General features: G+C 39.3%; 226 protein-coding genes, 1 pseudogene and 2 riboswitches. Of the genes and pseudogenes, 176 read left to right on the forward strand and 51 right to left on the reverse strand.

Annotation, left to right across the window (positions count from 1 at the left end):
• Positions 1-301 precede the first annotated feature (301 nt).
• A complete protein-coding gene (locus tag Ga0466249_RS04860; protein ID WP_215828550.1) occupies positions 302-1,984 on the forward strand; it encodes a methyl-accepting chemotaxis protein in 1,683 nt (560 codons plus the stop codon).
• A 62-nt stretch (positions 1,985-2,046) separates the two neighbouring features.
• Positions 2,047-2,132: riboswitch (cyclic di-GMP riboswitch) on the forward strand.
• Positions 2,133-2,259: 127 nt separating this feature from the next.
• Positions 2,260-4,293, forward strand: a complete 2,034-nt coding sequence (locus Ga0466249_RS04865; RefSeq protein WP_246588481.1) for a methyl-accepting chemotaxis protein — start codon at positions 2,260-2,262, stop codon at positions 4,291-4,293.
• 224 nt (positions 4,294-4,517) lie between these two features.
• On the opposite strand, the gene Ga0466249_RS27020 is transcribed toward Ga0466249_RS04865, so the two are convergent.
• On the reverse strand, positions 4,518-4,649 hold the full coding sequence (locus Ga0466249_RS27020) for a hypothetical protein (protein WP_281422573.1): 132 nt from the start codon (positions 4,647-4,649) through the stop codon (positions 4,518-4,520).
• A gap of 265 nt (positions 4,650-4,914) precedes the next feature.
• Between Ga0466249_RS27020 and Ga0466249_RS04870 the strand changes: the two genes are divergently transcribed.
• The 11 genes from Ga0466249_RS04870 (at position 4,915) to Ga0466249_RS04920 (ending at position 18,136) form a co-directional block, all read left to right on the forward strand.
• On the forward strand, positions 4,915-5,580 hold the full coding sequence (locus Ga0466249_RS04870; protein WP_215828326.1) for a GntR family transcriptional regulator: 666 nt from the start codon (positions 4,915-4,917) through the stop codon (positions 5,578-5,580).
• A 130-nt stretch (positions 5,581-5,710) separates the two neighbouring features.
• The gene (locus Ga0466249_RS04875; RefSeq protein WP_215828327.1) at positions 5,711-6,709 is read left to right on the forward strand and encodes a LacI family DNA-binding transcriptional regulator; all 999 of its coding nucleotides are present in this window, start codon (positions 5,711-5,713) and stop codon (positions 6,707-6,709) included.
• A gap of 45 nt (positions 6,710-6,754) precedes the next feature.
• Positions 6,755-8,032, forward strand: a complete 1,278-nt coding sequence (locus Ga0466249_RS04880; RefSeq protein ID WP_215828328.1) for an MFS transporter — start codon at positions 6,755-6,757, stop codon at positions 8,030-8,032.
• A 39-nt stretch (positions 8,033-8,071) separates the two neighbouring features.
• Positions 8,072-8,722: a bifunctional 2-keto-4-hydroxyglutarate aldolase/2-keto-3-deoxy-6-phosphogluconate aldolase gene (locus tag Ga0466249_RS04885; RefSeq protein WP_215828329.1), complete on the forward strand. Its 651-nt coding sequence runs from the start codon at positions 8,072-8,074 to the stop codon at positions 8,720-8,722.
• A gap of 86 nt (positions 8,723-8,808) precedes the next feature.
• Positions 8,809-9,756: a sugar kinase gene (locus Ga0466249_RS04890; RefSeq protein ID WP_215828330.1), complete on the forward strand. Its 948-nt coding sequence runs from the start codon at positions 8,809-8,811 to the stop codon at positions 9,754-9,756.
• Positions 9,757-9,831: 75 nt separating this feature from the next.
• Positions 9,832-10,479 (forward strand): fructose-6-phosphate aldolase, encoded by a 648-nt coding sequence (fsa, locus tag Ga0466249_RS04895; protein WP_215828331.1) that lies wholly within the window; start codon positions 9,832-9,834, stop codon positions 10,477-10,479.
• A 124-nt stretch (positions 10,480-10,603) separates the two neighbouring features.
• Positions 10,604-12,607 (forward strand): transketolase, encoded by a 2,004-nt coding sequence (gene tkt / locus Ga0466249_RS04900; protein WP_215828332.1) that lies wholly within the window; start codon positions 10,604-10,606, stop codon positions 12,605-12,607.
• Between the two features lie 46 nt (positions 12,608-12,653).
• Positions 12,654-13,547 (forward strand): HPr(Ser) kinase/phosphatase, encoded by an 894-nt coding sequence (gene hprK / locus Ga0466249_RS04905; RefSeq protein WP_215828333.1) that lies wholly within the window; start codon positions 12,654-12,656, stop codon positions 13,545-13,547.
• Positions 13,548-13,712: 165 nt separating this feature from the next.
• Entirely contained in the window at positions 13,713-16,637 is a 2,925-nt protein-coding gene (locus Ga0466249_RS04910; RefSeq protein ID WP_215828334.1) for an ABC transporter substrate binding protein, read from the forward strand.
• Between the two features lie 168 nt (positions 16,638-16,805).
• Positions 16,806-17,669: a response regulator gene (locus Ga0466249_RS04915; protein WP_215828335.1), complete on the forward strand. Its 864-nt coding sequence runs from the start codon at positions 16,806-16,808 to the stop codon at positions 17,667-17,669.
• Complete coding sequence (locus tag Ga0466249_RS04920; RefSeq protein ID WP_215828336.1) at positions 17,669-18,136, forward strand: chemotaxis protein CheX; 468 nt, start codon at positions 17,669-17,671, stop codon at positions 18,134-18,136. Before Ga0466249_RS04915 ends, Ga0466249_RS04920 begins: the two co-directional genes overlap by 1 nt.
• Positions 18,137-18,356: 220 nt before the next feature.
• On the opposite strand, the gene Ga0466249_RS04925 is transcribed toward Ga0466249_RS04920, so the two are convergent.
• Positions 18,357-19,535 (reverse strand): NAD(P)-dependent malic enzyme, encoded by a 1,179-nt coding sequence (locus Ga0466249_RS04925; protein WP_215828337.1) that lies wholly within the window; start codon positions 19,533-19,535, stop codon positions 18,357-18,359.
• Between the two features lie 148 nt (positions 19,536-19,683).
• Between Ga0466249_RS04925 and Ga0466249_RS04930 the strand changes: the two genes are divergently transcribed.
• From Ga0466249_RS04930 to Ga0466249_RS04945, 4 genes are all read left to right on the forward strand, one after another.
• Complete coding sequence (locus tag Ga0466249_RS04930; protein WP_215828338.1) at positions 19,684-20,556, forward strand: LysR family transcriptional regulator; 873 nt, start codon at positions 19,684-19,686, stop codon at positions 20,554-20,556.
• A gap of 176 nt (positions 20,557-20,732) precedes the next feature.
• Positions 20,733-21,518 (forward strand): amino acid ABC transporter substrate-binding protein, encoded by a 786-nt coding sequence (locus Ga0466249_RS04935; RefSeq protein WP_215828339.1) that lies wholly within the window; start codon positions 20,733-20,735, stop codon positions 21,516-21,518.
• Between the two features lie 107 nt (positions 21,519-21,625).
• Positions 21,626-22,279: an amino acid ABC transporter permease gene (locus Ga0466249_RS04940; protein WP_215828340.1), complete on the forward strand. Its 654-nt coding sequence runs from the start codon at positions 21,626-21,628 to the stop codon at positions 22,277-22,279.
• Positions 22,280-22,291: 12 nt separating this feature from the next.
• Positions 22,292-23,050, forward strand: coding sequence for an amino acid ABC transporter ATP-binding protein (locus Ga0466249_RS04945; protein ID WP_281422574.1), 759 nt, complete (start codon positions 22,292-22,294; stop codon positions 23,048-23,050).
• Positions 23,051-23,135: 85 nt separating this feature from the next.
• On the opposite strand, the gene htpG is transcribed toward Ga0466249_RS04945, so the two are convergent.
• The gene (gene htpG, locus Ga0466249_RS04950) at positions 23,136-25,094 is read right to left on the reverse strand and encodes a molecular chaperone HtpG (protein WP_215828341.1); all 1,959 of its coding nucleotides are present in this window, start codon (positions 25,092-25,094) and stop codon (positions 23,136-23,138) included.
• Positions 25,095-25,361: 267 nt separating this feature from the next.
• Here htpG and Ga0466249_RS04955 point away from each other — a divergent pair, with 267 nt between their 5' ends.
• The 12 genes from Ga0466249_RS04955 to Ga0466249_RS05010 all read left to right on the forward strand — a co-directional run bounded on the left by Ga0466249_RS04955 (position 25,362) and on the right by Ga0466249_RS05010 (position 36,222).
• The gene (locus Ga0466249_RS04955; RefSeq protein WP_215828342.1) at positions 25,362-26,138 is read left to right on the forward strand and encodes a LamB/YcsF family protein; all 777 of its coding nucleotides are present in this window, start codon (positions 25,362-25,364) and stop codon (positions 26,136-26,138) included.
• A gap of 65 nt (positions 26,139-26,203) precedes the next feature.
• Complete coding sequence (locus tag Ga0466249_RS04960) at positions 26,204-26,920, forward strand: DUF969 domain-containing protein (RefSeq protein WP_246588482.1); 717 nt, start codon at positions 26,204-26,206, stop codon at positions 26,918-26,920.
• Positions 26,917-27,870 (forward strand): DUF979 domain-containing protein, encoded by a 954-nt coding sequence (locus Ga0466249_RS04965; RefSeq protein WP_215828343.1) that lies wholly within the window; start codon positions 26,917-26,919, stop codon positions 27,868-27,870. Before Ga0466249_RS04960 ends, Ga0466249_RS04965 begins: the two co-directional genes overlap by 4 nt.
• A 52-nt stretch (positions 27,871-27,922) precedes the next feature.
• Positions 27,923-28,717 (forward strand): putative hydro-lyase, encoded by a 795-nt coding sequence (locus Ga0466249_RS04970; RefSeq protein WP_246588483.1) that lies wholly within the window; start codon positions 27,923-27,925, stop codon positions 28,715-28,717.
• Entirely contained in the window at positions 28,718-29,443 is a 726-nt protein-coding gene (gene pxpB / locus Ga0466249_RS04975; protein WP_215828344.1) for a 5-oxoprolinase subunit PxpB, read from the forward strand. It abuts the gene before it with no gap.
• The gene (locus tag Ga0466249_RS04980; RefSeq protein WP_215828345.1) at positions 29,440-30,444 is read left to right on the forward strand and encodes a 5-oxoprolinase subunit C family protein; all 1,005 of its coding nucleotides are present in this window, start codon (positions 29,440-29,442) and stop codon (positions 30,442-30,444) included. The genes pxpB and Ga0466249_RS04980 overlap by 4 nt, the downstream gene beginning before the upstream one ends.
• Before the next feature lie 63 nt (positions 30,445-30,507).
• Positions 30,508-30,972 carry an acetyl-CoA carboxylase biotin carboxyl carrier protein gene (gene accB / locus Ga0466249_RS04985; RefSeq protein WP_215828346.1) on the forward strand — a complete coding sequence of 155 codons (465 nt, stop codon included), beginning with the start codon at positions 30,508-30,510 and terminating at the stop codon, positions 30,970-30,972.
• A gap of 41 nt (positions 30,973-31,013) precedes the next feature.
• Positions 31,014-32,375 carry an acetyl-CoA carboxylase biotin carboxylase subunit gene (gene accC, locus Ga0466249_RS04990; RefSeq protein ID WP_215828347.1) on the forward strand — a complete coding sequence of 454 codons (1,362 nt, stop codon included), beginning with the start codon at positions 31,014-31,016 and terminating at the stop codon, positions 32,373-32,375.
• Between the two features lie 180 nt (positions 32,376-32,555).
• Positions 32,556-33,353, forward strand: a complete 798-nt coding sequence (gene murI, locus Ga0466249_RS04995; RefSeq protein ID WP_246588484.1) for a glutamate racemase — start codon at positions 32,556-32,558, stop codon at positions 33,351-33,353.
• Between the two features lie 46 nt (positions 33,354-33,399).
• Positions 33,400-34,254: a ferredoxin-like domain-containing protein gene (locus Ga0466249_RS05000; protein ID WP_215828348.1), complete on the forward strand. Its 855-nt coding sequence runs from the start codon at positions 33,400-33,402 to the stop codon at positions 34,252-34,254.
• A 229-nt stretch (positions 34,255-34,483) separates the two neighbouring features.
• Entirely contained in the window at positions 34,484-34,801 is a 318-nt protein-coding gene (locus Ga0466249_RS05005; protein ID WP_215828349.1) for a CC/Se motif containing family, read from the forward strand.
• 149 nt (positions 34,802-34,950) lie between these two features.
• Complete coding sequence (locus Ga0466249_RS05010; RefSeq protein ID WP_246588485.1) at positions 34,951-36,222, forward strand: ArsB/NhaD family transporter; 1,272 nt, start codon at positions 34,951-34,953, stop codon at positions 36,220-36,222.
• 5 nt (positions 36,223-36,227) lie between these two features.
• Here Ga0466249_RS05010 and Ga0466249_RS05015 read toward each other — a convergent pair whose 3' ends face one another.
• Complete coding sequence (locus tag Ga0466249_RS05015; RefSeq protein WP_215828351.1) at positions 36,228-37,022, reverse strand: ATP-binding protein; 795 nt, start codon at positions 37,020-37,022, stop codon at positions 36,228-36,230.
• A 165-nt stretch (positions 37,023-37,187) separates the two neighbouring features.
• Positions 37,188-38,585: an amino acid permease gene (locus Ga0466249_RS05020; RefSeq protein ID WP_215828352.1), complete on the reverse strand. Its 1,398-nt coding sequence runs from the start codon at positions 38,583-38,585 to the stop codon at positions 37,188-37,190.
• 204 nt (positions 38,586-38,789) lie between these two features.
• Here Ga0466249_RS05020 and Ga0466249_RS05025 point away from each other — a divergent pair, with 204 nt between their 5' ends.
• Positions 38,790-40,013 (forward strand): ArsB/NhaD family transporter, encoded by a 1,224-nt coding sequence (locus Ga0466249_RS05025; RefSeq protein ID WP_246588486.1) that lies wholly within the window; start codon positions 38,790-38,792, stop codon positions 40,011-40,013.
• A 16-nt stretch (positions 40,014-40,029) separates the two neighbouring features.
• Here Ga0466249_RS05025 and Ga0466249_RS05030 read toward each other — a convergent pair whose 3' ends face one another.
• Positions 40,030-40,731: a DNA alkylation repair protein gene (locus Ga0466249_RS05030; RefSeq protein ID WP_215828353.1), complete on the reverse strand. Its 702-nt coding sequence runs from the start codon at positions 40,729-40,731 to the stop codon at positions 40,030-40,032.
• A 244-nt stretch (positions 40,732-40,975) separates the two neighbouring features.
• Here Ga0466249_RS05030 and Ga0466249_RS05035 point away from each other — a divergent pair, with 244 nt between their 5' ends.
• Entirely contained in the window at positions 40,976-41,413 is a 438-nt protein-coding gene (locus Ga0466249_RS05035) for a hypothetical protein (RefSeq protein WP_215828354.1), read from the forward strand.
• Positions 41,414-41,430: 17 nt separating this feature from the next.
• Here the strand turns inward: Ga0466249_RS05035 and Ga0466249_RS05040 are convergent, their stop codons facing one another.
• From Ga0466249_RS05040 to Ga0466249_RS05050, 3 genes are all read right to left on the reverse strand, one after another.
• The gene (locus Ga0466249_RS05040) at positions 41,431-42,522 is read right to left on the reverse strand and encodes a hypothetical protein (RefSeq protein ID WP_215828355.1); all 1,092 of its coding nucleotides are present in this window, start codon (positions 42,520-42,522) and stop codon (positions 41,431-41,433) included.
• Between the two features lie 29 nt (positions 42,523-42,551).
• On the reverse strand, positions 42,552-43,568 hold the full coding sequence (locus tag Ga0466249_RS05045; RefSeq protein WP_215828356.1) for a Nif3-like dinuclear metal center hexameric protein: 1,017 nt from the start codon (positions 43,566-43,568) through the stop codon (positions 42,552-42,554).
• Between the two features lie 160 nt (positions 43,569-43,728).
• Positions 43,729-44,100 carry a Na-translocating system protein MpsC family protein gene (locus tag Ga0466249_RS05050; RefSeq protein ID WP_215828357.1) on the reverse strand — a complete coding sequence of 124 codons (372 nt, stop codon included), beginning with the start codon at positions 44,098-44,100 and terminating at the stop codon, positions 43,729-43,731.
• Between the two features lie 853 nt (positions 44,101-44,953).
• Here Ga0466249_RS05050 and Ga0466249_RS05055 point away from each other — a divergent pair.
• On the forward strand, positions 44,954-45,196 hold the full coding sequence (locus tag Ga0466249_RS05055; RefSeq protein WP_215828358.1) for an SHOCT domain-containing protein: 243 nt from the start codon (positions 44,954-44,956) through the stop codon (positions 45,194-45,196).
• 40 nt (positions 45,197-45,236) lie between these two features.
• Positions 45,237-45,524 carry a DUF2680 domain-containing protein gene (locus Ga0466249_RS05060; RefSeq protein ID WP_215828359.1) on the forward strand — a complete coding sequence of 96 codons (288 nt, stop codon included), beginning with the start codon at positions 45,237-45,239 and terminating at the stop codon, positions 45,522-45,524.
• Positions 45,525-45,674: 150 nt separating this feature from the next.
• On the opposite strand, the gene Ga0466249_RS05065 is transcribed toward Ga0466249_RS05060, so the two are convergent.
• Positions 45,675-46,868: an MFS transporter gene (locus Ga0466249_RS05065; protein WP_215828360.1), complete on the reverse strand. Its 1,194-nt coding sequence runs from the start codon at positions 46,866-46,868 to the stop codon at positions 45,675-45,677.
• 129 nt (positions 46,869-46,997) lie between these two features.
• Here Ga0466249_RS05065 and Ga0466249_RS05070 point away from each other — a divergent pair, with 129 nt between their 5' ends.
• Positions 46,998-47,900 carry a LysR family transcriptional regulator gene (locus Ga0466249_RS05070; protein ID WP_215828361.1) on the forward strand — a complete coding sequence of 301 codons (903 nt, stop codon included), beginning with the start codon at positions 46,998-47,000 and terminating at the stop codon, positions 47,898-47,900.
• Positions 47,901-47,935: 35 nt separating this feature from the next.
• Here Ga0466249_RS05070 and Ga0466249_RS05075 read toward each other — a convergent pair whose 3' ends face one another.
• Complete coding sequence (locus Ga0466249_RS05075) at positions 47,936-48,427, reverse strand: GNAT family N-acetyltransferase (protein WP_215828362.1); 492 nt, start codon at positions 48,425-48,427, stop codon at positions 47,936-47,938.
• Positions 48,428-48,562: 135 nt separating this feature from the next.
• On the opposite strand from Ga0466249_RS05075, the gene Ga0466249_RS05080 reads away from it, so the two are divergent.
• The 3 genes from Ga0466249_RS05080 (at position 48,563) to Ga0466249_RS05090 (ending at position 51,511) form a co-directional block, all read left to right on the forward strand.
• Positions 48,563-49,027, forward strand: a complete 465-nt coding sequence (locus Ga0466249_RS05080; protein WP_215828363.1) for a methylated-DNA--[protein]-cysteine S-methyltransferase — start codon at positions 48,563-48,565, stop codon at positions 49,025-49,027.
• Between the two features lie 226 nt (positions 49,028-49,253).
• A complete protein-coding gene (gene coaA, locus Ga0466249_RS05085; protein WP_215828364.1) occupies positions 49,254-50,201 on the forward strand; it encodes a type I pantothenate kinase in 948 nt (315 codons plus the stop codon).
• 122 nt (positions 50,202-50,323) lie between these two features.
• The gene (locus Ga0466249_RS05090) at positions 50,324-51,511 is read left to right on the forward strand and encodes an iron-containing alcohol dehydrogenase (protein ID WP_215828365.1); all 1,188 of its coding nucleotides are present in this window, start codon (positions 50,324-50,326) and stop codon (positions 51,509-51,511) included.
• 62 nt (positions 51,512-51,573) lie between these two features.
• Here the strand turns inward: Ga0466249_RS05090 and Ga0466249_RS05095 are convergent, their stop codons facing one another.
• Entirely contained in the window at positions 51,574-53,010 is a 1,437-nt protein-coding gene (locus Ga0466249_RS05095; RefSeq protein WP_215828366.1) for a PIG-L deacetylase family protein, read from the reverse strand.
• Between the two features lie 348 nt (positions 53,011-53,358).
• Between Ga0466249_RS05095 and Ga0466249_RS05100 the strand changes: the two genes are divergently transcribed.
• Together Ga0466249_RS05100 and Ga0466249_RS05105 are read left to right on the forward strand one after the other, a co-directional pair.
• Positions 53,359-54,015, forward strand: a complete 657-nt coding sequence (locus Ga0466249_RS05100) for a chloramphenicol acetyltransferase (RefSeq protein ID WP_215828367.1) — start codon at positions 53,359-53,361, stop codon at positions 54,013-54,015.
• Positions 54,016-54,122: 107 nt separating this feature from the next.
• Positions 54,123-54,764, forward strand: a complete 642-nt coding sequence (locus Ga0466249_RS05105) for an alanyl-tRNA editing protein (RefSeq protein WP_215828368.1) — start codon at positions 54,123-54,125, stop codon at positions 54,762-54,764.
• A 94-nt stretch (positions 54,765-54,858) separates the two neighbouring features.
• On the opposite strand, the gene Ga0466249_RS05110 is transcribed toward Ga0466249_RS05105, so the two are convergent.
• The 3 genes from Ga0466249_RS05110 to Ga0466249_RS05120 form a co-directional block, all read right to left on the reverse strand.
• Positions 54,859-55,506: a flavin reductase family protein gene (locus Ga0466249_RS05110; protein ID WP_215828369.1), complete on the reverse strand. Its 648-nt coding sequence runs from the start codon at positions 55,504-55,506 to the stop codon at positions 54,859-54,861.
• A 72-nt stretch (positions 55,507-55,578) separates the two neighbouring features.
• Positions 55,579-56,418 (reverse strand): helix-turn-helix domain-containing protein, encoded by an 840-nt coding sequence (locus Ga0466249_RS05115; RefSeq protein ID WP_215828370.1) that lies wholly within the window; start codon positions 56,416-56,418, stop codon positions 55,579-55,581.
• Positions 56,419-56,586: 168 nt separating this feature from the next.
• Positions 56,587-57,447, reverse strand: coding sequence for a MurR/RpiR family transcriptional regulator (locus Ga0466249_RS05120; protein WP_215828371.1), 861 nt, complete (start codon positions 57,445-57,447; stop codon positions 56,587-56,589).
• Positions 57,448-57,683: 236 nt separating this feature from the next.
• Here Ga0466249_RS05120 and ilvD point away from each other — a divergent pair, with 236 nt between their 5' ends.
• From ilvD to Ga0466249_RS05135, 3 genes are all read left to right on the forward strand, one after another.
• A complete protein-coding gene (ilvD, locus tag Ga0466249_RS05125) occupies positions 57,684-59,330 on the forward strand; it encodes a dihydroxy-acid dehydratase (protein WP_215828372.1) in 1,647 nt (548 codons plus the stop codon).
• Positions 59,331-59,456: 126 nt separating this feature from the next.
• Positions 59,457-60,788: a GntP family permease gene (locus Ga0466249_RS05130; RefSeq protein WP_215828373.1), complete on the forward strand. Its 1,332-nt coding sequence runs from the start codon at positions 59,457-59,459 to the stop codon at positions 60,786-60,788.
• Between the two features lie 132 nt (positions 60,789-60,920).
• The gene (locus Ga0466249_RS05135) at positions 60,921-62,456 is read left to right on the forward strand and encodes a gluconokinase (protein WP_215828374.1); all 1,536 of its coding nucleotides are present in this window, start codon (positions 60,921-60,923) and stop codon (positions 62,454-62,456) included.
• Between the two features lie 281 nt (positions 62,457-62,737).
• Here the strand turns inward: Ga0466249_RS05135 and Ga0466249_RS05140 are convergent, their stop codons facing one another.
• Positions 62,738-63,031 (reverse strand): DUF6809 family protein, encoded by a 294-nt coding sequence (locus tag Ga0466249_RS05140; RefSeq protein ID WP_215828375.1) that lies wholly within the window; start codon positions 63,029-63,031, stop codon positions 62,738-62,740.
• 186 nt (positions 63,032-63,217) lie between these two features.
• On the opposite strand from Ga0466249_RS05140, the gene Ga0466249_RS05145 reads away from it, so the two are divergent.
• The 5 genes from Ga0466249_RS05145 (at position 63,218) to Ga0466249_RS05165 (ending at position 66,385) form a co-directional block, all read left to right on the forward strand.
• Positions 63,218-63,439 (forward strand): helix-turn-helix domain-containing protein, encoded by a 222-nt coding sequence (locus tag Ga0466249_RS05145; RefSeq protein WP_215828376.1) that lies wholly within the window; start codon positions 63,218-63,220, stop codon positions 63,437-63,439.
• A gap of 63 nt (positions 63,440-63,502) precedes the next feature.
• On the forward strand, positions 63,503-64,237 hold the full coding sequence (locus tag Ga0466249_RS05150; RefSeq protein ID WP_215828377.1) for a Fic family protein: 735 nt from the start codon (positions 63,503-63,505) through the stop codon (positions 64,235-64,237).
• Positions 64,238-64,312: 75 nt separating this feature from the next.
• Complete coding sequence (locus Ga0466249_RS05155) at positions 64,313-65,224, forward strand: helix-turn-helix transcriptional regulator (RefSeq protein ID WP_215828378.1); 912 nt, start codon at positions 64,313-64,315, stop codon at positions 65,222-65,224.
• A gap of 67 nt (positions 65,225-65,291) precedes the next feature.
• Positions 65,292-65,753, forward strand: a complete 462-nt coding sequence (locus tag Ga0466249_RS05160) for a GyrI-like domain-containing protein (RefSeq protein WP_215828379.1) — start codon at positions 65,292-65,294, stop codon at positions 65,751-65,753.
• Positions 65,754-65,764: 11 nt separating this feature from the next.
• Positions 65,765-66,385: a GyrI-like domain-containing protein gene (locus Ga0466249_RS05165; RefSeq protein ID WP_215828380.1), complete on the forward strand. Its 621-nt coding sequence runs from the start codon at positions 65,765-65,767 to the stop codon at positions 66,383-66,385.
• A 179-nt stretch (positions 66,386-66,564) separates the two neighbouring features.
• Here the strand turns inward: Ga0466249_RS05165 and Ga0466249_RS05170 are convergent, their stop codons facing one another.
• The 3 genes from Ga0466249_RS05170 to Ga0466249_RS05180 are packed head-to-tail and all read right to left on the reverse strand — an operon-like array spanning position 66,565 to position 70,234.
• A complete protein-coding gene (locus Ga0466249_RS05170) occupies positions 66,565-67,422 on the reverse strand; it encodes a 3-hydroxybutyryl-CoA dehydrogenase (protein WP_215828381.1) in 858 nt (285 codons plus the stop codon).
• 47 nt (positions 67,423-67,469) lie between these two features.
• A complete protein-coding gene (locus tag Ga0466249_RS05175) occupies positions 67,470-68,651 on the reverse strand; it encodes an acetyl-CoA C-acetyltransferase (RefSeq protein ID WP_215828382.1) in 1,182 nt (393 codons plus the stop codon).
• A 32-nt stretch (positions 68,652-68,683) separates the two neighbouring features.
• Positions 68,684-70,234 carry an acyl CoA:acetate/3-ketoacid CoA transferase gene (locus tag Ga0466249_RS05180; RefSeq protein WP_215828557.1) on the reverse strand — a complete coding sequence of 517 codons (1,551 nt, stop codon included), beginning with the start codon at positions 70,232-70,234 and terminating at the stop codon, positions 68,684-68,686.
• Positions 70,235-70,669: 435 nt separating this feature from the next.
• Between Ga0466249_RS05180 and Ga0466249_RS05185 the strand changes: the two genes are divergently transcribed.
• From Ga0466249_RS05185 to Ga0466249_RS05255, 15 genes are all read left to right on the forward strand, one after another.
• Entirely contained in the window at positions 70,670-72,172 is a 1,503-nt protein-coding gene (locus Ga0466249_RS05185) for an ATP-binding protein (RefSeq protein ID WP_215828383.1), read from the forward strand.
• Complete coding sequence (locus tag Ga0466249_RS05190) at positions 72,150-73,550, forward strand: sigma-54-dependent transcriptional regulator (protein WP_215828384.1); 1,401 nt, start codon at positions 72,150-72,152, stop codon at positions 73,548-73,550. The genes Ga0466249_RS05185 and Ga0466249_RS05190 overlap by 23 nt, the downstream gene beginning before the upstream one ends.
• Positions 73,551-73,638: 88 nt before the next feature.
• Positions 73,639-74,589: a 3-hydroxyacyl-CoA dehydrogenase family protein gene (locus tag Ga0466249_RS05195; RefSeq protein WP_246588498.1), complete on the forward strand. Its 951-nt coding sequence runs from the start codon at positions 73,639-73,641 to the stop codon at positions 74,587-74,589.
• Between the two features lie 399 nt (positions 74,590-74,988).
• The gene (locus Ga0466249_RS05200) at positions 74,989-76,314 is read left to right on the forward strand and encodes a TIGR00366 family protein (protein WP_246588487.1); all 1,326 of its coding nucleotides are present in this window, start codon (positions 74,989-74,991) and stop codon (positions 76,312-76,314) included.
• A 169-nt stretch (positions 76,315-76,483) separates the two neighbouring features.
• Positions 76,484-77,326 (forward strand): sulfide/dihydroorotate dehydrogenase-like FAD/NAD-binding protein, encoded by an 843-nt coding sequence (locus tag Ga0466249_RS05205; protein WP_215828386.1) that lies wholly within the window; start codon positions 76,484-76,486, stop codon positions 77,324-77,326.
• Positions 77,308-78,693, forward strand: a complete 1,386-nt coding sequence (gltA, locus tag Ga0466249_RS05210; RefSeq protein ID WP_215828387.1) for an NADPH-dependent glutamate synthase — start codon at positions 77,308-77,310, stop codon at positions 78,691-78,693. The genes Ga0466249_RS05205 and gltA overlap by 19 nt, the downstream gene beginning before the upstream one ends.
• A 106-nt stretch (positions 78,694-78,799) precedes the next feature.
• Positions 78,800-78,884, forward strand: a riboswitch (cyclic di-GMP riboswitch).
• A 124-nt stretch (positions 78,885-79,008) separates the two neighbouring features.
• Positions 79,009-79,371 (forward strand): response regulator, encoded by a 363-nt coding sequence (locus Ga0466249_RS05215; RefSeq protein ID WP_215828388.1) that lies wholly within the window; start codon positions 79,009-79,011, stop codon positions 79,369-79,371.
• 26 nt (positions 79,372-79,397) lie between these two features.
• Positions 79,398-81,440 carry a chemotaxis protein CheA gene (locus Ga0466249_RS05220; protein ID WP_215828389.1) on the forward strand — a complete coding sequence of 681 codons (2,043 nt, stop codon included), beginning with the start codon at positions 79,398-79,400 and terminating at the stop codon, positions 81,438-81,440.
• A 43-nt stretch (positions 81,441-81,483) separates the two neighbouring features.
• On the forward strand, positions 81,484-83,304 hold the full coding sequence (locus tag Ga0466249_RS05225) for a methyl-accepting chemotaxis protein (protein ID WP_215828390.1): 1,821 nt from the start codon (positions 81,484-81,486) through the stop codon (positions 83,302-83,304).
• A gap of 31 nt (positions 83,305-83,335) precedes the next feature.
• Positions 83,336-83,830, forward strand: a complete 495-nt coding sequence (locus Ga0466249_RS05230; protein WP_215828391.1) for a chemotaxis protein CheW — start codon at positions 83,336-83,338, stop codon at positions 83,828-83,830.
• On the forward strand, positions 83,827-85,551 hold the full coding sequence (locus tag Ga0466249_RS05235) for a methyl-accepting chemotaxis protein (protein WP_215828392.1): 1,725 nt from the start codon (positions 83,827-83,829) through the stop codon (positions 85,549-85,551). Before Ga0466249_RS05230 ends, Ga0466249_RS05235 begins: the two co-directional genes overlap by 4 nt.
• A gap of 57 nt (positions 85,552-85,608) precedes the next feature.
• Positions 85,609-86,424 carry a CheR family methyltransferase gene (locus Ga0466249_RS05240; RefSeq protein WP_215828393.1) on the forward strand — a complete coding sequence of 272 codons (816 nt, stop codon included), beginning with the start codon at positions 85,609-85,611 and terminating at the stop codon, positions 86,422-86,424.
• A gap of 5 nt (positions 86,425-86,429) precedes the next feature.
• A complete protein-coding gene (locus tag Ga0466249_RS05245; protein ID WP_215828394.1) occupies positions 86,430-87,458 on the forward strand; it encodes a protein-glutamate methylesterase/protein-glutamine glutaminase in 1,029 nt (342 codons plus the stop codon).
• A gap of 349 nt (positions 87,459-87,807) precedes the next feature.
• Positions 87,808-89,052, forward strand: coding sequence for a beta-ketoacyl-ACP synthase II (gene fabF / locus Ga0466249_RS05250; protein WP_215828395.1), 1,245 nt, complete (start codon positions 87,808-87,810; stop codon positions 89,050-89,052).
• Positions 89,053-89,129: 77 nt separating this feature from the next.
• Positions 89,130-90,017, forward strand: a complete 888-nt coding sequence (locus tag Ga0466249_RS05255; protein ID WP_215828396.1) for an AraC family transcriptional regulator — start codon at positions 89,130-89,132, stop codon at positions 90,015-90,017.
• A 100-nt stretch (positions 90,018-90,117) separates the two neighbouring features.
• Here the strand turns inward: Ga0466249_RS05255 and Ga0466249_RS05260 are convergent, their stop codons facing one another.
• Both Ga0466249_RS05260 and Ga0466249_RS05265 read right to left on the reverse strand, forming a co-directional pair.
• Positions 90,118-91,155, reverse strand: a complete 1,038-nt coding sequence (locus tag Ga0466249_RS05260) for a M42 family metallopeptidase (RefSeq protein WP_215828397.1) — start codon at positions 91,153-91,155, stop codon at positions 90,118-90,120.
• Positions 91,145-91,729 (reverse strand): nitroreductase family protein, encoded by a 585-nt coding sequence (locus tag Ga0466249_RS05265; protein ID WP_215828398.1) that lies wholly within the window; start codon positions 91,727-91,729, stop codon positions 91,145-91,147. The genes Ga0466249_RS05260 and Ga0466249_RS05265 overlap by 11 nt, the downstream gene beginning before the upstream one ends.
• 173 nt (positions 91,730-91,902) lie before the next feature.
• Here Ga0466249_RS05265 and Ga0466249_RS05270 point away from each other — a divergent pair, with 173 nt between their 5' ends.
• The 3 genes from Ga0466249_RS05270 (at position 91,903) to Ga0466249_RS05280 (ending at position 94,684) form a co-directional block, all read left to right on the forward strand.
• The gene (locus tag Ga0466249_RS05270) at positions 91,903-92,064 is read left to right on the forward strand and encodes a hypothetical protein (RefSeq protein ID WP_215828399.1); all 162 of its coding nucleotides are present in this window, start codon (positions 91,903-91,905) and stop codon (positions 92,062-92,064) included.
• A gap of 106 nt (positions 92,065-92,170) precedes the next feature.
• A complete protein-coding gene (locus Ga0466249_RS05275; protein WP_215828400.1) occupies positions 92,171-92,602 on the forward strand; it encodes a MarR family winged helix-turn-helix transcriptional regulator in 432 nt (143 codons plus the stop codon).
• A 78-nt stretch (positions 92,603-92,680) separates the two neighbouring features.
• Complete coding sequence (locus Ga0466249_RS05280) at positions 92,681-94,684, forward strand: oxidoreductase (RefSeq protein WP_246588488.1); 2,004 nt, start codon at positions 92,681-92,683, stop codon at positions 94,682-94,684.
• A gap of 11 nt (positions 94,685-94,695) precedes the next feature.
• Here the strand turns inward: Ga0466249_RS05280 and Ga0466249_RS05285 are convergent, their stop codons facing one another.
• Entirely contained in the window at positions 94,696-95,580 is an 885-nt protein-coding gene (locus Ga0466249_RS05285; RefSeq protein WP_215828401.1) for a LysR family transcriptional regulator, read from the reverse strand.
• Between the two features lie 140 nt (positions 95,581-95,720).
• On the opposite strand from Ga0466249_RS05285, the gene Ga0466249_RS05290 reads away from it, so the two are divergent.
• From Ga0466249_RS05290 to Ga0466249_RS05310, 5 genes are all read left to right on the forward strand, one after another.
• The gene (locus Ga0466249_RS05290; RefSeq protein WP_215828402.1) at positions 95,721-96,422 is read left to right on the forward strand and encodes an RraA family protein; all 702 of its coding nucleotides are present in this window, start codon (positions 95,721-95,723) and stop codon (positions 96,420-96,422) included.
• A 73-nt stretch (positions 96,423-96,495) separates the two neighbouring features.
• Entirely contained in the window at positions 96,496-97,827 is a 1,332-nt protein-coding gene (locus tag Ga0466249_RS05295) for an MFS transporter (RefSeq protein ID WP_215828403.1), read from the forward strand.
• Positions 97,828-98,018: 191 nt separating this feature from the next.
• A complete protein-coding gene (locus Ga0466249_RS05300; RefSeq protein ID WP_215828404.1) occupies positions 98,019-98,630 on the forward strand; it encodes a TetR/AcrR family transcriptional regulator in 612 nt (203 codons plus the stop codon).
• A 63-nt stretch (positions 98,631-98,693) separates the two neighbouring features.
• A complete protein-coding gene (locus Ga0466249_RS05305) occupies positions 98,694-99,353 on the forward strand; it encodes an MBL fold metallo-hydrolase (protein WP_215828405.1) in 660 nt (219 codons plus the stop codon).
• Between the two features lie 19 nt (positions 99,354-99,372).
• Positions 99,373-99,963, forward strand: a complete 591-nt coding sequence (locus tag Ga0466249_RS05310) for a flavodoxin family protein (protein ID WP_215828406.1) — start codon at positions 99,373-99,375, stop codon at positions 99,961-99,963.
• A 101-nt stretch (positions 99,964-100,064) separates the two neighbouring features.
• On the opposite strand, the gene Ga0466249_RS05315 is transcribed toward Ga0466249_RS05310, so the two are convergent.
• Entirely contained in the window at positions 100,065-100,406 is a 342-nt protein-coding gene (locus Ga0466249_RS05315) for a winged helix-turn-helix transcriptional regulator (protein ID WP_215828407.1), read from the reverse strand.
• A gap of 111 nt (positions 100,407-100,517) precedes the next feature.
• Here Ga0466249_RS05315 and Ga0466249_RS05320 point away from each other — a divergent pair, with 111 nt between their 5' ends.
• The 3 genes from Ga0466249_RS05320 (at position 100,518) to Ga0466249_RS05330 (ending at position 102,841) form a co-directional block, all read left to right on the forward strand.
• Positions 100,518-101,174 carry a flavodoxin family protein gene (locus Ga0466249_RS05320; protein WP_215828408.1) on the forward strand — a complete coding sequence of 219 codons (657 nt, stop codon included), beginning with the start codon at positions 100,518-100,520 and terminating at the stop codon, positions 101,172-101,174.
• Between the two features lie 371 nt (positions 101,175-101,545).
• The gene (locus tag Ga0466249_RS05325; protein WP_312889715.1) at positions 101,546-101,959 is read left to right on the forward strand and encodes a DMT family transporter; all 414 of its coding nucleotides are present in this window, start codon (positions 101,546-101,548) and stop codon (positions 101,957-101,959) included.
• A 117-nt stretch (positions 101,960-102,076) separates the two neighbouring features.
• Positions 102,077-102,841, forward strand: a complete 765-nt coding sequence (locus tag Ga0466249_RS05330) for a DeoR/GlpR family DNA-binding transcription regulator (RefSeq protein WP_215828409.1) — start codon at positions 102,077-102,079, stop codon at positions 102,839-102,841.
• Between the two features lie 107 nt (positions 102,842-102,948).
• Here Ga0466249_RS05330 and Ga0466249_RS27710 read toward each other — a convergent pair whose 3' ends face one another.
• Positions 102,949-103,191: an IS66 family transposase gene (locus tag Ga0466249_RS27710; protein WP_376769290.1), complete on the reverse strand. Its 243-nt coding sequence runs from the start codon at positions 103,189-103,191 to the stop codon at positions 102,949-102,951.
• A 277-nt stretch (positions 103,192-103,468) separates the two neighbouring features.
• On the opposite strand from Ga0466249_RS27710, the gene Ga0466249_RS05340 reads away from it, so the two are divergent.
• The 7 genes from Ga0466249_RS05340 (at position 103,469) to Ga0466249_RS05370 (ending at position 111,304) form a co-directional block, all read left to right on the forward strand.
• The gene (locus tag Ga0466249_RS05340; RefSeq protein ID WP_215828411.1) at positions 103,469-104,386 is read left to right on the forward strand and encodes a carbohydrate ABC transporter permease; all 918 of its coding nucleotides are present in this window, start codon (positions 103,469-103,471) and stop codon (positions 104,384-104,386) included.
• A 26-nt stretch (positions 104,387-104,412) separates the two neighbouring features.
• A complete protein-coding gene (locus Ga0466249_RS05345; RefSeq protein ID WP_215828412.1) occupies positions 104,413-105,264 on the forward strand; it encodes a carbohydrate ABC transporter permease in 852 nt (283 codons plus the stop codon).
• A 187-nt stretch (positions 105,265-105,451) separates the two neighbouring features.
• Complete coding sequence (locus tag Ga0466249_RS05350; protein WP_215828413.1) at positions 105,452-106,600, forward strand: extracellular solute-binding protein; 1,149 nt, start codon at positions 105,452-105,454, stop codon at positions 106,598-106,600.
• A 2-nt stretch (positions 106,601-106,602) separates the two neighbouring features.
• Entirely contained in the window at positions 106,603-108,117 is a 1,515-nt protein-coding gene (locus Ga0466249_RS05355) for a CehA/McbA family metallohydrolase (RefSeq protein WP_215828414.1), read from the forward strand.
• Positions 108,089-108,847 carry an HAD family hydrolase gene (locus Ga0466249_RS05360; protein WP_215828415.1) on the forward strand — a complete coding sequence of 253 codons (759 nt, stop codon included), beginning with the start codon at positions 108,089-108,091 and terminating at the stop codon, positions 108,845-108,847. The genes Ga0466249_RS05355 and Ga0466249_RS05360 overlap by 29 nt, the downstream gene beginning before the upstream one ends.
• A 28-nt stretch (positions 108,848-108,875) precedes the next feature.
• The gene (locus Ga0466249_RS05365; protein WP_215828416.1) at positions 108,876-109,988 is read left to right on the forward strand and encodes an ABC transporter ATP-binding protein; all 1,113 of its coding nucleotides are present in this window, start codon (positions 108,876-108,878) and stop codon (positions 109,986-109,988) included.
• A gap of 275 nt (positions 109,989-110,263) precedes the next feature.
• A complete protein-coding gene (locus tag Ga0466249_RS05370; protein ID WP_215828417.1) occupies positions 110,264-111,304 on the forward strand; it encodes a hypothetical protein in 1,041 nt (346 codons plus the stop codon).
• A 173-nt stretch (positions 111,305-111,477) separates the two neighbouring features.
• Here Ga0466249_RS05370 and Ga0466249_RS05375 read toward each other — a convergent pair whose 3' ends face one another.
• The gene (locus Ga0466249_RS05375; RefSeq protein ID WP_215828418.1) at positions 111,478-112,578 is read right to left on the reverse strand and encodes a M14 family metallopeptidase; all 1,101 of its coding nucleotides are present in this window, start codon (positions 112,576-112,578) and stop codon (positions 111,478-111,480) included.
• 604 nt (positions 112,579-113,182) lie between these two features.
• On the opposite strand from Ga0466249_RS05375, the gene Ga0466249_RS05380 reads away from it, so the two are divergent.
• The 7 genes from Ga0466249_RS05380 (at position 113,183) to Ga0466249_RS27025 (ending at position 119,906) form a co-directional block, all read left to right on the forward strand.
• Complete coding sequence (locus Ga0466249_RS05380; RefSeq protein WP_215828419.1) at positions 113,183-113,542, forward strand: P-II family nitrogen regulator; 360 nt, start codon at positions 113,183-113,185, stop codon at positions 113,540-113,542.
• Between the two features lie 215 nt (positions 113,543-113,757).
• The gene (locus Ga0466249_RS05385; protein ID WP_215828420.1) at positions 113,758-114,924 is read left to right on the forward strand and encodes an ABC transporter substrate-binding protein; all 1,167 of its coding nucleotides are present in this window, start codon (positions 113,758-113,760) and stop codon (positions 114,922-114,924) included.
• A 385-nt stretch (positions 114,925-115,309) separates the two neighbouring features.
• Complete coding sequence (locus tag Ga0466249_RS05390; protein ID WP_215828421.1) at positions 115,310-115,558, forward strand: hypothetical protein; 249 nt, start codon at positions 115,310-115,312, stop codon at positions 115,556-115,558.
• Between the two features lie 294 nt (positions 115,559-115,852).
• Positions 115,853-117,874 (forward strand): flagellar assembly protein A, encoded by a 2,022-nt coding sequence (locus tag Ga0466249_RS05395; protein ID WP_215828422.1) that lies wholly within the window; start codon positions 115,853-115,855, stop codon positions 117,872-117,874.
• 138 nt (positions 117,875-118,012) lie between these two features.
• The gene (locus Ga0466249_RS05400) at positions 118,013-118,822 is read left to right on the forward strand and encodes a TrmB family transcriptional regulator (protein ID WP_215828423.1); all 810 of its coding nucleotides are present in this window, start codon (positions 118,013-118,015) and stop codon (positions 118,820-118,822) included.
• A 71-nt stretch (positions 118,823-118,893) separates the two neighbouring features.
• Positions 118,894-119,601, forward strand: coding sequence for an AzlC family ABC transporter permease (locus Ga0466249_RS05405; protein ID WP_215828424.1), 708 nt, complete (start codon positions 118,894-118,896; stop codon positions 119,599-119,601).
• Positions 119,598-119,906 (forward strand): branched-chain amino acid transport AzlD family protein, encoded by a 309-nt coding sequence (locus tag Ga0466249_RS27025; protein ID WP_215828425.1) that lies wholly within the window; start codon positions 119,598-119,600, stop codon positions 119,904-119,906. Before Ga0466249_RS05405 ends, Ga0466249_RS27025 begins: the two co-directional genes overlap by 4 nt.
• Before the next feature lie 78 nt (positions 119,907-119,984).
• On the opposite strand, the gene Ga0466249_RS05415 is transcribed toward Ga0466249_RS27025, so the two are convergent.
• A complete protein-coding gene (locus Ga0466249_RS05415) occupies positions 119,985-121,223 on the reverse strand; it encodes an acyltransferase family protein (RefSeq protein ID WP_215828426.1) in 1,239 nt (412 codons plus the stop codon).
• Between the two features lie 544 nt (positions 121,224-121,767).
• Between Ga0466249_RS05415 and Ga0466249_RS05420 the strand changes: the two genes are divergently transcribed.
• From Ga0466249_RS05420 to Ga0466249_RS27030, 6 genes and pseudogenes are all read left to right on the forward strand, one after another.
• Positions 121,768-122,499, forward strand: a complete 732-nt coding sequence (locus tag Ga0466249_RS05420) for a FadR/GntR family transcriptional regulator (RefSeq protein ID WP_215828427.1) — start codon at positions 121,768-121,770, stop codon at positions 122,497-122,499.
• 245 nt (positions 122,500-122,744) lie between these two features.
• A complete protein-coding gene (gene dcuC, locus Ga0466249_RS05425; RefSeq protein ID WP_215828428.1) occupies positions 122,745-124,103 on the forward strand; it encodes a C4-dicarboxylate transporter DcuC in 1,359 nt (452 codons plus the stop codon).
• 15 nt (positions 124,104-124,118) lie between these two features.
• Positions 124,119-124,712, forward strand: a complete 594-nt coding sequence (locus Ga0466249_RS05430; RefSeq protein WP_215828429.1) for a DUF1847 domain-containing protein — start codon at positions 124,119-124,121, stop codon at positions 124,710-124,712.
• A 40-nt stretch (positions 124,713-124,752) separates the two neighbouring features.
• Positions 124,753-125,919 (forward strand): MalY/PatB family protein, encoded by a 1,167-nt coding sequence (locus tag Ga0466249_RS05435; RefSeq protein ID WP_215828430.1) that lies wholly within the window; start codon positions 124,753-124,755, stop codon positions 125,917-125,919.
• Positions 125,920-125,933: 14 nt separating this feature from the next.
• Positions 125,934-126,314: a RidA family protein gene (locus tag Ga0466249_RS05440; RefSeq protein WP_215828431.1), complete on the forward strand. Its 381-nt coding sequence runs from the start codon at positions 125,934-125,936 to the stop codon at positions 126,312-126,314.
• 46 nt (positions 126,315-126,360) lie between these two features.
• Positions 126,361-126,929 (forward strand): annotated as a pseudogene (locus tag Ga0466249_RS27030) (methyl-accepting chemotaxis protein); the annotation flags it as partial.
• Between the two features lie 156 nt (positions 126,930-127,085).
• Here Ga0466249_RS27030 and Ga0466249_RS05450 read toward each other — a convergent pair.
• On the reverse strand, positions 127,086-127,856 hold the full coding sequence (locus Ga0466249_RS05450; RefSeq protein WP_215828432.1) for a serine hydrolase: 771 nt from the start codon (positions 127,854-127,856) through the stop codon (positions 127,086-127,088).
• Between the two features lie 382 nt (positions 127,857-128,238).
• Between Ga0466249_RS05450 and Ga0466249_RS05455 the strand changes: the two genes are divergently transcribed.
• The 7 genes from Ga0466249_RS05455 (at position 128,239) to Ga0466249_RS05485 (ending at position 133,607) form a co-directional block, all read left to right on the forward strand.
• Positions 128,239-128,640 (forward strand): pyridoxamine 5'-phosphate oxidase family protein, encoded by a 402-nt coding sequence (locus tag Ga0466249_RS05455; RefSeq protein WP_215828433.1) that lies wholly within the window; start codon positions 128,239-128,241, stop codon positions 128,638-128,640.
• Positions 128,641-128,954: 314 nt separating this feature from the next.
• Positions 128,955-129,875 (forward strand): bifunctional helix-turn-helix transcriptional regulator/GNAT family N-acetyltransferase, encoded by a 921-nt coding sequence (locus Ga0466249_RS05460; protein WP_215828434.1) that lies wholly within the window; start codon positions 128,955-128,957, stop codon positions 129,873-129,875.
• 278 nt (positions 129,876-130,153) lie between these two features.
• Positions 130,154-131,287 (forward strand): HD-GYP domain-containing protein, encoded by a 1,134-nt coding sequence (locus Ga0466249_RS05465; protein WP_246588490.1) that lies wholly within the window; start codon positions 130,154-130,156, stop codon positions 131,285-131,287.
• A gap of 148 nt (positions 131,288-131,435) precedes the next feature.
• A complete protein-coding gene (locus Ga0466249_RS05470; protein ID WP_215828435.1) occupies positions 131,436-131,744 on the forward strand; it encodes an ArsR/SmtB family transcription factor in 309 nt (102 codons plus the stop codon).
• A gap of 109 nt (positions 131,745-131,853) precedes the next feature.
• Positions 131,854-133,014, forward strand: a complete 1,161-nt coding sequence (locus Ga0466249_RS05475) for a DUF362 domain-containing protein (RefSeq protein WP_215828436.1) — start codon at positions 131,854-131,856, stop codon at positions 133,012-133,014.
• A 17-nt stretch (positions 133,015-133,031) separates the two neighbouring features.
• Positions 133,032-133,265 (forward strand): DUF5360 family protein, encoded by a 234-nt coding sequence (locus Ga0466249_RS27715; RefSeq protein ID WP_215828437.1) that lies wholly within the window; start codon positions 133,032-133,034, stop codon positions 133,263-133,265.
• A gap of 18 nt (positions 133,266-133,283) precedes the next feature.
• Complete coding sequence (locus Ga0466249_RS05485) at positions 133,284-133,607, forward strand: DMT family transporter (RefSeq protein ID WP_215828438.1); 324 nt, start codon at positions 133,284-133,286, stop codon at positions 133,605-133,607.
• Between the two features lie 156 nt (positions 133,608-133,763).
• On the opposite strand, the gene Ga0466249_RS05490 is transcribed toward Ga0466249_RS05485, so the two are convergent.
• A complete protein-coding gene (locus Ga0466249_RS05490; protein WP_215828439.1) occupies positions 133,764-134,927 on the reverse strand; it encodes an MFS transporter in 1,164 nt (387 codons plus the stop codon).
• Between the two features lie 489 nt (positions 134,928-135,416).
• Between Ga0466249_RS05490 and Ga0466249_RS05495 the strand changes: the two genes are divergently transcribed.
• Positions 135,417-135,680, forward strand: a complete 264-nt coding sequence (locus Ga0466249_RS05495) for a GlsB/YeaQ/YmgE family stress response membrane protein (protein WP_215828440.1) — start codon at positions 135,417-135,419, stop codon at positions 135,678-135,680.
• 186 nt (positions 135,681-135,866) lie between these two features.
• Here the strand turns inward: Ga0466249_RS05495 and Ga0466249_RS05500 are convergent, their stop codons facing one another.
• Positions 135,867-136,805 carry a Na/Pi cotransporter family protein gene (locus tag Ga0466249_RS05500; protein WP_281422578.1) on the reverse strand — a complete coding sequence of 313 codons (939 nt, stop codon included), beginning with the start codon at positions 136,803-136,805 and terminating at the stop codon, positions 135,867-135,869.
• A gap of 103 nt (positions 136,806-136,908) precedes the next feature.
• Positions 136,909-138,183 (reverse strand): APC family permease, encoded by a 1,275-nt coding sequence (locus tag Ga0466249_RS05505; protein ID WP_215828441.1) that lies wholly within the window; start codon positions 138,181-138,183, stop codon positions 136,909-136,911.
• A gap of 130 nt (positions 138,184-138,313) precedes the next feature.
• Here Ga0466249_RS05505 and Ga0466249_RS05510 point away from each other — a divergent pair, with 130 nt between their 5' ends.
• The 3 genes from Ga0466249_RS05510 (at position 138,314) to Ga0466249_RS05520 (ending at position 141,382) form a co-directional block, all read left to right on the forward strand.
• Complete coding sequence (locus Ga0466249_RS05510) at positions 138,314-139,201, forward strand: LysR family transcriptional regulator (RefSeq protein ID WP_215828442.1); 888 nt, start codon at positions 138,314-138,316, stop codon at positions 139,199-139,201.
• Positions 139,202-139,717: 516 nt separating this feature from the next.
• Positions 139,718-140,341 (forward strand): LysE family translocator, encoded by a 624-nt coding sequence (locus Ga0466249_RS05515; RefSeq protein WP_215828443.1) that lies wholly within the window; start codon positions 139,718-139,720, stop codon positions 140,339-140,341.
• 72 nt (positions 140,342-140,413) lie between these two features.
• Positions 140,414-141,382 (forward strand): Gfo/Idh/MocA family protein, encoded by a 969-nt coding sequence (locus tag Ga0466249_RS05520; protein ID WP_215828444.1) that lies wholly within the window; start codon positions 140,414-140,416, stop codon positions 141,380-141,382.
• A gap of 34 nt (positions 141,383-141,416) precedes the next feature.
• On the opposite strand, the gene Ga0466249_RS05525 is transcribed toward Ga0466249_RS05520, so the two are convergent.
• Entirely contained in the window at positions 141,417-142,331 is a 915-nt protein-coding gene (locus Ga0466249_RS05525; protein WP_215828445.1) for a 4Fe-4S double cluster binding domain-containing protein, read from the reverse strand.
• A 116-nt stretch (positions 142,332-142,447) separates the two neighbouring features.
• Between Ga0466249_RS05525 and Ga0466249_RS05530 the strand changes: the two genes are divergently transcribed.
• Both Ga0466249_RS05530 and Ga0466249_RS05535 read left to right on the forward strand, forming a co-directional pair.
• Positions 142,448-142,987 carry a CGNR zinc finger domain-containing protein gene (locus Ga0466249_RS05530; RefSeq protein ID WP_312889717.1) on the forward strand — a complete coding sequence of 180 codons (540 nt, stop codon included), beginning with the start codon at positions 142,448-142,450 and terminating at the stop codon, positions 142,985-142,987.
• Positions 142,988-143,072: 85 nt separating this feature from the next.
• Positions 143,073-143,465, forward strand: coding sequence for an aspartate/glutamate racemase family protein (locus Ga0466249_RS05535; RefSeq protein ID WP_215828446.1), 393 nt, complete (start codon positions 143,073-143,075; stop codon positions 143,463-143,465).
• On the opposite strand, the gene Ga0466249_RS05540 is transcribed toward Ga0466249_RS05535, so the two are convergent.
• Positions 143,460-144,359, reverse strand: a complete 900-nt coding sequence (locus tag Ga0466249_RS05540; protein ID WP_215828447.1) for a LysR family transcriptional regulator — start codon at positions 144,357-144,359, stop codon at positions 143,460-143,462. The genes Ga0466249_RS05535 and Ga0466249_RS05540 overlap by 6 nt on opposite strands.
• Positions 144,360-144,575: 216 nt before the next feature.
• Between Ga0466249_RS05540 and Ga0466249_RS05545 the strand changes: the two genes are divergently transcribed.
• The 13 genes from Ga0466249_RS05545 (at position 144,576) to Ga0466249_RS05605 (ending at position 156,764) form a co-directional block, all read left to right on the forward strand.
• A complete protein-coding gene (locus tag Ga0466249_RS05545; RefSeq protein WP_215828448.1) occupies positions 144,576-145,748 on the forward strand; it encodes a pyridoxal phosphate-dependent aminotransferase in 1,173 nt (390 codons plus the stop codon).
• A gap of 34 nt (positions 145,749-145,782) precedes the next feature.
• A complete protein-coding gene (gene allB / locus Ga0466249_RS05550) occupies positions 145,783-147,168 on the forward strand; it encodes an allantoinase AllB (protein WP_215828449.1) in 1,386 nt (461 codons plus the stop codon).
• Positions 147,169-147,265: 97 nt separating this feature from the next.
• The gene (locus Ga0466249_RS05555) at positions 147,266-147,952 is read left to right on the forward strand and encodes an AroM family protein (RefSeq protein ID WP_246588508.1); all 687 of its coding nucleotides are present in this window, start codon (positions 147,266-147,268) and stop codon (positions 147,950-147,952) included.
• A 17-nt stretch (positions 147,953-147,969) separates the two neighbouring features.
• Positions 147,970-148,560: a hypothetical protein gene (locus tag Ga0466249_RS05560; protein WP_215828451.1), complete on the forward strand. Its 591-nt coding sequence runs from the start codon at positions 147,970-147,972 to the stop codon at positions 148,558-148,560.
• 26 nt (positions 148,561-148,586) lie between these two features.
• On the forward strand, positions 148,587-149,375 hold the full coding sequence (locus tag Ga0466249_RS05565) for an energy-coupling factor transporter transmembrane component T family protein (RefSeq protein WP_215828452.1): 789 nt from the start codon (positions 148,587-148,589) through the stop codon (positions 149,373-149,375).
• 18 nt (positions 149,376-149,393) lie between these two features.
• A complete protein-coding gene (locus Ga0466249_RS05570) occupies positions 149,394-150,233 on the forward strand; it encodes an energy-coupling factor ABC transporter ATP-binding protein (RefSeq protein ID WP_215828453.1) in 840 nt (279 codons plus the stop codon).
• Positions 150,208-151,035: an energy-coupling factor ABC transporter ATP-binding protein gene (locus tag Ga0466249_RS05575; protein ID WP_215828454.1), complete on the forward strand. Its 828-nt coding sequence runs from the start codon at positions 150,208-150,210 to the stop codon at positions 151,033-151,035. The genes Ga0466249_RS05570 and Ga0466249_RS05575 overlap by 26 nt, the downstream gene beginning before the upstream one ends.
• A gap of 31 nt (positions 151,036-151,066) precedes the next feature.
• The gene (locus Ga0466249_RS05580) at positions 151,067-152,314 is read left to right on the forward strand and encodes a M20 family metallo-hydrolase (protein ID WP_215828455.1); all 1,248 of its coding nucleotides are present in this window, start codon (positions 151,067-151,069) and stop codon (positions 152,312-152,314) included.
• 21 nt (positions 152,315-152,335) lie between these two features.
• Positions 152,336-153,265: an NAD(P)-dependent oxidoreductase gene (locus Ga0466249_RS05585; protein ID WP_215828456.1), complete on the forward strand. Its 930-nt coding sequence runs from the start codon at positions 152,336-152,338 to the stop codon at positions 153,263-153,265.
• A gap of 654 nt (positions 153,266-153,919) precedes the next feature.
• Positions 153,920-154,495, forward strand: a complete 576-nt coding sequence (locus Ga0466249_RS05590) for a GNAT family N-acetyltransferase (protein ID WP_215828457.1) — start codon at positions 153,920-153,922, stop codon at positions 154,493-154,495.
• Between the two features lie 13 nt (positions 154,496-154,508).
• Positions 154,509-154,727, forward strand: coding sequence for a hypothetical protein (locus Ga0466249_RS05595; protein WP_215828458.1), 219 nt, complete (start codon positions 154,509-154,511; stop codon positions 154,725-154,727).
• Positions 154,728-154,869: 142 nt separating this feature from the next.
• Positions 154,870-155,607: an FCD domain-containing protein gene (locus Ga0466249_RS27480; protein ID WP_215828459.1), complete on the forward strand. Its 738-nt coding sequence runs from the start codon at positions 154,870-154,872 to the stop codon at positions 155,605-155,607.
• 317 nt (positions 155,608-155,924) lie between these two features.
• Positions 155,925-156,764 carry a Cof-type HAD-IIB family hydrolase gene (locus tag Ga0466249_RS05605; RefSeq protein WP_215828460.1) on the forward strand — a complete coding sequence of 280 codons (840 nt, stop codon included), beginning with the start codon at positions 155,925-155,927 and terminating at the stop codon, positions 156,762-156,764.
• On the opposite strand, the gene Ga0466249_RS05610 is transcribed toward Ga0466249_RS05605, so the two are convergent.
• Positions 156,761-158,509 (reverse strand): flavin monoamine oxidase family protein, encoded by a 1,749-nt coding sequence (locus Ga0466249_RS05610; protein ID WP_246588511.1) that lies wholly within the window; start codon positions 158,507-158,509, stop codon positions 156,761-156,763. The two genes, Ga0466249_RS05605 and Ga0466249_RS05610, sit on opposite strands and share 4 nt — an antisense overlap.
• A gap of 98 nt (positions 158,510-158,607) precedes the next feature.
• Positions 158,608-159,876 carry a M20/M25/M40 family metallo-hydrolase gene (locus Ga0466249_RS05615; protein ID WP_215828462.1) on the reverse strand — a complete coding sequence of 423 codons (1,269 nt, stop codon included), beginning with the start codon at positions 159,874-159,876 and terminating at the stop codon, positions 158,608-158,610.
• 251 nt (positions 159,877-160,127) lie between these two features.
• On the opposite strand from Ga0466249_RS05615, the gene Ga0466249_RS05620 reads away from it, so the two are divergent.
• The 5 genes from Ga0466249_RS05620 (at position 160,128) to Ga0466249_RS05640 (ending at position 164,420) form a co-directional block, all read left to right on the forward strand.
• Positions 160,128-161,051, forward strand: coding sequence for a 5'-nucleotidase (locus tag Ga0466249_RS05620; RefSeq protein ID WP_215828463.1), 924 nt, complete (start codon positions 160,128-160,130; stop codon positions 161,049-161,051).
• Positions 161,052-161,652: 601 nt separating this feature from the next.
• Positions 161,653-162,117 carry a pentapeptide repeat-containing protein gene (locus Ga0466249_RS05625; RefSeq protein ID WP_215828464.1) on the forward strand — a complete coding sequence of 155 codons (465 nt, stop codon included), beginning with the start codon at positions 161,653-161,655 and terminating at the stop codon, positions 162,115-162,117.
• A 483-nt stretch (positions 162,118-162,600) separates the two neighbouring features.
• Positions 162,601-163,149, forward strand: a complete 549-nt coding sequence (locus Ga0466249_RS05630; protein WP_215828465.1) for a LytTR family DNA-binding domain-containing protein — start codon at positions 162,601-162,603, stop codon at positions 163,147-163,149.
• A 19-nt stretch (positions 163,150-163,168) separates the two neighbouring features.
• On the forward strand, positions 163,169-163,612 hold the full coding sequence (locus tag Ga0466249_RS05635) for a hypothetical protein (protein WP_215828466.1): 444 nt from the start codon (positions 163,169-163,171) through the stop codon (positions 163,610-163,612).
• A gap of 76 nt (positions 163,613-163,688) precedes the next feature.
• Entirely contained in the window at positions 163,689-164,420 is a 732-nt protein-coding gene (locus Ga0466249_RS05640; RefSeq protein WP_215828467.1) for a 4Fe-4S binding protein, read from the forward strand.
• 93 nt (positions 164,421-164,513) lie between these two features.
• Here Ga0466249_RS05640 and Ga0466249_RS05645 read toward each other — a convergent pair whose 3' ends face one another.
• On the reverse strand, positions 164,514-165,836 hold the full coding sequence (locus tag Ga0466249_RS05645; protein WP_215828468.1) for a helix-turn-helix domain-containing protein: 1,323 nt from the start codon (positions 165,834-165,836) through the stop codon (positions 164,514-164,516).
• 251 nt (positions 165,837-166,087) lie between these two features.
• On the opposite strand from Ga0466249_RS05645, the gene Ga0466249_RS05650 reads away from it, so the two are divergent.
• The 5 genes from Ga0466249_RS05650 (at position 166,088) to Ga0466249_RS05670 (ending at position 171,512) form a co-directional block, all read left to right on the forward strand.
• A complete protein-coding gene (locus Ga0466249_RS05650; RefSeq protein ID WP_215828469.1) occupies positions 166,088-167,332 on the forward strand; it encodes an MFS transporter in 1,245 nt (414 codons plus the stop codon).
• Positions 167,329-168,441: an o-succinylbenzoate synthase gene (gene menC, locus Ga0466249_RS05655; protein ID WP_215828470.1), complete on the forward strand. Its 1,113-nt coding sequence runs from the start codon at positions 167,329-167,331 to the stop codon at positions 168,439-168,441. Before Ga0466249_RS05650 ends, menC (Ga0466249_RS05655) begins: the two co-directional genes overlap by 4 nt.
• Before the next feature lie 20 nt (positions 168,442-168,461).
• Complete coding sequence (gene menC / locus Ga0466249_RS05660) at positions 168,462-169,571, forward strand: o-succinylbenzoate synthase (protein ID WP_215828471.1); 1,110 nt, start codon at positions 168,462-168,464, stop codon at positions 169,569-169,571.
• 53 nt (positions 169,572-169,624) lie between these two features.
• Entirely contained in the window at positions 169,625-170,770 is a 1,146-nt protein-coding gene (locus tag Ga0466249_RS05665; RefSeq protein ID WP_215828472.1) for a M20/M25/M40 family metallo-hydrolase, read from the forward strand.
• Positions 170,771-170,942: 172 nt separating this feature from the next.
• Positions 170,943-171,512 (forward strand): ATP-dependent Clp protease proteolytic subunit, encoded by a 570-nt coding sequence (locus Ga0466249_RS05670; protein ID WP_215828473.1) that lies wholly within the window; start codon positions 170,943-170,945, stop codon positions 171,510-171,512.
• A gap of 160 nt (positions 171,513-171,672) precedes the next feature.
• On the opposite strand, the gene Ga0466249_RS05675 is transcribed toward Ga0466249_RS05670, so the two are convergent.
• A complete protein-coding gene (locus tag Ga0466249_RS05675; protein ID WP_215828474.1) occupies positions 171,673-172,008 on the reverse strand; it encodes a rubredoxin-like domain-containing protein in 336 nt (111 codons plus the stop codon).
• Positions 172,009-172,189: 181 nt separating this feature from the next.
• Here Ga0466249_RS05675 and Ga0466249_RS05680 point away from each other — a divergent pair, with 181 nt between their 5' ends.
• The 8 genes from Ga0466249_RS05680 (at position 172,190) to Ga0466249_RS05715 (ending at position 178,720) form a co-directional block, all read left to right on the forward strand.
• Complete coding sequence (locus Ga0466249_RS05680) at positions 172,190-172,690, forward strand: ferritin family protein (RefSeq protein ID WP_215828475.1); 501 nt, start codon at positions 172,190-172,192, stop codon at positions 172,688-172,690.
• A gap of 108 nt (positions 172,691-172,798) precedes the next feature.
• Positions 172,799-174,466 (forward strand): 2-oxoacid:acceptor oxidoreductase subunit alpha, encoded by a 1,668-nt coding sequence (locus Ga0466249_RS05685; protein ID WP_215828476.1) that lies wholly within the window; start codon positions 172,799-172,801, stop codon positions 174,464-174,466.
• Entirely contained in the window at positions 174,463-175,320 is an 858-nt protein-coding gene (locus Ga0466249_RS05690) for a 2-oxoacid:ferredoxin oxidoreductase subunit beta (protein WP_215828477.1), read from the forward strand. Before Ga0466249_RS05685 ends, Ga0466249_RS05690 begins: the two co-directional genes overlap by 4 nt.
• A 108-nt stretch (positions 175,321-175,428) precedes the next feature.
• The gene (locus Ga0466249_RS05695) at positions 175,429-175,974 is read left to right on the forward strand and encodes a glutathione peroxidase (protein WP_215828478.1); all 546 of its coding nucleotides are present in this window, start codon (positions 175,429-175,431) and stop codon (positions 175,972-175,974) included.
• Positions 175,975-175,991: 17 nt separating this feature from the next.
• A complete protein-coding gene (locus Ga0466249_RS05700) occupies positions 175,992-176,954 on the forward strand; it encodes an NAD(P)/FAD-dependent oxidoreductase (protein ID WP_215828479.1) in 963 nt (320 codons plus the stop codon).
• Entirely contained in the window at positions 176,932-177,162 is a 231-nt protein-coding gene (locus Ga0466249_RS05705; protein ID WP_215828480.1) for a glutaredoxin domain-containing protein, read from the forward strand. Before Ga0466249_RS05700 ends, Ga0466249_RS05705 begins: the two co-directional genes overlap by 23 nt.
• Positions 177,163-177,175: 13 nt before the next feature.
• The gene (locus Ga0466249_RS05710; protein WP_215828481.1) at positions 177,176-178,309 is read left to right on the forward strand and encodes an NADH:flavin oxidoreductase; all 1,134 of its coding nucleotides are present in this window, start codon (positions 177,176-177,178) and stop codon (positions 178,307-178,309) included.
• A gap of 216 nt (positions 178,310-178,525) precedes the next feature.
• Complete coding sequence (locus Ga0466249_RS05715; protein WP_215828482.1) at positions 178,526-178,720, forward strand: hypothetical protein; 195 nt, start codon at positions 178,526-178,528, stop codon at positions 178,718-178,720.
• 510 nt (positions 178,721-179,230) lie between these two features.
• Here the strand turns inward: Ga0466249_RS05715 and Ga0466249_RS05720 are convergent.
• Positions 179,231-179,542, reverse strand: a complete 312-nt coding sequence (locus tag Ga0466249_RS05720; RefSeq protein WP_281422580.1) for a divalent metal cation transporter — start codon at positions 179,540-179,542, stop codon at positions 179,231-179,233.
• Positions 179,543-179,771: 229 nt separating this feature from the next.
• On the opposite strand from Ga0466249_RS05720, the gene ytaF reads away from it, so the two are divergent.
• The 6 genes from ytaF (at position 179,772) to Ga0466249_RS05750 (ending at position 187,762) form a co-directional block, all read left to right on the forward strand.
• Positions 179,772-180,377, forward strand: coding sequence for a sporulation membrane protein YtaF (gene ytaF, locus Ga0466249_RS05725; RefSeq protein WP_215828484.1), 606 nt, complete (start codon positions 179,772-179,774; stop codon positions 180,375-180,377).
• 226 nt (positions 180,378-180,603) lie between these two features.
• Positions 180,604-181,443, forward strand: a complete 840-nt coding sequence (locus Ga0466249_RS05730) for a hypothetical protein (protein WP_215828485.1) — start codon at positions 180,604-180,606, stop codon at positions 181,441-181,443.
• 127 nt (positions 181,444-181,570) lie between these two features.
• The gene (locus Ga0466249_RS05735; RefSeq protein WP_215828486.1) at positions 181,571-182,200 is read left to right on the forward strand and encodes a DUF5132 domain-containing protein; all 630 of its coding nucleotides are present in this window, start codon (positions 181,571-181,573) and stop codon (positions 182,198-182,200) included.
• A gap of 16 nt (positions 182,201-182,216) precedes the next feature.
• Positions 182,217-182,450, forward strand: coding sequence for a hypothetical protein (locus tag Ga0466249_RS05740; protein ID WP_246588493.1), 234 nt, complete (start codon positions 182,217-182,219; stop codon positions 182,448-182,450).
• A 73-nt stretch (positions 182,451-182,523) separates the two neighbouring features.
• Complete coding sequence (locus tag Ga0466249_RS05745) at positions 182,524-187,530, forward strand: heavy metal translocating P-type ATPase (protein ID WP_312889719.1); 5,007 nt, start codon at positions 182,524-182,526, stop codon at positions 187,528-187,530.
• Positions 187,531-187,609: 79 nt separating this feature from the next.
• Positions 187,610-187,762: a hypothetical protein gene (locus Ga0466249_RS05750; protein ID WP_215828488.1), complete on the forward strand. Its 153-nt coding sequence runs from the start codon at positions 187,610-187,612 to the stop codon at positions 187,760-187,762.
• Between the two features lie 92 nt (positions 187,763-187,854).
• On the opposite strand, the gene Ga0466249_RS05755 is transcribed toward Ga0466249_RS05750, so the two are convergent.
• Positions 187,855-188,427 (reverse strand): hypothetical protein, encoded by a 573-nt coding sequence (locus Ga0466249_RS05755; protein ID WP_215828489.1) that lies wholly within the window; start codon positions 188,425-188,427, stop codon positions 187,855-187,857.
• A 207-nt stretch (positions 188,428-188,634) separates the two neighbouring features.
• On the opposite strand from Ga0466249_RS05755, the gene Ga0466249_RS05760 reads away from it, so the two are divergent.
• A complete protein-coding gene (locus Ga0466249_RS05760) occupies positions 188,635-189,186 on the forward strand; it encodes a class I SAM-dependent methyltransferase (protein WP_215828490.1) in 552 nt (183 codons plus the stop codon).
• 20 nt (positions 189,187-189,206) lie between these two features.
• Here Ga0466249_RS05760 and Ga0466249_RS05765 read toward each other — a convergent pair whose 3' ends face one another.
• On the reverse strand, positions 189,207-189,857 hold the full coding sequence (locus Ga0466249_RS05765) for a pentapeptide repeat-containing protein (RefSeq protein WP_215828491.1): 651 nt from the start codon (positions 189,855-189,857) through the stop codon (positions 189,207-189,209).
• 348 nt (positions 189,858-190,205) lie between these two features.
• On the opposite strand from Ga0466249_RS05765, the gene Ga0466249_RS05770 reads away from it, so the two are divergent.
• From Ga0466249_RS05770 to Ga0466249_RS05800, 7 genes are all read left to right on the forward strand, one after another.
• Positions 190,206-191,234: an LCP family protein gene (locus Ga0466249_RS05770; RefSeq protein WP_215828492.1), complete on the forward strand. Its 1,029-nt coding sequence runs from the start codon at positions 190,206-190,208 to the stop codon at positions 191,232-191,234.
• A gap of 274 nt (positions 191,235-191,508) precedes the next feature.
• On the forward strand, positions 191,509-192,108 hold the full coding sequence (locus Ga0466249_RS05775; RefSeq protein WP_215828493.1) for a DedA family protein: 600 nt from the start codon (positions 191,509-191,511) through the stop codon (positions 192,106-192,108).
• Positions 192,109-192,197: 89 nt separating this feature from the next.
• Positions 192,198-193,022, forward strand: a complete 825-nt coding sequence (locus tag Ga0466249_RS05780) for a hypothetical protein (RefSeq protein ID WP_215828494.1) — start codon at positions 192,198-192,200, stop codon at positions 193,020-193,022.
• A gap of 270 nt (positions 193,023-193,292) precedes the next feature.
• A complete protein-coding gene (locus Ga0466249_RS05785; protein ID WP_215828495.1) occupies positions 193,293-193,787 on the forward strand; it encodes an NUDIX domain-containing protein in 495 nt (164 codons plus the stop codon).
• Positions 193,788-193,975: 188 nt separating this feature from the next.
• On the forward strand, positions 193,976-194,833 hold the full coding sequence (locus Ga0466249_RS05790) for an AraC family transcriptional regulator (protein WP_215828496.1): 858 nt from the start codon (positions 193,976-193,978) through the stop codon (positions 194,831-194,833).
• A gap of 45 nt (positions 194,834-194,878) precedes the next feature.
• Positions 194,879-196,345 carry an apolipoprotein N-acyltransferase gene (locus Ga0466249_RS05795; protein WP_215828497.1) on the forward strand — a complete coding sequence of 489 codons (1,467 nt, stop codon included), beginning with the start codon at positions 194,879-194,881 and terminating at the stop codon, positions 196,343-196,345.
• Between the two features lie 111 nt (positions 196,346-196,456).
• Positions 196,457-196,594: a hypothetical protein gene (locus tag Ga0466249_RS05800; RefSeq protein WP_215828498.1), complete on the forward strand. Its 138-nt coding sequence runs from the start codon at positions 196,457-196,459 to the stop codon at positions 196,592-196,594.
• 182 nt (positions 196,595-196,776) lie between these two features.
• Here the strand turns inward: Ga0466249_RS05800 and Ga0466249_RS05805 are convergent, their stop codons facing one another.
• The 4 genes from Ga0466249_RS05805 to Ga0466249_RS05820 form a co-directional block, all read right to left on the reverse strand.
• Positions 196,777-197,355, reverse strand: coding sequence for a type 1 glutamine amidotransferase family protein (locus tag Ga0466249_RS05805; RefSeq protein ID WP_215828499.1), 579 nt, complete (start codon positions 197,353-197,355; stop codon positions 196,777-196,779).
• Positions 197,356-197,403: 48 nt separating this feature from the next.
• A complete protein-coding gene (locus tag Ga0466249_RS05810; protein ID WP_215828500.1) occupies positions 197,404-198,360 on the reverse strand; it encodes a helix-turn-helix transcriptional regulator in 957 nt (318 codons plus the stop codon).
• A 107-nt stretch (positions 198,361-198,467) separates the two neighbouring features.
• A complete protein-coding gene (locus Ga0466249_RS05815; RefSeq protein ID WP_215828501.1) occupies positions 198,468-199,538 on the reverse strand; it encodes an HD-GYP domain-containing protein in 1,071 nt (356 codons plus the stop codon).
• A gap of 232 nt (positions 199,539-199,770) precedes the next feature.
• The gene (locus tag Ga0466249_RS05820) at positions 199,771-200,148 is read right to left on the reverse strand and encodes a MerR family transcriptional regulator (RefSeq protein ID WP_215828502.1); all 378 of its coding nucleotides are present in this window, start codon (positions 200,146-200,148) and stop codon (positions 199,771-199,773) included.
• Positions 200,149-200,222: 74 nt separating this feature from the next.
• On the opposite strand from Ga0466249_RS05820, the gene Ga0466249_RS05825 reads away from it, so the two are divergent.
• Together Ga0466249_RS05825 and Ga0466249_RS05830 are read left to right on the forward strand one after the other, a co-directional pair.
• A complete protein-coding gene (locus Ga0466249_RS05825) occupies positions 200,223-200,621 on the forward strand; it encodes a carboxymuconolactone decarboxylase family protein (RefSeq protein WP_215828503.1) in 399 nt (132 codons plus the stop codon).
• Positions 200,622-200,710: 89 nt separating this feature from the next.
• On the forward strand, positions 200,711-201,031 hold the full coding sequence (locus tag Ga0466249_RS05830; RefSeq protein ID WP_215828504.1) for a carbohydrate-binding protein: 321 nt from the start codon (positions 200,711-200,713) through the stop codon (positions 201,029-201,031).
• Between the two features lie 335 nt (positions 201,032-201,366).
• On the opposite strand, the gene Ga0466249_RS05835 is transcribed toward Ga0466249_RS05830, so the two are convergent.
• A complete protein-coding gene (locus tag Ga0466249_RS05835; RefSeq protein ID WP_215828505.1) occupies positions 201,367-201,915 on the reverse strand; it encodes a site-specific integrase in 549 nt (182 codons plus the stop codon).
• 518 nt (positions 201,916-202,433) lie between these two features.
• Here Ga0466249_RS05835 and Ga0466249_RS05840 point away from each other — a divergent pair.
• The 6 genes from Ga0466249_RS05840 (at position 202,434) to Ga0466249_RS05865 (ending at position 205,579) form a co-directional block, all read left to right on the forward strand.
• A complete protein-coding gene (locus tag Ga0466249_RS05840) occupies positions 202,434-203,600 on the forward strand; it encodes a methyl-accepting chemotaxis protein (protein ID WP_215828506.1) in 1,167 nt (388 codons plus the stop codon).
• 13 nt (positions 203,601-203,613) lie between these two features.
• Positions 203,614-204,084 (forward strand): chemotaxis protein CheW, encoded by a 471-nt coding sequence (locus Ga0466249_RS05845; protein WP_215828507.1) that lies wholly within the window; start codon positions 203,614-203,616, stop codon positions 204,082-204,084.
• 178 nt (positions 204,085-204,262) lie between these two features.
• Positions 204,263-204,493, forward strand: coding sequence for a helix-turn-helix domain-containing protein (locus tag Ga0466249_RS05850; RefSeq protein ID WP_215828508.1), 231 nt, complete (start codon positions 204,263-204,265; stop codon positions 204,491-204,493).
• Between the two features lie 256 nt (positions 204,494-204,749).
• Positions 204,750-204,980, forward strand: coding sequence for a sugar phosphate isomerase family (locus Ga0466249_RS27050; protein WP_215828509.1), 231 nt, complete (start codon positions 204,750-204,752; stop codon positions 204,978-204,980).
• Positions 204,981-204,999: 19 nt separating this feature from the next.
• Complete coding sequence (locus tag Ga0466249_RS27055; RefSeq protein ID WP_215828510.1) at positions 205,000-205,368, forward strand: CoA transferase subunit A; 369 nt, start codon at positions 205,000-205,002, stop codon at positions 205,366-205,368.
• Positions 205,322-205,579 (forward strand): hypothetical protein, encoded by a 258-nt coding sequence (locus Ga0466249_RS05865; RefSeq protein ID WP_215828511.1) that lies wholly within the window; start codon positions 205,322-205,324, stop codon positions 205,577-205,579. The genes Ga0466249_RS27055 and Ga0466249_RS05865 overlap by 47 nt, the downstream gene beginning before the upstream one ends.
• Positions 205,580-205,625: 46 nt before the next feature.
• On the opposite strand, the gene Ga0466249_RS05870 is transcribed toward Ga0466249_RS05865, so the two are convergent.
• Positions 205,626-206,540: an AraC family transcriptional regulator gene (locus Ga0466249_RS05870; protein WP_215828512.1), complete on the reverse strand. Its 915-nt coding sequence runs from the start codon at positions 206,538-206,540 to the stop codon at positions 205,626-205,628.
• A gap of 161 nt (positions 206,541-206,701) precedes the next feature.
• On the opposite strand from Ga0466249_RS05870, the gene Ga0466249_RS05875 reads away from it, so the two are divergent.
• Complete coding sequence (locus tag Ga0466249_RS05875; RefSeq protein ID WP_215828513.1) at positions 206,702-207,340, forward strand: HAD family hydrolase; 639 nt, start codon at positions 206,702-206,704, stop codon at positions 207,338-207,340.
• Between the two features lie 200 nt (positions 207,341-207,540).
• Here the strand turns inward: Ga0466249_RS05875 and Ga0466249_RS05880 are convergent, their stop codons facing one another.
• Positions 207,541-207,681: a hypothetical protein gene (locus tag Ga0466249_RS05880; protein WP_215828514.1), complete on the reverse strand. Its 141-nt coding sequence runs from the start codon at positions 207,679-207,681 to the stop codon at positions 207,541-207,543.
• Positions 207,682-207,873: 192 nt separating this feature from the next.
• Between Ga0466249_RS05880 and Ga0466249_RS05885 the strand changes: the two genes are divergently transcribed.
• The 5 genes from Ga0466249_RS05885 (at position 207,874) to Ga0466249_RS05905 (ending at position 210,708) form a co-directional block, all read left to right on the forward strand.
• Positions 207,874-208,311: a MarR family winged helix-turn-helix transcriptional regulator gene (locus Ga0466249_RS05885; RefSeq protein WP_246588494.1), complete on the forward strand. Its 438-nt coding sequence runs from the start codon at positions 207,874-207,876 to the stop codon at positions 208,309-208,311.
• Positions 208,312-208,443: 132 nt separating this feature from the next.
• On the forward strand, positions 208,444-208,647 hold the full coding sequence (locus tag Ga0466249_RS05890; protein ID WP_215828516.1) for a hypothetical protein: 204 nt from the start codon (positions 208,444-208,446) through the stop codon (positions 208,645-208,647).
• A 148-nt stretch (positions 208,648-208,795) separates the two neighbouring features.
• Positions 208,796-209,623 (forward strand): hypothetical protein, encoded by an 828-nt coding sequence (locus Ga0466249_RS05895; protein ID WP_215828517.1) that lies wholly within the window; start codon positions 208,796-208,798, stop codon positions 209,621-209,623.
• Positions 209,624-209,645: 22 nt separating this feature from the next.
• A complete protein-coding gene (locus Ga0466249_RS05900; RefSeq protein WP_215828518.1) occupies positions 209,646-210,050 on the forward strand; it encodes an FMN-binding protein in 405 nt (134 codons plus the stop codon).
• 160 nt (positions 210,051-210,210) lie between these two features.
• On the forward strand, positions 210,211-210,708 hold the full coding sequence (locus tag Ga0466249_RS05905; RefSeq protein WP_215828519.1) for a peptide deformylase: 498 nt from the start codon (positions 210,211-210,213) through the stop codon (positions 210,706-210,708).
• A 147-nt stretch (positions 210,709-210,855) separates the two neighbouring features.
• On the opposite strand, the gene Ga0466249_RS05910 is transcribed toward Ga0466249_RS05905, so the two are convergent.
• Both Ga0466249_RS05910 and Ga0466249_RS05915 read right to left on the reverse strand, forming a co-directional pair.
• On the reverse strand, positions 210,856-212,571 hold the full coding sequence (locus Ga0466249_RS05910) for a methyl-accepting chemotaxis protein (protein ID WP_215828520.1): 1,716 nt from the start codon (positions 212,569-212,571) through the stop codon (positions 210,856-210,858).
• A gap of 237 nt (positions 212,572-212,808) precedes the next feature.
• Positions 212,809-213,738, reverse strand: coding sequence for an AraC family transcriptional regulator (locus Ga0466249_RS05915; protein ID WP_215828521.1), 930 nt, complete (start codon positions 213,736-213,738; stop codon positions 212,809-212,811).
• A gap of 240 nt (positions 213,739-213,978) precedes the next feature.
• On the opposite strand from Ga0466249_RS05915, the gene Ga0466249_RS05920 reads away from it, so the two are divergent.
• The 4 genes from Ga0466249_RS05920 to Ga0466249_RS05935 all read left to right on the forward strand — a co-directional run bounded on the left by Ga0466249_RS05920 (position 213,979) and on the right by Ga0466249_RS05935 (position 218,178).
• Positions 213,979-215,178 (forward strand): alanine racemase, encoded by a 1,200-nt coding sequence (locus Ga0466249_RS05920; protein ID WP_215828522.1) that lies wholly within the window; start codon positions 213,979-213,981, stop codon positions 215,176-215,178.
• 331 nt (positions 215,179-215,509) lie between these two features.
• Complete coding sequence (locus Ga0466249_RS05925; protein WP_215828523.1) at positions 215,510-216,319, forward strand: carboxylesterase family protein; 810 nt, start codon at positions 215,510-215,512, stop codon at positions 216,317-216,319.
• A gap of 537 nt (positions 216,320-216,856) precedes the next feature.
• Positions 216,857-217,717 carry a response regulator gene (locus Ga0466249_RS05930; protein ID WP_215828524.1) on the forward strand — a complete coding sequence of 287 codons (861 nt, stop codon included), beginning with the start codon at positions 216,857-216,859 and terminating at the stop codon, positions 217,715-217,717.
• Positions 217,708-218,178 (forward strand): chemotaxis protein CheX, encoded by a 471-nt coding sequence (locus Ga0466249_RS05935; RefSeq protein WP_215828525.1) that lies wholly within the window; start codon positions 217,708-217,710, stop codon positions 218,176-218,178. Before Ga0466249_RS05930 ends, Ga0466249_RS05935 begins: the two co-directional genes overlap by 10 nt.
• A 223-nt stretch (positions 218,179-218,401) precedes the next feature.
• Here the strand turns inward: Ga0466249_RS05935 and Ga0466249_RS05940 are convergent, their stop codons facing one another.
• Both Ga0466249_RS05940 and aiiA read right to left on the reverse strand, forming a co-directional pair.
• Positions 218,402-219,706, reverse strand: a complete 1,305-nt coding sequence (locus Ga0466249_RS05940; RefSeq protein ID WP_215828526.1) for an MFS transporter — start codon at positions 219,704-219,706, stop codon at positions 218,402-218,404.
• Between the two features lie 18 nt (positions 219,707-219,724).
• Positions 219,725-220,483 (reverse strand): quorum-quenching N-acyl homoserine lactonase AiiA, encoded by a 759-nt coding sequence (gene aiiA / locus Ga0466249_RS05945; RefSeq protein WP_215828527.1) that lies wholly within the window; start codon positions 220,481-220,483, stop codon positions 219,725-219,727.
• 164 nt (positions 220,484-220,647) lie between these two features.
• Between aiiA and Ga0466249_RS05950 the strand changes: the two genes are divergently transcribed.
• The 3 genes from Ga0466249_RS05950 (at position 220,648) to Ga0466249_RS05960 (ending at position 222,771) form a co-directional block, all read left to right on the forward strand.
• Entirely contained in the window at positions 220,648-221,256 is a 609-nt protein-coding gene (locus Ga0466249_RS05950) for a TetR/AcrR family transcriptional regulator (protein ID WP_215828528.1), read from the forward strand.
• Positions 221,257-221,497: 241 nt separating this feature from the next.
• On the forward strand, positions 221,498-222,367 hold the full coding sequence (locus Ga0466249_RS05955; RefSeq protein ID WP_215828529.1) for a PhzF family protein: 870 nt from the start codon (positions 221,498-221,500) through the stop codon (positions 222,365-222,367).
• Between the two features lie 14 nt (positions 222,368-222,381).
• Positions 222,382-222,771 (forward strand): ACT domain-containing protein, encoded by a 390-nt coding sequence (locus tag Ga0466249_RS05960; RefSeq protein ID WP_246588495.1) that lies wholly within the window; start codon positions 222,382-222,384, stop codon positions 222,769-222,771.
• A 112-nt stretch (positions 222,772-222,883) separates the two neighbouring features.
• On the opposite strand, the gene Ga0466249_RS05965 is transcribed toward Ga0466249_RS05960, so the two are convergent.
• The gene (locus tag Ga0466249_RS05965; protein ID WP_215828530.1) at positions 222,884-223,558 is read right to left on the reverse strand and encodes a Crp/Fnr family transcriptional regulator; all 675 of its coding nucleotides are present in this window, start codon (positions 223,556-223,558) and stop codon (positions 222,884-222,886) included.
• A 562-nt stretch (positions 223,559-224,120) separates the two neighbouring features.
• Here Ga0466249_RS05965 and Ga0466249_RS05970 point away from each other — a divergent pair.
• The 4 genes from Ga0466249_RS05970 (at position 224,121) to Ga0466249_RS05985 (ending at position 230,281) form a co-directional block, all read left to right on the forward strand.
• Positions 224,121-224,999 (forward strand): LysR family transcriptional regulator, encoded by an 879-nt coding sequence (locus Ga0466249_RS05970; RefSeq protein WP_215828531.1) that lies wholly within the window; start codon positions 224,121-224,123, stop codon positions 224,997-224,999.
• A 230-nt stretch (positions 225,000-225,229) separates the two neighbouring features.
• On the forward strand, positions 225,230-226,387 hold the full coding sequence (locus Ga0466249_RS05975) for an efflux RND transporter periplasmic adaptor subunit (protein ID WP_246588496.1): 1,158 nt from the start codon (positions 225,230-225,232) through the stop codon (positions 226,385-226,387).
• A gap of 11 nt (positions 226,388-226,398) precedes the next feature.
• Positions 226,399-229,548 (forward strand): efflux RND transporter permease subunit, encoded by a 3,150-nt coding sequence (locus Ga0466249_RS05980; protein ID WP_215828533.1) that lies wholly within the window; start codon positions 226,399-226,401, stop codon positions 229,546-229,548.
• A gap of 43 nt (positions 229,549-229,591) precedes the next feature.
• A complete protein-coding gene (locus tag Ga0466249_RS05985; RefSeq protein ID WP_215828534.1) occupies positions 229,592-230,281 on the forward strand; it encodes an MFS transporter in 690 nt (229 codons plus the stop codon).
• Positions 230,282-230,686: the final 405 nt, after the last annotated feature.

Below are 230,686 nucleotides of genomic sequence, written 5' to 3' on the forward strand. Positions count from 1 at the left end.
CTCAAAAATAGACAGAAAAGACAGGGAGACTATTATTTCTCAATCTCCCTGTCTTTTCCGTTGTTTCTTTGTCGTTTTGTTTTCTTATCTTAATGACATTGGCTAATAGGCCAGCTTTTTTTGTATAAAGAAGCATTTATTTTGTATAAAGAAAGCATTTATTATGAAATCTTATTTTGTAAAGGACGGTGTTTTCAAGATGAGTGTCGTAAAGAAAAGCTTATTCAGTTTAAAAAGAGTGTTTGCTCAATTTCTATTGGAAAAAAAAATCTTGAAAGGGTCTTTAGCGATATCATCTCGTATCACTGTTCAGAAGAAAATTTTTACTGGTTTTATGGTAGTTATTGTGCTTGTTGCGACGATGAGTGCGTTTACCTATTACGAAGTAGGTGAATTGAATCGAAATTCGCAAGAAGTAACGAAGCAAAATCTTATGAAGATTGAACTTGTTGAAGAGCTCGCCATTGATGTGGCAAATGAAACAGTAGCCATGCGTCGTTTCAATTTTACTGGAAATCTTGCCGATGTAGCTGATTTTGAAAATCATCGTAAATACGGTGACGATAAAATTAATAAACTCGAGAATGTGTTGGCATCGAAAGAATCGCAGATGACTTTAACTGAACTCAAGACGGAAAAGAAGGCTTTTGATACGATTGCTGCGCAGTCGGTTCAAGCCAAACGGGCTAATAAACTGGATCAGGTTGCTCTTTACATGCAACAGGCTGGTATTCCTTCTGAAAATTCTATTGCGACGACAAGGCTATTGATTGGTGCTGTGAAACAACATATTGAAGAGCAAGAAGTAAATAGTACGAAAAAGGCGGACGGAGTACAATTTCTATTAGTCCTTGTGAGTTTTTTGGTCGCGGGTATTTCAGTTTTTGTCAGTATCTTTATTAGCCGTACGATATCCAGACCGGCTAATGTCATTGCTCAAGCTGCGGCAGGTATCGCGAGTGGGAATCTTAGTTTGGCAGATGTAGATGTAAAGTCATCTGATGAAATTGGGGAGTTAGGTATTTCCTTTAATCGAATGAAAGCCAGTTTGCGTGACGTGATTCGGAAAATGGCAACATCGGCAGAGCAGGTAAAACAGTCATCAGAGCAGTTAACAGCTAGTGCCGATCAGTCGGCCCAGGCTGCAAGTGATGTTGCTTGTGCCACAACCAGCGTAGCCCAAGGTTCTGAGCAGCAACTGATAGCTATACAGGATACTTCAGCGGCAGTGCAGCAGTTACTAGCCAGTATAGAGCGTATTGCGAGTCATGCCGATGATGTGGCGCTAAAATCGGAGCAAGCTGCTGAGACGGCAACAACAGGGGGAAAGGCTGTAAAACAAGCGGTAAGTCAGATGGATCGGATTGAAAACACAGTGAATACTTCAGCCCAAGTTATTGTCAAGTTGGGCGAGCAGTCAAAACAAATCGGGCAAATTGTCGATACCATAGCAGGGATTGCTAAGCAGACTAATTTGTTGGCTTTAAACGCCGCGATTGAGGCAGCAAGGGCAGGCGAACATGGACGCGGATTTGCCGTTGTTGCTGAAGAAGTAAGAAAATTAGCGGAAGAGTCTCAGCAGGCTACAAAGGAGATCGCGGAGTTAATCAGTTCTATTCAGGGTGATACATCTCAAGCTGTACAGGCTATGTCAGAAGGAACGAATGAAGTGAAAGTCGGAGCAGATGTCGTGGATGCAACAGGGAAGGCTTTTCAGTCTATGGAAATTATCGTATTGGAAGTTTCTTGCCAAATTAAGGAGATTTCCGTAGCTATTCAGGAAATGACAGGGGGCAGTCATCAAATTGCTTCTTCAGTAGAGACAATCGATGAATTGAGTAAAAAGGCGTCTGAAAAGGCACAAACAGTGTCGGCAGCTACACAGTTGCAGTCGGCTTCGCTGGAAGAAATTGCTGCATCCAGTCAAGAACTAGCTAAATTGTCGCAGAATCTTCAAGAAGTAGTGAATAAGTTCTGTTTATAGTTACTTGGTTGACTAAATGGGAAAAAAATCTTATAATAATTATTACTATCTGCTTTATAAAATTTTATAATTAGCAAAATTACTGAAAAGTAATGGCGCAAAGCCATGGGTCTAAAGATGTCATATCTATGATTGCCAGGTTGCTGTTTAATTACGGATTATTATTAGCACCTGCCACTGGCAGGTGCTAATTTTTTATGCTGGGAGGGGACTCAGAAGGTAGTAAAAGTGTGGCATGAAGTAAATGGAAAGGAACATTAGGGGTGAAATTTGTAATGAGTGGATTGAAAATGACGGGTCAAAATTGGCTGGGGAAAAGTATTCAGGTCAAAGTAATTGTTGCTTTAGTGGGCGGACTGCTACTTTCATTAAGTATTTTAGGCTTCTGCAATTTTTATAATGCAAAAAGCATCTTAGTTTCTGACGCAGAGGAAGATCTTGTGCATCGTTCTGATGCCTATGCCAGAGAAATCGGGCAGTGGATAGAGATGCGTCAGCGGGAAGTGGCTATTCTTGCAACAAATCAGAGTGTCGTTAATGGCGATCAGGCAGCTGCTCTTCGTTATTTAAATGAAGAAGTTAAGCGTAATCCTAATTATTTACGATTCTGGCTGGTTGATACAAAAGGACAGGCTATTCATACAACAGGTGATAGAACCAATATTGTGGATCGCGAGTATTTTAAACAAGTCATGTCTACTGGAAAAGTTTTTACAACAGATCCTGTAATTTCTAAAGTAGACGGCAAGATGGTCGTTTCTGTAGTGGCTCCCATCAAAAATAACAACCAGATTGTGGGTGTCTTAGGCGGTACAGTAACAGTTGATACGCTTATTTCGCGCATCAATGAAATTAAGATTGCTCAAAGCGGTTATGCTTATGTGCTTCAAGGTGATGGCTTAACGATTATTCACCCTGATAAGAGTATGGTTATGAAGCAAAATATTTTGAATGATGCCAATGCTACGAATCAGTCGAAAGAAATTACCCAAAAAATGATTCATGGGGATAAAGGAATTAGCCATGATATGGAAGCTGGTACAAGTAAGTATATGGCTTATGCACCGATTCCTGGAATGCATTGGAGTTTAGGCATTGATGTACCTGAAAAAGAAATTCTCATGAAGTTAACGCCTTTAACGATTGTTTCGTTAATCACAATAGGAATTATTCTTATTGTGACTTGTGGATTGGGTGTTGTTCTTTCGCGGCGATTTACGAAGCCTATTATTGCATTAAATCAGGCGACTGAAAAAATTGCGCAAGGAGACTTAACGGTTCAGGCTGTAGCGGGGAATCTAACGGAAGAAAATATCCAAGAAAAAGATGAATTAGATACACTGGCGATTCACTTTGATACAATGGTAGCAAAACTTCGCAGTTTGGTTCAGCAAGTTGCTACTTCCGCTGAGCAAGTGGCAGCATCATCAGAAGAACTAACGGCCAATGCGGAACAGTCGGCACTTGCTGTCAGTCAAGTTGCTGGATCTATTACAAAAGTGGCTTCAGGTGCTTCCTCTCAACTTGAGGCAGTGCATGAAACAACAGGAGTCGTGGAAAAAATGTCGGCAAGCATTCAACAAGTTGCCGCTCATTCGGGAAATGTAGCCGCGACGGCTGAAAAAACTTCCTTGGCAGCAAAAAATGGTGGAGAGGCTATCGATGATACAACGAAACAAATGGCTATTATCGAAAAATCAGTCGTGCATTCGGCACAAGTTGTGGCGGGTCTTGGGGAACGCTCCAAAGAGATTGGTCAAATTGTAGATACTATTTCGGGAATAGCCAGTCAAACAAATCTTCTTGCACTGAATGCAGCGATTGAAGCGGCGCGTGCAGGCGAACAAGGCAAAGGGTTTGCTGTTGTAGCTGAAGAGGTCCGTAAATTAGCTGAACAATCTCAAGAAGCAGCCAAACATATTGCAGTGCTTATCGGTGAAATTCAAGGAGATACGGAAAAGGCTGTACTTGTTATGGCAGACGGGACGAAAGAAGTCAAACTCGGTTCGGAAGTAGCTGGTACGGCAGGGAGGGCTTTTGGGGAAATTGCGGCGTTAATTGAAGAAGTTTCTAATCAAGTAGAAAATATTTCTGCTGCGATTCAGCAAGTGGCAGGAGGAAGTGAACAAATTGTTTCCTCTATGCAAAAAATTGATAATATTAGTAGCGCAACAGCTGAGCATACTCAAACAGTTTCTGCTGCAACAGAGGAACAGTCGGCCTCGATGCAAGAAATTGCAGCATCTAGTGAGGCATTAGCTAAAATGTCTGAAGAGCTTCGGCTGATTATTACACAATTTAACGTGTGAATTTTCTTTTTACCCATTTTAACCATCAAAAAAACAGCAGTAGTTGTCTTGACATTGACAATTACTGCTGTTTGCTATTATTTAGCTCTAATAAGAATAAAAATTCATTGGAAATAAATATTTATTCATAAATATTGATAAAAAAATCACTCCTATCGTTAAGGTGAACTTAACGGATAGAGCGACATCTTTGTCGCAAACATGTTATTTTTTTTCTTTGCTTTCTAGCATTCAGCAAGTAAGCCTAACTTAAAGTTGAGCCATTCTTGTTCGTCTAATAAAGTATCCATTTCTGCTTGAGCTTGTTCTTCGTTTTCTTGAACCTCATCATCATTCAAATAAAACATTGTATACATAAATACACACCTCCATGAATACGTTTATTTTTAAATACATTATAGCACTCCATGCAACGTTTTACTAGGTATTTATTGAAAAATAGTTAAAATTATTTTTTGTGTAAATGGAATAGACAATCAACAAGCTATATCCCTTATTTGTGTTTTTGCAGTGCACATAACATCCAAGTTCATATGAAATATATTGTTAGCGACTTGTACTCTTGTTAAACTTATAATAAACTATTAATAGTAGAAATTTTTTTAATGGAGGACCTATGTAATGACCAAAGATATAGAACTTTTCTCTGCGCCAGATACCTCTTTGCGCCAGAAGGTATTTCAATATATTAAATCGCAAATTATTAATGGCGTTTATTCAGCAGGAGATATTTTACTTGAAACGAAACTGGCCCAGGAATTGGGTGTGAGCCGTACGCCTATTCGCGAGGCGATTTGGCTATTGGAAGTAGAAGGACTAGTAGAAACGACAGCTAAAAAGGGTGCCATTATTCTCGGCATTTCTGATAAGGATGTAGCGGATATTTGTGTCATGCGGCAGCTCCTTGAAGGCTTGGCGGCACGTTGGGCTACTCCGCGGCTGACTGATTTAGAGCTTAAAGAGTTACAGAAGATAGTCGATCTTACGGAATTTTATGCGCAAAAAGATAACATAGAGGAAATAGCGGACTTAGATAACAAATTTCACCAGACAATTTATGAAGCGTCAGGCAGTAAAATGTTAAATCTTACATTAAGTAATTTTCATAAGTATATTCAAGTGGCGCGTCTTCAATCCATGCATGTTGAAAATCGTCTATCGCAAACGATTACAGAACATCTTGCTTTGCTTGAAGCATTTCGCAGTCAAGATGCTGAGGCTGCTGAAAAAGCTATGACTTATCATGTGAGTATGGTTCATCGTAATATTAGTAGCCTCTATCACTAAAAAGTAACTAAAAACAGAATTTATTGAAAAATAATTGAATCCAATTTTTGAAAATGGTATATTATATTTAGTAAAACGTTTTACTAACGGGGAGGTGGAGCTATAAAAAAAAGTAACAAAGGAGATACTTATGGCAGTTACTCTTAAGGACGTTGCAAAGGCAGCAAATGTATCGATTACGACGGCTTCGCTTATTTTGAACCAAAAGGCGGAAGCCATTCGTTTTTCTGAAGAGACGATTCAAAAAGTACGCGAAATTTCTCTCTCATTAGGTTATGTGCCCAATATGTCAGCACGAAAATTGCGTCAAAGTGGGAAGACGAGTTTAACATTCGCTGTGTTGTGGCCTATCGATACACGTGTAGGATTGATTGGACGTATTTTAACCGGAATTCATCGATTCAGTTCTTCTCTTGAGACGATTACCATCAATTTATTAGTTAAAACAATGGATGAAATGGGGATTCAGGGTGTCAAAGAGTTATATCAGCCCAATCTTTTTAATGGTGCAATTTTAGCGAATACATCGATGGCAGATGAAACATATATTCATCGTGTTTCGCCAAGTGTTCCTGTTGTGTTTTTTCATCGGACTTCGCCAATTTATCCTTATGTCAGTGCAAATAATTTTGCGGCAGCTAAACAGGTTGCAGAGCATTTTATCAAGAATAAGCATCAAAAAATTGCTATTTTGGCATCATCTGTTTCATCGCAAGCCTTAGATGAACGACTTGCGGGTTTAACTGAAGCTCTTATAGGCAGAGAATATATGATTAGATATTGTGATTTTACGGAAACTAGCGGATATCATGCTGTAGTGAAGCTGATTGAGAGCGGCAATGCGCCTACCGGACTCATCTGTCTATGCGATCAAACTGCCATGGGATCTCTTTCGGCCTTGCATGATTATGGTATTCAAGTTCCTAATCAATGCGAGGTTTTTGGCTTTGATAATCAAGTTTATTCAAATTTTACCATTCCTAAATTATCGACAGTCAATTTACCTGTAGAAGAAATGTCATTTTATGCTATGCAATTATTAGTTCAACGAACACTTGATCCGAATTATTCTGAAAAACAGAAGAACTTTGATCTCGATATTATTTATAGAGAGTCCACAAGGCCGTAATCAGAGAGTATGGGAACAAAAATTCCAAGGAGTTGATTTATATTAATGAAAAATAATTCTAAAGTAATATCTACAGCACCTAAAACTAACAAAAGATGGTGGTTTGTTAGTTTGATATTGCTTGGAGCTGTTGTAAATTATCTGGACAGGTCGAATCTTAGTGTAGCTAATCCCTTAATTGCTAAAGAGTATGGGTTAAATCCCTTGCAAATGGGATTGTTAATGTCGGCATTTCTTTGGCCTTATGCTTTAGCTAATTTGCCAGCCGGTTGGCTTGTTGATAAATTTGGACCCAAAAAAATGTTTGGCTGGGCCTGTGGATTATGGTCAGCTATTACCATTGCCACAGCCTTCAGTACGAGCTATTCTTTTTTCTATTCACTGAGAATGTTGTTAGGTATTTCAGAGTCGCCCTTCTTCCCTGCTGGGGTTAAGGCGATAGACAAATGGTTTACCAAAGAAGATCGTGGGACGCCGATAGCTGTAATTAATACAGGTTCGCAAATATCTAACGGTATTGCGCCGCCACTACTCACGGCTTTGATGCTGGCCTATTCATGGAAGGTTATGTTTATTATTATTGGTGTCGCTGGGCTGATTGTTTTGGCTTTATGGCTGATATCCTATCATGATCCGGAAACGAGCAGTGACGTTGTTGTAAAAGCTGAGTCAGATATACAGAATAGTCAAGTGACAGGAGATGAAGCGAAAGTTGGTTGGGTTGACTTATTTAAGTATAAGTCAACTTGGTATATGATTATTGGCAACTTTGGTTTAATTTACACCATGTGGGTTTATTTAACGTGGTTACCCGGTTATTTAGTAACGGGCCGTGGGCTGAGTATTTTAAAAACAGGCTGGATTGCTTCGATACCATTTTTAGTGGGGATCATTGGTGTTCCACTGGGAGGCATTATTTCTGATTATTTCATTAAGAATAAGGGCTATGCTCCTATTAAGGCCCGTAAAATTCCGCTTGTTTGTGGGGCTTGCGTAGCAGCGGTTGCGGTTATTCCTGTTCCTTATGTATCTGATATTCATACTTGTATTGCCTTATTATCTTTGGGATATTTTGCCGCTTCCGTTCCGACAGGCGTTATGTGGACGCTTGCTACGGACGTAGCACCCAAAAATATGGTAGCATCGCTTGGAGCAATACAAAATTTTGGCGGCTTTATTGGTGCTGCTTGTGCACCAATCATTACGGGTGCTATTGTTCAAGCTACAGGGTCTTTTGAGTATGCTTTTTTAGTTGGCGCATTATTCTTAATTATTTCGGCAATTAGTTATGGCGTTTTCTTGCAAAAACCGATTAGCGAGTAAAATTAATCTGGCAAACGTAAAGACAAGGGAGAGATTATAATGTGGAAAAAATTTGATAATATGAAAAAAATTGTTGATTCGGGTCTATTTGTTATTATTCGTACAGATGATGCGGAAAGAGCCAGAAAAACAGCTATTGCGTGTGTTGAGGGCGGAATACGCGCTATTGAAATTACCATGGCTGTGCCACATGTTTTAAAAGTGATTGAATCACTGACTGAAACTTACCAACATGGTGAAGTGCTGATTGGTGCAGGAACGGTTTTAGATGCTGAAACGGCCCGTAGTGCCATGTTAGCGGGGGCTGAGTTTTTAGTGAGCCCTAATTTTGATGCCGGTATGGTTCGGATGTGTAATCGTTATCAGGCTATTTCCGTTGTTGGCACAACAACAGCTAAGGAAGCCCTTGAAGCCTTGGAAGTCGGTGCTGATTTTATTAAGCTGTTTCCGGCGGAAATTTTGGGACCACAATATGTAAAAACATTAAAAGCACCTTTACCGCAGATTCCTTATGTCCCAGCGGGGAAAGTAAATCCAGAGACTGCTTCGGAATGGCTTAATGCCGGCTGTGTAGCTTTAGCGGCAGGCAGTTATATTACAAAGCATGCGAAACAAGATGATTATGAAAAAGTTACGCAAGCAGCAAAGGAGCTTCTTGCAGCTGTTCAGGCGGCACGTAAGGGAAAATAAAAAGTTGCAGCCGCTAGTAGCTATTTAGGTGCGGCTGCAATAGCTATTTTTCGTAGCACAGCTTTTTGCCAGAGAGGAATGACACTATGCCTGATATTGTTACTTTAGGAGAAACTTTTACTGTTTTTGTGCCAAGTCAATCCGGCCCTTTACGTTATGTACAATCTTTTTTTAAAGTCGTTGGGGGAGCTGAGTCGAATGTTGCGATTGCAGCAAGTCGCTTAGGTCATACTACTGGATGGATCAGTAGATTGGGCAAAGATGAATTTGGTGCCTTTGTTTATAATTTCCTGCGGGGAGAGGGCGTCGATGTTTCCAAAGCCTTATATGATGAGACAGCGCCAACTGGAGTGAATTTTAAAGAACTAAGGGAAGGGGAAAATTCACGAAATTATGCCTATCGGCGTCTATCGGCAGCTAGCAAAATGAATCCCTGCGATTTAGATGAAGACTATATTAAAAATGCTAAAATTTTGCATGTGACAGGCATTACTCCGGCACTCAGCGATAGTTGTCGTGAAACGGTATTTGCTGCTATTGCTATGGCCAAGGCAGCGGGCGTTACGGTCTCTTTTGACCCCAATATTCGGTTGAAACTTTGGTCTTTGGAAGAAGCGAGACCTATATTGCACAAACTAGCTGAGCAGAGTGACATCTTTTTGCCGGGAGCCAAAGAATTGCAGCAGATGTATCCTGATCAATCGGTCGAACAAGTCGTTCAGGATCTTTTGAATAAGGGTGTAAAAAAAATCATTATCAAAAATGGCGACCAGGGTTGCCGGATTTTTTCCCAACAAGGTATCCAAGATGTGCCCCCGTTTTCTGTGCGATGTGTGGACACGATTGGCGCGGGTGATGGTTTTGTCGCTGGATTTCTCGTGGGACAATTGCGAGGGTTAGGCGATGTTGATTCTGGAAGATTAGCCAATGCTGTGGGGGCATTAGCTGTGACAGTTATTGGTGATATTGAAGGTTACCCAACGCAAGAAGAACTGGCTCATTTTATTAATAAACACCCAATTATCGATCGCTAAGCAATACTTGCAGGGATCAATCGGTACAAACGAGAACTACTATCTGTTCAATAAAATCAGATGGAGGGGATTGTTATGAAAATTTTTATTGATACTGCCAATGTTGACGATATCAGAAAGGCCAATGATTTAGGGGTGATTCGTGGTGTTACGACAAATCCTTCGCTTATTGCCAAAGAGGGACGTAATTTTCAGGAAGTAGTTAAAGAAATTACGTCTATTGTGGATGGGCCGATTAGTGCCGAAGTCATTAGTTTAGAAGCGGATAAAATGGTAGAAGAAGCTTTGCCTTTAGCGGCTATTCATCCGAATATTGTTATTAAGATTCCTATGACAGCGGAAGGTTTAAAAGCTGTTAAGCTGCTCAATGCTAAAGGCATTAAGACGAATGTGACACTCATTTTTTCAGCTAATCAGGCATTACTGGCTGCTTCGGCGGGGGCTAGTTATGTCAGTCCTTTTGTCGGAAGACTGGAAGATATTAATGAAGACGGGATGAAGGTGGTAACAGAGATTGCCACGATATTTAATCATTTTGGCTTTAAAACGGAAATTATCGCTGCAAGTATTCGTACTGTTCGGCAAGCTACATTAGTAGCACTTGCGGGTGCTCATATTGCTACTTTGCCTTATGCAGTGATTGAGCAAATGCTGCACCATCCTTTGACTGATGCGGGGATTAAGCGTTTTCTTGCTGATTGGGAAAAAGTTAAAAATAAGTGAGTAACTCATTCAGCGAAGAAGTCCAGTTTTTTTCTTAGCTGGATTTTTTTTTCGGCAGGAAAATGTCGGGTTTATTTGGAATAAATGTAGATAATAAAGAATAACAACATTAGGGGGTTCATAGATGAACGTAAATGAAATTGATCAACTTGCTGTAAACACCATTCGCATTTTGTCCATAGACGCAATTGAAAAAGCCAATTCTGGCCATCCCGGTATGCCTATGGGGGCAGCTTCTATGGCTTACCAATTATGGACGAAGCACTTAAACCAAAATCCTGAAAATCCAAAATGGTTTAATCGAGATCGTTTTGTTTTGTCAGGTGGACATGGATCAATGCTTCTTTATAGTTTGCTTCATTTAGCAGGGTATGATTTGTCTCTCGATGATTTGAAGCAATTTCGGCAGTGGCAGAGTAAGACGCCCGGACATCCAGAGTATGGCCATACTCAAGGTGTAGAAGCAACGACAGGTCCGCTTGGACAGGGAATTGCTATGGCAGTGGGCATGGCAATGGCTGAACGACATCTTGCTGCTCAGTTTAATAAAGGCGATATTGAAATCATTCATCATTATACCTATGGAATGTGTGGCGATGGTGACTTGATGGAGGGAGTTTCAGCAGAAGCGGCTTCTTATGCGGGGCATTTAAAGCTTGGCAAGCTCATTGTTCTTTATGATTCCAATAATATTTCGCTTGACGGCAATTTGGATCAATCTTTTTCTGAAAATGTTCAGCAGCGCTTCGAAGCTTATGGTTGGCAAGTGCTTCGCGTCGAAGACGGGAATGACCTTGTTGCGATTGATGCCGCGCTTAACCTTGCGAAAGCCGATATTCATCGTCCAACCCTTATTGAGGTTAAAACGACGATTGGTTATGGTTCTCCCAATAAATCAGGTTCTTCTGTATCCCATGGGTCGCCCCTAGGCAAGGAAGAAGCCAAATTAACTAAGCAGTTTTATCAGTGGTCTCATGAGGAATTCTACGTTCCTGATGAAGTTTATACCCAGTTTAAACACAATGTAAAAGAACGCGGTCAGAAGGCCGAAAATGATTGGAACGCCTTATTTAAGCGCTATATACAGCAGTATCCAGAATTAGGTGAGGCTTTAACTCAGGCTATATCGGGAAACTTACCAGAAAACTGGGAAAATAATCTGCCTATTTATGAAACAGGTAAAAAAGTTGCCACTCGTTCTGCATCTGGTGAAGTAATTAATGCTATAGCAGGTGTAGTGCCAACACTATTTGGTGGTTCAGCCGATCTTTCTAGTTCAACAAAAACCATGATGAAAACAGGCGGTAACTTTATGGCTGATGATTATAGCGGTCGTAATATTTGGTTTGGCGTTCGTGAATTTGCCATGGGAGCTGAACTAAACGGCATGGCTTTGCATGGTGGAGTCAAGGTATTTGGCGGAACCTTTTTTGTGTTCTGCGATTATCTAAGACCTGCCATCCGTTTAGCTGCTTTAATGAAATTACCTGTAACCTATGTGTTTACACATGACAGTATTGCTGTAGGTGAAGATGGTCCGACACATGAACCTGTAGAGCAGTTGGCATCACTTAGACCGCTGCCGAATATCAATCTTATTCGGCCTGCTGACGGTAATGAAACAGCGGCAGCCTGGAAGGTTGCTATGGAATCGAAAGATAAACCAACAGCCCTTATCTTGTCCCGTCAGAATTTGCCGACTTTAGAATCGACGCCGGACTTAGCATTAGAAGGTGTGGCGCGTGGCGCTTATGTTGTTTCCAAAACTTCAGCAACTGAGCCTAAAGTTTTATTACTTGCCAGCGGTTCCGAAGTGGCAATTGCCATTGAGGCACAACAACAATTAGAAGCAGAACATATTGCTACTACTGTTGTTAGTTTCCCATCTTGGAATTTATTTGAAGAACAGTCAGCGGAATATAAGAAATCCATACTTTTGCCACAAGTGAAAGCGCGGTTGGCCATTGAAATGGGAGCTTCTCTTGGTTGGGAACGCTACATAGGTGATGAGGGTGATGTACTTGCCATTGACCGCTTTGGTGCTTCAGGACGCGGTGAAAAGGTAATGCAGGAATATGGTTTTACGGTGGAGAATATTATTGCGAAAGCGAAGGCCTTAGTGAAATAAATAAGATAGAGGATTACCTAAAAATTTTACCGGGAGCTGATGTCGTGTGATTGTAAAAGACATTCTTGCATCTTGTCACTTGGATATTCAATGTGGCAAGGAGTATTTGAATCGTGAAATTACTGTTACGGATATCAATCGACCCGGCTTAGCCTTAGCAGGCTATCTGGAACATTTTGATCGCCAGAGAATTCAAGTTATTGGTATGACAGAACTCTCTTTTTTACATTCTCTTGATGCTGACACGGCACTGAAACGTTTTGGTGCTTTTATTGACATGGATTTTCCCTGTCTTGTCATTACACGAAAGCTCGTCCTTCCTGACAGTTGGAGTGATTTGGCTCAAAATGGGCAGGTCCCCTTACTGAACACAGACTTGCCAACAACGCAGTTTATTGGCATGCTGACAGACTATCTTGATTACCGTTTGGCGCCTAGCAGTCGTATACATGGTGTTTTCCTTGATGTACATGGCGTGGGTGTTTTAATTACTGGCGAGAGTGGTGTGGGGAAAAGTGAGACAGCACTGGAATTGATTCATCGAGGCCATCGACTCATTGCTGATGACGCAGTAGATATTACGCGACGTGGTGCAAATACACTTATTGGTACCGCACCGGACAGAATCCGTTATTTAATAGAAATTAGAGGACTCGGTATTTTAGATGTGAAAATGCTTTTTGGTACAGGAGCAATTCGCATGTCAGGTAGTATTGATCTTGTCATTCAATTAGAAGAATGGCAACAGGGAAAATATTATGACCGTTTAGGTATTGATGAAGAGGAAACAATTGTTTTGGGAGTTTCCTTGCCTTATCTTACCATTCCTGTCCGCCCTGGCCGGAATTTAGCAGCTATAGTTGAAGTAGCGGCAATGAATTATCGTCAAAAAGTTTTAGGTTATAAACCAGCCTTACGATTTATTGAAAATTGGCAGTAACTATATATAAAGAGAACAGAACTTTGCCTGCTTTATACAAAGTTCTGTTCTTTTTAAATAATATTTCTGAAGTCCCTTTTAGCAGGGTTAATAAAAAAATTGGCAAATTTATAAAATGACCATAGCGAATATTCGTTAATTAGGTCAAGTAGGTAGGGAGCATAGTTGCTGACTGGAAAAGGGAGGCTTGTTTTATACGTTAGCTTTGTTTTGTTCTGTGCATTTGCGAATGTTTCAAAAACTCATGCGAATGAAAATCCAAATATTTTAATACTTAATTCTTATAGTCGCGATTTTTCATGGACAGATGATCAAACAATGGGGTTTATTCAGACATTCAAGCAAACGAATATTGATGCGACCTATTTTATCGAATATCTTGATTGGAAAAATCATCCTAATGAGGAAAATTTGTTTGAACAGCAGGAATTACTTCAAATCAAATATGGAACCAAGAAGTTGGATTTGATTTATACAACAGATGACGCGGCTTTAAAATTTGTGATGGAACATCGTCGCGAACTTTTTCAAAATGTACCTGTCGTTTTTTCGGGCGTATATGGTACAGCTGCCTTAGCTCTTATAGCAGGTGAATCCAATGTTACAGGCGTTTATGAAAAAATGGATACATTAGGTACTTTACAGATGATGAGGACTTTTAACCCCAAACTCAAAACGATTTATTTATTAGGTGATGATACAGAAAGCGGCTTAGAATCGAGTCGTTTGATTGAAAAAGATATTTGCGACGCCAACCCGGATCTTTCGATAAAATATTTTTATGGGAAGAATAATGATACCATTAATCATGAACTCCAACAACTTCCTGATAATAGTGCCGTCTTGATGGCTTCTTACAGTCGTGATGCCGAAGAAACAACGATGGAGCCTGAACGTTATGTCAAAATGTTTAGTAGCAACAGTCGTGTCCCTGTCTATGTTTTGTATGATTTTGAAATGGGGTCGGGCACTGTTGGCGGCAGTGTGTTGAGCGGAAAAAGCCAAGGCATTCAAGCTGGACAGTTAGGTTTAAAAATTTTAGCGGGAGAAAAGGCTTCCGCTGTTGCGCCAATCAATATTCCGAGGAATGTCATTATGCTGGATTATCAAGCACTCAAACGTTATGGAATTTCTCTTGATAAGGTTCCTGCTGATAGTCAGGTTATTAATCATCCCTGGTCTTTTTATGATGAGTACTGGCAGGGGATTTGGATGACTATCAGTGCTTTTTTCATGATGATTGTCTATATTCTGCTATTAATGAGAAATATTAAACAACGTAAGTCGGCGGAAAACGTTCTGAAAAAGAGTAATGAAGAATTAACGGCTCTTTATGAGGAAGTATATGCGTCAGAGGATACACTTCACAAGCAGTATCAAGAACTTTCAGCCACTCAGTGTGCTCTTCAAAAGAGCCAGGAACGGTACCAGCTTTCTTTTGATGGGGCGAATGATGGTTTATGGGATTGGGATATTATAACAGATAAATTGTATTTGTCTGATCGATGTGACACTATTTTGGCCAGGAAAATGGAAAAAATTTGTAGTAGTAGGGACTTTTTGCGAAAAATAGTATTACCTGAAGATCAAAAGAAGATGATAGATGCATTACGTGATCATCTTAGCGGAAAAAGTGCTTATTATGCTTGTGAGTATCGATTGAATGTATCAAAAGAATTGAAATGGATACTCATTCGCGGGAAAGCATTTATTAATGGCAAGGGGCATCCCACCCGGATGGCGGGATCATTGACCGATATTACGCTGCGGAAGGCCAGTGAAGCATCTATTCACTATTTAGCTTATTATGATTCCTTGACTGGATTGGCTAATCGAACGGCATTACATGAACAATTACAAACTATTTTGGCTGGAGGCAGCGATCAGAGTGAAGGGGGAGCGCTACTCTTTATTGATGTGGATAATTTTAAAGTCGTCAATGATACACTAGGTCATTCTTATGGTGACGCACTCCTAATTGAAATTGCTAAACAGTTGCGCAATTTATGCGGTACGTCACAATTTATCGCTCGTATGGGTGGCGATGAATTTGTCGTTCTTTTTAAACAACTTCAAACGCAACGAGAAGTTTGTGATTATGTTAAAACATTGAAAGATTTTTTTAGCACGTCAGTTATTATAGAGGAGAAAAAAACGCATGTAACCTGTAGTATTGGCATTACCTTTTTTCCTTCTGATGGGGTAACAGCCGATACATTGCTTCAAAATGCTGATCTAGCCATGTATAAAGCAAAGAGTAATGGAAAGAATCAATATGCTTTTTTTGATGAAAAACTGGCCGAACATGTGCAAAAGCAGGCTCATATGGAGAGACATTTGCGGGAAGCATTGTCAAAAGGTGAGTTAGAACTTTGGTATCAGCCTCAGATCTGTTTGTCTAGCCATAGTATTAGCGGATTTGAAGCTCTCGTTCGTTGGCATAGTAAAGAATACGGCTGGATGATGCCGCTGGAGTTTATTGGTTTTGCTGAAAAATCAGGGTTTATTATTCCCATGGGGCAATTTATTCTTAGGCAGGCTTGTCTGTTTATTAAAAAATTGTATGATGAAGGCTATGGAGAGCTTACGGTTACAGTGAATATTTCAGTTGTCCAATTGCTTGAAAATGATTTTGTTGAATCAGTGCAGACTATTTTAGCTGAAACAGGCGTTAATGCCCGTTATATTGGTTTTGAAATTACGGAAAGTATTCTTATGGAATCGCTTGATTTGAATGTTCATAAGCTTGAGGCGCTTAGGAAGCTTGGAATTACGATTTATCTGGATGACTTTGGTACGGGTTATTCTTCTTTAAAATATCTGCAAGACTTGCCTATTGACGTTGTTAAAATTGATAAATCATTTGTTGATAATCTAAAGAGGGAGCAAGTGGGCAAAACATTGACGGAAGTGATTATTGAATTAGCTCATTTGCTGGATATTAAGACGGTTGCAGAAGGTGTTGAAACAGAAGAACAATTGGAAATATTAAGACGGTATTATTGTGAAGCTGTTCAGGGATATCTCTTTAGCAGGCCTGTTCCAGAGGGGAAAGTACGTGAGCTATTAGAAAGTGGGCGTTTATTTTAGAAAAATCGGTAAATCGCGACCGATAAAAGGCTATAAAGGCAGGAAAATTGATAAATATGGGGAAATAACTATAAACGTGAATTATTATGTATAAAAGGATTTTATGGTTCGTTTCTACTTGATCAGTCGGACGAGTAAAATATCCTTATGGAGAAAAGAGGATAGTATATGGAAGAGATGAAGAGTGAAAAAATTCGTGTGCTTATTGTAGATGATTCTCCGTTTAGTTGTCAGCTTATTGCTGATTCGTTAGATCCACTGCAGTTTGATGTCGTAGGTTTTGCAAATGATTTTCAATCGGCTCTTGAAAGTTATCGAACTTATCGGCCTGATGTTATTACAATGGACATTGTTATGCCGGAAATGGACGGATTGGAAGTCACTAAACGGATTGTTGCAGAGGAACCAGAAGCTAAAGTAGTGGTCATATCGAGTATGAAAGATGATGATCTTATGGAATTAGGCAAGAAGAATGGAGCTACGGCTTTTCTTCAAAAGCCTTTTGAGTCTCCAGAACTGATGGCTACTTTGCGGAGCATCCATAAAAGAAACGTAGAGGATGATGTTTTTAGAAATCACTATCCTGAAGATTTTATTGCTTCTTGTATTCTTTTCATGCAGCGTTTTGTAAAAGATATTGATTTTGAACCCATTATGCATGGACCCCGGCTGCCCGCAAGTGGCGTAGTGGCTCTTGTGGGTATTACTGGAAAATTCAGTGGACGAATGAGTTTTGATTTATCCCCTTCTACAGCAAAAGATCTTGCTACCCGCTTGCTTAAACAAGAACCTGAAAGTACAGAGCAAATCTATGATGTTATTGCTGAATTTGCCAATATTGTCGCAGGAAATGCTTCATCACGGTTAAACAAAGAATTTCGCGGAGCTTGTTTGCGTGTGTCTCCGCCAGCCATTTTTTCGGGTAATCAGTTTTCAATAGCTAGTCCTCATGTTGATGTTTATGCATGGGATATTACGACTCCTTATGGCAAAGTCCGGCTTAGTGTGGGCTTTAAAAAGGCGGGGATATAATGGATGCAGGGCAGGTTATACCATTTATTGATGCAATTGTCGCAGTTATGCCGCAAATCGGTTTTCAAAATATTAAGCGTGGACAACTTAGTGTAAGTGATGATAATAAAATTACCAGTTTGGGTGTCATGGCTGTTGTGGGTATTACGCATGCTATTCGTGGGACTATTGCTTATAATATGACAGAGGAATCAGCTAAAAAAATTGCCAGTAAAATGATGATGGGTATGCCTGTAGTTTCTTTTGATGAGATGGCTGAATCAGCTATTTCGGAATTGGGTAATATGCTTGCAGCGAATGCAGCCATATTATTTGAACAGAAGGGCACGATTATTGATATTTCGACGCCCACACTGGTTGTGGGGGATAGTCATGCAAGTACATCAGGAAATATAAAGCAGATTATTGTTGAAGTCATTGTGGATGAAATTCCCATTGAAGTGCATATCTCTGTAGCTTCAGCGTGATTTTGGCTTATTATGAATCATTTCTAATTAAGAGAATAGACAAAAAATGAAGCGTAGGTAGGATACGCTTCATTTTTTTGCATATAGAAAGTATAAGTTGAAACGGCACAGGAATCGTATTGCGGGCGCTCCACCGTTCTACTTGACTTCCGCTTATAGAATACGATTTCTGTACCTGCTGGGTTGCATTAAAGACCGCGTTAGCGGATTTTTTCGCTTGTTAGATTCTTGCTACGCCGGAATGTTTTGCCGCTTGAGCCACTGCCTTAGCTACGATACAGGCTGTTTTGGGATTAAGAGGTTCTGGAAATACATAATCAGCGGTGAGTTCACTCGCACTGACACTGTTAGCGATGGCAATAGCAGCAGCTAAATACATATTTTGATTGATGTCACTGGCTCTGACAGCGAGGGCTCCTTTTAACATTCCAGGAAAAGCCACGACATTGTTAATCATATTTGGAAAATCAGAGCGGCCTGTTCCAACGACTGCAGCACCGCCTTGTTTGGCTTCATCAGGAAATATCTCTGGTTCAGGATTGGCCATGGCAAATAAAATGGCATCTTTATTCATAGTAGTAACCATTTCTTTCGTCACGAGGCCCGGTCTGGATACACCGACAAATACATCGGCACCGATTAATGCAGCTCTCAGATTACCTGTCTTTTGTTCGGGGTTCGTTACCTTGGCTATTTCTCTGTGACCGTCATTAAGTAAGGTTTGAGGATTATTGTGATTAATAATGCCTTCTTTATCTACCATGACAATTTGTTTGGCACCATAAGCTAGCAGCAGTTTGCCGATGGCAATGCCTGCAGCACCGGCGCCATTAATGACAATCTGGCTTTCTGTTAAGTCCTTGTTGACAACTTTATGGGCGTTAATGAGACCAGCCAATACACAAATGGCCGTACCATGTTGGTCATCATGAAAAACAGGGATATCAAGTTCTTCTTTAAGGCGCCGTTCAATTTCGAAGCACCGCGGTGCAGCAATATCCTCAAGATTAATAGCACCAAAGGTTGGGGCTAGATATTTTACAGTTTTAATGATTTCTTCCGTATCTTGTGTATCCAGGCAGATGGGAACAGCATCGACATTGGCGAGATTTTTAAATAAAATAGCTTTTCCTTCCATAACCGGAATTGCTGCTTTCGGACCAATATTCCCTAGTCCGAGTACGGCTGAGCCATCCGAGACAACAGCGACCATATTTCCCTTTGCTGTATAGTCGTAAACGTCTTCTTCGTTTTTAGCAATCTGGCGGCAAGGTTCTGCAACGCCGGGACTGTAGGCTAAGGCTAAATCGTTTTTATTTGTGACAGACATTTTACTCGTTATGGCAATTTTTCCTCGGAGTTGTTTGTGTAAAGCCAATGATTTTTCATAAATATCCATGAATGAGCCCTTCTTTCGGTAAAATAAATTCGTTCAGCCTTTTGCTGAAGAAATGATTTATTTACAGTTTAGTCTTATTGCACAGAAAAGTGAAATAACGGCTGTTTATGTTATAATAAATGCAATCTATGGTAGAGGAGCTGGCCCGATGGATTTAAGACAGTTAGAATATTTTAGAATGGTTTGCCGTCTAAATAATATGACACGAGCTGCAGAGTATCTTCATGTGGCACAGCCGGCTATTTCTGTGGCCATTCAAAAATTGGAAGAAGAAGTGGGCGTGCAATTTTTTGAGCGCAGTCACAAACAATTTACTCTGACTGCAGAAGGCCGAATTTTTCTTGAGCGGGCGGAGGATATATTGAATCGGGCGCAAGACGTAATTCTGGAAATGAATGAGTATCGAGAATTAAAAAAAGGTACCATTAAATTGGGTGTTCCGCCGATGATTGGTTCTTATTTGTTTCCTCATATTTTTGCCGGTTTTAAGCAGGTTTATCCTGCGCTTGAATTAATGGTGATTGAAGAAGGGTCTTTAGCTATTCGCAATATGCTAGAACAAGATCAACTGGATTTAGGTATTGTTATCACATCGGATTTGTCATCGACATTAAACGCAAAACGCATTGCTAAAAGTGAGATCGTTGTTTGTTTTTCACCGTTACATCCGCTGGCGGAGCAAACAAGTGTCAATTTTGATGCGTTACAGCATGAGCCGTTTATTTTGTTGAAAGAGGATACTTATCATAGACGGATTATTTTGCATGAATGTAAAAAATATGGTTTTGATCCGAATATCATATTGTCATCCAGTCAGATTGATACGATTAAGGGATTAATTGCCACAGGCGTTGGTATATCTTTTTTACTCGATGTTATTGCGGCTTCGGATCAGCGTATTCATTGTATTCCCCTTGAGAGTCACCTGTTTGTTGAAATTGGATTAACATGGAAAAAAGATCGTTATTTATCAAAGGCTTCGCAAAGCTTTATCGAATATATGAGCACGCGTATTCAGTAGCCAGCCTGAAAATGCGGGATAGATGAAATCAAGTAAAATAGTGAGGTTGAAGGAGCTATTGAAAGGAAAATGCTTTAAAGTTTTATAATTGCACCGATTTAATTCTTTCTTATTTTAATGAGATAAAGTATAATACAGTTTATAAGTTGAAAATCTAGTTGAGCGGAGGATTTAAGATGAAAAAAATAATTGCATTTTTAGTTGTTTGTATGATTTCTGGTCTGGTATTGGCGGGGTGTGGCAGTACGGCTACGAAGGCACCAGAACAGAAAAAAATTGTTGTTGGCTTGGATGATAATTTTCCTCCTATGGGCTTTCGCGATGAACAAAATAATATTGTTGGTTTTGATATAGATATGGCGAAAGAAGCTGCTAAGAGATTAGGCATTGAAGTAGAGTTTAAGCCCATTGATTGGAGCAGTAAAGAGGCTGAATTAAATGGTAAACGCGTAGATGCTTTGTGGAACGGCATGAATATCACGGAAGACCGCAAAAAAAATATGTTGTTTAGTGAGCCCTATATGAATGCTAAACAACTTATTTTTCTTCCAAAAGATTCTACTGCCAAGGGCCTGGATGATTTAAAAGGAAAAGTAGTGGGTATTCAAAATACCAGTACAGCCGATGAAATCATTGAAGCGAACAAGGAGATGAAGGCTTCGTTTAAAGAAGTAAGGAAATACTCCGATTGTATTGAAGCCTTTATGGATCTTCAAACAGGTCGTGTTGATGCAGTCATTACAGATGAAACATTTGGAAAGTATTTTATGTCGAAGAATCCTGATAAATACATTGTGTTAGATAAAGTCATTGGTGAAGTTGGCGTCCTTGGTATTGGGTTCCGCAAAGATGATCAACAATTGCGTGATAAAGTACAGAAGGTATTGGATGAAATGAAGAAAGACGGAACTTCTGCTAAAATATCACAAAAATGGTTTGGTGCTGATTTAATTATTAAGTAAAGTAGTTAAAGGAGGCTAATGGTGTTTTGCCATTGGCCTTCTCATTTGTCTCGCAGCTATGTTATAATGAAAGCTGTGTTTGAAGGCAAATTGACGAGGAGATATTTATGGAGAAAATTCTAACTATGGTTGGCCCCATGCTTGATGGGGCTAGTGTGACACTGCAAATGTTTTTTATTACATTAGTGCTTTCATTGCCATTCGGTTTGGTGTTAGCATTAGTTCGTATATCGAAATATAAGCCCTTAAGTTTTTTAGTTGAAGTATATATTTGGCTTATGCGTGGAACTCCCCTTATGCTTCAATTGCTTTTTGTTTATTATGCATTACCTCTCATTCCCTATGTAGGCATTCGATTGCCTGATTTTCCAGCAGCCCTGCTTGCCTTCGTGTTTAACTATGCCGCTTATTTTGCTGAAATTTTCCGCGCTGGCATTCAGTCGATTGAACGAGGTCAATATGAGGCCGGTCGGGCTTTAGGAATGAATTATTTGCAGATCATGCGAAGGATTATTATTCCTCAGATGATTAAGCGCGTCTTGCCGCCTATAAGCAATGAGACCATTACCCTCGTGAAAGACACGTCGCTCATTTATATACTTGCTATGAATGATTTACTTAGAACAGCTCGAACGATTGTGCAGCGTGAATTTGATATGACTCCCTTTTTTATTGCTGGTATATTTTATTTGGCTATGACACTCGTGCTTACTTGGATTTTCAAAAAACTGGAGCAGCGCTATGCCGCCTATGATGAGTAGGAGTGAATTTTGATGAAGATGATACAAATAAAAAATATTTTCAAAAGTTTTAATAATATTGAAGTGCTAAAAGGGATTAACATGGAAGTGGCTCAAGGTGAAGTTGTCGCCATTATCGGTCCTTCTGGTTCAGGAAAGAGTACCTTGCTGCGCTGTTTAAACAGATTAGAGACCATCGATCATGGGACGGTTGAAATCGAGGGTGAAGTACTTGTTACCGAAAATGCTGCTGGACAGTGTCAGTATGTGCCGGATAAGCAGGCCCGCAGAATTTGCAATAAAATGGGGATGGTTTTTCAGCAGTTTAATCTTTTTCCTCATATGACCGTGATTGATAATGTGATTGAAGCTCCCATGATTGTGAAAGGAATGAAGCGAGAAGCTATTTTTCCTGAGGCTGAGGAATTACTTCGCAAGGTTGGGTTGCTTGAGAAAAAAGCAAACTATCCATCACAATTGTCAGGCGGCCAAAAACAGCGAGTGGCTATTGCCAGAGCCTTGGCGATGCAGCCTGATATTATGCTGTTTGATGAGCCAACATCGGCTTTAGATCCAGAATTAACGGGAGAAGTACTCAAAGCCATGCGCAAATTGGCGCAGGAACATATGACCATGATTGTTGTTACCCATGAAATGGCTTTTGCCCGTGAGGTAGCCAATCGGGTTATTTTTATGGCTGATGGCGATATTATTGAAGAAGGCACGCCGGAAGAGATATTTACAAATCCCCAGCAATCGCGTACGCAGGCCTTTTTAAATAGCATGTTATAAACAAATAGCGTGTTGTGAAAATAGAAATGTGCGTATCACTGAAAAGTGATACGCACATTTTTTATGGGCATAATTGACGTTTTTTTTACTTAGTTTGGGCCATTAAGCTGGCAATTTTGTTAGCGAAACTAATGGGATCTTCAGGAGGAAGCCCTTCAATTAACAAGGCCTGATCATAGAGAAGATCACAATAGTCTTTAAAAGTTTGAGAATCACTTGCTGTTTCATGTAACGTCTTTAATTTGGTGAAGACTTCGTGATTCGGATTTAATTCTAGAATGCGATTAGCTTTAAGCATGGTTTGATTCATTTCGGAAAGAATGTGTTCCATGGAAAGACTAATGCCTTGATCATCACTAACAAGGCAAACAGCGCTGGATTTTAGACGGTTACTAATCTTAACGGAAGAAATTTTATCTTTTAATTGGTCTGTAATGGCTTTAATTAAGGATTCATTATCTTTTAATATTTCTTCAGCTTCCTTTTTTGATTCTGTAGCATCTTTGTCATCAAGGTTTAGATCGCCGCGGCTGACAGAATGGAAGGCTTTTCCCTTATATTCTTTGAGCGCCTCAATAGCGAATTCGTCGACGCGCTCAAACAGGTAGATGACTTCAATGCCTTTGTCATGCAGAAGTTCCATTTGCGGCAGGCGTTCGACAGAAGCATAGTCTTTGCCTGTAGCATAGTAGATGACTTTTTGATTTTCGGGCATCCGTTTTGTATAATCAGCTAATGTTGTCAGTTCATCTGTACCATGAGAAGAAGGGAATAGCAGTAGATCTTGCAATTTCTCACGGTTTTGAAAATCAGTGTAAACACCGCCTTTAATGGCTGTACCAAATTCTTTCCAGAACTTTTCATACTTAGGACGATCATTTGTTAACAGTCGTTCTAATGTTTTTAAGATGCTTTTTTCAAGATTTTTTCCTACTAATTTTAATTGTTTACTGTGCTGGAGAATCTCACGGGAAATGTTGAGTGAGAAGTCTGGAGAATCGACGAGACCGCGCATAAAACGTAAATATTCAGGTAGCAGATCCTTGCAATGATCCATGACAAAAACATGTTTGGAGTACAGCATGATTTTCGATTCTGATTCCTTGGTATATAAATCAAAGGGGGCATGAGAAGGAATAAATAGAACAGTTGTATATTCTACAGCCCCTTCTACTTTGGAGTGAATGATCTCGAGGGGGTCTTCCCAGTCTTGAAAGAGATTTTTATAGAACTGATGATATTCTTCAGGCTTAATTTCACTTTTATTACGTGTCCAGAGTGGTGTCATGGAGTTTAGGGTACGTACTTCAACGGTCTTTGTTACAGGTGCATCTTCAATCTCTTTTCCTTCAGCGTCACGCGGCTTTTCTTCCTTAATAAAATCCATTTTGATGGGATAACGAATATAATCGGAGTATTTTTTGACGAGACTTTCCAGGGTATAGCGATTGAGGAAGTTTTCATCAGGGTGATCATTCTGGTCTGTTTCATCATTGAGAGTCAAAATAATCGTCGTACCCCGACTTTCCTTATCACATTCCTCAATGGTATACGTTCCATCGCCAGTCGATTCCCATTTAACACCCTTTGTCTGACCTGGTGCACGTGTGAGAAGCGTTACTTTTTTAGCTACCATAAAGGCCGAGTAAAAGCCTACGCCAAATTGACCAATGAGTTCATTGTCTGTTGTATTTCCCCTGTCTTTTAATTTTTCCAGAAATGATTTTGTTCCTGATTTGGCAATGGTGCCAATGGTTGCAATCACTTCATCATGTGTCATGCCCATGCCGTTATCGGAAATGGTTAAGGTATGTGTTGCCTCATCAGGTTTGAGGATAATTTCGAAGTCCGAATTACCTTCAAGCAAGTCGCGATTTGTCAAAGATTCAAAATGAATCTTGTCAATGGCATCTGAGGCATTGGAGATGAGTTCGCGCAGGAAAATTTCCCGGTTCGTATAAATGGAATGAACCATGAGGTCGAGAAGTTGCTTTGTTTCTGTTTGAAATTCGCGCGTTTCTTTCGATATTGTTTCTTGAGTCATCGTGAATCCTCCCGTTAGTTTCTTAAAAGCTTAAGCTGATGGAACAGCTGTTTTATGCTTTACTACTATTTTGATAAATTACGAGGAAAAGTACAAGTAAAAAATTGTAAAAAAGATTCAATGACAGCTATTTTTTTAAATTTACAAGGAGACCCTTTGATGCTATAATGAATAATATTATATGTGTAGTGGAAGCAAAGGCGCTTCAAATAAGGGATAACCTTGTTTGCAGTGCCTTTTTATATTGTAGCGAAAGGTGGAATGAATATGTACAAAGTCGATTTGAATTGCGATTTGGGTGAGAGTTTTGGTGCCTATAAACTGGGTGTCGATGAAGAAATTCTTCGTTTAGTGACTTCGGCGAATGTTGCTTGTGGATTTCATGCAGGAGATCCTAGTGTGATGCACAAGACAGTCATTTTGGCGCTTGAAAATGGTGTTGGTATTGGAGCTCATCCAGGTTTTCCTGATTTGGTTGGCTTTGGTCGACGGGACATGAATATTTCGCCGCAAGAAGCCTATGATATGGTTGTCTATCAAATTGGGGCCTTGTATGGATTTGTGCGGGCAGCAGGTGGTAATATGCAGCATGTAAAGCCGCATGGTGCTCTTTATAATATGGCAGCAACAAAGCCGGATCTTGCTGAGGCAATAGCCGAAGCCGTTTATAACATTGACGGACAACTGATTTTATTTGGTCTGTCAGGCAGTGAATTAGTGAAGGCAGGCGAGAAAATCGGTCTTAAAACTGCCCAGGAAGTTTTCGCTGATCGCTCCTATCAAACAAATGGTTTATTAACGCCACGCAGTGAGGAAGGGGCTCTTATTAAGGATGATAAACAAGCTGTAGCGCAAGTTATTCGTATGGTTAAAGAAGGAACGGTATTTTCGCAGCAAGGAACAGTAGTTCCCATTCAGGCTGACACGGTATGTCTCCATGGTGATGGATCGCAGGCGCTTGTTTTTGCTCGTCAAATTCGTGAGTCTCTTTCTTATGCCAAAATCGCTATTCAGGCCGTAGGCGATTCGAAAAATAGAAGTTAAAGAATAACAAATTATGAATTTATTTTTGTAGCATTTGAAGGGAGTTGGGGATTCTGTTAACATTAATGGGAATTGTTGTTGTCATTGTTGGTTTTGCTTTACGGTTTAATCCACTACTTGTTGTTGTAGTTGCTGGTATTGTGACAGGGCTTGCCGGTCAGGTGCCTGTTGAAAAAATTCTCGCCATATTCGGTCAGGCCTTTGTAAAAAATCGCTATTTATCCCTCTTCATTCTTACATTACCTGTTATTGGTCTGTTAGAGAGAAATGGTTTAAAAGAACAAGCACAGAATTTGATTGGTCTTATTAAGGGGGCTACAACGGGGCGTATTCTGGTATTATATCTGTTCATCCGTGAGGCAGCAGCAGCGATTGGTTTAACGGCGTTAGGTGGTCATGCCCAAATGGTACGCCCCTTAATTGCACCGATGGCAGAAGCGGCAGCTGAAAATAAATACGGAACCCTGTCTGATAAAACACACAATAAGATTAAAGAATTTTCCGCTTCAGTTGATAATGTGGGCGTGTTTTTTGGCGAAGACATTTTTATCGCTTTTGGTGGTGTTTTGCTTATGAAGGGCTTTTTAGAGCAAAATGGCATTTCGTTGGAGCCTTTGCAAATCGCAGTATGGGGGATTCCCACAGCCATTCTGGCTTTTATTATTCATACCGTTCGATTGCTTTGGTTGGATAAAAAAATTGCAGAAGAGTATGGAATAAAGCAGGAAACGGAAAGTTCCGTGAAACAGCCTGTAGAGCAGAAGGAGGCTAGTGCCCTATGATTATTAGTTTAAACTATATTTATTATCTGACGGGAATTTTTATGGCTGTTATTGCCTTCTTTGCTTTGCGTGATAAGAGTAATTCTAAGCGAATATTAACAGCCACTTTTTGGGGACTTTTTGCTATCTCCTTTCTTTTCGGCGATGTCATTCCTGATATGTATATGGGGGTGATCGTTATAGGCATGGCCATTATTGCCGGTTGCGGTGGTGTGCGCATAGGTTCTTATGATGAAGTTTCCAGTGAACAGCGGTTGGCTAGGGCTAAAAAATTGGGAAATCGTTTATTTTGGCCGGCATTGCTTATTCCAGTGATTACAGTCATTGGCACGGTTGGACTAAAGGATGTCAACATTGGTGGTTTGGCCTTACTAGATAAAGGCAATATTACACTGGCTAGTTTAGGTGTTGCCTGTGTGATTGCCTTAATCGTCGCTATGACGTTGACGAGAGAATCCGGTGTTCGTTCGCTCAAAGAATCCCGTCGTTTAATTGATGCTATTGGCTGGGCGGCCGTACTGCCACAAATGCTCGCTACCTTAGGTGCTTTGTTTGCCGCTGCAGGTGTTGGGCAAGTTGTGTCCAGCCTGGTAAGCTCAGCGATTCCTGTTGATAATCGTTTTATGGTTGTTTTGGCGTATACGGTAGGTATGGCCCTCTTTACCATGATTATGGGGAATGCCTTTGCTGCTTTCCCTGTCATGACGGCAGGTGTTGGATTGCCGCTGATTGTTCAAATGCATGGCGGAAATCCGGGAGTCTTGGCAGCCATTGGCATGTTCTCCGGTTATTGTGGCACCTTAATGACGCCCATGGCAGCCAATTATAATATTGTTCCGGCAGCGCTACTTGATTTGCCTGATAAAAATGGTGTCATCAAGGCTCAGATTCCCACGGCTCTGTTACTATTAACAGCGAACGTGTTTTTAATGTACTTTTTGGCTTTTTAGTGAAAAAAATGTAGTAACTGATACTTAATGGTTTTAGTGAGAGAAGGAATAGATGATGAAGGATGTTTCAGCTATGAGTCCGGCACAAATCCGGGCCATGATACGGAAAAACGAATGGGTAAAACCAACAGCAGGAATGGCCAAAGGATTTACGCAAGCGAATTTGGCCATTCTGAAAAAAGAGTTGGCTTTTGATTTTCTGCTGTTTTGTCAACGCAATCCTAGGCCTTGTCCTGTTCTCGATGTAACAGAACCAGGAGCACCGATTCCCCAGCTTGTTGCGCCTGGCGCGGATTTAAGAACGGATATTCCCAAATATCGCATTTATCGGCAGGGTGAATTAGTGGAGGAAGTAACGGATATTAAGAAATACTGGGAAGAGGATATGGTTGCCTTTTTACTCGGTTGTAGTTTTACCTTTGAATATCCCTTACTTGATAATGGTATTCCTGTTCGTCATATTGAGGAAAATTGCAATGTTCCCATGTATAAGACCAATATTCCCTGTGTAAAAGCAGGCTGCTTCGAAGGTCCTGTTGTTGTCAGCATGCGTCCGATTCCTGAAAAGGATGTTGTGCGAGCCGTCCAGGTTACTTCCCGTTTTCCGGCTGTTCATGGTGCTCCGATTCAGATCGGTAATCCTGCGAAAATTGGCATTAAAGATATAGCTAAACCGGATTTTGGTGATGCTGTTACAATCAAGCCTGGTGAGGTCCCGGTGTTCTGGGCTTGCGGTGTTACACCTCAAGCTGCGGCGATGCAAGTCAAGCCTGAATTGATGATTACGCATGCGCCAGGACATATGTTTATTACGGATATTCGTGATGCAGAGCTGGGGGTGTTATAATTGATTCAGCTCATTCCCTGCGGTGAATCAGCTGTTATTGTTGAATTTGGTACAGGCATTCATCCTGAGATTCATTATAAGGTAATGGCTTTTACAGAGGTTCTTGACACAGAGCCTTTTCTAGGCATGATTGAATACATGCCTGCTTATGCCAGTGTGACGGTATTTTATGATCCTGTGAAAGTGAAAAACAGTCAACAAGAATCAGGGAGAGATCAAAGGAAGCTTTCCTGTGAAATTGTTTGTTCCTTGTTAGAAAAAATTCTTGGAAAACTGGATGACTCAGCCTTAAAATCCCCTCGTGTTGTAGAAATTCCAGTCTGTTATGGCGGAGAGTTTGGGCCTGATCTGGAATATGTGGCCGAGCATAATCATCTTACCGTGGATGAAGTCATTCAGATTCATGTAAGCAATCAATGTCTAGTGTATATGATTGGTTTCGCCCCTGGTTTTCCGTATTTAGGCGGTATGTCTGAACGTATTGCCACACCGCGCCGTATAACGCCTCGTCCTGCCATCCCAGCCGGTTCAGTCGGTATTGCGGGTTTGCAAACCGGTGTGTATCCTATTACTACGCCAGGTGGGTGGCAACTCATTGGTCGGACGCCTTTAACGCTTTTTCGTCCCTATAATGATTCCCCAAGTTTGCTGCAAGCGGGCGATTTGATTCAATTTCGTCCCATTTCTGCGCAGAAATTTGAAGAATATAAGGAGAAAAGCCAATGACTATTCATATTCTTCATTCTGGCCTTTTAACGACCCTTCAGGACTTGGGACGGGTCGGTTATCAAAAACAAGGGATTATTGTTAGTGGTGCCATGGACGTTTATTCACTGAGACTCGCCAATTTGTTAGTTGGCAATGATGAAGGGGAGGCAGCCCTTGAGGTGACACTCATGGGGCCTAAGCTGAAATTTGACGACGATACATTGTTGGCTGTGACAGGAGGAAATTTGTCACCTACTATTGATGGGCGGATCTTGCCGATGGGGCGGCCTGTATATGTAAAGGCTGGCAGTATAATAAAGTTTGGTGCTTGTCAATCGGGTTGCCGTGCTTATTTAGCTGTTGCCGGAGGTTATGACGTTCCAAAAGTGATGGGGAGTAAGAGTACCTACCTCCGTGCTGGTTTGGGCGGATTTCATGGACGGTCCCTCCAAAAAGGCGATGTTCTTTCTGTTCAAGCACCGCAAGAAACATCTCTGCGCATGATTCAGCATTTTGTGAAACAACATTCAGCGGTTTCTTTTGTTTCGACAGATTGGTGTGCTGGACGCGGTCAAACGGCTATTTCGTCTGGAAGAGCCATTCGCATTACACGCGGCCGACAGTTTGACTTATTTACGGAGGCCAGTAAAAATGCACTCTTGACAGATTCTTTTCGCGTGACGCCGCAGTCTGATCGCATGGGTTACCGGTTGTCAGGAGCGGTTTTAAAATTAGCTCATCAAGTAGAAATGATATCCGAAGGCATTACGTTAGGAGCTATTCAGGTACCGCCTGATGGTCAGCCAATTATTTTGCTTGCAGACAGACAAACAGCAGGTGGTTATCCCAAGATTGCACAAGTTATAGCAGTAGATGTTGCTGTCATAGCGCAAAGTAAACCGGGTTCGCTTCTTTCATTTCAGGAAGTTTCTGTGGCAGAAGCAGAAAGACTTTATCTAGCAAAAGAAAAAGCCTTTGCTCAATTAAAAGCGGCTGTGAGTTTAAAACTGCAATCATGATTGCTAAGACTTTTGGTTTTATATTAGATGTCCTAGCCTAAGCTATTTTGAGGAGTGAAACAAATGCTTAACAGCGACGAAATAAAAGAATTTATTAAACTTTTTGATCAATCGTCTCTACAACGTTTAGAACTTGAACAAGAATCAACAAAGTTGGTCCTTGTCAAAGGGGAAAATTCTGCTGTAACTTCTCCAACTTCACCGATTCTTCAGGAATCCGCCGTATTGCCTGTAGCAATAGAAAAGCAAGTTTCAAAGCAGGTTATTGAATCTCCTGCCAGCGATTCGCTTTATAAAATTGTTGCGCCTATTGTGGGGACATTTTATTCTGCACCTGAACCAGAAGCCGCTGCTTTTGTGAAAGTCGGTCAAAAAGTTCAAGAAGATACCGTTGTCTGTGTACTGGAATCAATGAAGTTGTTTAACGAAGTCGAAGCGGGAAAACAGGGCGAAATCGTGGAAATACTTGTGAAAGATGGGGAATTTGTTGAATATGGACAACCCCTGTTTTTGGTAAAGCCTGAATAATGTTTTTTGTGCAATAGAGTCACATACAAAGGGGAAGGTCAATGTTTAAAAAAGTGCTTATTGCCAATCGTGGAGAAATTGCTGTAAGAATTATTCGAACGTGCCGTGAAATGGGCATTGCAACTGTTGCAGTTTATTCAGCAGCAGATAAGGAAGCTTTGCACGTCAAACTTGCTGATGAGGCCTATTGTATTGGGCCGGCAGCTTCGAATAAAAGTTATTTAGATATTACTCGGATTATGAGTGTCGCTGTTTTTACTCAGGCCGATGCGATTCATCCCGGTTATGGATTTTTGGCTGAAAATGCCGATTTTGCTGAAATCTGCGAGGCCAGCGGAATTACATTTATTGGTCCTACTGCCGAAGCGATTAAAAAGATGGGTGCCAAAGCCGTTGCAAGAGAAACAATGAAGCAGGCTGGCGTACCTACTGTACCTGGTACAGAGGGGCTTATTCAAGATGTGGAAAAGGCAGTTATTATTGCGCGGGAAATTGGTTATCCCGTGATTGTCAAAGCAACGGCTGGTGGCGGCGGGAAAGGCATGCGTGTTGCTTCCGATGAGGACGAATTACGAAAGGCCATTCGTCAAGCCCAGAAAGAAGCTGAAATTGCTTTTGGTAATGCCGGTGTTTACTTGGAAAAATATTTAGAAGAAACAAGACATGTTGAAATGCAGATTATGGCGGATAGAGAGGGCCATATTGTTTATCTTGGTGAACGGGATTGTTCGATTCAGCGGCGTCATCAAAAGCTGCTTGAAGAGGCTCCATCGCCAGCCCTGGATGAGAAGGTGCGGGCAAAGATGGGACGTGCCGCCATACTCGCAGCGAAGGCTGCCAACTATTATAGTGCTGGAACGGTAGAATTTTTATTAGATAAAAGCGGAAATTTTTATTTTATGGAAATGAATACGCGTATTCAAGTAGAACACTCGGTGACGGAAATGACGACGGGGCGTGATTTGATTAAAGAGCAGATTACTGTTGCAGCAGGGTTGCCTCTGTCATTTGGGCAAAAAGATGTAAAAGTCCATGGTTGGGCTATGGAATGTCGGGTCAACGCCGAAAATCCCGCTAAGAACTTTATGCCGTCGCCAGGTAAGGTGACAGCTTATCTTCCGCCAGGCGGTATCGGTGTACGCGTTGATAGTGCCGCTTATGCTGGCTATGAAATTCCACCCTTTTATGATTCTATGGTAGCCAAGGTCATCGTCTGGGGCAATGATCGCCAAGAAGCCATTGAACGCATGAAGCGAGCTTTAGGTGAATTTGTCATTGAAGGTATTCAAACGACCATTCCTTTTCATCAGCAATTGCTTAAACAAGAAATGTTTATCAAAGGGGCTTGTAATACGAGCTTTTTAGAAACACATGGACATTTGTTTCAGCAAGAAGGGGAATAAGAATTTATGTAGCACGCAGCACACGCCATTTGGCGTGTGTTTTCGGTTTTTCATCTGGAATGTTTTTTGCTATAATCATAGCTATAGATGAGAATGAATGAGTGTTTTTAAGGCAAGTGTTTATTGCAGCATGATGATTTTTGTTGCCATGTGATAGGTAGAATGCAAGAAAGGGGTATAATGATGACTGAAAAAAATAAAATTGGTATTTTTGATTCAGGTATTGGCGGGCTTACCGTACTTTACCAAGCACTTAAAATATTACCTGATGAGGATTATCTTTATTATGCCGATACGAAGCATGTTCCTTATGGAGAAAAATCCAAAGCTGAAGTAAAAAAGTATGTGTTTGAAGCAGTTGATTTTATGGTGAAAAAAAATGTGCAAGCCATTGTTATTGCTTGCAATACGGCGACAGGCGCCGCTGCGGATGATGTGCGAAAAGCCTATAATATTCCCATTCTCGGCATTGAACCTGCTGTGAAACCAGCTCTCGAAATTGGGCAAAGACCTGGTAAAAGAGTGTTAGTGCTAGCTACGCGATTGACACTGCAACAAGATCGTTATCATCAGCTTGTGGCGCGTTTGGATAGCGATCATATTGCTGATGGCGTGCCTTTACCTGGCTTAGTGGAATTCGCTGAGAAATTTCAATTTGATGAAAAGGTTGTTTTGCCTTACCTTACCCGAGCATTTAGTGGACTTGATTTAAACCAGTACAGTACAGTTGTACTGGGGTGCACGCATTTCCCGCTTTTTAAAGATATGTTGCAAAAATTATTTCCTGCGCAGACAGCGATCATTGATGGTAGTGTCGGTACAGTCAAAAATTTAAAAAGAACGTTAGAAAGACGTCAGGCTTTGTTACATACGGGAAGTGGTGCTATTGAATACTATCTTTCCGGCGTGAAAGTAGAAGATGAGAAAAAAGTCCAGCAGTATAGTCAGCTGTTTGACAGGTTAAATCGGATATTATAGGGAATAACATGAGGTACACATTTTTTAGATGAAAAGAGATGACGTCATGGCAAAACCGGATTATAAGCGTTTTGGGTTTATTCCACAGCGCCAACAAGACTATCTTATTATGCGTGTGCGCAATCGCGCAGGCAACATGACAGCAGAAGGGTTGCGCAAGTTAGCCGACCTTGCTGAACGTTATGGTAACGGACAAGTTCATGTTACAACGCGGCAAGCCGTGGAAATTCCTGGCGTGAAAGAAGAACTTTTTGAGGAGGCGCTGCAGGCTGTTCGTGATGCGGGGCTGTTGCCTGCTGTCTGCGGGCCAAGAATGCGCCCTGTTGTGGCTTGCCCTGGAACAGACAGCTGTCCCTATGGGCTCCGGACGACGCGTATATTGGCTGAAAAGTTAGATGCTCAGTTTGTTACGCAAGACTTGCCAGCGAAAACCAAAATTGCCATTAGCGGTTGTCCCAATTCCTGTACAAAGCCGCAAGGCAATGATATTGGATTTAAAGGGGTTGTTGAACCGCTTATTCATCATGAATCGTGTGTCACCTGCGGTGCTTGTGTGCGGCGTTGTCCGTCCAAGGCCATGAGTATTCAGGATGGAACGCTGCACATTGATGCTGCCAAATGTTTGTCTTGTGGCGTATGTATTCGTCTGTGTCCTAAAAAAGCGTTACATCCCGGACGTCAGGGGTATCATATCTATGTCGGTGGCAAGGGTGGCCGTTACTCAAGTGAGGGCGAACTTTTGGCCTCTTTTGTTGAAGAAGAACAAGTTATTTCTTATTTAGAGGCTATTTTGTTAGCTTACGAAGAACTCGCTGATAAGGGAGAACGCCTTCATTTTCTGCTAATGAAAACGGGTCTGGCGGACTTTAAACAAAAAGTAATTGAAAAAATATCGCAATAAAAAGAGTAGGCCTATGAAAGCCAAGAAATTGTTGGTTAACTGGGGCCTACTGCTTTTTGTAATAATAGTGGCGGAGTTATGGTCATTTTGCCTTCTTTTTATGACGTGGTGAATTGACAGGTCGTAGGTTAAAGGATATGATAATATTATTCATAAAAAAATTTGTAAAATGATTGTGCCTTGAAGAAGCATTTTATTGTTGTGTGGGAGATTTACGAAAGGGGTAACAATGATGCAGGTACATATGGATGCAGATGCTCGAAAGTATATTTTAAATCGCGATATTTCTCATCATATTATTACGATTGAAATCATCAAAGAGAATAATATTCCCTTCAATCATTTGGCCAAAGAAGAGATTAAAAATCACATCAGAGTATGGCTTGGAAAAAGTACGGATTATAAAAGTAGTGAATATAGTGAACAAAGTTTGGATGGTGTCATCGTTTATTATGAAAATTCTTTAGCTGATTTTTTTCAAATTCTTCATGTTAAGATCAAACGGGTTTTATTTGTGAAAACGCTGATTGCTACGGTGGAGGATTAAAGTCATTTGCTAAAGCGATTTGACTATTTATAATAGATATGATAAATTATTCTAATAATTATATACTGAGTGAGTTTACGGAGGAGCCTGTCACCAAGGGTTTCTCCTGTTTTTTTTGCAATGATCGAGTTGAAGGAGTGGATTTTATTTTGCATGACATAGCTTTTTATGGTTCTATCGCGATTTTTCTTGTTACTTATGTTTTTATTATCTGGGAGAAAGTGCATCGCATGATTGTGGCCATGACAGGGGGCATCATCATGCTTATACTGGGATTTGTAAGTCAAGATATTGCGATTAAGGATAACATTGATTTTAATACCCTGGGCCTGCTTATCGGGATGATGGTTCTTGTTACAATTACTAGAAGGACAGGTGTTTTTGAAGCTATTGCTATTTGGGCGGCGTGTATTACACGTGGCTATTCCCTCGGGCTTTTAGGACTGCTTTCTGTTATTACAGCTGTTGCTTCGGCATTTTTAGACAATGTAACGACAGTACTTCTTATTGTGCCTGTCACATTGACTTTGACAGAAAAGCTGCAAGTGAGTCCTACGCCTTTTTTGATTTCAGAGATTATGGCTTCTAATATTGGCGGCGCTGCCACACTTATTGGTGATCCACCCAATATTATGATTGGCAGTGCTACGGGACTGGGGTTTAATAAATTCATTTATTACTTAGCTCCCGTGTGTATGGTGATTTTCGTGATTACTATTGGTCTCTTAGCTTTTTTATATCGAAATGATCTTGACGTCGATGAAGATAGTCGGCAGAAGGTATTGAAACTTCATTTTCAAGATGTAATTAAAGACTGGCAACTATTAAAAAAATCACTGGCTGTTTTTGGACTTACAATTTTGGGCTTTATTTTACATGCTCAGCTTCATTTAGAGTCTGCTACGATTGCGTTAGCAGGTGCTATGTTGCTTATGCTCCTGAGTCGGGAGGAACCGGAAGATATTCTGCTTCATGTGGAATGGCCGACGCTCTTTTTCTTCGTGGGTCTCTTTGTACTAGTCGGAGGACTCAAGGCTACGGGTGTTATTGAAGAGCTTGCCAAATGGGCTCTTAGCATTACTCATGGCCAAGTGATGGCAACATCGCTCGTCGTTCTCTGGCTGTCAGCCATTGCTTCCGCTTTTATCGATAATATTCCATTTGTAGCTACCATGATTCCCATGCTACAAGACATGGGGCAGATTTCTGGTATGTCCTTAGAACCTGTGTGGTGGTCTCTGGCTCTGGGAGCCTGTTTAGGTGGAAATGGCACACTCATTGGGGCGTCGGCCAATGTGATTGTCGCTGGTATTGCCGAGAAACAGGGCATAGCGCTTACTTTTCGCCAATATTTTAAAGTAGCTTTTCCACTTATGATATTGTCCATTGTGATTTGCCAAATTTGGTTTAATTTATATTAGAGAAGTTACTGCTTAAATTTTACAAAAAAGGTTGTGCCGCTTTTTTTGGTATCGATGGTAATAACCGCATTGTGACGGTTGGCAATACTATAACAAACAGCAAGTCCTAAGCCTGTTCCGGTATCTTTCGTTGTTATGAAAGGGGTACCTAACTTATCTAAAAGGTCGGGCGCTATTCCGTAGCCTTCATCCTGGACAGCAAGAATGACTTCATTTTTATCTTGATAGGTCTTAATCATCAGGCAAGCTCCGGCTGGCATGGCTTCCAGACCATTGTAAGCAAGATTCAAAATGAGTTGGCGGATTTCTTTGGCATCAATGAGTACATTCGGTATCTTAGCCAGCTTTAGTTTTAAAATTTTATTTGAAAGTGTTGCTTCAGCTTGAATAAGCGGTGCCAGAGACTGAATGACTGAATTTAGGTTTTGTGGTTCTAAACATACCGCTCTGTTTTTGGCAAGTGAAAGAAACTCCGTGATAATGGCATTTGCGCGATCCAGTTCTTCAATCATGAGAGTGAAATAATCTGTGAAGTCTGCGCACTTTTTTTTGCCGCTGAGCAATTGAAGAAAGCCGCGCACCGTTGTCATGGGATTTCTTATTTCATGTGCGATACTAGCAGCCATTTCACCGACTAGCTTTAATTGGTCCAGGCGGGTAATTTTATTTTGCAGTTGTTGTAGCTCTGTAATATCACGGACGATATCTGATTCGTGAATTTCCGTGATGACCTGAATTTGTTGGCGCAAAGCAGCGATTTCATTTAGAAGTTGTTCCTTGCTTTTTTCAGTATCTTTCATAAGACACCCCAAATTTTATAATAATAATACTTATTTCGACTAAAAACGACATGATACCTTTGCTGTCGCTAGCTTTCCTGACAGCAATGCGGGACGAATCGAGAATAGCGTAAGTGATAAAAAAACAGCCTGCTCTTTAAGCGGCTGTTTTTAGCAGGATTATTTTCAGTCGGTTGGAGCATGAGAAAGGGCTCTTAGACGGCTATATTCACGGGCTTTGTACCAAAGAATCGGTAAGAGGAGAAGAGGAACACCGAGGTAGAGTGAAGTGCGCAGATCTTCATTATAGGCAACAAAAAATAGGCAAGCGATCTGAGCCCAGATGCCAAAGTGAGTGAGATACGGGAAAAAGGGGGTCCGATACTGCAAAGACGACGCATCTTTTCCGTTCTTTTTCAGACGCCGCCGGAATTTTAGTTGACACCAGCAGATCGAAATCCAGGCAATAGCACCAGTAAAGCCAGATAGAGCCAACATGTAGGTATATACGGATTTTGTCGTATCTAGTGTATAGAAGATAATCGTAATCCAGCAGCCAATGATGGATATGAGAGAAGCATTTTGTGGAACACCTCTTCTATTAAGTTTAGCTAACCACTGCGGAGCCATGTCTTCCTGTGCCAGAGCGAAAATAGCTCGGCTACAGCCGTACAGTCCTGAATTTGAACAGGAAAGGGCAGCCGTTAATACGACTAAAGAGAATAGCCCACCAGCCCAGGGCATGCCATAGCTGTTGAGTGCCGTGGCAAATACACTCTCTTCCAGTCCGGCCTTTTGCCATGGCGTAATGCTTACCAATAGTAGGATCGGAATAAGGTATAACGAGATAATGCGAAACGAAACGTTTTTAATGGCTCTAGGAATGCTTTTGGCGGGATTACCACTTTCACCAGCAGCTAGACCAATGATTTCCGAGCCTTGAAAGTTAACCATGACAATCACCATTGTTAGCAGTACGGACAGCGGGCCTTTCGGTGTAAAGCCCCCATCAGATAACAAAAATTTTGTACCGATAAAGCCTTGTTCACCAATAATTCCTAAAAAAATCAATGCAGCTAGCATAACAAACATAAATAACGCCATAATTTTGATAAGCGCTAGCCAAAATTCAATTTCTCCAAAGGATTCGACTTGCGATAAATTAATCACAGTAACTATTAGACCAAATAATATTGCCCACCACATGGCGCTAATGGCTGGAAAATAGTTGTTCATAATAATGCCGCCAGCAATCATTTCAGAGGGAATATAGGTTACCCAGGTGAGCCAGTATGACCATCCCACTCCACAGGCCCATGCGGGGGAAATTAATTTTCTGGAATAGGTTACGAACGAACCTGAAATAGGCATGGCAACAGCGAGTTCACCTAGACAGCACATCACACATACTACAATGATCCCACCTAGCAAATAGGATAGAAACGCACCGGGGCCTGTGGTGCTGATGATATAGCCAGTGCCTAGAAAATAGCCGCTGCCGATAATACCGCCTAAGGCTATCAACTGAATGTGTCGTGTTTTTAATGATCGAGATAGCTGGGGTTCTTCCTCGTTTATTTTCATATGTAAAGTCTCCTTATCGAAAAAATATAAGAAACAGAGAGTCTAATAAGCTGCATTTTTTATATTAGAACATTTGTGTAGGAATAACAAGACTTTACTATATAAATAATGTCATAACATCTTAGTTATTTTTTAGCTATCAATGAACTCCCCTATTTTCGTGCTATAATAATATTCGAATTTCTAAAACAGGGGGTTGTAAGTTTGGAGTATAAGATAGAAATGCTATGGGCTGGATTCATATTAGTTGCTCTGCTCGTCATATTCACGCTAGGGAAGAGCCCACTATTTAGGGTGGATCGTGCGGGTGCAACTATTATTGGAGCAGTAGCGATGATTGGTACTGGCGTATTATCATTTAGCGCCGCAACAGCGGCTGTTGATTATAAAACGATTATTATCTTATTCTCCATGATGATCATAGTGGCTAATTTGAAATTGGCCGGCTTTTTTGAACTTGTGGGAAACATAGTCTGCCAAAGAGTCCATACTAAAAAACAATTGCTTTTAGCCGTTCTTATAGCTAGTGGTCTCATGTCGGCATTGGTGATCAATGATATTATTTGCTTGCTTTTTACACCTGTAGTATTGCTTATATGTAAAAAAGCCCAGTGCAATCCATTGCCGCATCTTTTGGGTGTAGCAGTGGCCTCTAATATTGGCAGTGCTTCAACACTCTTAGGTAATCCACAGAATATCTTAGTAGGCAGTCTGTCTGGTATGTCATTTATGTCCTATTTTATTATGGCTAGTCCTGTTGCGGTCATTGGTTTAATCACTGCCTATTTTGTCCTGTCATATTATTACCGGAGGGAACTGGAAGGAAATTGTTCTGCATCTTTGTTAAGTGACAGTAATGTTCATATGTACTTGATTGTTAAAAGTTTGATTGTATTAATATTAGTACTAGTCGTTTATATTACGGGCTATGATTTGGCGTTGGCATCTAGTTTGGGAGGAGCTTTATTGCTTATTACGCGACGCATTAAACCCAATAAAGTATATTCGAGTGTGGATTTTAATCTTCTTGTTATTTTTATTGGTCTTTTCGTTATTGTGGCTGGCGTTGAAAGTAGCGGCTTGGCAGCTTTCGTTTTTGAACATTTGATTTCTTCAGATTTGCAAAATATCGGAGCTTTTGCAGCCGTGACGCTCATTCTATCCAATCTAGTAAGTAACGTTCCAGCAGTTTTATTAATGAAATTTATGATACCTGCGATCAATGGAGAATATTGGTGGAAGGCTTTGGCTTTATTTTCAACGTTAGCCGGAAATTTGACGATTACCGGTTCTATTGCTAATTTGATTGTCGTCGAAATTGCAAAACGTGAGCAGGTTCATATCCATGCTTTAGAATATTTCAAGGTTGGATTTCCTTTGACAATCGTGACGACGACAGTTGGAATACTATGGTTGTATATAAACTAGTTCCAGTATTATGGCTTTATATTGGCTGGACAGCTATTTTGCGTTTCATACTGCGTATAGTAGCTTTCATTTCTTTATCAACGCGGAAAGACTCCGTGATTTTTTGTAGTGCCTTATTATAGGTGAAATTATCTAAGGTGTTATTTTTTAAATAGGCCATGGTTTTTGCTGGATATTTGATAAAGCAAATAGAAATTGCCCAGGCTACAGCCATTTTGACGTAATAGCCCTCGTGTTTTGCCCTGTCTAATAGCATTAAGACTCGATCGATATATTCATCATCAATATAAAAATTCAGCAGCATGACAATGCCAAACCGTAGTTGAAATTCTTGGCGTGACAGAAGATAGGGCTGTAAAAATTCCCAAACACGCGTTTTATATTTCTTCGTGATTTTGAGGCTGTTGCAAAAGCTGTCGCATATCCCCCAATTGGTGATTTTAGGAACAAAGAATGTGACGTAATGTAAAATTTCTTCTATATCCGCTTTGGCATAACCGATGACCAGACCTTGTAACATAATTTCTTCGTGATAATCTTCTTGTGCTGTTGCTAGAAAGTCACGCCAATCATTCTTGGCAAGTTCCTTTGCTAGTTCCCGCAATCGCGGTAGGCGTACACCTAAAATATTGTCTATACCAGGAAATAGCTTGCTGTGAAATTGTCGGTATTTTTCATCCCTGAGTTCGAAAATGCGTCTTCTTACGGCGTTTTCCATGTAATCCTCCTCGTTTTGCATCTAGTGTGACTAGGCTAGTTTTATTTTATCACAAGGATGATAATAGCTAAAATTATGGCATGAAGTAGCAAAAGCATAGGAAACCTTTGCTAGAAGGTGATTTGTAATATGAATTTCTTGTATGTTCTAGCTTTTTTTGCAAACAAGTAACAAACTATTTGCCTATATCATATTTTATACAACAAAAAATAAGTGAAATAGGAGAGTTGTGATGAATTACTGTGTGGCAATAAAAGCAGAACACGGAATCGATATCGTTCCAGGCAATTACCTTTCAACTGTAGCGTTGGCTGACGGCTGTATAATAGCGGGTAGCGAAGGATTTGACGACTTCCAATTGCATTCAATTCTGCAGCCTGGCAAATGTGTAGCTGGATTGGGAAGGAAGAAGTCTTATTCTCTTGATAGTCTTCCTAATGGATTATCAGCTTTGGAAGCTGCTCCAGCCGAAAACTTTTATTTGAATGATACGCAGCATTTGGCTATAAAAGTTACAACAAATATATTTTTTGATCAAGGATTATTTACTCATTATTTAGCTTTGCGTGTTGCGAGAAATTTTGAACCCTTTGTAGAAATTTCTTTATTGCGTCCAGACATTGCAATTGATTGGATAGGGCGTGGCGTTTTTATTATTCAACTTGGTTTATTTGAAAAATAAGGCTTTATCATTTCTTATTAAATGATAAATGGAGTAAGAAATTCAGCAACTAACCAGGCAGTTATGATACGCATCAAGATACCAATGCAGGCTGCTCGCACACATTCTGCCTCTGATAAGTCAGAAACGTCTTTCCAGATCATTGGAATTTGTCCAAAAATGAGTGAAAGTGGAAATCCTGATGCAGCTAATACAAAAGAACCTACCACCATTTTAGCGGGGAGTACGCCAGCTGTTTTTACTAACATGCCCATCGCTAGCGTAGGTGAAGCAAGCACTGATACAATGCCTGTTTCTACATCAATCGATAAAAAGCTTAGAATGTTGCTAAGTCCGGTTTGTATGATTTGCCATATGCCGAAGTACTCCAAAGTACCAATAATCGCAAATATCGTGGCTGCTGCCGGTATGACAATCAGAAATAGGACTTCTGCACCTTCACGGGCAGCGCCAAACAACACAGCCAAAATAGGAGTGGTCGGTGTAAATCTTGGTAGTTCTTGGAGCGCTACTTTTTTGGTATCACGATAAATTGTATTTTTTAAAATGAAAGGCACTAATATAATCGGCAGGAAGACAACAAGTAAAACTAAGGGCAATACGTTAATTTTTGCAAAGGTCAATGCAGTAAGGCCCAACATAAAGGTTGAAAAGGATTGCTGAGACTGTACCATGGTAGCAATGGCAATTTTTTGTTCATCTTTGGTTGCTCCTGCTTTCTTCACACTGGGACCAGCAATTTTTCCTGCTGCATTAATATCGCCAATAATATGATAGATTGCAGGAAGTACAACAGCTGGATTAATTCCAATTTTTTGTGTAATGGGTGCAAAGATTCGTACAAGGGCGTCTGTAAAACCAGCTCGTTCCAATATTCTCCCGATAATAACACCGCAAACAATAGCCCAGCCGACAATATTCATCAAAAATGCATCAAAGCAAATGGATTTTACTTTGTTCGCTGCTGCTGTAAAAGCTCCGGCTACCGGGACTGGGAAACATAAGGCTAAAAGTGCTAAAGCAACCATAGTAAATCCTAGAATTTCTATTTTTGTTATTTCCCGCTTTTTAATAGCGCTATTTGTTATAGCGATTGAATGATTTTCCATGGATTGTTCCTCCCTTATATTTTGATAAATTATTTTTCCGGTAGTAAAAAACGATTGGCAATATCTTCTGCGTAATTACGAATAGCTGTGCTTCCAACCACATTTAACGGAGTGGAAGTAATTCGTTCTCGAAATAAAACGACTTCAGTGCCAGGTAGAAGTTTTTCTAGCGCCTTAGCTAAAGGCAATCCATTTTCCAATATTTCCATTGCATGGGAATTTCCCACAATAAAGTTCATGTGTAATTCTTTCGCTTTTGCTATGAGATCATTGTCAGGTAACACCCGGCTAATTGAAGCTAATACTGTATCGGCTTCAGGATATTCCTTTTTTACTTGTGCAAGATGTTGAGCAGAAAAACCAGTATGTGGGAAAATGTGAATAATCGTATTCACTTTATCTGTTTTCTCTCCGACTAAAATTTTTCCACCTGTTACAATATTGGTTTCTTGAATTCCATTGCATTGTCGGCAATTGCGTTCTGCCAGCAGCATTTTGCGTTCTTCATCCATTCCCATGAATGTGTCAAGACGGTTGATAATATCCGCCAAGGTTTCAATTCCATCAATCGTTCGACCCACATAAAGAATGTTGCCGGGAATACCGTCATAAGCAATATCAATATGAAAAGCTTTATGACCATGAATCAGGGCAATTCCGGGATGCAGGCCATGAAAGGCTTCATGCAGTTCAAAGACAGATAGTCCATATAATTTCAAGTATTCACGAATTTTTACTCCGCCTGAATTCGCGGCATCAACAATGGGATGGTGAGCGACGATGGCATTTACGCCAGTTGCTCCGGCGAGTTCAATGTTACATTCTGTTAAAGTCATTGTTACGGCAATTTTTTTTACGGGTGCTTCTAAATTTCCACATACGAGTCCGGGAATTTCCATACATGCTTTGCCTGGAATGTTAGAGGATTTTATCATAACAAACTTATTTTTTCCATTCGTCATGTCCTCGGCATTTTTAACGCAGCGTCCTCCTGTAATGTGGTCTAAAGCTTGTAATACATCCTTTACCTTAAAGTTATTTTCCATTCTCGTCCCCCTTAGTTTCTCTCTTTTGCTAAAAAAATACAAAAAGCTACCAGAGAACACTCAAAATTCAATATGCGTATACATGACACATTGAGCGTTTGAGCGAAAACTGGTAGCTTAAGGCACTGAACAAGTCGTTCCTATAGCCAACCCTATTTGATTAGCGAATTGTTTCGCTTGTGATTGACAAAGCTTTTTCCAATAAGATGACAGTGGCCGCAGTTTCATTAAGTGGTTCATAATCTTTTAAAATACATTTTATTGATAAATGTAAGGAAGTTTCCAATCCTTTCTTTAAACTTTTTTTGTATTTTTCTAACAGTGCGGAGTCAATCAATCTAGTTGTAGCACGATCATTTAAATCAAGAGTAGCTAGGGCAGGAATTCTTTTATGATCAGCTAGAATCATAATGACTGTATTATCAAGAATATAGACGCGTTGCTTGCGTAATCCAACACCATACATAGCTATATTCAGACTGTTGTTAATGTGCATAATCGCTTGTTTAAATTCAGCTGAAGTGACCTGCATAATTATTTCCCCCTTATTTCGCGTTGCTACAGCTGTTGGTTATATGAAGAATAGTTTAGTATTCATGATTATTTTAAAAAACAATGAAGTACTAAATAACTCAAAATATGTTTTAAGTTATTTAGTACTTCATTGTACATAGAGGAATTTTATTTATCATTTTTATTCATAATAATACTAATTTAGTCATTAGTCAACTTATTCATAAAAAATAAGATCTTCTTATTGAATAAGTATCATAAAAATGGACAAACAAAGCAGACGATTAGAAAAGTTAGCCCCATTCCTTACCAACAAAAGAATGGGACTAACTTTTAGATCGAAGATGTTTACTTCGAGTTGTTGGATACTTAGATATTAAAAAAAAGTGTTTCTAAAATGACGGTAAGGTGAATAAACTATAAACAGCAAACGCCCCTGTTGGCGCAGGGGCGTTTGTCTGTTGAATGCGGGAGTTTACTTCCAGAGCTCTTGGATGATCTGATAAACCATCCAGAGAAAGACGCCTGAAACTGTGAGTTTAAAGTGCTTAGTTTCGAAGCGCATGGTAAATTCCCCCTATATTTACTTATTGGGCGGAGCGCACATCTCTGCCCAATATTGATTATGTTCCATGAACGAATTTTATGACAAAAACTTAGTTGCAATTTGTAAAAAATTTCTAAATTTTATTATCTGAAAATTCTACACTCTTTATGACCATAAATATTTCCAGTATTTGCTACAAATTATTGTTGTAGCAAATTTTTATTTTCTTACCACAATTCTTCGGTTATCCATAAAAAATGCATAATTTCTTCATAAGATATTCACAATGTTGGGATAGAATTAATGTTAAGGAGGTGCATAGTTCATGATGATGGGGTATGGCTTTGGTGGCCCATTTAGTTGGCTTGGGATGGGGTTTGGGATCATTATTCATGTAGCCGTGATTGCTTTGATTGTTTTTGCTGCGATTTGGATGTTTAAAATGGTCTTTCGTGGTGGTATTCAGATAGAGAGATCCACTGATGCGCTTGAAATATTGAAACAACGGTATGCTAAGGGCGAAATTACGGACGAAGAATATCAACACATGAAAAAAGTAGTGCAATAACATAAAGAACAATAAATAGAACTATGGGGAGATTATATTTATGAAAAGAAAAGTGATCATGGCAGTGATACTGGCAGCTTTAACAGCTGTACCGGTATTTGCAGCTACAGCCAATCAGAATCAAGTGCAAAACGAAGGATACAATCAGATGTTTAACAATCATAAGCAAATGATTCAGCAAGCAGTAGATAACGGCAGTATGACAGTGGATCAAGCTGCTCAAATGAATGAACATATGCAGAAAATGATCCAAAGCAGTAATATGATGAATAATAGCAGCATGCCTGATAATTGTGGGCCCATAGGTAAAGCGAATAGCAATAAATAAGACAAGGGTCTTGGAGAAGCTTAGCAATAAGCTTCTCTACAGACCCTTTAAGATTTGTTAATGTCTGCTACTTGAAAATGCGGGCATTTGCAGAATGCCTGTTCCTAAGCTGACTCTTATTACAATGATGTCAGTGCAATAAGAGTCAGCTTAGTTGTTTACCGAGGTTTGTTTTATTGGTGACATCCATGCGATGGTCATGAATAGGAGGATAACGACTGCTGCCCAATAGGCGGCATAGGATTCTACATATTCGTTAAGCAAATAACCAATAAAGGGGCCTACGGCTGCACCCAAATCGACTGCAATAGAATAGGCTGTTAAAACGAAATATTTTGAGGAAGATGACGCTGCATCTGAAGCAATGGCATCTGTAAGCGTTGTTAAGGACGTTGCCGTGATTTGTATGCCAAGAATCACCATTAGCCAGGAAAGGAGTGGAATTTGAAAGGGGATTAATATAAAAAGTACACTTGCCAGTAGTAATGATAGGATGAGAATTCTGCGGCGCCCTTGTTTACCATCCGATTTTTTTCCGATCCATGGTGCTAACCAGGGCTCCCAGCCCCAACGTATGGCTTGTAAAATACCTGCAAGCGAGGCTGCGCCGATAACCATTCCATGGATCGTTATTATTGATGAGTTATGTACTTGTACGAGATAACTTAACGTTGCCGTAAACATACCCTGATAGATCATAGCAACTAACGTTCCTGTCATTAATGCCCAGAGGATGGTAGAATCTTTCCACAATACAGATTTAGGGATAGGTTGCTCTTTTTTACGTACATTCGTATCCTTCGAATTTGGAACCCATAGTAAGGCGGCTGGGATGGATAATAGTGTGATCATGCCGAATAATAGGGCCGTAATGGATAATCCGAACGAATCCGCGATAAAACCACCGATAAGCATACCGGCTAGGCTCCCTAATCGGTATAATCCGTTAAAGGTTCCCATACAGTGTCCCCGATTCAATTCAGTGGAACAATCAATAATAGCAAAGTATGATCCCAGTCTTAAGAAGGTCCATGCGAGTCCCCATATGCATCGAATAATAAGTAAGGGCAAAAAACCTTTGATAAATCCATAAGATAATGTTGTTGAGACTGCTAAAATAATGGCAAATAATACGCCTTGCCTTGTGCTGATTTTTCTATATAGCCATCCTACAAGCGGATTTAAGGGTAATCTGATCAAACGATTGACAGATAAAAGGACGCCGACTTCCCATAAAGAGCTAAGCCCAGCTTCCGACCAATGGGTGGGAAGTACAACGTATAGCATGGAATCGCCTAGTAAGCATGCCGCTGTGAGCAGAGCGAGTACGATGATTGGTTTCATTTTTCTCCTTTATTATTATTAACTTGGCAAATGATATTTTTCATGATAAGTTTATAATATGAAAAAGTAAAAGTAAAACGCAAAAATTTATCATGAAATATCTAATCTTTAGATATTACAGGAGAATCTATGGAATTTTTGGGTATAGAGGCTTTTTTGGCGATCGTGCAAACGCAAAGCTTAACAAAGGCTGCTGAAATGCTCCATCTGTCCCAGTCTACAGTAAGTTATAGACTAAAAATATTGGAGCGAGATGTAGGAGCGAAATTGATTGATCGTAAAAAAGGAATGCCAACCATTCAATTAACCACGTTTGGTAAGAGTTTTGTTGCTTTAGCTGAAAGATGGAGTATGTTAAACAGAGAGTTGGAGATTTTGCATGCAAGGGGTTCGCAAATTAATTTGAACATCGGTGCAGCAGATAGTTTAAACATCTATGTATTGCCTCCACTCTATCAAATGATTATTCAACAATGTCCAGCTGTTCGTCTGCAAATTCGAACTCAGCACACCATGGAATCTTATGAGAGTATTGAACGTCGGGAGATGGATTTGGCCTTTGTAAAACTAGAAAAAGCTGTGCCGAATATGATCATTGAGCCTTTTTATGTTGATGAAATGGTGTTGGTCCGTCTCGCAAGCGAAGAGAACACTTGTGCTAAAGTGATATCGCCCTTAGAATTAGACTATCGACATGAACTTTATTTCAACTGGGGGCCAGCTTATCAAGTGTGGCATGAGCGATGGTGGGATACTTATAGTTATTCACGGTTGCAAGTGGATGCGGCGGCGCTTATTTTTTCTCTTATGTTGGATGTAAGACAATGGGCCATCGTACCAAGGTCTATTGCCAATGCCTTTGTGAAGCCGAGGAAATTTGTCGTTCAGCAATTATCCACTCCCGCGCCACCCCGTGTTTGCTATAAGTTAATGCAAAAGCATCAGGATCCAGTTAAGGTACGGCTTTTAGAAGAGATAAATCATTTTATCAAATTGATTTATCCAGAGGGAAAAACGTTTAGTATTAATTAATAATGGAAGTAGGGATAAGTGGCAAGTCCTTTAAATCAGAGAACAAGTGTCATATCAAACCATTGAGCGTTTCCATGTGTCGACTTTGAGATTCCGTTATTTATATAGCCGAACGATTCATAATAATGGATTAACCGATCTTTGCACGTTAGAATGACGCCTTTTCGCCCTGCGTTTTTGGCTGTTTGAATAAAATGCTGCATGAGTTGTGCCGCAACTCCCTGACGACGGTATTTAGGCATGACGTCCAGTCCGAAAACGGTTAAGTTTTTACCGTCTGGAATATGATGCTGCGTATTATGATATAGTTCATCATAAATAACGGGACTGTTGGTGACACAGCCATTGATGAAACCGATGATATTTTCAGCTGTTTCAGCTACTAAGAAGGAATCTGGAAAAGCGGTAATCCTTTTTTTGAATGATTCGCGCGGCGCTGCTTCAGCCTCAGGGAAACAAACAGCTTCTATTTTGGCGATGCAGTCCAAGTCTTCTAGCTGGACTTTTCGAATCGTTATATTGGTCATAGTTTTTTTCTCCTTCATGATTACGTTTGTTTAGCGATTGTCACTAAAATTTATTATATCATGCTTGATAAGAATTCCTTACAGGGTGTTCTTTAATTTACTGGAAAAGAAAGAAGCATAGAGGAGGAGCGCGTGATGGAAAATATATTTTTTTATCAAACAAACATTGGAAAAATTGGAATTGTAGAAAATGGAATGGCCATTATTAAACTGTATTTGAATGGACTCATTGCTCCGCAAGACGCTACTGTAAAAGAAACGCCCTTGCTCAGGGAAGCCGCCATGCAGTTACAGCATTATCTTGCAGGAAAACGGAAATCTTTTGATCTTCCCTTCGCCCCTGACGGTACGGAGTTTCAGCAGAATGTTTGGAGTGCTTTGCAAGTCATTCCCTACGGTGAAACCCGCAGCTACGTTGAAGTTGCCAAACGTGTTGGTCGTCCTAAGGCTGCACGCGCAGTGGGGATGGCGAATAACAAAAATCCAATTCCTATTTTTATTCCTTGCCACCGTGTCATTGGTGCCAATGGAAAGCTCGTCGGCTATGCAGGGGGATTGGACGTTAAGCAGTATCTTCTTAATCTGGAAAAAAATATTTAACATATTAGAACAGTCCAACTGATTTTAGTCAGGTTGGACTGTTCTAATATGTTGTTTCTTCCCAGATTATTACACCCAATGCAGAAAAGCTGGATATAAAAGCGGCAATCAATAAATTTTTTTATTTGGCAGGGTTTTGTGCTTCTATGAGGAATATAGAAAGTGATTTTTTTAACAAATGAATATTATAGGTTTACTCATTAGGATACGAAGAGGGGATTCACTGATGGATAATGCAATTAATTCTCCTTATATTTTTTTCAACCGCACGGAATGGGAAAATTTACGAATGGCTACGCCGCTTCCGCTATCGGAAGCTGATTTAATACGAATTCATGGAATTAATGAGAAAATTTCCTTAGATGAAATATCGCAAGTTTATCTTCCGCTTTCTAGACTTTTAAATTTATACGTATTAGACACACATCGACTTTACAATGTAACAAATACATTTCTCGGTACTTTAGCGGAGAAAGTTCCGTATATCATTGGAATTGCTGGAAGCGTTGCTGTTGGAAAGAGTACAACGGGACGCATTATTCAGGAACTATTGACAAGTTGGCCAACGAAACCAAAAGTTGATTTAATTACAACAGATAGTTTTTTGTATCCTAACGCAGTTTTGGAAGAACGAGAATTGATGAATAAAAAAGGGTTTCCGGAAAGCTATGATATTCAGCGATTAATGGATTTCTTAAAGGATGTCAAGTCAGGTTGTTCAGAAGTCAAAGTCCCAGTCTATTCTCATTCGTTTTATGATATTATTCCTAACGAATATAAGGTCATAAATAGCCCCAATATCTTAATTGTAGAAGGACTGAACGTTTTACAGACACCCAAAGTAGATCGTATATTTTCTAAGTCTCATTTATATATTTCTGACTTTTTTGACTTCTCTATTTACGTCCATGCGGATGCAAGAAATATTAAGCAATGGTATATTGAGCGCTTTCAGATATTGCGTCGTACGGCATTTCAAGACAAACAATCCTATTTTCATCGTTATGCTCAGATGTCAGAGGAGGAGACGCAATTGTTGGCAGAAAAAACATGGGATGAAATTAATGGAGCCAATTTAGAGGAAAATATTCATCCGACGATGCGACGTGCACGCTTGATTATTAAAAAAGGGTATGATCATTCTGTTCAAAAAATATGTTTGCGAAAATTATAATCACTCTAGAAACAAAAAATAAATAATGGTAAAATTATACTGATTAGAATAAACAATATCATAAATATAACAGATCTACGCTGTACCTTCTATTGCGTGGAATTTAGGAAGGAAGTATCAGAATGAAGAGTTTTGAATTTTACTCGCCAACGAAAGTTATTTTTGGTAAAGGAATTGAAAATCAGGTTGGAAAAGAAATAAAGGCCTGGGGCGGTACGAAGGTCATGCTGCATTTTGGTGGAAAAAGTGCGAAAAAATCAGGCCTTTTAGATCGTATTGAAAGAAGTCTTCAGGAGGCGGGGATCGAATATATATCCTTGGGCGGAGTTGTGCCAAATCCGAGACTGTCTCTTGTACGCGAAGGAATCGAACTTTGCCGTAAGGAGAAGGTTGATTTCCTGCTCGCTGTTGGTGGCGGTAGTGTTATCGACTCAGCCAAGGCGATTGCCATGGCTCTGGCTAATTCTGCTATTGATGTTTGGGATATTTATGCGGGGAAAGCACAGCCAGTTGCCTGTCTGCCTGTTGGAGTGGTTCTCACTATTGCCGCATCTGGAAGTGAAACAAGTAATTCCAGCGTGATTACCAATGAGGAAGGTTGGCTGAAAAAAGGGTTTAATGACAATCTTACTCGTCCGAAATTTGCTTTGATGAATCCAGAACTGACCTATTCGCTCCCCACTTATCAGACAGCAGCTGGTATTGTAGACATTATGATGCATACAATTGAACGTTATTTTTGTTCAAAAAAGGGGAACGAGCTTACAGATCGCATTGCGGAGCAAGTATTACGTAATACCGTTCGGTATGGGAAAATCTGTATGGAAGATCCGGGAAATTACAAAGCCCGTTCTGAAATTATGTGGTCAGGCAGTATATCTCACAATCATCTGACCGGACTTGGCGGTGACCCCGACTTTTCAGGTCACGCTATTGAGCATGAACTGGGTGGCATGTTTGACGTAACACATGGTGCCGGTCTTGCTGCTGTATGGTGCTGGTGGGCTCGCTATGTAGTAAAGAATGATATTAATCGTTTTGCTCAGTATGCCATCAATGTTTGGGATTGTGTTTTAGATCCTATTGATCCTGAGATCACCGCTATGGAAGGCATTAAAAAGACGGAAGAATTTTTTACTTCTCTTGATATGCCGATCAATCTTTCTCAATTGGGTGTTGGTAAATTGACGGATGCTCAAATTGAGGAAATGGCTAATAAATGCTGTAATTTTGGTAAACGCGTTGTGGGTACCCTCAAACCGCTTAAAGCTGAGGATATCAAGAAAATTTATCATATGGCCAATAACTAATGAATGGTTAAAAAGTAATCCTCGTAACTGATCTGTTGATAGGTTACGAGGATTATGATCTATTACGTATCTGTTACCATTTCACGCGTGAATAGGGGTTGCCAAACTGTTTGATCAATAGTTGCGCCGAGTTTATCTGTTGTTGTTATTTGAATGAAAAGTAAGTCCGGCGTATTCTGCTGGTTGAAAGGAAGTTTTAAAATTACGTCATCGCTGCTGCGACTGATATCATTTTGAGGAAGATCTGTATCAAGCGTGCTAAAGTTAATAGCGCGCTTTTCTCGTTGAAATTGACTTTCTTGTAAGCTAAATTGAATAAGGTTTACATGATAATGATTTTTTTTGACCGAGAGGTCGGGTATGTGAAAACGCAGCCAAAGAGTATGAGCCTGGATGAAACTGTAGACGGATGTAACCCTGGCTTTACGTTCCAGAGCACCAAGCGGATTTACCCCGATTGGATTAATTAATATTGGTTCCTGATTCAGCCAGACATCTAGAGCGGTTAGTTCCAGGTCCAATGGGGCAGGTTTAATTACGGGTATATGAACCGCCTCGAATAACTCGTTTGTACGAATAAAGCTATACAGCAAGTTGGACATGATGGGAATTTTAATCTGGCTTACATATTCTTTAATGGATTGTTCTTTAAGATTCTTGGCATCCGGATTCAATTTATTGCTGTACCAATGAGGAAGATTGGATAAGGGTCTTGGCGGTAGAAGCGACAATTCAGGCTTATAACCGTGTGGTATTGGAAAGTCGCCACGATGAATTAAATAAGTGAATATTTTAGGTAACGCTATTCCTCTATTGCTAAATTGGGCAACAGTGCTAATGGCGAATGCCCAGGTTGCTGAATGGTCATGGTGCTCATCGTGAGGATGGGGCAACAAAATGAAATTAGGTTGAAATTCTTTTAGTGTTTTCGTAATATTATTAAATATGGCCTGACCTGAGTAAGGGGCATTCACTTGATAACTATTAGAATAAGGTGAATGATTACTCGCGGTAAAGTGTGATGTAAAAGGGGTATCTATATCCCAATAGTCGTTCCATATGGAATTTAAGCCGCGATCAGGATAGCCTAGAAATAGCACCTGATTGGCAGGTACTCCTAAGCATTGTAATGCGTGTAACGACTCTTGTTGTCGGACGTAACCGGAATGGATGTAATCTATCTTTGTTGGGAATACGCGGTGAAATTGTTCTTCTGTTGAGAAGGTGAATCCGTCGCCATTTGTCATGATGACGACGAGTACCTGTCCTCCCGCTTGTATTACATCATGAATAATCCCAGCGCAACCCAGGGTTTCATCGTCGCAGTGCGGGGCAAAAACCAACAGCTTGGTCTGTTGGTTCACACTAGGGAGGGATTCCAATACGATATTTTGTTCTGGCTTTTCCTGATAGTAGAAGTAAATAAAACCTATGCAGAACACGAAAAAAGCGATTCCTGTAACGAGTGAGATTAATCGATAGATGCGGTGTAAAAGCATAGGCAACCCCCTAAGCGAAGCCTTAAATCCTTTTTTTGTTATGGTAACTAGCCCTATTTTAGCGTATTTATATTCTTACTATGGCAGAAGCGGACGGGATTTATCCATGATACAGATATCATTTCTGTAGTCTGATATTAACCGCCCCTATGCTGCAACAGTTAATTGGAAAAAAAGATGAAATTATTACGAAGTTCTTGTCTACCCAATCGGCTACCTAAATAGGAAAGGGCTAAATAGTAAAAGTGCCATTGGTAAATCCCTCTTTTGGAAGATTTAATCATTTATAATATAACTGTATAATACTTTTTAATTTAGATTAACTATGATAAAAAGGGGACGGGTAATATGAACTTTCATTATATTGATTTAGATACTTGGGAACGTAAGGAATATTTTGATTATTACATTCACACCATTAAAACGAAATATAATGTAAATGTAAATATTGATATTACGGAACTCTTATCACAAGTAAAACAGAAAAAGTTGCGATTTTATCCTACCTTTATTTATTTGGTTTCTAAAGCTGTCAATCAAAATAAAGAATTTAGGATGTCTTTTGATCCAAATGGAAGACTGGGATATTGGGAGTATAGCAATCCGTCTTATACGATATTTCATGATGATGATAAGACTTTTTCTGACCTTTGGACAGAGTACAATGATGATTTTTCTATCTTTTACAGACAGGCTGTAGAAGATTTAGAAAAATATCAAGATGTGAAGGGGATTAAGGCAAAGCCAAATAGGCCTGAAAATTTTTGCCCCATGTCTTGCGTACCCTGGTTAAGTTTTACCGGATATAGCAATGATACTTTTAGCGAGTCTAAAATGCTTTTTCCTGTCATCACATTTGGTAAGTATTTTAAGCGACATCATCATATGCTGATACCTTTTTCGATCTTTGTTAATCATGCCGTAGCTGATGGCTATCATACATGTAAACTGATTCAAGATATTCAGCAATTTTCTTTTGAAAGTCAAATATGGATGAATGAATAAATTTATCAAATTAAAATAAATCAGTCCAATCAAGTGTTGAAAATGACTCAAGGTAAATTGTTTGTATAGAATGATAGTTAGATAAATATGACGTGTGGGGGATGAAAATGCAGGTGAAAAAAGTTTTCTGGGATGATCCATATCTGACGGAATTAACGGCCAAAGTAACCAGTATCAATGGGGGAATGGTTACTGTTGATCGGACAATTGCCTATGCTTTTTCCGGAGGACAAGAGTCTGATTATGGAACGATAAACCAATATCCTATTCTAAATGCTGAAAAAATCGGGAAACAAATTGTGTATTCATTAGAAGAAGAGCATGATTTGCATGTAGACGATGAGGTACTGATAAAAATAGACTGGGAAAGACGCTATAAATTAATGCGGTTACATTTTGCTGCTGAAATTATTTTGGAACTGGTTTATCAAAATTACAACAGACCTGAGAAAATTGGCGCACATATATCTGTGGATAAGGCGAGATTGGATTTCTTTTGGCAAGGAAATATTTCTCAAACATTTGACTTCCTTGAACGAGAGGCAAACCGATTGATTGATGATGATGTGATGATAAAGAGTGAATTTAGCGATCAGGCAAGTGAAATTCGCTATTGGGAGATTGAAAATTTCGCTAGAGTATCATGCGGGGGAACTCATATTAAAAAAACTGGTGAAATAGGCAAAGTCTCGCTAAAGCGAAATAATATCGGAAAAGGCAAAGAAAGAATCGAAATTATTTTAGTGTAAGATTTTTACTCAAAATTGAAACAATAAATTATTACTCATGGTATAGCTAAAAATCCTGCAAGTTTCCGATTGGAACTTACAGGATTTTTAGCGGTTAGTATTTTTTTATCATATCGATAACTCCAATTCCAGAGAACTTCCCTTCGGCGTTTAATGGATTTTTGGGCTGGTGGATATTGAACATAAATCCATCTTCGCCATACCTGTTATCTAAATTATTAGAAAAATTTTCATCGATGGCAATGGTCTGAACCTTTCCAATGATCAAAGAGGCTATACCTTTTTGTGATAAATCTTTTTCCATTTCAAGTCTGCATTCAAGGGATAAAAAGCTTTCTTTTATCCTTGGCGATTGAATTGTTTTTGAGGGTTCAAGCGTGAATCCTCCCAATGCAAATTCGTCATTTTCATAACTATTTTCTTCGACAGTTTTTCGGCAACTTTCAAAATAATCCCGACTTAAAAAGTTTATACAGAATTCTTTGGTTCTTACTATGTTTTTAAAAGTATGGGAGTGTCGTAGAATTCCGGGCATTACAGCAAAAAAATCTCCGCCATCGCCGGAAAATGAACTCCATGAATGAAGGCAGGCATTTGGTTTACCATTTTCTTTGTAGGTTGAAATCATAAATAACGAATGTGGAATGCCGCAAACAAATTCAAACCAATGGAATATTTCGTATTGCTTAGGCCATTCTTCTTTAAAATATTCAGGTTTCTGGCTTAAAACTTCGATTTTCAATGATATCGCTCCTTTGTTTTTTTATCTACTATATCACTTGCGCATAAATTAGTATTGCAAAAATGCGACATGTTAACTTTTAGCATAGATAAGCGCTTTATTTGGTGTTCTGCCAGCATATTTTTTAAAATCGTTATTAAAGTGGGATTGATCGGTATAGTTATAGCGATAGGAAATATCTGCGAAATTTTGGTTTGGAGAATCATGCATCTCCTTCCAGATATTTTGGAATCTTACTAAATCGGTCAGCTTTTTTGGTGAAACACCTATAAAGTCTAAAAATAAACGTTGAAGTTGTCTTTGACTGATATTTACTTTAGTGCATATCTCCGATACGGATATCAAACCTTTGGCGTTTAGAATAAAATAGCTGGCATTCATTATATTGTTATTGAGTTGCTTCGTTCCAGAGAGGCGTTTAATCAAATACTTTTCAACTTCGACTATTCTTTCTTCCATTGCTGTTTTTTCTATGAGCAAGGTTTCAAGGTTACTTTTAAAATCATAAAAGTATTCGTTAATATCGATAAAAGCATTTAATGATTCTTTCATCCCGATGTTGGAAAAAAGATAGACAGACCAAAAGTTAAAACGAATTGCAAAAGTGGAAATACATGTTGTTTTGTTTATATCAAAGATTCGAAACGGCGCGTTATTAATACCACAAAAATTACTACTTACTTTATTTGAATAGTAGTCTATGTCAAAAATAATATCCATACAGGTATCTGGAATGATGATTGTTGAATGGGGGATAAAAGCCTCTTTTCTAAATTTTAAAACGGGCTGTGGGGAACCCCAAAAGCATCGGATATAAGGTTTAAGCAATGGACATGGCGAAATTTCAACGTATTTCATTGTATTTTGGGGCTTAGCGATAATCGGCTTGAAGTGATTTGCTAAGTTATACATGAAAATCCACCCTTTAACATTATGTAGTAGTTACATTTTACAATTTGCTGACAATTATTAGCTTTTCTCTTGTGTTACACTCTTTCTCTCAAATTCAAATAATTATATATAAAGTGTAACAGTTAAAAATCCTGCAAGATTCCTATGGGAACTTACAGGATTTTTTTGTTAAAGCTTTTGACTTGAAATGGCCAGACGGACTTTATTCATATTTTCAATAAATGTCTCCGGCCTTTTCAGCATGACGCCCGTATAGAGAAGATCCACAATAGCTAGGTGAATGATTCGTGAAGCCGCTGCTTCCGGTCGGTAGCTTGTTTCTCGCGCCATACCATGTAGACAGATGTCGGCAATTTTGGTTATGGGTGATTTCATATAGCTAGTGATGGCTATTATGGTAGCCTGATTTTTTTTTGCCAATTCAACACTCTTTAGCAGCTCGATGCTGGCACCTGAATGGGAAATAGCTACGACTACGTCACCTTGTTGCAGTAACGATGCTGAGGCAATTTGAAAATGCGGATCGGAGTAAGAACGCACCGGTATTCCGAATCTCATGAACCGGTGCTCAATGTCAGCTGCGATGATCGATGATCCTCCCAAACCATAGGCATCAATATGACGGGCTGCTGCTAAAATGTCAACTGCTTTCTCTAATGCTGCTAAATCAAGAACTTTTAGCGTATCTTGCAATCCTTCATTGATAATGTTAAAAATCTTTGGTGCAAAGACTTCAGCTGAATCACTGATTTCGACTTCCTGATAAACGGATTTGACTGGCGAAAAGAGATCACCAGCAAGCGCAATTTTTAAACCTTGGAAACCAACAAAATTTAGTTTGCGGCAAAATCGAAAAATGGTGGCTTCGGCGCTTTGTGATGCATCAGCCAGCTCGGAAATGGTCATGTGAATGACGTTAGCGGAGTTTTGCAATATATAGTCAGCAATTTTTTGTTCAGCTTTCGTAAGATCATTATACATGCTTCGAAGTAGGGGTAAACAAGATGCGGACGGTTGATTATCAGACATGGAAACCTCCAAGGTAATAAATTTATCATTATATCCCTATATTAACAAAAATGGTATTCAAACTGCAAATGCATTGTATGAATGAAAATATTTTTCAGGAACAATAAAATAATGATAAAAAAGAATCAAAAAGTTCTTGCAAATAAGGTAAAGTCTGATTATAATAAAAATTGAAGTCAAATTATCACTTGTACAAACAAATTGATATAAAAATATCAAAAGAGGGAGCACTGCATATGAAAAAAGCACTAGAGAATTTGCCTACTTATCAGCGAGCTATAGCGAAAGGACATCTTGGCTCCTGTGGTGCACAATATCGTGACTTGAACAAGCCCATTATTGCTGTTGTGAATACGTGGAATGAAATTGTTCCTGGTCACTGTCATTTGAGAGCGTTAGCAGAGGACGTAAAGAAAGGTATCTTAGCTGCCGGCGGGTATCCGTTGGAATTCAATACTATTGCCATTTGTGACGGCATTGCCCAGGGGCATAAAGGGATGCGTTATGCTTTGCCAAGCCGTGAACTTATTGCCGACTCTGTTGAGGCCATGATCAATGGACATGGGATCTTTGACGGAATGGTTTTATTAGGCTCATGCGATAAAATTGTCCCTGCTTTACTTATGGCTACAGCAAGAATCAATATACCGTCAGTCGTTGTGACGGGTGGCCCAATGGTGAATCGGATAAAACCGCGGGAATCTAAAGCGGCGCGTCAGAAGTTTTTAGCAGGAGAAATATCGGAGGAAGAATTGTTTGATGTGACAGTGGATTATTATCCGAGTGCTGGGGTTTGTCCGTTCTTAGGTACTGCGAATACCATGTGTTTGGTTGCTGAATCATTAGGAATGTCGTTATCTGGCTCGACGGCTGTTCCGGCCTTGGATGATTTGCGAAATGAGTTTGCTTATAAAAGTGGCATGGCAGTCATGGAACTTCTGGAAAGAGATGTGAAACCCAGGGATATTATGACGTTGTCTGCTTTTTATAATGCCATCGCTTTCGTATCTGGTATCGGGGGATCATTGAACTCTGTTTTGCATCTGCCAGCGATTGCCCATGAATGTGGATTAAAGATAACCTATGATGACTTTGATCGAATTAGCAAGAAAACGCCGCTTATTGTACGAGTAACTCCGAATAGTCCAGATTATACCGTAGCACATCTTCAGGCTGTCGGCGGTGTTCCGACGATCATGAAAGAACTTTTGCCTGTGTTGGATGATAGCGTAATGACTGTTGATGGAAAGACACTATCTGAAGTGATCGAAGGTGCAATTTCTCCAGATGGCAAGATCATTAAGTCTTTTAGTGCTCCTTTTGCTGACGAAGGTGGGATAGCGGTTTTAACTGGAAATTTGGCTCCCGAGGGGGCCATTGTGAAAAGTTCTGCTGTACCGCCTGAGTTGTGGCAATTTTCAGGGCCAGCTAAAGTATTTGAATCGGAAGAGGAATGTATTGAGTCTGTTGAAAGAGGACTTGTGAGTTCAGGAGATGTCATTATCGTTCGTAATGAAGGGCCCAAGGGTGGCCCGGGTATGCGGGAAATGCATCGTATTACAGAAGTAGTTGTTAAACTGAAAAATGTGGCTGTGATTACGGATGGAAGGTTCTCAGGAGCATCGGCAGGACTTTCAATTGGTTATTTATCGCCGGAGGCGGCAGAGAACGGGCCTATTTCACTTGTGGAACAGGGCGATTTAATCGAAATTGATATACATCAGCGAACATTACATTGGCATGTTGCTGAATCAGAAGCAGAACGCCGTGTCAATAGAAATAAACGGCTTCAGCGTCAGGAAGAAAGCAGCTTTCTTGAACTTTATCGGATGAGTACGACATCGGCGGCTAATGGTGCAGTGCGTAAGCTAAACCATGAATGATAAAGGTACGCACGATTAGGCGTTGATATTGGACGAATAGATGGGGGGTGATAGGAGGGCGACTACCTACACGTTGTGTAACGAGGTTTATACATTGACGGGACAATTAAAAAGGAGGTTTGTTTTATGTTAATTGGACTTGCTGCGATTTCTGTTCTCTTACTTTTAATTATGATTACTAAGTTCAAGGTGAATCCTTTTGTAACATTAATGGTAGTTTCTGTTTTTCTCGGTTTAGCGGCTGGCATGCCGTTAGATAAAATTGTCGATTCTATTCAGGCTGGGATGGGAAATACACTTGGTTTCATAGCCATTGTTTTGGGACTTGGGACAATGCTGGGCAAGATGTTAGAGGAGTCTGGCGGTGCGGAAAGAATAGCAAAAACATTGATTCATGCGTTCGGGCTCAGACAAGTGCATTGGGCGATGATGTTCGTTGCCTTTATCGTTGGTATTCCGGTGTTTTTTCAAGTAGGATTTGTTCTGTTAATTCCTCTAGTATTTACGATTGCCAAGGAAACGGGATTGTCTTTACTGAAAGTTGGATTACCGCTACTGGCAGGATTGTCTGTTGTGCACGGAATGGTTCCCCCCCATCCGGCAGCTATGGCAGCGGTGAACATTTTTAAGGCGGATATTGGCAAGACGATCGTATACAGTCTAATTGTTGGATTACCCACAGCTGCAATCGCTGGCCCTATTTTTGCAACGTATATCTCAAAAAGGATGGAGCATATTGCCGTGCCGGAAGGGTTTGCCAGCCAGATTAAGGCAGGACGAGAAGAGCATGAAATGCCTGGTTTTGGCATTACCATTCTTACAATATTAATGCCGGTTTTATTGATGCTGTTAGGGACGATAGCTGATCTTACGCTAGATAAAACTTCTTATGCTTTTGCAGTTATGAAATTTGTGGGCAGCCCGTTTATGTCATTGCTATTGGCTCTGTTGTTTGCTTTTATTTCGTTTGGATTTTATCGTAATTTCACAATGGGCCAAATTGGCAAGTTTTGTGATCAGTCTTTGCCTGTTATCGCGAGTATCCTAATGGTTATCGGCGCGGGTGGTGCTTTTAATAAGGTGCTGCTAGATAGTGGCGTTGGGAACGAAATTGCCAAGTTGGCTTCGGTGATGCAACTCAATCCGATTGTTCTGGGTTGGACTATTGCCGCTATGATTCGGGTTGCTACAGGTTCAGCTACTGTTTCTATGATGACTGCTGCGGGGATTGTAGCACCCATTGTGGCAAATCAAAGCGGTGTTTCAAAAGAATTAGTGGTTTTAGCTGTTGGTTCAGGTTCTTTAATTCTCTCTCACGTCAATGATTCTGGTTTCTGGATTATCAAAGAATATTTTGGTATGACTGTTCCACAGACATTGAAAACGTGGACTGTTCTAGAAACACTGCTAGGTGTTTCGGCGTTAATATTCACTTTGATTCTTTCTCAAGTGGTATAAGAAATTTTCGAAAATGATATTATACAGTATCAGAATAATTTTCTCATTATTCTGATACCATGTGAAGGACGGGCTTCGTCCTTCACTAGTTGGTAATCGTCATAAGTCAGGTTAAGCAAAGGAGTTTTGAACATGCGTCAACAAGCGGTTATGGGCATTGACATTGGTACTACCGGTTGCCGCGCTGTTATCTATCGACCGGACGGTACTACTCTCGCCAATCAGTCGTTAGAATATCCTCTATATACTCCGCAGGCGGCTTGGGCTGAGCAGGACCCGGAGGAAATATATGCAGCGTTCATCCAAGTAGTTAGTCGGGCCATGGTTCAAAGTAAATTAAAAGCGGATGAGTTGGCTGGTATTTGCTTTAGTGCAGTGATGCATAGTGTGATTCCTATTGATCAAAATGGACATCCCCTTCATAATATGTTGATTTGGGCCGATTCTCGCAGTCAACTGTATACTGAAAAATTAAAAAACGATTTTGATGTTAAGAATATTTATTGTAAAACGGGCTGTCCCCTCCATCCCATGTATCCCTTGTCAAAAATACTTTGGTTTAAGTATGAACGACCTGATATTTTTGCTCGTACGGCAAAATTTATCGGTATCAAGGAGTTTATTTGTTACCGCTTATTTGGTAAATTTATTGTCGATAAATCGGTTGCTACTGCTACAGCTCTTTATAATATCCATACCATGGAATGGGATAGCGAACTTTTAACGATACTGGGAATTTCGAGCGAAATGCTGTCTGAAGTCGTGCCAACTACTTTTATTGTTCAAGGCATTGTATCTGAGATAGCTGATCGACTGGGTATCTTGACTGATACCCCTCTTGTTATGGGGGCAACGGATGGAATTTTGTCGAATATCGGGGCAGGAGCCATTAATCCGGGTCAGGTTACAGCCATGATTGGTACGAGTGGCGCTGTACGTATCGTGACGGATAAACCAAAAGTGGACGAAAAGATGCGTACCTGGTGTTACAATATGACGGAGGATTATTGGGTTCTCGGTGGTGCTATTAACAATGGTGGGATTGCTTTTCGCTGGGCTAGAGACAAATTTGCTGCAACGGAACAGTATGTAGCAGATAAACTCGACTTGGATACGTACGAAATATTGAGTAAATATGCTGAGCAAAAGCCTGCCGGTTCGGATGGATTAATTATGCTGCCTTTCTTTTCGGGAGAAAGGGCACCTTACTATAACGCGAATGCTAGGGGGGTGCTGTTTGGACTGAATTTGAATCACGGGAAACGTCATTTGGTTCGTGCTACGATGGAAGGAATCGTCTATAGTATGTTCAGCGTTTTTCGGGCATTAGAGGAAGTAACAGGAAAAGCGGGTGAGATTCGTGTAAGTGGCAGTTTTACCCGTTCCCGGTTATGGGTTCAGATCATGGCAGACGTTTTCGGGCGAGTGATTACTGTTCCTGGGGAGCCGGAAGGGGCTGCTTTTGGAGCAGCCATTTTGGGAATGTATGCGTTGGGGATGATTCAGGATATTAAGGAAGTCAAGCATTTGATCCATATTAAAGAACGATACTATCCTGACGAGGCCCTTCATGCGCGTTACCAGAGACTCTATTTGGTATATGAACGAATTTACTGGAATTTACAAAAGGAATTTGAAGAAATAGCCGAAATTCAGCGGACCTTTTAAACTGGAGCAAATATTTTAGAGTAAGGTAAGTTGATAAATTACGTATAAATGAGGACTGCAACTTTCCGTTGCAGTCCTCATTTATACTAGTAGGGAAATTATAGATTTATCTAAAAGAACAATGGTATGATAATATTGGCAGGAATGATATTTTTGAGTATTTATTTACCATAATCCGAGAAAAATTGTCCAGATCTTACTCTTTTAGCAGGACTCTAATTGGAAATAGAAGAAATAGGAATGGTAAAATAGGATAGATGTTGATAGAGCCATTCTCGTATTTATCTTCGAATAGGTTCCCAGGCTAATGATTGCATCATCAGTCGTATGCCATCCGAAAATCCTTGATTGTAGAATATCTCGCCAGCGACCGTTTCTTGGGTTGTGAAGTATTCATGTAATTGTTCTAATTTTTCCATAGTTTCTTCCGGCAAGGTTTTGGAGAATTCTTTTTCCAATTGATCAATTTTTTGTTCTGCCCAATAGTAATTACGTGATACTTTTTCCAAGTTCATTAGGTCGCTTGCATCATGCATCAGTCGTAATTCCGTAGTAGTTGTCTCAAAAACACGCATGTCATTCACCCCTTTGTTTTTTTGAAAACCATTAAGCATTAACTTAAAATTTAAATCTTACACTTATTATATCACTTGATTGTTTAGCAAGAAATCAAAAATTGTATTGATTGTTTGCTATTTTAAACGTTCGCTGTTGTTTGTAATTCATTGATGTAGTAAGATAAGGTTAAAAGGAGTTTTTTTATGTCAATCAGTTATAAAAGACTATTTCATTTACTTATAGACAAGGGTATAAAGGATAGTGATTTAAGAAAATTATCCGGTATTTCTGCACCTACTATGGCAAAATTAAAACAGGATAAGGTAGTTCAGACTGATATTATAAGTAAAGTCTGTGCAGCTCTCAACTGTCAGCCGGGGGATATTATGGAGTACATTCCTGAACAAAAAGATGAAGGAAAATAATGTTTTTGGCGTTAGGAGCGGAATATTATTGCGAAAAAGGTGTATAGAGAGGGGGATAAATGTATGAAAGAATTGTTGGATAAGATTGACCGCCTTCAACAAGAAATCAGTCAGAACCGCCCGCTTGAGGAGCCTATGCTGAGCCAATTAAAGGCCTATTACCGGATTGGCCTAACCTTTAGTAGTAATGCTCTGGAAGGCAATTCATTGACAGAAACAGAAACAAAAGTTGTATTAGAAGACGGACTTACCATTGGCGGGAAGCCACTCCGAGATCATCTTGAAGCTCTCGGTCACAGCCAGGCATTTGATTTGATGTTTTCACTTATAAAGCAGAAATGTTTTACTGAGCAGGATGTTTTAGCTCTACATCGAATGTTTTATCATCAAATTGATGATAGTCAAGCAGGGGGTTATCGCCGTCAGCGCGTGTTTATAAGCGGCTCGCAGTATCCTGTTCCTGATTGGCCAGACATTTCAAAGCTAATGGAAGAATGGCTTCAACAATTGTCTGAACAACGAAAAAAACTGCATCCAGTGGAATTTGCAGCCCAAGTGCATAAACGTTTTGTTTTTATTCATCCCTTTATTGACGGTAATGGCCGTGTGGCCAGGCTCTTAACTAACTTGGTATTGCTTCAGGCTGGTTATTTGATTGTCATCATTCCACCTGTTACCCGTACGGAATATATTAACAGTCTGGAAAAGGCTCATACGGATGATTCCGACTTCCGGCGATTTATCGCCGAAAGGGTATTGGAGACGCAGCGGGATTATTTAAGGTTGCTTGGTAAATAGGTTTTGTAAAATATTATAGCATCAAATAGGACAGAAGCTGTCCTATTTGATGCTATAATATTTTTGGTGATGAAAATGAAAATTAGTCGTTTATTTGAAATAACAATCATTTTACTCAATAAAGGAACGGTTACTGCACGAGAGCTTGCCGAGCGATTCGGCGTGTCCACTAGGACAATTTATCGGGATATTGACGTGCTTTCTACAGCTGGAGTACCTGTATATATGAATAAGGGGAATGGCGGGGGGATATCGCTTTTAGAAAATTATGCTATAAGCAGAACAATTATTTCAGATCAGGAAAGCGAAAGTTTATTATTGGCTGTTAAAACCCTGCAAGCCACTCAATATCCGGAGCTTGATAAGGTGCTTCAAAAAATGGGGTCTATCTTTAAAAATGCTTCCCATAACGATTGGGTAGAAATTGATTTTTCTCATTGGGGAAGTATGCCGAATGAGAGAAATAAGTTCAATGATATCAAAAGGGCCATGTTGCAGCGTAAGGTCATTCGTTTTGACTATGTAGATGCGGACGGTTGTAGAAGTAATCGTTTGGCCGAACCTGAAAAGCTACTTTACAAGGGGAGTTCATGGTATTTGATTGCCTATTGCAGACAGCGTCAAGATCACCGGATGTTTCGTATTTCGAGGCTGAAAAATGTTGACATAACGGCAGGAAAATTTGTACCAAAGAGGTTTCCCGTACCGGAAAAGGGAGAAATGAAAAGTTCTTCTAAACCTCTTGTTCAGTTAAACCTGCGATTTCAGGCAAAAGTTTTAAATCGCCTTTATGATGAGTTTGACGATGCTCTTATTACCAAAAATGATGACGGGAGCTTTGATGTCAAGGTTGTTTTTCCTGAAGATGAATGGGTTTATGGCTATATTATGTCTTTTGGTAATTTTGTTGAAGTATTGGAGCCGGAGCATATTAGAAAAATTATTGCTGATCGAATGGAACAAGCGCTGAAAATTTATGAACAGTGATTTAAATATGACATACTGTTGTCTTATTATGACGTGTATAATGGTGAAAAAAACGCGGAGTGATTGGATGCATTATGAAATAGTGAGCATCAGTGAAAAGACAGTAGTAGGAATCATCAAGAAAACCACGAACAAGAATATGCAGGCTGTAGCTGATATAGGCGCAGTATGGCAGCAGTTTTTGGATGGCGTTTACGCTAAAATTACGGAACGGACAGACAATCAAGCGATTGGATTATATACTGATTATGAAGGCGATTGTACCTTACCCTATTATTTTATGGCTTGTTGTGAAGTGAACCGGGCTATGAATGTTCCATTGTCCTTACTAACAAAGAAAATTCCGGCTGGAAAATACGCAAAGTTTACAACAAGAGGACATGCTCAGAAGGCAGTAAGTGAATTATGGCAAAGAATCTGGGAGTTGCCGCTGAAACGGGCCTATTCCTGTGATTTTGAGGTATACCACAACAATTCTGAGAATGAGAACGAGCAGGAAATTGATATTTATGTTGCACTACGTGGATAAGGAGGAATCTCATGGATAAGATGGACTACAAAAAGCAATTGAAAGAAATCTATTCAGCATCGGCCAAGCAATGTTCTATTGTTACTGTTCCAAAAATGAACTTTCTCATGATGGATGGGAAAGGCGATCCCAATCAGTCCGTTGAATTTCAAGCAGCCATTCAGGCTTTATTTAGCGTATCTTATACAATAAAATTCATGCTGAAAAAATCACAGAAAATGGATTATGGGGTCTTGCCACTGGAGGGATTATGGTGGTGTGATCCTATAGAGAATTTTCACATTGAAAAGAAAGATCTGTGGCAATGGACACTCATGATGATGCAGCCCGAATGTGTCAATCAGGAGATTTATCACGAAGCGGCTGAGAAGGTGCGGCATGAAAAGAAACTGTTGAGTATCAATGAGCTTAGATTTGAAGGTTATGATGAGGGATTAGCTGTGCAAATATTACATGTGGGGCCTTTTTCAGCTGAGGGACCCACAGTGGACAAGCTGCATGAATTTATTGCGGCGAGTGGTTATCAGTTGAATAACAAGCATCATGAAATTTATTTGAGCGATACCAGGTGCAGCAATCCCCAGAATTGGAAAACGATTATAAGGCAACCTATTTTTAAAAATGAAGAATAAAGGAATAAGATGGTGCTGTAAAGATATTGCTAGGTGAATGTAATGACAGTAGCGGATGGAACAGCAATAAAGTGTTTTAATATGAATAGACCGCCCATAGATTGCCTAGCGCCTGTCAAGTAGACAGGAACAGTTCAATCTAATGGGCGGTCTATTTTTACATGTGTAGATGCTATTTATTACTTATTGTAATCGTAAAAACCTTTGCCTGTTTTGCGACCAAGATAGCCTGCTTGCACCATCTTTTTCAATAGCGGACAGGGGCGATATTTCGGATCACCGTAGTCTTTGTACAGTACTTCCATGATGTAAAGAACCGTATCGTTGCCGATAAGGTCTGACAGGGCTAAAGGACCCATGGGGTGACTGAAACCAAGTTTAGCGACAGTATCAATATCTTCGGCACTTGCTACGCCTTCGGCCAGCGTAAAGATCGCTTCGTTTATCATAGGAATCATGATGCGATTGCCGACAAAGCCAGGTGCATCTGAAATTTTTACAGGCGATTTGCCTAGCTTTACTGCTAGTGTTTGTACGCTCTGGAAAGCCTCTTCGCTCGTTGCCAAGCCTTTAATAATTTCCACAAGCTTCATGACAGGTGCAGGATTGAAAAAGTGCATACCAATGATTTGAGAAGGACGTTCGGTAAAGGCACCCAAGGCTGTGATGGATAAGGAAGAAGAATTTGTTGCCAAAATGGCGTGTGCCGGTGCCAAATCATCCACCTGTTTAAAAATAGCTTTTTTGATATCCATATTTTCCACAGCTGCTTCAATCATTAAGTCAATATTACAGGTAGTCGCGTCAAGCTCGACAGCACCTGTAATGCGTGCCATGATCGCAGCTTTATCAGCAGCAGCTAATTTGCCTTTTTCGATGGCTTTATCTAAATTTTTGGCAATACCATTTATGCCCTTTTGCACAAATTCATCTTTAATATCACGAATAATTACCTCTAAACCGCTTTGGGCAATTACTTGTGCAATGCCGCTGCCCATTTGACCAGCGCCGATAACTAGGACTTTTTTTATTTCCATAATGAAACCTCCGATTAAAATTTATATATAAACAAACTATTGGTATATTAGTTGTATTTTTCGATGATTGTCGCAATACCCATGCCGCCGCCAATGCAAAGAGTAGCTAAACCGCGTTTGGCATTACGCTGATTCATCGCATGAATTAGTGTTACAAGAATTCGGGCACCGCTGGCTCCTACGGGATGTCCTAAAGCAATGGCACCACCGTTAACATTTACCTTTTCTTTGGGGAAGCTTAATTCTTTTCCGACAGCAATAAACTGGGCTGCAAAAGCTTCATTTGCTTCAAAAAGGTCAATGTCGTTGACTGTTAGCCCCGCTTTCTTCAAAGCGATTTTTGATGCAGGAATAGGACCTATTCCCATGATGCTTGGATCAACACCTGCAGTCGCACACGAAATGATCCGTGCTAAAGGTTTGATGCCCAGTTCTTTTGCCTTGGCCTCCGACATAAGCACGAGAGCCGCTGCACCGTCATTGATGCCTGATGCATTTCCGGCAGTTACGGTGCCGTCCTTTTTAAAGGCTGGTTTTAATTTTTCCAGTTCTTCCAAGGTAGTATTGGCACGAGGAAATTCATCGGTGTCAAAGAGAAGGTCGCCTTTTTTGTTTTTAATCGTCAGGGGAAGAATTTCATTTTTGAAGGCCCCCGATTTGATGGCAGTCACTGCTTTCGTTTGTGATTCATAGGCAGCTTGATCTTGTTCTTTACGGCTGATGCCGTATTTTTCTGCGACATTTTCTGCCGTTATACCCATATGATAGTCATTAAAGGCATCCCACAGACCATCGTTTATCATGACGTCCGTTATTTTCCCATCACCCATCCGGTAACCCCAACGGGCTTTGTTTAAAACAAAGGGAGCATTGCTCATGCTTTCGGTACCACCGGCAACAACGATATCGGCAGCACCGCTGCTAATGGTTTGTACGGCTAAATCCACCGTTTTCATACCAGAGCCACAGACTAAATTGACAGTATAGGCTGGAATTTCGACAGGTAATCCAGCTCGAATGGCACACTGCCTGGCTGGATTTTGCCCCAGTCCAGCCTGCAGAACATTGCCGAAAATCACTTCATCAACTGCTGTTTTTTCAATGCCGGCGCGGCTAATGGCTTCACTGATAATAGCAGAGCCTAAATCAATTGCCGAAAGGGATGCTAGAGTACCGTTAAAACTTCCGAGCGCTGTACGCACAGCACTAGCAATAACAATGTTTGTCATAAAAAAACGACCTCCCATAAAGTATACTTATATTATTGTAAAGTCAGATTCATTGGTTCGTTGGCGAAAATACGCGGATCCATCAGTTTGAGGTTTGGAGAGATAATGGGCTTAAAATCGATAAAAGGAAGTACGTCTTTTTCCAAATCAATTCCTGGTGCTATTTCCGTAATGACCATGCCTTCAGGCCGTAATTCCAGGACAACCCTTTCAGTAATATATAATACTGGCTGGCTGATTTTTTTTGCATAATCACCACTGAAAGTAACTTGTTCTACTTTCTCTAAGAATTTTTTTGCTTTGCCTTCGGTTAATATGATCATTTTACCGTCAGCCACTTGTACTTTTAGTCCCCCAGCCGTAAAGGTGCCACAGAAAACTACTTTTTTGGCATTTTGGGTAATATTGATGAAACCACCGCAGCCAGCAATGCGGCCTTTAAATTTGCTGACATTGATATTGCCATGCTGGTCCGTTTCGGCAAGACCAAGATAGGCAATATCGAGCCCCCCGCCATCATAAAAGTCGAATTGATAAGGATGATCGAGGATCGCTTCAGCATTGGCAGAGGCACCAAAGCTTAATCCACCGGCTGGCATACCACCGATCGGTCCGGCCTCTACAGTCAAGGTCATCGTATGGCCGATGCCTTCTTCTGCCGCAATCATCGCGACTCCTTCAGGGATACCAATGCCCAAGTTGATTTTGGCATTGGGGATCAATTCCATGGCTGCTCTGCGGGCAATGATCTTACGTTCGTTCAGTTCCATCGGTTCTAGCGATGATAATAACATGCGGGTTTCACCGCTGTAGGCAGGATTATATTGTTCACTATAGGTTTGCATGTGATGTTCTGGTTCAGCGACAACAATATAGTCAACGCTGGTGCTAGGGACTTTTACCTGTCTAGGATTTATAGAACCATTGGCTACAATTCTTTCAACTTGGGCAATAACGATACCGCCATAGCTTTTTACTGCTTGTGCCATGGAGAGTATTTCCAGAGATACGGCTTCTTTTTCAATCGAAATATTGCCTTTTTCATCGGCGCTTGTTCCTCGTATCAATGCAATATTAACGGGAAAGGGTTTATACCACAGCCATTCTTCACCGCCTAATTTCACGACCTCAACCAGATCTTCTACGGTTTTACTATTTAATTTGCCGCCCTCCAGACGAGGATCGACAAAAGTACCTAAGCCGACTTTTGTGATGACGCCTGGCTTGCGACCGGCAAGTTCTCTATACCAATGAACCAAGGTTCCCTGTGGAAAATTGTAGGCTTCAATTTTATTTTCGACTGCTAATTTGCCCAATTTCGGAGCCAGATTCCAGTGCCCGCCAATTGCGCGGCGTACCAAGCCTTCATGAGATAAACGGTTTAATCCTTTATCCTTGCCATCACCCTGTCCGGCACAGTAGATTAAACCGAGATTACGTGGCGCTCTTTCATTTAAAAAACGTGCTTCGAGTGCGGCTGTTAAAGCCTCTGGATGTCCGCTGCCGACAAAACCGCCTATAGCAACCATGTCCTCATCTTTGATGAGTTTTGCAGCTTCAATAGCAGAAATGATTTTAGCCAATCGACTCACTCTCCTTTAAAATTATTTTTGTAGTCTTGGCGATGGCTACAAACTGCATTTATACAGAAAATATATAGTGCAAGAAGCATGCCAACAAGGAAATTGACTAAAATTTGTAACAGAAATACTATTCAGACTATTAAAAAACGTGATTTAAGAGCTACTGGCAATAAAATAAAAAACAGTCCATAATGCGCAAAAAAAAATATAAGCCTGTGCAAATTTTTGCACAGGCTTATATTTTTTTGCTCATTATTGATTTTAGAGAGGAACCAAATGTACTGAATTTTAACAATTATTTTACATAGCAGTCTGGTTGTGTTTCTGATAATATTAAACTAAATCAACACTATTGTCGTTAAGAAATTATTATTGATAGTACTCAACAAAAAAGTGGTATAGATCTTGCGTGTAAATATACTGGGGGAATATAAAATGATGCCCAAGAGCTTAAAAGGTAGGCTGATTATACTTGTTATTCTTGTAGCTGGACTTCCCATATTGTTGTCTGATTATTATCTTGCGGAAACGGCCGCTCAGGTTATGGTTGCTGAAAAACAGCAAAAACTATTTGGTGCAGGGAAAATGCTTGATTATAATTTGCTAGGCACATATGACGACATCCTGCAAAAAAATGGAGCGCAAAATGCTAGTCATGACACGAAAGTTAAGGTACTCAATCAAGAACTACAGTATTACACTGATCAAATAGCTCAAGCTTATCCAGGAATAGGAGTGGGGTATTATTCCCGTGAATTAGATGCCATTATTACCTATGGCCCCAGTAATGTATATGCCGATAAAGTGGGGTTGCCTATTAGCAGCAATCATGAAGGGCGGGTAGTCATGGACACGGGTGTGCCTCGCGTTCAAGTGGGCGATTTAGTTCGTGGACAAATCATGAATGCCATGCAGCCTATCATACGCAATGGTAATATTATTGGTTATATTTGGGCCAATGAGCTCAATGTTGATATTGAGGCACAAGTAATGGATATGAAACGCCACTTTTTATGGGCAATATTTGGTGGATTAATTATTGGTCTTATTGGTATTGTTTTTGTGTTAAATCATCTGATGACGGGTATTAATCGTATTAAAAAGGGACTTGTAAAAATACGGGAAGATTTATCTTATCAGATTGTACCGCCGCGTGACGAAATGGGCGAAATTGCTTTGGCAATAAACGCGATGGCCCATGATCTTGCCGCTCAAAAGATGTTGGAAGAGCAAGTGCAGCGAGTGGACCGTCTGGCTGTTATTGGTGAAATGGCTGCTGGTTTAGCACATGAAATACGCAATCCGCTTATGGCTATTAAAGGTTTTGCAGAATTACAAAATGAAAATATAACCGTTCAGGAACGCCAGGAATATACCGATATCATTATTACTGAGGTAGACCGTATGAACCATCTCATCGAACAGTTGTTAGGATTTTCGCGCCCAACCTTAGATTTAGTGACTAGGGTAAATGTCAATGAAGTTTTGAAAAACACCTTGATATTAGCTGAAATAAGAGTGAGTGGCACGGAAGTAATATTTGAATCACATTTTGCCGATGCTTTACCTGATATTATGGCCAATGAAGAAAAGCTCAAACAAGTTTCGCTTAATATTATGATTAACGCCATTCAGGCTATGAATAGAAAGGGCAAGATTCAAATTTCTTCCTATTATGTTGCGTCTTCCGATAAGGTGCATATAAGCTTTACTGATGGTGGTCCTGGCATAGAACCGAAAAATCTCAGTAAATTATTTGACCCCTTTTTTACTACCAAAGAAAACGGCACAGGTCTAGGCTTGTCTGTTGCTAATTATTTAATGCTAAGTTGGAATGGTTCTATTGCAGTGGAGTCTATGATGAACAAGGGCAGTACATTTACCTTAATCTTTCCGGCAGTAAGGAGTGATGCTCATGACAGCAACACAAGTTCATAATTCTGTATTAATAGTAGATGATAAACTCACTGTACGGCGTCTGCTTTATGAGGTGGCTACTAAGGCAGGATATCTGGCTTATTTAGCGGAAAACGGGCTCAAAGCTTTAGAAATGACCCGAGCAAACAAGCCTTCTGCCATTATCATGGACATAAAAATGCCTTGTATGGACGGTTGGGAAGCCTTTAAGTTAATCCATGACGAGTTCCCGGAAATACCGATCATTCTTATGACTGCCTATGGGACTATTGATACAGCGATTGAAGCCATGAAAATGGGGGCTTTCGATTATTTGGTTAAACCATCGAATGTGAATGAGTTGCGGATTGTCTTAGATCGTGCACTGCAAATGCGTAGTATGCGAGCTGAGCTATCCTCTTTAAAAAGTGAACTTCGAGATAAATATCAATTCCAAAATATTGTGGGTAAAAGTCTTGCTATGCAGGCTGTTTATAAGGTTGTAGGACGGGTTGCCCAGAAAAATGCTACCGTACTTATCACAGGTGAAAGCGGCAGTGGCAAAGAGTTGATTGCTAAAACCATTCATAATAACAGTTTTCGCATGGACTGCCCATTTATTAAAGTGAATTGTGGTGCATTACCGGAAGGACTGGCAGAAAGTGAATTGTTTGGTTATGAAAAGGGTGCTTTTACAGGGGCAACGGCTAGAAAATTGGGACGTTTTGAACTTGCGAATAAAGGAACTTTGTTTTTAGATGAAATCGGCGAATTGCCGCTTCCTATTCAAGTGAAGCTGCTGCGAGTCCTGCAGGAACGAGAATTTGACAGGGTTGGCGGTACGGAAACGATTAAGGTAGATGTGAGAATCATTGCTGCCACCAATCGTAACTTAGAAGACTTAGTCCGTAAAGGTACTTTTCGCGAGGACTTATATTACCGTTTAAAAGTAGTACCTATTCATGTACCAGCGCTAAGGGAACGTGCTGAGGATATTCCGTTGTTTGTTGATCATTTTATCAGACGTTTTGCTTGTGAAGCTCACTTGGACGTGCCTCTTGTTACAGCTGAAGCCATGAATCTTCTTTGTCAGTACAATTGGCCGGGAAATGTCAGGGAACTGGCCAATGTGCTCGAACGGGCGGTGATTTTGTCGCAAGGAATTATTCATGTTTCTGACCTTCCTGGGCTGCTGCCTTCAAGTGAGCTTTCCGATGTTTTGGTTTCCAAGGTGGATACTTTGAAGGAGAGTATGCGTCGCGTAGAAAAAAAGATCATAGAAAATGCCTTAAAACACAATAAGGGTAACAAGGTGAAAACGGCCCAGGCTCTTGATATCAGTCGGCGTGCCCTACTTTATAAGGTAGTAGAGCATGGTTTGGGCAAAAATTCTGAGTTAGATCCACCCCAAATTGAGTAAATAGAATATTCTTGCCATTGGCATGATTATTGCATTAAAATATAATGCTAGCTATATCGATATTTTAGAGGAGGGATCTTCAGTGCAAATGGAAGAGATCAAAAATATTTGTAACTTGGGTACTGGAACGATGGGACATGGGACAGCCATAGCATTTGCTATGGCTGGCTATCATGTTCGGATGTTTGGCAGGTCGGATCAAAGTGTTGAACGGGGTTTTAAGGGGATTAAAACCGCGCTCGAGACCTATAAAGAGCATAACTTAGTTTCCGAAGAAGATATTCCCAGTATTCTCGCCAGAATCAAAGGTGTAACAACACTGGAAGAAGCGGCAGAAGGTGCTGATTTTGTCATCGAATCGGTGGCTGAGGAAATCGAAATCAAACATCAGGTTTTTGCTGCTCTTGACAAACTTTGTGCACCCCATACTATTTTTGCCACAAATACTTCGGGGCTTAGTCCTACAGCAGTTGCTGAAGCTGTACAGCGTAAAGATAAATTTGTTGTAGCCCACTTTTGGAATCCACCTCATCTTGTGCCGCTAGTCGAAGTTGTGCCAGGAAAGTATACTTCTGCTGAAACTGTTCATGTTACTTGGAAGCTAATGGAGAAGATTGGTAAGAAACCAGTTGCTTTAAAACGTGAAGCATTAGGGTTTATTGGTAATCGTTTGCAAATGGCTTTATTGCGCGAGGCACTGTATATTGTTGAACAGGGAATTGCCACACCAGAGGCTGTCGACACAACTGTGAAATACAGTTTGGGACGTCGCTTATCCACTACAGGACCTTTAGAGAGTGCTGATTTAGGTGGCCTTGATATTTTTTATAATATTGCAAGTTATCTCTTGAAAGATCTTAGTAATAATTCCGAGATTCCTAAAATGTTGGCAGAAGCTAAAGCAACCGGCAATATAGGTACAAAAAGCGGCAAAGGCTTGTATGATTGGACAGATGCCGATAAATTCAATAAAATTAAGAAAACACGTGAAAGCATTTTGCTTGAGTGGCTGCAAAAAGATCGTGAAATGACTTTCTAATTTTTTATATCTTAAATCACTACGCCTACTAAGCTGGTAAGCGTAGTGACTTTTTTTTGCTGTAAGTATGCAAAAAGTAGTCAGTGTGCAAACTAAGCTGGTAAGCGTAGTGATTTTTTTATGCTGCAAGTATGCAAAAAGTAGTCAATGTGCAATTTTTTGCACACTAAACCAAGAAAAACATCGTTTAATAAGCTGAAAAATGTGATATTTCCAGCAAAAGAAACGAGGTTTTTGGTTTGGCATGATAATTGCAATTATAAGTTTGCAGAGGCTTGATCGCTGCGAATATCACTGAGGAGGTGTGTAGTGTTCTCTTATACATGTGAAAAATTTCATTTGTATAAAGGCTGCCGGATCAAGCGGTATATGTCCTAATAAATTATACGAGGAGATAAGATGATGATTAAATCCATTTCACGTTTTCTTACCATGATCGTACAGCGCTTTCTACCAGATCCGCTTGTTTTTGCAATACTTTTAACCATTATCGTATTTATTTTTGGTATCGCTATCACTCCGAGCAGTCCAATAGCGATGTTTCAAATGTGGGGCGATGGATTTTGGAATTTATTAGCCTTTTCCATGCAGATGGCGATGGTGCTTGTGACCGGACATGCGTTGGCAAGTTCGCCGCTGTTGCGTACAGGAATGAGGAGCCTTGCCTCTATTGCAAGTACTCCAGCACAGGGCGTCATGCTGGTAGCTTTTATGTCAGCAGTATGTAGTGCAATTAACTGGGGTTTTGGCTTGGTTGTAGGTGCTTTATTTGCTCGTGAGGTAGCTCGCAGAGTAGCCGGATCGGACTACAGACTACTCATTGCCAGCGCCTATATCGGCTTTATAACCTGGCATGGTGGACTATCAGGTTCCGTACCGCTCGTAGCCGCTACTAAAGGCAATCCCATGGAAGCTACGATTGGTTTGATTCCAATTACCCAGACTATATTTACGAATTACAATATCTTCATTACTCTGGCATTGATTGTAAGCATTCCTTTCTTGTGTAAAATGATGTTGCCTAAACCAGATGAAGTCATTGCCGTAGATCCCAGCTTGCTTGCCGAAGAAGCACCAACTTCCAAAGTACTTGGACCCAATGCCACTTGGGCCGAGAAAGCAGAAGAAAGCACTTTATTAGCTATGGTAGTGGGCGCTTTTGGATGTATATACCTATTTATGTATTTTAGCAAAAATGGTTTTAATATTAATGTGAACACAGTAAACTTAATGTTCTTTACTGCCGGTATTATGCTTCATAAAACACCGATGTCTTATATGAGGGCTGTTGTTAACGCTGCCCGTGGTACAGCTGGTATCATGGTACAGTTTCCCTTATATGCCGCTATTCAGGTTATGATGGAGCATTCCGGCTTAGGTGGAATTATCACAAATTGGTTTGTAAGTATTTCGACTAAAGAGACTTTCTCCGTATTGGCTTTCTTTAGCTCAGGATTAATTAACTTGGCAGTTCCGTCAGGTGGCGGCCACTGGGTTGTGCAAGGACCCTTTGTTATGCCAGCAGCTCAAGCGTTGGGGGCTGACATGGGTAAAGCAGCGATGGCTATTGCTTATGGTGAAGAGTGGATGAATATGGCGCAACCGTTCTGGGCTTTGCCTGCGTTGGCCATTGCCGGACTCGGTGTACGTGACATCATGGGATATTGTGTAACTGCTTTATTCTGGAGCTTACCCATCTTCCTTATTGGCTTGTATTTCCTATAGGTCAAATTTTTTAAGTGCGTTCTGAAAGGATGTAATTTGAAATTTTTTAATCTGGTTAGCAATAACCAGATTAAAAATTTTTCTGCTATTATTGGTATGAATCTTGCTATGAAAATTAAGTAGTTTTTATGGTCAGTATAAAAAGAACATTAGAAAGAGGAGGAGCCCAATGTACAAAATAATTGAAAAGAAGATTCTGTCACAAGGCGTTAATCAACTTGTGATTGATGCGCCACTTGTTGCTAAGAAAGCGCAACCAGGCGAATTTATTATTCTTAGGGTAAATGAAAATGGTGAAAGAGTGCCCTTGACTATTGCTGACTTTGACCGTGAGAAGGGTACCATTACGATCATCTTTCAAGAAGTGGGGAATTCTACTCGTCTATTAGGAGAATTGGAAGTTGGCGAAGGAGTAGCAGATTTTGTAGGGCCACTCGGTCATCCGACGCAGATTGAAAAAATGGGTAAGATCGTATGTGTGGGTGGTGGCATTGGTGTTGCCCCAATATTCCCTATTGCGCGCGGCATGCATCAGGCAGGTAATCAAGTAGTCAGTATTATTGGTGCGCGCAATCGCGAACTTGTTATTTTAGAAGATGACATGCGCGAAGTAAGCGACGAATTAACTATTACCACAGATGATGGTTCTCACGGACGTAAGGGACTTGTTACGGATGTGTTAAAAGAATTATTAGAAGATGATGAACCCATTGCTGAGGTCATTGCTATTGGTCCCGTAGTCATGATGAGAGCGGTGGCCGAAACGACGAGACCTTATGGCGTTAAAACAATAGTAAGCCTTAATCCCATTATGGTTGATGGTACTGGAATGTGCGGTGGCTGTAGAGTGGCAGTAGGCGATAAGACGAAATTTGCTTGTGTTGATGGTCCGGAGTTTGATGGTCATAAAGTTGATTTTGCTAGCTTAATGGCGCGTCAGCGGATGTATGTTGAACAGGAAAAACAAGCTTCTACGGAAGGGGGCAAATGTCAATGCCACTGTCAAAAGTAAGACAGCCCATGCCTGAACAGTGTCCGAATGAGCGTAGACGCAATTTTAGCGAAGTAGCTACCGGTTATCCTGCTGAAACGGCATTAATTGAAGCCAATCGTTGTTTGCAGTGTAAGACAGCACCTTGTCGGACTGGTTGTCCCGTAGAAGTAGATATCCCAGCCTTTATTCAATTGATTCGCAGCGAAAAATATGAACAAGCTGCGCAAAAAATAAAAGAAAAAAGCAGTTTGCCTGCTGTTTGTGGTCGTGTATGTCCGCAGGAAGCCCAATGCGAAAGCCATTGCGTACTCAACAAAAAGGGTGCCGCAGTAGCGATTGGTAGATTGGAACGTTTTGTAGCTGATTATGAGCGCAATCAAGGTACGACAAAATTGCCGACTATTGAGGCTGGAAATAAAAAAGTAGCTGTAGTTGGAGCGGGTCCGGCCGGTTTAACAGCCGCAGGTGATTTGGCCCTTGCCGGTTACAAAGTTGTCATTTTTGAAGCTTTGCACAAGGCGGGAGGCGTATTAGTGTACGGTATTCCCGAATTTCGCCTACCCAAGGACATCGTCGCTGCTGAAGTTGAGTATGTGAAAAAACTAGGTGTAGAGATTATTACCAATGTAGTGATTGGTAAGACACTGACAGTTGAGGATTTATTTGCTCAAGGCTTTGAAGCCGTATTCATCGGCTCAGGAGCGGGGGCACCGCAATTTATGAATATTCCTGGTGAAAACTATAATGGAGTTTATTCAGCTAATGAGTTCTTAACTCGGGTAAATTTGATGAAGGGCTATGATTTTCCCAATCAACATACACCTGTTTGGCTGGGGAAAAATGTTGCTATTGTGGGTGGCGGCAATGTGGCCATGGATGCGGCTCGTACTTCTATGCGCCTGGGTGCCGAACATGTATGGTTGGTATATCGTCGTTCGGAAGAAGAAATGCCGGCACGCCGGGAAGAAATTGAACATGCGAAAGAGGAAGGCATTGAGCTTGCATTATTAACAAATCCGCTTGCCGTTCAAGGCAACGATAAAGGTTGGGTCAGTGGTTTAGAGTGTGTCAAAATGCAATTGGGTGAAGCTGATGCGTCGGGACGACGCAGGCCCGTAGAGGTCGCAGGATCAAACTTTGTTTTACCTGCCGATACCGTTATTATTGCGATTGGTAATACGCCAAATCCACTCATTCCGCAAACAACTCCCGGCTTAGTTGTGACTAAGAAGGGGACGATTACAGTGGATGACAATGGTTTGACTACGCGTGAAGGCGTATATGCCGGTGGCGACATTGTTACAGGGGCAGCTACGGTAATCAGCGCCATGGGTGCTGGTAAACGGGCTGCCAAAGCGATCAATGAATATTTGGCTGAAAAATAATCAGTATACAATCAATAGTAAGCCTCAGACGTGCATAGATTAAAATACTGTTAATTTAGGACATTCGTCTTGACGATTTATGTCGATTAGTGTTATATTTGCAATATAACTTATTTAGCAAACTTACTGAAAGGTAAGGGCGCAAAGCTATGGGTCTAAGGACGCGAGTCTATGATTGCCAGGTTGCCGCTTCCTTTTGGCAGCGATTAAGCACCTAGCATATTTATGCCCAGGTGTTATTTTTTTACTTTGAAGTCGGATCAAAGTGTTCAGTCAATTTCATTGTTAAAAAAGTAATGAAAGAAGGTTGATGGTGTGAAAAAGGTATTAATTGTGGATGATATGTCTTTTATGCGGTTTGCTCTTAGAAAGTTGCTTGAAAAGAACGAATATGAAGTTATTGGAGAGGCTAAAGACGGTGAAGAGGCAATAAAAAAATATGCCCAATACAAGCCTGATATTGTAACAATGGATATTACTATGCCTAAAATGTCGGGGATAGAGGCATTAAAAGATATTTTGCAACAAGATCCTCAAGCTAAGATTGTGATGGTATCGGCGATGGGGCAAACAAGTTATGTAAAAGAAGCACTTGTGAATGGTGCGAAATATTTTATTGTGAAGCCATTTAAGGAAGACAAAGTGATAGAGACCCTACAAAAAGTTTCTGCCTTGTAAAAGCGCAAACCCAAGGGGGAATTATAATGTCAGATGATCAAACATTGGAACCGATGCTTGATATGTATTTGTTTGAAACGGGGCAACTGCTAGAGCAATTGGAACAAATAATATTAAGCAATGAAAAATCTGATAGATATGATCTCACAAGTATTGACGAAATATTCAGGATAATACACACCATTAAAGGTGCATCAGGAATGATGATGTTTGACAATATTGCTATACTTACCCACTCTATCGAAGATGTATTTTTTTATCTGCGCGAAGTTAAACCATCCAATGTTGATTTCATTAAACTATCAGATCTACTTTTAGCGGGTGTTGATTTTATAAAAGACGGATTGGAAAATGTTAGAGAGGGTGGCAAGGCTGACAATGATGTGTCTTTATTAGATACTACTATCAAAAATTATTTGGAAGCATTGAAACAAGTGAATCCGGATAGTGTGAAAACAGCTAAGACCGAGAGTGTATCTGTTGGAAAACAGAGCTTTTTCCAGGCTACAATATTTTTTGAAGCTGGCTGCGAAATGGAGAATATCAGGGCCTATACCATATTGGACAACTTAAAAAACATTGTCCAAAACATTGAATATATACCGGACAATATTATGGAAGAAGATGCAACAGCCGAGATTATTCGCAAAGAAGGATTCAAACTATCTTTTTCAACGGAACATTCACGTAAAGAGATTGAGGCTGTTCTGAGCAATACCATCTTGCTTCGGGATTTTGAACTCGAAGAGATGCAGGTTCCTGATGAGGAGAATTCAGTTCAGCACAAGCAGATCATACTAGAAGATCAAGCGGACAAAATTCTAGTGAAGAAAGAACAATCTTCTGAAGTTCGAGATAAAGAGAATTTTAGCGTAGGTCACCAAAGTATGATTAGTGTGGATGTTATCAAATTGGATAAGCTTATGGATTTGGTTGGAGAATTGGTCATTTCAGAAGCAATGGTAACGCAAAATCCCGATTTGAAGGGATTAGTGCTTGATAATTTTAGTAAAGCGGCTCGGCAGTTGGGAAAGATTACTGGTGACATCCAGGACACGGTAATGTCGATACGCATGGTACCGCTGACGACAACTTTCCATAAAATGTATAGGATTGTTCGCGATATGTGCAAGAAGCTTCATAAAGAAGTACAGCTGGAATTAGTTGGGGAAGCTACGGAAGTTGATAAAAACATTATTGAGCATATTGCCGATCCTCTCATGCATTTGATTCGAAATGCAGTTGACCACGGTATTGAGTGTAGTGAAGAAAGAGTGGCAGCAGGAAAGCGGGCGGATGGCAAGATCACACTGGAAGCGAAGAATGCTGGTAATGACGTGTTTATTCTTATAAAAGATGATGGTCGTGGACTGGATAAGGAAAAGATACTGCAGCGAGCGAGAGAAAACGGGTTGATACGTAAACTTGAAAGTGAGTTGACTGATAAGGAAATTTTTTCTTTTGTCTTTGCCCCTGGTTTCTCGACGAATAAGGAAGTAACTGAATTTTCCGGCCGAGGCGTGGGTATGGATGTAGTGATCAAAAATGTCAATAGTATTGGCGGCGTTGTATTAATTGATAGCAATCCCGGTATGGGAACGACCATTACTTTAAAAATTCCCCTTACACTTGCTATTGTTGACGGCATGACGATCAGTGTGGGGGATGCTCGTTATACTGTTCCGATTACTGCGATAAAAGAGTCATTTAAAGCCAAGGAAAGTCATCTTGTAGTTGATCCTGATGGTAATGAAATGATCATGATAAGAGGACAATGTTATCCCATACTCCGAATCCATCGGATATTCAAAGTAAACACTACTATTACTCGTTTTACAGATGGGATCATTATTATGGTAGAAAACGAAAGTAAACTATTTTGTCTCTTTGCGGATGAACTGATTGGCGAGCAACAAGTGGTTGTAAAAGCCTTGCCGTCTTATATTAAGAACATTCGGCACGTGGAAGGATTGGCAGGCTGTACTTTACTTGGCGACGGGAGTATCAGTTTAATCCTGGACATAAGCGGCTTAATGCAACGAGCTAGTTCAAATGGCGTCGATGGGTAGTAAGGCTGGCGTTGCCCATACATTTGCGATTAGGAGTGATATCATGTTGAAAAAAAGCTTGACTGCAAAAATATTGACCGGCTTTTTTGTGGTGGTCTTTATCAGCTTGGTTGCCTCTGGAATTACGATTTATGATTTGATGCAGAACATCCAAGAAATGAAAATTATTGAAGCTCAAAGAATGCCGCTAATAGGAAAATCCGCCGATAATGCTTTTAATGCGGCTAATCGTGGGATCGTCTTCCGTGATTATTTGATGACAGGTGACGAGAATGCTCTACAAGCATTTGAAAAGTTGGAAAGTCGTAATCGTCAGCTCGAAAAAGAGTTACATGATGCTGCTCTGACTGAAGTGGGGCGCCAAATGATACAACAAGTGGAAGAACTCGACAACAGTTATACGGAAACTGCAAAGAAAGTAATTAATTTGAAAAAAGCAGGGAAAGACCAGGAAGCGGTGCAGGTGAATCTTGTTGAAGCAGCGCCACAGAACAAAGCATTGATCAACCAGTTGGAGAAATATCAGGAATTTCGCACGCAGCAAATGAATGCAGATTTTAAAAGCATGGTGGATGAGCAAAGTAAGATAATGTGGTTAGTGATTATTTTCGGCGTAGCGGCCTTAGGAGCCGGAGCTGTTATTGCGGTCTTTACTGCAAGGGCGATTGCCAAACCGGTTAAAGCATTGACTGAAGCGGCAGATAAACTTGCTGTAGGGGACGTGAATGTAAATGTTGAGGTTACAACGCAGGACGAAATAGGATTTCTTATGCAGTCATTCGATAAAATGGTAGACAGCATACGTGAACAGGCGGTTATTATTGAAAAAGTTGCAGAAGGTGACCTGACGGTGCAAGTAAAGGTAAGATCAGAGAATGATTTGTTAGGTAAGAAGCTAGGCGAAATGATAAAAAGGAATAATCAAATTCTTGGTGATATCAATTTTGCAGCAGAGCAGGTGGCTGCTGGTTCACAGCAAATTGCCGCGTCAGGGGAGGCGCTGTCGCAGGGATCCACCGAGCAGGCCAGTTCGATTGAGGAAATTACCGCATCGATGACGCAGGTAGCTGCCCAGACTAAGCTAAATGCAGTGAATGCCAATCAGGCCAATGAACTGTCTACGGCTGTTGAAGGAAAAGCTGTAGAAGGGAAAAGCCAAATGCAAGACATGGTCAAAGCCATGGCGGAAATCAACGAATCGTCGGCCAATATCTCCAAGATTATAAAAGTCATCGATGAAATTGCGTTTCAAACTAATATTCTAGCTCTGAATGCCGCAGTGGAAGCAGCCAGAGCCGGCCAGCATGGCAAAGGATTTGCTGTGGTGGCGGAAGAGGTCAGGAATCTAGCCGCCCGGAGTGCCGATGCGGCGAAGGAAACAACAGCGATGATCGAAGGATCAATTAAAAAGGTAGATTCAGGGACTAAAATAGCCAACGAAACATCAGAGGCATTGAATGGAATTGTCGACGGGGTAGCGCAAGTAGCGATACTTGTAGGTGATATTGCGGGTGCTTCCAATGAACAGGCTACGGCGATATCTCAGGTGAACCAGGCGATTGCTCAGGTGTCTCAAGTGGTACAAACTAACTCTGCAACGGCTGAGGAAAGCGCATCGTCGAGTGAAGAATTATCTAGTCAGGCGGAAGTTTTAAAAAATAATGTTTCCAAATTTAAATTGAAGCAAATGAACAAGTTTCAGGGGGGCGAAAATCTCAGTCCGGAAGTTTTACGGACCATTGAGATGATGCTAGACAAAAAACAGCAGGAATCCAAGTCCGAAGAAAGGTCAGCCAAGCACGAACCCATGTTGACTGCAAGGACTAAAATTGTTCTTGACGATAACGAATTTGACAAGTACTAGACAATTTGCGGTTTAAGAAAGGAGCTGTATTATGGCCGAGGTGGTAGGAAATGATTTGGAACTAGATGATACACAAAAGGATAAATTCTTAACTTTTTCCTTGGGGTCGGAGGTCTACGGAATTGAAATTAGGTTTGTCACAGAAATCATCGGTATGCAGTCAGTCACCGAAGTTCCTGACCTACCGGGATATGTGAAAGGGATCATTAACTTAAGAGGCAAAATCATTCCTGTTATTGATGTAAGGCTACGGTTTAAAAAAATGCCGAGAGAATATGATAGTCGGACGTGCATCATTGTTATTGAGATAAAAGAAGTAGCAGTAGGTCTTATTGTTGATACGGTGGCAGAAGTGTTGTCCATTCCTGAGCAGGATTTAGCTTCTCCTCCAAAGATTAACAGCAGTTATCATCAGCGCTTTACCCAAGCAATCGGAAAAGTGGGAAATGACATAAAGTTAATCCTTGATTGCGACAGGCTACTAAGTGATGATGAAATGGCGAAATTAAAGGAGGAGTCAAAATGAATTGGTTTCAGAATTTAAAAATCGCTAAAAAATTGACTGTTGCGTTTCTTTGTGCTGCTGTGATTGCCGCAATTGTCGGTTTGATTGGTGTAGTAAATCTTTATAAAGTGGCTCAGGCCGATACTGCATTGTATGAAAACGATACAGTGCCGCTGGCACAAATGGGAAATATTACGGAGGCTTATCAAAGAAGTCGGGTAAATGTCCGAGATGTTATAATGAATAAGGATGCTGTAATTAAATCCGAAAATATAAAACAATTTTCGGCACGCATCAACGAAATAAAAGAAGAACGCGCTAATATTGGAAATACGATGATTACTGACGAAGGTCAGAAATTGCTCAAAACCGTCGATGCCACGATTACCGAATATGAGCCTTTTGCAAAAAAAATTTTTGTATTAGATCAGGCCGGACAAAGTGAACAAGCCGATCAATTGATGCAAACGGACGGTATTCGTATAGCGAATAATTTTACAGATATTTTCAATCAGCTAAAAGATCTGAAGGTAAAGGCGGCAAAACAAAGAGCGATTACCAATAAGGAAGCTGCACAGCAAGCTATGATTATGATGATTGTTTTTGTCGTCATCGGAGTCATGATATCCGTAAGTTTTGGCATCTATGTAGCGCGAAGCATCTCTCGGCCTGTGAGTAGAGTGGTTGAAGCGGCCAGTAAAATAGCCACAGGTGATCTTAATGTCACAGTGAATGTACATATGAAGGATGAAGTCGGAATGCTGGCGCAGTCATTTAATAATATGGCGGAACATATCAACCTGGCGATGATGAATATCAATTTTGCAGCAGAGCAAGTGGCTGCCGGTTCACAGCAAATTGCCGCGTCAGGGGAGGCGCTGTCGCAGGGATCCACCGAGCAGGCCAGTTCGATTGAGGAAATTACCGCATCGATGACGCAGGTAGCTGCCCAGACTAAGCAGAATGCAGTGAATGCCAATCAGGCCAATGAATTGTCGATGTCTGTTAAAGGTAAGGCTGTAGAAGGAAAAGATCAAATGCAGGGCATGGTCAAGGCCATGGCGGAAATCAACGAATCGTCGGCCAATATCTCCAAGATTATCAAGGTCATTGATGAAATTGCGTTTCAAACCAATATTTTAGCTTTGAATGCCGCAGTGGAAGCAGCCAGAGCCGGCCAGCATGGCAAAGGATTTGCTGTGGTGGCGGAAGAGGTCAGGAATCTAGCCGCCCGGAGTGCCGATGCGGCGAAGGAAACAACAGCGATGATTGAAGGATCAATTAAAAAGGTGGATTCAGGGACTAAAATAGCCAACGAAACGTCAGAGGCATTGAATGGAATTGTCGACGGGGTAGCGCAAGTAGCGATACTTGTAGGTGATATTGCGGGTGCTTCCAATGAACAGGCTACGGCGATATCTCAGGTGAACCAGGCGATTGCTCAGGTGTCTCAAGTGGTACAAACTAACTCTGCAACGGCCGAGGAAAGTGCATCGTCGAGTGAAGAATTATCTAGTCAGGCGGAAGTTTTGAAAAATAATGTTTCCAAATTTAAATTAAAGCAAACGAACAAGTTTCAGGGGGAAGAAAATCTCAGTCCGGAAGTTTTACGGGCGATTGAGATGAGGTTAGGCAAAAAGCAGCAAGAATCCAGGCCAGAAAGAAAATCAGCCATGCATGAACCACAGCTGACGTCAAAGACCCAAATTATTCTTGATGACAATGAATTTGACAAGTACTAATGAAGATATATTTCCGTTTTTGGCAATTTATTTGTATACTTTGAAAGGCGACAGTCCATGGAATTATTAACGGATCAGGAATTTAATGAACTTGTCCAGTTTGTTAAGCAAAATTACGGAATTAATTTAGCTCAGAAAAGAACATTAGTATATGGACGTTTACATCACTATATGGTGCAAAGTGGTTTCAATAGTTTTTCCGAATATTTTCGATATATTGTTAGTGATCATACGGGTAAGGCCGGAAGTATTCTTTTGGACAAGCTTACTACAAATCATACCTATTTTTTGCGCGAACCCAAGCATTTTGAGTTCTTGGAGCAAGAGGTATTGCCCTATCTTAGTAAAGTTGAGGCTAAACACAAGGATCTACGACTATGGAGCGCAGGATGTTCTACAGGGGAAGAGCCATATACTTTGGCAATGCTTATTGATAATTTTTTTGGATCAAACAAGGTAGGGTGGGACACAAAGATTTTGGCTACCGATATTTCTACGGCAGCGTTGAAAAAGGCCCAGGCCGCTATGTATTCTAGCGATTTGTTGAAAACGCTCCCTAAAAACTGGCAGACACGATATTTTTGTAAGGTCGACGAAGAATTTAGCGTTCTTACCAAGCGAATCCGGGAGGAAGTCATATTTCGGCGGTTTAATCTTATGAACGCAGCGTTTCCCTTTAAGAAAAAATTTCACCTTATTTTTTGCCGTAACGTCATGATTTATTTTGATGCTGAAACTAGGCAGGAACTAGTCAATCGCTTTTATGATAATATGGAACGAGGGGGCTACTTGTTTATTGGTCACTCTGAATCCTTGAATCGCCATGAAAGCAAATATCAATTTGTTGCACCTGCTGTTTACAGAAAGGAATAAAGACTGTGATTCGTGTTAAGAAGATAAAGGTTTTGGTAGTCGATGATTCACTTATTTTCAGGGAAACTTTAGCGCAAAAAATTGCCCAGGATGCATTCATCGAAGTCGTGGCAACCGCGTCTGACGCGTATATGGCTAGGGATAAAATTTTAGAATTTGAGCCTGATGTGATGACATTGGATGTCGAGATGCCTCGAATGAACGGGATTGAATTTTTACGAAAGCTTATACCGCAATATCCGATTGCGGTTGTTGTGGTCAGTTCATTGGGCGAAAACGTTTTAGATGCCTTGAATGCGGGTGCGGTTGATTTTGTGACTAAGCCGGATTTGCGAAGTAGTCGTGGGATTGATGCGTTTGTCAATGAACTAATCGTTAAAATCAAAATTGCTTCATCGGCTAAGGTAATGCTACGTAAAAATTTGACTAGTCCTGTATCAGTTGCCAGAAGAGAGGGGTTAGTTAAACGAAATGGCATCATCGCTATGGGGGCCTCAACAGGTGGAACAGAAGCGATTGCCGCAGTATTAAAAAGGCTCCCTGTCAATATGCCGGGTATCGTCATTGTGCAACACATGCCAGCCGGTTTTACTGCTATGTATGCCAATCGCCTAAATAATGCGTGTCCGTTTGAAGTGAAGGAAGCGAAAACAGGCGACTTGGTACTGCCGGGCCGTGTTTTGATTGCCGCCGGTGATTACCATATGCGTGTCAAGCGGGGCGCTCATGAGTATAGTGTTGAGTGCTTTCTTGGTGAAAGGGTGAACGGTCATTGCCCGTCAGTAGATGTATTATTCGAATCGGTTGCCCAGGAAGTTGGCCGTAATGCCATTGGTATTATTTTGACAGGTATGGGTTATGACGGGGCGAAAGGGTTGCTTTCAATGAAAAAAAACGGTGCAAGAACGATTGGGCAGGATGAAGCCAGTTCCATTGTCTATGGTATGCCAAAAGTTGCTTTTAATATTGGAGCCGTGGAAAGACAGGCATCGCTAGCAGCTATTCCACAAGTGCTCTGCTCTTTACTGGGCTAGGTGATTTCTTACGAACTGTGTTTTCTAATTACAATAAGGGCTTGAATTTTGGAATAGGTTATTGAAATTCATGGTATTTTATGATTTTATTATTATTGTAATATGATATGAAAAAACCTTGGCCGATTTTGATATGGCTAAGGTTTTTTTACATGGAAAGTTTCTTGTGCAATTTGCTAGCTGTTCATTTGGTAGTGCCACCAAAAAGCAATAGTTGTTCATTTTTAATGTTCAATATGTGTTAACCTTAGTACAAGTCAATGATACTTCTGGGATAATAACAGTAGTAGGTCTGAAGTTGACTGGCTATGATTGAAATAAACTTATGATGAGAGCGGGGGACGAATAGATGGATCGTCGTGTAGTAATTACTGGAATGGGCGCAGTTACATCTTTAGGCTTAGATGTGGAGTCATTTTGGCAGTCAATTAAAAATGGAAAAAATGGTATTAGTCCTATTGAAAGGATTGATGTAAGTGATTTGCCTACCAAGGTTGCGGCAGAAATAAAGGATTTTGATTCGAATAATTTTATTGAGAAAAAAGAGAGTAAGCGAACAGACCGGTTTTCCCAATATGCACTGGCAGCAGCTCAGATGGCTCTCGAAGACTCGCGGTTAGATCCGAGTAGAATAATGAATGAGGAAACGGTTGGTATGATCGTAGGTTCCGGAATTGGTGGTCTGGAAACTCTTGAGAATCAACATCGTATACTTTTAGAAAAGGGTGCAAACCGTGTTAGTCCTTTTATGGTATCCATGATGTTACCTAATATGGCAGCTGGAATGATCGCTATTAAGCTTGGTGTAAAAGGATTCGTAGAATGTGTCGTCTCTGCCTGCGCTTCATCTACAAACGCGATCGGTGATGCTTTTAAAGTCATTCAAAGAAATACGGCTGATGTGATGATTGCTGGTGGTGCTGAAGCGCCCATTACCCGCTTGGCTATGGCTGGCTTTTGCGCGAATAAAGCCATGACAACAAATCCAGATATTTATACGGCTTGCAGGCCTTTTGATCGTGACAGGGATGGATTTGTTATGGGAGAAGGGGCAGGGATGTTAATTCTAGAAGAACTTGATCATGCATTAGCGCGTGGGGCAAATATTATTGCAGAAATCGTAGGTTATGGTTGTACGAATGATGCATATCATATTACAGCCGTTGCACCTGGCGGAGAAGGCGGTGCAAGGTGTATGAAACTCGCTTTGGCGGACGCTGCCATTCATCCTACGGATATTCAATACATCAATGCTCACGGCACTTCAACGGAATTAAACGATAAAAGTGAGACAGCTGCAATAAAATCTGTTTTTGGGCAGCATGCCTACCAGCTCGCCGTAAGTTCTACTAAATCGATGACAGGTCACTTGTTAGGAGCTGCCGGAGCCATTGAGTCCATCATTACTGCCTTGGCAGTTAAAGAGGGATTTTTGCCGCCTACCATTCATTATCGGAATTCTGATAATGAATGCGATCTGGATTATGTTCCAAATCAGGGGAGGCAGGCGGATATTACTTATGCCCTGACAAATTCTTTTGGATTTGGCGGGCATAATGCAACACTGATTTTCAAGTCTTATCCATTTTTATAAGAATCCAAGAGATACTACTATAGTAGTCTTTTTAAAATGAATGAAACGGCAAGTAGGAGATTGGGGTGCATATCACAATGGATTTGAAAGAAACGATTGCCGAGTGTCTTCAATATGTAGAAGATAATCTATACAAGAAGATCAATTTAGATGATATAGCGACGCACTGTAGTATATCGAAGTACCACTTGATTAGAATATTTAAATCGTTGACAGGAGAATCCTTGATGGAATATGTCCAGTTCCGAAAACTTTCGTCTAGTATTTCTGATTTAAAGGATACAAATCGAAGAGTCATTGATATTGCTATGGATTATGGTTTTGATTATGAACAGTCCTATATTCGAGCTTTTCGGAAAAAATTTGGTATTACGCCGCTGAAGATCAGAGTAGATCCCACGTCGCTCGTTATTCAAGAAAAACTCAATATTGATGACATTATGTCCATGAATAACTCGGTTATCTATAAGCCCGCTTTTATGTTTAAACAAAAATTTTACCTAGTGGGTGTGAAACATAAAATTCTTAGTAAATCGGGTGACAGGGTTGCTAATTTTTATGGTAGGGATTTCTTTTATAATCAGAGGCACAGAATCATGAATTCAGTTGACTCACAAATTTACTTTGGTTATACAGACTGGAGTGATACTGACAATGGCTGCATTTATTATATGCCATCCCTACAAGTTCACGATCTTGAACATATGCCGGATAATATGGAGGGCATTGCTATCCCCGCACACAAATATGTAATCTTTCGTTTTGTTGGTTTCTTTCGTCCCGATGATATTAATGGCAGGCAAGTCGGGCGATTGCTTGTTCATATGTATTCTAAATGGATCTTTAAATCAGGTTATAAATTTGCCGATACGTTTAGATTTGAATATATCAATAATAATTTATGTAAAGATAATTATTGTGAGTTAGACATCTATCAGCCCATTGTTGAGGCCAATAAAATGTGAATCCTATTGTGCAGACCTGAATGAATATAAAGAATTAAACTAGGAAAGCGTTAATTGCCTTTTGGACAGCAATTAACGCTTTGTACCTCTTCATAAATTATCATTTCATGATGTAATTAATTATCAGGTCAATTGTCGCTAAAATAGAATCAATATGCGTTCTCTCATAAGCATGAGAAGCAAATATACCCGGGCCCAAAAGTGCTGTTTTTACATCCCATCCAGCGCGAAGTATGGCTGAAGCATCCGAACTGTAATGGGGATAGATATCTGTTTTATATGGGATATGATACTCTCTACAAGTTTGAATTAGATTCTTCCTTAGCTCATAGTCATAGGGGCCTGAAGTGTCTTTTGCACAGATACACACACTATACTCTGACGAATTTTGGCTAAAACCTGGGGCCCCCATATCAACAGCAATAAATTCTTTTGTTTTCTGTGGTATGCAAGAACTGGCGCCATGACCAACTTCTTCATAATTACTTATATAAAAGTTCGTTGTATAGGCAAGTTTTAGGTGATTTTGGGTGATATACTTTAACACATATAACAAGATAGACACACTGGCCTTGTCATCTAAGTATCTGCTTTTGATGAAACCTTTTTCAGTTATCGTTGTGCGCGTGTCGATGCAGATATAGTCCCCGACGTTTATTCCCAGTTCTTCAACATCAGAATTTGAGAAAACCTTTTCATCCAAAATGATCTCCATATTTTCCGGAATTCTTTTAAGTTCTCTTGCTTCGTCACCGCTAATATGTACGGACGGTTTTATTGTTTGAATGGTACCCGAATAAGATTTTCCGTCCAGTGTTTCAACCGTACAGTTTTCCCCTTCGACACAGGACATCATATAATTTCCGATCAACGTCAGCGCAAGCGCTCCATTGGGTTTTATGGATTTAACCATCGCGCCAAGAGTATCAGCATGGGCAGAAAAAGTTCGCTCGTACTCATCATTTTCACCTTTAACAGTTGCTATTATTGCACCTTTAATGGTTGTAAAATACGAAATATTTAGAGTCTCTAGTTCGTGTATTAGATAATCCATTATATTTTTGGTATAGCCTGAAGGACTGGATATTGCTAATATTTCTTTTAAATAGGCTAAAATTTCTTTTTTATTATAATCCATCTTCATTTCCTCTTATCCATTCTGTCACTTCATTCCATAATTTTCGCGGGCGTGGAGAAGGGGATTGGTTGGCATATCCCATTGCGACTGCTGCTACAAGTTCATCGCTACGATTTAACCATGAACATATTTCACGTTCAGAGTAAAAAATATCACAAATCCAAAGGGTGCCGAGTCCAAAATCTTGTGCAGCTAAAATCATTGTTTGGATAGCCGCACCGATTGACTGAGTATCAGTCAATAATTTAAAGTGATTGTAGTCTTTTTCAGAATGAGAAAAGTCATTAAATACTAAAATGACAACGGGTGCCTGTTTTATCGCCTTGAGGCTTAATTTAGAACTTCCAATATCTAAACCTTGCTGTCTTCGAAGGCTTATAGCGTTTGCCATAACGTTGACGAATTCAGCTTTTTTTTGATCTTGTAACACAACAAATCGCCATGGTTGACGATTCTTTCCTGAAGGTGCTTTCATGGCCAATTCTAAAATTTCTTCGATCGCTTTCTGTGGTACAGGTTCATTTTGAAACTCTCGAATACTTCTTCTTTGCCTAATGGCCTCTAACGTTTCCATGTTATTCCTCCAGTGTTTAAAATCGTATAGAAAAATATTCTTTTTTCTATTGTAAAGAAGTTTATTGCGAAAATCAAATATTGATTTTAGATTGGCATGGCTAAACAGCTCCACGGGGTGCAGCAAGCATAGACAAAATTTATAATACACATGTTGATTTCTGGGGTTTTGTTATGGCGCAATCATTAACAATTGATGAGTTGAATGTACTGGCTAACGGACTATTTGAAACGAAAGAAGAAGAGAAGTCCACCAAAAAATTGGAGATAGATATTAAAGCACTACAAGACCAAATTAAATGCTTGCAAAGACAAACTGACGAATTAAGCAAGTAATTGTTTAATGGACATATAATTTGATTTTTGTAGTACCTTACTTGACAAAAGTATGTATACGTATAATAATATTAGATAATATAATATTATTTAGTAAGGAGACTTTATGTTAAATATTGATGATTCGCTAGGCTATATTATTAGCACGGTTGCCAGAAAGGTTAACCAATACTTCAGTGTAAGCTTTCAGTCTTTTGATATTACATCAGAACAATGGGCAGTTTTAAATAAACTTGCTGAACAAGACGGAATTTCACAGCGACAGTTGTCGGAGCGCACTGAGAAAGATCCCAATAATATTACAAAGATACTGGACCAATTAGAGAAAAAAGGCTGGATAAAAAGAGCTGCCAATCCACAAGATCGACGTTCTTTTTTAATTAATATTACAGAAAATGGACGATTATTAATTAAGCAAGTAGCTCCTTTGGAAGAGAGACTAATGAGCAGTTTATATGCTTCTTTATCTGTCGATGAAATTGCATTATTACGGAAAATACTTTTTAAGCTTAATATGAATATTAATCGAAAAATGTAATGGATCATGGTTGTCAATATTAGCATTCAATTTTTAGATGAAAATTGAAAATAAAAAGCAAATAAAGGGGGATTTAATTTGAAACAGCAACATGCCAATCTTTTTAATCCGATAAAAATTGGAACACTTGAAATTAAGAACAGAATTGTTATGGGACCAATGGGACCTGGCGGACTTACAACAGAAGACGGTGTGTATAACGAAAAAGGTGTCGAATACTATGTTGCCAGAGCCAAAGGCGGCGCCGGTCTTATTCTGACTGGTGTCACTTATGTTGAAAATGAAATTGAAAAAAGTGCTATGCCGTCTATGGCTTGTCCGACACTGAATCCTGTAAACTTTGTGAAAACGGCAAAAATAATGACTGAAAGAATTCACGCCTATGATGCAAAAATATTTCTGCAATTGTCGGCTGGATTTGGACGGGTCAGTGTTCCCGCTATCAATGGCACCATGGAGGCTATTGGTCCTTCGCCTATTCCGCATCGATGGGTTCCTGGACTGGTATGCAGGGAACTGACCATAGCAGAGATTAAAACTTATGTCAGGAAGTTTGCTGAATCGGCGGCTATTGCGAAAAAGGCCGGGTTTGATGGAATAGAGATTCATGCTGTTCACGAAGGATATCTATTAGATCAGTTTACCATTTCCTTCTTTAACCATAGAACGGACGAATATGGCGGGAGTTTGATGAATCGCTTGCGTTTTTCCAGTGAGATTGTTCAAGCGATTAAAGCTGAATGTGGTCAGGATTTTCCTGTGATTCTACGTTATAGTATTAAAAGCTTTATTAAAGACTGGAACAAGGGCGGACTTCCAGGCGAGGACTTTGTGGAAAAAGGCCGTGACATTGAAGAAGGGAAGGAAGTTGCCAGACTACTTGAACAAGCTGGATATGACGCTTTTGATGGCGATGTCGGATCATATGATTCCTGGTACTGGAGCCATCCGCCGATGTATCATAAAAAAGGCATGTATTTACCCTATAATGAAATATTGAAACAGATACTAAAAGTACCGGTAATTACGGCTGGCAGAGTGGATGATCCTGATCTTGCCAGTGAGGCAATTGCTACAGGTAAGACCGATATGATTTCCATGGCAAGGCCCTTGCTGGCCGACCCTGACCTACCTAATAAAATACGTCAGGGGAAAATCGAAAAAATTCGTCCTTGTTTATCCTGTCAGGAAGGCTGTATGGGGAGACTACAGCATTTTGCCTCGCTTTCTTGTGCTGTAAATCCTGCAGTCGGTAGAGAAAGAGAATATGACTTGAAACAGGCAACTGTAATGAAAAAGGTTGTAATTGTTGGCGGGGGTGTGGCTGGTTGTGAAGCAGCCAGGGTTTGTGCACTGCGTGGACATAAGGTATCGCTTTATGAAAAGAGTAGTAGACTGGGTGGCAATGTGATACCAGGCGGAGCACCTGACTTTAAAGAAGATGATATCAAGTTAGCTGATTGGTACACTTTAGAACTCAAGGATCTTAAGGTAGATGTGCACTTAAATAGTGAAGTTACGAAAGAAATGATGACCAAGCAAGATGCAGACGCGGTGATTGTAGCTACAGGGTCCACACCTAAAATGCTGCGCATTGAAGATGGCGATGACAAGGTATTTACTGCGGAAGACGTGTTGCTTGGTAAAAAAGATCCAGGCAAGTCAACTGTGATTATTGGCGGAGGTCTTGTCGGTTGTGAGACGGCATTATGGCTGGCGCAAGCAGGCAAAAAGGTAACTATTGTCGAGATGATGGATGGCATCTTAAAGGTAGGCGGGCCTTTATGTTCCGCTAATGACGAAATGCTAAAAGAACTGTTGAAATTCAAAGGCGTGGATATTAGAACACAGACAGCCATTGTTAAAGCGAACGAGCAAGGGTTTATTGTTAAGTGTAATGATCAGACAGAAACAATTGAAGCCGATTCAGCCATTATCTGTATTGGCTATAATGGGCAAAGAAAGTTGTATGATGAAGTTAAAAATGCTGTGGGAGAGATTTATTTATTAGGTGATGCCAGAAAAGTACAAAATATCATGTACGCTATTTGGGATGCTTATGAAGTAGCTAGAGATATATAATGATGCAATGACTACGATATTTTTATATTCTTAAGATATTCATTAAGAACTAAAAGACTTCTTTGCGTACTTGGTTTGGGAAATTTATGGGTTATTTTGTAGCAAATCAGATCAGGGGGCGGATTGGATAGCCGATAATAACTAAAGTTACCGAGTTTGGTGGCGTATTGTGCTAGCCACATAGGTACGATAGCCCATTTTTCGACGTCTTGGAGTAAAGTAAGGATAAGATTGACACCTGTAATATTTATGCGATATCGACAGGTAGGGTCCCACCATTGATCATGCCATGACGTAAAGTTAGTTCCAGACCAGGGGGTATATACTTCGTTATCCGCATTCAAGTTATTATTGTCAATCATTATTTTTTCTGCTTCACTTGGGTTGCTAGTTTTTAAAAGAACCATAGGGGCTGTTGCCCATGGTTCTTTTTTTATGTTTGGTGAAAAAATTTCCCGTAGTACGAATGCAACATCAATCTGTCTTCTTTCTACAGAAGAATAAAGATCGTCTGTATGTTGTGTATGGATTTCTAATCTGATTTTTGGTATATGCTGGCTTAGCGATATAAAAAGAGATGGAAAAACACTTAGGTTAAGACTTTCTAATGTACCGAAGGATAAGGCCATATGATCGCCTTGTTTCTTTAAAAATTCAGTTTCTTTCCACAAGACGTCCCACCTTTTGGCTATTTGTAGGAAATCTTTTCCTGATGGTGTTAGGTAAATGTTTTTCATGCCTCGCCCGCGATCAAGAAGCGTGACTCCCATTGTTAATTCCAGATTTTTTAGTCGATGCGTGATGGTAGATTGTGATAAGTACATTTCTTCGGCGGCTCGGCTTATGTTTTTAGTACGAACAACCGCCAAGAAGGCTTGAATGTCATGAATTTGCATAGTTAATCTCCTTTGAATTATTAAAAACATTAATAATTCAGTGCTATTAAATTCATTTTACTACGTTTATTCTTTACTGTAAAATGAGACTAAAGATAATCTTCTAAAAATTTTATCAATATAGAATGGGGTTGATTTTTATGACAAACACAGGTTTTCGAATTTATACAAAATTTAATCGTCCATCACGTTCGGTTGTAGAAGGATTTAGGGGCATCCCAGTTGCCAATATCGATGATTGTATGAATCGTAGTGCTTGTATTGATGCTAAGATTAGGCCATTAAATAAGGCTCCTTTATTGGGTACTGCGTTTACTGTTAAGGCACGACCTGGAGATAATCTCTTGCTTTATAAGGCTATTGAGATGGCTCAAACTGGAGATGTCGTTGTTGTCGCCGTGCAGGGGGAATTGTCTAATGCTGTAACTGGACAGTTAATGATAACAAGGGCAAAACAACGGGGAATTGCTGGTCTTGTTATCGACGGGGCTGTACGTGACTCAGATGCGATCAAGAATATGGATATTCCGGTTTATGCTGTTGGAACCACGTCGAATGGTCCCTATAAGGAGGGACCGGGTGAGATAAATGTACCTGTAGCTTTAGGCGGAATAGTCGTGAATCCGGGTGATATTTTGGTCGGTGATGCTGATAGTGTTGTTGTTATCAATCCCAGAGAAGCCGCTGATATTATGGAAAGGGCTAAAGCAGTGGTTGCTAAAGAACTTGGAATAATGAAAGCGATTGAGTCCAATTCTTGGGATATTTCCTGGGTAGATAAAATGCTGAAGGAAAAAGGATGCGAGTTCATTGAGGCGGCGTGGGATGATCGTGGTTATTGATTAATCGGCCAACATAAGTAAGCTATTTATAGAAATTTATTTACTAGATTAAAGATAAAATGGAGCGATGGAAATGTTGTTAACAGCAAAGCGGCATAAGATTCAACGAGCTGAAACCGTTACACGATATCGTTGGTTTGTTCTGGCATTTATTTTTGTGATTTATACTCTTTCTTATGGTGATCGGGCAAACATTGGAGTAGTATTGCCTGTGATTAAGGCCGAGTTTCAACTGAGTAATTTTGAGGCAGGGTCCTTAGCCAGTTTCTTTTTTGTCGGGTATGCCCTTACGCAAATTCCGGCCGGATTCTGGTATAGTTTGTTTGGGGTAAAAAAATTGATGGCACTGTCAATGATTATGGTTTCAGTATTTACCGGGTTAATCGGAACTTCAGGGTCAGCTTTTATGATAAAAATGTATCGTTTAGGACTAGGTCTTGCGGAAGGGCCAACACCTGTGGGCATGGCTGCTACTATTAATACTTGGTTTCCGCCAAAAGAAAAGGGGATAGCTTCTGGTATTTATTTAGCTGCAGCTAAGTTTGCTCCTGTCATTGTTCCGCCTATCTGTGTTGCAATTATGCAATCATATGGCTGGAGATATGTTTTTTATTGGTTTGCGTTACCGGGAATAATATTGGCAGCGGGATGGTATTTTTTAATAAAAGATCGTCCGGAAGAGAGTCCGTTTTGTTCACCTGGTGAAGTAGATTATATTAAAAATACAGCAGTAGCCAATCAGCAGAAGGAAATACAACAGAAAAAATCGTTTTTGTGGTTGGATAAATTGATTCATTTAAAGCATGTTTCTAAAATTGAGACAAATGCCCAAATTTTTTGCTCATGGAATATTTGGGGAAATACCTTTGGTTACTGTTTAATGCTAAGTGTGGTTAATGGAATACTTACTTGGATACCTTCTTACTTAGTAAATGAAAAGCATTTTTCATTTATCAAAATGGGTTTTGTTGCTTCTGCACCATGGATTGGGGCAGTATTAGGTAATTTAATTGGGGGGTGGATTGCTGATAAAATTTTCGATAAACGGCGCAAGCCACTGATGCTGGTAAGTACATTATCGACAGCTATTATGATGCTTCTCTTGATTAACTCACCTGCCGATGCGAGACTTTTGGGAATCATGCTTTTTTTCACTGGATTTTTACTTAATCTTGGTTTTTCAGCATTTACAGCATATCCAATGGGACTTACAACTAAGAAGACTTTTCCGATTGCCATTGCAGTAGTAAATAGTGGAGGACATTTGGGGAGTGTTTTTTCGCCAATGTTCGCAGGATTTTTATTGGATAAATTTAATTATGGGGCAGTATTTTCATTTTTTGCTCTGTGCGCCGCTTTAAGTTTGCTTGTAATTTTAACGGTTGATGAACCAATTCAAGAATAATGTCCTCTTAACAATCCTAAACTGCCGCAAAAAAGAGTTGTGGTAGTTAGCATCCATTGAATTCTTGCCAGATTCGAGAGGTCCACGTACAGTTAACTTGGGCCTCTTTTATTTTGCGATTCTTGACAAATAAGTATATTCATGTTACTTTTAGTACTGAAAAGTCAGTATTAAAGCGATGAAGGTGATGTATGATAAGGAAGAATATACCCGATGCGAAAATTAGAATCTTGCAAGCGGCAATTCAAGTATTCGCTGAAAAAAGTTTTGCAGGTTCGCGGGTTGACGAAATTGCGCAAGTAGCAAATGTACCAAAATCAGTAATTTATTATCATTTCAAAAGTAAAGATGAAATTTTAGAAGTGCTTATTCAAAAATTTGTGCGTGACTATCTTGAATTGATTGCCATAGCTGAAAATGATACGCATCAGACGAAGGCAAGGGAATTAGCTGAGCGGATTCAGACTAGATATTCGCGTTTCGAGGAAAGCAATGCGGATTTAATTCGTATTATCATGATTGAATCGCTAAAAAAATCAAACAAAAAACCAGTGATTTTTAAAATTGTCGAAGCGCTAATAGACAAGGAAAATACCTTTTCAGGGTTAGAGAATTGGAATGATTATGATAGGCAAGAGCGTTTAGTGGCAGAGTTCTTTACTAATATTATTCCTAATTATGCTTATATTTGTTTTCGCGATGCCTGGACAAATTATTTTGGGATTAAACAAGAAGGATTAAGCAAACTTTTTGTCAAAGTGTTCATGGCAACTCATGGAGCGTATCATAAATACCATGAGTAATTTTTTAAATACTTAATACTGAATGGTCAGTATTAAAAGCAAAATGAGAGGTGGAGAAATAGAATGAGTGAAATAACGACAATTACTCTAGGTATTTCTAATTTGTTCTTAGTGAGGGACAAAGGGCTGCTGTTAGTCGATACGGGAACAGATGCTACGCGTGAGAAGTATGTGGAGCTATTTTCAAAGCTCAAAATTAACCCCCGAGATATTGATCTCATCGTAATTTCCCATGGTCATTCCGATCACTTTGCGCATGTTCATGAACTTAAAGAACTAACGGATGCTCCAGTGCTTTGCCATAAGAATGCGGTAGATGCTTTAAAAACCGGTAAAAATCCGAAAGTTATCCCGAGAAATGAATTGGGCGAGAGAGTATTAGAAATGATTTTGAAAAATGAGCCAATCCTATGTCAGACTGTGGAACCAGATATTATCGTTGAGTCGATGTTTGATTTAAATCAATATGGCGTGGCAGGAAAAATAATCTATACGCCTGGGCACAGCGATTGTTCTATCACGGTTCTTTTAGATTCGGGAGAGGCCATTGTCGGTGATATGGTGGTTTCATCCCCTTTGACTGGAAATGCATGTGCGGCTTATTTTGCAAATGATGAAAAAGCATTATTTAATAATATCCGAATGTTACTAGAACATGCTCACACATTTTACAGCGGGCATGGGGGCCCTTTTAGCAGGAAACAAATTTTAAAGCTTGTTTAGGTACAGGAGATGATAAGTTATGAAAGTAGTTGGCATTAATGGAAGTCCTCATAAAGAAGGAAATACAGCCCGATTAATTCAAACCGTGTTTAATGAACTGAATCGGCAGGGAATTGATACGGAAATGATTTCATTGTCCAGTCAAAATATAAGCGGCTGTACTGCTTGTGGTGCTTGTATGAAGCAAAAGAATAGGCACTGTGTGATAACAGACGATTCTTTTAATGTTTATTTGGAAAAAATGATCGCCGCAGATGGGATTATTCTTGGCTCACCCGTATACTCCGCAGACGTCACTTCACAGATAAAGGCATTCATTGATCGGGCCAGTATGGTGTTAGCAGCGAATAAAGGATTGCTAAAATATAAGGTCGGAGCCTCAGTCATTGCAGCTCGCCGTGGTGGCGCGATTAGCGCTTTTGATACTTTAAATCATTTTTTACATAGTAAAGAGATGTTTCTCGTAGGCTCAACTTATTGGAATATGGTTTATGGCAATCAGATTGGTGAAGTGGAACAAGACCAAGAAGGAATGGCTAATATGAAAAATCTGGGGGAAAATATGGCTTGGTTATTAAAAAAGATTCATAGTAATGCTGAATTCAGTTGATGAAGAACCGTAGTCAATTTGTTGGCTACGGTTCTTCAAGCTTCGCTATCATGAAAGTAATTGCTCAGTACTAATCAGTAAGAAAGCACATGCCCTGATGATTAGGGAAGCGGATTGTTGGACGGTTTATTTTTTGCTCCCCACTCTGACATAAGCTGTAAGATTGGGATGAGTGTTTTGCCTTTTTCTGTTAGCGAGTATTCAACTTTAGGCGGAATTTGGTGGTACTCATTCCGGTAGATTAATTTTTCCAATTCTAGTTCTTTGAGTTGATGACTTAACATTTTATGTGTAATTAACGGTATATTTCTTTTCAACTCGCCGTAGCGTTGTACTCCATTTTCAAATAGCTTATAAAGTATAAGCCACTTCCATTTACCTCCGACAACGGACAGCGTATATGTAATAGGACATTTACATTCGTTTGGCGACCATTTTTGCATAGCTGCTCTCCTTTTGTATAGTATCTATTATAAAAGTGCATACTTTTCTTTTTGATAATATCATATACAATTAAAAGAAATAAATCAAATAAGAGGAAGGCGGCTTGAGTTATGAAAAAGGTGATCGCTATTAATGGAAGTCCAAGGAAAAAATGGAATACAGCTACTTTGCTAAATAAAGCACTTGAAGGAGCAGCTTCACAAGGAGCAGAGACAGAGCTCATCAATCTTTATGATCTTAATTATAAAGGGTGTATCAGTTGTTTTGCTTGTAAACTAAAAGATGGGAAGAGTTATGGAAAATGTGCATGTAGAGATGATTTGACACTGATTTTAGAAAAAATTGAACAAGCAGATGCACTCATTCTAGGATCTCCCATTTATTTAGGGGCTGCTACTGGCGAAATGAGGTCATTTATCGAACGTTTAATTTTCCCGTATCTGGTGTATGATGAGAACTATTCCACTCTTTTTAATAAAAAGATACCAACAGGTTTTATTTATACTATGAATGTGAACGAAAGCCAGATGAAAGAGATGGGATACAATTACCATTTACAAACGATTGAATGGGCTATGAAAAGAATTTTTGGATCATCAGAATCGTTGTTTGTTACCGATACTTATCAGTTTGACGATTATTCCAAATATGTTGCTACGAAATTTAATTCTGAAGAAAAAGCAAAAAGGCGACAAGAAGAATTTCCAAGAGATTGTAAAAAAGCCTTTGAAATGGGAGCCAGATTTGTGACAGAGGTGAAACGCTAAAGTCAAATATATAATCATTCCCGGTCCAAATTAAAAACAAACGGTAAAAGCAGTCAATAAATTCACTTTGATTTATTGACTGCTTTTATTTACCTCATAACTGGCTTACTTGCATTAGGCTAAAATCTAGAGAAAAAAGTTATGTTAACTAAAATGGTGCTGATAACAACGAATCGTTGCCGTACCCCTTATTGCACGGAAAACCTGCTTTTCTTCATTAAAAAAAGTTCTTAGCGTACGTTTTGCTGGTGAGACTCCTTAATCAAATAGATATTGATATTAAGATTGAGAAGCGACTTAATTATTCTTAGCTTGATGGGCATGTGACCCCAAAAAAGGGTATTCATAGTTATATGTTAAAAGATTGTTAAGTGGCTGTTACACTTGGTTTGTATTGTTTGAAAGCAAAAGACTATGTTATGATAATAAATAATATTATGATAAGAGAGGTTACTTACATGCAGTGGATATTTTTAAGTTTGGCGATATTATTAGAGGTTTGTGGCATTACTATGATGAAACTTTCGGAAGGATGCACCAAGATAGTATTTACTGTTCCCATGTTTGGTTTTTATGTGTTAAGTTTAAGCATGCTTTCTTTAGCACTGAAAAAAATTCAAGTGAGTGTGGCATATGCTATATGGGCGGGCGTTGGAATTGTCCTGATTACGATTGTTGGTGTTCTGTTTTTCAAAGAATCACTATCGGTTAGTAAAGAAATTTTCTTGTTGCTAATTCTAATAGGTTCAATCGGTCTGCATTTAATTGAGTCATGTCACTATTGAACTATATTGGGCTGCACGGACAGGTTAAATGGCTGGATTCTCCTTATTTCGTAACGTTGCGACTCATTTATCTGTAATGATTGGTTTTTCAGGAATATGTTAGGCGGGTGAGTAAGAATGTTAGCTCAGGAACGACATGCTAGAATTATTGCGATGTTAGAAAAGGATAGAAACGTTAAAGTGGCATATCTTGTAAAGCTATTTAATATATCAATTGAAACGGTGAGAAGGGACCTTGAATATTTGGAAAAACAAGGTTATTTGAAAAGAGTTTATGGTGGAGCAGTGCTAGAAAAGGTAGAAACGCGAGAAGTTAACTTTTGGGTTAGAGAAACTAAAAATAGTGAAGAAAAAATTGAAATTGGTCAAATTGCAGCAAAATATGTAACAGAGGGCCAGGCAATTGCGTTGGATGTTAGTACTACTAACACTGAAGTTGCCCGAGCAATTAAACGTAGAATAAGAAGATTAACGGTCATAACAAACTCGCTTGCTATTGTTGATGAACTTAGAGATATGCCCAACTATACTATACTTATGGTTGGTGGAATTATAAAAGGGGAAGAAAGATGTGTTATAGGCAGTATAGCAGAAAAATTTATTGAGAGCTTGCATATTGATATTACATTTGCTAGCTGCAGTGGTATTTCTCTGCATGCTGGCATAACTGATTACGGAATTGGCGAGATCGAGGTAAAAAAGAAAATGATGGAGTGTTCTCAACAAATTATAGTTGTGGCAGACAGTTCGAAATTTGGAGTGGTATCTTTATTTCATGTGTCTGATTTGGAGAAAGTTAGTATGATTATTACGGATTCTAAGATAAAGGATAGTATTAAAGGTAAATATTTAGAAAGAGGAATAGAAATTGTTAATACATGACTAATGAGTGATTAGCAAAAGACGTAAGGCTAAAATAAGCCGTACGTCTTTTTTTTTGCCCAGCATGGGCGCTTGTCAAGGATTTAAGCTTTTTTCTCTGGCTGTTTCTATGATGCTGAATATGTTCGCGCTAGTCTTGGCTCCGCTCGATTGTTGCTAATCTCTAAGCGCGCATCTAGAAGATAGCGCTCAAGATACTTCCACTGATTTATAGTATAGTGTACCGTCCTGCCAAATGCCGCTCTTCGTTGAGGCTTTGGCTGTATGAAGGTATGAAAAAAGCTCGTCAAGCACTGGCGTTGCCGACTTCTGCCGCTGTTTAAGCGATTTAGGATTGTACAAGCAGCCAACTACTGCTTAATAATGGGTAGCTTCCTACTCGATTTAAGAATAGTGAGAAGGTAATAAGCGAGATTGGAAAAGCGAATGCAAGTTATTGCTTTAATAATGTGTTGTTTTGTGTGATTGTTATAATAACATGTGTAATTATATGCATGTATGTGTATTTTAACCGTATTTTTACATGGAAATAACACAAAAATTAGTATAAATCACTATACTAGAACTATAACAAAAAGAATTCTGGGACAAAGGTGTTATAAGCACAGGAAAATAGGTGATAGAAAAATGGCACAAAATAGTGATAGTGGAAGTAGAACAACAAGAATCCAATTTAAACATTTTGAGAATAGGACAGCTCTGTTATTTATATTGCCAGTATTGATACCGTTAGTCTTATTCTGGTTGTGGCCAATGACCTATTCATTATACATAAGTTTTACGGATTGGGATTATATGAGTCCGGAATATCGTTTTGTTGGTTTGAGTAATTATGGTCATCTTTTACACAATACAGATTTTTTAGCTGCACTCAAGAATACAATGATTTTTTCAATAGGAACGGTAGTTCCAACGGTAGTTGGCGGTTTAATGCTCGCTCTTTTGTTAAACAGAAACCTAAGAGGGATCGGGCTTTTTAGAACGATTTTTTTTTCACCGTGGGTAACTCCAACGGTTGCAGTTTCTATTGTCTGGGCATGGTTATTTGAGCCCAAGGTTGGACTTGTAAATTATTTATTGCAAATAATACATTTGCCTAAGCTCCAATGGGCTCAAAGCGCAGAGTGGGCAATGGTTGAAATAATAATTTTTACTGTATGGAAGGGGGTGGGATGGGCCATGGTGTTTTATCTTAGTGCACTGCACAAAGTGCCTAAGGAGCTGTATGAAGCCTGTGATATTGATGGAGGGACTGATTGGCAGAAATTTAAAAATGTCACATTACCACTTATTTCGCCAACAACCTTTTTTCTAATTGTTATCACTACCATTGATGCTATTCAGGCATATGACCAGATTCAAATTATTACGCAAGGCGGACCTGCCGGAAGTACTAGAACGCTATTATATTTGTATTATCAAGCGGCGTTTGAAAGATTTAATATGGGTGAAGCTACAGCAGTAGCCACTGTGTTAGTGCTTATAACGGTGTTGCTAGGAGTCATACAGTTTGTGGCCTCAAAACGTTGGGTTTATTATCGTTGAATGGTTGATTAGTGGGGATGAGAAAAATGAGTAATCTAAATTTCAAAAGGATGGCAGTAATAAGTAACTTGCTAAGGTATATAACTTTGGGTATGGCCAGTTTGATAATTGCTTTTCCTTTTTTTTGGCTGCTGAGCAATTCGATTAAAACTACAGATGAAATATGGCTTTTTCCACCTACTTGGTGGCCTGCGCTAGCCCATTGGGAGAATTATCCGGATGTATTGGCGGCTGCTCCCTTGGGATTATATATATTTAATTCGGTATTTACAGCCGGCGCAATTGTAATCTTACAGTTAATAGGTTCAGGATTAATGGCGTATGCGTTTTCTTTTCTAAAGTTTAAAGGTAACAAAATTCTGTTTGCTGTTGTGATGGCAACGTATATGCTTCCGGCGGCAATAACCTATGTTCCTAGTTATATACTATTATCCAAGCTCCATTTACTTGACACGTATTTAGGCATTATTATATCTAATGCCGTTAGTGTTTTTGGAATATTTTTAATACGGCAAGATTTTAAACAAGTGAATAAGGCGCTCATTGAAGCCGCCCATATAGATGGAGCGGGGCATTGCCGGATATTGCTACAGATATTGGTTCCATTATGTAAGCCATCGTTTATTACTTTAGGGCTAATCAGTTTTATTGCAAATTACAATAATTATTTATGGCCTTCTCTTATTGTTAAGGATCCACAGCATTATCTTATAGCAGCAGGGTTAAGGCAGTTTTACATACAAGGTGGCGCGTATGGAATAAAGTGGCCGCAAATTATGGCGGCAAGTGCTATGGCAGTTATTCCATTGTTAATATTGTTTCTTTTTGCTCAAAAGTGGCTTGTTAGAAGTATTGGAGACACTGGTGTAAAGGGTTGAAAAAAATTTAAGGGGGAGAATTTTTATGCGCGTAATAACGAAAAAGACAGTAGTTTTCCTGTTATTGATGGTAACATTAACAAGTATGTTAGCTGGGTGTGGGGGAAAAGAAAGTGCAAGTACGAATACAAAGAAACCAGTCGAAATAGAATTTTGGTATGGGTTAGGGGGAAAACTTGGTGAGAATATGCAACAAAAAATCAACGAATTCAATGCATCACAAAATGAAGTTGTTGTAAAAGGAGTTGCACAAGGTAGTTACGGTGAAACTTATCAAACGCTTCAAGCAGCTATTGCGGCTAATAAAGCGCCGGCAGTTGTCTTATTGAATAATAATCAAATGTATGCCCTTGCACAAAAAAAAGTTCTTGCTCCGTTAGACAGTTATATTGCTAGTGATAACACATTTAATTCTAATGATTTTATTTCTGCGTTTTATAGTCAAGGCTTGATCAATGGTAAGAGATATGCTTTACCGATGTATGGGACAACTCAGGTTATGTATTATAACAAGGATTTACTACAAGGAGCGCAGGTTGACCCGAAAACACTAAAAACCTGGGAAGATGTATATGCGGCTGCCAAAAAAATTACCAAGAAGGATGGGAAAGATGTAAGCCTTTATGGTTTTGAACCAATGTGGGGCGCAGATAATTTAATTGATATGGCTTTGAGTAAAGGTGGGAAAATTTTAAGTGGTGATGGGAAAAAGGTAAACATTGACACCCCAGAATGGGTAGATTCTTGGGAAGCAGTACGAAAAGCCATATTTGAGGATAAAACAATGAGAATACATTCCGGCGGGCAAGGTTGGGAGTATTGGTATGCGACTATCGCTGATGTTATGAAGGACCATGCGGCAGGGTATTTGGGATCAAGCGGTGATCAGGGCGATCTTGATTTCACAAAAATTGATGCGGAACCACAACCTGGATGGCAGGGACATGAGGCAGAGCCTGTTGCAGAAGCTATAACTGTTAGTATACCGGCTATTACCGACAAAGATAAGCAAGAAGCGGCAATTAAATGGATCCAATATTTTACAAATGCGGAAGTTAATGCGGATTGGTCGATAAAAACAGGCTATATCACAGTGCGTGAATCAGCAACAAAAGTACAAGCATTCCAAGATTTCGCGAGTACTCATCCGCAAATTTTAGTTCCTATCGCACAAGCAAGAAGTGCATCTACAGCATTTATAGATCCTACAGGGGGAAAAATCATGGATGCTTTAAAAAAAGCAGCTGACAAAATTGAAATACAAAATATACCGGCAGTTGTAGCTTTACAAGAGGCTCAGGCTGAAGCGCAGGCTGCGCTAGATGCGATTCAATAGCCATGACAATAACTATCAATGGCTTACTAGGTAGTGGTCAGAAGTTAGCTAGTGAACGCCATCAATTTTTCATTAAAGAATTGTCGGACTGCTTAGAATTAAAAATTAAGACTCCTTTAAAATCGTGGATACAGGTTCTTTTATGGGACCCAGACGGAAACCTTCGACTACAATGTCTTCATTTGAAAGAAGCTAGCTGTATACCAATACATGTTGATCCATTGCAAAATTACCCTGCTGCCATTCCAGGGAAAATAGTGGCTGGGGAATATACGCTTGAGGTAATTGGCAATGGTTTTCAGAGCATTCCGTATGTGATAGAGGTTAGAGCAGAAATGTCTGCCAACGATGAAAATAGGAATCATTTAACTTATGAGATTTGGTCAAATGGTGATTATGCTCATGGACCATTATTGCTTAACTGTTATGATGCTGAAAAAATGATAGATGCCGGAGTTAAATGGTATAAGGGAGACTTCCATACCCATACCAATCTGTCTGACGGTAAGTTATCTCAGGTGGAGTTATTGCACCAGGCTGAACAAATGGAATTGGATTTTATTGTTGCCACAGACCATAATATTTTGCCTGTAATGTGGGTGAAAGGGAATGTATTGGTTATTCCTGGAATGGAAATCACTTCGCAGTCGAGCCACTTTAATGCTATTGGATTAAATATCTGGTTGGATTTTAGAGGGTCTTGTTATGATTTAGGATTGTATTCCGAACAAGGGATGAACAGGCTGCTTTCTGAAGCGAAAGAAAAAGGAGCGCTTTGTTCCATTAATCATCCTGCGTTAGCTCCGTGGCAATGGGAATATACTGATACTCTGCTTGCCAATGTGGATATGTTGGAAATCATTAATGATCCTACATATCCTGGGAATAAAGAAGCCACAGAAAAGGCGTTAGAACTTTGGACAGCGACATGGAATGAGGGTTATCATATTTGGGGAATTGGTGGAAGCGATAGCCATCTCTTGCCGACAGAAACGTATGAAGGAGCCAGTAGCCCGTCTTTAGTTGGCGACCCTGGGACGTATGTACTTTCCAATGGGTTATCGGCTAAGGAGATCATCAATGCCGTTCGCCAGGGGCGAGTATATGTTAGTCGAGGAATCAAGTTAAATATAAAGATCAGATGTCAAGGACAATGCTTTTTTCCGGGTGATGATTTGACATCTCTATTTACACATGCGGAAGATGAGCATGCGGTAGTCTATTGTATAAAATTGATAGATAGTAAGGATAACTATGACTTAACAATCATTGAAAATGGAGTATCCATCGTCACTATGGGGATTGAAAGTGAAGTGACCTATCAGATCCCTGTTATGTGGAAAGGCAGTCAATATGTATGGAACAGATTAGATATAAGGAATGCCCATGAGGAAATGGTATTGTTTACCAATCCTGTTTACAAAGGGGGAAAAACTCATACAATAGCAAAATTTGGAGAACTTCAGGAATTAGTACGGAGGTCATTGGGTGAAAAATATTCGAGGCGTACTATTTGATAAGGATGGGACTTTATTGGATTTTAATTCAATATGGTTGCCTGTTGCATTAGATTTAGTAAATATACTGGTTGCAGAGTACAGACTAGAGGAAGTAGTTTTGATCAAAAAGCACTTGTTGCAATGCTTAGGTATAAATCAGGGAAGTTTTGAGGCCGATAGTGTGCTGATTTATGGGACGTCTAGCGATATAGCCAAGGCACTACACAAGACATTTAGAAAAGAAGAAGTGCAGGAAGCGTTATTAGCTGGTTTGGATATAAAAGTGCGATGCGAAATTAATCGCCTTGTTTGCGAAAAAGCGGAGTTAATAAGGCCGATTGGCAAGAGTAAAGAACTATTGATAAAACTTAAACGAAAGGGAATATATATTGGAGTGGCCACAGCGGATACGGCTGCGTCTGCCAGATTTTGTTTACAGCGCCTGGGGATAGAAGACTATTTTGACTTCATTGGTTGTGATGACGGTGGCAGTATACCTAAGCCTAATCCGGAATTGTTATATAAATTCTGTGCGGCATGCGGTTTGTATCCAGATGAAGTGGTGGTGATTGGAGATACGGAAACAGATATGAAATTTGCTAAAAACGGAAATGCGGCGTTGGCCATAGGAGTACTTTCCGGGATTGCCAGTCAGTCGGTCTTACAAACTTCAGCCGATTATGTTATCAATTCCGTTGATGATATCTTAGACCAAAACGATAGGCCGCTTTGGGATTACTTGGAATGAAAATACAAAATTATTTGTAGGAGAAAAAATGGCTACACTGTCTTTAAAACATATATATAAAACATATTCCGATAATGAAAATGTTATCAATGACTTTAATCTTGAAATAGCCGACCAAGATTTTGTGGTATTAGTTGGACCGTCGGGTTGTGGGAAATCTTCTGTTTTAAGAATGATAGCCGGGCTTGAAGATATCTCAAAAGGTGAAATTTATATAGGAGAAAGACTTGTCAATGCGATAGCACCTAAAGAGCGGGATATTGCTATGGTTTTTCAAAATTACGCTCTCTATCCGCACATGTCGGTATATGACAATATGGCTTTTGGATTAAAAATGCGCAAGGTGCCGCAGAAACAAATTGATGAAAAGGTTCAGCAGGCTGCTAACATACTGAATATATCCCATTTATTAGACAGAAGGCCAAAAGCTCTTTCAGGGGGACAAAAACAGCGGGTGGCGTTAGGACGCGCGATTGTACGCGAGCCGAAGGTCTTTCTTATGGATGAACCCTTATCGAATTTAGATGCTAAACTTAGAACTCAAATGAGATCTGAGATTATTCGATTACATAAAAAACTACGAACTACATTTATCTATGTTACGCATGATCAGGTAGAAGCAATGACCATGGGAACTAAGATCGTGGTTATGGATGAAGGGATTATTCAACAGATTGATTCTCCGGCGTCCATTTATCACAAGCCGGCCAATGTGTTTGTTGCAGGCTTCATGGGAACTCCGCAAATGAATTTTCTCCGAGGGTCGGTAATTGCAAAAGATCAAGAAGTACTGATTGATTTTGGTGAAAGTTGTATTACTTTGTCATCCGATATAGGAAAGTTAATTAAGCAAGCAGGCTACGGAGGGAAAACCATAATTATTGGCATAAGACCGGAAGATATTCAATTGTCTCAAACGTACATTTCGCAACACAGCAAGGCTGCCTTTGAAGCCGAGGTTCAATTTACGGAACTGATGGGAGCAGAAAGTTTGATCTATCTTGCTAAAAACAAGGAAAGTATTACCGTTAGAATTAATGGTGTATCGCACGCTAAAATAGGTGACATTATAAAATTTGCACTCGATGAAACGAAGATACACTTTTTTGACCCAGACAGTGAACGTAACATATTCAAGTAAATATTCGACATCATAATGAGTGATTCTCTTGCGATGCTCTTATTCTTATGATTTGCCTAAATTCGATAAATGCCTTGATAAGAACATCGACAAGTTTATCGAAAAATATTTATCTCAATTTATATAACTAAGGAAAACTAGCCAAATTCACCTGTACGCATAGCTAGATATAGTTCAGGTTGTTGGACAGACTCCTAGAACCTATTTAAAATTGAATTTTTTTTAATATAACCTAAAGATGTCTATTCAATATTTATTTTATGGGGGAATTAGCAATGAAAAAAATATTATTAGCAACTCTGACGGCAAGTATCATCATCTCAGGAGCAGGGACTACGTTTGCGGCCGAAGATTCTAATCAAGAAATGAAGCTTGATGGTAGTTTGTCCATACATTATCGTGATCAGCTTGATAAAAGTAATGGTGCAGATACTACTAAAACGGGTTGGAAGACTACATTGACATTAAATATAGATGCACCATTAGCTAAAAATCTGGATGCTTATGCAAGCTTAAATTACCAAAATATTAATAGTAATGCAGGTGCTGGTTGGATTAATGATCATGAACCTAGTGGTGCTGATAAGAATTACGCTGCGCTTAGTGCATATGGCTTAAAATATAACAATAACGGATATTCTTATGTTGTTGGTTCTCAGGATATAACACTTGGTGGCGGACTTGCTTATGACAATGGTTATATTGGTAAAAATAATTTACCATATGCTTTGAATGTCAGCAAAAAAGTCGGCGCTACTGATCTTAACGTAATTGTTGCCAAAACAAATTATCAAGCTGGTATCGAAAATGATAAATTTTATGCAGTGCAGGGTAGTTATGCCATTACTCCTGAAACTAACCTAGGTGCAATGTTTGCTCATGTATCTTATGGTAAGAAAACTCTGAGCACTTATCATTTACCGGATAGCCATGTTAATTTTTATAGTGTTTATGGTTCACATAAATTATCGGATCAGGTTACTCTCTCTGCCGAATATCTAAAATCTAGCACGAAAACTGATAATCAAGCTTATCAAACCAATTTGAGCTATAAGCTTGATGGAAAAAATACATTGTCGGTAGGCTATTATCATGCAGAAGACCAAAGCGATATTGTAGACTACAATGAGGCGGACATGACAACTACCTGTAATACTAATACGCAAGGCTATACTGTCTCATGGAAGCATAATTTTGAGAAAAATATTAGCTTGAAGATAGGCTATTTAAATTATACTAAGATAAATGCTACTTCAAACATTGCTGGTGGTACCGACCGCAATAGATTTTATTCGACGGCAACAATAAGTTTCTAATTAGTTACTTATTTTGCTGCCACGCGTGGCAGGACAAATTAAAATATTGTATCAACAATAAGATCAACACCTATTTATAGCTGTGTTGGTCTTATTGCTAACAAAAACCAAATGCTAGGCATGATTATTCCAAATATGTTCTTGCTGGGCTGGACTTTCCGAAATGCGCGTATTTAGGGGCTCTGGGCGATTAGGAAAAGAAAACCTTTAAATTGATTTTTTGTAAGATTTTCCTGGCTGGCAGGCATATTGGAAACGAAGTTATCGTCGCAAGCCATTTCAATACCCAAAGCGATCATGCCTTGTGATGCCGCCCAATCGATGGCAGCACCGGGAGCAAGGGTTGATGATGGGAGCGATAGCCATACAAAAGGTTTTTGTAGAAGGGGAGTTTGTTTGAAAACAAACTCTTTAATTTTATAGGTGCGCATTGCGGCATAGGGTGCCCTTTTGTCATTTGGATCATTGATTATCTCACATAGTTTATTGCTGATGAATTCATATTTGGCAAGTTCCTGCTGATTGAATTCCTGATCTTCAGTGTAGGAAAAAGGAATGAGGATATCCCCCTGCATGAAAGTAGATGTGCCTGTATGATAATCAACAAATAACTTTATATTTTTATGGCTTGAAATAAATGCACTTAGCATTTTTGTTTCTGTCTCTGAAAACGGATGATCACCATGGTAGTATTGGTCGTCAGGGGTATTCATACTCTTGGCGAATGCATCAGTCGTTGGTGCATCCCAATGATACCCCCAGTTCCGGTTTAGGTCGACACCATAAATGTTTGAGCCCACGGGCTTACGGTTTTTACGCCAGTTAAAAGGAGGTTCATCACTATTTAAGTCATAATCAACGCCATCTGGGTTTACCATTGGAGCTATGTAGACTGTTTTTTCATCTAAAAGCTTTGTGATGTCAGCGTCCATGCCATAATTACTTAAAAGAAGCTTAACAAAGCCCATGCCCGTTTTTGTTGTTGCATGCTCACCTGAATGTTGTGCAAAGGTAGCCATTAATCCTGATTTATCAGCTTTTCCTGTTTTATTGCCAATCTCTAATATTATAATTGATCGGCCTTCATATGTCTTAGCAATTTCGTGAACTGACAATATTTGAGGATATCGTGATGCAAGAGTGCTAATTTCAGCTGTCATTTGTTGATAACTATAAAAATTATCTTTTATTGTTTGCTTTGATGGAGTGCATCCTGAAATTAACAAGCTTAGTGCTATTATTATTAGCACTGACTTAATGATCAGACGCCGCATAAGATGTGCTCCTTTCATTTTTTCAATTAAAATGTGATTGCCATGAAATGAAGATGACATAAATATGGATATGAAGTGCTTTACTGTCCATTCATTTCATATCCATATTTAATACTTATTACACTATAAATGTAAAACATATTTATCTTGGTGTCAAGTTTATTTTACTTTTGGATAAATAACATTATTAAGATTTAAAAATTCTGTATAGAATAAGAGCTTTTGACTTGCCAATATAATTAAATGAATGGATTTATTTATAATATTTCCAGCTATTGACAATGAGGAGGGCTGCTGTTATATTGTATTTATAAACTTTATAAGTAACGGGCAATGAAGCCTTTGCATGTTTTTTTCATGCAAAGGCTTCATTGATTTATTTCGAACAGTGACATCTTATCCGCGGCTTTTTCCGCACAAGAACTTTCTTATGCTAGCAAGGGATGAGTTGTTGTTGTAATTAGGATATTTTGAACAAAGAGAGAGAGGCTATACATATCAGGATATTATTGGTTCAGTTGTTAGTGAAGAACAGGTGTTTGAGGACTTAAGCGCAAATTGAGAGCAATAACACAAGTAAGTTTATCATTAGAGGAGGCGTCCCATGAGAAAATTAACGAAAGTTGAAATTATTACCCGACCCGACAAACTGGACGAATTAAAAGAAGCTCTTAATGCTATTGGTGTGGCAGGTATGACTGTTACCCAAGTGTTTGGCTGTGGGTTGACTAAAGGTCACAAAGAAATATATCGCGGTAAAGAATTTAATATTAACTTAGTTCCTAAGGTAAAGCTGGAAACCGTTATTTGTGAGATTCCCGTAGATCTAGTGGTGGAAACAGCCAAAAGAGTTTGTCAAACAGGTGAAGTTGGGGATGGAAAAATCTTTGTTTATGGGTTGGAAAATGCGGTTCGCATCCGTACTGGTGAAACGGGCGACATTGCTATCATTGATCCGGCTTGATAAAATGTCCATTCTATCCATCATCTTTATGATAATAGGCCCTTTGTTGACATGAGATAGGGCACCTCAATTTTTCGTACGCAGTAATATTATTGCAAATTAAGTTCAGTATACAATGATACATTATTGACATGATGACGATACATAAATATAATTAATAATAAACATGAAAATACACTGTATACGAACAAAAAGGGAAAACAAGGAGGAGACTTATGACAAGAAGTGGGATTAAATTTGTGGGGTTGGCAATTTGCTTGGCTATATTTACCGGAGCTCTTGCTGGTTGTGGTTCAACAGCAGATTCAAAGGATATAAAAATTGGTGGTGTTTTTGAATTAACAGGTGGGGTTGCTTCTTATGGACAGTCGGCGGTTAACGGTGCAAAGCTTGCCTTTAAACAAGTAAACGCTAGTGGTGGCGTTTTAGGTAAGAAAATTAATTTTATTATTGCGGATAATAAATCAGAACCTTCAGAATCTGCGAATGCCGTAACTAAATTGATTACACAAGATAAAGTCGCTGCAATTATGGGGGCAGTCGCGAGTTCAAATACTCTGGCTGCTGTTCAAATTGCGACAGACAATAAAATTCCTCTGTTGACTCCAACGTCAACAAATCCTAAAGTAACTGTGGATGATAATGGTACAGTCAAAGATTATATTTTCCGTTCCTGCTTTATTGATCCTTTTCAAGGAACCGTTATGGCAAATTTTGCTACAAAGACTTTGAAAGCAAAAACGGCTGTTATATATGTAGATAATAGCTCAGACTATTCGAAGGGGCTGGCCCAGTTTTTCGAAGAGAATTTTGTGAAAAGTGGCGGACAGGTGCTGTCAAAAGAAGCTTTTTTACAAAAGGATCAGGATTTTAAGGCGACGTTAACGAAAATTAAATCAGTAAATCCGGAAGTAATCTATGTACCTGGTTATTATGAAGAAGTCGGTAAAATTGTCAAGCAAGCACGAGAACTCGGTATTACTGTACCTATGCTTGGTGGAGATGGGTGGGACTCACCGAAATTGGCTGAAATTGCGGGTAAAGAAGTGCTAAATAACAGCTATTTCAGTAACCATTATTCAACAGAAGATAAAGATCCTAAAGTTACGCAGTTTGTTGAAGATTATAAGGCTGAATACAATCAAACGCCTGATGCCCTTGCTGCTCTTGGCTATGATGGTGCCATGATGCTGGTTGATGCAATCAAACGGGCTGGTAGTGCAGAACCAGCGAAAATTAAAGATGCTTTAGCACAAACAAAAGATTTACAGCTAGTTACGGGACTGATCAGTCTCGATGCAAATCACAATCCAATAAAAAGTGCTGTTATTATTGAATTGAAGAATGGCATACAAACCTTTAAAGAAAAAATTAATCCTTAATCATAACCCATGAATACGAAAAGCTAGCAACTTACGCAAGGACAGATAAAATGTTCCTGCGTTTTTCGAAAGGAGCCATGATTTCGCAGATTGCGTAAATCATGGCTCCTTTTCTTGTAAGGAAATTATGACAAATATTTGTTTTAGTATGGACCGAACTTTTAGGCGGTATGGACATATCTTTCTTAGCGGGAGAATAAAAAATGAATAAAATATTGTTGTTAGTAGTAAATAATATTGGTTTGCCGATTTATCTGAGGCGAACCCTTTAAAGTACATAAATAGCATTTATTTTGAATATAGTTAGAATGCAAGTAGCCCCTGGTTAACGTTATAAAGTTGACTAGGGGCTACTTGCTTGAGAATATTATCAGGGGGGAGTTTTATGGACACCTTCAGCTTGAACATGAACACACATGAATTACTCAAAGAAGCTGAGCATTCTACTCTTGGTCACCCGTCAGCTTCGATAGCGGGTAACATCACAGCCTTATTTGCTATGCTAGTATTAAGAGATATTCTTGCCTATGAAGCTGCTACAGATCCAATTGCAAATCTTACTAACATTATTTCAATCTCAAACAGTATTGCCTACTTAAATGGCAGTATAAAGACGATAGGACCGAAAAAGTAACGATAGTATTTATAAAAATATTAAAACAAAAAAGTGGAAAGCCCTACTAAAGTCTTATTAATAAATGTTTTATTTAATACGATAAATTAATGCGGGAGTATGTATTTGTAGAAGAACATGATAAGGAGCTAGTGAAGACACCCACATTGTAAATCAGTTTATTGAGGTTTTGTTTAAAAATGGGGTGAAGGGAAAAGTTTGGGTATTGAAATGGCAGCAGATGAACTGCTTTTAAAATAAGAATTGATGCAAAATTAGTTAGCTTGTTGAAAAATGAGGCAAGGCGATGATCTCATGGACAAAAGAATTTTCGCGACGAAGAAGGATGGACGGTATCAAATCACAGTAACGGATGTCGGCGTTTATCTCAGTGTTTGGCCGTCGGTCAATGGTGGAACATCCGTATCAATAACCGCCGTTATCAAAGATCTGACTGATCGTAATCTCGTTGATTTTGATAGAGATTTTATCTCCGAAGTAATCAGGGAAGCCGTTGGTACACCTGTTCTACTTATCAATGTGTTGCCAAAGAAGGATGGACGGTATCAAATCACAGTGACGGATAGCGGGGTTTATCTTAGTGTTTGGCCGTCGGCCAATGGTGGAGCATCCGTATCAAAAACCGCTGTTATTAAAGATCTGACTGATCGCAATCTTGCTGATTTTGATAGAGATTTTATTTCCGAAGTAATCAGGGAGGCTCTTGGTACACCTGTTTTACTTATTAATGTGTTGCCATCGAAAGATGGCCGATATCAAATTACTGCAATGGATGCCGGCATTTATCTTAGTGTTTGGCCACCAGTCAACAGTGGTTCATCCGTATCGAAAGCCGTTGTTATTGAAGACTTGACTAACCAAAAATTGACTGATTTTGATAGTGAGCTTATCTCTAGCGTGATTAGGGAAGCTACAGGTACACCCGTGCTAGTCATAGACTCGGGGCCGTCAATTCAGCCAGCACAGAGTATTCGCGTTAAGGTGGATATCAATCGCTTAGAAGCTAGCATAGATCTCAATATACTTCCAGATGCTCCTACGGCTACAGTTTCACAGCTTTTAGACGAGTTAAAAGCTGTGGGTGTAGTTTATGGCATTGACGAGCAGGCTCTTGAGACACTTTCAAAACTACGTCTGGCAACAAATTTTATTTGTGCTCGAGGTGTTCTTGCATGCAATGGTGACAACGCTTACCTGAAATATTATGTTGATCCCGACAGACAAGGTCGTCCAGATGAACTGGAAGATGGGCGGGTTGATTTCAAAGAGATCAATAGCTTTCTTTGCGTAGAGAAAGAGCAAATTTTAGTGGAGAAAATTTCTCCAACTGCAGGGATCCCCGGAATGGATGTATATGGTGAGCCACTTCCTGCTCTGCCGGGTAAAGACAAACGTCTGCCCGCAGGTAAAAATGTAATTGTTGTCGATGATCGTCGCCTTTATGCCGCCATTGACGGACATTTACACATATTTCTTGATAAGCGCATCAATGTAATACCGGTAATTGTAATTGATGGTGATGTTGACTACAATACGGGAAACATTGATTTTAAAGGTAGTGTAATTGTACGGGGTACAGTGCAACCTAACTTTTGCGTCAAGGCGGGTGGCAATGTTGAAGTAAGCGGCGCTATTTGTGGTGGTACTGTAGAAGCCAATAGTATTATTGTCAGGCAGGGAATGAACCGTGGCATTATCAAAGCGCGTGAACGTCTTGTGATTAACTTTATAGAAAACGCGACTGTATATGCTGATGAGGACGTTATTGTTAGTGATGTTATTATGAACAGCCAAGTTTTTGCAGGCAGTAGGGTTATTATAGAGGGACGGCGCGGACTTGTTCTCGGCGGACGAATATCAGCAGGGGAGCTAATCCGCAGCGTTACTGTGGGGAATAAATTAGGTGTTGCCACAGAGCTTGAAGTTTCACTTAAACCGTTTCTTAAGGATGAATTGATCGAGCTTCGTCAGCAAATCAAGAAAGACGAGAGGTTATATACGGAAATGGAGCTGTCAATAACGTACTTTCGTAACCAAGGGGTTGACAACTTTTCTGCTGAAAAAAAGGAACGTTATAAAAAGAATGAAGCTGAATTCAATACTCTGCTAAACAGGATAGAAGAAACACGGCAACGTATAATGAATATTGAATCTATTATTTATTCTCTTAAGCCAGGTAGAATTCGCGTCTCCGGTTCTATTTATCCAGGTACAAAAATATCGATAGGATCCTCTGTGAAAAATATCCAAGATGTACTGCAATATGTCTCGCTTTATGTCCAGCAAGGAGAGATTAAGTTTAGTTCGTTACGTTAATTCCCATCTTTTTTTCAAGTCATTCTTACAGATTTAAAATTGGACGGTACTAGGAAAAGCTTAAATTTAGAAAGTCAATTGACAATTTTCTTTAACTGAATTATAGTAGTTATAACAATAACACCTACAGGAGAATTCATGGAACAAATATTGATTGAAATACAAAAAATTGGGTTTTCTCAATATGAATCTAAGGCTTATATCTCACTTTTGAAGCATTCACCTGTTACTGGATATGAACTTAGCAAACGCTCAGGAGTCCCGCGGTCGATGATTTATGAAGTGATTAATAAATTAAATGACAAGGGAGCTATTTATATCATTCCTACTGATCCGATTAAATACTCTCCTGTACCTGCTGAAAAATTTCTGGCGAGGATTCGAACAAATATTGATACTACCTTGGATTTTTTGGAAACCTCATTAAAAGATTTGGAACAAGTGAGAGAAGTGGACGTTGTTTCACATATTAACGGTTACAAACTAGTCATGGATGAAATGTTAAGTATTATTGATGGAGCAAAGAATGAATTATGGGTATCTGTTTGGAATCCTCAGGCTTCATTTTTAGTACGAAATGTACAAGAAGCGGAAAATCGCGATGTGAAAGTCTTATCCATGGTTTTTGGTGACGAGAGTTGTGAATTAGGTGCCACTTTTCACCATGACTACATGACAGCAGAGGTTGTTAAAGAACGGATTGGCGGCAAGTTGACTACTGTGGCTCGTGATAAAGAGGAAGCAATTATTGCTAATTTTGTGAATGGGGAAGCTTCATGGGCTGTAAAAACACAAGACCCGGCATTAGTATTAATTGCAACTGAATTTATTCGGCATGATATTATGATCGAAGCGATTACTCGTCATTTTGGTCCAGGAAAATTAGATGAACTGTGGCGGAATAATCCGATTTTACGTTATGTCGTTGAAGGTAAGCAGTCCGAATAACAGGGACTGCTTACTTTAAAACTTATTTCTAGTAGTTGTTGAACTAACTTCTAACAATGGAGGCAAACAAAGTGAATCAAGTTTCAGAAAAAGAAAATTTCTTTCAGGGAGTTAAAGCTGCTATGCCGATTGCAGTGGGCTATATTCCCATTGCAATTGCCTTTGGACTATTGTCAAAATCGGTAGGCATTCCTAGTTATGTAAGCTTTTCTATGTCTCTGTTGATTTATGCGGGAGCAAGCCAATTTATTGGAATCAATTTGATTGTTTTAGGCGCTTCTTGGTGGGAAATAGTCGTGACTACTTTTATTTTAAATCTACGTCACTTTCTCATGACGGCAACACTATCGCAAAAGTTGGAAAAGCGAGCATCAAGAAAATGGCGAATGTTATTATCTTTTGGTATTACTGATGAAACGTTTTCTGTAAGTTCGTTTCAAAGTCAGGAAATCTTACCTAGATACTTCTCATTGGGCCTGAATACGATGGCCTTTGTTGCATGGAATGTTGGAACTTGGTTGGGACTTTTCTGTGCCAGTGGATTACCTGATACAGTGAAAAGCAGTATGGGCATTGCTTTGTATGTTATGTTTATTGGACTATTAATTCCCCAGGTAAAAAAATCAAAGTCAGCGCTAGTTGTTTCTATATTGGCTATTATCATTAATTCTCTGAGTAGTTGGCTGTCTTTAGGAGGCACTGGCTGGGGCATTATTATTGCGACGATATTCAGCGCTGCTATCGGAGCAAAATTTTTTACAAGGGAGGAATCAGAGTGAATTTAATTTATCTTGTTTTTGCTATGGCTCTAGTCACTTATATACCGCGCATGTTGCCTATGGTTTTATTACAGAATGTTCATTTACCTATCTATGTAAAACAATTTATGAAATTAATTCCTTACGCGGCGTTGGGAGCACTTATTTTTCCTGGTATACTTACTTCAACAGGGGCAAACCATATGGAGCCGGCAATTGTTGGATGTAGTATGGCTATTCTATTGGCTTGGCTAGAGACGAATCTTATTATCGTAGTCGTTGGGGGAATATCAGGTGCGTTGGTTATGAATGTGTTTTTTTTATAAAATCATTAATTATTTAGGGAGATCATTTTTGCAAGAGCGCTCTTGATTAGTTATATAGTTTCGTAAAACAGCAAGTTTCTAACTATTTTTGCTTGTATTTGTTTTGAAATTGTTGCTGCCGTGGATTTTTCGATGAGCAATATCTAATAGGGGTTTTTCGATAAAATGCCAAGAAAGTGAAGCGAGCATATACGTAAGCATAACGACTATTCCCATCACTTCGATCCAAGTCGGGAAATCTTTGATTGGCATTGGCTTATGATCCGGTGCTGCAATTGCCATCACCAGCATCATAATGAGAAAATGCCAAATATAAATACCAAACGAGATTTTAGCCGTATAGCGCGAAAATCGATTATCTAAAATGTACCCCACTATCTTGCTGTAGGGCACTACCGTTAATACAGCACCAATACTCAAGGCCAGGGCAGGATAATAATATGGCTGGTTCTGCCAGCTAAAACCAAAATCCGGGGTGGTCTTTTGTGTCCACAGGATGGTTATAAAACCCACTAAGCCACCAATAGCAAAAAGATCAAAAAAATAAAATTTAGCTAATCTTTCTCGTAATGCTGGATTTTTACCCAACCACACCATAAAACCAGCTGCAAAGATCCCCATCATATAGTGGGCAAAGAAACCTATCGGATTATAATTGGGCATCCAGTACTTGGCTCCACCGACAGCACCATACTGCCAGCCCCGATTGATATCATCGGGCTGACAAAGAGTCTGAATTAGACTATTGAGCACAAGAATCAAAGCTAATACTCCGAGCCAGTAACAGAGTGCCGTGGTAAAGCTGCGCCGCTTGCTGAGCCAAAACAGACCTCCCATAAAAATCGGCAGCAACAAATAGGAGAAAACTTCAAGACTAATTGACCATAAGGGTCCATTGAGAGCAGGGACAGGGAAAAAAGTCGTATAGTGAAACCCTGCAGTAAAAGTAAGCCCAGTAATATAGCGTAAGAGTCTCGATGGAGACTCAGGTAAAAGAAATATTTCCAAAAGCAAAGAAAGCGTCAATACTAGATAAAATCCCGGTATAATCCGTGCTGCCCGTCGGATAGTATAGTCCTTCAAACCAGGCATGGATTGATTATCCAAATACTGTTTCCAAAAAGGATAGGAAAGCAATGTACCACTTAGCACAAAAAAAACACTTACTCCAGCTGGGGCGGTAATCCAAAATACTCTTTGTACTCCTGCTAAAAATTCATTCGGCGCAAGCACTCCTAAGCGTTGTACTGCATGATGAAAAACCACCAATAAACAAGCAATGGCTCTTACTCCATCTAATCCTAAAAATCTTGACATATCGCAGGCCACCCCCGTGTTATTTTTTTTTAGTAAATTTGTCACGCATTCATTGGAAAATATGCTGCCCGGAAGAATTCGGTGTTAACAATACTACTTATTGTTTGCCTACTTGCACTTATTGCAAGATACATACCAATACACAATAAAGCCATCCAAAGTATCTGAAAAGCCAAATAATTAACCGGAAAACATTCTATATTTTCCTAAAATGTTTTTTCCCATAAGATATGTATTGGTGTGTATTATTCTTTGTATTACAAAGTGCTCAGATAAAATCTTAGCACTGGCAACGAAAAGATTCGGGTAAGTGGACGCATTAGCAGGCGTATTTGACAAATATAGAAATATTTTTTATAATCATATTATCTGATAAAAAAGTTAATAAGCGACTATATAGGATTATCCATATTTTTATGAAGTATTTACTTATTGGTATACCGGTATTCCCTTGACGGGTAAAGTATTTTGCAAGGAACGATTAATGAGCTTTGGTTAAAATAAAGCTTGCTATTTTCCGAATATAAGAAATACGGGAGAACGAATGAATAATTTTTTTGTAGAAAAACCATTAAAGAAGTTTGCTGAAGATTCGTCTGATGCTCTTTATATGCAAATTGTCAGTCGCATACAGCAGCTTATGCGTGAAGGTCATTTAAAGGAAGGCGATAAATTACCTTCTGAGAGGGAATTGGCTGAAATGTTTGCTGTCAGTCGTGTGCCTGTAAGGGAAGCTTTAAAAGTATTGGAATTTTTAGGCGCTATTCAGCACAGACGCGGTGAAGGCGTGTTTGTAAAAAAAATTGAAATGAAACGAATTTTGCATACCCTTGATTTTCTTATGACCGATCCGGCTGATCAACTGATGAATTTGTTTGAAGCGCGTGAAGCTTTTGAAATTCAGGCTGTCCGATTAGCTGCCGAACGAAGGACTGAGGCTGATATTGAAGCGATACAGGAAGTCTTGCTAGAAATGAAATTTCTAATTTCCAATGGAAAGCCAGTTTATGATGTGTCAACGAAATTTCATACGGCTGTCATTGCGGCTGCGCACAATGAAATTATTAGTGAGGTCAATGAATTTTTATCGGATTTGCTGACTTATTCACGGCAAAAATCATTAAGTGATGTTACTAGGCATAACGAATCTTTACAATATCACCAGCTCATTTTACAGCATATTGTTGAAAAAGATGCACAAGCGGCAGTTGCTGCTATGCAAGAACATTTAAACAATGCTAAGATTGCGATTCAAAGAATAATTCGTTCTGAGTAAAAATCTTTTTGCGATGCAGGTTAGTTGAAACTTTGCGGTGCAGTTCATGTATGAAGTGTAAATTTAATGAGATACTTAGTGGTATACCAGAATACCACAGGAACTGCTGCTTAACCAGAACCTTTAAAACTATTTGGTGAAATTCGAATGCCAATGAGAATAGATGAGTGAAGCGATTTTACGATTATTGAAAGGAGAAGCCTTCAGAGATCAACAAATTAAATTTTATCATGGAGGGATATAACATGGGGAGTATGATTACGATTTTAGTCGTTGCTTGGGTTATTTATATGATTATAAAAAAATACTATCCTCAAGCTGTTCTTTTGACTGCTGGTATCATTTTGCTTCTTGCTACCTATTTTATGGGCACGAATCCGATTCTTGCCGCTAAAGAATCTTCCGGTTCCGCTTTGTTAGATATTTTTCATACGATTAAGGTATTGCTGAGTTCCCGCGTTGCTGGTCTTGGTCTGACGATCATGTCAATCGCAGGTTTTGCAAAATATATGGAATATATCGGGGCAAGTAAATCTTTATTTGCTGTGGTTGCGTCTCCGATCAAACATATTAAATCGCCTTATCTTCTTCTTGTTCTTAGTTTTTTCGTGAGCCAGTTTTTGGTATTATTTATTCCAAGTCATGCTGGATTGGCTTTGTTACTTATGGTAACGATGTATCCTGTTCTCATAAGAGCAGGCGTTAGCAAAATGTCTGCTCTTGGCGTAATCGGGTGTGCGCAATACATGGACGTGGGCCCTGGCTCGGGCAATGAAATTTTGGCAGCTAATATTTGCAAGGTAGATCCGGCTGTATTTTTTGTTGAATATCAATTACCGATATTTGTTACAACGACTTTGATTCTTGGCATTGTTCATTATTTCGTGCAAAAATGGTGGGATAAAAAAGAAGGTTTTGTTGGTTATGATGATTCTGCTGAACTTGTTAAAGAAGACAATAGCCGCCCGCCTTTGATCTATGCTATTCTGCCCATTATTCCGATGATATTTATTTTGGGTTTTAGCCCTATTTTTAAAAGTAAAATTCAAATGGATGTTGTTACTGCAATGTTTTTAAGCACTTTCATCAGTATGATATTTGAATATATAAGGACGAAAGATTTTCGCTCCACTTTACAGAGTTTAAAATATTTATATGAAGGTATGGGAAATAGTTTTGCAACTGTAGTCAGTTTAATCGTAGCAGGTGAAGTATTTGCTGCCGGATTAATGAAGATCGGTGCTGTCGATGCTATGACTGCCGGTGCGCAAAATCTTGGGTTAGGCATTCAGGCCTTAATTATTCTTTTCTGTATTGTAATTGCTTGCTGCGCTTTCTTAATGGGATCAGGCAATGCTGCGTTCTTTTCCTTCGCTGCCCTTGCTCCTAAAATTGCGGCAGCATTAAAAATTGATGTTGTTATTCTGCTCTTGCCCATGCAGATTATGACAAGTTTTGGTCGTGTTGTGTCACCAATTACTGCGGCAATTGTTGCTATAGCTGGTGTTGCTGGTGTATCACCTGTTCAGGTGGTCAAACGAACTGCAATTCCTATGGCCTTTGCTGCAATTGTAAATGTGGCATTTATATTAATAAAATCATAAGGGAGATGTTCTGCTTTGAAATGTGCAAAATGCACTCACAGAAAATGTTATTTAGAAGGTCAAAATTGCACTAAAATGGGTCTTGACGATGTGAAAGAAGCCTATGTGGGCGAGCGCCTCAAGATTATGAAGGCTGCAGCTTGTACTGAAAGTCGTTTTTATAATAAACTTACTCGCCTAGAGGAAACCGTTGAGTTTTGCAAACTTATGGGGTACAAAAAAATTGGCCTGGCCTTTTGTATCGGTCTTAATCAAGAAGCAAAATTAATTGAAGAATATTTTGCTAAATTTTTTGAAGTATATTCAGTTTGCTGTAAAGTCTGTGGTGTTGCCAAGACGAATCTGGAATTAGAACAAGTAAAAGAAGGTGTGCGTGAAACCATGTGCAATCCTTTAATGCAGGCTAGAATACTTGCGGATAAAGAAGTCGAGTTCTGTGTGACTGTCGGCCTGTGTGTAGGCCATGACGCTTTGTTTACAGGCGCTTGTACTGTTCCGGTATCTTGTTTGGTCGCCAAAGACAGAGTACTTGCTCATAATCCATTAGGGGCTGTATATTCTCGTTATTGGCGCAATAAGTTAGGCATTAATCCTAGTGATCAAGTGTAAGCATGTTTTTATATACAAAATATGAAGGTGGGAGATTACAATGATGAAGCATAATTTTGACGAACTTGTTGACCGTAAGGGAACTGAATGCAAAAAATGGGATACTTATGCTGAAGATGTACTGCCGATGTGGATTGCTGATACTGATTTTAAATGTCCTCAGCCTGTTATTGACGCTATGGTTAAAAGAGCGGAACATGGCATTTACGGATATCCAATGAATTGTAAAACCTTTGAGCAATCCATCGTTAATTGGCAGAAAAAGAGATTTGGCTGGGATATCGACATTGATTGGGTGGAATACACACCGGCAGTCGTACCTGCTATCGTATATGCAATGCGTGCTTTTACGAATCCTGGTGATAACATTGTCATTCAGATGCCAGCTTATCACCCCTTCCATGATATCATTCCAAATAATGGCCGGCATATTCTTGGAAATAACCTTATTTTAAAAGAAGATGGCAGCTACGAAGTAGATTTTGAAGATTTAGAGAAACTACTTAGCAAAAAAAGAACAACCATGTTTTTGTTATGCAGTCCTCATAATCCTGTTGGCAAATGCTTTACGAGAGAAGAGTTAATGAGAATCTCCGAACTTTGTTTAAAACATAACGTATTTGTGGTATCCGATGAAATTCATTCTGATATTATTTACAAAGGGAGTAAACATATTCCTTTCGGAAGTATTTCTCAGCAAGCCGCCGACAACTGCGTGGTTTGCGTGAATCCTAGCAAGACCTTTAATATAGCGGGCGTAAGAACTGGGGCTGTAATTATTCCGAATCGTAATAATCACGATCTTTTCTACGCGCCACTCGAAGATAACAAAGCCTATGGCAGAACTGTATTTGGTACATTGCCGATTGAAGTTTCCTACAACCAATGTGATTACTATGCAGATCAATTGTTGGAATATCTTGAAGGTAATCTTGAATATCTTAAAAAATTCATTTCGGAAAGAATTCCTAAAATTAAAGTTGGTAAAATTCAAGCGACGTATCTTATCTGGCTTAACTGCAAGGATCTGAATAGGACGCCTAAAGAGTTGCAAAGCTTTTTCTTAGAGAAAGCAAAAGTTGCGATGAATGAAGGGTCTACCTTTGGACCTGGCGGCGCTGGCTTTATGAGAATGAATATTGCCTGTCCTCGTTCCCGATTGGTAGAAGCATTGGGAAGAATAGAAGCAGCAATCAATAAATTATAAAAGGAGCTTATATAATGAAACAGGTTATCAATTCGGAGAAAGCACCAAAGGCAATCGGCCCCTATTCGCAAGCCATTCAAGCCAATGGATTTTTATTTGTATCGGGACAATTACCGGTAGTTCCTACTACTGGAGAGTTTGCTGAAGGCGGTGTTGCGGCACAAACCAAACAATCGTTAGAAAATGTAAAAGCTATTTTGCTGCAAGCGGGCATTACACTTGATGATGTAGTTAAAACTACTGTATTTATCAAAGACATGAATGACTTTGTTAGCGTAAATAATGTGTATGCTGAATATTTTACTAAAGATTTTCCTGCTCGCGCCTGCATTGAAGTAGCAAGGTTACCGAAAGACGCTTTGGTTGAGATTGAAGTCATCGCGGTATGTAGATAGTAGATAGTTAACTAAAGCTTTAACTTAGTATTCATAAACGTGCTAACGTTCGCTGAAAATCGGCCAAATAGTCGAAACAATTTCCGGCATTGCCAGTCAAACGAATCTACTGGCACTTAATGCAGCCATTGAAGCAGCTCGGGCTGGCGAACAAGGTCGGGGGTTTGCCGTGGTTGCAGAGGAAGTAAGAAAATTAGCTGAACAATCTCAGCAGGCTACCAGGCAAATTGCTGAATTGATTATTGAAGTCCAGTCTGAGACGGATAAAGCAGTGGTGGCTATGAATGATGGTACACGAGAAGTTAAGATAGGTGGTACAGTAGTTAACACTGCTGGACAAGCGTTCAGGAAATTGTGGGACTGGTTGAAAGCGTATCTCGACAATTCGGGAGTATTTCGTCAGCCATGCAGCAGATGTCTGATGAAAGTCAACAGATTGTAGGGTCAGTACGCAATATTGATAAAATAAGCAGGGAAGCAGCTGGACATACTCAGACAGTATTTGCTGCGACACAAGAGCAGGCGGCATCTATGGAAGAAATCGCTACTGCTAGCCAGTCTTTGGTTAAGATGGCTGAAAAATTACAAAATGCGGTTGCAAGATTTAAACTTTAAAACTAATGAATATTAGGCATAATGAAAGTCTTTCCTTGCATTCTTTACAATCTGCAATAAGATGATTGTAGAGTTTAGTACAAAAAATACCAGGCATATCAGTGGTTGAACTGATATGCCTGGTATTTTTTGTGCTGAATTGTCATGTTTGCAGTACTATTTTCTTCTCAAGGCATTATAGAGTTTTGCTGATTCGGTTGCAATAAAATTACTAGAATAATTGTGATCCGCAGTCGTTGTATAAAAGCTGATTAGTATTGGATCGCGACCATCTTGAACTACCCCCACATCGCAAAGTACTTCATCTAATTCACCAACCTTATGGAAAACGGGTGTCATCATATAGCGAGGAATTTCATCGTGAAAAATTGTATTAGCTAATTCATTTTTTAATCGCTCGCTTTTATTTTTATCTAGGTATTTATCGGTATAAATATTCTCAAATATTTTTGCCATTTCGTATGGAGTAGTTATGCTATGATATTGATATTTGTTAAAAGCATCTTCACTATGTATTTGCGTTTTACGAAGGCGAAGGTCTTTAACAACTTTTTTCAGAACATCTTTGTTGTTTGTATCCATCTCGTTTAATAGTTCTTGAAAGGAGTCGTTATCGCTGATAGTCATCATTAATTCTATATCTTGGTCATACTTAGCGGTTTGGTCCGTCCCTGCTTTGGGATACAGGTATTTATAGGTTGCTAATGCGACAACTAATTTACTGGTCGAAGCCGTAGGAAAAACATCATCCTGATTAAATTCAATTGTTCTTCCAGTGTTTAGGTTTTTGGCAAACACTCCGACTCGCCCACTAAATCCTCCTAAGTCCTTCTTTATTTGATTTTCAAGCGTTGACGCCGCGAAAGCAGTTGTAGTGCTAATCATTAATGCCAAAACAATAACTGCTGCAGTAATTTTTTTTATCATTCGGTCACCCCATTAAAGATGTAATCCATTTCCTATCTATAATACACGAAAGTTATGACCAAACTATGACAGATTTCTGGATAAATAAAAAAAATTCTATTGTGTGTTGTTTCGAGGCATTAATTGCAACAGATAGTAAATGGCATGTAATATTTGATTTTTTACATTTTTATAAACAAAGGAAATTCTTGACAATAATTAGGCATCTAACTATAATATAGATATGAGAAATATGCAATTGTATGAATGGGGAGCTTTTTAATATTAACCAAAGCTTTGACGTATAATAATAGGCTAAAAGTTAATAAGTTTGCGATTTCGTAGGCTTATTAATTTTTAAATATATAGTTAGATGACTAATTAAAATACGGAGGTAATGAAGATGAAAGAAGTTATTGATTTTTTGAACTCTAACTCCATGGGAAATTTGGCAACAGTAGAAAACGGGAAACCTCGTGTACGTCCTTGGGGGTTTATGTTTGAGGAAGATGGAAAGTTGTGGTTTTGCACAGCGAATACCAAAAGTGTATTTCAGCAATTACAGAAGAATCCAGCTATAGAATTTACTTCTTCGTCACAAGCATACGTGACAGTAAGAGTAAGTGGTGAGGTGACATTCAGTAAGGACTTAGAAATGAAAAAGAAGATTATTGAACATAGTCCTATGGTTAAAAATATTTACAAAACACCAGAAAATCCAACTTTTGAGATTTTCTGTTTAGAGCATGGCAAAGCTATCATATCCGATTTTAGTGGTCAACCGCCTAAGACCTTTGAATTTTGATAGTCTATAAGAACGAATTGGAGGCTAAACAAAAAGTGTCAGCTGTAATGCTGATACTTTTTTTGTTAGACAGGACAAATTTATGGGGTTACTAAGGTCAAAGAATTAGTTAATATTGCTGTCGCACAAGATTCGATTATGGACCTCTGGTATTCGCTGGGGTCCGATAATCCGCTGCGGGATTTAGATATGTGCATATATGTATGTAAAATGCTGGGGTATATATTTAGTTGACATTATCAAATAGATAATTGACAAAGTCAAACACTTGCATTACTCTATTATTAATAATGGGAATGGAGGAAAAGTGGTTTATGACGAAGGAGATCGAAAAGCGCGCATTAGAAGTTAGAAATTTCAATCGATTTTATACAAATATAATTGGCATTATTGACCAAACCATACTTGATAGCCCGTATTCACTTGCTGAAGCCAGGATACTACTTGAAATTGATATTGCTGATCAGTGTACTGCAAGTGATTTGACAAAGCTGCTGCAGATTGACCCAGGGTACTTAAGTCGCATACTTTTGAAATTTACACAGGGAAAACTTGTTATTAAATCTAAATCATCGACAGACGGACGTGCCCATGTGTTATCTCTAACTGATAAGGGGCGTCATACTGTTCATAAGCTTTACGATGATTCGACAATGCAAGCTAGCAAGATTCTCGAAAAACTAACAGACCAAGAACAGCAAAATCTTATTAGTCACATGGTTGCAATAAGAATCATTTTGGATAAAAAGCAGGATAAGAACTTTATTATACGTACGCTGAAACCCGGTGAAGCTGGGTATATAGCGTATAGGCATTGTGTCCTTTATGAAAAGGAATATGGACTTGGTGGAACTTTTGAGCGGTATGTGCTTGATAGCCTAACAAAATATATTGATGAGCAGCCTGAAGGGGAAGTTTGGGTAGCAGAGCATAGTAGCCAAATTGTTGGTTTTATTGCAATTGTCCGTACAGACAAAAGTACAGCCCAACTGAGGTGGTTTTTAATAGAGCCGAAATATCGCGGCACAGGATTAGGCCGACAGCTAATGACAATAGCTATGGATTATTGTAAGCAGAAAAAGTTCAGTCAAGTGTACTTGTGGACATTTCAGGATTTAAAGGCTGCACGGCATTTATACAAAAGTTTCGGGTTTATACCAACCGAACAAGTTGAAAGCAATACATGGAAGAGCGCTTTGGTAGAAGAACGGTGGGAGAATGTGTTCAGTGATTAATCCTTAGGCTGTCTTGGATAGGAGGCATTACGGTGCGATCATTCAGGATTATAAAAGAACATGGCGAGTTTTGGGATGGCAGTACAAGGCTCTGTGAGCTTTCGTACTGCCTTATTTTTGTGCCCAAAAGTAATGGCATGCCAATCTGTTTGTATTTAACATTGTACTGGATAGAAGAGTATTTATTTTACTTTCCCCTGGGGTTTTAAGTATTTCATTTATATTTCGATATATATAATAGAAGTAATTGATAGCATGTTTATCGCGGGGGGATTTTTATGCACAGCGTAACTTTAGATCAAATACAGCCAGGTATGTATTTATCACAGCCACTCATTTCAGACGATGGTACGGTTTTACTTCATGAGGGCATAGTAATGAAAGAAAGATACATTGAGTATCTTCGCAAAAAAGGTTTTACATCTTTATTTGTGGGAGACCCACAAATTCAAAATACAGTTGAGATTGAAGAAGATTTCTATGGTACGAAATATAGACAAGAAGCCATTGGTACTGCACGAGAAGTAATTAATAACTTTAATGTTGGGAAAGGGGTAAACCTCGATAGAGTAAAAAAGCTTGTCACTGAGTGGATTAATCAACTTGAATATAAGCCGGAAGATATGATTAATCTTTTGGACATACGCCGTAAACAGGGGTATATGTTTTCACATGCTGTAAATACTTGTATTTTGTCAATTATGACCGGTATTGCTATGGGATATGATGCGAACCAGTTAAATGAGCTGGGCTTGGCAGCGATACTTCACGACGTTGGAAAAATTAAATTTTCTAAGAACGTAGCGCGGCAATTTCCCTATAAATTAACAAGAAATGAAAGAGAAGAGTACAAGCGGCATCCATTTTACTCTTTGGAGATCCTACGGAAGAATTATACTTTATCAGCCAACGTTCTTAGCGCCTGCTTCCAGCATCACGAACGCTGGAACGGTAGCGGTTACCCAATGGGGCTTAAGGGGGACGCTATTTCCCAATATGCCCAAATTATCAGTATCGCCGATGTCTATGAACGTTTAATCGTGGGGATGCCTCATCGCCTGCCTACACCTGTATATTATGTAACTGCGATTTTGAACAAAGCTGCAGGAGAATATTTTAATCCAGTTATCATAGACAAGTTTAACCAGAATGTTGCTATCTATCCTATTGGAAAAAGGGTGCGGCTTAATAACCAGCAATGTGGCGTGATTCTTGGTATTGACATAAAAGACAAGACTACCCCAATCGTTCGCATTACGTCCAGTCAAGATGATAACGACATCAATAAAATTATTGCGCTTGATCTAGAGAAAGCCCCTGGACTTTTCATTGTAGATTTTGAAGAATTACCTCTTAGTTATTCACAAAGTTGTGCTGAGCGTGCATATATTTCTTATAGTCAAGAAGAGTAATATTCATTTTCATAAAGTAATATTTTTGTTTTTAAGAGATAATAAGATAATAATACTGAAAGTGCCTTGACAAGGGAAAGTAAAAAAGGTTATTATTAATTCGAATATTATCAAAACGTAATATCGTATCTGGAAGGAAGAAAATGTGATGGATACAATAAAGCTGGCAAAAGTCTTAAAAGCGCTTTCTCATCCGAAACGCTTAGAATTGTTTTTTAAAATTGCTGAAAAACGTGAGGCGGATTTTGAAACAGGTTGTGAATGCGAATGTTTTGTTACTGATATGATCAATTTGCTCAAGCTTGGTGCACCTACTATTTCACACCACATCAAGGAGCTTGAGAATGCTGGATTGATCACGACGGAAAGGAAAGGAAAATATCTGTCTGCTAAGGTCAAAGAAGAAACCATAGCAGAAGTGAATAAGATTTTTATTGAGCAATTACGCAAGACTTAAGTTTTTTGTTTAAAATTTCGATAGTTATGAAATTTAATAACTATAATAAATATCATAGTAAAATTAGGGGTGTCTGTAATTAATATCAATTTAAGCGAGGGGGATTAGAATGAATAAGGTCAGTATAGCCAGATGCACCAATTATCAATATAATAATGTTGAAAAGTCAGTATTCCAGTGCCTTGATGAAATGCCAGAAATAAAACGAAAAATAAAATCTAAAACCAAAGTTTTAGTCAAGGTTAATCTTTTACGAGGAAACAGTCCTGAAGATGCTATTACGACTCATCCTAGCGTAGTGCAGGCAATAGTAAGCTATTTGCAGGAAATGGGATGCATAGTGATTATTGGTGATAGTCCTGGTTCGGCCTTAAACTTTGATGAAAAACGCTTGAAGTCAGTTTATGAGATAACGGGAATGGTCGATGTGGCAACTAAAACCGGCTGCGAATTAAACTATGATACTTCTACGATTGAAGTAGTTAATAAGGCGGCTAAAAATGTAAAGAGCATGCAAATCATCAAAGTCGTAAATGATGTTGATTTTGTTGTATCAGCCGCTAAATTGAAAACTCACGCGATGATGACTTATACGGGAGCGGTAAAAAATCTATTTGGCGTAATCCCTGGGCGTACTAAAATTGATTACCATCTGAAAATGAATAATGTAGACAACTTTGCGGCAATGTTGGTGGACATATGTGAATATGTAAGGCCAGTTTTCTCAATAATTGATGCTGTGGAGGGGATGGAAGGTGATGGTCCGGCAGCAGGGGATAAGCGGCATGTCGGCCTTATTTTCGCTTCTGAAAATCCTTACGCCGTGGACTTTGCGGCAATTAGCACAATCGGCCTGAAGCCGGAGGCTGTTCCAACAATGATTGAAGCCAAGAAGAGAGCAATTTTCAGCAGCCATTGGGAGGACATCGAAATTAAAGGTGTACAATGGCAAGAAATTAAGATAGAACCATTTAAATACCCAGCTACTCAAAGTGCCAATACACTAGGAGGATTAGGTGTAAAAGGGGTTCCAAAATTCATCCAGAATTTTATTTTAAACAATATGCGGCCTAAGCCAGTGTTTAATTATAATATATGTATTTCATGTGGCTTGTGCGCGGAGAGTTGTCCACCCAAAGCTATTAACATGGTAAACCATAGGCCGGTATTAAATGCAGAAAAATGCATCCGTTGTTTTTGTTGCCATGAATTGTGTCCCGAGAAAGCTGTACATATTAATAGGAATTGGTTATATGAAAGATTATTATAATTGCAGGTAAATGTCAGGTGAATCTCCAAGTCATTTCAATTTCAGGACTCATGTCTCTCTATTTTTATAAAAAGAATGTTAAATGGGAAGCAGTATCCTTAATTTCATTAGTTTTAACTTTTTGCTCTGGGTTACAAGCAATAGCATTTTGGATACTTAGATTAGATTTTGATTTGTCATGGTGGATTTCCAATTTATATTTAGTTCTGTATCCGTTGTATTTTATCCCAAAGCTCATAGGGAAACTCTAAATTAAGGGAGCTGAGTAGATGCAGTGGACATTTTTAGGTATAGCTATATTGCTAGAAGTTTGTGGCACAACTTTAATGAAACGGTCTGATGGATTTACAAAAATGATATATGCTATTCCAATGTTAATTTTGTATATTTTAAGTTTAACTATGCTTTCCTTCGCTTTAAAGAAAATGGAGGTTGGAGTTGCATATGCTATATGGTCTGGTATTGGAATAGCTTTAATTGCGACAATAGGTGTAGTATTTTTTGAAGAAACATGCACGATAAGCAAAATTATTTTTTTAAGTTTCATTATAATAGGCGCAATAGGATTGAACTTAAGCGGTGCTGGACATTAAATAAACATTGGTCAAATTATTCGGATGGCTCGCGGTTTGATTAAGCAGCGTGGCATGTAATGAAGTTAATGACATGTAAAAGGAAACCCTTGAATTTAGGGGTTTCCTTTTAGTAATACTCAGATGAAACTTCGCTGCTATGGTTGGCTTATAAAGCTATTTAATCGCTGTTTTCCATCCCCACATTTTCAACATTACAATTGCGACTAAAAGCATGAGGAGAGAATAACAAGTCATTGACGTCTGAAAACTGATAGAGGTTGCTATTTGAGTTATAATCGGAGGACCGAAAAACATACCAGCACCCCAAAAAAGATAATACGCTCCCGAAATAGTACCCTTCAATGAGTTGGGGGTACTTTCATTCAAAAAGGCCATAGAGGCAAGGTAAAAAATGCCCATTCCCAAACTCCCTATTGTGAGCACCAAAAAAATTAGCGGAAATTCAAAGGCTGGTGTGATCGCTATTCCAATAGCAGCGATAAACAATCCTAAAATCATAAATATACTTTGACCGAATTTATCTGATAAGGGACCGGTGATAACTTGCGAAAGGCTTATAGCTGCATAAAACAACGAAAAAAATATTCCAATGTCAAATGCACTAAAAGCTTTTTCTTGCAATAAAAATGCAGGGATTGTTGTGAGAAAGATACCATATCCCGCCCCGTAAATGGTAATTCCAAGCAAGGCGATTAACGTCTGTTGTTGTTTTACTAGTTTCAGTATGTCTTGTAAAGTTAACGGAGTTATTGTTTCTATCTCTTTTTTTGCGATAGTTTCCAGCAAAAAATAAATTACAATTACACCCGATAAACAATTAACAGAGTAAACTAGAAAGATTTCTTTGCTATCTAATAAATTTGCTAATACTACGCCAAGAAGTGGCCCTAAAGTAAGGCCAAAATGGATAGCAGCATTATACAAACCCATTACTTTCCCTTTGGATAAAGGGAATTTTAGTGATAACAATGCTGGGGCTAATGCCCAAATCGGTGCTTCGCCAATTCCTTGAAGAACCCGAGCAAAAAAAATCATGCTGGAGTTAGGTGCAAAGAAAAACGCCAATCCAGCTATACAACATAAAGAATAACCCAAAAGAAGAAACGGCTTGAAGCCTAACCTATCTGACAAATTGCCGATAGGAATTTGGAAAAGTATATACGAAAAGGCAAAGGCTGATGCTAGATATCCAACCGATTGTCCGTTACCATCCAAGTTGACGATTCGTTGTGGGAGTATCGCAACGATCATACCCACTCCAATCATCATTAAAAATACCGCCAGAATCACTCCCATGAGGGCTTTGTCCTGAAGCATGCATATCAGTCTCCTTTGTTTTAAAAAGATTGTACTCAGAGTTGATGTTGCTTACAGGTTGAGGTGGTGGGAGCCGTTTCAATGTGCAGATGTCCATAATTTTGATCTCTGATTCAATGTTTAACATAATAGACCTCCTTGTTGTGCTCTTTCCAAAAGATGACTGCTAAGATATAATTTAAAACAGACAATCTTTCTGGGTAGGGAGATGTTACTTTGTGAAATCTCCTCTAAACATAAAAAGACGCATAAAACAACAATAGTGTTTTGGGCGTCTTTGCTCACATAAATGAATATATTATATTTAATAACAATTGTACCATCATTTTACACTTTATCAAGTGCTATTATTTTTCTATTATAGTGAAAATCGGGCGCAGAGGTCCCGTAATTGTTCATTGCCGACTTATCGCCATCCATGATTTTTTTTGTTTTGTTCCCAATAAAAATGATTTTATTGGGAATAATATTACAAGGAGGTGTAAAAAAATGCTTTGGTTTTTATTCATTGGAATAGTTGCTGGTTGGTTAGCTGGCTTGATTTCACGTGGAGGCGGTTTTGGGATTTGGGGCGACCTTATAACAGGTGTTGTAGGTTCTTTCATTGGTGGCTATGCATTTAAATTTATGGGTATCGCCGTGTATGGTACTATTGGATCAATCATTTCAAGTACTGTAGGGGCTATTATACTTTTGTGGGCTATACGAATGTTTTTTCATACTGCACCTGCAGCACATAAGAAAGAAGAGTGAATTTTATTTAACGAAAGGAAGTCCTAAACATCCTAACAAATAGCCAAATGCAACTATAAAAAAGGACCTACAAACTGGTTTCGTCACGGTCATCAATAATACAGGTTTTAAGTATTACGCAAACTAGCATCGCTTTTTATACGATGCTAGTTTTGTTTTTAGCTGAATACAGTTGTAATTATGATTTTATTTTGAAACTAAGAAAATAATTAAATTTGCATATTGTTTTATAAGGGGCATAACAATTAGCGAGCATAGGATGTTAAAAACTGTGTGTATAAGCGCAATTTGCCCGGCAAAATCCGAAGCTATATAAGATATAGAAGTTGTTAATAAATTGGTAATGGGTAAAAATACTAAGACGCCCAAAATATTTAGCATAATATGTGCAACTGCTACCCGTTTTGCAGCGAGGGGGGAAGTCGCGCCAACTATAACTGAAGATATGCAAGAACCTATGTTATTTCCATAAACAACATAGGCTGCAGTTGTCAGGTCTATTAGACCTTTTTCAGCGAAAACTATTAGTACTCCAGTTGCTGCGCTACTTGATTGAAATAAGAGAGTGATTATTATTCCTCCGATGATCCCATACATAGGATTGTATTTGGCAGCTAATAGATTCTGAACGATGCTATCAATTTGCGAAATTTCATTAACTGCACTTGATAAAATATTTAGCCCCAGAAACATGAAAATTAATCCTGCTATAGCTATTGCCGGATATCGTAACTTTTTGACGATAAGCATCACTATTATACAGAGGACCAACAAGGGAACAAGGTAACTTTTTGAAATGGATAAAGCCATCAATTGAACGGTAGTGCACGTACCGACATTAGCACCTAGAATTATGCCCAGACTCTGATAGAAGGTTAAATAATTGGCACTAACCAACCCAATTGTTATGAGTGATACTGCTGTACTGCTCTGCAGAAGAGCTGAAGTTAGTATACCAACAATAAATCCGCGCCATGGAGTTACTGTTATTTGTGTAAAAAAGTATCTTATTTTATTTGAAAGTATTTGTTTTAGACCAAAACGCATACAAAGTAATCCACATATTAACGAGCCAATACCTGCTAGAATTAATATAATAGCATACAGAATTAGCCCCACCTCCATTCTTATACTAAAATATGCATTTTCCTAAAGCAATAAAACCAAAACATTCCACTCAGCAGGGCGTAATTATTTAAACCTAATCTTGTTGGTAAGTCGTAGTATGTCAGTTGTTCATCGTCGCCGTCTGTTTATTTTTGCTCCGGCGCTGTTGGCAGATAACCAACAGTGATACGACTATAGGGAAAAGTGTAAACCATCCTGAAAATAGAAATATGATGCCTGACATAAGGGCACTAATCCAGGCGAGTACCTTACCTAATTTGCTAGGGAGAACACGAGCTGAGGCTATCATTCCAAGCGTGTATACGGCAAGAAAGTTTGCACAGGGAATATTGATCAATGATTTTAGATTCAAGGAAAGATTATAACTTAATAAAAGAGTGATTAAATAAATCGGTGCAAACACAAGTAACGCTATGTAAGGAGTCTGAAAACGTGTATGTAATCGACCGAATTGTTTAGGAAAAATTCCATCACGTGCTTGTGCATATACAAGGCGAGAAAAACCTGCGATGAAAGTATGAACAGGACAGTAGCATACGATGAACCCTAAGAATGCTACTAAGATTCCTGCTATATTTCCCCAACGATATGCTACAAGTGTTATCATTGAGGTGAGAGGTGCTTGGGACTGGTAAACATTGGTTCCTACTGTAACGAAAGCTACAGCTAAATATAATACATTGACTAGTAATACGGAAACCCCTAGACTTAAGGGAATATCTTTCAAGGGATTCTTAAATTCTTCAGCTAAATTTCCAATCATTTCCCAACCAATAAACGCGAAGAATAAAAGAGACATTGCTTGACCTACCGGGAACCATCCATGAGGAAGTAACGGTGTAAATGCTGAAAAATGAATGTTAGGAATAGCTGAGCAAATAGCTATGGTGAGAATAAAGAGGATAGAGGAAACAACAAAAACTTGTGTATGACCAGATAGTTCAATACCTCTATAGTTAAGTATAATAGCAATCATTAAAAGTCCTGCGGCAGCAATATGTATGCCTGCTGACGACCAACCCAAAACGCTTCCAAGATAATGGGCACCTATTAATGCAGTAACAGGCATACCAAAAGGCATGGCTGTCAGCATGAGGACTCCGGTAATGTGACTGGCTTTGTTACCAAATCCTTGACGCACATAGGTGGCGATTCCTCCCGAATCGGGAAATCGCGATGACATTAATGCAATGACGATAACCATTGGCAACGAAAGAAGTCCCATCAAAATCCAACTAATGAGTGACGCCGGACCAGCCATGGTGGCTGTTATAGCCGGAAGGACTAGAATACCGGCTCCAAGGACAGCTCCAATTGTCAAAGCTGACCCTTGAATCCAGGTAATACTTTTCCTAAGCTCAACTTGCTGTCGCATAATTTATCCTCCTTTTGTAAATCAAAATTGTTATTGCAAAAAAGTTAAATATATCTTATCATGAATGTAATATTTTGATAAGACGATTATTTAGAATGAAACAATCGATTATTCCGATGGATGTGATGATGTGTATATAAAGCAATTAGAATCCTTCATTGTTGCTGCACGGCTGCTGAATTTTGGAGAAGCCGCCCGGAATCTCAATTATTCTCAGTCGACTATATCAGAGCAAATTCATAGTCTTGAGGAATATCTTGGTGCACAACTTTTTGAAAGAATTGGCAGAAAAGTATTTTTGACGGAACAGGGAAAGACGCTTTTACCTTTTGCTGAACGCATGGTAAGGGATTCCAAAGAACTCAAAAGCTTATTCAGTAACGATGAAATACTTTCGGGCTCCATAATGGTAGGAGCTGCAGAGACACTTTGTGCATTTTGGCTGCCACCATTGTTGAAAGAGTATAGAATACTTCATCCTAACGTCCAAATAAATATTAAAGTTGGTAATTGTGTTGATTTTCCGCAGTGGTTGCAGCAAGATATTATTGACGTTGCTTTCGGCCTTAACGACGAATCGGGACAGAAGCAATTGCGACAAAATACGTTGTTTCGTGGAGAAACTGTATTTATTGCATCACCGGATCATAAACTATCGGCTTCGCCCATAGTAGAACCGCAAGATCTCACTGGTGAAACACTTCTTTTACCGGAAGGGTATTGTGGATATCCGATAGATTTGAAATGTTTGTTGGAGAAGGAGCAGGTAAAGGCTAATACAATTTTGGAGTTTGGCAGTCTTGAATCGATTAAACAATGCGTTAAAAATGATCTAGGTGTGTCCCTGTTACCTGAAATTGTCGTAGCAGAAGAGCTAAAACGTGGCGAACTGGTTAGTCTGAATTGGAATGGTCCAGATATTCCAATTCAAGCCCAGATGCTTTTTCACCGTGATAAATGGTTGTCACCACCTTTAGTCGCCCTGGAACATTTAATATTAGCTAGGATAGAAAAATGATGATAAATATTATATCCATATCATAAAGCAACCTTTTTTTGTTCTAGATAAAATTGAAAAGGCCAGAACTATCTCAGATTATTGAGATGCTTCTGGTCTTTTTACTCAGCAATACCGATATAAATTTAAGGCTTGTTCTTCGGGAGATGTTGGACGCAAATTGCTACGTTCTTTTCTACCATGATATATATTTTTTGAAATGTAGTGCAGGATAATTGGTAAAAATGCAGTATATAATGTCGTAGCTTGGAAGCAGAGGTATTTATGAGTAATAGAATTGAAACAAAAGTATCCATAACCGCGCAGGGAACGTGTCTAACTCGGACAATATCGTATAATGAAAAAGACCTTGAAGGGTTAACAATGTATTTTAATCAAGAATCTATTAATAATACATTTAATATAGTCAATGAATATGCTGGAGGAAATAGTCTAATTTTAACTGTGATCTATTCATGTCGTATTTCCTATTGCTCATAGAATAAGTAATAAAGAAGTGATAAGGGAGGAATGACCATGTTTGGAATAGTTCATTATGAAATATTCTTACTTGCGGGTATCATCCTTAACCTAACTCCTGGGCCAGACACTATATATGTTTTGAGTCGTAGCATATCACAAGGTCGTAGGGCGGGTATTTATTCTGCATTAGGTATTAGTTCAGGCGGTTTAGTTCACACCTTGCTTGCAGCATTAGGACTATCTGTCATCCTAGCTCAATCTTATTTTGCATTTACCATTGTCAAGTTAGCTGGTGCTTTCTATCTTGCCTATTTAGGCGTTACGACTTTGCTTGCAAAAAACAGTACGCTAGCTTCACCTAATGTAAAAGTCATGTCTAATCAAAATATTTATTTGCAGGGGCTTCTAACCAATGTACTGAATCCTAAGGTTGCTTTGTTTTTTTTGTCTTTTCTTCCTCAGTTTATCATCTTAGAAAATAGCTATGGTATCTTACCTTTTATACTCCTTGGAATAACTTTCGTAACAACCGGTACTCTTTGGTGCTTAATACTCGCCTTTTTCTCAGCTGGTTTGACAAATTTTCTCCGGCAGGGAAATAGGGTGACTATTATGAACAAAGTATGTGGTGGAATTTATTTACTTTTGGGGGTAAAAATTTTAACAGTTGAACGATAAGGGAATCCGCTTGGACTAAGCAGACAAAATAAATAGCTGATCTTTGTTAAAATTAAGCTATGAGGAGGAAATATGAATCACATCAAATGGGCAATATTAGGACCCGGGACAGTTGCAGCGGATTTTGCAAAAGCTATCCTGGAAGTTAATCATAGTATATATGCTGTAGGAGCAAGAAAGTTTGAACAGGCAAAGAAATTTGCAAATAAATATAATATTGAAAAAATTTATGGTGACTGCCAAGAAATGTTAAAGGATGATAAAATTGATGTAGTATATATATCAACGCCGCACAGTAATCATTATGAGTATATAATAGAGAGTCTTAAAAATAATAAACATGTATTATGTGAAAAAGCAATTACTGTAAATAGTAAGCAATTAAGGGAAATTGTTAATTTAGCAAAGCAGAAAAACTTGATAGTTGCAGAGGCTATGACTGTTTATCATATGCCACTATATAAAAAATTACGTCAGATTGTTCGCTCTGGACAAATTGGAAAGCTTAAAATGATTCAGGTATCCTTTGGAAGCCACAAAGAATATGATGTTACTAATCGTTTTTTTAGTAAGGAGTTAGCGGGAGGTGCGCTTCTTGATATAGGAACTTACGCGCTGTCTTTTACTAGATATTTTCTTTCTAATCAACCCAATCAAGTATTGACTACTGTGAAACAATTTGAGACGGGGGTAGACGAGCAATCAGGTATAATACTGAAAAATTCTGCAGATGAAATGGCGGTAATTTCGCTAACCATGAGAGCAAAAATGCCAAAGCGGGGTATTATAGCAGGCGAATTAGGATTTATAACTGTAGACGATTTTCCAAGAGCATCTAAAGCTATTATTAATTATCTGGATGGAAAAGTAGAAGTTATAGAAGTCGGCGAAGCTTCAAAAGCATTAGCATATGAAGTTGAAGATATGAATAACAGTATTTTGCATGCAAGCAATGCAGACGAATTGGGATTATCCATGGACGTCCTGAATATAATGGATGAAGTTCGAAATCAATGGGGAATAAAATATCCGTTTGAATAAAGTGGTTATTACTATTGCTGGGAAATAGATGTATTCATAAGAGTAATGCTCTAAGATTTCTTTGGAGAATAGTGGGTTCATAATCAGTTAGATTCGATTTTTCTAGCGTGTTACGGGTAGCTTTTGGAAATTTTGTAAAATCATCTTCGTTTAGTAGTACATCTATATCGGATTCAGTCAAAGTCTCTTCAAAATTTCTTATTAGCTTGTAATCCCTATTTTGAGGGCATGCTAGCTGACAACGCATACATCCTACTAAAGCGTTATGCCAGTTATTGTTGATCCAATCAGGGAATGGTTCAGAAGATTCATTGATATATGTAAGACATTTTGTTGCATGGATAATATTTCTATTTGTGTCAATACAGTTTGTAGGGCAACTATTTAAACAAGCCCTGCAGTTCTGACAGTCCGGCATTCTTTGTATGTCTTGCCAGGTATTAGAGTTGCTTGGCATATCTGTTGCTAAAGCGATTAGTCGATAGAAGCTTCCCATACCGTTAATGTAGGAAATGTTGTTTCTACCGTATTGACTGAGTCCACTTCTAACTGAAAGGAGTTTCAACGGGATTTTTGCGCGAACCATGGAAAAATTTTTTCTTTTTAACTCACTTTCAACGATATGTGATACAAGTTTTTCTGATTCCGTATATATGTAGGTTGGTGGCACAGCGATTTGTTGCTTTTTTTCTCGCCATGTAAAGCGAAGTATCGTAATCGGCTGTGGTACTGCCACGACGATGATGGATTGTGCATTTGTTAGTACAGTAGAGTATTCATATTGAAATCCGTTCAAATATTTGTATATAAGATCATTATTTAGAATCTTAGATTGATTTAACTCTACCATTTCCTGCTGTAGATTATAAAGATAACGGATAGGCACGGTTGTTCCTTTGCAGCCATTTTGCTCTAGTTTTGTAAATAATGTTTTTTCCAGTAGATTCATGCAAATTCCTCCTAAATAAAATGTAACTTCCATTTTTAATAATGACAGTTACGATGTTATAATGAGTATAACGCCTTGACATGTAACCGTCAATAACTATATAAGGAGTTACAATAGTGAAAAAACTCTGTCTGGACTTTTTAAATACGCGATGGTATCTTACTCACAAATTTAATAAGGAGATATTAGTGGACCCCACGTTGCTTAAGAAATTCTTCGAAATACGTCAGTTGCATGTAGAAATAACTCCTTCAGTAGAGACAATAGAGGAGTTATTAGAATTGCGTACATTTCTAGCAAAAGTCCTAGAGGATTATACTAGAGAGAATTCAATAGCGTTAGAGGCTATCGAAAGAATAAATCACTATCTAACAATATCAACTTTCCGAAGGACGATGGAACAAGGGGAACATGGATTCCGAATAACAATACAGCCGTTATCTTTTGATTGGAACTGGATTATAGTTGAAATAACTGCTTCTTTTGTTGAATTAATTGAATATGGTGATAACAAACGCATTAAAATTTGCGAGAATCCAGATTGTAAATGGTTTTTTTATGATGAAACTAAAAGTCGCACCAAACGATGGTGCGATGATAAATGTGCGAGTTTGATGAAGGTGAGAAAATTTCGGGCTAAGCAAAAAAATGATTGAACGGGGTAATAGTAATTTTATGCGAAGAAGTGATGTAGTGAAGTTAATAGCAAATTATATTTACTAAATTATTTAGTGGAGTGCGATGAAAATGAGTGTTTCAATGAAAACAATTGGAATTATTGGTGGGATGAGTTGGGAATCTTCAGTAACGTACTATCTCGAATTAAACAGGTATATAAATCAAAAACTCGGTGGTTATCACAGTGCGAAGTGTATCTTATACAATGTTCAATATCAGGATATAAAAGACGTTCATCAAAACGGCAATTGGGAAAAAGCCGGCGAAATTCTTGCCGAAGCGGCGTTATCACTCAAAGCTGGCGGAGCTGATTTCATAATCCTTGCTACAAATACCATGCATTTAGTAGCATCAAGAATAAAAGCGGCTGCCGGACTTCCGTTTTTACATATTGCAGAAGTTACGAGGATACATTTTTTTGATAAAGAGGGCTCTGATTTTTCCTGTGCCTTATAAAATCTTTTTTGCATTGAGAAATTCATCAACGACCTTTGGTAGATATTTATTTTTTAAATGGCCTAAGCAAAAGGTTTGGTGAAGTTGAGAGTTTTTTATTCGAAAGTAAGCGACTCTATCTTTTCTTGGTGCATTATAGGTAATGACGTCAAGTAAAAAGGTTACACCATAGCCTTCCGCGACTAATGCATGAGCTGTATCTAAATTCGAAACTTCTAAAGCAATCTTGGGAGTAAAACCAGCAGCTTTGCAGGCGGTGATGGCAGTTTCTCTTAACTTTCGGCCCTGTTGTAAAATGATAAATTCTTCATTTGCCAGTTCTTTTAAATCTAGTTCCGGATATTGGTGACCAGCATAATGATTTTTCTTGTTTAAAGGGTGATCAATAGGGATAGCTAGGAGAATGTCCATTTTAAAAATGGGTTTGTATTCGATATCAGGATTCGCAAAGGGGATAATAATGGAAAAGTCAACCATGCGTTTTAGAAGTAATATTTCTAATTTGGCTAAACTAGCCACTTTAATGATGATATCAATTCCAGGATATTTTTTGCGGAAATGTGGCAATACCAATGGTAAGTAATAACGTTCGGCTAGATGGGTTACGCCAATGGTAAAGGAGCCGCGCTTAAAATCAGCCACATCTTGAATTTGTTGATACAATTCTTTATTGAGTGTTACTATTTTTTGCGCTGTATCTACGAATAATTTTCCGGCATAAGTGAGCTTTAATGGAATTGTTGATCGGTCAAATAATGGTGTACCAAGTTTTTCTTCAATTTTATTTAGGGAGTGGCTAAGTGTAGATTGGGAAACAAATAGCTTTTTTGCGGCATTGGATATACTTTGTTCTTCTGATATTTCTATAATATACTGTAATTCTTTGCTATTCATGTGCTCACCTTATCTAATCATATTTTTCAAAATCAAGATATGAATAAAAATCATAATATATATGTTATTATATCATTTGACACCATAACAAGGAAGGGATATACTTAATTCATATTCAAAGTAATTTGAAGTTCATAAAAAGTAATTGATTTTAAAGCAATGGCGCTTTGAGGAATTTTCCTTGAGGCGCTTTTTATTTATTGTGAGGTGAAGAGCTTGGAGTATAAATTAGCAAAAAGAATGGATGAAATTCCTTTTTCCGGCATACGTAAGGTGTTTGAGCAAGTTGCAGAACTTAGCAAACAGGGTAAGAATATTATTAATCTTTGTGTTGGCAGACCGGATTTTGATACGCCTGTTCATATTAAGGAGGCCGCTGTTAAAGCATTGCAGAGTGGTCAGGTTCATTACACATCTAATTATGGATTGGAACGTTTGCGGTCGGCCATTGTAAAGAAGTTATATGAAAAGAATGGCTTAACTTATCAAGAGTCACAAGTTATTGTAACCATTGGTGCTAATGAAGGTGTCGCTTTAAGCATGATGGCAAATCTGAATCCGGGCGATGAAGTGATTATTGTGGAACCGGCTTGGGCTCACTATCGTTACTGTGCTAAACTTGCCGGCGCAGTTCCAGTTGTTGTTCAATTGAAATCCGAAAATTATTTTCAAGTAACAGTAGACGATTTTAAAAAAGTTCTTACAAATAAAACAAAAATGATTGTGATTAATACACCAAACAATCCTACTGGAACCATATTTTCAGAAAAAACCTTAGCTGATATTGCTCGGTTGGCTGTAGAGAACAATCTTCTGGTCTTGTCTGATGAAATCTATGAATATCTAAACTATGGCGAACAAGAACATATCAGCATCGCTTCCTTGCCGGGAATGTTGGAAAGAACCATTGTATTGAATGGTTTTTCGAAAGCTTATGCAATGGATGGTTGGCGACTTGGGTATATTGCTGCTCCATCGGAAATTGTAAGTGGTATGATTCGAGTGCATCAATATACCACTACTTGTGCCAATACTTTTGCACAATTTGGTGCTATAGCAGCCCTGGAAGGTCCACAAGATATGGTTTGGTTGATGCGAGATGAATTGAAACGCCGTCGTGATTTAGTCGTTGCTGGCATTAATGCAATGTTACCGTTTAAATGTCATACGCCGCCTGGAGCTTTTTATTTATTTTTTGATAGCAAGGCTTTGGGGATAAGCTCGGTGAAAGCAGCACAGCTTATCTTAGAAAAGACGGGTGTGGCTATGGTACCAGGGAGTGCCTTTGGAACAAGTGGCGAGGGATATTTACGATTATCTTATGCCAGTTCTTATGAGTCATTAGAAGAAGCGTTAAATCGGTTACAAAAGTTTATTGTTACAATTTAATATATGGAGTTCATTGGGAGAGGAAGATGGGATCATGATAGCAGACTTAGTATTTAAAAATATTCGATTATATACCGAGCAGGGGGTGATTGATTCTGGAGTCGCCGTAAAAGATGGCAAAATTATTGCAATAGCTTCTGATGATTTTTTGCCGCAAGCCAAAGAAATGATTGACGGTCATGGACAGCATCTTTTACCAGGTGGTGTTGATCCACACGTTCATTTTCGGGATCCAAGCAAAAATGAACGGGAAACTTTTATGACAGGTAGTATGGCAGCAGCAGCAGGGGGTGTTACTACTGTATGTGAACATCCAATTTCTTGTCCCCCACCTTATTCACCGGAATTACTCAAAAGAAGAATTGAAATTGCCAATCGCCAATCTTTAGTTGATTTTGCTTTTTTCGGTGCTGCAGGCGCTGATAAGCTAGAAGAAATTTCAAAAGTTGCCCAAGAGGACATTATTGCCTTTAAAACGTTTTTCCACGAACCGCCCGAAGGCCGTGATAAAGAGTTTGAAGGTTTAACCATGTCTAATGATGCTAAAATTTATACTGGATTCCAAGAGGTTGCTAAAACAGGTAAAATATTAGCGATTCACGCCGAAAATAATGATATTATTGCGGATCAAATCCAAAGGCTTCGGGCTCAAGGGAAGGTGAAGGGGGTCGATCATGCCGAATCCCGTCCGCCGATATCTGAAATTGAGTCGGTAGCTAAAGTGCTTTGTTTAGCAGAGACAATAGGAACTCGGGTACAATTGTGTCATATTTCTACAGGGGCGGCTGCCGAATTGGTAAAACAGGCTAAAGCCCGTGGCCGGGAAGTATATTTAGAAACTTGTCCGCATTATTTATTCTTAAATGAAGAAGCATTAGAGGAGTTTGGTCCTTTTGCCAAATGTAATCCGCCGCTAAGAAAACAAGAAATTGTTGACGAATTATGGAAATATGTGCAAGATGGCACGGTAGATACGATTGGTAGTGATCATGGGCCATTTTTGACGGCGGAAAAAGAAACTGGCTATAAAGATATTTTTGTTGCTCCAGCAGGCTTTCCTGGTATTGATTTGCGGCTTCCACTTATGTTAACAGCGGTGAAACAAGGGAAGCTAACCTTACAAAGAGTAATTGAACTGATCAGTACCAATCCGGCAAAAATCTTTGGCTTATATCCACAAAAAGGTGCGATTCAAGTTGGGGCAGATGCTGATTTTGTCATGGTAGATTTAGAGAAAGAATTTGTTGTTGATCGAAAAAAAGGTTATTCTAAATCATCAGATATTGCCAGAGTCTATGATGGTTGGACATTAACTGGTTTACCTACTATGACGGTTATTCGAGGCAAGGTTGTCATGAAAGATGGTGTGGTTTCCGAAGAGAATAAGGCTTGGGGACAGTTAGTTTCTCCTCATAGATAATTAGTAAGTCAACGAAGACTTCGCTATTTTGATAGTGAAGTCTTTTTGACTATATATATTGAATATAAAACGAAGTAAAGGGGACAATCGTTTGCAAATGAAAAAGACTGTAGCGTTTCTTTCTATCGGGCAGTCGCCGCGACAGGATGTGATTGGTGATTTTAAAAAAATCTGTGGTGATACATTTCATATTCTCGACATTGGTGCTTTAGATGACTTATCAATAGAAGAAATTCAAAGAATTGCTCCAATTCCTGGCGAATCCGATTTAATTGTTAAATTAAGAACAGGTCAATCCGCATATGTATCTCATGGCAAACTCATGCCATATATGCAATTAGCAATTCAAAAGGCAATAAAAGCTGGGGCCGAGTGGATTGTGATTTTATGTACAGGTGATTTTTCAAAGTTGGAAAGTTCAGTTCCCTTGCTTTTACCTAATACGATTCTGGCGCATAGCGTGGCGAGTATTTTTAAGGCAGGTGATTCATTAACTGTAATTGTACCGACACCAGGGCAAGCGAGTGAAGCTGCCGAGAGATGGTCTATGCGAGGGTTCCGAGTTGCTAAGGTCATTGTTGAAAGTCCGTTTAATGATCATCAGGCTTTGTTTAACGTAATAGAAAATGATTCAATAGTACAGGATTCGCAGGCGATTATTGCCGATTGTTTTGGTTTTGATATGAACTTTATGAAAAATGCGGCTGTGTTTTATAGAAAACCGATTTTTGTTTCGAGAATGTTAATTTCGCATCTATTGGTAGCGACTGGGTCAACAAAATAATTAATGAGGTGATGAACGTGGAAAAAGATATGGAAGTCTATAATGTTCCTTTAGCAAAAATGTCTATTAAATCGGTTCCTGGTCGTGTTGACACAAAGGGAATTGTCAGCGGCGTGTTGATTTCGCTGGCTATGATTGCTCTCATGCAATTTGGGGAAAGGTTGGACACGCTGTTTTTTGGTGGTCTATTTCCTGTTTCCGGTCGGGTGATTTCTATTACACTCATCGGTTTTGGGGCTGCAATGTATGGTCTTGTTCCCGGGTTGATTGTTGCGGAAATTAATCCGTTTATTTCCACGGCGACGGGTAGTAGCCCTATTGCTCCCTTTTTCTTTATTACAAATGGTTTGCAGGCAGTTGCCGCATTATTGGCAAATAAACTGGTAAAAAATGCGGTCAGTTTAAAATATTGTTTTGCTCACAGCATTTTATCTACTTTCTTGATTACGGCAGCTTATATTCCTCTTCATATTTTTTATTTCAAATTACCTTGGGAAAAATTAATTCCTATGTACAGTTTTCAAGGTGTAATTACGATATTGATTCCGCCTTTTCTGCTTTATGGTTTGTTAAAAACAGTAAAAGGTGCAGGTTTTTTTGAAGAATAATTTGAATGAGAAGAAGGTGCTGTATAATGTCTAGTTATGCTGTTATAGCAAGGGCCGGTCAAAAGACGGCTCTTTCTGAAAAACATCCGGTAATAATCGGAGTATGTTGTTTGTCTTTAATTTTCGCAGCTTTTGCTACGATAAATATAACTAATTATTTAGTCATGCTAGGAATTTTAGCAGTTGTCGTAGTGGCCGGAAGAATTCCGGCAGGTAATATTATCAAAATCATTGGTCTTGTGATTCCCTTGTGTTTTTTTATCACTTTAATTCAAGCATTGACGCAAGGCGGGACTGATATAGTCAGTTTCATGATTGGCGGCTATCCAGTTCATTTGTCTGAAAGAGGAGTCAGTTTAGGACTTGCAATTATGCTTCGTGTCATTATTTTAGCAGTAACGATGACGGTTTTCTTTGCTCTTGTGAATCCAATGAGATTGACTCGCGCTCTGTATGATTTGGGGATGCCATTTAAATATGCCTATGCTTTTACCTTGGCTTTGCGGTTTTTGCCTTTGATTATTAGTGAAATCAGTACCATCAATAATGCACAAAAATGTCGCGGTTATGATATCGATCGTTGTAATTTTATTGTAAAGACTTTTAAAATTATTCCGCTTATGACACCGTTAATCATTATGTGTTTACGTCGTTCTTCTTCTATTGCTTTGGCTATGGACTTAAAGGCATTCGGCAGCATTACCAACAGAACATTTTATTTGGAATTAAAGCCTGCAACACTCGGTGAAAAAACGGTTATGGTATTAAGCGTCATAGCATCTTTTTCGTTTATTATTACATCTACTATTTTATGAAAAAAGGCGGTGAAAAGAATGGATGTAATAAAAGTTGAAAATTTAACTTTTCGATATAGCAAAAAAGCTGAACCTGTATTAAAGAATATAAACCTTACCATAAAAAAAGGTGAATGTATGGCCATTCTTGGCGATAGTAAAACTACCTTATGTATGGCTATGTGCGGGGTGATTCCTCACTTAATCCCCGGACATATGGAAGGAAATGTATGGGTAGATGGTCAGGATACTTTGAAAATGACAGTAAAAGATATTGCGGCTAAGGTTGGGGTTGTCCTGCAAGATCCGGAAAATCAATCTTTTAATCTCAATGTTGAAAGCGATGTCGTATTTGCTATGGAGAATCTTGGGATACCTCCGATGGAAATGGAAGCACGATTAATCGACGCGCTTGAAATTGTGCGGATGCTTCCATATCGTTATAAAGCATCGGATCAGCTTTCTGGTGGACAAAAGCAGCGGGTAGCGATTGCCTCAGTCCTTGCCATGAAACCGGAAATTCTTATTCTTGATGAGCCGACACGTGAACTAGATCCGTTGGGCAGAGAAGAAATTTTCGATGTCTTAAATCGATTAAAAAAATCAGGGATTACGATTATTATTGTTGAAAATGACCCGCCACGCTTGGCGCAAATTGCTGATCGGATGATTTTAATACGAGATAGTGAAATTAAGTATGAAGAGGTGCCAAGAGAATTTTTCAAAAAAGTGTATGGTGATGCAAGAATTAAGTTGCCGCAAATTTCACAAGCATATTTAGATACCTTTCATTTATTGGGTCTAAGTAAAACGACTGAACTTCCCATGAATGTTGAGGAAGGAGTTGCGATTTATGGAAAAATTATTGCCGATTATTAAGGTAGAAGATTTGAAGTTTGCTTATGGTAAAAGTGAAGTGTTGGTTTTAAAGGGAATTTCCCTGGAAATCAATCAAGGGGATTTCATCGCTATTTTAGGGCAAAATGGATCAGGGAAAAGCACCTTAGTTAGGCATTTCAATGGCTTATTACAACCAACTAGCGGCAGAGTTCTGATCAAAGGAATGAATACAAGATCTACACCGGTTTCCAAATTGGCGGCTACCGTCGGCTATGTGTTTCAAAATCCGGATCATCAGATATTTTGTGCTTCTGTTTGGGAAGAAATTACTTTTGGACCGAAAAATTTAGGTCTACCTAAAGATACAATTGAAGCAAATGCGAAAGAAGCAATAAAAATCATGGAACTTGAAGGCAAGGAGCAGCGTCATCCGCATAGTTTAAGCCGCGGAGAGCGGCAAAGGCTGGCGATTGCCACCGTTCTGGCCATCAAGCCCGATGTGATTATTTTAGATGAGCCCACAGGCGGGCAAGATAAGTCGCGTACGGAAAAACTTATGAAGTTGCTTCAGGAGCTTAATGCTAAAGGGCATACGATTATTATCATTACCCATGATATTGAGTTAGCGGCAGAATATGCAAAACGTATTTTGGTTACTTTTGATGGGACTCTTTTATTGGATGGCGATCCTCGGGCTGTTTTTTTGGAAAAAGAAAAATTACATCAAACGTTTTTGAAGGTGCCGGATATTTTTGCCTTTTCTTTTGGGCTTGGAATGGCACGTCCCGCCTTATCTCCCGAGGAATTTGTCGAAGAGTTTAAAAGGTCTACAGGAGCATGAAAACACAAAATCAGGTTGATAGGAGAAGAAGATGACTGAAATTGACATCAACTTAGTACAAGCCCATATTGAAAAATTAGATATGATTGGTAAAATGGGTAATGGCGGCACAAGTCGATTATCCTACTCAAAAGCTTGGCGGCAGGGCCAAGCTTTTGTTACAATGCTTATGGAGACATGTGGGATGACAGTGGAGCGTGATGCAATAGGAAATTTAATTGGAACGTATTTAGGTACTGAACCCAATTTTCCCTATCTTATGGTTGGCTCTCATTTAGATACTGTTCCAGAAGGTGGCAGCCTGGATGGGGCTTTAGGTGTGCTAACAGCTATTGAGTGCATACGCACTTGGCAGATCGCTGGATATCGACCGCTGAGAACGGTAAAAATTATTGCGACCGTTGAAGAGGAAGGAACTTTATTTGGTTTGGGCTGTATGGGAACAAGATTTATTGTTGGCGAGATGACCATGGAAAAGTTTGCTGCGCTACATGATAAACAAGGTAAGACCTTAGCCGAGTATTTTGCCGATAATGGCATGAACTATGAAGCATTAGCCTATAGTAGCATTGTTCCTGATGAGGTATTTGCTTTTTTAGAGCTTCATATTGAACAAGGACAGGAACTGGATTTATCGGGAGAGCCTTGTGCGATTGTTACCGACATTGTTGGAATTGACCGTCATTGGATTACGATACAAGGACATGCCAATCATGCCGGTACTACCCGCATGGATCGAAGAAGAGATGCTTTGGTGGCAGCTTCTATGGTGGTTCAGGAAGTTTATAAGGCGGCTTGTTCCTCTCAGGGGTTGTATGTGGCAACGGTAGGTGCGTTTAAAGTTACGCCGGGGGCTACCAATGTGATTCCGGGGAAAGTAGAATTTACGATTGAGACCAGAGCGGCTCATGATGAGACGATGGAAAACGTTCATTTGGAAATCTTAAAACTGTTACGGCAAGTGGAAGAAAAATATAATGTAAAAGCAATGGTCAATGAGAGAAGATTTGCTCCTGCTGTACACTTCGGTACGACAATCTCTGAGGAGTTAAGTAAGGCAGCCATGGATGTAAAGCAGAAAGTGAAAAAAATGCCAAGTTGGGCAGGGCATGATTCCAAAATTATGGCCAGGATTACTCAGTGCGGTATGATCTTTGTTACGAGTTTGAACGGGATTAGTCATTCACCGGAAGAGGCTACACGCTGGGCCGATGTCGAGAAAGGGCTGAAAATTCTTAATCAGGCGATGAAGCGTATTGCTTCGATACCACAATGTTAAAAAATAAGGGGAGGGTTACTTGTGAATTGTATTTTTCTTGATTCCATTACACAGGAAATGAAACATTTCTTGTGCTTGGAGGCACCAAAGGAAATCGAATTAATCTTTTTTGATGAACTGGGGGAAGTTGAGAAGGCAGAGAAATTAGCGAAAGCAGAATCAATTCTTACCGCTACCTATATCATTAATGATGAATTTATGAGTCGGGCTCCTAAATTGAAAATTATTCAGAAAATGGGTGTGGGAACAGATAACATTGATTCTATTGCTGCTGCAAAACGAGGAATTCTTGTTCGCAATGTGCCCGGTGGGAATGCCAATGGCGTCGCCGAATTGACAATTGGTTTAATTCTAGATGTTTATCGTAAAATTAGCATTTTAAATCAAGAAATAAAATCTGGGACTTGGTCCATGTGGACGTATCGTTCTTGTTCTTATGAGATCAAAGGAAAGGTTCATGGAATTGTAGGCTTGGGTCATATTGGAAAAAGTGTAGCTCAATTATCTAAAGCTTTTGGGACTTCGCTTTTGTACTATAGTCACAAGAGAGCAACGTCGGAAATTGAAGCAGAATACGATGTAACTTATGCGGGACTTGAAGAATTATTGAGAAAATCAGATATTGTCAGCATTCATGTTCCCTTGACGAATGAAACCAGAAATTTGATTGCAGTGAAACAAATAGGGCTTATGAAACAAAATGCTATTTTAATTAACGTTGGCCGGGGAAATGTAGTAAATGAAAAAGATTTATATGATGCTTTGGCGGCGGGAAAAATATCAGGTGCAGGGATAGATGTGTGGGCCAATGAACCGGTCGAACCGGATAATCCACTGCTTACTTTAGACAATGTCGTAGCGACTCCTCATGTTGGTGGTGGAACGGTCGACGCGGCGATCAATATATTTAGAGTATCTTTTCAAAATATTTATCAGGCTCTGAGCCGTTAGGTTAGAGCACTACAACCAAACGCCAAAAACGGCTACTCACTTGATAAAAAGACGTCATATTCCCTTGTAGCCATTAATATATTTTCCGCAAACCAATAATTCCATAATCTTCAATGCATGTCTCCAGGTAGGAATATTGTGCTTTTTAGGAGCACTTTTTGTATTGATATGTCGAATTAAAATGAGAACTGCGCAATCATAAAAATCTATGATTGCGCAGTTCTTTGCATTAATGTATAATAGAATTAATTTATTACAAAGGGAGTTTTTGGATGTTTGCTTGTACCTTACAATAACCAATTATATATTGGTTCGCGCTTTGCGCGGATATGAAGAAGTAGTAATTGATAAAACCTTCAAAAATTGAAAGGCTTATTTGATTTATGCTTCTTTAGGTACAGCTAGGGCATTTGATTTTCTTATATATCATATGAGTTGCTTGAAGGCCGTGCATTTTGTACGGCTTTTTCATGCTCATTTTACTTTAACATTTGCCGTAAGCGGATTGCTGTCCGTTTTGCGGCTTTTATTTTTGTTATGTTGAAGTAAGATATTCTATTGGAATTTCTAAATTTATAATGCATTCTCCAGAGTTTCGATGAAATTTAAAGCGTTGCCAATGATGTAAGTAATATTATTTGAGAGGTGTTTAAATTGACAAAAGAAACTAACGAAAGAATATTTCCCATTATAACAACGGCGCAATTGGTCTGTCGCCAGATAACAGCCAATGATGCTGCAATACTGCATCAATATTGGTCTGATCCGGCTGTTACGGAGTATTTTTCTCTTGAGTCATTTCAGAGTATAGAAGAAACCCTAGATATGATTGTTCTTTTAAATAGTTTGCCGGAAAAAAATGAAGGAATCAGATGGGCGATTACTAGAAAGGCAGACAACAAGGTGCTTGGCACATGTGGGTTTCATAATGTTAAACAAGAACATTTTCGGGCCGAAATAGGATATGAACTTGGCAAAGAATATTGGTGTCAGGGATTCATGACAGAAGCATTAATAGCCATCCTTACTTATGGGTTTAACTATATGGATTTTAACCGAGTTGAGGCTTTTGTCAATTATGGAAATATCCGATCAACAGGAATTCTTGAAAAGTTAGGATTCAAGCTAGACGGAATCCTTAGAGAGTATGAATATAACCGAGGAAAATTTGTAAACCAGTATTGTTACTCTCTGTTGAAATCTGATTGCGAGTTTATGAATGTTGTATGAGGAGGAAGCTTGTATGGGAGGTGTGCGAGTAAATTCCCAATACAAAGACTTATACAAGAGCGTAACAGAAAATGGTGAGTTAACCGCAGAAATTTCCAGTAGATTATGTTTTGATGTGAAAACTTTATCGAATTATCCTGCAGTTGGTGACTTCGTTATGCTTGACCGAAATAATGATACTAGTGGAAATGTAATTATTCACCATGTCCTGACTCCTTGTAGCCCTAGTTAATGATAAAATTGTTTACTTCTCTTGGACTTGCTCCGAATTCTGTTTTGCCTGAAATGCAGGGGAAAGGGGTTGGAAGAACAAGGAATAATTTTGCTATGTCGAGAATGATATATCTAAGTTAGTTTATTTAGGAGGAAGATGGGTGCTTAGTGATAGGGAAAAAGTAGAGTATGATATACTCAGAATAATAAGAGATGCTGCAGGACAGCCCATGGGCTGTGGCTCCATTGCAATCAAATTACAGGCAGTAGGTTATTCTTTCAGTGAAGCTACAGTCGGCAGGATCTTGCGGGATCTTGATTTCGCTGGTTTTACCCAAAAAGCAGGTTTCCGTGGACGGAATTTATCGAATATAGGGATAGACAGATTGGCTGAACTTAAAGAGAGGGAGCGCCAGTTTAAATTTGGCGAAGAACTGCTGGCTGCAGTTCAAGGCCATAGCAAGGAAGAATTATTGGAAGTGTTGATTGCGCGAAGAGCAATCGAAAGTGAACTTGCTTATCTTGCTGCCAAGAATGCCAAGCCGGATGAAGTGTGTAAGCTGAAAGCAGTATTGGCTCGGCAGTTTTCAATGTTGAAAAACGGCAATAGTGCGGCGGCTGAGGATGTTAATTTTCATAACCAGATTACAAATATGGCGCGCAATCGTGTACTTGCAGCTGCTGTAGCTCTGATTAGGCAGGATACCATGTTACCGCCAGTGATGGAGCAAATTAAGCGCCAGGTTCATAGTTTGCTGCATGTTACTGACCATCAGAAGATTGTCGAAAATATAGCAAGTGGTAACGGAGAGGGCGCCAGAGCAGCCGTGGTGGAAAATATTAATAATCTCATTGCCGATGTGGAGAAGTATTGGGAGACCATCGATCAATTAAATTAAGAGGTACTGTCTGATTTTTTGAGTAAGCTTTTATTTTGTTCTCAATAAATTTGTTCGTGTATGACAGGATGTGGCAATAGCGTCTGAAATAAAGGTTTGTGGTATGTGATAAAAGGGGACCCTGCGAATCGCAGGGTCCCTTATCCACTACTACAGATATGCTTATGGTGTGATATGAGTAGAAAGAAGAATAATTGGTTATTGATGACTAAAACTAATATAGACTAAATTTGATTCATAATTATAGGGGGCAAGAAATTAACCAGTGCAAAGTAGGGGACAATTTGGTTTAAATTATTTAGGGAAAGGAGGCTATTATGGCGTATAAACTAGTTTGTATTGATGTTGATGGGACTCTTTTGAATAATAAGCATAAAATTACAAAAAGAACGAAAGAAATACTATTGAAGGCCCATAAGCTGGGTATTCATATTGTGATAAGTACTGGACGAATATATACGGATGCCGAATATTATTCGGATCTTATTGGTGTGAAGTCCCCAGTGATAGCATCAAATGGAGCCTTCATAAAAGAAAGAAATAATAATGAAGTTATTTACAAGGATGTTCTTGGCGAAAGCTTATCCCTAGAACTGCTGAAAATATTTCATAAGCATCGCATAAATCCTTATTTTTGTACTCCATATAAGTTTTATTATGGAAATATCATGTTTAAGCTTTTTAATGTTGCAACTAAAATATTAGGCGGGAGAAGCAATAAAATAGATATCGAGTACGTTTATTCTTGGAAACGCTGGCAAAAAGTATTGTATAAAGAAAAGGATAATATCGTAAAATGCGAGATTATTTATAGAAATCCATCTTTAATTAATGAATTGCGAAAGGAACTAAAGAATATAAAAGAGTTAGAAATCGTCGATTCTTCAAAATATAATATTGAAATTACCCGCAAGGGAATTTCCAAAGGAAAAGCAGTAGCAATGCTGGCGTCATTTTACAATCTGAAGCGTGAAGAAATTATAAGCATAGGCGATAGTGAAAATGATTTATCGATGATAGAATACGCCGGTATGGGCATTGCTATGGGAAATGCTTTAGATAGCGTAAAACGAAAAGCCGATTATATAACAAATTCTAATGACAATGATGGAGTAGCCAACGCCATAAATAGGTTTGTTTTAGAAAATAAATTTTAAAAAATCGTATTACCTCTACAAGAATAAGCTAGAGCATTTGCCGCTTTTATTCCACTGCTTAATGCTCCTTGCATCCAATGCGGTTGAGTTGAAATGTGTTCACCGGCAAAAAATAATCTGTTATTATATTCCGGCTGTGCCATCGCGTATAAGAATAGGCTTTTTTGCTGGGGCTGCATAGCGGCAAATGCCCCATAAAAAGGTTCTTCACGATTCCACTGAACGGTTTTGAAATCTTCAACTACTGAATCGAGGTATCCTTCTGTAAGGCCATGAACGGCCTCTACTTGCCGTTTAATTTCTGCAAAACGCAAAGTATCACTTAGATTTCCTAATCGTACTGCATCCAAACTCAAATTATATGAAGCCAGCAGCACGCCGGGATCTTCCGGTGAGCACATGGGCTTAATAGTCCATGTGTCAAAAGGAGATTCTTGCTGATATACCCGGTCTTTTCTGTAATCTTTTAAAATGCATTCAGCATGATCCGAAGGATACCAGATCATTGAAATAGGCAAATCAGTATAAGAACCACCGCCAACGATTTGTGTATTGGGACCGCCTGTTTCCCAAAAACGTCTATTACATAAGAAAAGAGTTTTCTGTGCGACTTTATAGTTCACTTCTCGTATCGCTTGCATCTTTTTATCGCTAAGTAGTGGGTTGATTTCTACTGTACGCAGACTGGAAAATGGGATGGCGCAGATTACATAATCAAAGTGATCATAAGCTATATTCAGATGCCTGTTCATGTGTTTTACTATCACTTGGTTATTTGATCTAGACAGATATATTCCGTTAACGCGATTTCCCCTTTTCCATGTTATTTTTCCAAGCTTATTGTTGGGAATATCCTGGTATTCGTGGGGAGCCACAGAAATCAATGACTTATAAAAGGCCAAGGGAAGATTTGCAGATCCGCCTATAATTTCATATAGAAATGAAAAAATCAAGGGATAGTACTCAGCCAATACTTCGGTATCGCTATCATAATAAGCGGTGCCAGTAAGAGGGGCAATACTTGCGCTGAGGGATATAGCTGGCTGGCTCAGAGGCACACACTCCAATTGCTGGCGAAAATTGATGCTGTTCCAGTATTGTATCTGAGGATGGTAATAAGGTTTAATCTCTAAAAGTTCTTTTCGCACGGCTGGTGCCATCTGATACAAGGGAGCACTTAGAAAATCGAATAGTTCGTCCCAGGGAGTATCTTTTTCCCATGACCGCAAATTGAATTCAGGATAAATTTTTTTCATAATATCTTTATTTCGATTGCGAGTACGCACATTTCTCACAAATATAAAGGAATTTCCGTTCTTCTGTACGAAAGGGCGAGTATTCAATTTAAATATGTCTATATAGTGCCAGACTGTATTATGGCAAACAGGTATACGCATGGGACCAAACTCGCCATAAAGTTTTTTCAGCTTGTCAAAGTGATAGGTATAGACCCTGCCGCCGATTCGCTCTTCTAATGCTTCTAATATTGTTATATCACAGCCGAGTTTGCGTAATTCAAAGGCTGATGCCAGACCTGCTAATCCACCACCAATAATTCCCACCTTAACTCCCGCAAATGATCCAGGAGGTGTAATGGTTGTAATATCCACCGGAGGCTCCAGTAGTTTTTTTATGTTACCAAAATCTTCTGGACGGTTTACATTGTTTAAAGCATATTGCAGGATTTCGTTTCGTTGCAAGGAAGAAGGATTATTAGGTTGCAAAGGGTGTGAGTATAATGGCATCAAATTCAACCTCCTTTGAAACAGAATAATCTTAAAAAAATATTCTTGGATAATTATATTAAAGTTCTTAGTAAATATGAGCCAAAAGCATTAATAATTTAAGAATGATTTTTAAGGAATGGTAGCAGAGGTTGGGTATTTTCCACTACTCCTACTAGGGCAAGAATCGTCAATAATATTTTTTGTGGTCCTAAATAGGAGTTGGTTGGGTCAAACCATTCATCAAGAGAATGATTTTGCCCATCCAATCCACCTCCGCCCAAACGGAGCGACGGTATACCCAAACTCATAGGATAATTCGCATCTGTGCTGCTAGCCGGGCTTAATTCAGGATCTTTGCCTAAAGCAACTGTTGCAGCATAAGCTGCTTGCACTATTTTTGAATTTGGGCATTGCTGTCCGGCGGGTCTATCGCCCACTAGTTTTAAATTAACGGTTATTTCATTGCTATTCCATCGAGCATTTTCTTCGGAGCTAGCTTCATTGATACAAGCGAAGATATTTTTTTCGAGTTTTCGTAATTCTTCGTTGCTGTTGGAGCGCATATCTATTAGCATAGAAGCTGCTGCGGCAATAGAATTTACTGAAGTACCTCCAGTTATGGTGCCAACAGTGAAGGTAGTTTTGGGCTGTTTCGGGGTGTCTAAATTTGCAATTTTAGCAATCGCTCTTCCTAAAGCATGGGTTGCACTAGGTAGCCCGAAAGCGTTAAAACTATGACCGCCTGGCCCGTGATATGTAATTTCGTAACGGCGACTTCCAGTGGCCAGATAAGTTATCATATTTAGCCTTGTTCCGTCAATCGATATAAATCCGTCAATATCTTGGTGATTGTGGAAAAAGTTTTTTACTCCACGAAGATTGCCGAGACCCTCTTCTCCTACGGTTCCGCCAAAAATTATGTCTCCTACGGTATTGATTCCGGTTGTATTTAGGGAACGGATGATAGAAAGTATTACTGCCAAGCCACGCGAATCATCCGCAATACCAGGCGCATAAAGGCGATCTTCTTTTTTTTTGACAGAGGTTTTCGTACCTGCAGGGAAAACAGTATCTAGATGTGCAGAGACAAAAAGTTTGGGCCCAGTTCTGGAGCCTTTATAAAGGCCAAAGATATTTCCTTCGCTATCATTCGTAACATTTTTGAGTCCAAGATCAGTCAATCGTTTCAAGTAATAATCTGCTCTTGCTTTTTCCTGAAAAGGGGGAGAGGGAATTTCCGTGATGTTTTTTTGATCAGAAATAGTAGCTTTTTCATCGGTAACAAGAAAGGAAAGGGTATTCTGGACCAGATGGCAAGACATGAGTTGGGTATAAACAGCTTTAACTTCAGGGGAAATCTGATACATCTTTTGGGTTGAAAACATTTAAAACTCCTCCTGCTTTGGATTATTTGGGTGATGGCATGCAATCAAGTCATAATTTTTGAATTTAGTCATACATTACAATCTTCTTATAATATTGTAATCCAACCGTTGGAGATTTTATATAAATAACTCAATACGGATAATAAGAAAGAAATCTCTGCTGAATTTTGTATTAATTTCGCAGGGATTTCTCTTTTATATGGGAAATATGTACTATAAAGTTATGGTACCAAAGAGTGGAGGTTTGTTCCATGGCGGTTACTCTGGATGGAAAATTGGTTATAGCGATTTCTTCTCGTGCTCTTTTTGATTTAGACGAAAGCAATCAGATATTCGAAGAAAAAGGAGAAGAAGAATATACAAAATTTCAGATTGAACACGAGGATGAACTATTAAGTTGTGGTGTAGCATTTCCTTTAATAAAGCGACTATTAGCACTTCGTGATCCCAAGACAAAGCAAAATATGGTAGAAATAATATTGATTTCAAAAAATGATCCTAATACGGGACTAAGGGTGTTTAATTCCATTGAACAACATTGTTTAACGATTACTAGAGCCGCATTTACAAGGGGAAGATCTCCTTATAAATATTTAAAAGCTTTTAATGCCGATCTATTTTTATCTGCTAATCCCGAAGACGTAAAATTAGCACTTCAAAACGGATATGCAAGTGCAACTATTTTTACAGGTGATTATTTAAAGAAAAGTGAAAAGATGGACGAGACTATGGATGAAATTAGAATCGCCTTTGATGGTGATGCCGTAATTTTTAGTGATGAGGCCGAAAGAATAAATGTTGAAATGGGACTGGAAGAATTCAAAAAAAATGAAGCGGAAAAATCTGAAATACCTTTGACTCCAGGTCCATTCAAAGGATTTTTAACTGCTCTAAATAAATTGCAGGATACTTATAAACATTATGATAAACGACCAATTCGAACAGCTTTGGTTACTGCGAGGAATGCACCGGCACATAAAAGGGCAATAAAAACATTGCGAGCTTGGGGGATTGGGGTTGACGAAGCATTTTTTTTAGGTGGGTTAGACAAGGCATCAATTTTGGAAAGTTTTGATCCACATATATTTTTCGATGACCAACATACTTACTGTTTAAATGCATCTAAAGTGGTACCAACTGGTCATGTACCTAGTGGTGTAAAAAATGATGAGTAAGATGGTCAACAATGAGGTAATCAAAATATATCGGCAAGTATTGATCAAAATACATGGCGGGATTGGGATTTGATGTTCAATGGGCGTGGCTATGCCGAGTAAAGATTGTTAAAATTTTGTGAATGTGAGGTGAATGGATATGAAATATCCATATGAGAATAAGGATATTCAGATATTGTCCGAGAATCACGAGGATTCAGTGCCTATCCCTGATAAGAGTTACCGCAATCTGCGAGCTGACTGCGGTAACTGTTTTGGTTTGTGCTGTGTTGCACTATACTTTTCGTCTATGGAAGGTTTCCCAATCGATAAAGATGCAGGTCAGCCTTGCCTTAATCTGCAACCAGACTTTCGCTGTTGTGTTCACAAAAACCTCAAGGAACAGGGACTTAAAGGGTGCATTATTTTTGATTGCTTTGGCGCGGGACAGAAGGTTGCCCAAGTCAGTTTTGGTGGACACGACTGGCGGAAAGAACCAGAATCTGCGCAGCAAATGTTCGAGGTGTTCCTAATTATGCGGCAACTGCATGAGTTGCTCTGGTATTTGACAGAAACGCTGACGTTACAACCAACCCGTCCTATCCATGGTGTTCTTAGCACCATGCGCGATGAAACGGAACGACTTACTCATCTCAGTCCTGACTCTCTCCTGAAACTGGACGTAGCAGTACACCGAGCCAAGGTTAATACACTACTCCAAAGAGCCAGTGAACTTGTGCGATCTGAAGCCTGCTATGGAAAGAAGGCTTATTCGGGGCATCAGAAGACTTTCGGTCAAAGACCCGACCTTGTTGCTGCCGACCTCAGAAGAATCGACCTTAGAGGAGCTGACTTGAGAGGAGCCTGTCTTATTGCTGCCGACCTTAGAGGAAACGAGCTGATTGGGACTGATTTCATTGGAGCTGATTTTCGAGATGCTGACATCAGAGGAGCCAACCTTACGAAGAGTATCTTTCTTACCCAAGCCCAAATGAATGCAGCGAAGGGGGATGCGAGCACAAAGTTACCCTCGTCTCTTACTCGCCCAACGCACTGGGGCACATATAGACCCGTCGTCTATAAATAAAAAGTAAACACCTGTAAATTAAGGCTTCAAGAGTATTAGCTCTTGGAGTTTTTGCTCTTTTAAGGGGAGATTCATTTGTTTTATTGTTTAATTTAGAAACGAATGATTCCGCTACTTAAATTTACCTGATAAGCGGATGACTAAATAAGTAGCTTATGTATTACTAACAGCGGCTTATTGGCGTTTATAATCCACTTATCAAGTAATGGTTGGTGTATCTAGAGAAATTTGCTAATATAAAAGTAATCTAAGTGACAGTTTGCATTGGTGAGGAGGAAGTGGTAAATGGCGACTTCTGACGGCAGTCAAAAGTGCATGAATAGCACCATTTGGAAATGCATGAGTTAATTAATAGTGAAAACCTTTTGCCAATATAATGGTATTATTACTAACTCAGAGGATATCAGTTGGATGAGAAAAGTTAGCGATGGACTCGCTGAACCAATTGGTGAAAAGAGGTTTGGAAAGTAAAGAGGTGATGCTATGAATATTCGTTTGTTTTGCTCTCGTGCTCTTCGCTCGCTGCTGACAGAGCACCTGATTTCTAGGGGGCTAGTTGTGGGAGAAGCTGGTGATGTGGCGTTAGTAGAACGAGGTCAGGAGGCACCGGAACAAGGAGTGGTTATTAATTTTTCACCGGAGGACTTGGGACATTTGACAGATTTGTTCGATACATTGGCTGGGCGTCGGGATGGTCTGCGTCAGGTGATTGGCGGCTGGCGTGAGAGTAAAGATACTTATGAACTGATTCCCTATGATCAGATTTTATATGTTGAAGCCATGGGAAATTCAGTATATCTTGTTAGTGCTACTCAGCAATTGAATGTTAAATTCAAACTTTATGAACTAGAGCATTCGCTCAGACCGAAAGGTTTCATCCGCATTAGCAAATCTCTTTTGGTGAATATTGCAAACGTCAAGGAAATTGTTCCCTGGTTTGGCAGCCGATATGTTCTTCACTTGACAAATAACAAGGAATTAGAAGTATCGCGGACATATGTAAAAGATTTCCGTGTATTTCTGGAACTATGATTGGCGAGGAGTGTAAAAGATGAATCAAACAGAGAATCTTCAGGCTTATGCTTGGACAGCCGTTGCTTCTGGATTTGTTGGCTTACTAGTGGGAGCAACTGCACTGCTGGTACAGCTTTATGAGCCAGTAATGCTGCGTATTTTAATGTCGTCCATTTTGGCGGGTGCAGCTATCGGTACTTTTATTCGAGGCATTTGTCTATGGATGGCTGGTCAAAACTATCGAAAGTCGGTGTTTCACTGGATTTTCATATTTTTGATAATTGGAATTGGTACGATGATTGCGACCGAGTGCATTGGCAGACTACCGTTGGGAAAAGTCATTATTCTGGTAGTGATAGCAGAAATATTCGGTATGGCTGTAGCCTATGCCAATTATCGGCAATTTATCTATATCAATAAAAAATTACGCAAAAAACGGGAACAGTTTCGTGATCAGCGTTTGTCGCAAATAGAAGAATAATGTTAAGCTTTGCGGTTGTGAAAATTATGAAGTGAGAGGTATCGTTATGACTAGGCAGCAAATTAGGAGAATGTTGATGTTGAGTTCGTTTTTGCTATTCCCGATAACGATGTATTATTTTTCACCGGTTTTGATAATTATGGGCGCTGTGCGTGGTATTATTACCGGAAGTTTCATTATGTTTATGGTTATGTTTTTAGTAGCTATTTTCTTTGGCAGAATAATTTGCGGGTGGATTTGTCCGGCGGGCGGGCTGCAGGAAATATGCACCTCGGTAAATGACAATCGGGTTGTGGAAAAAAAGTATAATAAAATTAAATATTTGCTATGGTTTCCATGGCTAAGCGTAATAGTAGCCTGTGTTTTTATTGCAGGCGGGTTATATACGATTGATCCGTTTTTTGGAACAAAATTGGGAATATCTATTGCAGAGCCTTCGGAGTATATCATATTTTATTTCTTTGTAGGATTAATTGTAATTTTATCAATTACTATCGGGCGGCGCGGGTTTTGCCATTGTGTGTGTTGGATGGCACCATTTATGATTATTGGTAATAAATTAGGTGCATATTTACGAACCAACTTTATTAGGATAAAAGGCAATAAAGATAGGTGTATTAATTGCAAAGTCTGTTCTAGTAAATGTGCTATGAGTCTTCCTGTTCAAGAAATGGTTCAAAATAATTCAATGGAGAGTGCGGAATGTATTCTATGTGGAGTATGCGTTGATGCATGTCCTAACAAAGCAATTTCATTTGCAGTAGGTCCGAAATTCGGTAAAAGGACTGAATCCTCTTCCATATCTTGACTTTTGCGGTCCCACTTCGGTAAATAAATATGTAGCATGTGAATCTTCTATAGAATAGGATTTTACAGGCTTTTTGAGTTGCTGAAAAATGTGCTATGGAATGGCAAACTGAATAATCCTTTTTGGTCTGCCGCCTTTATCAGGGGAGCGTTTGCCTACTTCAAAGCAATAATTATGCTGGACTAACTTTGCAATCATTCGATTTACAGTTCTGGGGCTGACTTTTAGGAGTTCGGCCAGCTCTGTTGAGGTGAATTGATTCTTTCCCTGGTGTTTTATTATACTGTGCAGCTGAAAAATGGTTGTGACACTAATCATGGTTTTGTCGGAAATGTCAAGGAATTTTTTGTCAATTTTAGTATCTAGATCAGGTGAAAGCTGAGAATTCGGGTGCCTGATGGGGCCGATGATGTTCTTTTTATCATAGACAATAAAAGCGGCATCGCCGCCTAGACTGCTGGCGCGCCGCATGCCCAACCTAGCGCTGGCTTTGGCTTCCTGCGCGGTGGCGCCATAGCCAATGCCTAGACTGATGGTGCTGGCGGTATGGTTTTTGACAGAGTGCAAAATTTCAATATTTTCGAAGTTATTTGTTACGCTTTCTAATAGGTATTTAGTGGAAAACAACAGATATTCCTGAACGCTAACTTCGACTACGGCGGCCTTAATATGCTGGGCAAATATGTAGATTTGCCGCGTAACATTAGTACGGTCAATAATATACTGGTATTCATCATCATTAAACAGCGAATATTCATTGGGCCTGTCAATTTGAATATAGAGTGCGGCAATTTGACTTTGCTGGCTGACTTGAACAAGATGATGCAGCTGAATTTTGTGCAGTGCCTGACGAATGGTGCTACCCGTAGGCCTTAGAAAATAACAGGGAATATTTTTAGCTTTAAGCCGCTGGTGGACGGCATAAAAAGCAGTGATGCAGCAGGAAGCTTTTTTATAGATATAGTTTTGTTCGTGAAATTGATAGACCAAGTCGACATAGTTTTCTTCATCGGGATGATCAGGTACATAAAAAATTTCGGCGTTTAAATAGTTAGTTCCCAATTCCATACAAGTTTCCTGCCACTGCCTTTTGTCAAATAAGTCCATACTAAGGCGAGAAATAGAATATTCGTTGGACAGGCTAATCTGCAAAAGTACTTGCAGTAAGGAAGACCCGTTGCGCGCAGGATATTCCCAGGGAATAGTCGGAGTAACATACTTTTCTGTATATGCCATAGCCGTCTTGCCGGCAAATAACAGTGCATTTAATTTATTTTGCTGGTCTTTAATCAAGGCGGGGATCTCGATAAACGATTTATAGATATAAGGAACGGGTTCGATTTGAGAAAATTCTTCTTTGAGTATGGGCATAATTTTATCTGCAATTTCTATTGGCATAGGCATACCTAGCTTCAAATACAATCACCTGCTCAAATATATTTAAGGACAATATAAAGAACTATTAAAGACGTGGTATTCCGTATATAATAGCATTAATAAAAGACATTGTAAATTTCGTGTCTGCATGCCATACGAAATGATGCACTTTTTTAATTTAATAATACAGGCAAAGAAGCCGTTAGCACATATGTGTTAGCGGCTTTATTTTTTTCTTAGACAAAGAAATAGAGACCAAGAGATAGGTTTAAAATTGGGGAGGTTTAGTCATGGCAAATTTTATAAAATCGCATAGTACGAATAAGTATCTGGTTTTTGGGTTACTTTACCTCGGCTTTTGTATTTCCTATGTGGATCGCGTGGCCATTAACATTGCGTTGGCTTCTATCAGCAAAGAATTTGGTTTAAATCCTTCAACGATGGGAGTAGTTCTTAGTACATTTTTTGTCGGTTATGCTATTATGCAAATTCCCGGAGGGTGGCTCGCCGATAAATTCGGCTCGAAAATAGCTGTTATTGGCGCCTTGTTTGTTTGGTCTATGTTTACACTTGGTACAGGTTATGCCTGGTCCCTGACTGCACTCATTGTTATCCGCTTTATTTTTGGCATTGGCGAAGGGCCGTTTGCGGTGTCCGCGCTAAAAGGGATTGCCGAATATTTTCCTAAAGCAGAACGGCCCAAAATGACTGCCGGATTATTATCTTCCAATTATGTGGGCAGCGCCATTGCGCCGATGCTGGTGGTTCCTTTAATGATGTACTTTGGCTGGAGAGGCATGTTTCATTCGTTTGGTATTTTAGGTATTGCATTCATTGCTCTGTATTGGTTTTTGGTAAAACCAGCCATCAAACAGGAGGAAGAAGCAGCAGTCGCAAGCGGCAAGCCAAAAATAAATATGAAAGAGCTATTAAAGATGCCGCTTATTTGGCAGCTGACACTTGCCTGGTTTGCCTTAAGCCTGGTCAACAAGGGTCTGGATTCCTGGATGCCGACTTATCTTTTGACTGTTCGTCACTTAGATCTGAAATCGCTAGGGATATTAACGCCGCTGCCGTTTGTGGCCGCAGGGATTGCTACCGCGATAGGCGGCTGGGTGATGGACCGCTTTTTTGACGGCAGGGAAAAATATTTATTAGTATCTGCTGCTTTATTAGCCGCCTTCTTCCTATATTTTATGTATACGGCAGAGAATGTTATTATGGTTATTGCCTTCCAAAGCTTGGTATACTTCTTCAAATCCTTTGTTTTTGCCGCATCGTTGGCCTTACCGATGAAATTGCTGCCAGGTTCGATCGCTGGTTCAGCATCCGGGGTAATTAATATGGGCGGGCAATCCGCAGGCTTTATTGCTCCCCTATTGATTGGTCTTATGGTTACTGCTTTTAATGGTTCGTATGACGCCGCATTCTGGTTTTTAATTGGCGCTGCTTGTCTGTCGGCAGTGGCCAGTATCAGTATTAGAAATAGAAAAGACAGTAATAAAGTACTTAATAGTGAGGAGACCCTATCATGAAAATAAAAAAAATTGTACTGCGCAAAATGGAAATGGGTTTAAAAGTGCCATTTGAAACAAGTTTTGGCGTTACACGTACGAAAAAGTTTATCGTAGCTGAAATTTATTCCAAAGATTATGTGGGTTATGGCGATTGTTCGGCTTTTGCCGCTCCTTGGTATAATGAGGAAACGATCGAGTCTGCTTGGTATGTTATCGAACAGTTTCTTATTCCGACACTGTTCAGCACGGACGAAATCTCCTGTCCGGAAAAAATGTACGAACAGTTTGCCTGGATTCGTCGTAATAAGATGGCAAAAGCCGCTGTGGACTGTGCGCTGTGGGATCTTTATGCCAAAGAACAAAATATTCCGCTCTCTAAGGCTTTAGGGAGTACGCGGGATAAAATAGAAACAGGCGTCAGCTTAGGAATTCAGAAAAGCCCGGAAGATCTTGTTAGAGTTGTTGAAAAATACATGGGCGAAGGCTATAGAAGGGTTAAAGTCAAAGTTAAGCCTGGTAAAGATATTGAATATTTATCCGCTGTCCGTAAAGAGTTCGGTGATATCATGCTGATGGCTGATGCTAATTCAGCGTATACGCTGAATGACCTGGAGTTATTTAAAGAACTGGATAAGCTCAATCTCCTTATGATTGAACAGCCGCTAGCCGATGATGACATTGTTGACCATGTCAAGTTGCAGTCGGTAATGAAGACAAGAATTTGCCTTGATGAAAGCATTCATTCTGTGGAAGACGCCCGCAAAGCGATTGAACTTGGCAGTATGAAAACCATTAATATTAAAGTTGCCCGTGTTGGCGGTCTTACGGAAGCCCGAAAAATACATGATCTATGCGCCAAGCACAGCATGCCGGTATGGTGCGGCGGTATGCTAGATACTGGCATTGGCCGGGCACATAATATTTCGGTAGCGTCGCTGCCGAATTATCAGTTCCCTGGCGATGTTCCAGCTTCTGACCGCTACTATGAACATGATTTTATGTCGCCGTCTGTGACTATTGACAAAAATGCCATGATCCAGGTTCCTGACAAGCCCGGAATTGGTTTTGAACCTGTTCCGGAATTATTAGAACGTTTCACATATGAGAAAAAAGAATTTTTAAGATAAATAGAATGGTGGCTTAGTACATGAAAATAGATCGCATAGATATCATTCGGGTGAAAGTTCCGTTTGTCCATCCGTTTGAAACTAGTTTTACCCGTTTTGTGGAAAGGGATGCCTTGCTGATAAAAATATATTCTGAAGGCTTGATCGGATACGGGGAGTGCAAGGCATTCTATGCTCCTCTCTATAACCCGGAGGATAATGGAACTTGTCATCACGTTATTAAGGATATTTTAGTACCTCTCTTGTTGCATAAGGAGATTGCAGGACCCGAAGAATTTATAGAGAAAGTGTCTTTTATTCGCGGCAACCGTCTGGCTATTGCCAGTGTGGAAAATGCATTATGGGATCTTACATCGCAGCGCGAGGGAAAATCGCTTAAGACATTAATCGGCGGCACCCGTGACGAAGTAAAGGTAGGGGTTAGTCTGGGCATTGAAGCGACAATTCCGGATTTACTTAAAAAAATTGAAAAATATTTGGCCCAAGGTTATCATCGTACGAAAATTAAAATCCGTCCGGGCTGGGATATTGAAGTAATCAAGGAAGTACGGCGCCATTATCCGGATATTACGCTGACCGTGGATGCCAATTCTGACTATACGCTGGCAGATATTGATTTGTTTAAAGCCATGGACGAATATAATCTGTGCTATATTGAACAGCCGCTCGGGGAAAATGATATCATTGACCATGCAGTGCTTCAAAAGGCGATTAAAACGCGACTGTGCCTTGATGAAAGCATTATTTCTCTGGAAGCCGCCAGGCAAGCCATTGAGCTTGGCAGCTGCAAGGTCATTAATGTAAAATCAAGCCGGGTCGGTGGGATTTCAGAGTCCATCAAAATCCATGATTTATGCAGGAAGCATGGCATTCCCCTTTGGGTCGGCGGGATGACCGAGCTCGGTATTGGCCGTGTGCAGAACATATCGCTTGCCAGTATGCCGCATTTCACTTTGGCCAATGATATTGCGGCAAGCAATCGTTACTTTGACGAAGATATTACCATACCGACTGTAAATATTACGGAACGTTGTACGCTTATTGTCCCTGACGAAACTAATGGAGTTTCGTATACAGTAGATGAAAAGGCAATTGACAGGCTGATGGTCAGCCGGGACATATTTAAGTAAAAGCAGGAAGTTGGCGGGTCATAGAAGATAGGCCGGAGAGAGTGGGAGGAAAAATGATGGAAAAAGTTTTAAACATAATTCAGGCACACGAACAAGCTTTGATTGAATTTTTACGGCAAATTGTCAATATTGATTCATGCTACGATGATCCTGAGGGTAATTTAGAAGTGGCTCAACTCATTGGCGGCATGCTTGATAAAATGGGGTTTACGGTAGAATATCTGACAACGCCAGGGATATGTACGCATGTTAAGGCTTTCAAAAAAGGCACAGGTGACAAAAAAGTCATGGTGATGGGGCATTTGGACTGCATTCAACCGAAAGGTTCCGCAGCCGAGCGCCCCTTTACCATTAAAGGCGGCAAGGCTTATGGGCCTGGGGTTTTGGATATGAAAGGCGGGATTGCGATCGCACTCTATGCACTGCTGGCTTTGTACAGTCAAGGTTGGAATGATAAGGATATTACGGTGTTTTTCTGTGGTGACGAAGAGCATGCCCATCCGTATACCAATGCGGCCGAGCTGTTTGAAGAAGCAGCTAAAGGGCAGCATGCCGTGTTTAATATGGAAACAGCCAGCGCTGGCCATTCGGCTTTAATTGGCCGCAAGGGCAATCTGTATGCAGAAATGCAGGTAACAGGCATAGCGGCTCACGCCGGTGCCGATATGGAAAAAGGCGCAAATGCCATTATTGAACTCGCATATAAAGCCATCGCCATCAGTAAGCTGACTGATTTTTCACGCGGACTGACTTGCAATGTCGGGGCTATTGAGGGCGGATTAATAGCAAATGCTGTGCCTGACTATGCCAAAGTAAAAATCGATATGCGCTATCTCAGAGAAGAAGACCGCGATAAAGCGGTTGATTGTTTAAACGAGATTGCAGCACGGAATTATGTTCTTGGCACTAAAACTGAGATTGTCAATCTAACCGAGCGGTTTACGACGATGTTCGCCACCGAAGACAATAAAAGGCTTTTTGCTTTAGTACAGGAACAAGCAAAAAAATTGGGAATAGAAATGACAGCCAAGGTAGGAGGCGGTTCATCCGATGCCGGCTGGACGGTTCGCGCCGGAGCGCCAACCTTATGCGGGATGGGCGCTATCGGAGAATTTAACCATACGACGCGGGAATATATTTTTGTCGACAGCTTAGTGCAGCGGGCCAAATTGTTAGCTCTATCCATTGATGCACTGTAAAGTAACTGCATTTATTGTAATAATGGTATAGGACTTTTTGCAGTAGACGCTAACTAATAATGTATTGCTGTTTTAAAGTGGAAGAGCAGGTCTTTTCTAATAGGCAAAGAATAGTATTATTGCATGTTAATAATATCCAATAAATGAAAATGCTTGAGGGAGAATGATATGTATGGAATATAGTGAAGAAAAAAGTTATCAAGAAAAATGGCAGGAGAAACTATTAGAGACGCGATCAATTGTCATTTTTGGAGAAATCACGCAGGCGTTGGCGGAAAAAGTAACGGCACAATTACTTATTTTACAAGAATTGGGGGATGAGCTAATCAAGTTGTTTATTAATAGTCAAGGCGGGCATGTTGAAGCCGGCGACACCATTCATGATATGATTCAGTTTATAAAACCACGTGTCATTGTAATTGGTACTGGCTGGGTTGCTAGTGCTGGTATAACTATTTATCTTGCAGCTGACAAGCAAGATCGTTATTCTCTGCCTAACACAAGATATATGATTCATCAGCCACTAGGGGGAGTTCAGGGTCAGGCGACTGATATTAAAATTGAAGCTGATGAGATTATTAAGACTCGCAGCAGAATTAATAAGTTAATTAGTGATGGCACTGGGCAGTCGTTATCGAAAGTTGAAAAGGATGCGCAAAGAAATTACTGGCTTGACCCACAGGAAGCCAAGGCATATGGAATTGTGCATCAAATTATTGAGCAATACAGTGATCTAACCTAATTCGATTATTTCCCAAAAGTGAGAGAGCAAAACGACATTGATGCCATGCTCATAAAAGTAACATTTCACAATTAAAATGATGCCAATGAAACTAAGGAAATACAGATAAAAAACCCCCTACAATTGGATTTTATTCCAATGTAGGGGGTTAACTGTTTTTTTACCATTTTCCTTTGCTAATATGATTTTCAATCTCAGCTTTTGAGCGCTGTTTAATGATGTAGCCTTCATTGAGGGCCTGATTAAAAGCGCTGACGCAAGCTGGGTCAAGATTCAAATCGATGCCTTCCTGGGAAAGAGCAATAATATTATCAATCAAAGTGATGATTTCCATATGTATGTCATTGGTTCTTTCGGATTTGTAAACTTTATCGGCACTTTCTGGTGTCAATTCTACAAATTTTTCATGCGGTTGACCGCACTTTGGACAGACATCTGGAGCAGTTTCACCTTCCCATACGAAGTTACATACATTGCATTTAAATAATTTTTTCATAATTTACAACCCCTTTTTATAATTAATAATTATAATCTATTGATTATAATGTATTACTTACTATAGAATTTCTTTAAATAATTTTTATTTATAATAATAAAAAATTAAGAAGGAATTATTATTTGTTTATTGAAATGTTATTAATAGATAATAAAATATAGTTAGAAGGGGAGAGCGAGTTATGAATATTTTTGAATTCGCATTAAAAATGGAATTAGATGGTGAAAAATATTATCGGGATCTTGCTGAAAAAACCAGATATGATGATCTAAAAAAAGTTTTAATAGGTCTGGCGGAAGATGAGAAACGTCACTATGAAATTATTCAATTAGCTAAAAATCAAACATTTCAATATATCGAGGCAGATCCTTCTTTAACTAATATTAAAAATGTTTTTGCTGATAATACAGAGCTTTTCGGGGAAAAGAAAGAGTTTATTGCAAAACTTAAGGATGAACAATTTGATTATTATCAGGCGGCATTGGTAAAGGAAAATGAAAGCGTGAAGCTTTACCAAAACCTAAAAGAGAGTGTTGAAAATCCAGTGGGAAAAGCAATATGTGAAGAGCTTATTCATGAAGAAGAAAAACATGTGGAAGTACTTGATAGTATTATTGAAATGTTAAATCATGTTAATGATTGGGTAGAATCAGCAGAGTTTAATCATCAAGATAACTATTAAAATATAAAAGATATAAATAAAGACTTCGAAGCAATCGAATTACTCAATTGAAACTCATTTGGTTATGACTTAATTAATTGTTAATAATTAATTAAAAGGTGGGATGACATGTACAACATTTTGATTGGTGGAGCAGCAGGGCAGGGAGTAGATACAACATGTGCGATTTTGGAAAAACTCTTAAAACAGTCCGGATATCATGTGTTTTCAACAAAGGATTTAATGTCCCGTGTTCGTGGCGGACATAATTTTACCTTGATTCGCTTTGGGGCTGAAGAAGTTGCTTCACATAGTTATATATTGGATGGGATTGTAGCTTTTAATCAAGAAACAGTCGAATTGCACAGATCAAAACTGAATTCCAATGGATTTATTCTTTGTGACCCTTCTTTGTCGGTAGAAGCTAATAATGTTGTTAAAATTGGCATGAATGACATAGCGAAAAAGCTTGGTAATCCCAAAGTGGCTGGTAGTATTTCGATCGGCGCAATTCTAAAACTCTTTGGAGAAACACTAGATCATATTAGAAATGTATTTGCAAAAGTTGTGAAACCAGAATATCTTGATATAAACTTGAAGGCTGTTGAAATCGGATATGATAGTGTTGAACAGCAATACCCCCATAAAGACGGAGTATATGGCGATTGGATGCTTCTGACAGGTAATCAGGCCCTTTCGTTAGGGGCAATAACGGCAGGACTGAAGTTTTATTCAGCTTATCCGATGTCGCCTTCTACTTCTATTATGGAATATTTAGCTGGAAAAATGACGGAGGCCGGAATAGTTGTTGAACAGGCCGAAGATGAGATTGCCGCCATCAATATGGCAATTGGGGCTTCTTTTGTAGGTGCTAGAGCAATGACCGGGACATCAGGCGGTGGTTTTTGCCTGATGGTCGAAGCACTGGGATTGTCCGGTATGGCTGAAATACCTCTCGTTGTTGCCGATATTCAACGTCCCGGTCCGGTAACTGGATTACCTACAAGAACGGAACAAAGTGATTTGAATTTTGTCATATCGGCGTCACATGGTGAATTTCCCAGAATGGTGATTGCCTTGAAAAATCATGCCGACGCTTTTTATCAGACAATAAGAGCATTTAATATGGCGGAAAAATATCAGATTCCCGTTATTATTCTCAGTGATCAGTATCTTGCTGATTCTTCTGCTACTGTAGAGCCATTTGACATCAATAAGATTAAGAGATACTGTGCCAGCGAGGAGCAATATGATGGCGAATACTTAAGATATCGTTTTACCACCAATGGTATTTCTCCACGTCTTCTTCCCGGCACGACTAAGGGATTTGCTTCTGCGGATAGTGATGAACACGATGAGCGAGGGTGGATTACTGAATCTGCCGAAATACGTGTTCAGATGATGGACAAGCGACTTTTAAAATTGAAAAAATTGGAATTAGAATTGCAAGAGCCCGAATTTATAGGAAATGATTCGTGTGAAACTTTGTTCTTAGGCTGGGGATCTACTTATGGGCCCATCAAGGAAGCAGTTACAATATTGAATCGTCAATCTTCCAAACGTTTCGGAGCGTTGGTTTTCGGCGATGTATATCCATTACCTGTAAAATACTTGACCGAAAAGATAAAAAAGGCGAAACGTATTATTAATGTAGAGCAGAATGCGACTGGACAATTCGCTCAATTAATAAGAGAAAAGACGGGGATTGTGTGTACATCAAGCATACTGAAATATGATGGTCGCCAAATATCTGGAGAACAAATCGCTGAACAGGTGTTGAAGGAGGCGGGAAAATGAGTGTGAGTTCTAAAGAATTTTGTACCTCTGAAACGGCTTGGTGTCCGGGCTGTGGTAACTTTAGCATTTTAAAGTGTTTGAAACAATCATTAGAAGAGCTCGGCAAAGATCCTCATGAAGTATTGTTGGTAGCTGGTATTGGACAAGCGGCGAAGACTCCTCAATATCTTAGCGCCAATAGTTTTTGTGGACTCCATGGCAGAGCATTGCCTGTCGCAATCGCTGCAAAAATTGCCAATCAAAATTTGACAGTCATCGTTAATAGTGGTGAAGGTGATTCTTATGGTGAGGGTGGCAATCATTTTATTCACAATATAAGGAGAAATGTAGATATCACTCATTTTGTGCATGATAATCAAATTTATGCATTGACTAAAGGACAGGCATCCCCTACTTCTGCAGAAGGACATGTTACTGGTGTGCAGACTGAAGGTAGTATGAATACGCCATTAAATCCAATTTTGATGGCAATTGCAGCTGGAGCTGGTTTTGTTGCAAGAGCATTTAGTGGCGAGCCAGAGCAACTTGTTTCGATTATGAAACAAGCAATTTTGTATAAGGGCTATTCGCTTGTGGATATTTTGCAGCCGTGTATCAGTTTTAATAAGATCAATACGTTTTCCTATTACCAAAAGCGAATATACAAATTGAAATCTGATTACAATCCCTATGATAAAGTGGAAGCAATCAAAAAAGCGCTGGAATTTGGTAATCAAATTCCGATGGGAGTCATTTATCAGGCGGAAAAACGCACGTTTCATGAAAAAAACAGCGTATTGTCATCCGGAGTTCCTCTATTAGATCAACATCAGGATGTGTCATTAATCGAAAAATATATTCGAGAATTTGTATAGTACATTATTTAATATGGGGCGTCGTGACTATCTAAGAGAAAGCCATAGTGAAAAATTTATGTATTTGTATTTTTTTAAACGAATGGTCATTTAAAAGGAGGAAGTTAGGTGAATGTATATGATTTTACAGCTATGAGAGGCAATGGACAGGAAGTTTTGTTGAAGGAATATGAAGGTAAAGTGCTCATCATAGTTAATACCGCGAGCAAATGTGGTTTTACACCTCAATATGCTGATTTGGAGAAGCTCAACCGTGAATATGCAAACCAAGGTTTAGAAATTCTGGGATTTCCCTGCAACCAGTTTGCGGAACAGGAACCAGCAGAGAATCACGAAATACAAAATTTTTGTCAAGTTAATTTCGGAGTTACTTTTCCGATATTTGCAAAAACAGACGTTCGTGGTGCTAAGGCCCATCCCTTATTCTCTTATTTGAGTGAAGCCGCTCCTTTTCAAGGCTGGGATTTAAATAATCCAAAAGGTAATGCGCTGCAGACTTTCCTAAAAGAAAAATTTCCTCAGTATCTCAATGGAAATAGTATAAAATGGAATTTTACTAAGTTTTTAGTTGATCGTAGCGGTCATGTGGTAAAACGTTTTGAGCCATATATTCAGCCTCTAGATATGGTGGATGAAATTAAAAAGCTTTTATAGCAGATGGGTGATCAATAATGGATAAACAGATAAAAGAACCGGAAGTTTTAGTTATTGGTGCTGGACCTGCTGGTTTGACAGCTGGTATTTATGCGGCAAGGTCTAAGTTAGACACGCTCATTTTAGAAGATGAATTGGTGGGGGGGCAAATTAGAGATGCACGTTTTATTGAAAATTTTCCAGGATTCAATCGTATCAGTGGTGTAGAATTAGCTGATCATATGCGGGAACAAAGTATTTCTGCAGGAGTCGAATTAGATGAATTTGATAGTATCCTTTCATTAAATTTGACAGATGATGAAAAAATTATTGAAACGGCTAGGTTTATCTATCGTCCGCAAGCCCTGATTATTGCTGCGGGGATGAGAAGGAAAAAACTGCCCATACCAGAAGAAAAACAGTTTCATGGCAACGGTATTCATTATTGCGAATTGTGTGATGGACATTTGTATGAAGGCAAAGAGATTGCTGTGATCGGTGGAGGTGGCGCGGCGGTAGGAGCAGCGATTGCTTTGACTAAATTTGCGACGAAGGTAACTATCATTCATCGCTCTAACTCATTCCGGGCCGATAAGAAAGATCAGGACGCTTTATTTAACAATCCTAAAATAGAAGTGATCTGGAGTACTAAAGTTGTTGGTGCTGTAGGTGATAAAATATTGCACGCCCTCGTTCTGGAGATGGCAGACAGTAGTAGGAGAAAAATAACAGTGGACGGGGCCTTCGTATATATCGGGTCTTCACCACGGACTGAAATGTACGTGAGGGATCTAAAACTGGACAGTTATGGTAATATAATTGCTGGTGAGTCATGCGAGACCAATATTCCTGGGGTGTTTGTCGCTGGCGATGTAAGAACCAAGTCTGTTCGCCAATTGACTACAGCTGTTAGTGATGGTACAGTAGCGGCCATAATGGCGGAACAATATATTAATAATCTGCGTAGGGGGAAGTTATATGGTAAAAGTGTATACAATTAATGGCTGTTCTTGGTGTGAGAAAACGAAAAGTTATTTAGCACAAAAGGGCGTTAATTATATAGAAGTGAATGTAGAAGATGTAGATGGTTTAAAAGAACTAATGACTATTTCTGGTCAGCAGAGTGTACCAGTATTAGATATTGGTGGTAAGGTTGTCATTGGTTTTGACAGAAGTAAAATTGACGAATATTTACGATTGGTTTCATAAAGGAGAGATTGCTATGAAAAGCAATGAAAAATTAACAAATAATGATCTAGAGGTTTTATATCAACCGGTATCGATTGGAAATTTAACACTAGCGAATCGTATTGTTATGGCCCCGATGACAAGGGGCTTTTCCCCGAATGGGATACCGGGCGCAGATGTGGCAGGATATTATAGGCGACGGGCAGAAAATGAAGTCGGCCTGATTATTACCGAAGGAACATTAATTAATCATCCTGCGGCAGCCGAAGGTTTAGGCCGACCTAATTTTCATGGTGAAGCAGCGCTTAATGGCTGGTCGCGTGTTGTGGAGTCAGTTCATAAGGCCGGAGGTAAAATTATTCCACAATTATGGCATGTTGGCATGGCCCGTCAAATCAATGGTGAGAATCCCAATCCAGCTATTTTGCCAATTGGTCCATCAGGGATTGATGTAGCTACAGGGGAAAAAGTAACCGAAGCAATGACCCTAGCAGAAATTGATCAGATCATCAAGGCTTTTGGACAGGCGGCAAGTGATGCTAAACGTTTAGGATTTGATGGAATTGAGCTTCATGGTGCGCATGGATACTTAATCGACCAATTCTTTTGGGAAAAGACAAATCAACGTCAGGACAAGTATGGTGGAGATCTGATCGCTCGCACGCGGTTTGCTTCTGAAATCATAAAGGCTTGTCGCCAAGTCGTAGGCCCGGATTTTCCTATCGTATTTCGCTATTCTCAATGGAAAATGGGAAATTATACAACGAAACTGGCCAAGACGCCAGATCAGCTTTCCGCATTTTTAAAACCATTAGTCGCAGCCGGAGTGGACATTTTTCATTGCTCAACTCGCCGTTATTGGGAGCCCGAGTTTGAAGGAGCATTGCTAAATTTGGCGGGGTGGACCAAGAAATTAACAGGAAAACCGACGATTACCGTTGGTTCCGTTGGCCTCGATAACAATTTTATCGACTTTTTCACTGAGGGAAAGGGTGCAAAGACTGCGAGTCTCATACCTCTCATCGAAAGATTGCAGAATAAAGAATTTGATTTAGTGGCAGTGGGGAGGGCTTTACTCGCAGATCCAGCTTGGGCAACTAAAATACATCAAAATAGAGCAGATGAACTAATTCCCTTTGAACTCGGAGCAGAAAAAACATTGTCTTAGTATTATGCGAACTGCTTTTTTTGCAAAGCTGCTATTAGTCATTCTTGCTGAATATTTGGAGAGAAAAGTTAAATATTAAACAAGACACTCACTTCTGCAATAATGGAGTGGGTGTTTTAACATAATATTAGAAGGCGGTATATTTCCGGAAGAACAATTTTTTATGGGAAAAACAGCTGAGAAAATTGCTAATAGTATTGCTCCATGTGGGTTTGTGTGTGGTATGTGTTACGATATGGTACGTTAGGTATAGAGGCCCTTAGTGGCTATTTGTTGCATAATGTAAATAATGGAATTCATTATCATAATGGAAAAACATATTGCGGAGATTACGACGCATGTGAAACAGAAGAGCAGGTAATTGAATTGCTACATAATGGGAAGGGTAAGACCGGATTAGGAAAGTTATGAAAATGCTTTGGATAATATTCAGAGTACCTGGAATAGTGTAGCACAGTATAACCACCAATTCAATTTCGCGGCAAAATGTAGTGCCGTTAACAAAGTTGCGTGGCTAAGGACTTTGTGGATTGCATATTTTTTCCCTCCGATAGTGGAATTTTTGATAACAACCGAATAGAATAAAGTAGCCTAGATGCTGGTAATGATTATCGCTATTTTTGAAAAATTTATATGAAATAGGAACATATTACAGTAAGTAGGCATATCATATTGTGTAAAATCTTCATAACCCTTAAAGGGGAGTAGCTAACGGGTTTTACCCGGGAGTAGAATCGACATACTGGCGAAAGCCCGGTTCTACTGGCAGCAATTCTGCTATAGCGAGACCTTTATTTCCAACATTTTAGCTGGGAATAAAGGTCTTTTTATAATTTTCCCCAAAAAATTCCGCAAGGTTTGTAGATAGGCTGCCACCTACTATAAACCTTGTGGAACTTACAACATTCAGCTTGTTTCGAATTACGCTTGACCAGTAAAGGTCAGATACAATAAAACGGCGTTCAAAGCGATGATTATGCTCACGATGCTCCAGCCTAGGAAATTTGTAAGGCGACTATTTTTGAAGAAACCCATAATATTTCTCTTATTTGTGATAATCATCAGCGGAATAATCGCTGATGGTAGAGCGAAACTTAAAACAACTTGGCTATAAACCAATGCCTCTAGTGGGTTCATACCTGACATTAAGATTCCTAAAGCAGGCAGCATTGTTACGAGACGACGAATGCTGGCTCGGATATCAAAGCCCCTCCAAAGTATGACCCATAGCAAATTATAGGCAAATTATACAATCACCCCATTTAAGATGTAGTCTGTTTTATGCAGTGTTACTGTATAGAATATGACACCGTAATGGAATTGGTGAAAGACTGAGACTGAAGATTTAGTAGTCAAGCATAAATAGTTCTATACAGCCATTGAAATTCCATAAATATCCATTGCTTTTATTGATATCGCCAACATAGATTATTAATGTTAGATTTCAAAAGGAGGCAATAGGATGAATTTTATTCCAATGTTACTCATGGCTGTATCATCGAATCTTGACAATTTGGGAGTAGGCGTATCTTATGGTACACGGAAAATTACTTTATCCTCAAGTGCTAATCTTATTGTGGCTCTCATTACAAGTATTGGTACGTTTGTTTCAATCGCTTTTGGAGAGTACATATCTTCTTTTTTATCTTTGAAAATTGCAAACACAATTGGAGCATTGATCATTATCGCTGCAGGCTTTTGGGTAATTTGGCTTGGAAAACAAGCGGATAGGGAAGATGTACTAGTTAATCAACCCAATCTACTCACGGCAATTATTAAAGATCCCAGTCGCGCTGATTTTGATAAATCTGGAGACATCAGCAATTATGAGGGCATGACCCTTGGGGTGGCTTTAACCATGAATAATCTTTCAGCTGGTATTGGTGGTGGAATGGCCGGCATGAATCCGGTTGCTACGACAGCATTGGTATTTGTTTTAAGCATAGTAACCTTATGGCTCGGATTTTTCTGTGGAAACCAATATACTTCTCGTTGGTTTGATGATAAAGCGGGGTTAGTAAGCGGAGCGTTATTAGTAATGATCGGAGTATACGAATATTTAGCTTGACAAAAACAAATTTTGAATGCGAAATTCCCTATTTCAACTTAGTTTGAGGTAGGGAATTTTCTTTAAGTTGGCTTTATCTTAGTGGTCAAAGTAGCCAGTTTATAAAGGCATGGTTTACAGCGGGTTAAAATTTAACATAGCTTTTACATGTGCTTAACTTTTGATTCGAAGGATTGACATATAATAAAAGCGGAGCAAAGACACTAATTTACAGGAGATAAATGTTATGGCGGCTTTGGCAGAACAATATATCCGCCCATTTTTGCTGGGTAGGAGAATGATTCAGGCGAAAGTTTCACTTATGAATTTATCCGAATTTATTGCTGAAAGGCGAAAAGTTGTTCAGGAAGAGCGGCTTGCTGCCCATATAGAAGTTTGCAAAATGGAAATTAGCCATCTTGTGGAGGTACATGTCAGCAAATGTAGTTTTACTTCGCTGGAGTACGCGTCACTTCTGCTTTCCGGCAAATGCGATTATAAGGGCTTAATCAATTCGATCATTTCGAATATGAATATAGAGGGTTTATCAAAGTCTGTAAACGAATGGGTGTTTACGGAAATGGAAGATTATTTTGATACTTCTATTTTAAGCCAGGAAGATTTTAAGATTCATACTAAAAAGCTTCTTCCTCCGGTTTATATCAATCAAGTATTGCAGGAATATATAAATTCTTTACGGGTAACTAGAGCAATGGGGCAAGGGGTAAATAAAATTTGTCAGGAAAGTTTGTCTCAGATGGATCTGCCATGGTTGGTAAAACAAGTGACAGATAAAATTGAATTTGGATCAATTTTAATGGGAGCGTTTGATTGTCATCCCGAAGAACAGAAAAAGCGGCTGGTTCAGCAGATGATTTCCTGTATTAGTGGAATCATTAATCATATAAAAATTCAAGTGAGAAAACAATTTCATGAAAAACTGGTGCAAACCTTTTATCAGTTTTATGATGAATATAATAAACAGGATTTGAAATTATTGCTCATGAGCAGGCAAAAGCGTACCAAAAAGAAATGGATCAAGCGCCGGGAACAAGATTATATGTACAAGGTTAGTGAAGCGGTATGATATATCATACTGCTTTTTTTATTGTTGTAAAAATGATGGGTGATCCTGCATAGCATGGTCGAATTTGGGTAAATTATTTTTATGCATCGTTAAACATGAGTATCCAGCTAGGAAGGGAAAGATCACTATGCCAACTTTTGAATCGAAAGCAACACGAAAAGGAGAACCGGGAAGCAGTTTGCGTACCCGTAGTGAGCGACGCAGCCGTGGTCAACGTATGCGGCAACGGCTCTCGGAAACGACGAATCAAGAATCCTCTGAAGGATTAGATCAAATTTTTGAGGCTAAGTTGGGGGCCGTTCGGACATATGAGCGCAAATTAACAACAGTAACCGATCCGTATGCCCGAACAGTTCTTCAAAATATGATTAAGCAGGAACGCAGGGAATTATTGAATCTGACGGAACTTGCCGATCTTGTTGAACAAAGTCCGGATATGGGTGGATTTACTCGGGCGCGCCGGAGAATGGGTCATCAGCTTAAAATGAGAACCGGACAAGATGCAACATTTTGGCTTGGAACAGCTGCGCTGGGAGCTTTTTTACTGCCTAGCGTGAGAGAAAAACTTAGGCCGCTTGTTGTTAAGACTGTACAGGGTGTCATGGGATTATCTGAACAGGCCCAGGGGTTGTTCAGTGGTGTTCGTGAAGATTTGGAGGATATAGTTAGTGAGGCCCAGTTTGAAAAATTCAAGGATTCTATTGACAGTGGAATCCTTGAAGAAACGGTGACAGACCCAAATGGGCCTACTACATAATACAGGAGGAATAATCATGGCAGAAGTAAGGGTATTGGGGGAGAAAATTTCTGGAATTACTCAAGGATTAAGGGAGGCTGTAGATTTAAGCATTGAATTACGAGCCCAGTCGTCTGATTCAAAAGAAGAAGTAACTAAAATCTGGGAAACGTTTTTAAAGGATTTTTTTGGTTATGTTAAGCAGCGTAGCAAGGAGGCCAAAGACAATCTGCTTTCCGGTATTTCATGGACACGCTTGAAGCTATTCTAAATATAGTAAAAAAATAGCAAGTGCCTTTTAGAATGGAAAATAAGCGGGATAAAGGGGGATAAGATTGGGAGTAGTGGATACTACGGGAAAGTTTAGGCTAATACCTGGCCGTTTACGGATTGAAGTGGATGGCCTGCGCAGAAATTCTATGCTGGCAGATCGATTAAAAGATCATCTTAGTGCCGTAAAAGGTATCCGTGAAGCTACAGCTAATTCGCTTACTGGGCGTTTATTGGTACTTTTTAATTATAAAATTATCGATTTTCTTCAGATAAAGTCGGAAATAAATGCCGTTGTCAATTCTTACCGGAAGATCAAAGAATTTTATGCCAGAGAAGTGTTTGTAAATCAAGCGGCGGCAACAGTTGTTGCCGCACCGGTTGTACAGGTAAAATCCAATCCTTGGTTGTATGTACTTACCACTGGCGGTGTCTTAGCAGCTATTACAGCCAAACGGATAACGGTTGGAAGATCACCACTGGCAGCATCACAGCATGTTTTTAACTTGGCGGCACTTACTACGATTGTTTCAGGTTATCCGTTATTTCGCAGTGGTTTACGGGGGTTAATACGGCATAGGCGTATCAATCATGATTTGATTATATTTATGGCTTCGTTAGTATTGCTGGCCATGAGGGAAAGTTTGACAGGTTTGTCCATTTTGTGGCTTGTCCATTTGACAAATCTTTTCCAATTTGTGGCGCAGTCTAAATCCCATGCTCACATCAATAAAATTATCCAACAGAAGCAACGGAAATTATTGAAATTGGAAAATGACTGTAGACAAGAAATACAGGCGCATGATATCAAAATCGGGGATATTCTTGCTCTTCATTCCGGAGAAAGGGTACCTGTTCAAGGCCAAGTCATCGCAGGACAAGCAGGAATCAATTGTGCCGCTGTAACCGGTAACTGCCTACCTTATTGGGTTTCGGAAGGCGATACGGTGAGCGCCGGTTCATTCATAGAAACAGGTTCACTGCAAATCCGTGTGCTCAAGGTGAGTAGTGTCTCTTTAATGCCGCAGCAATATGATATCTGCAAATATGAAGAAAATTGGCATATCAGTGATCGTTATGTGAATAAAGTCATGTGGTGGAGTTTGACGGCCGCAGGTCTTATCTTCCTATTTACCCGGGATGTTGCCCGAAGTATCGCTGTACTGCTTGCAGGATCACCGGCCGCTATCTCCTTAGCGAGAAGTTCGGCGACAGGTGCGGCTATTGCTCAAGCAACGACGCAAAAGATATATGTGAAAGAGCCGCGGGCCTTAGAAACTGCCGGCGAAGCAGATACGGTGATTTTGGATAAAACCGGGACGCTTACTGAAGCAGTACCCCATGTCGTCGATATTGCTGCTTGCAGCACGCTGAGCGAAAATGAGGTTTTGACCTTCGCTGCGGCGGCAGGGCAAAGAGTATGCTACCCGTATAGCAAGGTACTCGTGCTGGAAGCGCGGCGAAGAGGTCTTCAATTACCAGCGGCTGTCAGCCAATTGGTTCCTCGTATGGGAGTTCGCGCACAAATCGATGCAGAAAAAGAAGTTATCATCGGTAATCAGCTTCTCATGATGCGAGAGAGAATTCTACTCAGCAGGGTGAGGGCTCAAGTGGCCAGAATGGAACTCAATGGCAATACCGTTCTTTATATTGCCGTCAACAAAAAAATTTGTGGATTGATTGCCGTAAAGGACAAAATTAAAGCAGAGAGCTTTGAAAGCGTGGCCGCCTTACGCTGTGTAGGGATTGAAAATATTGCCTTGTTATCAGGCGATGCAGCGGCGGCTGCTGAAACCGTTGCAGCGACCCTGGATATTCCATATAAATATGGCGGATTGCTGCCAAATGAAAAAGCAAGGATGATACAAAATCTAAAAAGGCAAAAATATAAAGTAATTATGGTTGGCGACGGTATTAATGATTCACAAGCGTTGGCGGCCAGTGATGTGGGAATTGCCATGGGGAAAATAGGCGTCGGTCCGATTATTCATAAGGCTGATATTGTCATAGGAGATGATGACCCGCGCAAAATAGCCAAAACGGTGATTTTAGGCAAAAAGCTTAACGAAGTCGTCACCCAGAACATTGCTTTGGCCGCTGGTTTAAATATTATTGGAATTGCATTAGCAGCCGCTCGATTTATTTCGCCGCTGACGGCAGGCTTGCTTGTCAATATAAGCACACTTGGCGTGGTTTTGAATTCGGGGCGTCTTTTTACTTCCAAACAAACTAGCGTATCTTCAGATACAATGGATTTGCAGCGCTTTGCGATGGCAAAATCTTTGATTAAAATTACCCATGAGAGTGAAGGGGAAAAAGCCTTATTAGAAAAAAAGTCCTGGCATGGGATGAGTCCGGAAGCGGTTTGTGAAGCCTTAAGTACTTCCGATAAATTCGGAATTAGTCAAGAGGAAGCGGGCAGGCGGCGTTCAATATATGGTAAGAATGTGTTAGCGGCGCGGCAGAAGCCTTCTTTCTGGCGGCAATTACTGGATCAGTTCAAAGATTTTATGGTGCAGGTTTTGATCGGGGCTGCAGCTCTAAGTTTCGCGTTGGGCAGAAGCAAAAATGCCCTTTTGACTGTAGGGATTGTTTCCGCCAATGCATTTCTTGGCGTTGTTCAAGAACGAAAGGCGGGAAGATCTTTAGATGCTCTACAGGAACTCGCTGCGCCGCAGGCCAGAGCAATTCGTGCAGGCCGAACAGCAAAAATCAATGCTTCAGCCTTGGTTTCCGGTGATGTGATTGTGCTGGAAGCTGGCGACAGGGTGCCTGCGGATGCCCGGTTGTTAACTACTGTTCATTTTGAAGTCGAAGAAGCCTCATTGACAGGAGAGACCATACCTGTTAAAAAACAGTGCTTAAGCATTGAGAGAGCTGAAGTTTCATTAGGTGATCAAAAAAATATGGTGTTTATGGGAACTACGGTTACCAGAGGGAGGGCTACGGCTGTAGTCGTTGCCACAGGAATGAACACAGAAATGGGGAAGATTGCATCCTTGCTTGAGGAACACAAGGAAGAACCTACGCCACTGCAACGGCGCCTTGAAGAGTTGGGAAGATATTTAGTTTATGGCTGCTTAGGAGTTTCCGGACTGGTGTTTTTCGCAGGAATCCTGCGAGGGGAAACAATGATCAATATGCTGCAAACCGGAGTTACTTTGGCTGTCGCGGCCATACCTGAAGGCCTTTCGGCTATTGTTCTTATTGCTTTGGCAATGGGTGTTCAGCGAATGAGTAAACGTAATATTATCGTTCGCAAACTTTCTTCCATAGAAACATTAGGTTCCGCTACTGTTATTTGTTCAGATAAGACAGGTACGCTCACACAAAATCAAATGACTGTGCGTGAGGTGTTTTCACTGCGCGGGCAATGGAAAGTTACTGGAGAGGGATACAATCCAACAGGAAAGTTTAGTGATAATAATCAATTTGTGAAGCCAAACAATCTGTTAAAGAAGATAGTGACTATTGCCGCCTTGTGCAACAATGCTAAGCTAATGAAAACGGAACAGACCCAGCGTCAAGTCATACCATTAAAATCCTGTATGAAAGCAGGCTGGACGATTGATGGCGATCCTACTGAGGGAGCTCTCCTTGCGTTAGCTGCTAAAGCGGGAATTAATATCGAACAGTTAACAGAAACTCATTGCCGTGTAGTTGAATATCCATTTGAGTCCGAACGGTGCATGATGTCCGTTTTATGTACGGATAAAAGTCAGCAGTCTTTGTTGTACTCAAAAGGAGCGCCGGATAAGATTCTCAGTCTCTGTACCCATTATACAGATGGGGAAAAGATTTACCCGCTTGATGATGAAATGCGAAAAAAGGTTGAACAAGCTAATGATGCTATGGCATCAAAGGCATTAAGAGTGTTGGCTTGTGCGTATCGTCCTATAGATGTGGGATCGCATTATCAAGAGGAAATAACAGTGGAAGAAAGTTTGATTTTTTGTGGGCTTGTGGGCATGATTGATCCGCCACGGTCGGAAGTTCCGGAAGCCATTGCCAAGTGCCGGCGGGCCGGCGTAAAAGTGGTTATGATTACAGGGGATCATCCGAGCACAGCTAAAGCCATTGGAACGGAATTGGGACTACTTGATGACAACAGTAGAATTGTAACTGGCTGGGAAATTGATAAAATGACGGATGACGAGCTTATTGCGGCTGTGGAAACAGCTCGTATATTTGCCAGAACATCACCTCATCACAAACTACGTATCATAAAAGCGTTTAAAAGCAGAGGCGAAGTAGTTGCAATGACAGGTGATGGAGTGAATGATGCTCCTGCTGTTAAGGCGGCCGATATTGGTATTGCTATGGGAATGACTGGAACGGATGTTACGAAAGAAGCCGCCTGTATGACGTTAGCTGATGACAATTTTGCAACCATAGTGAGAGCGATGGAAGAAGGACGGTCGATCTATGCTAACATACGTAAAGCAATACGTTATTTGGTTGCGACAAATATTGGAGAAGTGGTCTTGATGTTTTTGGCTGCAATATTAGGAATGCCATTGCCGTTGATACCGATACAACTCTTGTGGATTAACCTTGTGGGTGACGGGCTTCCGGCAGTTGCCCTAGTCAATGATCCGCCTCCAGATGATGTAATGGAGCAAGCTCCGCAGTCAAGTAGCGATAGCGTTTTTGCAAATGGTCTGGGACGCAAAGTAATGAGCAGAGGTTTGATTATCGGAGTGAGCAGTCTTTTGTTGTATGTCTGGAAACTGCGTGTTAGCGGCAGTATCGTGGCTGCACGTACTTTAACGCTGGCGCAGCTGGCGATTAGCCAGTTCATGCATCTTTTTGACTGCCGTATAGAAAAAGGCATGGGGAAAGCAGAGCTTTTAAGTAATAAATGGCTGCTGGCTGCTGTTGCTCTATCTATGGGGATGGTTGTCGGGGTTATTCAATGGCCTTTATTACAGCCGGTATTTGGTACTGTGTCTTTAACTCCATGGGAATGGCTGTTGGCGTTTATTGTGGCGTCAATAACTTCGGTTCTTGATTTTTGGGTCGTTGGAAAAATCAATCTGAAGAATTTATCTCAGCGGCCAATAACTGCGTTAAGCAATTAAATAAAAGCCAATTTAAATTTCATTGATTCCGAATGGTTTTCACCTCCTTGCCAATACTAATTAGCAAGGAGGTGATTTAATGTATTGGTTAATGGCTCGTCCGGCAATCGGCTGGGGTGCTTGGCTACTTGTTCACGCAATTGGGATTCCCTTTGTTTATGGTGTGGGGAAAACATGCGGTATGAAAAAGGCACATGGGTCAGAGTCAGTTGAGGAAATGTCGGGAGGTTAACAAAACAGAGCTTTCACCTTAAACGGTGAAAGCTCTGTTTTGCTGTAGAGAAGCACTAGCGATAGCCGCCCGCTTAGCGGGCGGTCCTGACTTTATTCAATTGTTTTTTTACGGCTAATACGGCGACGACGGGGTATATCCTCATCTTCCGAGTCAGTATCCGTAATTTCTTGAGAGGACTCTCCGGAAACTTCAGGAACATCATCAGGCTGGGATTCAGTTACATGAATCTCAGCATTGTTCTCGTTCATGTTATCTGCAAGGCCGGTCTTAGCTTCTTCAACAACTTCTTTGAAGTCTTTACGCAAGGATTTTACTTTATCTGACAAGGTTAAGGCACCAGCGGCAGTTGCTACAGCTACACGACGGCCGTGCTTTTTTGCTGTATCCTTTACACAGTCGATTGTTTCTGAGAATGTTTCCTGTGGCGTATTGTCAAAATTTCTGGCTTCAGCAACAATATCTGCAGTACTATCTTTTATTTGGTTTCCTAACTGTTTTACACCATCGGTAAGTGCCAATGCACCTCTGGTGGTTAGGACGGCGGCAGTGCGAAGACCTCGCCTAAATGGCGGAAAAGCAATGGCAATTGCAGCACCTGTTGCAACAAGAGCAACGGGTGGACTGCTTTCAAAGATTCGCGACCCTAAACGCATAATATTCATATTTAATTCCTCCTTTCATGCTTTTTAGTGATTCCCAGTAAATATCATGGATATGCATGGAAAGTTAATGAAATTTATCTTGTAAAAATGGTGAGAAATCCTGCATTGCTTGTAAAAGTGATGAAGGATTTTTACCTTTGCAGCAGAAGCTAATATAAAACTATCCTATAAGCATTATGCTTATGCGGGAAAAGGGCGGTAATGGAAATGCTGACAACGAATGCTACATTTTTGTATAAATTCATCCAGAAACCAAAAGAAATTGGTAGTATTGTTCCGAGTTCGTCATTTTTGACTAAGAAAATGTTGGCGAACTTACCTTGGAATAATATTGAAACACTTGTTGAATTAGGCGCGGGAACAGGAGTTTTCACCGAATTTATTACAGAAAATAAAAAAGAATCGTGTCAAATATTTGTTATAGAACACGACTATGATATGCGGAAAAACTTAAAGATTAAATATCCCACATTCCATTATGGTGCTAAGGCAGAGAAATTAAACTGGCTTCTACAGAGATATGATTTACCTCAAGTTGACTGCATTGTATCAGGATTACCCTTTGCTGCTTTTTCAGAGTCTTTGCGTGAAAAAATTATGTTGGCGGTTAATGATTCCCTCAAGCCGGGAGGCATATTTGTTGCTTTTCAATACTCTTTGCAAATGAGAAAAACATTGAAAAAGCATTTTAGGGAAGTAATAATTGGGTTTGTTCCATTAAACATACCACCCGCTTTTGTCTATTACTGCCGAAAATAGGGAAAATGTTAAAAGGGTTATTACTCTTTAATAATCACCCCAAATATATTAGCCAGAGCGATTGCTTGTTCAGGAGCGATTATACAACCGCGCAGATTATCCGGGGTTAGGCCTAGCTGATAGAATTGACATGTGCTAAGATCGATTCCGGCAAGCTTAGTTCCTGAAAATTGAACTTTATCAAGATTACAATGCGCAAAGCTTACGTCATTTAGTGTGGCGGAATAAAAGTCGGCTTCAGCAAAAGAAGAGTTGTGAAAGTTAACTTTCTTACAATCCGTGTAGCGTAACACGGAATAGGCGGCATTACAGTCATCAAAGACAGTATTTCTTAAATATGTTTCGGTCATGTCGATACCAACTAACTTGCAGTTGGTTAACCGGACACGATCCATAAAACATTGACTGAAGTCCACATTGGAGAGATCACATTTTTCAAAGATGGTATCAGTTATTTTAGCAAAAGGCCAATGAATGCAGTTAAAAATAACGTTTTTGAATAAGACTTGGCTAAAAGCAATGTTTGTGGCATTCTGAGCTTCAAATGTACAGTCTTGTATGAGACTGAGTTTAATACAGTCTTCGTCATGAAAAGCAGTTATATGTGTTAATGGTAATTTCTGGGAAAGATTCGGCGGTATTAATTTTGATTTAGCCAATGCTTTAACCATGATTATTCCTCCTGGTACTTAAATCGGCATATTTGGTGATCAGCAGATCGTTATTTTTACAAAAGTAAAATTCATTTGGCAAAAAAAAACGCAGTTCACAATCGCAAATGAGTATCTAATCCAACTACCATAATGAATGGGTTGTATTTTTGTAGAAATACAACTGAATATGTTTTCGCCCTTATATTATAGCACAGTGATTTGTGATGAACGGAAAAGTCCTCTCTAGTTCTTCAAGGGGGGATTTTTTTACAGGAATGCTTAGTTGATTATTTCATAGTACTATGATATTATGTTAACTAGCGTAAAGTCTCCGAACGGGGGCTTTTTTGATAGGAGGGTACCTTTATGTTGTCGCAAGAGCACATGACTAAAAAAGAAAATAATCGTATGCGAGTTTGGATAATGATTATTATTTTATTAATCGTGTCCGTAACTGTGGCTTTCTGCTTCAAGGTTTCTCGTTCTATTTCCGCTTCCGCTGGTTATGTTGTGGATCAATCCAATCAAGCAATGAGTGTGACGCCCGCCAACAAGAAAGTTAATATCTTAGTCTTGGGCGTGGATGAACGCCAGAATGATATTGGGCGTTCGAACGTTACGTGTGTGGTAACAGTCGATCCCGATACTAAAAGTGCCTCCTTGCTTTGGGTACCAAGGGACAGCAGGGTGAAGATTCCTGATAATGGATGGGATAAGATAGGTCACGCCTATGCGTATGGCGGTCCTAAACTCTCCGAGCAAACTGTATCGGATTTATTAGGAATACCGATTGATTATTATATTGAGATAAACATGGATGGGTTTAAAAAAGTAATTGATGCGCTAGGTGGGGTTGATATTAATGTAGACAAGCGTATGTATTATTATGATCCTTACGATGCGGGTGAGGTAGATAATAATGGTCTCATTGATCTCAAGCCGGGTATGCAGCACATGGACGGTAATACCGCCCTTGAATACGTGCGGTTTCGTCATGACGAAATGGGCGATATTGGACGTATCGAACGCCAGCAAAAATTTGTTAAAGCACTGTTGTCAGATGTAGCTACTCCATCAGTAATCACTAAGATACCCAATGTTCTAAAAGAGGCAAATGCGACGTTTAAGACTGATATTCCATTAAGCGAAATGTTGAAGTTGACAACTCAGATGAACGATGCTTATAAGCAAGGCTTGAAAACCGATATGGTATCCGGGACGCCCGTATATATTGATGATATCAGTTATTGGTTACCAGACATTTCAGCGATGCGGAAGCAGGTGGCTCAGCTTCAGGGGTTAACCATGGATGATAAATACTCCGAGGATACCAAAAATTTAGCGAATGAATACGCCACTTCTATTGCAAAAAATAAAATAGTTGTAGCGCCCTAGATTCAGTCAATAGGATCTAGTTTGTAACCATTATTGCCTATTTGGAAGAACTTTTATGCCCTGTGCACATCAATGCACAGGGCACTTTATGTGAGTTGTGAATGAATAAGGGCACCTTTGTCAATAATTTGATTGAGGTTGTTCTTATATTTTTTGTTTAAGCGAAAAATCACAAGTAGTGCTATTGGGAGAAAGTAGGCGCAGAGTTTATGATAGGTAGTTGGATAAATATATAATACTATTGTCAGCCATAATAGGCTTGGGAGGGAATATTTTGTTTGAAAGAATTCTTGAAGTTTTAAGCAGCCTTGGATTGACAGGGGTGTTTGCAGGCGTTTTTTTAGAAGCAATAGGACTGCCATTTCCAGGCAGCGCGTTAGTTGCTTTGGCGGGGGTTTTGTCAAAGCAAGGAGAGTTTAATATTATAACAGTCTGGGTGGTATCTCTGCTAGGATACATGCTGGGCTCAATTTCGGCCTTTATGTTAGGACATTATATTGGAGAACCATTTATAAAGAGATGGGGAAGGTATCTTAGACTAACGCCGGAACGTATCAGCAAGGCACAGGAACTTTTGCAAAAGTCGGCTCTGGCTTATATTATCGGCGGCCGCTTCATACCAACAATAGGTAACGTTACTCCCTACGTAGCTGGTATCAGCGATATTTCTATTGTCAAATTTCTCTTCTATGATATGGTGCATGCGGTTCTGTGGATAACCACCTTTTTGGGTGTCGGAGCTATGCTAGGCAATGAATGGCATACAATGGTAGAAAACCAGTGGTTTAAGTGGGGTGTTATTGGGGGCGGCTTATTGATATTGGTGTATGTGTTTAGGGATTTATTTCCTATACATATCAAAAATAGAGGGTAAATCCAGCCGTTTGAAGAAAAGCCCATGCAGGAGATCATATCCCTTTGTTGAAAAATCAAAAGAAAGAGTAATGCGTGGTAGGTATCAATATGCAAACATTGTTGAATGTACTCATTTTAAGTGTAACAGAGATCGTTTATCTATTAGGAATATTAATAGCAGCAGGGTTCTTACTAGGTTGGATTGAATCTGTTTCAAACGGATGGGCATATCAAGCATTCGGTAAATCAGGTATAATGTTAACTTCATGTATAGGGACACCCATACATGAAATCGGCCATGCTCTAATGTGTTTAATATTTGGTCATGAAATTATTTCAATAAAATTTTTTGACATAAAGCCAAAGAATTCAATTCTTGGATATGTAAATCATAGTTTTAACAAGAATAATCTATATCAAATGATTGGAAATTTTTTTATAAGCCTAGGGCCGATATTTAGTGGAACAGCAGCCATATTATTCTTTATGTATATGCTAGAGCCTAATACCTTCGGAGCATTGCATAAGTATGTAGTATCAGCGCCTGTAGATAGTAATAATCTAGGGGACTTTATAAAATGGTCAGGCCACTCCATAAAGATAGTGTATAGAGGAATATTCAATAGCGGAAGTAGTGGTTCCCCGAGATTCTGGATATTCTTATTGTTAGCAATATGTACAGCATCACACATCGCATTAAGTAAGGAAGATATAAAGAATGCTATATCGGGGCTGGTAGTAACCTTATTTGTGACTGTACTATTTAATATGGGTGCATCGTTATGTGGAATTGATACACTAAAATATGTATTAATAGTTGCTAAGTATAATATATATTTGGTATCCGTATTATCCGTGTCGATAGCATTTTCCCTAGCAACAGCCTTGCTAATGGGAATATCTTACAAAGTTAAGAATGCAATTATGGGTTAATTGTTAAGAATTTGATGAATTTAGAGGATTATGGGCGAACTGATAAACTATCGAGTCATTTTTTGAAGAAAATTATCGATCGCCTCATTGGATATAGCAGCGAGCTTACTGAGAAAACGGATATTTGTCTAGTAATGGACAAATATCCGTTTTTGTTTTAAGCAGTAAGACGCTGCATTCATTAACAAATTATTTACATTCTGTTAAGACATTTTTCTTTGCCTTGTGTTACGCTAAGACTATATTATTCAGTGAAGGTGAGGGGAATTTATGCTTTCTAATGTTAGTGCCGGACTGATGATGTATCGCTGGAATCATGGCATCTTAGAAGTGTTGCTCGGCCATCCCGGTGGTCCGCTTTACGTCAATAAAGACAATGGATATTGGGGTATTCCTAAAGGCCATGTTGAGCCTAACGAAACAATTATTGCCGCCGCCTTTCGCGAATTCAATGAAGAAACGGGCCTAATTCCCAGTGGGGAAAATTTGTTTTCGCTGGGAAAAATAATGGAACAAAACGGTAAAAAAGTATATGCTTGGGCTTTTTGCGGTAATTGCGATACTACTCTGCAAGTTAACAGCAATCTTTTCGAAATGGAATGGCCATTGAAATCTGGTAAAATACGTTTATTTCCTGAAATTGACCGCTTGGGATTTTATAATACTACTGCAGCCAAAAATAAAATAGAGTTTGAGCAACTTGGATTTATCGATCGCTTGGAAAAGCAGCTCTGCTTCAACTATAGACGCCTTAAGGTTTTATAACATTTTAGGTATATGTCCTTGGCAGAATTAACCTTATAGGCCTTCATTTTAAGGCATTATAATAAACGTAAAAAAACCGCCAGCAAGCGGTTTTTTTTTTTTGGAGTTAGTTAAAATAGCAATTTATATCAAAAAAATGTAAGAATTTACTTGTATAATAAGCATAGGTATACAAGAAGGAGATATCTATGAGTTATTTAGATGATACATATAAAATAGTAAGTTACATTGAAGAAAATTTAGATAAGGATATTTACTTAGACGATATTATTCACTTGACAAAGTTATCGAAATTTCATTTCATTCGTATTTTTAAAACTTTGACAGGTATTACACTTAATGAATATATAAGAAGGCGAAAGCTTACTAAAGCTGCTTGGGAATTAGTAGAAAATACAAGAACGATTATTGATATCGCTGTTTTTTATGGATATGGGTCGCAAGAAGCATTCACTAGAGCTTTCAAAGACATGTATGGGTTAACGCCTAAAGCGTATAGGGTGCAGAAAAGACATTTTGCCAATTTAGACCAAGTGGCATTTAATGCAGAAATATTAAATAAAAAAAATAATCAAGATGAAATTAACCCGAATTTTACTGAAAGGAAAAAGATGATCATTATTGGAATGCGATATCAAGGAAAGAATGAGAATAATGAAATCCCGAAGCTTTGGAGCCGATTTGTTCCAAGAGTAACTGAGATAAAAAACGTATTGAATAGCAGCATTAGTTATGGTTATGAAACATATACAGAAGATAGTAAAGAAAGTGGAGAACTTAGCTATATTGCAGGTATAGAAGTAGAGTGTGAGGATATCGTTCCACAAGGCATGGTTTCAATAGAAATTCCCGCCAACAGATATGCAGTATTCCCCATTTCAGCGATAATTGAAGATGTTCCCAAAACAATTAAACGGATATATAGTAAATTACTGTTTGAATTAAAACTGGAACTTTGTGATACATATGATTTTGAGCTATTTGACAAAACATTTATCCCAAATGACTATGAATCAAAGTACTATTTATATATCCCTATCAAGTAATAATCTTTTAGTAATTTAAATGGGGAAGGGAATGGGGATTATAATATGCTTAATAAAGAAATTATAAAAAAACTTTTATATTTTACAATAACAGTCATGCTTAGTTCAGTTGCTTATTACTTTTCGACAGGAATTTATAATTGCTGGTTTCTAACTTGGCTAGCGCCAATTCCACTTTTTATATATACGTTAGAATCAACGATGGCATGGGTAATTTTTGCTAGTGTTATTACTTATTTTATCGGATTTTCTAGTAGTATCTTTGTATATTCAAATACAATAATTCCTGTTTCTTTGCTTGTCTATGGTAATATCATAGATGCAATCATATTTACGGTTTTATTAGTATTATTCCGTTATATGGCTTTCAAGAATAAGCATTGGGCATGGAGTTTCGTTTTTGCAAGCGGTTGGACTGCTGTTGAATTTATTACATCATTACATTCACCGGCTGGAACCTTTAATAGTATAGCTTACACACAGGTATTTAATTTGCCTGTGATACAAATTGCTTCGGTTACAGGAATTTGGGGAATTACCTTTTTGTTGATGCTTGTCCCTGCTAGTATAGCGTTATCTTGGCATTACCGTAAAAACTCAAAATTATGCTTAAAGACAATAGTTGTTCCTATAAGTATACTGATACTAACTTTGATATTTGGATTATATCGCTTAAGCGTGCCAGTCCAAGGGCCTAGTGTTAAAATTGGCATGGCGTCTATTAATATGAGTCTGGAAGAGCTGCGGTCTCGTGGGCAACAACATGAAGCAGAGAAAATTATGAATAGATATGTTCATTGTATTGATTTACTTTCGCGCTCAGGAGCTGAAGTTATACTACTGCCAGAAAAGATTATAACTTTAAACCTGAATGAACAGCCAATACTTTTGCAACTTTTAGCTGATGCCGCACGCAGCAATCAGATTACGTTAATTGCAACGTTAGATATTCAAGACGATTCAAAACTGTATAATTCTGCTTATCTATTCTCACCAAGGGGAGAAATCTTATTAAAATATGATAAGCAGCATCTATTACCGTTTTCTGAGGGGAGTTATATTCCAGGTCAAGAATTGAGTATTAGAGCCTTGGAAGACAAGGGTATATGGGGAATTGCTATTTGTAAGGATATGGATTTTCAAGAACCTAGTCGGGGATACAGTCAGCGGGGTATTAACCTTTTATTTGTACCTGCTCTCGATTTTAAAGCAGATGCTTTGTTACACGCACGAATAGCTATCATGCGTGGTGTTGAAGGAAATTATGCAGTAGCACGGGCGGCTCAATGGGGATTGTTAAGCTTAAGTAGCAATAAGGGAAATATTATAGATATGGCATCAAACAGTGCAGAAAAGAATGATGTCTTATTAATAGGAGAAATAAAACTTGACCAGGGAAAATCCATATACGGTAGGTTTGGTAATTGGTTTGGTTACTTTTCTGAAGGATTATTCATTTTCCTATTGCTTCTTTTTTTATTAAGCAACAGTAATATTTTTGAAAGGGAATAAACCTCAAACAGGCAATGAAAATTTCAATTGACAACATAGTACGACGGTAGTACTAGACGATTAGTTGGACTGGAGCTAACGGAAGATGGCATTCTGGCACAACAGGAGCATATGCAATTTGAAGATGCTATATGCAATACGATCATCATGGCACTGGGAACAGATGAGAATAGACAACTGTTATTTTCGTTGCTTGATGAGATTATTAAAAATTTAATTGATCAAACTTCGCTACAAGGAAAAGGCTAAGAAAGGTGGTTTTAGGATGACCGTAATTGAGCCTGGACCAGGAATGGGTTTTCGTCCGTCCATTCGCCGCAGTCACGCAGCTTTATTGAAAAAAAGTAGTGTAGATCAGCGTTCATAAGGATTGTATATGTTTAATGGCATGCATTTTTTCTAATTGGTGGTTCAGGGCCATGAGATGGTTGTTATGCCGGATAAAAGCCGGACTTGTTTTCGTTGTACCAATTTAGAACCTCAGTTTCAGGCTTTGCTTTCAATAACAATAAAATTTCTTTAGCAAATTCCAACGTAGCGGTGCCATTGGCTGTGATTATGCTGGAATCACAGACAGCTTGTTTTTCTATAAAATTCTGATCGCCCTTATAATGGGGAGCTTGGACCTTCATGAATTCAAGCGTGTTTCCCGAATGTCTGATTTGATCTAAATAGCCGTTTTCTGCCATGAAGTTGGCCGCGTTACAAATTGCACCTATTGGAATTCGTTTTTTAAGTGCATACTCCACCAATGGCAACACAGCGTTGTTCCGTTGCTCCATCCATGCGTAGCCCCCAATTAATATCAACATACTGAAGTCAGCAGGAAAATCGTCCACTGAATAATCGGGAAGGACACAAATTCCCCCCATTGAAGTTTTAGGTTTTTTATCAAGGCTTAATGTTTTTATAGTGTACCCTGTTTTAGGTGCATTTAGTTCTGAACAGACATATGCGCTTTCCCAATCGGCATACCCATCGAAAATGAATACCAGCACTTCTTTTTTCACTGTTTTTCAGCCCCTTTCTTGGATATTCTACAATAAAAAAGGTGACACCTAAATGTCACCTTTTTTATTGTAGCAAAAATTTATTTTGTCCAGACGGCATTTGATTTCCTTTTGAAGCGCAGGAGGGGAAATGACCCGAACCTTATCCTGAAGGCCGAGAACCAGATCCGCTGTCCACTCTAAATTTGATACTTGAAAACGTATTTGTCCACAAGCGGTTTGGCCCTCTATGGAGCGATGAAAGAAGGCCGCATCAATTTTGTTTGTTAAATCAAATTCATCCGAAGTATTATATTCCAATACGACATCAAAAAGATCCGCCTGACTTTTCGGAGAAAAAAGTTCTGTACTATAGCTGTTATCAAACTCGATTGCAGCAATAGGGCGAAGTTGAAAATGTTCCTCTAGAATTTCATAGGAGACAATTCGGTTGATCTTGAACAACCGAAAGGCATTCCGTTTTCGGCAAAAAGCATAGATATACCAATACGACTGCTTAAAAACTAATTTGTGGGGTTCAACAGTTCGTATAGAGCGGTAATCCTTAGAAATATATTCTAAGAGAATACAGCGACGCTCACGAATCGCACGGTGAAGTGCAGATATTTTTTTATGAACAATACTGTCACCAAACCAAGAGGACAAATCAATGACATAATCACTTTGAGAAAAAACGGCCTCCGTTTTCTCCGGCACAAGCTTCGCAATTAAGTTCGTTATTGCGGTATCCCCTTCAATACTTTTCAGGGCGCTCAAGGCCATGAATACCTTTTCTGTGTCACCAGTGGAAAGGACATTCCTTTCCACTTTGTAGCCTTCTACGACGGCTACTCCACCACCAACTCCCGGATAAGATACTATTGGAATTCCTGCACAATTTAGTGTATCCAAGTCTCGAAAAATCGTTCTCCTTGATACCTCAAAACGATCTGCAAGCTCTTGAATTGTAATTTTATCCGTACTCGCAAGAATACATAATAGGCCAAGTAGTCGTTCCAACTTCAAAGCTTATCCACACCTTTACAGTAAATATGCTCAATTTATCATTCTCAAGTTGAATATAAAAAAATAGGATAACGAAAGGTTCGCTATCCTATTTGTGGTTCGCTTCCTCAAGCTAAATGCAAAACCTGCAGTTCGGGTATTTCCGAGAGATCCAAAACCTGCCCGTCCTCCAGCAAGACCATCGGTCTGCAGGGAGATTGCTTATTAATAAATACAACTCGCCCAACGCGCCCATCGGAAATAAAGACATTATTACCCGACAAAAAATTTGTCATGCGGTCAATAAAGGTGATTACCGGTTTTGCGGCAATCTGAGAAACATTATCTTTCAGTTTCTCCAGCGCGGCATAGGGACTATAAACAATATCAGGGTTTCGATTGATGGTAAGTCCCTCATCATATAAATCAGCAACTGCAATAATTTGTGCATATGGATGAATATCATCCCCAAGCAGTCTAGAAGGATAGCCACTGCCATCCCGTCTCTCATGATGCGCCAATATACTCAGTTTAACCGTTTGTGGCAGATCCGGATTATGCTGCAGGAGTTCATAGCCAAGGTTTACATGCTGCTGATATTGCGTATATTCCTCAGAAGACAGAAGATCCGTCCTGTGCAGCAGATGTTTTGGCAATTGCGATTTCCCTATATCATGCAGCAAACCGGCTAAAGAAATGTCGTTAACCATATTTGGCGGGTAACCCAGCCAGCCTGCAAGCAATGCGGCGATCACGCTGACATTCACACTATGATGAAAGGTATAGTCATCACAAGGTGGCAAATTGTATAACTGGTCAATGATATTTCCTGAAGCAGGAGTATTCTTTTGAATTTTTTCATTCATCTCCACAAATGTTTCGAGAGGAACTTCTTTAGTTAGGCGCGCCTGTTCGAAAGCCTTGTTCACAACGCCAATCGACTGGTTGTAAGTGTTGACGAACTTCCGGATTTCTTGACGTGAAAGAGGATTGTCCACGTTTTTCTGTATAATCATAACTGAATCAATTTGCCAATCCTGAAGTTTGTCAATTATGTGGCGGCTTACTTCTACCCCGCCGTTGACGAGAATTTTACCATCACTGGAAACGACATCATGAGCAATTGTAATTCCAGGTACCAAATACTTTACGGCCAATTCAACCATACTGCTTTTTTCATCTTTTTCCTTTAATTCCATGCAGATACCTCACATAATCAGAATAGAATTTACCATTTCTAAATTTTCTATATTATGTCATACTTTTTGAAAACAATTTGAGGATTCGACACATACTGACACTTATCCTACCCAAATAGAAAAAATTAAGGGAAAAGTTAGCAAAAGATAGCTGTCGACTTGATTATAGGGAAGTACCTAAAAGTAACATTTCTTATTCTTGACGAAATTCAAAGACCAGAAATATCTCGGATTATGGAGATGTTTCTGGTCTTTGGCTTAATTTACTTTTGTAGATTTTAATTTTCTCATCCAGATTTAGAAGATTGGTCTCCCATTTGGCTTTTTCTTCTATTACAGCCAGTCTGTGCTTTTCCAGTATTTCTAGCCGTTGCTGCGTTGTGGAATCTCCCTGATATCTTAATAAAGCGTATTCTCTAATATTATTAATGGACATCCCTGTATCTTTTAATCTTTTGATAAAGAGAATCCAAGCGATATCTTCTTCGGTATAAAATCGTCTTCCTGCCGAATCACGACTAACTATAAGTAATTGTTCTTTTTCATAGTATCGTAATGTAGGAGAACTCACATTGGTTATAGTTGAAAATTGTCCAATTGAATAATTCATTTAAATTTCCCCTTGACTTAAAGCTAACTTTAAGAACTACAATTCAATTATAACAAATATAGGAGGTCAAAACAATGGACTTAAATCGTTTTGAAAAGGGACTAAAAAAATTATCAGAGGTAGATGGTAATGCTGGCGATCATGTTATTAAGGCTCTCAATGACATTGCACCTGATTTAGGAAAATATATTGTGGAGTTTGCTTTTGGAGATATATATTGTCGGGAAAACTTAAATTTACAAGAACGAGAGATGATTACTTTATCAAGTTTAATGACATTAGGAGGGTGTGAAAATCAATTAGACGTGCATATAAATGGTGCATTGAATGTAGGAATTACTCCTCAGAGGATAATTGAGATCTTTATTCAATGTATTCCTTACACAGGATTTCCAAAAGTATTAAATGCTGTCGGGGTTGCAAGGAAAGTTTTTAAGACGCGAAATGTAAGTGTTGAAGATACTGCTGTATAACCTTCTAATTTTTTACATTCATAACTTCTTACAAATACGAACACAATAATTTTGTATCAAGTAATTACAACTTTTAAGGAGGAGTTTGAATGCTTTTCAAGGCTAATAGCAATGAATATCTTGCCAACGGTGTGATTATTAATCCAACTCCGTTACATGTCGGCGAGTCGGTAAAAATCACCTATAATGGTTTACTGCCAAAAAGCGGTGCGTCCAATATGTTTGCTCATGTGGGCTACGGTTTCGATTGGCAACAAGCTCAGGATGTTCAGATGACTCGCACACCTGCAGGTTTTGAAGCTACTGTGACAACCAATAATAATGACACTATGTGCATCGCCTTCAAAGATACGGCGAATAACTGGGATAACAATTCGGGGCTGAACTACAATTTCCATATAATCCAATAAAATGAAAATTATCAACCCTAATTGACCTGGGAAGGTGACTGCCAACCTGGGTCAATTTCTTTGGATTTTGTAATACTTACACTAAAAGCTAGCGAACAATTCGCTAGCTTTTAAAAGAGTCCGTAATCCGATATTGACCTTTGCTCGACTGCCACAGATATCGGGGCAATCTATTTTTGTATCTCAAAAGCCTGATTTTGTTGGGGTTTATGAATATAAAATGCACTTAAGTAACAGAATCAATTTGTGTTACTTGTTTATTAAATTAATTAATATAAAAGATACGTCGCTTTTTCTACTTTTTCCTTCTTTTTTTGTCAATTTTTGCTATGCTTTTATAGATTTAGGTTTATATAAATATTATCTAACTCATCTTTGGTAATTCCTATATAAGCCAATGTTACACTAGGAGCTGAATGATTAAGTAGTTTTTGAATTCTAGTTATATCTGCACCACTTTTATAAGCCCAATAACCAAAAGTTTTTCGTAATGTATGTGTTCCAATTGCTTCTTTAATACCTACAGCACGTGCTGCTTGATTCATGATTCTATAAGCCTGAATGCGAGTAATGGGGTGATTTCCTTTCTTACTTTTAAAAAGCCATTCACTATCGCCATTAATATTTGTAAGGTATTCATTAATAGTTTTTTTACATGTATCAGAAATAGGAAAATCTTTTATTTTGCCTGTTTTCTTTTCTCGAATTACAATCCTATCTTTTGTTTTTACATCATTTATTTTTAATAATAATAAATCCGAAATGCGCAAACCGCTATTAATACCTAAAACAAAAAGGAGCCAATCACGTAAATTTTGGTCTTTTAAATAACTTTTTACTGCATCAATTTGTTGCTTACTGCGAATCGGTTCTACATATTTCATAATTTAGCACATCCTCATTAATGTTTCTTATTATCTAATTATTATATAATATGTTACCTTAATATTCAAAGTAATGTAATACAAATTGATTGTGTTACATTACTTTGAGTATCTTATTTTGAGATGTCTAATTATGCATTTGAAATTTTTTGAAGAAGTTAAAAAGAAGTCGCTTTAAAGCAATAAACTTGGGGAAAAGAAAACATAGATCAAACATTTGATTTGACGTCAGGTGCTGAACAGTCAGAGCTGTAGACCATATTCTTTCCAGAAGGTTGCAAAATTTAAGTGCAACTAATTATAAACTGAAAATATTTAGAACCGACTTATCATTTGGCAAAAGTCAAAAGATATTAGCTTATAAAATTTGCTGTCGGCAAAAGGTTGTAAGGTGGTGATGTAAATGGTGAGATATATAAGTGCCATCTTGAATTCTTCATAAATGCATCAACTTATGAATAAAACTATTAAAACGTAAGATTAATCATTGTATTAAATTGTGAGGGGCTGAAGAAAGAATGGAAATCAACGATTTGCGCGTACATATAAAAGAATTGGAATTCGTGAAATCCTATTTTAATATTGTCACTACGGCGTTTGAAGATGGAGCATGCTTTTTTATTACTGATCTTGATAAAGTGACTTATATTTCAGGGCACAAATTTGAAATATCTGAACTGAAAGTAGGAGGGGGATTTAGCGAAAGCGGACCTTCTGCCCAAGCGATCAAAGCTAGAAAAGTGGTATCCATACGTATCCCAAGAAATGTATATGGTATTAGATTGTTAACCTATAGCGGACCTATATGGAATGAAAATGATACGGAAGTCATCGGAGCTTGGGCACTCACGATTCCTCGCCAACATAAGCTTGTCAATGCTTTTGAATCATTTGCACCTGTAGTAGCAGAATTGCTGCCTGAAGGTGGATTTATGTGGGTAACTGATAAAGAAAAATTCATTAAAAGGCAGGCATCTCAAAAATTTGATATGCCTGAGCTAAAGGTTGGAACAGCCTTAAGAGTTGGCAGCACTCCTGATGAGGCCATCAAGCAAAACAAGCCAGTTCATGAAGATATTGATGCGTCTGTCTATGGTTACCCCGTGATTGCGGGTTCTTATCCATTGATTGATGAAGAAACTCAAGAGGTAGTTGCTTCCTTCGGAATATCTTTGCCACGGAAATTAGCAGGTGATCTCAAACAAATTGCAAGCTCCTTGGATGAAGGACTTACTGGTGTTGCTACTGCAATAGAACAGATTACCGCTGCTACAAACAACGTTAGCGATAATCAGCAAAATCTTAACAAGGAAATCATAAAGTCAAAGGAACTGTTAGACAAGATTAATGATGTGATGAACTTCATCAAAGAAATCGCCGATGAGACGAAGATGCTAGGACTCAATGCAGCTATTGAAGCAGCGAGAGTTGGCGAAGCAGGTTTAGGTTTTGGCGTAGTCGCTGAGGAAATCAGAAAGTTGTCGGCAGACTCTAAGAACACGGTTGTACAGATTAAAGAATTGACGAAAGAGATCAATAAATCTATGAATGAGACGTCATTAGCTTCAGAATCTACTCTGGCAGTCGTGGAAGAGACCGCGGCAGCAACTCAGGAAGTGAATGCCAGTATCGAAGAAATGACTGCGTTGGCCCAAAAACTGTCCCATACGGCTGCCAACTTATAAGGAGGTATCAATAATGGCAAAAGAAAACATCAAGCTTGTTGTTTTCATCTTGGAAAATGATGGGAAAATATATGAATATGGAATTCCAATTGAACAAGTTCACGAGATAACTCGGCAAGGAAAAACGTTAGAACTGCCTGGAATGCCTGATTTTGTTGAAGGAATCATGAATCTACGTCGTAATGTCATTCCGATTATTGATCTAAAAAAACGTTTTGGTCTAGGTACTACTACTGAAAAAGATACCACTAGGGTAGTAGTGATAGATATTGATAATCACAAATGTGGTATTGTTGTTGACGATGTAGTAGAAATTATCCCCATTGCGGCAGAGGAGATGGAAGATTCCCCCACTATTGCGGGTGGGATAAGCTCCAACTATATCTTAGGTATTGGTAAAGTTGATGAGCGGTTAATTATTGCGCTTGATATGAACAAAATCCTGACAGAAAAGGAAGAAAAGGAACTCTTAAGCGTAGTCTAGCAGTTGGAAAAAGGGGTTGCCGTATCTTTTGGTGGCCCCTTTTATTTCCAATGAGTAGTTTTAATAAGTACACTATTGAATTGACAGGAATATTCATTTATTTATAGAATATCCTTTTTTAGAGTTTGTACTAAGAAAGGAACCCCATGAATTCAACAGATGAAGTTAACATTAATCTTTGTCTTGTATTCCCGGGTTACCGTGGAATACAGCAGAAGTTTCACAAGCTTTTGGGCGCAGCGAAGGCTATTATCAGTCGGTGATAGAAGAACAAGAGCGAAGCATTATTGTGAAAGCATTGATTAAAAACAGGGGAAATAAGGCAAAGACTGCCCGAATGCTGAATATGCAACGATCTGTACTGTATAAAAAGATCAAACGTTTAAAAATTGATGCTGAATTACTGTAAATGAAGCAAGTTAAAAGTGTCTCCTTTGGTAACGATATGTCGTGACAAATCGTTACCAAAGGAGACACTTTTTTGTTTTTATTTGTGCGGCACATTGATAGCAGGCCGTGTCTTCTTTGGCATGATAATTGCAATTAATGTTTGTGGGCACATTAGAACTGGAATAAAATTCAGACGGTACATTAGTTAAGGTTGTGTTATTGGAAGAAGCTCTTGATGCCATCACAGAGGGTACCCACGTTATGATGGGGGGTTTTTGGATGTAGGCACTCCGCTCAAGTGTATTGAAGGCTTAATTAGTAAAGGGGTAAGCGGTATAACACTCATTGCCATAACGCCGGGACGGGCTGGATTCGGTAAAGCGCTGCTTTATAAAAATGGCGTAGTAAAAGAACTGATTTCTTCACATGTTGGTACGACCCCAGAATCCACTGAAGAGTATTTAAACGATTGCCTGTTTGTAAAACAATTTTATCCCATGGGGTGAGAAGGTTCATGCCGGTGCGGTGGGGCTTCCGGCGGCGCTTATCCCTGTTGGTATCGGGATTTTGGATCAAGAAGGACTGTTTCCTGCTCTGGAGGCTCCTAAGCCAAAGATTATTGTTGATGGAATCGAGTGCTTTATTGAACCGGCTCTTACAGCAGATGTAGCCATTGTTAAAGCCTGGCGCGCTGATGAGTCAGGCAATCTGGAATATCGCCAGACTGGATTAAATGATCAACAAGAAGTAGCGATGGCGGGGAAGTTTACGATTGCTGAAGTGAATGAAATTGTTCCTGTCGGGACGATTCCACCGGAACGGGTGGGAACTCCAGGTATCTTTGTCCATGCGATTGTGCAAGGCTATACCTTACAGGAACAAGATAAAATATAATGTACAACTTGTTTTTCATACCGAAAACGGTGCGCTGGGATTTGGACCGCGCCCTAAGGCCAATGAATCCGATTCAGATATTGGTAATGCTGGTGGAGAACCCGTAAAAGTTGAACGCTATGCTAGAGACGCTCGGCTGATGGATATCGGTGTGGGGGCATCAGAAGTTTTAAAATGGTTCTGGGGATCAACGGCTTGCAGTAGACAATAAATTAAAACGGTGCCGAAACAGTATACAAAACGGTTTCGGCACCGTTTTAATGGAGATTTAGAGAGGAGTACTTCTTTTTATATTCCGAAGGTGTCATTCCTAATAGTCTATGAAAGATCTCTGTGAAATAACTACTACTAGAAAATCCTACTAAAGCAGCTACTTCTGTAATGTTCATTCCGTTATTTAGTAAATAAGGAATGCTTTTTTCAATACGATAATTTAGAAGGTAATTAAATGGCGTTTCATGTACAATTTTTTGAAATAACCGACAACAAGAACTTTTACTGAGATTACATGATGAGGAAATATCTTCTAAACTGATATTTCCTTTATAATGGGTATGAATATAGTCCAGTCCTGACTTTATTTGTATAATGTTCTTATTTTGTTTAAGTGGTTTATTTGGAAGTTTACAATAAACATCTTGATATAGGTAAAACAATAATTCAAATAATTTACTTTCAACTAATAATTCATAGCCGTCGACCTTTTTTCTGTGAATTTTTTCAAGTTCAAATAGGGTTGAATTTATATGCTTACTCTTATTGTCTGAAGCATTAAAATATGCGAAAAGCATTCGTTCACTGATAACTAATTCTGTTATATATTTGCTTTCAAAAATACTGTTTTTATGTCCTGATATTAAAATTGGAAGGAAGGTTATTGCAAAATATTCGCAATTCAAATTGCCACAGGATGTTCCAGAATGAAGACAGTTTTGATTTACAAACATACCATCTCCTTCTTTGACAAGGTATTGATTATTATTTGCTTGATATATCATTGAGCCGCTGAGTATATAGGTAAACTCTAGTTCTGGATGCCAGTGACATTTAAAAGTAGAACCTAAATAATTGGAAATATCTTCATAACCAATTCGAAACGGGAAACTGTAATTTTTAGAATAATCTCTGTTTTCTAGTTGGTTTTTTCCGATATTTAGCGTCTTGATTCCCATAAATTCTCCTAATGATAATATTGTTATAAAATATGACAATATAAATATATAATCTGAATATATTTATCATTATACTTATGAATAATGATAAGCAACATGAAGGAGGATACCTATCAATGAAGGACCTAGTAACTAAAAAAAATATTTTGGAGAATGAATAAATGATAAAAGCAATGATATTTGATTTAGATGGAACTATTGGGAATACAATTCCTCTCTGCATTAAAGCCTTTCGTAAATCAATTGAATCTTTCATGAGCAAAAGCATCAGTGATGAAGAAATCATAGCTACGTTTGGACCCTCTGAGGAAGGGACTATAAAGGCGTTGATACCTGAACATTACGAAGAAGGTATTAAGCGGTATTTATACTATTATCAAGATTTTCACAATGAATGTTCAAAACCATTTGACGGTATTGTTGAGGTGATAAAAGAACTAAAGAGAAAGGGAATATTAGTAGCAATGGTAACAGGGAAAGGTAGAAAAAGTGTGGATATTACCTTAGAACAGTTTGGAATGGCAGACTTATTCGAATGGATTGAAACAGGTTCTGTTATCGGAAATAGAAAATGTGAGGGAATTACTTTCGCTATTGAACGCTTTAATATTAAACCGGAAGAAGCCTATTATATTGGCGATGCACCAAGTGATATAATAGCAGCAAGGGATGCAGGCGTGGGGATTTTTTCTGCAGCATGGGCAGATAGAGTCTGTCTTGAAGAATTAAAAAGTTTGAAACCAGATAAATTATTCAGAACAATTAAAGAATTTTACGAGTTTGTTTCTATCCATTTTTAGGTGGGTTTCAAAGACCCCAGGATAACGCCTAAAGTGCGTGAATCCTGGGGTCAACTAATAGAATGGTGATTAGCATTTTTTAGTCTTATATCTTGATTTTTGATTAAAGTAAGTCATATCGGAATAACCAGCGTAAATTTTACCGGAATGATGAACTCCTTCTGGAATAAAATAACGATCACCTTTGACGAAGGTTTGTTTTACTTCGGTAATTCGACGTCTTCATTAAATTCCATGAAAAGAATTTGATGATTATCGCCTTGAGATAGGTAAGCCTTTATTCCGTTGAGTGGAATGTCTGCTTCTGGTAATTTAAGTATGGGTTCGGGAAATACAGACAAAAGCAATTCCTCCTAAAATAAATAGTTTAATGTCTTAAAATATATTTCTCTCTAGAATAACAAATTCCTTCCAATTGTTATTAAGCTTTATATGAATAATAAACCTTTGACAAATATTTTTTAATAGATTACTATGTAGTTAGTTAATATTAACTAACTACATAGTAATCTATGTTAGGAGAACTTTTACATATGGAAGAATTAATTGTTCGTTATATCAATATATTATCTGATTCTATGCGTCAGTCGATGCAGAAATATAAAGAAGAGACTGGTGGTAGTGAACTATTCAACTTAACGATTACACAACTGCATTATATTCATGCCATTCAAGAATTAAAGGGACCGACATTAACCGATCTAGTCGAACGTTTCAACGTACAAAAATCAACGGTGACAGCCACTGTAAATCGTTTGGTAGAGCGCAAGTTCGCGTATAAGATCCAGTCTGAGCAGGATTTACGAGTATATCATATTTATCTGTCTGAGCAGGGCAAGCTGCTATTAGAGATTGAAAATAAGGGCTATTATAATTTTGCGACGAAAATGACGGAATGTCTTACTGATTTTGAGAAACAAACATTTGCACAATTGTTAAATAAGGTAATTCAGGGAGTGAGTAAGCCATAGTCAGAAGAAGTATATATAAGTTAATTTTTTATTAAAAAGTTAGTTTCATGAAACTAATCTAATAATTGCTTTTATAAGCTGAACGGGCAAAGTGTTAGTAGGAGCAGATTAATAATCCTTGGAGGCGGTTCTGTGTTTTTATCATGGTTTGCTATGGGGAAGAAAGATGCGATACGGTCAACTTGTAATCCCGAACAGATGGCGGGTTTGACAGAAAAAGAAATCGATATGCTGTATTTGGCGACATTAGCACTCAGTGGACATAATACGCAGCCGTGGACGGTTTTTGTACTGGAACCGGGACACTGGATTATTGGTTCTAACTCGTCTCCATAGCGGATATCATTTAAGGCCTAATTTTGCAGGGACAGATTCAATTTATTATTCGCGTAGGCTATGTCAGGGAGTATGTACCGCTAGTGAGTTTGCGTATGCCACTAGGCAGTATAATAAAATAGCGAATTAAGAGAGGATATTGTAATTTATGAAAAAAATAAGTGTATGTATTGGTGTCGTAATGTATTTTAGTTTGGCTTTAGGAAATTTTGCTGGAGCGGCGGAACTGCCTCCCGAAGAAAAGGTTACGTTGGAAACAACTAAAACTGTCACACAAGTAACACCTGATGATAAGAAAAAGTGCAAAATGTATTTAGGTGTAGAAATTCGTTCATGGTTTCCCAAAATGAGTGGGCAGGAAACACGTAATAGTCAACTAGATTTTCAGAATGATTTGGGACATGGAAACAAGGAGCTTACTGCCATTAATCTTACTTTTATTGAAAATAGTAAGATTAATGGTAGTTATGAAAGCTATAATTTTACGGGGAACAAAACGGCTCTTGGACAGAAAAGTTTTGGTGGGCAGAATTATTTAGCTGGAGACGGACTGCATTCTGAGAAAAAGCTAATGTACTGGAAAATAGATTATCTGCCCAATTATCAAAAAACTGTAGATTCAAATTTTTCGTGGCTCGTGGGGATTCATGGGTACAAAGTGAATAGTTCGGTTGAGGTATCTGGAGTCGCAAACCGGAAAACCGAGCAATCCTATAGTGCAGTTCTCCCTACATTCGGTGCGCATTATAAACTAGGCGGAAATCGTCCTACTACTTATTATGTTGAGCTGAGTGGTACGCCGCACACTGGCAAAGGCTACAACTATGATGCAGAACTTGGTTTTCAGCATAAGTTGTCCCCCAATATAGTATTTGGGGGAGGGTATCGCTGGTTGACGATTCAAGGCGAAAAGGATAATGACCAGATGAATCTTCAATTGCGTGGCCCATTTATGCAATTAAATTGCAAACTATAAATAATATAAGGGACTCGGTAAGATGGATAATTTTAAAAAAAGTATGATTGTCATAGGTTGTATAGGTGTTTTGAGTGGAGGCGTTTATTTCTATTCATATATTTCAGCTCTTAATAACTATCAAAGCATAGTTGCAGGATTAAAAATTGATGAAGTAGATTTGTCAAAGGTAAAAGACGGTACCTTTCAAGGTAGTTGTGATGCAATCTTCGTGGCGGCAGATGTAAGTGTTACAGTAAAAGACCATAAAATAATTGATATCCGGCTTATAAGGCACAAGACCGAAAGAGGCCAACGCGCTGAGGTGATTCCTGAAGAGGTAGTAAATGCCCAGTCCTTACAAGTAGATACTATTTCTGGAGCAACAAATAGTAGCAAAGTAATTATAAAGGCAATAGAAACTGCATTGGAAAGTGGAGAACAGTAGGTGGGGGAATAAGATGATACAAAGACGCTTAGTAGCAAAAATGGAAGGGACTCGATGATAATCTCCTTCAGGGTAAATTGAACATCTTGAGCTTCTGACAAATGGAGGTGTCTAACATTGTAAATAGAATAAAAAATAATATAAGGTGGGGTGTTAAAAAATGGCTGTACGAGAAATATTACTCTTAGGAAATGAATCTCTTTATAATGTTTCACGAGAAGTTACGGAAGATATGGATATAAGAAGGCAAGTGGTTAATGATTTACACGATACAATGATAAATTTCAGAGAAAAATATGGTTTTGGTAGAGCTATTGCTGCTCCTCAAATTGGAGAGTTCTTAAGGATTATCTATATGAATCTTGATAATAAATCATACGTCCTAATTAACCCAAGATTGGAATTTGGAGAAGAAGAATTCCAATCTTGGGATGACTGTATGAGCTTTCCCGGATTAGAAGTAAAGGTAAATAGATATAAAAAATGCAAAATATCCTATAAGGATTTGCAATGGAACGATTGCTTTTTAGAATTTGAGGACGATTTATCTGAACTAATCCAGCATGAATATGATCATTTAGATGGGATATTAGCAGTACAAAGAGCAATAGATAATAAATCATTTAGAATTAACCCTAAAAAATTGGGATGTTTTTAGCGTGGATGAAGGCTCAATAGTAAGTGTATGAGCTATCTGGCCTGTACGTCACTAAACCAAAAAATGCCGCCCAGCAGCACTAAGCTGCCAGGCGGGCATTTTCAATTATGAATACTACTATCCTATCTACAACATATCCGTTACAATTTATATCTGAAACTTGCTAACAACCTCGCGGAGATCCATCGCTAGGTGGGCCAGCGCTTGACTGGATGAGGCGATTTCTTCCATAGATGCCGATTGTTCTTCGGTTGCAGCTGATACTGTCTGTGCTTCTCCAGCTGCTTTTTTGCTTAGTTCATCGATTTGCTTTACCGACCCCACAATTTGTTGACTGCCTATAGCCATCTGCTCAATGGCATCAGATATTTCTTTCACTTGATCAGATACATGCATTATTACAGTCGATATTTCTTGGAAGGCTTGTCCAGAAACATTGACGACTTCTGATCCCAATTGCACTTCTTGAGTACCGTTGTTCATAGCTATTACTGCTTTGTCTGTATCTCCCTGGATTTCACTAATCAGAGTGGCAATTTGCTTGGCGGCTTCCTGTGATTGTTCGGCCAGTTTACGTACTTCTTCTGCTACAACAGCAAAGCCGCGTCCCTGTTCACCCGCTCGTGCTGCTTCAATAGCGGCATTTAAAGCTAGCAAATTTGTCTGGCCAGCAATTCCTGAGATAGTATCTACAATTTGACCGATTTCCTTAGATCTTTCACCTAATTTAGTGACCATCTTGGCAGATGTGTTAACGGTTTCTTTAATATTGGTCATCTGGTTTACCGCTTTATCTATTGACTTGTTACCTTCGTTTGCCTTGTTAGCCGCTTGGACGGATTGTCCCGCCACTTCATTCGCGTTGGCGGCGACCTGTTGAATACTAGCTGACATTTGCTGCACGATGGCCGATGTGTTATTGGCTGCGTCAAGTTGTTGTTCTGCACCTTTGGCCACATCGGTAATGGACCCAGCGACTTGGTTAGCTGCTTGGGCCGACTGATCAGCACTGGCAGTTAGTTCCTCTGAAGATGCTGCCAAATGCTCAGCCGATTCATTGACATTTTTCATCAGTACACGAAGACTACTTCTCATGTCTGCTAAAGCATCAGCTAATTGACCAATTTCATCTTTCCTAGCAAGCTTTCGCGGTTTATCACGAAAATCGCCAGCAGCGAATTCTTTGCAAACGAATACCATGGTATTAAGAGGTTTAGTTATTATTCGGGTAATATAAACCCCACTTAGGATTAATATTATAAAAGATACAAAAATAATTGCCAAAGTAATTTGATTTGCTTTTTCGAAAGATGCTTTGTTGTTAGCATTCATTTGTTTTGACGCTTCAATGGAATAATTAGAGAGCTCAATTAGCCTGTTAAGAGCATCTGCTGCAAGTGGATCGACTTTGGCAGTATATATTGCATAGGCTTCAGCATTTTTATTTTGCATGGCCAACTCAATAACGATATTTCTGGCCTCGCGATACTTTTGCATGGCTGTTTTAATTCCGGCCAATTTTTCCTTTGTTTTGTCATCTAAATGTTCTTTGTCAAGCGCTGCCAGATTATCATTAAAGTTTTTTGCCCACTCATCGATGGTTTGCCTTAATTCTTGATTTTTTTTGTCATCCGTTGTGAGCATCAATTCCATTATGGCTGCATTCACTTTATTAACATGAGCGCGGTTTTCATTTATAAGTGCGACTGGTACTAAGTGGTCTTCATACATAATGGTCATTTCTGTGTTTGATAGCTGGAGATAATGATACCCCGTATAACCTATAATACTCATAGATAAAAATGCGACAAGAATTAGGATGCTTAGTTTAAGGCTTACCTTCAGGTTGTCAAAGAAATTCATTTATTTTCCTCCTTTTAATTGTACAATATTGGCTGTTTTGATAATTTTGAGTATTATAGATATTGGTATTCTTCCTCCCTTTTTACGACTGATTTCTACAAAATTCTACATAAGTTACAAAATCCCTGTTAATGACTTACTGTTTTGACGTGGTCAAGCATATGAAATTTTTTCCTGTATTTCTATATGAATTTCACGAAGAGCCATCACAGATAGATTAACCTCAAAGTGCGAGGTTCAGCTAAAAAACTTTTTGTTATTTTGTCTGTCTACTTTTGGCTTTCTTGAATTTGGCCAATCATATTGCATTAAAATCTTGTAATGTTTTTTGGGGGAAACGCCATAAATCCGTTTAAATGACCTAATGAAGTTTGAATAATCCCTAAAACCACACTCCAGACATGACTGAGTTACTGATTTCCCCTCTTTCAGCAAAGCGTTAGCAGCGATCAAACGTTTCTGTAATATGTAGTTGTGCATGGTATATCCAGTCTGTTGCTTAAATCTACGCATAAGATAATATTTGCTAAGATGGCATACTGAAGCCAGTTTATCCACGGACAAATCCCCACAAAGGTTATTACTAATATATTGGAGTATTTTGCCGATCGTTTCATCATATTTAATATCGGGATTCTGCATATCAGATTTATGACCTAAAAAGTTTCTGTTTAAGTAAATAACAAACTGTAAGAACAAAGAGTTTTTAAGTATTTGACTGCCAAAATCCTGGCTTTTACAAGCGTCTTCCAACTGAAAGAAAATGTTTTTTAGTTCTGGAAAAAGATCAGGGGGTAAGCGCAACAAATTAAAATTTTCTTGGGCGGCAATTTGGAAGCACGTCAATAAATTACACCCAATATAGTTGTGTTTTGTTAGAAAGAGCGGATTAAACCAAATTATTACACGCTCATACGTTTCTGTTAGGTCAATTATCGGTTTATGAATTTCATTACTATTAACTAAGAGAATATCCCAGGGTTTTAGTTTATAGGCCTTACCTTCAATTAAATACGTTACTTTTCCGGACATAAAAATAATGATCTTGTTGAAATCATGAAAGTGAAATCCAAGCTGAATATTTTTTTTGTCTTTCAAATGAAAGAGCTCAAAGTCTTTATGTAAATATCCTCTTTTGTGATGGGCAATTTGATTTTCGGTTTCCATAGGAACTCCTTTTCCTTAAATGAGTATATCTCTATTTTACAGCATATTTTGCAATGTTTTGGTTAGTTTATGCAATGTTTATGGTGAATTTTTTAATTATAATAATTGTAGAACCGAGAGAATCCCTGATTAAAAAATTAAGTACATAATCATAATTAATGGAGTAAGGAGCCAAAATGGTATTAGAGCAGATGGCATTTTGGTTGTTCAAGCAAATTATTCTACAAGGAGGACGATCCAATGGGAAATACTTTTAGAATTATTCCGGATGAGGCTTTTGGGAGCAAAGCAATTGTACGTATTAGAGATATAGCTGCTGTTGTTCACAATTATAAGTTATTTAAAAAGAAGGCTGACTTAACAAATTCTATTTGTGGGGCTGTTTTAAAGGCGGATGTCCATGGATTACAAATGAAGGATGTTGCACCGGCATTATATAAAGAAGGTGCGAGATACTTTTTTATTGAGGAAATATGTGAAGGAATTGCACTAAGAAAAATTTTACCATACGATGACGCGAGAATTTATGCAATGGCAGGTTTACTTCATGGTGAAGAGGCGTATTTTAAAGAATCAAATATTATTCCATGTCTCAATAGCTTAGAGCAGCTTAACAGATGGAATAGTTTCTGTGGTTTAAATGGAAGGGGTTCAGCAATAATTCATCTTGATACACATATGAACCGTCTTGGGTTATTAGATGATGAAGTTAATATATTAAGTAATGAATTTAGTAGTCTGACATCCAATCTGATGATAGAATTTTTCATGAGTCATTTTTACGATATAAAAGGTACCGATCATAGCAATTGTTATAGGCAACTAGACATATTAAACAGATATTTAGAAAAGTTACCCTCCATACCTGTTACTTTCGCCTGTACTGATAGTGTTATTCTACTAGATAATAAAGCCTTTAATTTAGATATGATACGTCCAGGCATTGGGTTGGTGGGAGGAGCACCAAATATGGAAAATCCAGTTGCTCCTGATGCAAAACATACAATTGAAATTTATGCCAAGATGTCACAAATTAAGAATGTTAAAAAGGGTGAGACAATAGGATACGGGGGATCCTATACGGCAAAAAGAGATATCAAGTTGGCTCTTGTCCATATCGGATACAAAGATGGTTACCTTAGAGCATTAAGTGAATTAGATAATCATCCTCAAGGAGTGTATATGTATGTTGATCAATATAGATTGCCTATTATTGGAAAAATTTCATTGGGTGCTACGATAGTCGATGTTACTGATGTTCCTAGTGATATTCTTGAAAAGTATAAATATGCTGAAGTTGTTGGATCAAATGTTGATATTAAATTCTTAGCAGATAAAGCGGGATGTTACGAAATACTGGCAGCACTTGGTAGGTCAAACATAAAAATAGCTGACTATACATTACAAGAATTTAAAACTTTATTTTCGGATAACGGATAAGTAATTTATAAAGCGACTGATATTGGTGTTTTTCTTGGATAAGCTGATTCGAAAAAAATGTAAAACCAGTAACTATTATTGGTGACGGTAGAGATGACTCAAGAACGGATTGATGAGTTTAAGGAACTCTGGTCTAGTGCTATAACGCCAAGCGACAACAAAATAGGGCTTATAGGTTGATGATTGATAATAAAAAAGAAACTTCTGCTGGATTTTGCATCAATGTGGCAGGAGTTTCTTGACTTATGGAAAATAAAGTAATGATAATAATTACAAATTGTAGATTAGGTGTGGCGGATTAAAGATAATTACTGCAAGAAGGGGATATATTTTGAAAAAAATTTTTAGTATCATCATCTTTTTAGTAATTCTAACATTATGCTACTTTGTGCAAAAGGGTTTTAATGTGAGCGAACAAAAAGTTATAAAAATTGAACATTCATCCGCACTTACGCCAAATACTTCTGAATCTATTGAACCATCGGATACTTTCGTGGAAAAAAGAAGTACTTTTACATATAATGATCAAAAAATTCAGTACCTGCTTATCTTTCCTGCGAAATATACTCAATCTAAAAATCAATGGCCGATGATTTTATTTTTACATGGAAGTTCACTCCGTGGACAAAATTTAGATTTAGTGAAAAAGTATGGACCAACCTGGGTCGCAGAACAACGCAAGGATTTTCCATTCGTTGTTCTTGCACCACAATGTCCCGAGGGTGAAGATTGGATGAATAAGCCAGATATTCTGGTTGCACTACTTGATGATGTTTTAAAAAAATATCGTATAGATCAAGATAGAGTTTATTTGACTGGAACAAGTAGGGGGGGGAATGGTACATGGTATCTAGCTTGTCAGCATCCAGAATACTTTGCAGCGATAGCCCCGCTAGCCTCAAATCCAACAATTCCTAACAGTTGGAATAAACAGATGATCACTATGCCTATATGGGCTTTTCATGGTGAAAAAGATCCCATTCTTCCGTTGAAAAATGATGAAGCTATGATTAGTGCACTACGCATGCAAGGAGGTACGCCTCGTTTCACGATACTGCCTGACCAGGGACATGAAATTGCTGGTGTATATAAAAACCATGAACTCTATGATTGGTTTCTGACTAATAATCGCCAGCGTTAATTGATCAAATGCATAAGAACCTTTGACAAATCATTGACGAAGGTTGTAGAGAAGTGATAATTGACTATAAGTAATTAAAGGGGAAACTCCTGCTCGATTTTGTATGATCTGGCAGGGTTTTCCCTTTTATGCAAGTTTCTCTGCCCACTTGGAATTTCCTTTTGAAAAATTAGAGCACGACTTAAATGGATTACACTTTCCATGAGGTTTTTTTATTGTAAGTCAGTCTAATAGGCTATTTTCTTTTTAGGTAGGGCCGAAGCGTACTGGTAATAGTAAAAAAATCTGTTAAATTTGTGTAAATATGGCAGGATTATATACGGATATGTCGAAAAATGACGAAAATTAGTGTAATTAGAATGAGTTTATTGTCAAGATTCAAACGGTATCGAACAGTCTGCATCAGTTGAAGAATAGCTTCTGCCAGTTAACTTTTAGTCAACTGGCGATGGAATTGCGAGAAGCTGTCAAATGCAACAACAATACAGATAATTTTAGATGACAATTATTCAAAAATATTTTTGAGGAGTGTTATAAATGAGTGTTCGAATTATGGTTATGGATGATTCCCCATTTTCTAGAACAATGATTGCAGAAGCTTTATCTGATAGTGGATATGAAGTCGTTGGGGAAGCCGATTCATTGGAAGGTTTAATTGAAACCTATGATAAGTGTAAACCTGACATTGTAACTATGGATATAGTAATGCCTGAAGCTAATGGTTTTGAATGTAGTCGGGAACTTCGTAGACATGATCCTAAAGCGAAAATAATACTTGTCAGTTCTATGAAAGATGAAGAAACGGAAACGGAAGCAAAGCGCATAGGTGTAGCTGGTTATATACAAAAGCCAGTAGACATAGAAAGCTTGAGTCGAGTAATAGAAAATATCTTGTCACCTGATGATCTCTTTGAACAATTAATAGAAAGAGGATTTGAAACCTTTAAAGAGGCTCTTGCACAAAATGTTACACGTATGGCTAAAACGCCAGTAACATTTGTACCCATAAATAATGCTGATATACCATATATGTCTCAAGGAATGACGACGGTTATTGGCATCATTGGTCAGTCTTCTGGGTCAATGATTATGGATGTGTCCGATGAGTCTGCAAACAAAATAGCAGAGGCTATTTTGCGGCGCCCTGCTAAAAATCGTGAGGAAGTATTATCCATGGTAGCAGAACTTGCAAATATTATTGCCGGGATTGCTTGTTCGATGCTGAATAAGAAAGAGAAGGCTTTTGGATTACGTGTATCTCCCCCAAGCTTGTTCCATGGTAATACTGCAGAAATTATAAGTCCTAGCGTCAGGCTTCAAAAATGTCTTGCTGAAACTGATTTTGGAAGTATATTTTTGGCTGTTGGATTTAAAAAGGGGTCGGTATTATGGATGTAAATATTATAAACCCAATATTAAGTGCGTTTAATGAGATAATTCCGCAAATAGGGTTCCAGACAATAAGAAAAACGAATATTACATTGGTGGGATCGACATTCAATTATAGTGGAGTCTTAATTAATCTTTCCGTGATTGGTTCAATAAAAGGTGTAATACTGATTGGCATGGATCTAAATTCAGCGAAACGTTTTGCGTCAAAAATGATGATGGGAATGGAAGTAAATGATTTTGATACGTTGGCACAAAGCGCAGTTTCGGAAATGGGCAATATGGTTTGTGCCAATGCCTGTACACATTATAGCCAAGTAGGTATAGATGGACTGGATATTTCACCTCCTACTCTTATGGTTGGTCAGGGAGGCGAAGCTACTTTGCCAGTGCCTCAGACCATTGTAGTTCATTTTTTAGTTGATGATATCGAGATTCAAGTATATATAGGATTAATGAACAGTAAGTAGTGGGATTTCATACGATGTCTCATCATTAAAATGGAGATTTGTTGTATAATATCTAAATATAGGGGTTGCCGCACTAAGAAAATTAGTGTGGCAGCTCCTTTCTCGCAAAAAAACAATCCCCAGACTTCGAAAAGTCCGGGGAAAGGTGTAAGAATTAAAAATTGAATCTGCCGCCAATAAATATACGTTTGTCTGGAAAAAAACGTTACAGACAAGGATTTTCTTAAAATTTATTTTTAGGGATTAGAAAGTAAGACAATACTCCCAACAAAGCGAGAATATAATAAATACTCGAATAAGGAATGTTCAAGTCGACAAGTCTGCCGATTACCGCAGGACCAAAGGACCCGCCGAGCAGGTAAAAAAGTGTAAAGATCCCCATGCCTGCACTAAATTCGGATAAATTCAGCGTTGACGGAACTAATTTCGCACTAGCAGTCAAGACTCCGTTAAAACCAATCATAAGAATAATGATCCAAAGAGCATCAACCCACGGCGAAAATTGTAGGGAAGCACCCATTAGAATAAATCCACCAATCAGACAACAATGTGAGATTATAAGTACCTGCGAACTTCCATACTGATCAGTCCATCGACCAATGAACGATCCGAGTAGTGCAGCAGACATTGCACCTGGGAGCATGAGTAGGCCGATAATGCTTGTCGGTAAGTGGAAAGTAGCCTTAAGCATGATTGGCAATACAAAGGTTAGTCCGGTGTTGCTTATAAAAGTAAGAAAGCTTATCGACAGGATTCTTTGGTAGGGGACATTCTTCATGAAAGTTGCCGGTATAAATGGGTGCGCAGTTTTCTGAATACTCATACCGAATCCAACAAGAAACGCGACACCGATAAAGGTCAATAACCATTTAAAAGTAACTCCTAGCAATATAAATGTCAATCCTGCTGAAAACAAAGCAGCTCCGAGAATATCGAAGGCCCCTCGTTTGTGTTCGGTATTCGGGACATACTTGAGGATAAGGGGAAGGATAAATATGCTTGAAGCGGACACCAAGAACAAGGCGTGCCAGCCGAAGTATTGTTCAATAAATCCGCCGAATACAGGTCCGAAGCCGGAAGCAAAAGCAATTGTGGCGGATAAAGCGCCGAGTACCTGGCCTCTGACACTGGGATTGAAATATTGGATTGTTATTGCATAAGAAAGCGGAGAAAAGGAAGACGCGCCTGCTGCTTGCAGCAGTCTTCCAAGGATTACCTGCCAATAAGAAGTTGTAAAGAAGCCAATAATAGAGCCAGTGACAAGAAGGGTTAATCCAATAATATACAACCGTTGAAAAGAAAAGGACTCGGTTAATTTACTATAGGTTCCTGCACCGATCGCCATCAGAATACTGTAGCCGACCATCACCCAGCTAGCTTGTGAAGAGGTGAGCATAAAGGATTCAGAGATCGATGGAATAGCTAGATTGAACATCGTTATATTCATATTCCCAAATACAAAGAGTAAGCAGAGTGTTCCAATTAAATTACGGCTATTCCGGGTTAGAGAGCAAGCTTCGTTGTCCATAGGGGCAGTTCCCCCCCGCTATAAGAATTCGGGGAATGTACGTCCCTTTGACGCTTGTCTGTTGTCATGGCCAAAGAAGACAACTGTGGGATGAATTTCCTGAATTAATTTCTTCAGGTGCCTAAGTGATTTCGCAGCCATCTCGGAATTAAATGACAAGAAAGGCAGGTCATTTTCGAAATTCTGCTTGGTGTAAGCTCCATCAAGAGTTAGCAATACGGGGCCTGATTTTTCAGTTGTTACAAGCACCGATTGATGTCCTGGCGAATGACCAGGTGTAGACAAAATCTTAATTCCAGGTAATAAATCATAGTCCCCTTCAATGATTTGGTACTGTAAGTCAGGTAGTCGGCACTCTAGTGGCGAATAATTATCATCGGTCATGGCGGTATCAAACTCCGCTTGCTGGATGATAATCGGAGTATTGCGAAAATGACCGTTTCCCCCGGCATGATCCAAGTGTAAGTGAGAACTGATGACTGTCTGCATGTCGTCGGTATGATAACCGACACGCTTCAAAACATTTACAATAGTATCGCTTTCCAGCATGTTAGGGACAAGACGTCCTTCTCTTTTGGTTCCCTTATAATAATCGGGGTTGTTGACAAAGGAATCAGGCATTCCTGTATCGATTAAAATGGGTCCGTCCTCCGTTTCCAAAAGAAATGACCATACCGGCATATTTACCAATTTACCGGGAGGAAGATTCCGGTTTACTGCTGATTGGTCAAGATAGCAAGAACCAGCAGATAGAATATATAATTTTTTTACTGTCATAGGGTATCACCTTTCCTGCAATAAATTTTGTACGATAAAAATTTGTTTTACATGCACAACCATGATACAATTGATACAGGACAACTTGTCCTGTATCAATTGTATCGGACAAGTTGTCCGTTGTCAAGAAAATAGTTAAATCTTCTATTCAAGGAGAATGTTAAATGAGTAAAACACTTGAATTTATCACAAGTTCTACAGATGAGGTATTTCGGCGGCGAATTTTGGAATCGGCAAGAACGTTGTTCATTGAACAAGGCGTTGAGAACGTAAATATGCATCAGATCGCTAAAATGGCACAAATTGGTCAGGCGAGCTTATATCGACGCTATACAGAAAAAGGTGATATTTGCATTGAGGTTGTGCGCGAAGAGTGTCAGCCTTTATTTGAAGAAGTGAAAGCCTATCTTGATCAATCTATTGAGGTCCCTCCTTTAGATCGACTATATCAAGTAATCGTAAAATTTGTTGCTTTTCTGGAGGCAAAGGTTCCCTGGTTATGTGCCGTTAGCCGAGCTTCCACTGAATTTCGTCCGTTGCAATCGCCGCTGTATCAATGGATGCGCACTACATGTCGAGATTTGTTAAATGAGGCCGTTCAACGGGGAGAAGTTGTGGACGTGGATGTTTTGTATACCGTAGAAGCATTATTGGCGGCACTCCACAATATTGATTTTCATACCCAAGATCAAGGGTTTTTGACTAAACGAATTTTGCAAGGATTACGCCGGATTTTTATTGAAGGATTAAAAGAAATTCCTGTACCCAAATAAGGCCTGTTGGAATGGAAAAGTAATCATACACTTGCATTGGTTTGGTAGTTTCAAAAGTCATCTACTATTTGTAGATGGCTTTTAACATAAGATATTATTATGGGATAAATAACCTTTAGCAATTAATTGGCGGAGGATTTGGATTTTTAATAACGAAAATAGCAGAAAGCCTAACACATCGTAGTCCTGCATTTATTGTCACTACATATTGTATTAAATTTTTTAGAAAGGAAGATCTGTATTGGGAGTCATAGTATATACATTGTATTCTTTCGCAAAGGACAATAAAGGTGGAAATCTTGCCGGAGTTGTATTGGACGCAGATCATCTTTCAGATATTCAGATGCTGAATATTGCCAATCAGGTTGGTTTTTCAGAAACCGCTTTTGTTCATAAATCTAATAAAGCTACTTTTAAAGTTCGTTTTTTTACCCCCAATTCGGAAGTTGATTTATGTGGACACGCTACAATTGCCACATTTAGTTTGCTAAGAAATAGGGGGCTGATTGGCAGTGGCATATTTTCACAGGAAACCAAAGCCGGTATATTGAATATTACCGTTGACCATGACAGTGTTTATATGAACCAGATTCTTCCTAAGTACTATGACATACTTGATAAAGCTGAGATTGCTGACAGCTTAAATCTTTCTTCAAATGACTGCTTGAACAATCTACCAGCACAAATTGTATCAACTGGGTTAAAAGATGTAATAGTCGCTGTTAAGAGCATAAAGATATTGTCTTCAATACAACCAGACTTTGCGAAAATATCCGAATTAAGCAAAAAATATAATGTTATTGGATATCATGTTTTTTCATTAGAAACTAAATTTGGATCAACTGCACATTGTAGAAACTTCGCACCTCTATATGATATCAAGGAAGAATCTGCCACGGGAACATCAAATGGCGCATTGGCTTGTTATTTGCATAATTATGGCGTTATAAATAAGGATCAATCCTCTGAACTTTTATTTGAGCAGGGATATTCGATTGGGAAACCTTCTGAAATATTGGTTAGGTTAAAAATAAAAAAAGATAAAATAAGCGAAGTGCTAGTTGGAGGAACAGCTTTAATCAGGGATGAGTTAACATTTGAGCAATTATAGGAGCTGAATATTCGATGTCTGAAATAAAATTAACTCTGGAAGTTTTGTCTGATACACTTGGCGTCTGTAAATTAGATATGAAGCAGGCAATTCCCCCATGGGCGTATCAAGGATGTTTTTTCTCAATAACTAAAACGATGGAAGAACTTTCGATTATTTGTTCTGAAAAGAATATACCGGAATCCGTTTTATGTGAGAGAGGTTGGAAAGCGTTTAAAGTTCAAGGAACATTGGATTTTGGTTTAGTAGGGATTTTAGCCAAACTTACAACGGCATTTGCTGAGGCTGGTTTAGGTATTTTTGCAATTTCTACTTATAATACCGACTATATTCTAGTCAAAGCAAAAGATTTTAATTGTGCGGTAAATGCTTTGCATAATGATGGTCATAAAATAATAGAATAAGGCTTCCTAGTGATTTGCCTTATGCGGAGTATAATTATTTTCAGAAACCACTCAAAAATGGATTACCAAAAACAATGCGCTGGATTGTGGCTTATTACGTATTTTTTCAGAATCAAAATGAGCATATTGATTTCAGCACATAGAATTTATTTTTCCTTGCAATATAACTGCATTTTATAAGCTTCTGTATAACCTGTGAAACCATGACTCTGGACGATCCTACCATAGAAGCGATATCCTGCTGAGTTAAACGGATATTGATTAATGTACCTTCTTGGCACGGAACGCCGTGTTCTTGTGCCATACCGATGAACAGACTGATTACCTTTTCCCGAGTTGTCTGAGTATTTAGCTGCGTAATTTTTTCCCAAGTATCATCCAAGCGTTCACCAAGAGCTTTAATGATCTGAAAGGCAATCTTAGGTTCATTCATAATAACCTGTTCAAAAGAATGGCGGCTGAGACTGCATATTTTAACATTCCCCAAGGCGATAGCCGATGTCGGCGAAAAGATGTTTTCCCGAAACAATGCTGTTTCACCAATCATTTCGCCCGCCCCAACGATTTGAATGATAACTGCTTCTCCTGCTTCCGTTATTTTTACCAGTTTTAGACTGCCTTCTTTTATGTAGAAGAGGACATCGGCGGGATCGCCTTGATTAAACAGAATATCGCCCTTTTTTATAACCTGTTTTTTAGCAGCACGGCATATCATTGGGAATGTGATATTGTCCGTTCCTGAAAACAGAGGTAAATCATGTAAACATTTATATCTTTTTTTGTCCATAATCCTCCCTGGTAAATAGTTATTTTGCCGTTATTTTAATTGCTTGAAAAATACGCATCATTTTAATAAATACCAAAATATAACTGATCCTAGGCAAATAATGCCAACAATTAGTAACACTATAATACATAAGGGCAATTTTTTTCCCTCCTTTCGTTTCTCTATATAAAAAAAATACACTCGCAGTATACTTTTATAATTAGTATACGGTAAGTGTATTTTTTTGTCAAACAGGGAGGAAGATTATGGATAAAGAGTTATCGAAACGTAGTGCTAATAAAATAAAGAACAATGGGGATACGGTCTCTCAACTTTTTCATACTATTTATTTTGGTTAGTTGGAATCAACAGTATCTTCATGTTATACTGTTAAAAATAAATTATATAATTAACACTATTTTCCGAATTGTTACAAAGCACTAAATTTCCTCGTTCCCGCTTCTTAAAGTTTTCTTTGCCTTTTTTATCATAATAGCACCAGAAATGTAGTATGTATAATACTTATAACGTCCTTATCCTTTATATGATAGAAGTATAATATAGCAAGAGGAGTGCTGATTCTATGGATATCAGGAAACTTCAATATTTTCTTGCCGTCGCCGAAGAAGGGCAAATAACCAAGGCCGCTAAACGTCTACATATGGCTCAGCCACCACTTAGTCAGCAACTTAAACTGCTTGAAAGCGAACTGGGAATTCAGTTAATTGAACGAAACGGCGGCGGTCGTAAGATTAAGTTGACAGATGCCGGGCAGATATTACGCAATCGAGCGGAACACATACTGACATTGGTTGACCAAACTGTAAAAGAATTAAAAGATTCGACTGAAAGGTTGCTAGGAACATTATCAGTTGGAATATCGTCGGCCTGGGATGCCCCCTTTTTACCAGATAAAATTCGCGACTTTCGTGAACGTTATCCTGAAATCGATTTTCGACTTATGGGAGGCGAAGCGAATAAAATTGATGAACTGCTAGGCAACGGAATGATAGAAATCGCAATCGCACCATTTCCTCCAGATTTGGAGACCTATACAGCAATACCTTTGCCTGATGAACCATTTGTAGCCGCATTAGGTCCTGCCTCGGACTATGGTTTGTCGGCAAACTATGTACGTTTAGCCGAACTCGCTGATAAACCACTAATCATCCATCGCAAACATGAAACACTTCTGGAGTACTATCGACTAATTGGGCTCGAACCAAGGATTCGCTGTAGCCACAGCGATATTCGCTCCATGTTGGCATGGGCGGGTGCAGGTCTTGGCATAGCTATCGTACCGAGGTCTACGGCAGGCCTGATACCCGATAATACTCTAATTATTAAGGAAATTGTTGAACCGATTCTGAGAACATCGACTACGGCTGTTATTTGGCTGCGAAATCACCAGCTGTCGACTGCCGCACGGAATTTTATCGACATGTTTACCAAAACCAATTAATTACCGATTTCTTATCTCCCCACATATTTCATGCCATCACATGGCATACTTCTATCACGCAATTGCTAATACCCCCCTGCACCGCATTGGTGCAGGGGGGTATTATATTTTTCTCATATAAACTAAAGACTATTTCCGTATTATACATATAAAATTTAGATTGGTATAATTAAAAACAATTCCGGGAGATAGCCAAAGATTACATGCAATCCTACAAGGAGGGATATCCATTGATTCTCACACATAAAATCGGGAAAAATTTTTTTATTAGTTTAAGTGCCCTAATCGTGGTGACAGTAATGTCCGGCTGTGACAGCCGACAGGCGTCGCAAGCTTCCCCCGTTAAAGTTAAAGCGATGCAGGTAGTCCAACGGGATACCCCGATTATATACGAGTTTGTCGGCCAAGTGATAGCGAAAAACGAAGTGCAAATTCGTGCAAAAGTTTCCGGCACTATTGTAGAAAAAAAGGTAACCGGTGGAGATAAGGTTACTCAGGGACAGCCGTTATTTCAGATTGACTGCCGTCAGTATGATGCGGCTTTACATACGAACCAAGCTCAACTGGCACAGTCAGAGGCAACATTGAGCAATGTCCAGTTAGATACTATGCGGTATCGAAAGCTTGCTACACAACAAGCGATTGCTGAGCAGGTATTGGATACTGCATTATCATTGGAACGGCAAAATGCTGCTCTGGTAAATGCAAATCGAGCACGGGTGCAACAGGCGGAAGCCGATTTACAAGATACGTCAATTGTGGCCCCATTCAACGGCCAAATTGACGTAAACGACCTAAGTATTGGTAGTTTTGTTCAGGCTGGTCAGACGGTAATTGCTACCTTATCTTCGGTGGACCCGGTTTTTGTCCAATTTAGCATGAGCGAAAATGAATATTTGCATTTCACCCAACTTGGACGCGGTACTTCGCCTGCCGAATGGGGAAACAATCTGAAACTGATTCTTAGTGACGGAACACAGTATCCGCTTGCAGGACATATTGAACAGGTGGATCGCGGCATGGCGCAAGATACGGCGACACTCACGATGAAGGCGACATTTGATAATTCTCAGGGAGTGCTTATGCCAGGCATGTTCGCCCATGTCGTGGCACAAGGTGAACTACGTCGGGGGGCTTTGTTGGTACCAGAGCGGGCTGTGCAACAACTGCTGGGAAAGACTTTTGTTACTATTGTCGGAGAGGGCGATAAGGCCGAACCGCGACCAGTAAAAACAGGACCGCGTGTTGGCAACTTGTGGGTGGTAGAGGAAGGCTTGACAACAGCCGATCGTATCATTGTGGAAGGCTTTGCCAAGACTCCGCCGGGAACACCTTTAAGTGTAGAAATACTAGACCCAAATGAACTGCAAAGTGCAGCTACAAACTAGGGGGGAAGTCTGTGTCTAAATTTTTTATTGACCGTCCAATTTTCGCCATAGTATTGTCCGTAATCATCACCCTGGTCGGTTTGATTGCCGCTTTTAATGTACCGATTGATCGGTATCCACAAATTACTCCTCCTCATGTTAGTGTCGACGCCAACTATCGCGGGGCTAATTCCCAGATAGTGGAGAGAACCGTTGCCCAGGTGCTCGAACAGCAGGTGAATGGTGTGGAAAATATGGTATCCATGTTATCCACCAGTGCTGATTCAGGTTCGTATCAACTGGATGTCCAGTTTGAATTAGGAAAAGACCCAGACTTAGCGGTGGTGCAAACGCAAAACCGAGTGACTCAAGCAAATGCCTCTTTGCCGCAGACGGTATTGCAGTCCGGTATTACCGCCCGCAAGGTGTCATCGGATTTTGCCCTGATTTTCGCATTATGGTCGCCGAATGGAACCTATGACAGTACCTTTATGAAAAACTACGGTGATATTAATATTATCGAAGATTTAAAACGCGTCAAGGGCGTGGGCAATATCGGCGAATACGGCGCCGATTTTGGCATGCGGATATGGCTGCTGCCCGACAAAATGGCCCGGTTTGGCATTACCGCAAGCGATATTGCCAAGGCTATCAACGAACAAAACGTCCAGGCCCCAGCCGGAACCATCGGCCAGCGGCCATCACTTAAACAAGAATTCCAATATACTGCTATCATCCAAGGCCGTTTGGTGGAGCCGGAGGAATTCGCCAGGATTGTTATCCGTTCGAAACCGGATGGGTCATTTATTCGACTCGGAGATGTGGCTAAGGTAGAAATTGGTGGCAGAAATTATGGCTTCTCCTGTGACGTTAACGATCATCCCGCAATCGTTTTTATGATTCAACCAACAACTGACGCCAATTTATTGGATACGGTTACCAACTGCAAAAAGGTAATTGAGGAGGCCTCCAAGCGATTTCCCCCTGACATGGATTATAAAATGGTCATCGATACGGCTAAGTTTGTACGAGAATCGCTGAAAGAAGTGGTAAAGACATTGGCTATCGCATTACTGTTGGTGTTGATGGTAGTTTTCATGTTTTTGCAAAGCGTGCGTGCCACCTTAATTCCCATGCTGGCCATTCCCGTATCGCTTATCGGAACCTTCGGTGCATTTTTAGCACTAGGCTTTTCTATCAACACCCTGACCATGTTTGCCATGGTACTAGCCATCGGCCTGGTGGTGGATGACGCCATTGTCGTCATTGAGGCAGTGGAACATCATATGCGCTATAACGGACTCAGTCCGCGGGATGCTACCATACGGGCGATGAGTGAGGTTTCGGGACCGGTTGTAGCCATTGCTTTTGTGTTGGCATCAATCTTTATTCCGGTGGCCTTTTTTGGCGGGATGGTGGGCGTATTGTACAAGCAATTTGCATTGACGATCGCTATTTCCATGGGGTTATCAGCCATAGTGGCGTTATCATTAACGCCGGCACTTTGCTCATTATTGCTCAAGCCTTATCATCCAAACGCACCTACAGGATTGATCACCAAGTTTTTCGCCAGGTTCAACGATTGGTTTGAAAATATAATCAATAGATATGGTAAGGGATTGGTCAAAGTAATTCAACGCTCGACTCTATGTATCACGCTACTAGTGGTCTTGCTCATTGCGAGCGGCGGATTAATCCGGATCGTGCCGACATCTTTTGTTCCGCCGGAAGATCAAGGCTTTTATCTTAACTCTGTGAATCTGCCGGAAGCGGCTAGTTTGGACCGTACGCAGGAGGCAGGTAAAAAAATCTGTAAACTGCTCAGTTCACAATCTGGCGTACAGGATATTGTCATTGTTACCGGCCTTGATCTTTTGACTAGAGCAAATAAGCCGAACAGCGCCAATATGTTTGTTGGACTTACCGACTGGGATGAAAGAACCGCTCCCGAACTACAGGTTGACCAGAAAATTCGTCAGGCGCTGGCACTTACACGTTCATTACCGGAGGCGACAGTGCTCTCTTTCAACCCTCCTCCCCTGCCTGGCGTCGGTACGATGGGGGGATTTACTTTGATGTTGGAAGGCCGGGGCAGCAACTCCGATGAGAAAATGAACCAAGTCTCCCAAGAATTTCTTGCCGCCGCCCGCAAACGTCCAGAAATCGGAACCGTTTATTCCAATTTTCGAGTGGATACTCCCGGTTACCGGTTTGAGGTTGATCGGGATAAAATAAAAGCCCTGGGTATTCCGGTGGACGATGTGTTTAGCGCATTGCAAGTTTTCCTGGGCGGCTTGGAGGTCAACGATTTCAATATTTTTGACCGAACCTACAAAGTAGTGATCCAGGCTGAAACCAAGTTTCGGAGTGATGTAGACTCCAGCCGGTTCTTTTTCGTGCGTACCGAGACAGGGAAAATGGTACCGCTGAATACGCTGGTAAAACCGGTACCGATTAGCGGCCCATCCCTGATTCAAAGGTTCAACGGCTACCGGGCCATTAAGATTGGCGGCGCTCCTGCCCCAGGCTATAGTTCGGGACAGGCATTGACTGCTATGGAAGAAGTAGCCGCACAGACACTGCCAGGCAGTTTTAGTTACGAATGGGCAGATCAAAGTCACGAAGAAAAAATCTCGGGTGGTCGTGCACCCATACTATTTGGTCTGGCGTTATTGTTCATGTTCTTATGTTTAGCAGCTCTTTATGAAAGTTGGAGTGTTCCCTTTGCTGTTATTCTCTGTGTACCCACCGGTATTTTCGGTGCTTTCTTATTCCAATATATGCGGCACTTGGAAAATAACGTTTACATGCAAATTGGGTTGGTAATGTTGATTGGGTTGATGGCCAAGAATGCTATACTAATCGTAGAATTTGCCAAAGTCAGGGTGGATAAAGGTATGGCTCCTGTGCAGGCAGCCATTGAGGCGGCTACCATCCGTTTACGGCCTATTCTAATGACTTCACTAGCATTTATCATCGGCTGTATTCCTTTGGCAATCGCTACGGGAGCCGGATCCGGTGCCAGAAAAGCCATGGGAACGGCAGTCGTTGGCGGTATGCTTATGTCTACGATTTTAGGGGCGTTTTTAATTCCAGTGCTGTTTGTTGTTATTGAGAAGGTAACATGCAAACTTGCTATATTTCAACAACGATTAAAGTGGGCGCAGCGAAAAGAGGAATGATAATGAATCGGAAAACAAACCAAGTATTCGTTCAGGGAAAACTATGGACAGCAGCGTTCACGTTCATCATTGCAGTGAATTTTCTTACCTATGTTGGCAATTTTATGTTACTGTCAACCTTGCCATTGTTGGTACTTCATATTGGCGGAAGCAAAGTAGCGGCGGGACTGACAACTGGGATATATTAGCAGTTATCGAGAAAACTGTTTTATGGCCGTCTTTCTTATTTTTTATCATTGTTATAACTTATTCTACCATTATGATTTTTTTGCCACCCTATGCGAGCGACAAAGGAGTAACAAATATCGGGTTATTTTTTATTATCATTGCATTGGCGATGATGTTTACAAGACTAACAACCGGACGAATCGCTGATCGGTATGGAACTGCCAGAGTTTTAGTACCTGGCATGGTTTTATTGGGAATTGCCTTGCAAATATTATCTGTAGCTTCATCATTGCCAGTATTTTTGATCGCTGCTGTATTTTACGGGTTGGGTTATGGAACCGTTCAACCTGCTTTGAATGCATTGGTTATTTCGCTTGCTCCGGTTGAAAGAAGGGGAACAGCCAATGCAACATTTTTTTGCGCGCAGGATATTGCAGGCATACTTGGTTCCGTTATTTGGGGAATTGTAGCACAGGCATTTGGATTTAGCTATATTTACAGCGCTTCAGCGATATTAATGATTTTAGCTATCATCTTGTATTTAGCAACTACTAAACACTACTAATAGGACGGATTATTAATACTTTAATTGAAATAGGATTTAATATCGTTAGTGTGTTAGAGTTAACAGCAACGGAAGAGTTCTTATCATAAGAGCACAAAAATATAAACTAATTGTGATATACTGGAAGGTAAATATTTGATGAGAGTATGTTATTGATTTCGCAGTTCGGGATGGTAATATTATAACAGCAAACGGTGGAGGATCGGATCCAAACTGTTTTTTTGTTCCCCGAGGCTAAACGAAAATAATATAGGGAGACGGTGTATGTATGGACTATAAAAACATGACGTCACCCTGGTAGTGGTGGAGATGGGGTTATGCAAAATGTCAACGCTAATTTTTAAATCCAGTGAATTGGTATCCGTGGGCAGTAAAACATTTTAATAAACTACAGAGACATCACAA

This window comes from Pelorhabdus rhamnosifermentans (assembly GCF_018835585.1).
GTDB lineage: Bacteria > Bacillota > Negativicutes > UMGS1260 > UMGS1260 > Pelorhabdus > Pelorhabdus rhamnosifermentans.

Coding starts and splice junctions, on each gene's coding strand:
- Ga0466249_RS04865 (WP_246588481.1), top strand. CDS start 2,260: ATGAGTGGATTGAAAATGACGGGTCAAAATTGGCTGGGGAAAAGTATT.
- Ga0466249_RS27020 (WP_281422573.1), bottom strand. CDS start 4,649: ATGTATACAATGTTTTATTTGAATGATGATGAGGTTCAAGAAAACGAA.
- Ga0466249_RS04870 (WP_215828326.1), top strand. CDS start 4,915: ATGACCAAAGATATAGAACTTTTCTCTGCGCCAGATACCTCTTTGCGC.
- Ga0466249_RS04875 (WP_215828327.1), top strand. CDS start 5,711: ATGGCAGTTACTCTTAAGGACGTTGCAAAGGCAGCAAATGTATCGATT.
- Ga0466249_RS04880 (WP_215828328.1), top strand. CDS start 6,755: ATGAAAAATAATTCTAAAGTAATATCTACAGCACCTAAAACTAACAAA.
- Ga0466249_RS04885 (WP_215828329.1), top strand. CDS start 8,072: ATGTGGAAAAAATTTGATAATATGAAAAAAATTGTTGATTCGGGTCTA.
- Ga0466249_RS04890 (WP_215828330.1), top strand. CDS start 8,809: ATGCCTGATATTGTTACTTTAGGAGAAACTTTTACTGTTTTTGTGCCA.
- fsa (WP_215828331.1), top strand. CDS start 9,832: ATGAAAATTTTTATTGATACTGCCAATGTTGACGATATCAGAAAGGCC.
- tkt (WP_215828332.1), top strand. CDS start 10,604: ATGAACGTAAATGAAATTGATCAACTTGCTGTAAACACCATTCGCATT.
- Ga0466249_RS04915 (WP_215828335.1), top strand. CDS start 16,806: ATGGAAGAGATGAAGAGTGAAAAAATTCGTGTGCTTATTGTAGATGAT.
- Ga0466249_RS04920 (WP_215828336.1), top strand. CDS start 17,669: ATGGATGCAGGGCAGGTTATACCATTTATTGATGCAATTGTCGCAGTT.
- Ga0466249_RS04925 (WP_215828337.1), bottom strand. CDS start 19,535: ATGGATATTTATGAAAAATCATTGGCTTTACACAAACAACTCCGAGGA.
- Ga0466249_RS04930 (WP_215828338.1), top strand. CDS start 19,684: ATGGATTTAAGACAGTTAGAATATTTTAGAATGGTTTGCCGTCTAAAT.
- Ga0466249_RS04935 (WP_215828339.1), top strand. CDS start 20,733: ATGAAAAAAATAATTGCATTTTTAGTTGTTTGTATGATTTCTGGTCTG.
- Ga0466249_RS04940 (WP_215828340.1), top strand. CDS start 21,626: ATGGAGAAAATTCTAACTATGGTTGGCCCCATGCTTGATGGGGCTAGT.
- Ga0466249_RS04945 (WP_281422574.1), top strand. CDS start 22,292: ATGAAGATGATACAAATAAAAAATATTTTCAAAAGTTTTAATAATATT.
- htpG (WP_215828341.1), bottom strand. CDS start 25,094: ATGACTCAAGAAACAATATCGAAAGAAACGCGCGAATTTCAAACAGAA.
- Ga0466249_RS04955 (WP_215828342.1), top strand. CDS start 25,362: ATGTACAAAGTCGATTTGAATTGCGATTTGGGTGAGAGTTTTGGTGCC.
- Ga0466249_RS04960 (WP_246588482.1), top strand. CDS start 26,204: ATGGGAATTGTTGTTGTCATTGTTGGTTTTGCTTTACGGTTTAATCCA.
- Ga0466249_RS04965 (WP_215828343.1), top strand. CDS start 26,917: ATGATTATTAGTTTAAACTATATTTATTATCTGACGGGAATTTTTATG.
- Ga0466249_RS04970 (WP_246588483.1), top strand. CDS start 27,923: ATGATGAAGGATGTTTCAGCTATGAGTCCGGCACAAATCCGGGCCATG.
- Ga0466249_RS04980 (WP_215828345.1), top strand. CDS start 29,440: ATGACTATTCATATTCTTCATTCTGGCCTTTTAACGACCCTTCAGGAC.
- accB (WP_215828346.1), top strand. CDS start 30,508: ATGCTTAACAGCGACGAAATAAAAGAATTTATTAAACTTTTTGATCAA.
- accC (WP_215828347.1), top strand. CDS start 31,014: ATGTTTAAAAAAGTGCTTATTGCCAATCGTGGAGAAATTGCTGTAAGA.
- murI (WP_246588484.1), top strand. CDS start 32,556: ATGATGACTGAAAAAAATAAAATTGGTATTTTTGATTCAGGTATTGGC.
- Ga0466249_RS05000 (WP_215828348.1), top strand. CDS start 33,400: ATGGCAAAACCGGATTATAAGCGTTTTGGGTTTATTCCACAGCGCCAA.
- Ga0466249_RS05005 (WP_215828349.1), top strand. CDS start 34,484: ATGATGCAGGTACATATGGATGCAGATGCTCGAAAGTATATTTTAAAT.
- Ga0466249_RS05015 (WP_215828351.1), bottom strand. CDS start 37,022: ATGAAAGATACTGAAAAAAGCAAGGAACAACTTCTAAATGAAATCGCT.
- Ga0466249_RS05020 (WP_215828352.1), bottom strand. CDS start 38,585: ATGAAAATAAACGAGGAAGAACCCCAGCTATCTCGATCATTAAAAACA.
- Ga0466249_RS05030 (WP_215828353.1), bottom strand. CDS start 40,731: ATGGAAAACGCCGTAAGAAGACGCATTTTCGAACTCAGGGATGAAAAA.
- Ga0466249_RS05040 (WP_215828355.1), bottom strand. CDS start 42,522: ATGGAAAATCATTCAATCGCTATAACAAATAGCGCTATTAAAAAGCGG.
- Ga0466249_RS05045 (WP_215828356.1), bottom strand. CDS start 43,568: ATGGAAAATAACTTTAAGGTAAAGGATGTATTACAAGCTTTAGACCAC.
- Ga0466249_RS05050 (WP_215828357.1), bottom strand. CDS start 44,100: ATGCAGGTCACTTCAGCTGAATTTAAACAAGCGATTATGCACATTAAC.
- Ga0466249_RS05055 (WP_215828358.1), top strand. CDS start 44,954: ATGATGATGGGGTATGGCTTTGGTGGCCCATTTAGTTGGCTTGGGATG.
- Ga0466249_RS05060 (WP_215828359.1), top strand. CDS start 45,237: ATGAAAAGAAAAGTGATCATGGCAGTGATACTGGCAGCTTTAACAGCT.
- Ga0466249_RS05065 (WP_215828360.1), bottom strand. CDS start 46,868: ATGAAACCAATCATCGTACTCGCTCTGCTCACAGCGGCATGCTTACTA.
- Ga0466249_RS05070 (WP_215828361.1), top strand. CDS start 46,998: ATGGAATTTTTGGGTATAGAGGCTTTTTTGGCGATCGTGCAAACGCAA.
- Ga0466249_RS05075 (WP_215828362.1), bottom strand. CDS start 48,427: ATGACCAATATAACGATTCGAAAAGTCCAGCTAGAAGACTTGGACTGC.
- Ga0466249_RS05080 (WP_215828363.1), top strand. CDS start 48,563: ATGGAAAATATATTTTTTTATCAAACAAACATTGGAAAAATTGGAATT.
- coaA (WP_215828364.1), top strand. CDS start 49,254: ATGGATAATGCAATTAATTCTCCTTATATTTTTTTCAACCGCACGGAA.
- Ga0466249_RS05090 (WP_215828365.1), top strand. CDS start 50,324: ATGAAGAGTTTTGAATTTTACTCGCCAACGAAAGTTATTTTTGGTAAA.
- Ga0466249_RS05095 (WP_215828366.1), bottom strand. CDS start 53,010: ATGCTTTTACACCGCATCTATCGATTAATCTCACTCGTTACAGGAATC.
- Ga0466249_RS05100 (WP_215828367.1), top strand. CDS start 53,359: ATGAACTTTCATTATATTGATTTAGATACTTGGGAACGTAAGGAATAT.
- Ga0466249_RS05105 (WP_215828368.1), top strand. CDS start 54,123: ATGCAGGTGAAAAAAGTTTTCTGGGATGATCCATATCTGACGGAATTA.
- Ga0466249_RS05115 (WP_215828370.1), bottom strand. CDS start 56,418: ATGTATAACTTAGCAAATCACTTCAAGCCGATTATCGCTAAGCCCCAA.
- Ga0466249_RS05120 (WP_215828371.1), bottom strand. CDS start 57,447: ATGTCTGATAATCAACCGTCCGCATCTTGTTTACCCCTACTTCGAAGC.
- ilvD (WP_215828372.1), top strand. CDS start 57,684: ATGAAAAAAGCACTAGAGAATTTGCCTACTTATCAGCGAGCTATAGCG.
- Ga0466249_RS05130 (WP_215828373.1), top strand. CDS start 59,457: ATGTTAATTGGACTTGCTGCGATTTCTGTTCTCTTACTTTTAATTATG.
- Ga0466249_RS05135 (WP_215828374.1), top strand. CDS start 60,921: ATGCGTCAACAAGCGGTTATGGGCATTGACATTGGTACTACCGGTTGC.
- Ga0466249_RS05140 (WP_215828375.1), bottom strand. CDS start 63,031: ATGCGTGTTTTTGAGACAACTACTACGGAATTACGACTGATGCATGAT.
- Ga0466249_RS05145 (WP_215828376.1), top strand. CDS start 63,218: ATGTCAATCAGTTATAAAAGACTATTTCATTTACTTATAGACAAGGGT.
- Ga0466249_RS05150 (WP_215828377.1), top strand. CDS start 63,503: ATGAAAGAATTGTTGGATAAGATTGACCGCCTTCAACAAGAAATCAGT.
- Ga0466249_RS05155 (WP_215828378.1), top strand. CDS start 64,313: ATGAAAATTAGTCGTTTATTTGAAATAACAATCATTTTACTCAATAAA.
- Ga0466249_RS05160 (WP_215828379.1), top strand. CDS start 65,292: ATGCATTATGAAATAGTGAGCATCAGTGAAAAGACAGTAGTAGGAATC.
- Ga0466249_RS05165 (WP_215828380.1), top strand. CDS start 65,765: ATGGATAAGATGGACTACAAAAAGCAATTGAAAGAAATCTATTCAGCA.
- Ga0466249_RS05170 (WP_215828381.1), bottom strand. CDS start 67,422: ATGGAAATAAAAAAAGTCCTAGTTATCGGCGCTGGTCAAATGGGCAGC.
- Ga0466249_RS05175 (WP_215828382.1), bottom strand. CDS start 68,651: ATGACAAACATTGTTATTGCTAGTGCTGTGCGTACAGCGCTCGGAAGT.
- Ga0466249_RS05185 (WP_215828383.1), top strand. CDS start 70,670: ATGATGCCCAAGAGCTTAAAAGGTAGGCTGATTATACTTGTTATTCTT.
- Ga0466249_RS05190 (WP_215828384.1), top strand. CDS start 72,150: ATGACAGCAACACAAGTTCATAATTCTGTATTAATAGTAGATGATAAA.
- Ga0466249_RS05195 (WP_246588498.1), top strand. CDS start 73,639: ATGGAAGAGATCAAAAATATTTGTAACTTGGGTACTGGAACGATGGGA.
- Ga0466249_RS05200 (WP_246588487.1), top strand. CDS start 74,989: ATGATGATTAAATCCATTTCACGTTTTCTTACCATGATCGTACAGCGC.
- Ga0466249_RS05205 (WP_215828386.1), top strand. CDS start 76,484: ATGTACAAAATAATTGAAAAGAAGATTCTGTCACAAGGCGTTAATCAA.
- gltA (WP_215828387.1), top strand. CDS start 77,308: ATGCCACTGTCAAAAGTAAGACAGCCCATGCCTGAACAGTGTCCGAAT.
- Ga0466249_RS05220 (WP_215828389.1), top strand. CDS start 79,398: ATGTCAGATGATCAAACATTGGAACCGATGCTTGATATGTATTTGTTT.
- Ga0466249_RS05225 (WP_215828390.1), top strand. CDS start 81,484: ATGTTGAAAAAAAGCTTGACTGCAAAAATATTGACCGGCTTTTTTGTG.
- Ga0466249_RS05230 (WP_215828391.1), top strand. CDS start 83,336: ATGGCCGAGGTGGTAGGAAATGATTTGGAACTAGATGATACACAAAAG.
- Ga0466249_RS05235 (WP_215828392.1), top strand. CDS start 83,827: ATGAATTGGTTTCAGAATTTAAAAATCGCTAAAAAATTGACTGTTGCG.
- Ga0466249_RS05240 (WP_215828393.1), top strand. CDS start 85,609: ATGGAATTATTAACGGATCAGGAATTTAATGAACTTGTCCAGTTTGTT.
- fabF (WP_215828395.1), top strand. CDS start 87,808: ATGGATCGTCGTGTAGTAATTACTGGAATGGGCGCAGTTACATCTTTA.
- Ga0466249_RS05255 (WP_215828396.1), top strand. CDS start 89,130: ATGGATTTGAAAGAAACGATTGCCGAGTGTCTTCAATATGTAGAAGAT.
- Ga0466249_RS05260 (WP_215828397.1), bottom strand. CDS start 91,155: ATGGATTATAATAAAAAAGAAATTTTAGCCTATTTAAAAGAAATATTA.
- Ga0466249_RS05265 (WP_215828398.1), bottom strand. CDS start 91,729: ATGGAAACGTTAGAGGCCATTAGGCAAAGAAGAAGTATTCGAGAGTTT.
- Ga0466249_RS05270 (WP_215828399.1), top strand. CDS start 91,903: ATGGCGCAATCATTAACAATTGATGAGTTGAATGTACTGGCTAACGGA.
- Ga0466249_RS05275 (WP_215828400.1), top strand. CDS start 92,171: ATGTTAAATATTGATGATTCGCTAGGCTATATTATTAGCACGGTTGCC.
- Ga0466249_RS05285 (WP_215828401.1), bottom strand. CDS start 95,580: ATGCAAATTCATGACATTCAAGCCTTCTTGGCGGTTGTTCGTACTAAA.
- Ga0466249_RS05290 (WP_215828402.1), top strand. CDS start 95,721: ATGACAAACACAGGTTTTCGAATTTATACAAAATTTAATCGTCCATCA.
- Ga0466249_RS05295 (WP_215828403.1), top strand. CDS start 96,496: ATGTTGTTAACAGCAAAGCGGCATAAGATTCAACGAGCTGAAACCGTT.
- Ga0466249_RS05300 (WP_215828404.1), top strand. CDS start 98,019: ATGATAAGGAAGAATATACCCGATGCGAAAATTAGAATCTTGCAAGCG.
- Ga0466249_RS05305 (WP_215828405.1), top strand. CDS start 98,694: ATGAGTGAAATAACGACAATTACTCTAGGTATTTCTAATTTGTTCTTA.
- Ga0466249_RS05310 (WP_215828406.1), top strand. CDS start 99,373: ATGAAAGTAGTTGGCATTAATGGAAGTCCTCATAAAGAAGGAAATACA.
- Ga0466249_RS05315 (WP_215828407.1), bottom strand. CDS start 100,406: ATGCAAAAATGGTCGCCAAACGAATGTAAATGTCCTATTACATATACG.
- Ga0466249_RS05320 (WP_215828408.1), top strand. CDS start 100,518: ATGAAAAAGGTGATCGCTATTAATGGAAGTCCAAGGAAAAAATGGAAT.
- Ga0466249_RS05330 (WP_215828409.1), top strand. CDS start 102,077: ATGTTAGCTCAGGAACGACATGCTAGAATTATTGCGATGTTAGAAAAG.
- Ga0466249_RS05340 (WP_215828411.1), top strand. CDS start 103,469: ATGGCACAAAATAGTGATAGTGGAAGTAGAACAACAAGAATCCAATTT.
- Ga0466249_RS05345 (WP_215828412.1), top strand. CDS start 104,413: ATGAGTAATCTAAATTTCAAAAGGATGGCAGTAATAAGTAACTTGCTA.
- Ga0466249_RS05350 (WP_215828413.1), top strand. CDS start 105,452: ATGCAACAAAAAATCAACGAATTCAATGCATCACAAAATGAAGTTGTT.
- Ga0466249_RS05355 (WP_215828414.1), top strand. CDS start 106,603: ATGACAATAACTATCAATGGCTTACTAGGTAGTGGTCAGAAGTTAGCT.
- Ga0466249_RS05365 (WP_215828416.1), top strand. CDS start 108,876: ATGGCTACACTGTCTTTAAAACATATATATAAAACATATTCCGATAAT.
- Ga0466249_RS05370 (WP_215828417.1), top strand. CDS start 110,264: ATGAAAAAAATATTATTAGCAACTCTGACGGCAAGTATCATCATCTCA.
- Ga0466249_RS05375 (WP_215828418.1), bottom strand. CDS start 112,578: ATGCGGCGTCTGATCATTAAGTCAGTGCTAATAATAATAGCACTAAGC.
- Ga0466249_RS05380 (WP_215828419.1), top strand. CDS start 113,183: ATGAGAAAATTAACGAAAGTTGAAATTATTACCCGACCCGACAAACTG.
- Ga0466249_RS05385 (WP_215828420.1), top strand. CDS start 113,758: ATGACAAGAAGTGGGATTAAATTTGTGGGGTTGGCAATTTGCTTGGCT.
- Ga0466249_RS05390 (WP_215828421.1), top strand. CDS start 115,310: ATGGACACCTTCAGCTTGAACATGAACACACATGAATTACTCAAAGAA.
- Ga0466249_RS05395 (WP_215828422.1), top strand. CDS start 115,853: ATGGACAAAAGAATTTTCGCGACGAAGAAGGATGGACGGTATCAAATC.
- Ga0466249_RS05400 (WP_215828423.1), top strand. CDS start 118,013: ATGGAACAAATATTGATTGAAATACAAAAAATTGGGTTTTCTCAATAT.
- Ga0466249_RS05415 (WP_215828426.1), bottom strand. CDS start 121,223: ATGTCAAGATTTTTAGGATTAGATGGAGTAAGAGCCATTGCTTGTTTA.
- Ga0466249_RS05420 (WP_215828427.1), top strand. CDS start 121,768: ATGAATAATTTTTTTGTAGAAAAACCATTAAAGAAGTTTGCTGAAGAT.
- dcuC (WP_215828428.1), top strand. CDS start 122,745: ATGGGGAGTATGATTACGATTTTAGTCGTTGCTTGGGTTATTTATATG.
- Ga0466249_RS05435 (WP_215828430.1), top strand. CDS start 124,753: ATGATGAAGCATAATTTTGACGAACTTGTTGACCGTAAGGGAACTGAA.
- Ga0466249_RS05440 (WP_215828431.1), top strand. CDS start 125,934: ATGAAACAGGTTATCAATTCGGAGAAAGCACCAAAGGCAATCGGCCCC.
- Ga0466249_RS05450 (WP_215828432.1), bottom strand. CDS start 127,856: ATGATAAAAAAAATTACTGCAGCAGTTATTGTTTTGGCATTAATGATT.
- Ga0466249_RS05455 (WP_215828433.1), top strand. CDS start 128,239: ATGAAAGAAGTTATTGATTTTTTGAACTCTAACTCCATGGGAAATTTG.
- Ga0466249_RS05460 (WP_215828434.1), top strand. CDS start 128,955: ATGACGAAGGAGATCGAAAAGCGCGCATTAGAAGTTAGAAATTTCAAT.
- Ga0466249_RS05465 (WP_246588490.1), top strand. CDS start 130,154: ATGCACAGCGTAACTTTAGATCAAATACAGCCAGGTATGTATTTATCA.
- Ga0466249_RS05470 (WP_215828435.1), top strand. CDS start 131,436: ATGGATACAATAAAGCTGGCAAAAGTCTTAAAAGCGCTTTCTCATCCG.
- Ga0466249_RS05475 (WP_215828436.1), top strand. CDS start 131,854: ATGAATAAGGTCAGTATAGCCAGATGCACCAATTATCAATATAATAAT.
- Ga0466249_RS05485 (WP_215828438.1), top strand. CDS start 133,284: ATGCAGTGGACATTTTTAGGTATAGCTATATTGCTAGAAGTTTGTGGC.
- Ga0466249_RS05490 (WP_215828439.1), bottom strand. CDS start 134,927: ATGCTTCAGGACAAAGCCCTCATGGGAGTGATTCTGGCGGTATTTTTA.
- Ga0466249_RS05495 (WP_215828440.1), top strand. CDS start 135,417: ATGCTTTGGTTTTTATTCATTGGAATAGTTGCTGGTTGGTTAGCTGGC.
- Ga0466249_RS05500 (WP_281422578.1), bottom strand. CDS start 136,805: ATGGAGGTGGGGCTAATTCTGTATGCTATTATATTAATTCTAGCAGGT.
- Ga0466249_RS05505 (WP_215828441.1), bottom strand. CDS start 138,183: ATGCGACAGCAAGTTGAGCTTAGGAAAAGTATTACCTGGATTCAAGGG.
- Ga0466249_RS05515 (WP_215828443.1), top strand. CDS start 139,718: ATGTTTGGAATAGTTCATTATGAAATATTCTTACTTGCGGGTATCATC.
- Ga0466249_RS05520 (WP_215828444.1), top strand. CDS start 140,414: ATGAATCACATCAAATGGGCAATATTAGGACCCGGGACAGTTGCAGCG.
- Ga0466249_RS05525 (WP_215828445.1), bottom strand. CDS start 142,331: ATGAATCTACTGGAAAAAACATTATTTACAAAACTAGAGCAAAATGGC.
- Ga0466249_RS05535 (WP_215828446.1), top strand. CDS start 143,073: ATGAAAATGAGTGTTTCAATGAAAACAATTGGAATTATTGGTGGGATG.
- Ga0466249_RS05540 (WP_215828447.1), bottom strand. CDS start 144,359: ATGAATAGCAAAGAATTACAGTATATTATAGAAATATCAGAAGAACAA.
- allB (WP_215828449.1), top strand. CDS start 145,783: ATGATAGCAGACTTAGTATTTAAAAATATTCGATTATATACCGAGCAG.
- Ga0466249_RS05555 (WP_246588508.1), top strand. CDS start 147,266: ATGAAAAAGACTGTAGCGTTTCTTTCTATCGGGCAGTCGCCGCGACAG.
- Ga0466249_RS05565 (WP_215828452.1), top strand. CDS start 148,587: ATGTCTAGTTATGCTGTTATAGCAAGGGCCGGTCAAAAGACGGCTCTT.
- Ga0466249_RS05570 (WP_215828453.1), top strand. CDS start 149,394: ATGGATGTAATAAAAGTTGAAAATTTAACTTTTCGATATAGCAAAAAA.
- Ga0466249_RS05575 (WP_215828454.1), top strand. CDS start 150,208: ATGGAAAAATTATTGCCGATTATTAAGGTAGAAGATTTGAAGTTTGCT.
- Ga0466249_RS05580 (WP_215828455.1), top strand. CDS start 151,067: ATGACTGAAATTGACATCAACTTAGTACAAGCCCATATTGAAAAATTA.
- Ga0466249_RS05595 (WP_215828458.1), top strand. CDS start 154,509: ATGGGAGGTGTGCGAGTAAATTCCCAATACAAAGACTTATACAAGAGC.
- Ga0466249_RS05605 (WP_215828460.1), top strand. CDS start 155,925: ATGGCGTATAAACTAGTTTGTATTGATGTTGATGGGACTCTTTTGAAT.
- Ga0466249_RS05610 (WP_246588511.1), bottom strand. CDS start 158,509: ATGCCATTATACTCACACCCTTTGCAACCTAATAATCCTTCTTCCTTG.
- Ga0466249_RS05615 (WP_215828462.1), bottom strand. CDS start 159,876: ATGTTTTCAACCCAAAAGATGTATCAGATTTCCCCTGAAGTTAAAGCT.
- Ga0466249_RS05620 (WP_215828463.1), top strand. CDS start 160,128: ATGGCGGTTACTCTGGATGGAAAATTGGTTATAGCGATTTCTTCTCGT.
- Ga0466249_RS05625 (WP_215828464.1), top strand. CDS start 161,653: ATGCGCGATGAAACGGAACGACTTACTCATCTCAGTCCTGACTCTCTC.
- Ga0466249_RS05630 (WP_215828465.1), top strand. CDS start 162,601: ATGAATATTCGTTTGTTTTGCTCTCGTGCTCTTCGCTCGCTGCTGACA.
- Ga0466249_RS05635 (WP_215828466.1), top strand. CDS start 163,169: ATGAATCAAACAGAGAATCTTCAGGCTTATGCTTGGACAGCCGTTGCT.
- Ga0466249_RS05640 (WP_215828467.1), top strand. CDS start 163,689: ATGTTGAGTTCGTTTTTGCTATTCCCGATAACGATGTATTATTTTTCA.
- Ga0466249_RS05650 (WP_215828469.1), top strand. CDS start 166,088: ATGGCAAATTTTATAAAATCGCATAGTACGAATAAGTATCTGGTTTTT.
- menC (WP_215828470.1), top strand. CDS start 167,329: ATGAAAATAAAAAAAATTGTACTGCGCAAAATGGAAATGGGTTTAAAA.
- menC (WP_215828471.1), top strand. CDS start 168,462: ATGAAAATAGATCGCATAGATATCATTCGGGTGAAAGTTCCGTTTGTC.
- Ga0466249_RS05665 (WP_215828472.1), top strand. CDS start 169,625: ATGATGGAAAAAGTTTTAAACATAATTCAGGCACACGAACAAGCTTTG.
- Ga0466249_RS05670 (WP_215828473.1), top strand. CDS start 170,943: ATGGAATATAGTGAAGAAAAAAGTTATCAAGAAAAATGGCAGGAGAAA.
- Ga0466249_RS05675 (WP_215828474.1), bottom strand. CDS start 172,008: ATGAAAAAATTATTTAAATGCAATGTATGTAACTTCGTATGGGAAGGT.
- Ga0466249_RS05680 (WP_215828475.1), top strand. CDS start 172,190: ATGAATATTTTTGAATTCGCATTAAAAATGGAATTAGATGGTGAAAAA.
- Ga0466249_RS05685 (WP_215828476.1), top strand. CDS start 172,799: ATGTACAACATTTTGATTGGTGGAGCAGCAGGGCAGGGAGTAGATACA.
- Ga0466249_RS05690 (WP_215828477.1), top strand. CDS start 174,463: ATGAGTGTGAGTTCTAAAGAATTTTGTACCTCTGAAACGGCTTGGTGT.
- Ga0466249_RS05700 (WP_215828479.1), top strand. CDS start 175,992: ATGGATAAACAGATAAAAGAACCGGAAGTTTTAGTTATTGGTGCTGGA.
- Ga0466249_RS05705 (WP_215828480.1), top strand. CDS start 176,932: ATGGTAAAAGTGTATACAATTAATGGCTGTTCTTGGTGTGAGAAAACG.
- Ga0466249_RS05710 (WP_215828481.1), top strand. CDS start 177,176: ATGAAAAGCAATGAAAAATTAACAAATAATGATCTAGAGGTTTTATAT.
- ytaF (WP_215828484.1), top strand. CDS start 179,772: ATGAATTTTATTCCAATGTTACTCATGGCTGTATCATCGAATCTTGAC.
- Ga0466249_RS05730 (WP_215828485.1), top strand. CDS start 180,604: ATGGCGGCTTTGGCAGAACAATATATCCGCCCATTTTTGCTGGGTAGG.
- Ga0466249_RS05735 (WP_215828486.1), top strand. CDS start 181,571: ATGCCAACTTTTGAATCGAAAGCAACACGAAAAGGAGAACCGGGAAGC.
- Ga0466249_RS05740 (WP_246588493.1), top strand. CDS start 182,217: ATGGCAGAAGTAAGGGTATTGGGGGAGAAAATTTCTGGAATTACTCAA.
- Ga0466249_RS05750 (WP_215828488.1), top strand. CDS start 187,610: ATGTATTGGTTAATGGCTCGTCCGGCAATCGGCTGGGGTGCTTGGCTA.
- Ga0466249_RS05755 (WP_215828489.1), bottom strand. CDS start 188,427: ATGAATATTATGCGTTTAGGGTCGCGAATCTTTGAAAGCAGTCCACCC.
- Ga0466249_RS05760 (WP_215828490.1), top strand. CDS start 188,635: ATGCTGACAACGAATGCTACATTTTTGTATAAATTCATCCAGAAACCA.
- Ga0466249_RS05765 (WP_215828491.1), bottom strand. CDS start 189,857: ATGGTTAAAGCATTGGCTAAATCAAAATTAATACCGCCGAATCTTTCC.
- Ga0466249_RS05770 (WP_215828492.1), top strand. CDS start 190,206: ATGTTGTCGCAAGAGCACATGACTAAAAAAGAAAATAATCGTATGCGA.
- Ga0466249_RS05780 (WP_215828494.1), top strand. CDS start 192,198: ATGCAAACATTGTTGAATGTACTCATTTTAAGTGTAACAGAGATCGTT.
- Ga0466249_RS05785 (WP_215828495.1), top strand. CDS start 193,293: ATGCTTTCTAATGTTAGTGCCGGACTGATGATGTATCGCTGGAATCAT.
- Ga0466249_RS05790 (WP_215828496.1), top strand. CDS start 193,976: ATGAGTTATTTAGATGATACATATAAAATAGTAAGTTACATTGAAGAA.
- Ga0466249_RS05795 (WP_215828497.1), top strand. CDS start 194,879: ATGCTTAATAAAGAAATTATAAAAAAACTTTTATATTTTACAATAACA.
- Ga0466249_RS05800 (WP_215828498.1), top strand. CDS start 196,457: ATGCAATTTGAAGATGCTATATGCAATACGATCATCATGGCACTGGGA.
- Ga0466249_RS05815 (WP_215828501.1), bottom strand. CDS start 199,538: ATGGAATTAAAGGAAAAAGATGAAAAAAGCAGTATGGTTGAATTGGCC.
- Ga0466249_RS05820 (WP_215828502.1), bottom strand. CDS start 200,148: ATGAATTATTCAATTGGACAATTTTCAACTATAACCAATGTGAGTTCT.
- Ga0466249_RS05825 (WP_215828503.1), top strand. CDS start 200,223: ATGGACTTAAATCGTTTTGAAAAGGGACTAAAAAAATTATCAGAGGTA.
- Ga0466249_RS05830 (WP_215828504.1), top strand. CDS start 200,711: ATGCTTTTCAAGGCTAATAGCAATGAATATCTTGCCAACGGTGTGATT.
- Ga0466249_RS05835 (WP_215828505.1), bottom strand. CDS start 201,915: ATGAAATATGTAGAACCGATTCGCAGTAAGCAACAAATTGATGCAGTA.
- Ga0466249_RS05840 (WP_215828506.1), top strand. CDS start 202,434: ATGGAAATCAACGATTTGCGCGTACATATAAAAGAATTGGAATTCGTG.
- Ga0466249_RS05845 (WP_215828507.1), top strand. CDS start 203,614: ATGGCAAAAGAAAACATCAAGCTTGTTGTTTTCATCTTGGAAAATGAT.
- Ga0466249_RS05865 (WP_215828511.1), top strand. CDS start 205,322: ATGCGATTGTGCAAGGCTATACCTTACAGGAACAAGATAAAATATAAT.
- Ga0466249_RS05870 (WP_215828512.1), bottom strand. CDS start 206,540: ATGGGAATCAAGACGCTAAATATCGGAAAAAACCAACTAGAAAACAGA.
- Ga0466249_RS05875 (WP_215828513.1), top strand. CDS start 206,702: ATGATAAAAGCAATGATATTTGATTTAGATGGAACTATTGGGAATACA.
- Ga0466249_RS05885 (WP_246588494.1), top strand. CDS start 207,874: ATGGAAGAATTAATTGTTCGTTATATCAATATATTATCTGATTCTATG.
- Ga0466249_RS05895 (WP_215828517.1), top strand. CDS start 208,796: ATGAAAAAAATAAGTGTATGTATTGGTGTCGTAATGTATTTTAGTTTG.
- Ga0466249_RS05900 (WP_215828518.1), top strand. CDS start 209,646: ATGGATAATTTTAAAAAAAGTATGATTGTCATAGGTTGTATAGGTGTT.
- Ga0466249_RS05905 (WP_215828519.1), top strand. CDS start 210,211: ATGGCTGTACGAGAAATATTACTCTTAGGAAATGAATCTCTTTATAAT.
- Ga0466249_RS05910 (WP_215828520.1), bottom strand. CDS start 212,571: ATGAATTTCTTTGACAACCTGAAGGTAAGCCTTAAACTAAGCATCCTA.
- Ga0466249_RS05915 (WP_215828521.1), bottom strand. CDS start 213,738: ATGGAAACCGAAAATCAAATTGCCCATCACAAAAGAGGATATTTACAT.
- Ga0466249_RS05920 (WP_215828522.1), top strand. CDS start 213,979: ATGGGAAATACTTTTAGAATTATTCCGGATGAGGCTTTTGGGAGCAAA.
- Ga0466249_RS05930 (WP_215828524.1), top strand. CDS start 216,857: ATGAGTGTTCGAATTATGGTTATGGATGATTCCCCATTTTCTAGAACA.
- Ga0466249_RS05935 (WP_215828525.1), top strand. CDS start 217,708: ATGGATGTAAATATTATAAACCCAATATTAAGTGCGTTTAATGAGATA.
- Ga0466249_RS05940 (WP_215828526.1), bottom strand. CDS start 219,706: ATGGACAACGAAGCTTGCTCTCTAACCCGGAATAGCCGTAATTTAATT.
- aiiA (WP_215828527.1), bottom strand. CDS start 220,483: ATGACAGTAAAAAAATTATATATTCTATCTGCTGGTTCTTGCTATCTT.
- Ga0466249_RS05950 (WP_215828528.1), top strand. CDS start 220,648: ATGAGTAAAACACTTGAATTTATCACAAGTTCTACAGATGAGGTATTT.
- Ga0466249_RS05960 (WP_246588495.1), top strand. CDS start 222,382: ATGTCTGAAATAAAATTAACTCTGGAAGTTTTGTCTGATACACTTGGC.
- Ga0466249_RS05965 (WP_215828530.1), bottom strand. CDS start 223,558: ATGGACAAAAAAAGATATAAATGTTTACATGATTTACCTCTGTTTTCA.
- Ga0466249_RS05970 (WP_215828531.1), top strand. CDS start 224,121: ATGGATATCAGGAAACTTCAATATTTTCTTGCCGTCGCCGAAGAAGGG.
- Ga0466249_RS05985 (WP_215828534.1), top strand. CDS start 229,592: ATGGACAGCAGCGTTCACGTTCATCATTGCAGTGAATTTTCTTACCTA.